General features: G+C 42.2%; 210 protein-coding genes, 1 other RNA gene, 9 pseudogenes and 1 other annotated feature (2 of these 221 cut by a window edge). Of the genes and pseudogenes, 40 read left to right on the forward strand and 180 right to left on the reverse strand.

Annotated features, from left to right (window positions below; genetic code table 11):
• The 11 genes from CC97_RS00460 to CC97_RS00510 all read right to left on the reverse strand — a co-directional run.
• Positions 1–179 carry the beginning of a cobyrinate a,c-diamide synthase gene (locus CC97_RS00460; protein ID WP_049962575.1) on the reverse strand. Its footprint begins 1,132 nt before the window's first position, so the window shows 179 of its 1,311 coding nt (coding positions 1–179); the start codon lies at positions 177–179; the stop codon falls past the left edge of the window.
• Positions 167–1,375, reverse strand: coding sequence for a precorrin-6Y C5,15-methyltransferase (decarboxylating) subunit CbiT (gene cbiT / locus CC97_RS00465; RefSeq protein ID WP_044973140.1), 1,209 nt, complete (start codon positions 1,373–1,375; stop codon positions 167–169). The genes CC97_RS00460 and cbiT overlap by 13 nt, the downstream gene beginning before the upstream one ends.
• 18 nt (positions 1,376–1,393) lie before the next feature.
• Positions 1,394–2,113, reverse strand: coding sequence for a precorrin-3B C(17)-methyltransferase (gene cobJ, locus CC97_RS00470; RefSeq protein ID WP_044973142.1), 720 nt, complete (start codon positions 2,111–2,113; stop codon positions 1,394–1,396).
• Positions 2,113–3,150, reverse strand: a complete 1,038-nt coding sequence (locus CC97_RS00475) for a cobalt-precorrin 5A hydrolase (RefSeq protein WP_044973144.1) — start codon at positions 3,148–3,150, stop codon at positions 2,113–2,115. Before CC97_RS00475 ends, cobJ begins: the two co-directional genes overlap by 1 nt.
• Before the next feature lie 18 nt (positions 3,151–3,168).
• Positions 3,169–3,927 (reverse strand): precorrin-4 C(11)-methyltransferase, encoded by a 759-nt coding sequence (gene cobM, locus CC97_RS00480; protein WP_044973146.1) that lies wholly within the window; start codon positions 3,925–3,927, stop codon positions 3,169–3,171.
• Between the two features lie 82 nt (positions 3,928–4,009).
• Complete coding sequence (cbiD, locus tag CC97_RS00485) at positions 4,010–5,134, reverse strand: cobalt-precorrin-5B (C(1))-methyltransferase CbiD (RefSeq protein WP_242848081.1); 1,125 nt, start codon at positions 5,132–5,134, stop codon at positions 4,010–4,012.
• Positions 5,131–5,490 (reverse strand): cob(I)yrinic acid a,c-diamide adenosyltransferase, encoded by a 360-nt coding sequence (locus CC97_RS18350; protein ID WP_049962576.1) that lies wholly within the window; start codon positions 5,488–5,490, stop codon positions 5,131–5,133. Before CC97_RS18350 ends, cbiD begins: the two co-directional genes overlap by 4 nt.
• Positions 5,491–5,500: 10 nt before the next feature.
• Positions 5,501–5,629, reverse strand: a complete 129-nt coding sequence (locus tag CC97_RS19370) for a cob(I)yrinic acid a,c-diamide adenosyltransferase (protein WP_081849916.1) — start codon at positions 5,627–5,629, stop codon at positions 5,501–5,503.
• Positions 5,630–5,636: 7 nt separating this feature from the next.
• The gene (locus CC97_RS00495; protein ID WP_044973150.1) at positions 5,637–6,200 is read right to left on the reverse strand and encodes a histidine phosphatase family protein; all 564 of its coding nucleotides are present in this window, start codon (positions 6,198–6,200) and stop codon (positions 5,637–5,639) included.
• 194 nt (positions 6,201–6,394) lie between these two features.
• Positions 6,395–8,977 carry a glycoside hydrolase family 9 protein gene (locus CC97_RS00505; RefSeq protein ID WP_049962577.1) on the reverse strand — a complete coding sequence of 861 codons (2,583 nt, stop codon included), beginning with the start codon at positions 8,975–8,977 and terminating at the stop codon, positions 6,395–6,397.
• A 293-nt stretch (positions 8,978–9,270) separates the two neighbouring features.
• The gene (locus CC97_RS00510) at positions 9,271–12,045 is read right to left on the reverse strand and encodes a glycoside hydrolase family 9 protein (protein WP_049962578.1); all 2,775 of its coding nucleotides are present in this window, start codon (positions 12,043–12,045) and stop codon (positions 9,271–9,273) included.
• Between the two features lie 359 nt (positions 12,046–12,404).
• On the opposite strand from CC97_RS00510, the gene CC97_RS00515 reads away from it, so the two are divergent.
• The gene (locus CC97_RS00515) at positions 12,405–13,349 is read left to right on the forward strand and encodes a flavodoxin family protein (protein ID WP_044973152.1); all 945 of its coding nucleotides are present in this window, start codon (positions 12,405–12,407) and stop codon (positions 13,347–13,349) included.
• Between the two features lie 394 nt (positions 13,350–13,743).
• Complete coding sequence (locus CC97_RS00520) at positions 13,744–15,069, forward strand: NYN domain-containing protein (protein WP_044973153.1); 1,326 nt, start codon at positions 13,744–13,746, stop codon at positions 15,067–15,069.
• Positions 15,070–15,138: 69 nt separating this feature from the next.
• Here CC97_RS00520 and CC97_RS00525 read toward each other — a convergent pair whose 3' ends face one another.
• From CC97_RS00525 to gltB, 15 genes are all read right to left on the reverse strand, one after another.
• Entirely contained in the window at positions 15,139–15,888 is a 750-nt protein-coding gene (locus CC97_RS00525; RefSeq protein ID WP_044973155.1) for a response regulator, read from the reverse strand.
• Between the two features lie 92 nt (positions 15,889–15,980).
• On the reverse strand, positions 15,981–17,792 hold the full coding sequence (locus CC97_RS00530; protein ID WP_044973157.1) for a sensor histidine kinase: 1,812 nt from the start codon (positions 17,790–17,792) through the stop codon (positions 15,981–15,983).
• 306 nt (positions 17,793–18,098) lie between these two features.
• Positions 18,099–18,491, reverse strand: a complete 393-nt coding sequence (locus CC97_RS00535; protein ID WP_044973159.1) for a pyridoxamine 5'-phosphate oxidase family protein — start codon at positions 18,489–18,491, stop codon at positions 18,099–18,101.
• Positions 18,492–18,656: 165 nt separating this feature from the next.
• Positions 18,657–19,442 (reverse strand): response regulator, encoded by a 786-nt coding sequence (locus CC97_RS18355; RefSeq protein WP_347493460.1) that lies wholly within the window; start codon positions 19,440–19,442, stop codon positions 18,657–18,659.
• The gene (locus CC97_RS18360; RefSeq protein ID WP_049962580.1) at positions 19,426–20,376 is read right to left on the reverse strand and encodes a histidine kinase dimerization/phospho-acceptor domain-containing protein; all 951 of its coding nucleotides are present in this window, start codon (positions 20,374–20,376) and stop codon (positions 19,426–19,428) included. The genes CC97_RS18355 and CC97_RS18360 overlap by 17 nt, the downstream gene beginning before the upstream one ends.
• Complete coding sequence (locus CC97_RS00545) at positions 20,360–20,752, reverse strand: PAS domain-containing protein (RefSeq protein WP_044973160.1); 393 nt, start codon at positions 20,750–20,752, stop codon at positions 20,360–20,362. The genes CC97_RS18360 and CC97_RS00545 overlap by 17 nt, the downstream gene beginning before the upstream one ends.
• A gap of 108 nt (positions 20,753–20,860) precedes the next feature.
• Entirely contained in the window at positions 20,861–21,196 is a 336-nt protein-coding gene (locus tag CC97_RS00550) for an Hpt domain-containing protein (RefSeq protein ID WP_044973161.1), read from the reverse strand.
• Entirely contained in the window at positions 21,183–21,959 is a 777-nt protein-coding gene (locus tag CC97_RS18365; protein WP_049962581.1) for an EAL domain-containing protein, read from the reverse strand. The genes CC97_RS00550 and CC97_RS18365 overlap by 14 nt, the downstream gene beginning before the upstream one ends.
• Before the next feature lie 16 nt (positions 21,960–21,975).
• A complete protein-coding gene (locus CC97_RS18370) occupies positions 21,976–22,896 on the reverse strand; it encodes a response regulator (RefSeq protein ID WP_049962582.1) in 921 nt (306 codons plus the stop codon).
• Between the two features lie 119 nt (positions 22,897–23,015).
• Positions 23,016–24,770: a SulP family inorganic anion transporter gene (locus tag CC97_RS00560; protein ID WP_081849918.1), complete on the reverse strand. Its 1,755-nt coding sequence runs from the start codon at positions 24,768–24,770 to the stop codon at positions 23,016–23,018.
• 243 nt (positions 24,771–25,013) lie between these two features.
• A complete protein-coding gene (cysK, locus tag CC97_RS00565) occupies positions 25,014–25,940 on the reverse strand; it encodes a cysteine synthase A (protein WP_044973162.1) in 927 nt (308 codons plus the stop codon).
• 90 nt (positions 25,941–26,030) lie between these two features.
• Entirely contained in the window at positions 26,031–27,611 is a 1,581-nt protein-coding gene (asnB, locus tag CC97_RS00570; protein WP_044973164.1) for an asparagine synthase B, read from the reverse strand.
• 20 nt (positions 27,612–27,631) lie between these two features.
• Complete coding sequence (purF, locus tag CC97_RS00575) at positions 27,632–29,065, reverse strand: amidophosphoribosyltransferase (protein ID WP_044973166.1); 1,434 nt, start codon at positions 29,063–29,065, stop codon at positions 27,632–27,634.
• A 14-nt stretch (positions 29,066–29,079) separates the two neighbouring features.
• The gene (locus tag CC97_RS00580; protein ID WP_044973168.1) at positions 29,080–30,564 is read right to left on the reverse strand and encodes a glutamate synthase subunit beta; all 1,485 of its coding nucleotides are present in this window, start codon (positions 30,562–30,564) and stop codon (positions 29,080–29,082) included.
• A gap of 3 nt (positions 30,565–30,567) precedes the next feature.
• Positions 30,568–35,103, reverse strand: coding sequence for a glutamate synthase large subunit (gene gltB, locus CC97_RS00585; RefSeq protein ID WP_044973170.1), 4,536 nt, complete (start codon positions 35,101–35,103; stop codon positions 30,568–30,570).
• Between the two features lie 521 nt (positions 35,104–35,624).
• On the opposite strand from gltB, the pseudogene CC97_RS00590 reads away from it, so the two are divergent.
• The 5 genes and pseudogenes from CC97_RS00590 (at position 35,625) to CC97_RS00615 (ending at position 43,404) form a co-directional block, all read left to right on the forward strand.
• Positions 35,625–37,426 (forward strand): annotated as a pseudogene (locus CC97_RS00590) (ammonium transporter).
• Positions 37,427–37,492: 66 nt separating this feature from the next.
• Complete coding sequence (locus tag CC97_RS00600; RefSeq protein ID WP_044973174.1) at positions 37,493–39,088, forward strand: CTP synthase; 1,596 nt, start codon at positions 37,493–37,495, stop codon at positions 39,086–39,088.
• Positions 39,089–39,104: 16 nt separating this feature from the next.
• Positions 39,105–41,192: a glutamine synthetase III gene (locus tag CC97_RS00605; protein WP_044973176.1), complete on the forward strand. Its 2,088-nt coding sequence runs from the start codon at positions 39,105–39,107 to the stop codon at positions 41,190–41,192.
• Between the two features lie 146 nt (positions 41,193–41,338).
• Positions 41,339–42,183: pseudogene (gene dapF / locus CC97_RS00610) on the forward strand (diaminopimelate epimerase).
• Positions 42,184–42,198: 15 nt separating this feature from the next.
• Positions 42,199–43,404, forward strand: a complete 1,206-nt coding sequence (locus CC97_RS00615) for an LL-diaminopimelate aminotransferase (protein ID WP_044973180.1) — start codon at positions 42,199–42,201, stop codon at positions 43,402–43,404.
• Positions 43,405–43,589: 185 nt separating this feature from the next.
• Here the strand turns inward: CC97_RS00615 and CC97_RS00620 are convergent, their stop codons facing one another.
• Complete coding sequence (locus CC97_RS00620) at positions 43,590–45,152, reverse strand: AAA family ATPase (protein WP_044973182.1); 1,563 nt, start codon at positions 45,150–45,152, stop codon at positions 43,590–43,592.
• Positions 45,153–45,436: 284 nt separating this feature from the next.
• Here CC97_RS00620 and CC97_RS00625 point away from each other — a divergent pair, with 284 nt between their 5' ends.
• Positions 45,437–46,618, forward strand: a complete 1,182-nt coding sequence (locus tag CC97_RS00625) for a hypothetical protein (protein ID WP_044973184.1) — start codon at positions 45,437–45,439, stop codon at positions 46,616–46,618.
• A 139-nt stretch (positions 46,619–46,757) separates the two neighbouring features.
• On the opposite strand, the gene CC97_RS19890 is transcribed toward CC97_RS00625, so the two are convergent.
• The 5 genes and pseudogenes from CC97_RS19890 to CC97_RS00655 form a co-directional block, all read right to left on the reverse strand.
• A complete protein-coding gene (locus CC97_RS19890; RefSeq protein ID WP_156036721.1) occupies positions 46,758–48,263 on the reverse strand; it encodes an ATP-binding protein in 1,506 nt (501 codons plus the stop codon).
• 175 nt (positions 48,264–48,438) lie between these two features.
• Positions 48,439–49,005, reverse strand: coding sequence for a hypothetical protein (locus CC97_RS00635; RefSeq protein ID WP_044973185.1), 567 nt, complete (start codon positions 49,003–49,005; stop codon positions 48,439–48,441).
• 105 nt (positions 49,006–49,110) lie between these two features.
• A complete protein-coding gene (locus CC97_RS00640; RefSeq protein ID WP_044973188.1) occupies positions 49,111–50,568 on the reverse strand; it encodes a hypothetical protein in 1,458 nt (485 codons plus the stop codon).
• Positions 50,569–50,845: 277 nt separating this feature from the next.
• A complete protein-coding gene (locus CC97_RS00645) occupies positions 50,846–52,138 on the reverse strand; it encodes a hypothetical protein (protein WP_156036722.1) in 1,293 nt (430 codons plus the stop codon).
• Between the two features lie 813 nt (positions 52,139–52,951).
• A pseudogene (locus CC97_RS00655) lies at positions 52,952–53,692 on the reverse strand (S16 family serine protease); the annotation flags it as partial.
• Positions 53,693–54,023: 331 nt separating this feature from the next.
• Between CC97_RS00655 and CC97_RS00660 the strand changes: the two are divergent.
• Positions 54,024–54,314 carry a hypothetical protein gene (locus CC97_RS00660; RefSeq protein ID WP_156036723.1) on the forward strand — a complete coding sequence of 97 codons (291 nt, stop codon included), beginning with the start codon at positions 54,024–54,026 and terminating at the stop codon, positions 54,312–54,314.
• Between the two features lie 106 nt (positions 54,315–54,420).
• Here CC97_RS00660 and CC97_RS00665 read toward each other — a convergent pair whose 3' ends face one another.
• From CC97_RS00665 to CC97_RS19895, 8 genes are all read right to left on the reverse strand, one after another.
• Positions 54,421–57,492, reverse strand: coding sequence for a DEAD/DEAH box helicase family protein (locus CC97_RS00665; RefSeq protein WP_044973196.1), 3,072 nt, complete (start codon positions 57,490–57,492; stop codon positions 54,421–54,423).
• Between the two features lies 1 nt (position 57,493).
• Positions 57,494–59,404, reverse strand: coding sequence for a site-specific DNA-methyltransferase (locus CC97_RS00670; RefSeq protein WP_044973200.1), 1,911 nt, complete (start codon positions 59,402–59,404; stop codon positions 57,494–57,496).
• A gap of 13 nt (positions 59,405–59,417) precedes the next feature.
• Positions 59,418–60,050 (reverse strand): hypothetical protein, encoded by a 633-nt coding sequence (locus tag CC97_RS00675; protein WP_044973202.1) that lies wholly within the window; start codon positions 60,048–60,050, stop codon positions 59,418–59,420.
• Between the two features lie 2 nt (positions 60,051–60,052).
• Entirely contained in the window at positions 60,053–60,694 is a 642-nt protein-coding gene (locus tag CC97_RS00680; RefSeq protein ID WP_044973204.1) for a DUF4391 domain-containing protein, read from the reverse strand.
• Entirely contained in the window at positions 60,694–63,921 is a 3,228-nt protein-coding gene (locus CC97_RS00685) for a helicase-related protein (protein ID WP_044973205.1), read from the reverse strand. Before CC97_RS00685 ends, CC97_RS00680 begins: the two co-directional genes overlap by 1 nt.
• 715 nt (positions 63,922–64,636) lie before the next feature.
• Positions 64,637–64,933, reverse strand: coding sequence for a hypothetical protein (locus CC97_RS18375; RefSeq protein WP_049962584.1), 297 nt, complete (start codon positions 64,931–64,933; stop codon positions 64,637–64,639).
• Positions 64,917–65,669 (reverse strand): hypothetical protein, encoded by a 753-nt coding sequence (locus CC97_RS00695; protein WP_049962585.1) that lies wholly within the window; start codon positions 65,667–65,669, stop codon positions 64,917–64,919. Before CC97_RS00695 ends, CC97_RS18375 begins: the two co-directional genes overlap by 17 nt.
• A gap of 381 nt (positions 65,670–66,050) precedes the next feature.
• Positions 66,051–66,209 carry a hypothetical protein gene (locus CC97_RS19895; RefSeq protein WP_156036724.1) on the reverse strand — a complete coding sequence of 53 codons (159 nt, stop codon included), beginning with the start codon at positions 66,207–66,209 and terminating at the stop codon, positions 66,051–66,053.
• A 102-nt stretch (positions 66,210–66,311) separates the two neighbouring features.
• Between CC97_RS19895 and CC97_RS00700 the strand changes: the two genes are divergently transcribed.
• Positions 66,312–67,640 carry an MATE family efflux transporter gene (locus tag CC97_RS00700; RefSeq protein ID WP_044973206.1) on the forward strand — a complete coding sequence of 443 codons (1,329 nt, stop codon included), beginning with the start codon at positions 66,312–66,314 and terminating at the stop codon, positions 67,638–67,640.
• 87 nt (positions 67,641–67,727) lie between these two features.
• Here CC97_RS00700 and CC97_RS00705 read toward each other — a convergent pair whose 3' ends face one another.
• Both CC97_RS00705 and CC97_RS00710 read right to left on the reverse strand, forming a co-directional pair.
• Entirely contained in the window at positions 67,728–69,152 is a 1,425-nt protein-coding gene (locus CC97_RS00705) for a sensor domain-containing diguanylate cyclase (protein ID WP_044973207.1), read from the reverse strand.
• 284 nt (positions 69,153–69,436) lie between these two features.
• On the reverse strand, positions 69,437–72,880 hold the full coding sequence (locus CC97_RS00710) for a glycoside hydrolase N-terminal domain-containing protein (RefSeq protein WP_044973210.1): 3,444 nt from the start codon (positions 72,878–72,880) through the stop codon (positions 69,437–69,439).
• A 427-nt stretch (positions 72,881–73,307) separates the two neighbouring features.
• Between CC97_RS00710 and CC97_RS00715 the strand changes: the two genes are divergently transcribed.
• The 4 genes from CC97_RS00715 to CC97_RS00725 all read left to right on the forward strand — a co-directional run bounded on the left by CC97_RS00715 (position 73,308) and on the right by CC97_RS00725 (position 78,022).
• Positions 73,308–74,474, forward strand: coding sequence for a GGDEF domain-containing protein (locus tag CC97_RS00715; protein WP_044973212.1), 1,167 nt, complete (start codon positions 73,308–73,310; stop codon positions 74,472–74,474).
• A 38-nt stretch (positions 74,475–74,512) separates the two neighbouring features.
• Positions 74,513–74,770 carry a hypothetical protein gene (locus CC97_RS20715; protein ID WP_242848082.1) on the forward strand — a complete coding sequence of 86 codons (258 nt, stop codon included), beginning with the start codon at positions 74,513–74,515 and terminating at the stop codon, positions 74,768–74,770.
• 43 nt (positions 74,771–74,813) lie between these two features.
• Positions 74,814–75,527, forward strand: a complete 714-nt coding sequence (locus CC97_RS00720) for an ATP-grasp domain-containing protein (RefSeq protein WP_242848083.1) — start codon at positions 74,814–74,816, stop codon at positions 75,525–75,527.
• Positions 75,528–75,775: 248 nt separating this feature from the next.
• Complete coding sequence (locus CC97_RS00725) at positions 75,776–78,022, forward strand: CotH kinase family protein (RefSeq protein WP_049962586.1); 2,247 nt, start codon at positions 75,776–75,778, stop codon at positions 78,020–78,022.
• A gap of 91 nt (positions 78,023–78,113) precedes the next feature.
• Here the strand turns inward: CC97_RS00725 and CC97_RS00730 are convergent, their stop codons facing one another.
• On the reverse strand, positions 78,114–78,296 hold the full coding sequence (locus CC97_RS00730) for a Fic family protein (RefSeq protein ID WP_044973214.1): 183 nt from the start codon (positions 78,294–78,296) through the stop codon (positions 78,114–78,116).
• Between the two features lie 470 nt (positions 78,297–78,766).
• On the opposite strand from CC97_RS00730, the gene CC97_RS00735 reads away from it, so the two are divergent.
• Both CC97_RS00735 and CC97_RS00740 read left to right on the forward strand, forming a co-directional pair.
• A complete protein-coding gene (locus tag CC97_RS00735) occupies positions 78,767–78,952 on the forward strand; it encodes a type II toxin-antitoxin system HicA family toxin (RefSeq protein WP_044973216.1) in 186 nt (61 codons plus the stop codon).
• Between the two features lie 56 nt (positions 78,953–79,008).
• Entirely contained in the window at positions 79,009–79,401 is a 393-nt protein-coding gene (locus CC97_RS00740) for a type II toxin-antitoxin system HicB family antitoxin (protein ID WP_044973218.1), read from the forward strand.
• 104 nt (positions 79,402–79,505) lie between these two features.
• Here the strand turns inward: CC97_RS00740 and CC97_RS00745 are convergent, their stop codons facing one another.
• The 31 genes from CC97_RS00745 to CC97_RS00895 form a co-directional block, all read right to left on the reverse strand.
• A complete protein-coding gene (locus CC97_RS00745) occupies positions 79,506–79,925 on the reverse strand; it encodes a phage holin family protein (protein ID WP_044973220.1) in 420 nt (139 codons plus the stop codon).
• 10 nt (positions 79,926–79,935) lie between these two features.
• Positions 79,936–80,628: a peptidoglycan-binding protein gene (locus CC97_RS19385; RefSeq protein ID WP_081849920.1), complete on the reverse strand. Its 693-nt coding sequence runs from the start codon at positions 80,626–80,628 to the stop codon at positions 79,936–79,938.
• Positions 80,597–81,724: a reverse transcriptase/maturase family protein gene (locus tag CC97_RS00755; protein ID WP_044973222.1), complete on the reverse strand. Its 1,128-nt coding sequence runs from the start codon at positions 81,722–81,724 to the stop codon at positions 80,597–80,599. The genes CC97_RS19385 and CC97_RS00755 overlap by 32 nt, the downstream gene beginning before the upstream one ends.
• Before the next feature lie 339 nt (positions 81,725–82,063).
• Complete coding sequence (gene avd, locus CC97_RS00760) at positions 82,064–82,414, reverse strand: diversity-generating retroelement protein Avd (RefSeq protein ID WP_044973223.1); 351 nt, start codon at positions 82,412–82,414, stop codon at positions 82,064–82,066.
• Between the two features lie 54 nt (positions 82,415–82,468).
• Positions 82,469–83,563, reverse strand: coding sequence for an SUMF1/EgtB/PvdO family nonheme iron enzyme (locus tag CC97_RS00765; RefSeq protein ID WP_044973225.1), 1,095 nt, complete (start codon positions 83,561–83,563; stop codon positions 82,469–82,471).
• A gap of 12 nt (positions 83,564–83,575) precedes the next feature.
• A complete protein-coding gene (locus CC97_RS00770) occupies positions 83,576–83,884 on the reverse strand; it encodes a hypothetical protein (RefSeq protein ID WP_044973227.1) in 309 nt (102 codons plus the stop codon).
• Positions 83,884–84,309, reverse strand: a complete 426-nt coding sequence (locus CC97_RS00775; protein WP_044973228.1) for a hypothetical protein — start codon at positions 84,307–84,309, stop codon at positions 83,884–83,886. The genes CC97_RS00770 and CC97_RS00775 overlap by 1 nt, the downstream gene beginning before the upstream one ends.
• Positions 84,310–84,322: 13 nt before the next feature.
• On the reverse strand, positions 84,323–84,628 hold the full coding sequence (locus tag CC97_RS00780) for a hypothetical protein (RefSeq protein ID WP_044973229.1): 306 nt from the start codon (positions 84,626–84,628) through the stop codon (positions 84,323–84,325).
• 18 nt (positions 84,629–84,646) lie between these two features.
• The gene (locus tag CC97_RS00785; RefSeq protein WP_156036725.1) at positions 84,647–85,342 is read right to left on the reverse strand and encodes a phage tail protein I; all 696 of its coding nucleotides are present in this window, start codon (positions 85,340–85,342) and stop codon (positions 84,647–84,649) included.
• A 14-nt stretch (positions 85,343–85,356) separates the two neighbouring features.
• On the reverse strand, positions 85,357–86,682 hold the full coding sequence (locus CC97_RS00790; protein WP_044973231.1) for a baseplate J/gp47 family protein: 1,326 nt from the start codon (positions 86,680–86,682) through the stop codon (positions 85,357–85,359).
• 3 nt (positions 86,683–86,685) lie between these two features.
• Positions 86,686–86,955 (reverse strand): hypothetical protein, encoded by a 270-nt coding sequence (locus tag CC97_RS00795; RefSeq protein ID WP_049962588.1) that lies wholly within the window; start codon positions 86,953–86,955, stop codon positions 86,686–86,688.
• A gap of 9 nt (positions 86,956–86,964) precedes the next feature.
• On the reverse strand, positions 86,965–87,657 hold the full coding sequence (locus tag CC97_RS00800) for a hypothetical protein (protein ID WP_156036726.1): 693 nt from the start codon (positions 87,655–87,657) through the stop codon (positions 86,965–86,967).
• A complete protein-coding gene (locus tag CC97_RS00805) occupies positions 87,641–87,856 on the reverse strand; it encodes a hypothetical protein (protein ID WP_049962589.1) in 216 nt (71 codons plus the stop codon). The genes CC97_RS00800 and CC97_RS00805 overlap by 17 nt, the downstream gene beginning before the upstream one ends.
• Positions 87,856–88,770, reverse strand: a complete 915-nt coding sequence (locus tag CC97_RS00810) for a phage late control D family protein (RefSeq protein ID WP_049962590.1) — start codon at positions 88,768–88,770, stop codon at positions 87,856–87,858. The genes CC97_RS00805 and CC97_RS00810 overlap by 1 nt, the downstream gene beginning before the upstream one ends.
• Complete coding sequence (locus tag CC97_RS00815; protein ID WP_044973235.1) at positions 88,763–88,993, reverse strand: hypothetical protein; 231 nt, start codon at positions 88,991–88,993, stop codon at positions 88,763–88,765. The genes CC97_RS00810 and CC97_RS00815 overlap by 8 nt, the downstream gene beginning before the upstream one ends.
• Complete coding sequence (locus CC97_RS18380; protein ID WP_049962591.1) at positions 88,986–93,476, reverse strand: phage tail tape measure protein; 4,491 nt, start codon at positions 93,474–93,476, stop codon at positions 88,986–88,988. The genes CC97_RS00815 and CC97_RS18380 overlap by 8 nt, the downstream gene beginning before the upstream one ends.
• Positions 93,477–93,576: 100 nt before the next feature.
• Entirely contained in the window at positions 93,577–93,990 is a 414-nt protein-coding gene (locus tag CC97_RS00825) for a hypothetical protein (protein WP_044973237.1), read from the reverse strand.
• Positions 93,991–94,072: 82 nt separating this feature from the next.
• Entirely contained in the window at positions 94,073–94,582 is a 510-nt protein-coding gene (locus tag CC97_RS00830; protein ID WP_044973238.1) for a phage major tail tube protein, read from the reverse strand.
• A gap of 14 nt (positions 94,583–94,596) precedes the next feature.
• A complete protein-coding gene (locus tag CC97_RS00835) occupies positions 94,597–96,039 on the reverse strand; it encodes a phage tail sheath family protein (RefSeq protein WP_044973240.1) in 1,443 nt (480 codons plus the stop codon).
• Between the two features lie 14 nt (positions 96,040–96,053).
• Positions 96,054–96,671, reverse strand: coding sequence for a hypothetical protein (locus CC97_RS00840; RefSeq protein ID WP_044973243.1), 618 nt, complete (start codon positions 96,669–96,671; stop codon positions 96,054–96,056).
• A 12-nt stretch (positions 96,672–96,683) separates the two neighbouring features.
• Positions 96,684–97,016, reverse strand: coding sequence for a hypothetical protein (locus tag CC97_RS00845; protein WP_044973244.1), 333 nt, complete (start codon positions 97,014–97,016; stop codon positions 96,684–96,686).
• Positions 97,013–97,309 carry a hypothetical protein gene (locus tag CC97_RS18385; protein ID WP_049962592.1) on the reverse strand — a complete coding sequence of 99 codons (297 nt, stop codon included), beginning with the start codon at positions 97,307–97,309 and terminating at the stop codon, positions 97,013–97,015. The genes CC97_RS00845 and CC97_RS18385 overlap by 4 nt, the downstream gene beginning before the upstream one ends.
• 12 nt (positions 97,310–97,321) lie before the next feature.
• Positions 97,322–97,711 (reverse strand): hypothetical protein, encoded by a 390-nt coding sequence (locus CC97_RS00855; RefSeq protein WP_156036727.1) that lies wholly within the window; start codon positions 97,709–97,711, stop codon positions 97,322–97,324.
• A gap of 11 nt (positions 97,712–97,722) precedes the next feature.
• Positions 97,723–98,802, reverse strand: a complete 1,080-nt coding sequence (locus CC97_RS00860) for a major capsid protein (RefSeq protein ID WP_044973247.1) — start codon at positions 98,800–98,802, stop codon at positions 97,723–97,725.
• 16 nt (positions 98,803–98,818) lie between these two features.
• A complete protein-coding gene (locus CC97_RS00865; protein ID WP_044973249.1) occupies positions 98,819–99,412 on the reverse strand; it encodes a hypothetical protein in 594 nt (197 codons plus the stop codon).
• Entirely contained in the window at positions 99,412–100,626 is a 1,215-nt protein-coding gene (locus CC97_RS00870; RefSeq protein WP_044973251.1) for a head maturation protease, ClpP-related, read from the reverse strand. Before CC97_RS00870 ends, CC97_RS00865 begins: the two co-directional genes overlap by 1 nt.
• Positions 100,613–102,169, reverse strand: a complete 1,557-nt coding sequence (locus CC97_RS00875) for a phage portal protein (RefSeq protein WP_081849921.1) — start codon at positions 102,167–102,169, stop codon at positions 100,613–100,615. Before CC97_RS00875 ends, CC97_RS00870 begins: the two co-directional genes overlap by 14 nt.
• A gap of 113 nt (positions 102,170–102,282) precedes the next feature.
• Entirely contained in the window at positions 102,283–102,546 is a 264-nt protein-coding gene (locus CC97_RS00880) for a hypothetical protein (RefSeq protein ID WP_044973253.1), read from the reverse strand.
• An 8-nt stretch (positions 102,547–102,554) separates the two neighbouring features.
• Positions 102,555–104,492 carry a phage terminase large subunit family protein gene (locus CC97_RS00885; RefSeq protein WP_044973255.1) on the reverse strand — a complete coding sequence of 646 codons (1,938 nt, stop codon included), beginning with the start codon at positions 104,490–104,492 and terminating at the stop codon, positions 102,555–102,557.
• A complete protein-coding gene (locus tag CC97_RS00890; protein ID WP_044973257.1) occupies positions 104,479–105,045 on the reverse strand; it encodes a protoporphyrinogen oxidase in 567 nt (188 codons plus the stop codon). Before CC97_RS00890 ends, CC97_RS00885 begins: the two co-directional genes overlap by 14 nt.
• A gap of 159 nt (positions 105,046–105,204) precedes the next feature.
• Positions 105,205–105,759, reverse strand: coding sequence for a hypothetical protein (locus CC97_RS00895; protein WP_044973259.1), 555 nt, complete (start codon positions 105,757–105,759; stop codon positions 105,205–105,207).
• Between the two features lie 470 nt (positions 105,760–106,229).
• Between CC97_RS00895 and CC97_RS21235 the strand changes: the two genes are divergently transcribed.
• Together CC97_RS21235 and CC97_RS00900 are read left to right on the forward strand one after the other, a co-directional pair.
• Positions 106,230–106,358, forward strand: coding sequence for a hypothetical protein (locus CC97_RS21235; protein ID WP_278245303.1), 129 nt, complete (start codon positions 106,230–106,232; stop codon positions 106,356–106,358).
• 4 nt (positions 106,359–106,362) lie between these two features.
• Positions 106,363–106,548, forward strand: coding sequence for a hypothetical protein (locus tag CC97_RS00900; RefSeq protein ID WP_044973260.1), 186 nt, complete (start codon positions 106,363–106,365; stop codon positions 106,546–106,548).
• Positions 106,549–106,814: 266 nt separating this feature from the next.
• Here the strand turns inward: CC97_RS00900 and CC97_RS00905 are convergent, their stop codons facing one another.
• From CC97_RS00905 to CC97_RS00990, 17 genes are all read right to left on the reverse strand, one after another.
• Positions 106,815–107,225 carry a DUF1492 domain-containing protein gene (locus CC97_RS00905; protein ID WP_044973262.1) on the reverse strand — a complete coding sequence of 137 codons (411 nt, stop codon included), beginning with the start codon at positions 107,223–107,225 and terminating at the stop codon, positions 106,815–106,817.
• Complete coding sequence (locus CC97_RS00910; protein ID WP_044973264.1) at positions 107,215–107,466, reverse strand: hypothetical protein; 252 nt, start codon at positions 107,464–107,466, stop codon at positions 107,215–107,217. The genes CC97_RS00905 and CC97_RS00910 overlap by 11 nt, the downstream gene beginning before the upstream one ends.
• 79 nt (positions 107,467–107,545) lie before the next feature.
• Positions 107,546–107,782, reverse strand: coding sequence for a hypothetical protein (locus CC97_RS00915; RefSeq protein WP_044973266.1), 237 nt, complete (start codon positions 107,780–107,782; stop codon positions 107,546–107,548).
• Entirely contained in the window at positions 107,772–108,707 is a 936-nt protein-coding gene (locus tag CC97_RS20720; RefSeq protein ID WP_044973268.1) for a hypothetical protein, read from the reverse strand. Before CC97_RS20720 ends, CC97_RS00915 begins: the two co-directional genes overlap by 11 nt.
• Positions 108,685–109,053, reverse strand: a complete 369-nt coding sequence (locus CC97_RS00925; protein WP_044973270.1) for a hypothetical protein — start codon at positions 109,051–109,053, stop codon at positions 108,685–108,687. The genes CC97_RS20720 and CC97_RS00925 overlap by 23 nt, the downstream gene beginning before the upstream one ends.
• Positions 109,050–109,259: a hypothetical protein gene (locus CC97_RS00930; RefSeq protein WP_044973272.1), complete on the reverse strand. Its 210-nt coding sequence runs from the start codon at positions 109,257–109,259 to the stop codon at positions 109,050–109,052. Before CC97_RS00930 ends, CC97_RS00925 begins: the two co-directional genes overlap by 4 nt.
• Positions 109,231–109,653 (reverse strand): hypothetical protein, encoded by a 423-nt coding sequence (locus CC97_RS00935; protein ID WP_044973273.1) that lies wholly within the window; start codon positions 109,651–109,653, stop codon positions 109,231–109,233. The genes CC97_RS00930 and CC97_RS00935 overlap by 29 nt, the downstream gene beginning before the upstream one ends.
• Before the next feature lie 5 nt (positions 109,654–109,658).
• Positions 109,659–110,402, reverse strand: coding sequence for a hypothetical protein (locus CC97_RS00940; RefSeq protein ID WP_044973276.1), 744 nt, complete (start codon positions 110,400–110,402; stop codon positions 109,659–109,661).
• Between the two features lie 111 nt (positions 110,403–110,513).
• Complete coding sequence (locus tag CC97_RS00945; RefSeq protein ID WP_044973279.1) at positions 110,514–110,738, reverse strand: hypothetical protein; 225 nt, start codon at positions 110,736–110,738, stop codon at positions 110,514–110,516.
• Entirely contained in the window at positions 110,738–111,748 is a 1,011-nt protein-coding gene (locus CC97_RS00950) for a hypothetical protein (protein ID WP_044973280.1), read from the reverse strand. The genes CC97_RS00945 and CC97_RS00950 overlap by 1 nt, the downstream gene beginning before the upstream one ends.
• Before the next feature lie 21 nt (positions 111,749–111,769).
• Entirely contained in the window at positions 111,770–113,476 is a 1,707-nt protein-coding gene (locus tag CC97_RS00955) for a PcfJ domain-containing protein (protein WP_044973281.1), read from the reverse strand.
• A 13-nt stretch (positions 113,477–113,489) separates the two neighbouring features.
• Positions 113,490–113,906: a hypothetical protein gene (locus tag CC97_RS18390; protein ID WP_049962593.1), complete on the reverse strand. Its 417-nt coding sequence runs from the start codon at positions 113,904–113,906 to the stop codon at positions 113,490–113,492.
• 299 nt (positions 113,907–114,205) lie between these two features.
• Positions 114,206–114,574 (reverse strand): VRR-NUC domain-containing protein, encoded by a 369-nt coding sequence (locus CC97_RS00965; RefSeq protein ID WP_044973282.1) that lies wholly within the window; start codon positions 114,572–114,574, stop codon positions 114,206–114,208.
• Entirely contained in the window at positions 114,534–114,872 is a 339-nt protein-coding gene (locus CC97_RS00970; protein WP_044973285.1) for a hypothetical protein, read from the reverse strand. The genes CC97_RS00965 and CC97_RS00970 overlap by 41 nt, the downstream gene beginning before the upstream one ends.
• Positions 114,865–115,149, reverse strand: a complete 285-nt coding sequence (locus CC97_RS00975) for a helix-turn-helix transcriptional regulator (protein ID WP_044973287.1) — start codon at positions 115,147–115,149, stop codon at positions 114,865–114,867. Before CC97_RS00975 ends, CC97_RS00970 begins: the two co-directional genes overlap by 8 nt.
• Positions 115,136–115,345, reverse strand: a complete 210-nt coding sequence (locus tag CC97_RS00980) for a hypothetical protein (protein WP_044973289.1) — start codon at positions 115,343–115,345, stop codon at positions 115,136–115,138. Before CC97_RS00980 ends, CC97_RS00975 begins: the two co-directional genes overlap by 14 nt.
• Before the next feature lie 770 nt (positions 115,346–116,115).
• Entirely contained in the window at positions 116,116–116,385 is a 270-nt protein-coding gene (locus tag CC97_RS00990; RefSeq protein WP_044973292.1) for a hypothetical protein, read from the reverse strand.
• A 226-nt stretch (positions 116,386–116,611) separates the two neighbouring features.
• On the opposite strand from CC97_RS00990, the gene CC97_RS18395 reads away from it, so the two are divergent.
• From CC97_RS18395 to CC97_RS01035, 10 genes are all read left to right on the forward strand, one after another.
• Positions 116,612–116,980, forward strand: a complete 369-nt coding sequence (locus CC97_RS18395) for a helix-turn-helix transcriptional regulator (RefSeq protein WP_049962594.1) — start codon at positions 116,612–116,614, stop codon at positions 116,978–116,980.
• Positions 116,981–117,008: 28 nt separating this feature from the next.
• Positions 117,009–117,938, forward strand: coding sequence for a hypothetical protein (locus tag CC97_RS01000; RefSeq protein WP_044973294.1), 930 nt, complete (start codon positions 117,009–117,011; stop codon positions 117,936–117,938).
• 238 nt (positions 117,939–118,176) lie between these two features.
• Positions 118,177–118,398, forward strand: a complete 222-nt coding sequence (locus tag CC97_RS01005; RefSeq protein WP_044973296.1) for a hypothetical protein — start codon at positions 118,177–118,179, stop codon at positions 118,396–118,398.
• Complete coding sequence (locus CC97_RS01010) at positions 118,388–118,657, forward strand: type II toxin-antitoxin system RelE/ParE family toxin (protein WP_044973298.1); 270 nt, start codon at positions 118,388–118,390, stop codon at positions 118,655–118,657. The genes CC97_RS01005 and CC97_RS01010 overlap by 11 nt, the downstream gene beginning before the upstream one ends.
• Positions 118,657–118,965, forward strand: a complete 309-nt coding sequence (locus tag CC97_RS01015) for a hypothetical protein (RefSeq protein ID WP_049962595.1) — start codon at positions 118,657–118,659, stop codon at positions 118,963–118,965. The genes CC97_RS01010 and CC97_RS01015 overlap by 1 nt, the downstream gene beginning before the upstream one ends.
• The gene (locus CC97_RS21240; protein WP_278245304.1) at positions 118,955–119,086 is read left to right on the forward strand and encodes a hypothetical protein; all 132 of its coding nucleotides are present in this window, start codon (positions 118,955–118,957) and stop codon (positions 119,084–119,086) included. The genes CC97_RS01015 and CC97_RS21240 overlap by 11 nt, the downstream gene beginning before the upstream one ends.
• A 391-nt stretch (positions 119,087–119,477) precedes the next feature.
• Positions 119,478–120,272 carry a hypothetical protein gene (locus CC97_RS01020; RefSeq protein WP_044973300.1) on the forward strand — a complete coding sequence of 265 codons (795 nt, stop codon included), beginning with the start codon at positions 119,478–119,480 and terminating at the stop codon, positions 120,270–120,272.
• A gap of 88 nt (positions 120,273–120,360) precedes the next feature.
• Positions 120,361–120,579 carry a hypothetical protein gene (locus tag CC97_RS01025; RefSeq protein WP_156036728.1) on the forward strand — a complete coding sequence of 73 codons (219 nt, stop codon included), beginning with the start codon at positions 120,361–120,363 and terminating at the stop codon, positions 120,577–120,579.
• Positions 120,576–121,268 carry a restriction endonuclease gene (locus CC97_RS01030; RefSeq protein WP_044973303.1) on the forward strand — a complete coding sequence of 231 codons (693 nt, stop codon included), beginning with the start codon at positions 120,576–120,578 and terminating at the stop codon, positions 121,266–121,268. The genes CC97_RS01025 and CC97_RS01030 overlap by 4 nt, the downstream gene beginning before the upstream one ends.
• Positions 121,269–121,459: 191 nt before the next feature.
• Positions 121,460–122,482, forward strand: a complete 1,023-nt coding sequence (locus CC97_RS01035) for a site-specific integrase (protein ID WP_044973306.1) — start codon at positions 121,460–121,462, stop codon at positions 122,480–122,482.
• A 160-nt stretch (positions 122,483–122,642) separates the two neighbouring features.
• Here the strand turns inward: CC97_RS01035 and ssrA are convergent.
• The 3 genes from ssrA to CC97_RS01045 all read right to left on the reverse strand — a co-directional run bounded on the left by ssrA (position 122,643) and on the right by CC97_RS01045 (position 124,310).
• Positions 122,643–123,016, reverse strand: a transfer-messenger RNA (tmRNA) gene (gene ssrA / locus CC97_RS19390).
• 3 nt (positions 123,017–123,019) lie between these two features.
• A complete protein-coding gene (gene smpB, locus CC97_RS01040; protein WP_044973307.1) occupies positions 123,020–123,490 on the reverse strand; it encodes an SsrA-binding protein SmpB in 471 nt (156 codons plus the stop codon).
• 151 nt (positions 123,491–123,641) lie between these two features.
• Positions 123,642–124,310 (reverse strand): class I SAM-dependent methyltransferase, encoded by a 669-nt coding sequence (locus CC97_RS01045; RefSeq protein ID WP_044973308.1) that lies wholly within the window; start codon positions 124,308–124,310, stop codon positions 123,642–123,644.
• Between the two features lie 226 nt (positions 124,311–124,536).
• On the opposite strand from CC97_RS01045, the gene CC97_RS01050 reads away from it, so the two are divergent.
• Together CC97_RS01050 and CC97_RS20725 are read left to right on the forward strand one after the other, a co-directional pair.
• Positions 124,537–125,109: a hypothetical protein gene (locus CC97_RS01050; RefSeq protein ID WP_242848085.1), complete on the forward strand. Its 573-nt coding sequence runs from the start codon at positions 124,537–124,539 to the stop codon at positions 125,107–125,109.
• The gene (locus CC97_RS20725; protein WP_242848086.1) at positions 125,069–125,287 is read left to right on the forward strand and encodes a hypothetical protein; all 219 of its coding nucleotides are present in this window, start codon (positions 125,069–125,071) and stop codon (positions 125,285–125,287) included. Before CC97_RS01050 ends, CC97_RS20725 begins: the two co-directional genes overlap by 41 nt.
• 135 nt (positions 125,288–125,422) lie before the next feature.
• Here the strand turns inward: CC97_RS20725 and CC97_RS01055 are convergent, their stop codons facing one another.
• On the reverse strand, positions 125,423–127,015 hold the full coding sequence (locus tag CC97_RS01055; RefSeq protein ID WP_044973309.1) for a dockerin type I domain-containing protein: 1,593 nt from the start codon (positions 127,013–127,015) through the stop codon (positions 125,423–125,425).
• A 601-nt stretch (positions 127,016–127,616) separates the two neighbouring features.
• Here CC97_RS01055 and CC97_RS01060 point away from each other — a divergent pair.
• The gene (locus tag CC97_RS01060; protein ID WP_156036729.1) at positions 127,617–129,071 is read left to right on the forward strand and encodes a hypothetical protein; all 1,455 of its coding nucleotides are present in this window, start codon (positions 127,617–127,619) and stop codon (positions 129,069–129,071) included.
• A 441-nt stretch (positions 129,072–129,512) separates the two neighbouring features.
• On the opposite strand, the pseudogene CC97_RS20730 reads toward CC97_RS01060, so the two are convergent.
• The 3 genes and pseudogenes from CC97_RS20730 to CC97_RS01070 form a co-directional block, all read right to left on the reverse strand.
• Positions 129,513–129,608 (reverse strand): annotated as a pseudogene (locus tag CC97_RS20730) (hypothetical protein); the annotation flags it as partial.
• Between the two features lie 23 nt (positions 129,609–129,631).
• A complete protein-coding gene (locus tag CC97_RS01065; RefSeq protein WP_081849924.1) occupies positions 129,632–130,861 on the reverse strand; it encodes an MFS transporter in 1,230 nt (409 codons plus the stop codon).
• Entirely contained in the window at positions 130,818–131,942 is a 1,125-nt protein-coding gene (locus tag CC97_RS01070; RefSeq protein ID WP_044973311.1) for a pectin acetylesterase-family hydrolase, read from the reverse strand. The genes CC97_RS01065 and CC97_RS01070 overlap by 44 nt, the downstream gene beginning before the upstream one ends.
• A gap of 145 nt (positions 131,943–132,087) precedes the next feature.
• Between CC97_RS01070 and CC97_RS01075 the strand changes: the two genes are divergently transcribed.
• Positions 132,088–132,594, forward strand: a complete 507-nt coding sequence (locus CC97_RS01075) for a TetR/AcrR family transcriptional regulator (RefSeq protein ID WP_044973312.1) — start codon at positions 132,088–132,090, stop codon at positions 132,592–132,594.
• A gap of 95 nt (positions 132,595–132,689) precedes the next feature.
• On the opposite strand, the gene CC97_RS19910 is transcribed toward CC97_RS01075, so the two are convergent.
• Both CC97_RS19910 and dtd read right to left on the reverse strand, forming a co-directional pair.
• Positions 132,690–132,839 carry a hypothetical protein gene (locus CC97_RS19910; protein WP_156036731.1) on the reverse strand — a complete coding sequence of 50 codons (150 nt, stop codon included), beginning with the start codon at positions 132,837–132,839 and terminating at the stop codon, positions 132,690–132,692.
• 170 nt (positions 132,840–133,009) lie between these two features.
• Entirely contained in the window at positions 133,010–133,444 is a 435-nt protein-coding gene (dtd, locus tag CC97_RS01080) for a D-aminoacyl-tRNA deacylase (protein WP_044973314.1), read from the reverse strand.
• A gap of 237 nt (positions 133,445–133,681) precedes the next feature.
• Between dtd and CC97_RS01085 the strand changes: the two genes are divergently transcribed.
• Positions 133,682–134,674: an NAD(P)-dependent oxidoreductase gene (locus tag CC97_RS01085; protein ID WP_197021798.1), complete on the forward strand. Its 993-nt coding sequence runs from the start codon at positions 133,682–133,684 to the stop codon at positions 134,672–134,674.
• 162 nt (positions 134,675–134,836) lie between these two features.
• Here the strand turns inward: CC97_RS01085 and CC97_RS01090 are convergent, their stop codons facing one another.
• The 11 genes from CC97_RS01090 to CC97_RS01130 form a co-directional block, all read right to left on the reverse strand.
• The gene (locus CC97_RS01090) at positions 134,837–136,078 is read right to left on the reverse strand and encodes a hypothetical protein (protein ID WP_044973316.1); all 1,242 of its coding nucleotides are present in this window, start codon (positions 136,076–136,078) and stop codon (positions 134,837–134,839) included.
• 12 nt (positions 136,079–136,090) lie between these two features.
• The gene (locus tag CC97_RS01095; protein ID WP_044973317.1) at positions 136,091–136,651 is read right to left on the reverse strand and encodes a sigma-70 family RNA polymerase sigma factor; all 561 of its coding nucleotides are present in this window, start codon (positions 136,649–136,651) and stop codon (positions 136,091–136,093) included.
• A gap of 197 nt (positions 136,652–136,848) precedes the next feature.
• Entirely contained in the window at positions 136,849–137,601 is a 753-nt protein-coding gene (locus CC97_RS01100) for an exodeoxyribonuclease III (RefSeq protein WP_044973319.1), read from the reverse strand.
• Positions 137,601–139,016, reverse strand: coding sequence for a DNA repair protein RadA (gene radA, locus CC97_RS01105; protein ID WP_044973320.1), 1,416 nt, complete (start codon positions 139,014–139,016; stop codon positions 137,601–137,603). Before radA ends, CC97_RS01100 begins: the two co-directional genes overlap by 1 nt.
• Before the next feature lies 1 nt (position 139,017).
• Positions 139,018–139,938 carry a mechanosensitive ion channel domain-containing protein gene (locus tag CC97_RS01110; protein WP_049962597.1) on the reverse strand — a complete coding sequence of 307 codons (921 nt, stop codon included), beginning with the start codon at positions 139,936–139,938 and terminating at the stop codon, positions 139,018–139,020.
• A gap of 30 nt (positions 139,939–139,968) precedes the next feature.
• The gene (locus CC97_RS20735; protein ID WP_242848087.1) at positions 139,969–140,190 is read right to left on the reverse strand and encodes a hypothetical protein; all 222 of its coding nucleotides are present in this window, start codon (positions 140,188–140,190) and stop codon (positions 139,969–139,971) included.
• A complete protein-coding gene (locus CC97_RS01115; RefSeq protein ID WP_242848088.1) occupies positions 140,177–140,935 on the reverse strand; it encodes a translation initiation factor 2 in 759 nt (252 codons plus the stop codon). The genes CC97_RS20735 and CC97_RS01115 overlap by 14 nt, the downstream gene beginning before the upstream one ends.
• Positions 140,936–140,947: 12 nt before the next feature.
• Positions 140,948–141,406: a DUF4869 domain-containing protein gene (locus tag CC97_RS01120; RefSeq protein WP_044973323.1), complete on the reverse strand. Its 459-nt coding sequence runs from the start codon at positions 141,404–141,406 to the stop codon at positions 140,948–140,950.
• Between the two features lie 251 nt (positions 141,407–141,657).
• Entirely contained in the window at positions 141,658–141,831 is a 174-nt protein-coding gene (locus CC97_RS19915; protein ID WP_156036732.1) for a hypothetical protein, read from the reverse strand.
• Between the two features lie 121 nt (positions 141,832–141,952).
• The gene (locus CC97_RS01125; RefSeq protein ID WP_044973324.1) at positions 141,953–143,110 is read right to left on the reverse strand and encodes a hypothetical protein; all 1,158 of its coding nucleotides are present in this window, start codon (positions 143,108–143,110) and stop codon (positions 141,953–141,955) included.
• A gap of 166 nt (positions 143,111–143,276) precedes the next feature.
• Entirely contained in the window at positions 143,277–144,887 is a 1,611-nt protein-coding gene (locus CC97_RS01130; protein ID WP_044973085.1) for a transposase, read from the reverse strand.
• 404 nt (positions 144,888–145,291) lie between these two features.
• On the opposite strand from CC97_RS01130, the gene CC97_RS01135 reads away from it, so the two are divergent.
• A complete protein-coding gene (locus tag CC97_RS01135) occupies positions 145,292–145,534 on the forward strand; it encodes a hypothetical protein (protein WP_044973325.1) in 243 nt (80 codons plus the stop codon).
• Between the two features lie 331 nt (positions 145,535–145,865).
• On the opposite strand, the gene CC97_RS01140 is transcribed toward CC97_RS01135, so the two are convergent.
• The 13 genes and pseudogenes from CC97_RS01140 to CC97_RS01200 all read right to left on the reverse strand — a co-directional run bounded on the left by CC97_RS01140 (position 145,866) and on the right by CC97_RS01200 (position 157,783).
• Positions 145,866–146,948: a DUF6273 domain-containing protein gene (locus tag CC97_RS01140; protein ID WP_044973327.1), complete on the reverse strand. Its 1,083-nt coding sequence runs from the start codon at positions 146,946–146,948 to the stop codon at positions 145,866–145,868.
• A gap of 27 nt (positions 146,949–146,975) precedes the next feature.
• Positions 146,976–148,055, reverse strand: a complete 1,080-nt coding sequence (locus tag CC97_RS01145; RefSeq protein WP_044973329.1) for a DUF6273 domain-containing protein — start codon at positions 148,053–148,055, stop codon at positions 146,976–146,978.
• Positions 148,052–149,140 carry a DUF6273 domain-containing protein gene (locus CC97_RS01150; RefSeq protein ID WP_044973331.1) on the reverse strand — a complete coding sequence of 363 codons (1,089 nt, stop codon included), beginning with the start codon at positions 149,138–149,140 and terminating at the stop codon, positions 148,052–148,054. Before CC97_RS01150 ends, CC97_RS01145 begins: the two co-directional genes overlap by 4 nt.
• 33 nt (positions 149,141–149,173) lie before the next feature.
• On the reverse strand, positions 149,174–150,241 hold the full coding sequence (locus tag CC97_RS01155) for a DUF6273 domain-containing protein (RefSeq protein WP_044973333.1): 1,068 nt from the start codon (positions 150,239–150,241) through the stop codon (positions 149,174–149,176).
• Positions 150,242–150,253: 12 nt separating this feature from the next.
• Complete coding sequence (locus CC97_RS01160) at positions 150,254–151,744, reverse strand: AAA family ATPase (protein ID WP_044973335.1); 1,491 nt, start codon at positions 151,742–151,744, stop codon at positions 150,254–150,256.
• A 368-nt stretch (positions 151,745–152,112) separates the two neighbouring features.
• Positions 152,113–152,757: an HAD-IIIA family hydrolase gene (locus CC97_RS01165; RefSeq protein ID WP_044973336.1), complete on the reverse strand. Its 645-nt coding sequence runs from the start codon at positions 152,755–152,757 to the stop codon at positions 152,113–152,115.
• 14 nt (positions 152,758–152,771) lie between these two features.
• Positions 152,772–153,452 carry a metallophosphoesterase gene (locus CC97_RS01170; protein ID WP_044973338.1) on the reverse strand — a complete coding sequence of 227 codons (681 nt, stop codon included), beginning with the start codon at positions 153,450–153,452 and terminating at the stop codon, positions 152,772–152,774.
• A 209-nt stretch (positions 153,453–153,661) separates the two neighbouring features.
• Positions 153,662–154,750: a hypothetical protein gene (locus CC97_RS01175; RefSeq protein WP_044973340.1), complete on the reverse strand. Its 1,089-nt coding sequence runs from the start codon at positions 154,748–154,750 to the stop codon at positions 153,662–153,664.
• Positions 154,751–154,990: 240 nt separating this feature from the next.
• Positions 154,991–155,596 (reverse strand): hypothetical protein, encoded by a 606-nt coding sequence (locus tag CC97_RS01180; RefSeq protein WP_044973342.1) that lies wholly within the window; start codon positions 155,594–155,596, stop codon positions 154,991–154,993.
• The gene (locus tag CC97_RS01185; RefSeq protein ID WP_044973344.1) at positions 155,593–155,790 is read right to left on the reverse strand and encodes a hypothetical protein; all 198 of its coding nucleotides are present in this window, start codon (positions 155,788–155,790) and stop codon (positions 155,593–155,595) included. Before CC97_RS01185 ends, CC97_RS01180 begins: the two co-directional genes overlap by 4 nt.
• Before the next feature lie 191 nt (positions 155,791–155,981).
• Positions 155,982–156,377: pseudogene (locus CC97_RS01190) on the reverse strand (DUF4869 domain-containing protein); the annotation flags it as partial.
• 94 nt (positions 156,378–156,471) lie between these two features.
• Positions 156,472–157,302, reverse strand: a complete 831-nt coding sequence (locus tag CC97_RS01195; protein WP_242848089.1) for a type IV toxin-antitoxin system AbiEi family antitoxin domain-containing protein — start codon at positions 157,300–157,302, stop codon at positions 156,472–156,474.
• On the reverse strand, positions 157,262–157,783 hold the full coding sequence (locus tag CC97_RS01200; protein WP_044973350.1) for a hypothetical protein: 522 nt from the start codon (positions 157,781–157,783) through the stop codon (positions 157,262–157,264). Before CC97_RS01200 ends, CC97_RS01195 begins: the two co-directional genes overlap by 41 nt.
• Positions 157,784–157,971: 188 nt before the next feature.
• On the opposite strand from CC97_RS01200, the gene CC97_RS01205 reads away from it, so the two are divergent.
• Positions 157,972–159,147 (forward strand): malic enzyme-like NAD(P)-binding protein, encoded by a 1,176-nt coding sequence (locus CC97_RS01205; protein WP_044973351.1) that lies wholly within the window; start codon positions 157,972–157,974, stop codon positions 159,145–159,147.
• A gap of 161 nt (positions 159,148–159,308) precedes the next feature.
• Here the strand turns inward: CC97_RS01205 and CC97_RS01210 are convergent, their stop codons facing one another.
• The 15 genes and pseudogenes from CC97_RS01210 to CC97_RS18405 form a co-directional block, all read right to left on the reverse strand.
• On the reverse strand, positions 159,309–160,187 hold the full coding sequence (locus tag CC97_RS01210; protein WP_044973354.1) for a hypothetical protein: 879 nt from the start codon (positions 160,185–160,187) through the stop codon (positions 159,309–159,311).
• An 18-nt stretch (positions 160,188–160,205) separates the two neighbouring features.
• Entirely contained in the window at positions 160,206–162,149 is a 1,944-nt protein-coding gene (locus CC97_RS01215; RefSeq protein ID WP_044973355.1) for a CotH kinase family protein, read from the reverse strand.
• A 432-nt stretch (positions 162,150–162,581) separates the two neighbouring features.
• Positions 162,582–164,099, reverse strand: coding sequence for a sensor domain-containing diguanylate cyclase (locus tag CC97_RS18400; protein WP_197021799.1), 1,518 nt, complete (start codon positions 164,097–164,099; stop codon positions 162,582–162,584).
• A gap of 66 nt (positions 164,100–164,165) precedes the next feature.
• The gene (locus CC97_RS01225; RefSeq protein WP_049962599.1) at positions 164,166–164,978 is read right to left on the reverse strand and encodes an amino acid ABC transporter substrate-binding protein; all 813 of its coding nucleotides are present in this window, start codon (positions 164,976–164,978) and stop codon (positions 164,166–164,168) included.
• Positions 164,979–165,170: 192 nt separating this feature from the next.
• On the reverse strand, positions 165,171–166,502 hold the full coding sequence (locus CC97_RS19400; protein WP_081849927.1) for a suppressor of fused domain protein: 1,332 nt from the start codon (positions 166,500–166,502) through the stop codon (positions 165,171–165,173).
• Positions 166,503–166,562: 60 nt separating this feature from the next.
• Complete coding sequence (locus tag CC97_RS01235; protein WP_044973357.1) at positions 166,563–166,952, reverse strand: C-GCAxxG-C-C family protein; 390 nt, start codon at positions 166,950–166,952, stop codon at positions 166,563–166,565.
• Between the two features lie 50 nt (positions 166,953–167,002).
• A complete protein-coding gene (locus tag CC97_RS01240; RefSeq protein WP_049962600.1) occupies positions 167,003–167,458 on the reverse strand; it encodes a GNAT family N-acetyltransferase in 456 nt (151 codons plus the stop codon).
• A 91-nt stretch (positions 167,459–167,549) separates the two neighbouring features.
• A complete protein-coding gene (locus CC97_RS20745) occupies positions 167,550–167,927 on the reverse strand; it encodes a cytidine deaminase (RefSeq protein WP_242848115.1) in 378 nt (125 codons plus the stop codon).
• 108 nt (positions 167,928–168,035) lie between these two features.
• Positions 168,036–168,464, reverse strand: a pseudogene (locus tag CC97_RS20750) (GNAT family N-acetyltransferase); the annotation flags it as partial.
• 21 nt (positions 168,465–168,485) lie between these two features.
• The gene (locus tag CC97_RS01250; RefSeq protein WP_044973359.1) at positions 168,486–168,716 is read right to left on the reverse strand and encodes a hypothetical protein; all 231 of its coding nucleotides are present in this window, start codon (positions 168,714–168,716) and stop codon (positions 168,486–168,488) included.
• Positions 168,717–168,769: 53 nt separating this feature from the next.
• Positions 168,770–169,240 (reverse strand): GNAT family N-acetyltransferase, encoded by a 471-nt coding sequence (locus tag CC97_RS01255; protein ID WP_044973361.1) that lies wholly within the window; start codon positions 169,238–169,240, stop codon positions 168,770–168,772.
• A 352-nt stretch (positions 169,241–169,592) separates the two neighbouring features.
• Positions 169,593–171,593, reverse strand: a complete 2,001-nt coding sequence (locus CC97_RS01260; protein ID WP_044973362.1) for a leucine-rich repeat protein — start codon at positions 171,591–171,593, stop codon at positions 169,593–169,595.
• Positions 171,594–171,743: 150 nt separating this feature from the next.
• A complete protein-coding gene (locus CC97_RS01265) occupies positions 171,744–174,506 on the reverse strand; it encodes a DUF5702 domain-containing protein (protein WP_044973363.1) in 2,763 nt (920 codons plus the stop codon).
• The gene (locus tag CC97_RS01270) at positions 174,484–175,251 is read right to left on the reverse strand and encodes a Tad domain-containing protein (RefSeq protein ID WP_044973365.1); all 768 of its coding nucleotides are present in this window, start codon (positions 175,249–175,251) and stop codon (positions 174,484–174,486) included. Before CC97_RS01270 ends, CC97_RS01265 begins: the two co-directional genes overlap by 23 nt.
• 183 nt (positions 175,252–175,434) lie before the next feature.
• Positions 175,435–176,922, reverse strand: coding sequence for a C39 family peptidase (locus CC97_RS18405; protein WP_049962601.1), 1,488 nt, complete (start codon positions 176,920–176,922; stop codon positions 175,435–175,437).
• Between the two features lie 355 nt (positions 176,923–177,277).
• Here CC97_RS18405 and CC97_RS01280 point away from each other — a divergent pair, with 355 nt between their 5' ends.
• Positions 177,278–178,075 (forward strand): C39 family peptidase, encoded by a 798-nt coding sequence (locus CC97_RS01280; RefSeq protein WP_049962602.1) that lies wholly within the window; start codon positions 177,278–177,280, stop codon positions 178,073–178,075.
• Between the two features lie 280 nt (positions 178,076–178,355).
• On the opposite strand, the gene CC97_RS01285 is transcribed toward CC97_RS01280, so the two are convergent.
• The 24 genes and pseudogenes from CC97_RS01285 to CC97_RS01400 form a co-directional block, all read right to left on the reverse strand.
• Complete coding sequence (locus CC97_RS01285) at positions 178,356–180,884, reverse strand: AMP-binding protein (protein WP_044973368.1); 2,529 nt, start codon at positions 180,882–180,884, stop codon at positions 178,356–178,358.
• Between the two features lie 201 nt (positions 180,885–181,085).
• Positions 181,086–182,672: a cellulase family glycosylhydrolase gene (locus CC97_RS01290; protein ID WP_044973369.1), complete on the reverse strand. Its 1,587-nt coding sequence runs from the start codon at positions 182,670–182,672 to the stop codon at positions 181,086–181,088.
• Positions 182,673–182,843: 171 nt separating this feature from the next.
• Complete coding sequence (locus tag CC97_RS01295) at positions 182,844–184,088, reverse strand: aminoacetone oxidase family FAD-binding enzyme (RefSeq protein ID WP_044973370.1); 1,245 nt, start codon at positions 184,086–184,088, stop codon at positions 182,844–182,846.
• Between the two features lie 52 nt (positions 184,089–184,140).
• A pseudogene (locus CC97_RS01300) lies at positions 184,141–185,938 on the reverse strand (ABC-F family ATP-binding cassette domain-containing protein).
• A complete protein-coding gene (locus tag CC97_RS01305) occupies positions 185,938–186,564 on the reverse strand; it encodes a V-type ATP synthase subunit D (RefSeq protein WP_044973372.1) in 627 nt (208 codons plus the stop codon). The pseudogene CC97_RS01300 and the gene CC97_RS01305 overlap by 1 nt, the downstream one beginning before the upstream one ends.
• Before the next feature lie 18 nt (positions 186,565–186,582).
• On the reverse strand, positions 186,583–187,980 hold the full coding sequence (locus tag CC97_RS01310) for a V-type ATP synthase subunit B (RefSeq protein ID WP_044973374.1): 1,398 nt from the start codon (positions 187,978–187,980) through the stop codon (positions 186,583–186,585).
• Complete coding sequence (locus tag CC97_RS01315) at positions 187,980–189,755, reverse strand: V-type ATP synthase subunit A (protein WP_044973376.1); 1,776 nt, start codon at positions 189,753–189,755, stop codon at positions 187,980–187,982. Before CC97_RS01315 ends, CC97_RS01310 begins: the two co-directional genes overlap by 1 nt.
• Positions 189,756–189,846: 91 nt before the next feature.
• The gene (locus CC97_RS01320) at positions 189,847–190,422 is read right to left on the reverse strand and encodes a V-type ATP synthase subunit E (RefSeq protein WP_044973378.1); all 576 of its coding nucleotides are present in this window, start codon (positions 190,420–190,422) and stop codon (positions 189,847–189,849) included.
• A gap of 85 nt (positions 190,423–190,507) precedes the next feature.
• A complete protein-coding gene (locus tag CC97_RS01325) occupies positions 190,508–190,816 on the reverse strand; it encodes a V-type ATP synthase subunit F (protein ID WP_044973380.1) in 309 nt (102 codons plus the stop codon).
• A gap of 6 nt (positions 190,817–190,822) precedes the next feature.
• On the reverse strand, positions 190,823–191,260 hold the full coding sequence (locus tag CC97_RS01330) for an ATP synthase subunit C (RefSeq protein ID WP_044973381.1): 438 nt from the start codon (positions 191,258–191,260) through the stop codon (positions 190,823–190,825).
• A gap of 191 nt (positions 191,261–191,451) precedes the next feature.
• A complete protein-coding gene (locus tag CC97_RS01335; RefSeq protein ID WP_044973383.1) occupies positions 191,452–193,386 on the reverse strand; it encodes a V-type ATPase 116kDa subunit family protein in 1,935 nt (644 codons plus the stop codon).
• Positions 193,387–193,598: 212 nt separating this feature from the next.
• Positions 193,599–194,639: a V-type ATPase subunit gene (locus CC97_RS01340; RefSeq protein ID WP_044973385.1), complete on the reverse strand. Its 1,041-nt coding sequence runs from the start codon at positions 194,637–194,639 to the stop codon at positions 193,599–193,601.
• On the reverse strand, positions 194,632–194,952 hold the full coding sequence (locus CC97_RS01345) for a hypothetical protein (protein WP_044973386.1): 321 nt from the start codon (positions 194,950–194,952) through the stop codon (positions 194,632–194,634). Before CC97_RS01345 ends, CC97_RS01340 begins: the two co-directional genes overlap by 8 nt.
• A gap of 35 nt (positions 194,953–194,987) precedes the next feature.
• Entirely contained in the window at positions 194,988–196,346 is a 1,359-nt protein-coding gene (locus CC97_RS01350) for a PFL family protein (RefSeq protein ID WP_044973388.1), read from the reverse strand.
• Positions 196,347–196,370: 24 nt separating this feature from the next.
• Positions 196,371–196,640 carry an ACT domain-containing protein gene (locus tag CC97_RS01355; protein WP_044973389.1) on the reverse strand — a complete coding sequence of 90 codons (270 nt, stop codon included), beginning with the start codon at positions 196,638–196,640 and terminating at the stop codon, positions 196,371–196,373.
• Between the two features lie 98 nt (positions 196,641–196,738).
• On the reverse strand, positions 196,739–198,703 hold the full coding sequence (locus CC97_RS01360; RefSeq protein ID WP_044973390.1) for an EAL domain-containing protein: 1,965 nt from the start codon (positions 198,701–198,703) through the stop codon (positions 196,739–196,741).
• A gap of 279 nt (positions 198,704–198,982) precedes the next feature.
• The gene (locus tag CC97_RS01365; protein ID WP_044973392.1) at positions 198,983–201,328 is read right to left on the reverse strand and encodes an AMP-binding protein; all 2,346 of its coding nucleotides are present in this window, start codon (positions 201,326–201,328) and stop codon (positions 198,983–198,985) included.
• 70 nt (positions 201,329–201,398) lie between these two features.
• Positions 201,399–201,641 (reverse strand) — a binding site (T-box leader).
• A 51-nt stretch (positions 201,642–201,692) separates the two neighbouring features.
• Positions 201,693–202,370, reverse strand: coding sequence for a hypothetical protein (locus CC97_RS18410; protein WP_049962603.1), 678 nt, complete (start codon positions 202,368–202,370; stop codon positions 201,693–201,695).
• Positions 202,367–203,212: a metal ABC transporter permease gene (locus CC97_RS01375; RefSeq protein ID WP_044973394.1), complete on the reverse strand. Its 846-nt coding sequence runs from the start codon at positions 203,210–203,212 to the stop codon at positions 202,367–202,369. The genes CC97_RS18410 and CC97_RS01375 overlap by 4 nt, the downstream gene beginning before the upstream one ends.
• On the reverse strand, positions 203,212–203,922 hold the full coding sequence (locus tag CC97_RS01380; RefSeq protein ID WP_044973395.1) for a metal ABC transporter ATP-binding protein: 711 nt from the start codon (positions 203,920–203,922) through the stop codon (positions 203,212–203,214). The genes CC97_RS01375 and CC97_RS01380 overlap by 1 nt, the downstream gene beginning before the upstream one ends.
• Positions 203,922–204,998 (reverse strand): metal ABC transporter substrate-binding protein, encoded by a 1,077-nt coding sequence (locus CC97_RS01385; RefSeq protein ID WP_044973396.1) that lies wholly within the window; start codon positions 204,996–204,998, stop codon positions 203,922–203,924. Before CC97_RS01385 ends, CC97_RS01380 begins: the two co-directional genes overlap by 1 nt.
• A gap of 43 nt (positions 204,999–205,041) precedes the next feature.
• Entirely contained in the window at positions 205,042–205,458 is a 417-nt protein-coding gene (locus CC97_RS01390) for a transcriptional repressor (RefSeq protein WP_044973398.1), read from the reverse strand.
• A 167-nt stretch (positions 205,459–205,625) separates the two neighbouring features.
• Positions 205,626–206,789: a DUF6348 family protein gene (locus CC97_RS01395; protein WP_044973399.1), complete on the reverse strand. Its 1,164-nt coding sequence runs from the start codon at positions 206,787–206,789 to the stop codon at positions 205,626–205,628.
• Positions 206,790–206,808: 19 nt separating this feature from the next.
• Positions 206,809–207,282, reverse strand: coding sequence for a GNAT family N-acetyltransferase (locus tag CC97_RS01400; RefSeq protein ID WP_044973401.1), 474 nt, complete (start codon positions 207,280–207,282; stop codon positions 206,809–206,811).
• A gap of 180 nt (positions 207,283–207,462) precedes the next feature.
• Here CC97_RS01400 and CC97_RS01405 point away from each other — a divergent pair, with 180 nt between their 5' ends.
• Positions 207,463–209,622 carry an ATP-dependent helicase gene (locus tag CC97_RS01405; protein ID WP_049962604.1) on the forward strand — a complete coding sequence of 720 codons (2,160 nt, stop codon included), beginning with the start codon at positions 207,463–207,465 and terminating at the stop codon, positions 209,620–209,622.
• A 108-nt stretch (positions 209,623–209,730) separates the two neighbouring features.
• Here the strand turns inward: CC97_RS01405 and CC97_RS01410 are convergent, their stop codons facing one another.
• The 8 genes and pseudogenes from CC97_RS01410 to pyrH all read right to left on the reverse strand — a co-directional run bounded on the left by CC97_RS01410 (position 209,731) and on the right by pyrH (position 220,541).
• Positions 209,731–214,077, reverse strand: coding sequence for a PolC-type DNA polymerase III (locus tag CC97_RS01410; protein WP_044973402.1), 4,347 nt, complete (start codon positions 214,075–214,077; stop codon positions 209,731–209,733).
• A gap of 15 nt (positions 214,078–214,092) precedes the next feature.
• Positions 214,093–215,130, reverse strand: coding sequence for a flavodoxin-dependent (E)-4-hydroxy-3-methylbut-2-enyl-diphosphate synthase (gene ispG / locus CC97_RS01415; protein ID WP_044973404.1), 1,038 nt, complete (start codon positions 215,128–215,130; stop codon positions 214,093–214,095).
• A 58-nt stretch (positions 215,131–215,188) separates the two neighbouring features.
• The gene (locus CC97_RS01420) at positions 215,189–216,310 is read right to left on the reverse strand and encodes a site-2 protease family protein (RefSeq protein WP_044973405.1); all 1,122 of its coding nucleotides are present in this window, start codon (positions 216,308–216,310) and stop codon (positions 215,189–215,191) included.
• 17 nt (positions 216,311–216,327) lie between these two features.
• Positions 216,328–217,470 (reverse strand): 1-deoxy-D-xylulose-5-phosphate reductoisomerase, encoded by a 1,143-nt coding sequence (locus tag CC97_RS01425; RefSeq protein ID WP_197021800.1) that lies wholly within the window; start codon positions 217,468–217,470, stop codon positions 216,328–216,330.
• A 108-nt stretch (positions 217,471–217,578) separates the two neighbouring features.
• Positions 217,579–218,400 (reverse strand): phosphatidate cytidylyltransferase, encoded by an 822-nt coding sequence (locus CC97_RS01430; protein WP_044973407.1) that lies wholly within the window; start codon positions 218,398–218,400, stop codon positions 217,579–217,581.
• Positions 218,401–218,403: 3 nt separating this feature from the next.
• Positions 218,404–219,135, reverse strand: coding sequence for a polyprenyl diphosphate synthase (gene uppS, locus CC97_RS01435; RefSeq protein ID WP_044973408.1), 732 nt, complete (start codon positions 219,133–219,135; stop codon positions 218,404–218,406).
• A gap of 17 nt (positions 219,136–219,152) precedes the next feature.
• A complete protein-coding gene (gene frr, locus CC97_RS01440) occupies positions 219,153–219,707 on the reverse strand; it encodes a ribosome recycling factor (protein WP_044973411.1) in 555 nt (184 codons plus the stop codon).
• 125 nt (positions 219,708–219,832) lie between these two features.
• Positions 219,833–220,541 (reverse strand): annotated as a pseudogene (pyrH, locus tag CC97_RS01445) (UMP kinase).
• A gap of 280 nt (positions 220,542–220,821) precedes the next feature.
• On the opposite strand from pyrH, the gene CC97_RS19415 reads away from it, so the two are divergent.
• From CC97_RS19415 to CC97_RS01460, 3 genes are all read left to right on the forward strand, one after another.
• Entirely contained in the window at positions 220,822–221,712 is an 891-nt protein-coding gene (locus CC97_RS19415; RefSeq protein WP_242848090.1) for a peptidylprolyl isomerase, read from the forward strand.
• Between the two features lie 403 nt (positions 221,713–222,115).
• Complete coding sequence (locus tag CC97_RS01455; RefSeq protein ID WP_044973412.1) at positions 222,116–222,355, forward strand: hypothetical protein; 240 nt, start codon at positions 222,116–222,118, stop codon at positions 222,353–222,355.
• 149 nt (positions 222,356–222,504) lie between these two features.
• Positions 222,505–224,091, forward strand: coding sequence for an EAL domain-containing protein (locus tag CC97_RS01460; RefSeq protein WP_081849934.1), 1,587 nt, complete (start codon positions 222,505–222,507; stop codon positions 224,089–224,091).
• Positions 224,092–224,301: 210 nt separating this feature from the next.
• On the opposite strand, the gene CC97_RS01465 is transcribed toward CC97_RS01460, so the two are convergent.
• From CC97_RS01465 to CC97_RS21485, 9 genes and pseudogenes are all read right to left on the reverse strand, one after another.
• Entirely contained in the window at positions 224,302–224,541 is a 240-nt protein-coding gene (locus tag CC97_RS01465; RefSeq protein ID WP_044973413.1) for an AbrB/MazE/SpoVT family DNA-binding domain-containing protein, read from the reverse strand.
• Between the two features lie 170 nt (positions 224,542–224,711).
• Positions 224,712–226,088 carry a thioether cross-link-forming SCIFF peptide maturase gene (gene scfB / locus CC97_RS01470; protein ID WP_044973414.1) on the reverse strand — a complete coding sequence of 459 codons (1,377 nt, stop codon included), beginning with the start codon at positions 226,086–226,088 and terminating at the stop codon, positions 224,712–224,714.
• Positions 226,089–226,201: 113 nt separating this feature from the next.
• The gene (scfA, locus tag CC97_RS20755; RefSeq protein WP_044973850.1) at positions 226,202–226,327 is read right to left on the reverse strand and encodes a six-cysteine ranthipeptide SCIFF; all 126 of its coding nucleotides are present in this window, start codon (positions 226,325–226,327) and stop codon (positions 226,202–226,204) included.
• 12 nt (positions 226,328–226,339) lie between these two features.
• Positions 226,340–226,465 (reverse strand): annotated as a pseudogene (gene scfA / locus CC97_RS20760) (six-cysteine ranthipeptide SCIFF); the annotation flags it as partial.
• Between the two features lie 84 nt (positions 226,466–226,549).
• Positions 226,550–227,554, reverse strand: a complete 1,005-nt coding sequence (locus tag CC97_RS01485; RefSeq protein WP_044973415.1) for a dockerin type I repeat-containing protein — start codon at positions 227,552–227,554, stop codon at positions 226,550–226,552.
• Between the two features lie 30 nt (positions 227,555–227,584).
• Positions 227,585–228,004, reverse strand: a complete 420-nt coding sequence (gene ruvX, locus CC97_RS01490; protein ID WP_044973416.1) for a Holliday junction resolvase RuvX — start codon at positions 228,002–228,004, stop codon at positions 227,585–227,587.
• 19 nt (positions 228,005–228,023) lie between these two features.
• Positions 228,024–228,935 (reverse strand): dihydroorotate dehydrogenase, encoded by a 912-nt coding sequence (locus CC97_RS01495; RefSeq protein ID WP_044973417.1) that lies wholly within the window; start codon positions 228,933–228,935, stop codon positions 228,024–228,026.
• Complete coding sequence (locus tag CC97_RS19920) at positions 228,936–229,700, reverse strand: dihydroorotate dehydrogenase electron transfer subunit (protein WP_044973418.1); 765 nt, start codon at positions 229,698–229,700, stop codon at positions 228,936–228,938. It lies immediately after the preceding gene.
• 256 nt (positions 229,701–229,956) lie between these two features.
• A protein-coding gene (locus CC97_RS21485) for a GNAT family N-acetyltransferase (protein WP_347493443.1) crosses the window boundary here: on the reverse strand, positions 229,957–230,686 show its 3' portion. Its footprint extends 377 nt past the window's final position; the window shows 730 of its 1,107 coding nt (coding positions 378–1,107); its start codon lies beyond the right edge, outside the window; it ends in the stop codon at positions 229,957–229,959.

Raw genomic sequence — 230,686 nt, forward strand, 5'->3', positions numbered from 1 at the left:
TCGAGATTACGCGACGGAGTGTGAAGTATCTCACGGTAGAACATCGGATCAATATAATCCGGACCGCACTTGAAGGCCGATGCTTTTATGTTTTTATGCGCAAGCGCCGACAGGATCGCACAGGTAACGGTCGTCTTGCCGCATCCGCTTCCGGTACCGGCGATCATCACTCGCTGCATTTCTTTCCTCCGGAAATGATCCATACCGGATTCATAGCATCCGGCATTGTGTAGCTGCCGACTTTCTTCATTCTTGTTACGGCTATCTGAGTAATACTGCACTCGCGTCCGGCCTTTCTGAAAGCATCCGTAGCTTCGGCCAGCGTTTCGACGGAAACCGCAGTTGCTGTAATATATGCCTTATCATTCTTACTGTATACCAGAGATACTATTTCAGATAACTTTCCGGTTGAACCGCCTATAAATACCGCATCAGGCGCCGGCATTTCCTCAAGACAATCCGGACAGTTTCCCGAATATACTTTAACGTTGTCACAGAAAAATCTTCGTGTATTGTCACAGGTAAGCATTACAGCTTCTTCGTTTTTATCAAATGAGTAAACCGTACCATCAGGACAGCGGTATGCCATTTCAACGGAAACTGAACCGGTTCCGCATCCTATATCCCAGCAGATACCGTCATGCGGAATATTCAAAGACGCAGTCACGCAGCCGCGGACTTCTGCCTTGGTCATGGGAATTTTTGTACGAATAAAACTATCATCAGAAATGGCAGAAGGAATATATTTAAGATAATCCGGATTTTCTGTGATCATAACAGTAAGCGGTTCACTTTTAAATCCGATAAGATCCGGTATTCTGCCGGAAACGATCTTTTCAGTTTCATAGCCAAGTTCGGATCCGGCGTAAACGCGCAGTTCCGGAAATCCGTCGCCGTATTTAAGCAGTCTCGTACACACTGAAGATACAGTATTTTTATTATCGAGGAGTAAGAAACAGTACCTGTTCATATGCACTTCAAGAGCAATGTTTGCGTTACTTCCGTGAAGTGAAATAAACTTCATTTTTTCATATGACATACCGCATTTTACACAGAATGCCGCAAAAGAGGAAATACCCGGAAGGACAACCGTTTCTGTATCTTCGATCAGCGGCAGCAGTTTTTTTGCTCCGCTGAAAAAGCTGATATCACCGGAAAAAAGAACTGCTGCAGTCTGTGCAGAACTGTTCCTTATCGCATCTGCTGTCCTTTCCGGATCATATTCATTCACAAGCTGTTTTCCGCTGTCAGTGTAGGGCTTAAGCATACGTGTCGCGCCAATGATAAGTTCCGCTTCTTCTATTGCCTTTGCTGCATCAGCAGTAAGTGAACCTGTTCCGTTTGTTCCTGTTCCGATAACATATACCTTTTTCAATTCAAATCTCCTTTGCACTTAACGCCTGTAACCGCGCGGCGTGATCATTTTTCCGGCTATTATCCTTGTTTCGGAATTGCCTATATACACCGTCGTAAACATATCTACAGATTCTTCACGAAGTTCAGCAAGCGTACAGATATGACTGTTCTCGCCTTCTCTTCCGATATTCTGTACATATCCGCATACCGTATCAGGATCACGGTATTTCAGAATAATATCACATGCCTTTTTAAGATGATCTGCCCTTTTTCTTGATGAAGGATTGTAAAGAACGATAACAAAGTCACCCTCAGCTGCACAGTGGAGTCTTCGCTCTATCTTTTCCATTGGTGTCAGAAGATCAGAAAGACTGATTATCGCAGTGTCGTGGGTAAGCGGTGCACCGAGAACGGCACCTCCGCTGAATGCTGCTGTTACACCGGGAACGACTTTTATTTCCGCATCAGGAAACTCATCAAGATACTCGTAGCAAAGCGCTGCCATTCCGTAAAGTTCAGGATCACCGCTGCACACAAGAGCCACCCTGTCCGTAAGCGACCTCTCAAGAGCAAGACGTACACGGTCGGTTTCCTGCCTCATTCCTGTTTCCAGATACTCCTTGTCAGGGAAAAATGGTTTAACAAGTTCCGTATAGGTCGTATATCCGATTATAACATTACTTTCCTTCAGTGCATTCTCAGCAGCACCGGTCATGCATTCACCGGCTCCGCTTCCGAATCCCACAACATAAAGCATTAAATCACCTTCTTTGAAAAATCTATTCTGACAGGCATCTCAGCAGCAGCTACGGTTACGCCGTTAAATGCCGTCTTTCGTATTACGAGCTTCCCGCCGCTGCAAAGCACAGCACTTCTTTCACACACGTTACCGGTACCGGTAACACTGCGTACAAATTCAGATTCTGTAAAATCGCCTTCCGCTTTTATAAGCTCTTCTGAAGAATATGTAACAAGCGGAACGCCTGTCTTATGACAGTATTCAAGCAGTCCGGCTTCATCAGCTTTCAGATCAATGCTTGCCGCTTTGCAAATTCTTACCGGAGATATTCCGTTTTCGGTAAATGCCCTGCTTACCGCTTCGGAAATATTCTCTGCCGGAGTTCCTTTTTTGCATCCGATACCGACAACGATATTTTTCAGAGGAAGATAAAGAGTTGTGCTGTAAGGAGAAGGAACAGAAGATTCACCGACAATTATCCCGTATTCCGTATCATCTGATATCACAAGATCATCAGGAATCACGCCGTAAGGATGATCACACTTAAATCCGATCTTCTTTCCCTCAAGCACAGCAGCCGCGATTTTCTTAGCGGCATCAAAATCAGTGATGATCAGATCATTCGCCGCAGCGAAGCTGTCGGGTGAAAATCGTCCGCCTGTATCCGTGGCGGTTGTGATCACTGCTTCCGCACCGATCTTTTCTGCTATATGTTCCGCAAAAGCATTGGCTCCGCCTATATGTCCGGAAAGAACGGGAATAACATGTGTTCCCTGTTCGCCGATAACTATGACTGCCGGATCGGTCTGCTTGGAAACAAGATACGGAGCGCACATGCGGAAGGCTATCCCGGCTGCACATACAAAAACAAGTACGTCATAATCTTTAAAAAGCTCACCGGTAAGGGAAGCCATATCATCAAACGAAAACGCATCGTCATCAGTATGCCGGCGGAAACAGAAACGTGTTATTTCATGATCTGCTGTCGTTTGTTTTATAAACGCCGACAGTGCCCGCCCGCGTTCTGTAAGGGATATTACTGCTGTCTTTTTCATCACTTCACCTTTCCGGAATCAGTGTTCACTGGCTTTCCTGAACTCCGTTTCAAACGCAGGATCATAGAGTTTTGAAAGTGAATAATCATCGCCAAGGAAATTTCCGACTGTAATAAGCGCGGTTTTACTTATTCCGTTTGCCTTTGCTGTTTCTTCAAGTGTACCGACAGTGCATCGGCATACCTTTTCCTCCGGCCAGCTTGCCTTGTACACAATGGCTGCAGGAGTATCCGGTCCGTATCCGCCTGCTATGAGTTCTTCCGATAGCTTCTTCGTCATTCCGGCACTTAAGAAAACTACCATTGTCGCATGATGTGCAGCAAGAGAACGGATCTGTTCACGTTCCGGAACAGGTGTACGTCCTGCCATACGGGTAAGTATGACCGTCTGGGAAACATCCGGCAGAGTATATTCGGCGTTCAGTGCGGCAGCTGCACCGCAGAACGAACTTACACCCGGACACACCCTGTACGGGATACCCAGTAAATCCAGCTTGTCCATCTGTTCGCGTATTGCTCCGTACACGGAGGGATCGCCTGTATGAAGGCGGACTGTCATTTTGTTTTCAGTTTCCGCGCATTCCATGACTCTTATTACTTCGTCAAGAGTCATAACAGCGCTGTTGTGTATTTCACAGTGTTCCGGTGCATATTCAAGCAGTTCCGGATTAACAAGTGAACCAGCATAAATGATAACGTCAGCCTTTTCTATCAGCCGCATACCACGAACGGTAATAAGATCAGGTGCTCCACATCCTGCCCCGACAAAGTTTATCATTTTTCTTCCCCCTTTCAAACAGACCAATCAGATAGCAGATCCGTCGGTATCAGGTTTTCCGCGGTTTCTGCTGATTCGAAGTTTAAGTCTGCATTTTATTAATGATCTCATCCGCAATCGATGTTTTCAGTATCAGATCATGTTTATCAGAAAAGATAACGGCAGCTGTTCTGACCTGATCTTTTACACGAAGGCTCATATAGTTTTCAATACGCTCTGTGAGTATATTAAGACAATCCATGTATGCAGGATCTTTTTCCAGTATATCAAGTGCAGCATCGGCAGTAATGCATTCGGGAAGTAAAACAAGAAGATCTCTTGAAACACCGGCAAGTGCACCGCAGGCGATAAAGGTCTCCATTCTTCCGTCCGCATAGGATGAATGCGTGTTCATGATACCGGAACCGAGCTTGACAAGCTTGCCAATATGTCCGACAAGCAGGATGTTTTTAAAACCGAGTGCCACGCCGATATCAAGAGCATCGCCGATAAAGTTGCTGCACATAACGGCTTTTCCTGCAAGCTCAGGCAGATGGTTCTGCATAAAAGTATCACTGTAGTTTCCGACAGTAAGCAGAAGATCATCCTCGCCGGACATTCTGTGAATATTCGCCTCAGCACGTATAGTATCGATGACAGCTGTACTGCTCATGGGTTCGACAATTCCAGTCGTTCCTATAACCGAAATACCTCCGGTTATTCCCATTCGCGGATTATAGGTCTTTTTAGCAGTTTCGGTTCCTTCCGGAGCATATACAGTAACGTGAAATCCACCGGAATAACCGAATTTTTCTGAGATTTCTTCAAGTGCTTCCTTTATCATCCGACGCGGTGTGCTGTTTATGGCATACTCACCCGGAGGCTGATCCAGTCCGGGTTTTGTAACTTTTCCGATGCCCTCGCCTCCTGTTATGACAATGCCTTCATGTATTTTTCTGACTTTGGCGTAAATACAGATACCGTTTGTTATATCGGGATCATCGCCGCTGTCCTTGCGGATACAGCAGGAAGCATAGTCATTTGTCAGTTCAGCATCAAGAACATTAAGTACAAGAGGGATCCCGGCAGGAGTCATAAGTTCGATCCGGCTAACAGTTTTTCCCCCGGCAAGCATTTCTGCTGCTGCTTTTGCACCGCCTGCAGCACATGAACCGGTCGTATAACCGCAGCGCAGTTTCTTCGTTCCGCGGTAAATGAAACTGTTCAAAATTCAATACCTTTCCGGGCTTTTATCCCCTTCTGATACGGATGGGCGATACATTTAAACTCTGTTATATAGTCGGCCACTCCGAGTATCCTGTCACAGGGAGTATGACCGGTAATAATGATCTCACAGCCGGAAAGTGAAAGTATCTTATCAGTAAGACCGGCATCGACAGCATTATTAAGGACTGCGTCACCGAATTCATCAAGTACAATAAAATCATAATCTGAGGCCAGAACTTTTTTCAGATTTTCATTATGCGAACTGATAACAGCGGCACGTTCTTCATCGTTCATCTTACTGAAGAAACGCATATTCTGAAAATCACAGAAATACACATCTGCGCCGGTTTTCTTCAAAATTTCGATCTCACTGCTGGTACCATTCTTGAAAAAACTGAACCATAGCACATTTCATTCCGCTTCCTGCTGCACGAATAAGCGCACCGACAGCAGAAGATGTTTTCCCTTTTCCGTCACCGTAATAGTAATGTATCATAAGACTTTCACTTCCATGTATCACTTAACTTCATCATTTTGCAGTTTTCGATTCCCGGTGTCCAGAAATCCTTTATCGGAAGAGCATTCACCCTGCCGATTATACTGAGGTTCATAGCACCATGTCCTACAATAAGAACATTCTTTTTCTGTTCCATTAATGGCTTTACCACCTCATCAAGGAATTCGCCTGTCCTTGAAAATAACTCTTCAAAGGTTTCTGCACCGCCGACTGAAACTTTGTATTCTTCCGGATGCTTAAAAATGACATTCACAGGAAGAGAAGGATCTGAAAACGAATTTTCAACGCCTTCATATTCGCCGAAACACATTTCTTTAAGGCGGTCATCAGTTATTATCGGAACATTTCTTCCTTTAAGAACAATTTCAGCAGTCTCCTTTGCACGGACAAGAGGTGAACAGAAACATATATCAAGCGGAACATCCTTATATTCCTCACAAGCTTTCTCAGCCATTTCCCTGCCGGAACTGTTAAGCGGGATATCTGTTCTGCCCTGAAGCTTGTGCATATCGTTCCAGTCTGTTCTTCCGTGTCTCATTATATAAAGCATAGTTATCTCCTCATTCAAAACAATTATATATATTATACTTCAAAAAAACATTAAAGTAAAGATATAAAGGAATAAATTAACAAACCGCAGTTTCAGCTCATCACAATAAAATTCGCTGTTAAGCAAAAAAAGTGACCGGAAAGCCTGAGCCTTCCGGTCACATGTTATTATATATTATTTAAACAATTCAGTTATCAGTCAAAAGAAGTGATATTCTTTGAAAGGAACTGGAGCATTCTTGCAGCGTCTGTAAGACGAACGTCGCCGTCTCCGTCTACGTCAGCAGCCTTAAGAGCTGTATCACTGAGCTTCTTGTCACCGATGAGATAGAGTGAAAGAAGTGAAACGTCTGTAATATCAACTACGCCGTTGCCGTCGATGTCGCCCTTCATAACTGTTGGTTCAGTTGTTGGCTTATCTGTAGGTTCTGTTGTAGGTTCAACTGTTGGCTTATCAGTTGGTTCTTCTGTAGGTTCTGTAGTTGGTGTTGCAGTTGGATCAGCTGTTGGCTCTGTTGTTGGTTCTGTAGTAGGTTCTGCTGTTGGTTCAGTAACAGCAGCGTTGTCAGCTGAAAGAACCTGTGTAAGAAGTGTTGTGAATGGTGAGTTCCAGTAGATAGTTACTTCGTTTGTTGAGTAGCTGTCTGCGTCGTCAACGTAGCACTTTGCAGGAGCTGCATCCTTGAGGTATGCCTTAGCCTTGTTATCTTCAAGAGCTGAGTCAGGACCGCCGACTACCATACCAGGAACGCACTTTTCAAGAGCGATAGATGGTCTGTGGTGCGGATGTGATGAAGCTACAGTACCGAAGCCTGTTACAAAGCTGTTACCGAGAGGGTTCTTACCAAGGAGGTAGTTGATCTGTTCAGCAGCAGCCTGCTTGAATCCCTTTGTTGAATCGATCTTGTCAGCATATGTAAAGAGGATACCCATATTAGCTACATCCATGTTGCAGCCCCAGAAGTATGATTCAAGAGCTTCACCGTAAGGATTAGCCTTTGATGCTTCAAGTGCATCTTCAGCCTGGCTGAGAAGTGACTTTTCAACCATGCTCTTTATTTCAGCGTTCTGCTTTGATTCATCCATTAAGAGGTATGAGATAGAACCGTAAGTACCCATATCTGACCAGCCGAGACCTGTCTGAGCACCTATGCTCTTGATTGTTTCTTCAAACTTTGTATCGCCTGTAGCCTTGAGCATTTCAACTGCTGCCCAGTATCTTTCATCCTTGTCCTTCTTCTTGAAGTCAGCGTAGTCACCAGTAGTGATATCCTTTACAGGATCGATGAATACATAATCAGGGTTAGCTTCAAGCCACTTCCATGCTGCCTTTGCTGCATCGAGGCACTTGTTAGCGAATGCTTCATCAACGCTCTTGTAGCTTGTATATGCCATAGCCATTGCAGCACAGAAGTCTGCTGTAGCTGTTGAAGAAACAGGAGTTACGAAGAGTTCGTCAGTTTCTTTTTCAGGCATTACAAATCCAGGGAACTGAGCGCATGATACCTTGTGGTAAGCACCGCCTGTTTCTGTATCCTGCATCTTGAGCATCCATTCGAGTTCATAACGAGCTTCATCGAGGATATCAGCTACGCCGTTGCCGCTCTCAGGAATACCTGTATTGTCAGCGAAGAGATCCTTGTTTGTATCGTATGCGAGAAGAAGGTCTGCTACTGACTTTGCAGCAGGAACTACGTATCTGCCGTAGTCACCGGCATCGTGCCAGCCGCCTGAAACGTCGATCTTCTTGTCTGTCTTGTAAACAGTTGCCTTATCTGTGTGGCAAGCCTTGTGATTTACAACGTCGCCCTTAACTTCGCATCCGCATCTCTGTGTGTAGAGCCAGTAAACTGATTCCTTGAGAACGTCATCATAAACCTTTTCACCGATTTCAAAAGGATATGATTCATTGTCGCCCCACTTGATGATGTACTTGCCTGCTTCTGTAACCTTTGAGAAGTCAGCATAGTAGTTTGTTTCATCAGCTGATTTGTTTGTGATAGCATCAGAAATATTGCTTACATAAACTTCTTTCTTTGTATCTGCGTTTACTACTGAGAACTTGTCAGCAGCCTTTTCGCCGCGGAGAACTGCAATCTTTGTTGCGTTCGGGAGATATCCGAGCTGGTTTGTAAGGATAGGTGTTTCTTCAGCTGTGAATGTTGAATAGTCAACCTGACTGTCATCAACTACTTCAACCTTTACGTTATCAACATAGAAGTGATGAGCGCCGAGATCCTTGTCAGCATCCTTCTTCTGATTACCCATGTTGAAGCAGAGCTTACCAGCAATATCTGAATCTTCTTCCATTGTGAACTTCTTTTCAACTGTCTGCCATTCTGTTGTAACATTGCAGTCAGTCCATACATATGAACGGTAGTCGCCGCCGTCCATCTGGATCATAGCTTCAGTATATCTTTCAACGTCGCTCTTGATATCGAAGCTGAGCTTGTAAACACCGTTCTTGTAAAGAGGAATGATAGGATAGTTGAGCTGTACACCGTAGTTAAGTGTACCAACTTCACTGATGCTTACGTCGAGTGCTCCGTCCTTAGCAGAAAGAGTAGCATCTGCACCGCCTGCAAGATAAAGACCGAATCCCTTTGTTGATGTACATTCAGGATTTTCGATAAGATTCTTGCCTACCTTTGATTCAGCAGCGTAAACTACTGTGCTGTTTGATGTTTCAAAAACGTTTGAAACTGCTGGAAGCATAGCTGATGCACACATAGAAAGTGAAAGACAAACAGCTGCTGCCTTGATCGCGATTTTGTTCATTTAAAAACCTCCGTAAAAATGTACATAAAATCTATCGTCAGGCATAAGCGATAGTATTTTATGCGAATAACCTCTAATTGATTTTTTTGTAAAAACCAAATAAATTTTTGCCTGATTTGAATATAGTCCTTGTTGATGATTTCATTATACTCTATCATTAAACTCTTTTCAATGACATATCATGCAAAATTAATATACTATTCTGTAAATTAATCAGGCGCATACAAAAAAACAGACGCAAACAGGGGTCTGCGTCTGCCTAATAATGAAAATTGTATTATTGTTTGCGGTGCTTACTGATCATTGTCAGATCCGTTCTTTTTATTTTTACCTTTTTTTATCGCACCTTTTATAAGTGTAATAATTCCGTTTATAAGACCGATAACCACAAGAAGTCCTATAACACCGGCACCTACATACATGCAGATCGTTTTTCCGAGGTCAATTATACTGTCTTTAAAGTCCTTGTCATCATCATCAGAATCAGACCTGTCAGATCTCTTTGAATCACTGTCATCATCTTCATCGACAGTTGTTTTTTTCTTCTCGGAAGCCTTTTTGGTTACTGCCGGCTTCTCATCTTCCTCTTCTTCGGAATCTTCTGAATCGTCGTATTTAAGGGATTTGACCTCTCTGACAGGTTCATCTGTAAGGAAGCCTGTCATCCATGCAAGAGGTGCATTCCAGTTAATTGTACATTCGTTAGTGCTCCATGCTTCAATATGGTCAACATAACAGAGCTGAGGAGCAAGTTCGCCTGATTCATAGCCAAGTCCCTTTACCCACGGATCCTGAAGTCCTGAGTTCGGACCGCCGGCAAGAACGCCGTCCGGAGCTGAAGGGAATGCGTCATCTATCTGATGTGACCACCAGCGGTGATGAGGATTCTTGGTGCTGTGTTCACCATATCCTGTAACGTAACAGTTATCAAGAGGATTGCGTCCCATGATGTAGTCAAGAGCTGTCTTGGCGCCGTCAAGGTATACAGAATCACCTGTCAGGTCATATGCATATGCCATGATCATTGATGTATTGATGATAAATGAGTTTGACCCCCAAGGATAACCGTTTACCGTCTTACCGTTTCCGGCATCCACTTGTGATGATTTTATCGGAACACCGTAACCCTGATTGTTTTCAATGTCTATGAAATAATCTGATGCATCAGCAAAATTGCTGGTTATCTTCTTAAGTTCCTTGTCAGACACACCATCCTTAACAGTAGCAAGAGACATGGTACCAAGTGCGGCAACGTTGCCCCAGTCGAAACTTCCTGTAAGCCCGTTATCTTCACCACCGTTGAGTTCAGTGTCTACGCCGAAAGCAAAGTCTGAACCGGAAAGATCCTTGTAGTAATCCTTGTCGCCTGTTGCAAGATAAAGTTCACAAGCTGCCCAGTAGAATTCATCATCAGCACAGTTATCGCCGTAGGCACCGCCGCCTGTTGATTCGTCGAGAGGTGCAAACATTGTCGGATTCTTCTTTGCTGCTTCGTAGGCTGTCTTAGCCTTTTCAAGACATTCTTCAGCAAATTTCTTGTCGAAGTCCTTCCACAGTCTGTAGCCCTGAGCTGCACAGGCAGCAAAGTTAAGTGTTGCTGTTGTCGTAGGAGGCTTGATTATACGCTGCTTGTCATCATCTGCCGGAGCAGTTGCAAGACCAGTCCACTTTTCATCGTGAATTTTATGATGTACCATTCCTGCGTATTTGTATCCTTCAGGAACCATCATTTTCATCATCCACTCAAGCTCTACTCTTGCTTCATCAAGAATATCCGGAACACCGTTTCCGCTTTCAGGGATATTGAGGGCACCGTCACCGTAAAGGTCCTGATTTACACCCTTGACATACAGTGAACGCTCATACTGGTTCTGCATTGTCCAGAGTGAGATACCGCCGTTTACTACGTATTTGCCGTGGTCACCAGCGTCGTACCATCCGCCTGTAACGTCGAGACTGTAGTTGTCTGTATAGCCCCAGCACTGGTCCGTTATGCAGTTGTCAGGATTATGACCAGCTGCTCGTGCAAGTGCTGATGCATCGCCTGAAGAGATGTATTCACTTTCGATCGGCACTCCGCTTCTGTTCTGATAGAAGTAATTAAGGGAATCGTAGAGCATATTCGAGTAGAGATTATCCTTAATGGAAAATTCATGGCTTTCCTCACCGTCAGCAACAATGTAGAATCCGTCGCCCTCTTCATCAAGTTTCGAAAAATCAAGAATGTGAACGTCGTCATTGGAGTCGTCGTCGTGTCCCATTGGTTCTGACTTGCCCTTGAATACGCTCTTGTCATTGCTGTCAAAAACTTCAAAGCTTATTGCCTTTGAAGAATCGGAAAGAAGTGTTGCCTTCTTTTCGCCCTTAGGGAAATATCCGAGCTGGTTTACAAGAACTGATGCCCTCTCCCAGTGTTCATCAGATTTATAGTCATTCTCATCACTTGTCTTGTCGATAAGTGACATGTTATCGAATGTGATAACTGTTCCGGCCGGGAAGCATCCTCCCTGTGTGTACTGTCCGTCACCGCCTAAATGGAAAGCCCACTCAGCTACGTCAAGGCTCTGGCTTGTTGTGAAAGTCATGTTTACTTTCTTCGTCTGGTTTGCAGCAAGCTGGATCATGCCCCAGTTCGAACCGAAATCGCCGTCATTTGTATTGCTGTGCCAGAGTTCAACATCACCGTCAAGATTACCTATCTTGGTGTAATACTGTCCTGATTTTGATGCAGTTATCTCATAGGATATCTCGTACTGATGACCTGCGACGATCTTAAGTCCTCTGTGTCTGAACTGACAGTCCCATCTGTCTTCACCGCCGTTTGAAGCACCGCCCGGATTCACTATCGTGATCTGATACTTTCCGTCCTTAACTTCAAACTCCATTTTACCGGTTTCTGACTCACAGATATGCCACGGAAGGCCTATTCCGTCATCAAAGTCAAGCTGACCAAGCTGCTGTCCTGCCTTTACAGTATCACATGTAAAAAGTCCGCCGTATCCTGCAAGGAATGATAATGCCATAACACCGGCCACTGCAGTGGATGTAAACGATTTAATTTTTTTCAATGCGAAACGATCCTTTCATTATAGATTAATGGATGTCCTGTTTTTCATAACTTTACACTGATTATATTATAATCTTTTATGCGTTCAAAAGTAAAGTGCGAACAGGATTTTCTAACAAACGTATAATCTGCATTGCTTTAATGCCGTTCTGTTTGGTGATTATAATTAACCTTGTAAATTCAGATTTAATCTGAATTTAAGGAGTTCCTTTTAATCAGCGTTTCCCTGACACCTCCTGCATACAGCAAGAAACAGGTTGACAAAGGGTCAATTCCTGTACTATAATTATTATGAACGTTTAAAACTATTCATATTTCTAATGAGTATTTTATGTAAAGAAAACAAAAGGAGAATAAAAAATGGCTTTTAAAGTAATGGGCGTTTCAGCAGGACGAAAGGACAGTAACTGTGATATACTTCTCAAGGAAGCACTTTTAGTCTGTCAGGAACAGGGCGCAGAGGTCACAATGATCAACCTCAAGGACTACAATCTTCTTGACTGTACCGGATGTACTGCATGTACAATGGGTATGTCAATGGGCAAGCACACAGGCTGTTCACTTGACCAGAAGGATGACAAAAAGAAGATCATGAAAGTGCTGCTCGAACAGGATGCAGTAATTTTCGCTGCACCTACATTTGCACTTATGCCATCATCAGAGTACCTTAAATTCATGCACAGAAACCTTGCTTACGAAACAGCATTCCTTACAAAGATCGGTGCCATCAGTCACCGTGACCGTGTTGGTGCTCTTATCGCTGTCGGCGGTTCATCACGTTCATGGCAGAGTATGACACTTGAATGTATGCAGGCATCAACATTCTCCAACAGCTTTAAGATCGTTGATATGTTCACTGCTACAATGGTTCCGGCTCCTGCACAGGTACTTCTCCACGAAGAAAAGCTTGCACGTGCAAGAGAGATCGGCGCAAATATTATGAAATCTCTTAACACACCAGCTGCAGAGCGCAAGTGGCTCGGCGAACCTGATGCAGGCTGGTGCCCTAACTGTCACAGCAACTGCTTATGTCTCGGTGAACCGCAGTGGAGAGGTCTTCAGTACCCTATCGAATGTGCTGTATGCGGCGCAGGCGGTGACCTTGTAAAGACAGAAGACGGCAAGTGGAAATTTGTTATTGCTGCAAACGGACTTGAACGTGACCGTACATCAGAAGAAGGACGCGGCGTTCACTGTGACGAAATTGCTGATACTCAGGGCGGATTCTTCATGGATCCGAAAAAGCGCGAGGAAGTAGCTTCAAAGATCCAGAAATACAAGGATATCAAATTCAAAGGTGTCTGATTTCCAGTCGAAGCAAACAGATGCACTAAAGTAGTGTCAACCCGATCCGAATAATATACTTATACTGATTTGCATATATTTTCGATATATAAGCGATCACGAAAACCGGCTGCTGCTCTGCAGTCGGTTTCATTTGTATATTTCACATAATTTTCACCATTTAACATTGAAACATTCCTGATTATAGTATATAATTATAATATAAATATGACTGGAGGTGACAGTGATGGCATAAATTGCGCAGTATATTAATATCATAATTCATTTTTATTTCAGGAAACACCGATTGGTTACCGGCCGTTATAAAATGATCACGGTCCGGTTTTAATGCACTTAAAAGTGTTTTCGCTATATTATATCAAAAATCAGTATAACAAAAAGGAGGCAGAAATATATGACAGTTGATACAAAAGACGTAGTTGCCACAATAGCTTATATGATCGGCGTCAGAATGAATGCGTTACAGAACAGTTACCCGGAATGTACGGAACTTATCAGCAGACTCCGTGAAGACAAAGATGCAACAGTGATCAGATATCTTTGCAAACTCAGGACAGCGCTTCTTCTTCATTTCAAAAAAACAGACACCGCGATTCGATACGATCTGAAAAATCTCAATACACTTGAATGGTACGATCAGGATAATATCAGACAGCTTGAAAAATGGGGATTCACAATTATTCATGCAAATCACAGATCAGAAGAATACATGCAGGATTTCACAAAACTCATTAATGAAAATATCGATAAATGTTCCAGACTGTTTTACGACTGGCTGAACTGGGACTACATACGTGATCTTTTCTATATACCAAAATACAATAAAAAAGATGTCATGGTAAATGAATTCAATAAATACATGGCAAATCTTGAGCATTATCCGTTTCAGATGTTTATACACTGGAAGCCGCAGGAAGTCGGAAGCATAGTATACTCAGACAGAAAATTTCTTAAAATCATTTACAGCCAGCACAAAGATTATTTTTACGACGAAACAAAATACAAAGACGCTGACGAGGAAACAAGAAATAATATTTATGATTTCATAGACAGTTCGGTAAAAACTGCTGTAGCGGTTGACTGCGAAAATTCAAATCCGTTTAAACTCTACAGCGTTCTCAAAGGACTTAATCAGGATGAACTGGCAAAAATAGATAAAATAACTCTTTATGATGATGTCAACACAACTGAAGCATGGGACTGGCTTTCAAAATTCATACGAATTCCTGTCGAACATATTGAAATAGAAAGAGTTACGGACAGAAAATCTCTTGTTGATGTACGTATGACCGCAAGTGTAGTTACAGACTTCTACCGAAACGGAATAACTTCATTTATAATCGTTTCAAGCGATTCTGATTTCTGGGGGCTTATAAAAAGTCTTCCTGATGCCCATTTTATTGTAATGTATGAATATGAAAAGTGCGGATCAGATATCAGAAATGCACTCGATGAGCACAGCATATACAACTGTGCCATAGATGATTTCTGCAGTGCCAATACAGAAGAACTCAAGCGTACCGTGCTTCTTACGGCACTTGAAAAACATATACCGACTCTGCTTGGAGAAAACCCGCTTGAACTTACTCACAAAATCTACGAAGAAACCAAGGTCACAGCGAGCAAGAAGGAAATGGAAAACTTCTGCAGCAGATACGTTAAAACGCTTCGTCTGAAAATAGTTGATGATAAATTCGTTATAGAAATAGCAAAGGGATAGCAGGTACCTTCCCTTTCAGATAAAGAAACACCGGCATATGCTTTCATTAACAGCATATGCCGGTGTTTTTTATCCGTGAAGTTCCTTTATTACTTCTGTATAGGACTTTCCGGTATATTTCTTAAAACATTTACTGAAATAGTTAGGATCAGGAATGCCTACTTCCTTGGCGGTGAGATACATCTGCACCTGCTTTGCCGCAAGTTCAAGTGCTCTTTCCATACGGCATTTGGTAAGATAATCAATGAAACTCATTCCCGTATCTTCCTTGAACCTTCTGCTGAGATAGCTCGTGTTGAAATTGAACTTGTGGGCTGCATAGGTAAGATTCAGTTCCGAATTATTATAATTCTTTCTGATATACTCACATATTTTGTTCATGGAACTGCTGGAAGCAGAAAGCCTGTCGATTATATCCGATTCAGACTCAGGTTCAGGCTGACGCTCATCGAGTTCCTGAATTATTCTTTCCAGTGTATTGTTTACGTCTTCCCTTACCATCGGCTTTGTAAGATATTCTCTGACACCGATGCCGACACACTTACGGGCATATTCAAATTCATTCATAGCGGTAAGAATAATTATTTTGATGTGAGGATACTGCTTTATAGCGATCTGGGAAAATTCAATACCGTCCATAAAAGGCATTTTTATATCAACAAAGACTATATCCGGTTTCAGATCATCGATTACATTGATAGCCTCGATCCCGCTGGACGCCTCGCCGCAGCACTCCAATCCGAAACGCTTCCAGTCTATTGTAATTTTCAGAAGATCTCTTAATGATTTCTCATCATCAATTATCATTACCTTATACATTTCTGATCACCTCCATATTATGAAACAAGGCAGACACCGTCATACGGTGCATACCTGTCCCCGGTCCAGCCATTAACAACTGAAATCCGTACTTATCTGTGACACGGAACATTAATGTCTATCTCACAGAATTCCCCGACTTTACTGTTTATACTTACAAAAGCATTGTTCTGATAAAAACTTCTTATTCGTTTGACAGTGCTCTTGAATCCGAAACTCTTTGGATTATCATCTTTAAGCAGCGCCGCTGTCTGATATTCATCCATTCCTACTCCGGAATCATAAACCTTGATGTGCATTCTGTTATTCTCTGAATAAATGCTTATTCTTATAACGCCCGGCTCTCCCTTAGGGATTATACCGTGCTGAATTGAATTTTCTACAAGAGGCTGTAAAATAAGCTTAGTAACCATTACGTTTTCCAGCCCCGGCTCAATATAGTATTCATCAGTGAATTCCGCATCATTTCTCAGTTTCAGAAGCTTGATGTATTTCTGAACTATAGTGACCTCATCGCTGACCGTGATCGCTTCACTGCCCTTGCTTAAAAATTTACGGTAGAAAACACCTAGAGTTTCTATTGCATCATAAACTTCTTCCGGCGAATTCTGAAACGCCATGCAGCCTATTGTATCAAGAGTATTATAGAGAAAATGAGGATTCATCTGTTCCTGAACAGCGATCATTTCCGCATGTACTCTCTGTTTTTCCTTTTCGACTACTGTCTCAAGAAGATCATTGATCCTTGCTCCCATGGCATTGTAGCAATTGTAAAGATCTCCTATCTCGTCGCTTCTTTCATTGTCATTGTCGATAAGAGTGACAGGAGAAGAGCCTTTTCTGTCGACTTTCATTATATCTGAAAGTTTCTTGACCGGAAGTGTAATATACATATTGATGTATTTACTGATGAAACTCAGCATTACGATAATAAGGATAAGCATTCCTATTATCTGGATCACGAGTTCCTGGGAAAATTCATCAAGAAATGATGTTTTCGAAGAACATACTATATAAATGCCTGTATCTGATATCTTTCTGCTGTCTATAGTTCTGGTTCTGGATACAGTGTGATAAGAATCACGCTCAGTTATCTGCGGCTTCCGTTTCAGAAGATCCTGTATTGCAGAATCGTCAGCATTGCTGCTTAAAATGTATCCGTCTGAATCACAGTACGCTATAATGCAGTCATCGCTGACGAAATTTTCATATGTTTCTGTTATCTCACTAAGCGGTATATTTATAACCAGTAAACCGAGCGGTTTCTGCGTATCAATATCATTTACGACCCTTATGAAAGAAACCGTTCTTATACCGCTGTTAAAGCTGAATACATTTGAGTTATCAGGCATTACTATGTATCCGCCTTTTCTGGAGGCTGCACGTCCGTACCAGCGCGGGCTGAAAAGTTCTTCAAGATTAGGGGATATAATTCCGATAGATGTATTCACATAATACGTTTTCAGAACTTTTTTAGGAGGTTCCTGCGGTTCGGAATCCATTCGCATAGGATTATCATCAAGTACTTCAGCCTGTTTAAGAACAAAAACCGTATATCTGCCTGAAAATGAATTCAGGATACGGTAAAGTTCACTTCTGACACCATCGTCTACAGTTTTGTTATCTCCCGGGCGTTCATCCCTGAGATAGTTCAGAACTGAATCATTGACCGTAATCAGCCGGCTTATGTTATTAACGTTATTTATTACTGCCTCATAACTTTTCTGAACTGAATTCAGTTTGTCAGCATTGCGTTCAGAATTTGTATGCGCAAGTTTGACACGTGTTATAGAAACAAAAAACAAGGTGCATAACAAAATAGTTACAACCATTGATACAGCAAAAATATGCTGTACTTTTCTCATAATGCTGAGATTAGAAAACCACATGGCTATGTTTTTCATATTTATCTCCCGGAACAATTATTCTGACGTGCATTATAATTATACTCCAATTAAGGACTTATTGCAAGCGAATGCTTAAAAAGACAAACTTAACCGGCTGTAAATCAGCAATATATGACAAACGGCATCTGAAAAAATGTAACTATGCATTTTCAGATGCCGTTTGTTTAAGGAAACACTGATTAAACCGGAAATCCGACTTCGCCGGATTTCCGGAAGGGGAATTTGCGGGGCTTCGCCCCGGTCCCCTACGCTGATTTATGAATAAATCAGCGTTTTCTTAAGGAAACACTGATACTTTTATTATCAGAATTTAATTGTTTCAGGAGCCTTGGTAAATGAACTGATTACAGCAACTGCGTCTTTAATATAAAATGCTTCCGTGTTGCCGTCGTCAGCAGAATACATAGACTGAAGTTCAGGATAATCATCAAGAACAGCCTGTCTTGCTTCTCTTCTGTCATCTTCAACCAGCGTTCCTGCGATTCTTATCCATTCTCCGCCTTTGAATGCACATATCTCAAATTTCGGATTGATGTGCAGCTGTTTTGAAACGTTCTTGCTCTTTCCGGTCTGAATATACAGTTTACCTTCAAAGGCGACTGCAGTACCGAAAGGACGTACACGAGGCTGGTCTCCCTCAGTTGTAGCAAGATAGTATGTTCCGGCTTCCTTTAAAAACTTTAAAACTCTTTCCATAATTTCCTCCTGTTAATTTTAATGCAGCAAGCAAGTGCTTACTGATATTTATTTAGGGAAACGCTGATTTTTTCATAAATCAGCGTGGGGCTTCGGGGCGAAGCCCCGCAAATCCCACCTCCGGAAATCCGGCGAAGCCGGATTTCCGATTAAATCAGTGTTTCCTTAGTTGTTTTTATCAGTTTCCCATATGAGTTCCTCAAGGGTCTGATAAAGTTTATCCGGCTCAACCGGTTTTGAAAGATGTGCATTCATGCCGGCCTGCATGGAACGCTGGACATCTTCGTCGAATGCGTTCGCGGTCATTGCGATTATAGGAACCGCACGTGCATCCGGACGGTCAAGTGCACGAATTCTGGATGTAGCCTCCAGGCCGTCCATTTCCGGCATTCTTACATCCATAAGTACAGCGTCATAATGCCACAGCTCACTGGATGAGAATTTCTTAAGCGCAGCGGCACCGGTTTCCGCATAGTCAGTCTCCGCCCCTTTTACGCTGAGGATCTCATTCATTATTTCCGCATTAATAAATACATCTTCAGCCAGAAGTATACGGCATCCGTTAAGATCGGCCCTCTGTCTGCAATCGGTTTCGTGTTCTGCTTCCTCCCCGTTATGATACTGGCAGTTATTGAAGGTGATAACCACACTGAACTCCGTACCCTTTCCTTTACGCGATTTAACTGAAATCGTGCCGTTCATGACATCGATAATGTTCTTGGCGATAGCCATTCCAAGGCCGGTGCTGCCGAATTTATTGTTGCGGTTGCTGTCCTCCTGGGAAAACGTATCAAAGACTTTCGGAATAAAGGGTTCATCCATTCCGATTCCTGTATCGCTGATAACAAACTTTACGGCAGATTTTTCACGGTAAACTGAAATGCATTCTACTGTAAGTCTGACTTTGCCCGGAGCATTGGTAAACTTGATCGCGTTACTGAGAATGTTGATAAGTACCTGTTTTAAGCTTCATATCGTCGCCGATATAGTACTCCGCAACATTGTTCTTTATTCTGCAGCGGTATTCAAGGCCTTTGTCTTCGCACTGAGACATTACCATCGTATTTATCTGTTCAAGTATATCGTAAAGAGAAAATTCTTCCTTCTTTATTATCATCCTGCCGGATTCTATACGGCTCATATCGAGAATGTCATTTATAAGTTCAAGCAGATGACTTGCGCTTTCACCGATCTTTTTAAGATAATTTCTTGTCTCGTCATCAAGATCTTCCTTCAGAAGAGCAAGTCTGTCAAGTCCGATTATCGCATTCATCGGAGTACGGATCTCATGACTCATATTGGAAAGAAAAGCAGTTTTAGCTTTGTTGGCATTTTCAGCTGCTTCCAGTGCTTCCACAAGCGCCTGGTTTTTCATCATAGTGTTTCTGAAATCCTCATCAATATCTGTAAGTCCGAGACCTACTGCATGCACGGTATCATCTTCCGTTTCATCTGCGGGATGAACACTTGCGATTTTGATCATTTCATAATAATGCTTGCCCTTGCGGTGAACCAGATAGCAATAAGAAATTACCGGGCTTTTTGAAAGACCGTTTCTGATGTTTTCAGGTTCAAGAAATTCCAGAAACGCGTTTCTGAAATTTTCATCGATGGAATGTTCAGCATACCATTTGAATCTTTCGTAAAACGGAAAATGGATCCATTCACGCGTCTGCTCGTCATCTTCAGGATCACCGCGGTAGCATACTGCATCATTATGATCAAGGTCCACATGATATACGCTGCGGTAATCAGATGACAGTGCATTTATCATTCTGTCCTGCTCTATTCTGAGTGCCTGTTCAGCCTGTACTTCCTTGACAAGCATCTTGTTTTCATGCTCTTCTTTTTCTTTTTTGGCAGTAATATCAGACATAAAAAACATAATAAATGCCGCCGTAAGCCAGTGTCTCAGTAAAATGGCCGTGTCCGTCCACGTAACGTATTGTTCCGTCCCTGCATTTTATATGATATTCCGCATAACCGATCCTGTCCTCGTTAGTGTTCATCTGTCTTTCGATAGATGCGGACAGTTCATCATATTCTGAAGGAAGGACCATTCCGCGGAAAGTATAACCGGTCAGTTCCCTGAATTCAGAAAGTGATTCACATCCGAAAATACTGCAGACAGCCTTATTGGCATAAAGCAGTTCTTCGTCCCCTCCGGCCCGGTAAATAAAAAAGCCGCCAGGCATGTGCCTTCCGATATCCTCTACAATATGAATAGTATGCTCGTTAAGTTCAAAATGTTTGCCAAACATAATTACACCCCCGCCTATCCGTTATGTTCCGGGAAAGAAAAAGGGAGCAACTTCGTGAATTGTTCCCTTCACAGCAGAAAGTACTGTCATAAACTGACATTTTCTGAATCAGATATTATTCAGTTTAGAAAACTGTGATTTTGCTTCTGAAATCAGATTCGAATAATCCGTATCAGTTTTTGCGCGCAGAAGCTCGGTTATTTTCACAACCGGTTCAGACAGAGGCGTCAGCGCTAAATTTGTGTACATACCTTTCAGGGTATGTGCTGTTTCAAAAGCTGCTTCATAATCCTTTTCTTTCAGCTGTTCTTCAAGCAGTGAAAGTCTTGTGTCCTCAAGTGCTTTGCTGACAAGCATGAGATAGAATTCTTCCCTGTTCATGCATCTTACCAGGGCTTCATCAACGTCTGCACCGTATTTTCTCAAAGTATCAACTGTAAGCATGAGTACCCTCCGCATATTCAGCAGAGATCAGTTCTTCAAATTCTTCAGGGCCCAGAGGTTTGGAAAAATAGTAACCCTGAATAATATCACAGCCTACCTCTTTCAGTAATTCCATCTGCCCTCTGGTTTCAACGCCTTCAGCAATGACCGGCACTTTAAGCAGTCTTGCTATATCTATCATTATGCTCACAAGGCGGCAGTTTTTCTTGCTTTCGCATATATTCCTGATAAACTCCATATCGAGTTTCAGAGCATCTATCGGCAGAGAAGTCAGCATATTGAGTGAAGAATAGCCGCTTCCGAAGTCATCCATTTCAATTTTGAATCCCTGGCTGCGCAGACCGTCAACAGTGTTTACGACCTGTAAAAGATCCTCAGTATAAGCTGACTCGGTTATCTCAAGAAGCAGTTTATCATTTTCAAGTCCGTTTTCGCTTGTTATGTCACTCAGAGTTCTGCTGAGTTTCGGATCAAAAATGTCGATCCTTGAAACGTTGACCGAAACAGGAACGCAGACACCAAATTTTTCTTTCCATTTCTTTATCTGAGAAGCTGCTTCATTCCAGACGTAACGGTCGAGTTTATGAATAAGTCCGTTGGTTTCAAAAAGTGAAATGTAATCTTTCGGACTGACAATTCCGAATTCAGGATGATACCATCTTGTAAGTGCCTCTGCACTGGTAAGCTTCGGCTTGTTTCCCACTACACTGTATTTTGGCTGATAAACGATCCTGAACTGCTTTTCAGCCAGTGCTTTGTCCATATCACTTATAAGCCGCTCAGCATGTAATTCTTTTGTATGAAGTTCCGCACTGTAAAAAACTGAAGCATGTCGAATAGCTGTCTCTGAGTTTACGGCAGGCCAGAAATGCGCGGTCAAATCTCTGTTCCATACTCAGGCCGCTGCCGTCGTCAGAATAAATACCCATTCTGACGCTTACCTTGCCTCGTTCGAACTTTTTATTTATAACTGCAACATAGAAGGATACTTTCTTTTGGAGTTCTGTGTCGTGAGGGATGTAAACGCAGAATGTATCACTGTTGCTGCGGCATGCAAGTCCGCCGTTCTGCTTGACTATTTTATGTATGGTTTCACCTATTTTTCTGAGTACAAGATTGGCATATTCCCGGCCGTACAGTTCATTTACCATATGGAATCTGTTAATATCGATAACAAGTGCGTCCATCGGCATTTTTTCATTCTGAAGGTCGAGCCTTTTACCGTACTGGAAGAAAAATTCCTTGTTAAAAAGGCCGGTAAGTTCATCGCGCTCAGTCTCGTGTATTATCACACTGTCCTCAGCAAGTTCAATTGAATGCATAACTCTGGCTCTGACAACATCAGGAGCCTCATACGGCTTGGAAATAAAATCACTGGCTCCGAGTTTCAGGCTTTCAACTTCCGCACATTTTTCTGAAGTAAGCATTATTACAGGAATTCGTCTGAGCTCAGCATCAGAACGGATTATTTTCAGAAGGCTGTACCCGTCAAGTTCAGGCATATGCAGATCAAGAATAACAAGAGAAAGTTTCTGCTTTTCCCTGTTTATTATATCAAGTGCAAGAGCGCCGTTTTCCGCATAAAGAATATGATACTGATCACTGAGCATAGCGCCGAGCATTTCACGTTCGATCAGCTCATCGTCCACTAAAAGAATTGTGCGATAAAGTCCCCTTTTGCGTTCAAGCAATTCCTGCATAATTACCCCTCCCTAAAAACTATATTTAAATTATACATCAAAAAAAGTCAGATTACAATAGAAAATTATAAGAAATGACAAATATAAAAGACATTATACCGGTTACTTTAATCAGGTATTCACTTTGTTTTATTATTTTTATCATTCGTTCCGAAAGCCCATTCGTATTCGTGGATACCGAAACGGTCTTCCGGAGAAGATACAGTCTGAGCCGGTGCTTCTTCTGTATCGTACGGTGCGGAATAACCTGCATCGGAAAGAGCTGCCGCGATGGTCATACGGCAGTGTCCTTCCTCGACAAGTTCGCCAAGTCCGAGTTTACGGAAACGGTCGTTAAGCGGACCTATATGTGATGCAAAATAGAGCTTTACATTATTTTTCTTAAGCGTACTGTAAAGCGCTGCTATTCTGTCTGCTGCTGTAATATCGATGCTGCAGATGGCGCCGGAATCGACAACAACGCATTTTGTGTTTCCGCTCACCGCTTTTTCAATGTCATCTATGAAAACATCTATATTGGCAAAGTAGAGATTACCTGAAAAGCGGTACAGTACCACATTTTTAAGCGGAACTGCATAAGTGTTTCTTTCAAGGCTGTGAAAACCTTCATGCCCGTCTATGATTCCGAGAAACGAACGTTTCGGATTTGCTGTGTTTACGATAACTGTAACAAAGGACAGTACAATTCCGATAGCAACTCCGTAAACTGTTCCGAAAAGAAGAACGCCGAAAAATGCAGCGCAGAAAATAAAGAACTCGTGCTTGTCACGCTTAAACAGACTCTCAGCAAGATGAAATTCAACCGCTCCGAGCAGTGCACTTATCACTATAGCCGTAAGCACTGGAACCGGAAGATACTGAATAAAAGAAGTTCCGAAAAGAAGAATGCAGGCCATTGTAACAGCCGCAGTAACAGACATTATCTGTGATCTGCCTCCGTACTGATCACCCATTGCAGAACGCGAAACAGATCCGTTCACAGGGCAGCATCCGGTAAAGCTGGCCGCAAGATTTCCGAGACCGTAAACAAGTATTTCATGATTGTTATTCAGTTTATACCCATTCTTTACGGCAAGATTATTTGAAGCGAGAAGCGTTTCCGCCATTATAACAATTGCAATGGTAAGACTTGTGGACATAACGTCGCTGACATCAAGAGCAGTAAAGTCAGGAAATTTCCATGCAGGAAGTCCGCGTTCGATATTTTCAAGTCTGGCAACTCCGTATCTGTCTGCAAATCCCGTATATCCGAGAACCGCTCCGGCAGCCATAACGGGGATAGACATCGGCACACGCGGAATAAACTTTTTCGAAACAAGAAGGATAACAAGTGCAGCTGTTCCAAGCCCCAGTGACATCAGATTGAATCTTGTCCTGCTGGTTTCTATAATATGTTCCACCAGTTCGAACATTTCTCCGGTTCCGCTGGTTCCGCCCATTACCTTTGGTATCTGCATAAAGATAATGGTAGTTGAAATACCGCTTATGAAACCGCCCATAACCGGAGATGAAATATAACTTACAAGCCGGCCGGCCTTAAGATTTGAAAGAAGAACAAGCCAGATTCCGACGAAAAAGCTGACCACAGGCACTATCTGCACAGCCCGTTCAGATCCGCTTTCCACTTCAAGCGCTGTAAGAAAAGCTCCTACAAGAGCAGCCGGAGCAGCATCGACTCCGAATATGAACTGTTTTGAAGTAGACAGCAGTCCGAAAATCAGGATCGGAAAAATGGATCCGTAAAGGCCGTACACCGCAGGAAGTCCGGAAACCTGTGCATACCCCATTGAAATCGGAATTGAAACCAGTGCAATGATAACGCCTGTAAATATATCTGTCGGTATTTTCTTCACCGAAATGTCCTTATAAATCATCTTATCCCCTCTTTCAGAATCACTGATCAACCGGAAACCCGGCTTTGACGGATTTCCGGAAGTGGGATTTGCGGAGCTTCGCCCCGGAACCCCTCGCTGATTTATGAATAAATCAGCATTTCCATAACTGTATGATTATATTTTACACTAATCTGACTTAGTGTGCAACAGTAAAACAGAAGACCTGCGGAAAAAATTCGCAGGTCTTCTGTTAACATTTATTAAACTGATCAGATAATACTGTTATTCAAAAAGCGGAGTTGAGAAATATCTTTCAGCTGTATCAGGCAGAATAGTAACAACAGTTTTACCTTCTCCCAGCTTTTCAGCCATACGAAGAGCAGCCGCAACATTGGTGCCGCTGGAAATACCGCACATGATGCCTTCCAGACGTGCAAGATCCTTGGCGGTTTTAATAGCGTCCTCGTCACTGATAATGCAGATGTCGTCATATATATTCTGATTGAGTATCTTCGGAATAATACCGTCGCCTATACCCATCTGAAGATGTGTACCTATGGTACCGCCGGCAAGAATAGCTGCATTTTCCGGCTCAACTGCCCAGATAGTGATATCAGGATTCTGTGCCTTAAGCACCTCACCTATTCCTGTTATGGTGCCGCCTGTACCGATGCCTGAGCAGAAGCCGTCGATAGTAACTGCCGCTTCCTCCATTATCTCGAGTGCTGTATGGTACTTGTGCGCCTTGGTATTGTCCGGGTTCTCAAACTGCTGCGGAACAAAAACTCTCGGATCTTCTGCTGCCATTCGAAGAGCAGTGTTAAGACATTCCTGAATGCAGGCGCCGATATCACCGTCGTCATGAATGAGAATTACCTGTGCGCCGTAGTGTTCAACGAGCTTACGGCGTTCTTCACTTACTGAGTCCGGCATAATGATAACGGTTTTATAGCCCTTAACCGCCCCGACAAGTGCAAGACCGATACCCTGATTTCCGCTTGTTGGTTCAACAATAATGGTATCTTCCTTAATTCTTCCGGCCTGTTCAGCTTTTTTTATCATTCTGAAAGCTGTTCTTGTCTTGATCGATCCGCCGACATTGAGCCCTTCGAACTTTACAAGAACATCTGCACTGCCCGGCTTGTTCATACGGTTGAGTCTGATCATCGGTGTATGCCCGATAGCTTCCAGTATATTGTTATAGATCATTGTTACTGATACTCCTGTTGGTTATAAATTATGGTGATAACACCCGGAAATTAGTATATCATAAAAATGATCTTTTGTCTACTGAAAAAATTACTTTCCGCTTTCGCCGTAGTTTGAAAGCACGCGGGCTGACGGGTCGTTTACGTTGCAGCCTTCCCATTCCTTATTCGGCATCCAGAAATCAACTATCATTTCGTCACTGCCGTCATAGTACTTTTCAAAGATCTCACGGTAAAGAAGTGATTCCTTTGTAAACGGTCTGGCATGATCGTACTTCCTGCATCTGCTTTCGAATTCCTCATCGCTGTAGTATGATTCTGCATATTCTTTCAGATGATCGACCATTGAATGACCGACTGCATCCGAGAAGGCAGCTTTTTCACGGTAAAGGATGTCGTGCGGCAGATAGTCTCCTTCGAAGGCTTTTCTGAGAAGATACTTACCCTTGTTATATTTGTTGAGCTTCATTTCAGGATCGACGGACATTACGTAGTGAACGAAGTCCAGATCACCGAACGGAACTCTTGCTTCGAGTGAGTTTACTGAAATACAGCGGTCTGCACGAAGCACGTCGTACATGTGAAGCTCACTTACACGCTTTACTGATTCGGCCTGGAAAGCTTCTGCAGAAGGAGCAAAATCAGTGTACTTGTATCCGAAAAGTTCGTCCGATATCTCACCTGTGAGGAGCACCCTTATGTCGGTCTGTTCATGTATCGCTTTGCACAGAAGATACATGCCCATGCTTGCACGGATGGTTGTTATATCGAATGTACCGAGGAGATGTATTACATCTTCGAGTGCTGCGAGAACGTCATCTTTTGTAATAATGACCTCAGTATGATCACTGCCGATATAGTCAGCGACCTGTTTTGCATACTTAAGGTCAATGGCATCGGTATTCATACCAATGGCGAAAGTGCGTATCTTCTTTTTGCTCTGTTTCTGAGCAACTGCACAGACAAGTGATGAGTCGAGACCGCCTGAAAGAAGGAAGCCTACCTTTGCATCAGCATCGAGACGCTTGCTGATACCGGAAACCAGCTTGTCATGAATGTTTCTGCAGACTGTATCCAGGTCATCTTTTATATATTCATCAACGTGCGTTATATTGTGATAGCAGTGAAACTCACCGTCCTTCCAGTAATGTCCCGGAGGAAACGGCATGATCTTTTTACAAACCCCGACAAGATTCTTCGGTTCACTTGCAAAGAATACCGCACCGTCATCTGCTTTTCCGTAATAAAGAGGACGGATACCTATCGGATCTCTTGCCGCAATATACTTACCTTCCTTTGCATCGTAGATTATACATGCAAACTCAGCGTCGAGCTTTTTAAACATTTCCGTTCCGTACTCCCTGTAAAGCGGAAGCAGGATCTCACAGTCACTGTCGCTTTTAAAGCTGTACCCTTTTTTTATGAGTTCATCTTTCTGCTTTCTGAATCCGTAAAGCTCACCGTTACATACGACATAACTTCCGTCAAGTTCAAAAGGCTGCATTCCTTCCGGAGTAAGTCCCATGATCGACAGTCTCTGAAAACCAAGAACTCCGTTATCAAGTACCTTTACCCTCTGGTCATCCGGTCCGCGCGACACCGTTGCTTTCAGTCCTTCCAAAACTCTGTCAGCACCGCCCGGTGCTCCGCAGTAACCCATTATTGTACACATTGTTTCTGACCTCCGAGTGATCATTTATTTTTCTGGTTGTTTATTTTTTCATCGAATTTGTTCTTGCTTCCGGCGCCCGTTACATCCAGCGGATAACTGCCTGTAAAGCATCCGTTACAGCAGCCGAACCTTCTGCCTACAAGATCTTCAAGGCATCCTACCGGAAGATAGGCAAGGCTGTCCGCTCCGATGAACTTTGCTATTTCTTCGTTAGAACTGCATTTTCCTGCAATAAGATTCTCCTCGGAATCAATGTCGGTGCCAAAGTAGCAGGAATGGATAAACGGAGGTGATGAAATGCGGACATGGACCTCCTTTGCACCGGCATCGCGAAGCAGATGAACAATTCGTGCGCTGGTAGTGCCGCGCACAATGGAGTCATCTATCATGATAACACGCTTTCCGCTTACCGTTTCACGTATTGCATTAAGCTTTATCCGTACTGCATTTTCACGCTGGTGCTGTTCCGGCTGGATGAAGCTTCTTCCGATATATTTGTTCTTGATAAAACCGATACCGTAAGGAATACCGCTTTCTTCCGAATAACCAAGTGCTGCATCAAGTCCGGAATCCGGCACGCCGATAACGATATCAGCATCGACCGGACTGTACTTCGCAAGCAGTCTCCCGGCACAAAGTCTTGCTCCGTGAACCGAAACTCCGTCAATATACGAATCAGGACGTGCAAAATAGATATATTCAAAAATACAGATATTTTTCGTACTGCTGCAGTGTGTCCGTATTGAACGCATTCCCTCCGGACCGAAAACAACGATCTCACCCGGCTCAACGTCACGGAGAAATTCCGCTCCTGCCGATTCAAGTGCGCATGACTCGGAGGCGACAATGTACGCTCCGTCCTCCGCAGTACCGATGCACAGCGGTCTGAACCCGTCCGGATCGCGGAATGCGATCATCTTGGTAGCCGTCATAACTATACAGGAATAGGCTCCTTTTATAAAAGGCATGGCACGCTCAACTGCTTCCTCCGTTGATGAACACGCAAGTCTTTCACGGACTATAGTATAGGCAATGGCTTCGGTATCCGATGTTCCGTGGAAGATCGCACCGGACATCTCGAAAGAGCGGCGCAGATCTGCAGCGTTCACAAGATTTCCGTTATGTGCAAGAGCCATATTTCCCTTGATGTGTCTTATAACAAGAGGCTGAATATTATTGTGATTCTGCCCGCCGGTCGTTGAATAGCGGACATGACCGACAGCAATATTACCTCTTCCGAGCTTTTCAAGTTCTTCTTTTGAAAACACTTCGGACACGAGTCCGTCAGATCTTTTGTGTCTGAAAACACCGTCATCGCTGACCGTTATACCGCAGCTTTCCTGACCGCGGTGCTGAAGTGCGTACAGCCCGAAATAAACGGAAGCTGCCACGTCTGACGTTTCTTTCTCGTAAATACCGAAAACTCCGCATTCCTCATGTATACTGTCAAACATTTTCCGGCACCTCGTTACAGATTTGTGTATCCCATAAGGAATTCATCTGCTTCTGCTGCTGCATCGCGGCCTTCGCGGATGGCACGTACTACAAGTGACTGACCGATGTGCATGTCACCTGCAGTGAAAACCTTGCGTACACTTGAAGCATGTGATCCGGCATCTGTTTTAACATTGGTACGTCCGTCAAGCTCAACACCGAAAGCATCGGAAACATATTTCTGTGAACCGAGGAAGCCTGCTGCAATAAGACAGAGTTCACACGGCAGAGTTTCTTCACTGCCTGCTATTTCCGAAGGAACTTTTCTTCCGGTTTTTTTGTCTGTCTTAAATTCAAGTTTAACGGTTTTTACCGCTGAAAGCTTACCGTTTTCATCCTTTATAAATTCCTTGACCGTTGTGCAGTAGATACGCGGATCATGTCCGAAAACTGCTATAGCCTCTTCCTGACCGTAATCGGTCTTGCATACCTTAGGCCATTCAGGGAACGGATTGTCTTCTGCTCTTTCATCAGGAAGCTTCGGCATCATTTCCAGCTGGACAACTGATGAACAGCCGTGACGAACCGATGTTCCCACGCAGTCATTGCCTGTATCACCGCCGCCGATGATCACTACGTTCTTTCCCTTTGCCGATATATATTTTCCGTCCTTAAGATCTGAATCGAGCAGACTCTTTGTAGTTGCCTTAAGAAAATCAACTGCGAAATAAATGCCTTCGGCATCACGGCCGGGAGCTTTTATATCACGCGGATTTGACGAACCGCATGCAAGTATTACAGCATCGTATTCCGCAAGTATATCCTCAGCTTTTACATTGTTTCCTACGTCGGCACCGGTCTTAAACTCAACGCCTTCGGCTTTCATAAGATCTGTACGTCTGTCTATTATGTGCTTTTCAAGCTTCATGTTCGGAATTCCGTACATGAGAAGTCCGCCTGCACGGTCCGAGCGTTCAAATACCGTTACACTGTGGCCGCGCTTGTTAAGCGTGTCCGCAGCTGCAAGTCCGGCAGGACCGGAACCGATAACAGCAACTTTCTTGCCGCTTCTTACTGCCGGAATGACAGGAGTCATAAGACTGTTTGCAAAACCGAATTCGATTATGGAGTTTTCGTTTTCCTTTACAGTTACCGGTGCGTCATGAACTCCGCAGATACATGCCTTTTCACAGAGAGCAGGACACACCCTTGAAGTAAATTCCGGAAAATTATTGGTCATGAGCAAACGGGCAAGCGCCTGCTTTTTCTGACCGCGGTAAATAAGGTCGTTCCATTCCGGAATGAGGTTGTTGAGAGGACAGCCGGATATCATTCCGCAGAGCATTTTTCCGTTCTGGCAGAACGGAACACCGCAGTCCATACATCTTGCCGCCTGCTTTTTCCTCACATCTTCGGAAAGAGGCTCATGAAATTCATTGAAATTCTTTATACGCTCAAGCGGTACTGACGCAGAGCTTTCAGTTCTGTTGTATTCGAGAAATCCTGTTGCTTTACCCATGGCTTACGCATCCTTCCTGACAAGTTCAAAGGCTTCTATTTCAGCCTGTTCACGGCTCATACCGCTCATTTCAAATTCTGCTGCCGCAGCCTGTACTTTGGCATAATCGTGCGGAATGACTTTCTTGAAGCACGGCATATAGTGATCCGGATCAGAGAGTATCTGCTTTGCCTTTTCAGAATCTGTTGCTTCCGCATACTCTTCGATTATTGAACGGAGTTCCTGTGACTCGCTTCCGCCTGATACAGTTTCAAGTGAAACAAGTGCCTTGTTGAGTCTTGTATAAAGATCATGTTCCTCGTCAAGAACATAAGCAATACCGCCTGACATACCGGCTGCAAAATTCTTGCCTGTACGGCCGAGAATAACTGCACGTCCGCCAGTCATGTATTCACATCCGTGGTCGCCGACGCCCTCGCAGACAGCGATCGCACCTGAGTTTCTTACACAGAAACGTTCACCTGCAATACCGTTTATAAATGCCTTGCCTGAAGTTGCACCGTAAAGAGCAACGTTACCTGCAATAATATTTTCGTCTGCCTTAAAGCCTGCGTTTTTCGGAGGATAGAGAATGAGCTTGCCGCCGGAAAGTCCCTTACCGAAATAGTCATTTGCATCGCCGCAGAGTTCAAGAGTAAGTCCCTTCGGAATGAAAGCACCGAAGCTCTGTCCGCCGCTGCCTGTACACTTTACTGTAAATGTATCATCTGCCAGAGCATTCTCACCGTGGATACGTGTTATCTCTGCGCCGGTAAGTGTTCCGACTGAACGGTCTGTGTTCACAACATCGATACTGATTGACTTAGGTGTACCGTTTTTAAGAGCAGCGCCGAGTTTCTTTTCAATAACACGTCTGTCAAGAGTCTTTTCAAGTTCGAAATCGTAAACATCTTCAGGACAGAAGTGCTGCTTGTCTGATCCTGCTGTACCTGAAAGAATACCCTTAAAGTCAATTCTGTTTTTACCCGCACTTTCCTTTGCGAACAGAAGGTCAGTACGTCCGACAAGTTCATCAACAGTGCGGATACCGAGCTTTGCCATGTACTCACGAAGCTCTTCGGCAACAAAATGCATGAAGTTCACAACATATTCCGGCTTGCCGGCAAAACGTTTGCGAAGTTCCGGATTCTGTGTTGCAATACCCATAGGGCAGGTGTCAAGGTTACATACTCTCATCATTACGCATCCCATCGTTACAAGCGGAGCTGTTGCAAAACCGAACTCCTCGGCACCGAGAAGAGCTGCAACGAGAACATCGCGTCCGGTCATGAGCTTGCCGTCTGTCTCGATGCGTACCCTTGAACGAAGTCCGTTGAGCATGAGAGTCTGATGGGCCTCGGCAAGTCCGAGTTCCCACGGAAGACCGGCATTGTAGATCGAGCTCTTCGGAGCTGCACCCGTACCGCCGTCATATCCTGAAATGAGGATGACCTGAGCACCGGCCTTTGCGACACCGGCTGCAACTGTACCGACACCGGCTTCCGAAACAAGCTTTACTGAAATACGAGCCTCATCATTTGCATTCTTAAGGTCGTAGATAAGCTGTGCAAGATCTTCGATAGAATAAATATCATGATGAGGAGGCGGTGAAATGAGTCCGACACCCGGTGTTGAATGACGTGTCTTTGCGATCCACGGGTACACCTTGCCTGAAGGAAGATGTCCTCCCTCGCCCGGCTTTGCGCCCTGAGCCATCTTGATCTGGATCTCCTTAGCCGAAACGAGGTATTCACTTGTAACACCGAACCGTCCGGAAGCGACCTGCTTTATTGCGGAACATCTGTCTGATTTCAGACGTTCAGGGCTTTCGCCGCCCTCACCGCTGTTTGACTTGCCTCCGATTCTGTTCATTGCAAGAGCCATACATTCGTGGGCTTCCTGCGAGATAGAACCGTATGACATGGCACCGGTCTTGAAACGGCGGCAGATGCTTTCAGCAGATTCAACTTCTTCTATCGGGATTCCGCCCTTTTCATCGAACTTAAAGTCAAGAAGGCTTCTGAGAGTAAGCTCATTGTCCTCGGCTGTAAGGCACGCAGAATATTTTTTATAAGTTTCGTAGTTACCAGTTCTTGTGGCCTCCTGAAGAAGATGGATCGTTTCAGGAGTATACAGGTGCTCGCTTTTTCCGCTGCGGAGCTTGTGGCTTCCTGCACTTGCAATATCGTTTCCTGTATGGAGTCCGAGCGGATCAAAAGCCAGTGAGTGAAGATTTTCAGTGCGTTTGCTTATATCGTCAAGACCTATACCACCGATTCGGCTTACTGTACCTGCAAAATACTTGTCGATAAGTTCCTTTGAAATTCCGACAGCTTCGAAAAGCTTGCTTCCCTGGTAGGACTGGATAGTTGAAATACCCATCTTGGAAGCTATTTTAATGATACCGTGAAGAACGGCACTGTTGTAGTCATCTTCAGCTGCATAGAAGTCCTTGTCGAGAGTACCTTCGTCGATAAGGTCACGTATGGTCTCATGAGCAAGATATGGGTTTACTGCACATGCACCGTAGCCAAGAAGTGCTGCAAAATGATGTACTTCACGCGGTTCAGCACTTTCAAGTATCATGCCCACTGCTGTACGCTTCTTTGTTGCGACAAGATACTGCTGAAGTGCTGCAACAGCAAGGAGTGACGGGATCGGGCACTTGAATTCATCAACGTCACGGTCCGAAAGAATGAGTATGTCAGCTCCGTCACGGAACGCCTTGTCAGCATTGATGAACAGTCTTTCAACTGCCTTTTCAAGCGGTGTTCCCTTGTAGTATGTTATAGGTATGACCGCAGTCTTGTGTCCGTTCACCTTCATGCTCTTTATCTTGAGCATATCAGTTTCAGTAAGAATAGGATTTTCGACCTTGAGCACCTGACAGTTTTCAGGACACTCTTCAAGTATGTTGCCGTCTCTGCCTATATAAACGCTTGTATCGGTAACCACTTCCTCACGGATAGCATCGAAAGGAGGGTTTGTTACCTGAGCAAAGAGCTGTCTGAAATAATTGAAAAGAGGCGGGTTCTTTCTGTCAAGCGGCGGAAGAGGTATGTCACTTCCCATGGATGCGATAGGTTCAGCGCCTTTTTCAGCCATCGGAAGAATGCTCGTCATAATATCTTCGTAGGAATAACCGAAAGCTTTCTGCAGCTTTGAAAGTTCTTCCTTTGAATATGTTTTAACACCCTTGTTCGGAATGTGAAGATCGTGGAGACGTACAAGGTTTGCATCGAGCCATTCACCGTACGGCTGACGTGTCGCATAGACTGACTTGATCTCCTCGTCCTCGATTATCCTGCCCTGGATAGTATCAGCAAGCAGCATTTTTCCCGGACGGAGACGGTCTTTTTTAACGATCATTTCCGGAGGAACGTCGATACATCCGGTTTCGGAAGAAAGAATAAGAAAACCGTCGCTTGTTATACAGTAACGTGAAGGACGCAGACCGTTTCTGTCAAGTACAGCACCCATGAGTTCACCGTCAGAAAATACGATAGATGCAGGTCCGTCCCACGGTTCCATCATTGTAGCGTAGTACTGATAGAAGTCGTACTTTGCCTTTGAGATGGTTCTGTCATTTTTCCACGGTTCCGGGATCGTTATCATAACTGCCAGCGGAAGCGGCATTCCTGACATCACCATAAATTCAAGTGCGTTGTCAAGACGTGCTGAGTCTGAACCGTTTACATCGATAGCAGGCAGTATTTTCAGCATATCGTTTTCAAAAGCTTTGCAGTTCATCGTTTCCTCACGCGCAAGCATTTTATCCGCATTGCCTGTAATAGTATTTATCTCGCCGTTATGAACTATGAAACGGTTCGGATGCGCCTTCTGCCAGCTCGGATTTGTGTTGGTCGAAAAACGTGAGTGTACCATCGCAATGGCAGATGTAAATCTTTCATCCTGAAGATCGGTATAGAATCTTCTGAGTTCGTCAACGAGGAACATTCCCTTGTATACTATTGTTCTGCCTGATAAGGAACAGACATATGTATCTTCACTTGAATGTTCGAATTCACGTCTTGCGATAAAAAGTTTTCTGTCAAAATCAAGACCTGATCTGCAGTCAGCCGGTCTTTTTACAACTGCCTGCATTATATTCGGCATACTGTCAAGTGCTTTATGACCGAGTATGGAAGAATCAACAGGTACTTCACGCCAGAAAAGGAGTTCAAGTCCGTTCTTGCCTGTGATAAGCTCAAAGAGTTTCTTCGCCTGGTTGCGCTTGAGCTCATTCTGCGGGAAAAAGAACATTCCGACACCGAAATCACCTTTTCCGCCGATGTTCAAGCCAAGTTTCTCAGCTTCAGAGATAAAGAAAGTATAAGGCATCTGTACAAGAATACCAACGCCGTCACCGGTCTTGCCTTCTGCGTCTTTACCTGCACGGTGTTCAAGTTTCTCTACTATAGTAAGAGCATCTTCAACAACCCTGCGTGAAGCCTTTCCGCTGATATTGACAACAGCACCAATGCCGCAGTTGTCATGTTCAAAACGCGGATCATAAAGTCCCTGTCGCTCAAAAGGAGCATCTGTTCTGAAATTATCCATCTTATTCACAAACCTTTCCGGTATGCTTCGCCGTTGAAACACATCGTAAAATATAATGTAATGAAAATGTTCCCGGATGCTTCATTGTATCCGGAGAATAAAAAAAAGACGTTCACAGCAGACACGTGTACCGTGTCCGCCATGAACGTCGTTGTTCCTGTTTTTTATAATAGCACCGGAAAAATAGTTTGTCAATAGAAAATCAATTTGCAGGATTCGTTTTGTGAAATTTCATTATTTGATTCTCCGAAACGTAAAAATTGCTGTGCAAAACATAAAACTGCAAGAAAACTATTGACAAGTTTCAAATCTTGAGCTATAATGGCATTGTAAACAGCAAGGGAGCTGCAGACGATAACTCTGTAGCTCCCTTTTTCTTTTATTGACGTCAATATTCATAATTTACACAACGGAGTGTATGAAGTTTACCGGTTCTTCCGGTCAGCTTTGTACGCTCCGTTTTCTGTTTAATATCTACTATAACATATGCTCATTTATTATGAGCAGAGAGGATGTTTATTATGGATGCTCAGACTATTATAAGTCAGGTCATGGAACAGACTGACCAGGAAATATTCGGTGTATGGTTCCTGATTGGTGCCGCACTTGTATTCTTTATGCAGGCAGGATTCGCGATGGTTGAAACTGGTTTCACCAGAGCCAAGAACGCCGGCAACATTATAATGAAGAATCTCATGGACTTCTGTATTGGTACAGTAGTATTCGTATTCATTGGTTTCGGTCTTCTCTTCGGTGAAGACATGGCCGGAATAATCGGTAAGCCGGGATTTGATATTTTCACTTCATACGGCAGCTTCGACTGGTCAAACTTCGTTTTCAACCTTGTGTTCTGCGCAACTACAGCTACTATAGTATCAGGTGCAATGGCTGAAAGAACAAAATTCATTTCATACTGTGTTTACTCAGCAATCATCAGTGCGATCATCTATCCTATAGAAGCTCACTGGGGCTGGGGCGGCGGCTGGCTCGCACAGTGGGGATTCCACGATTTTGCCGGATCAGCACACATCCACATGGTAGGCGGTATCGCAGCTCTCGTAGGTGCATCTATCCTCGGACCGAGAATCGGTAAATTCACAAAGAACAAGAAGGGCGAGATCAAGGTAAATGCTATTCCTGGTCACAACCTCACACTCGGTGCTCTCGGATGTTTCATCCTCTGGTTCGGCTGGTACGGATTCAACGGTGCAGCATGTACTTCTATAGATCAGCTTGGTTCAGTATTCCTTACAACAACAATTGCTCCGGCAGTTGCTACAGTAACATGTATGATCTTCACATGGCTCAAATACGGCAAGCCTGATGTTTCGATGTGTCTCAACGCTTCACTTGCAGGTCTTGTAGGCGTTACAGCTCCGTGTGACGTTACAGACACAGTCGGCTCAGGTATAATCGGTATTGTTTTCCGGCTTACTCGTTTGCTTCGGCGTATGGTTCCTCGATTATGTCCTCCACATTGACGACCCTGTAGGTGCAGTTGCTGTTCACATGATGAACGGTATCTGGGGTACAATAGCAGTTGGTCTCTTTGCAAATCCGGAAGTTCCGGGTTACAGTCTCGCCGATCAGAACGGAAACGAACTTGCAGGTCTCTTCTACGGCGGCGGTTTCGGACTCCTCGGCAGACAGCTCGCAGGTATTCTCGCAATCGGCTCTTTCACAGCGGTAACAATGGTTCTTGTGTTCATCATCATTAAGAAAACAATGGGACTTCGTGCTTCAGAATATGAAGAGATCACAGGTCTTGACATCACAGAACACGGTCTTATGTCATCATATGCAGACTTCGCTCCTTCACACAGTGATATCGGTCTTGAAGCTGCAAGAGAAGGAAAATCAGAAAAAGGCAGAAGCTCCTGCAGCTCCTAAGGTTCCTGTTGACAAGGCAATCGAAGTTGAAAACTATGTAACTCCTTCAGCTGACGGCAAGGAAAAGCTCACAAACGTAGTAGTAATCTTCAAGCAGGCAAAACTCCAGAACTTCATCGAAGCAATGGAAGCAATAGATGTAAAGGGTATCACAGTAACAAACGTTCTCGGATGCGGAATGCAGAACGGCCAGCGTAACTACTACCGTGGTACTACAGTTGAAATGAACCTCCTTCCAAAGGTAAAGGCAGAGATCGCAGTTTGTGCAGTTCCGGTTGAAAAGGTAGTAAACGCTGCAAAGTCAGCTCTTTACACAGGTAACTACGGCGACGGCAAGATGTTCATCTACGACATCGAGAACGTTATTAAGATACGTACCGGTGAAGAAGGCTACAACGCACTCCACGATTCAGAAGAGTGGGAAAAATCATGATCTGAAAGGGGGCAGCATTCACGGCCGCCTTCTCATAAAAGAATTTAAAGGGAGAATTTAAAGCAAATGTCTAAATTCATTTTCGTAACAGGCGGAGTCGTTTCAGGACTCGGAAAAGGTATCACAGCAGCTTCACTCGGAAGACTTCTCAAACAGCGTGGCTGCAAAGTCACCATTCAGAAGTTTGACCCGTACATCAATGTGGACCCGGGAACCATGTCACCTTTTCAGCACGGTGAGGTTTTCGTAACCGACGACGGTGCCGAGACAGACCTTGACCTTGGACACTACGAACGTTTCGTAGATGAAAATCTTTCGGTTCACTCAAACGTGACCACAGGCAAGATCTACTGGAACGTAATAACCAAGGAAAGACGCGGTGACTATCTCGGCGGTACTGTACAGGTAATACCTCATATAACAAACGAGATCAAGGACAGAGTCTACAGTGCAGCAAATGAAGCAGGCGCAGATGTGGTAATTACGGAGATCGGCGGTACGGTCGGAGATATTGAATCGACACCGTTCCTCGAAGCTATCCGTCAGGTAGGCACGGAACAGGGACGTGAAAACGTCTGTTACATACATGTGACACTCGTTCCGTACATTGCAGGTTCAGAGGAACTGAAGTCAAAGCCTACACAGCATTCAACGAAGGAACTTCTTTCGATCGGTATTCAGCCGGATGTTATAGTATGCCGAACTGAAAAGCGCATTCCTGATGACATGGCTGCAAAAATCGCTCTGTTCTGCAACATACGTAAGGACGATGTAATTCAGAACCTTACAGCTCCTTCCCTGTACGAAGTTCCTCTCTGGCTCGAAAATGAAGGACTTGCCCGTTCGGTATGCCGACATCTGGGACTGCCGGAAAAGGAGCCGGATCTTGCGGAATGGACCGACATGGTAAGACGTGCTGAAAATGCTTCCGGCGAAGTTACAATAGGTCTTGTCGGAAAATATGTTGAACTTCACGACGCTTATCTTTCAGTAGCTGAGGCGCTCAGACACGGAGGCATTGCCAACGATTCGAAAGTAAATATAAAATGGATCGATTCCGAAGAGATCACCGATGAAAATGCAAAGCAGACTTTTGCAGACTGCAGCGGTATCATCGTTCCGGGCGGTTTCGGACAGCGTGGTATTGAAGGTATGATCACTTCAATAAAATATGCCCGCGAAAACAAGATCCCGTTCTTCGGTATCTGTCTTGGAATGCAGATGACAGTAGTTGAATATGCAAGAAATGTGTGCGGACTTGAAGGTGCCAACTCGGCAGAGTTCGGAAATACACCTTACCCTGTTATCGACATAATGGAAGAGCAGAAAAACATTTCTGAAAAAGGCGGCACAATGCGACTTGGTCTTTATCCATGCAAGCTTGCAAAGGATTCAAAGGTCAGAAGCATTTACGGAGATGAACTTATTTATGAGCGTCACCGTCACCGCTACGAATTCAACAACACATTCCGTAAAAAACTTACAGAAAACGGACTGAAGATCGTCGGTCTTTCACCGGATGAAAAGCTCGTCGAAATTGTTGAGCTTCCTGATCATCCTTGGTTCGTCGGCGTACAGTTCCACCCTGAATTCAAATCAAGGCCAAACAAGCCGCAGAAGCTCTTTGCAGATTTCATCAGAGCTTCTCTTGAAAATAAATAAACTGGAGGAATTAAAAATGGAAAAGGTAACTGAATATTTCGGATCAATGGTATTTGACGAAAGAATAATGAAGGCAACACTTTCAGAAAAGGTGTACAAGTCACTCAAGAGAACTATCGACCGCGGTACTCCTCTCGATATCTCCGTTGCAAATGCAGTTGCTGCAGCAATGAAGGACTGGGCAATCGAAAAAGGTGCTACTCACTACACACACTGGTTCCAGCCAATGACCGGTGTAACTGCTGAAAAGCACGACAGTTTCATCACTCCGGCACCTGACGGCAGAGTGATCATGGAATTCTCAGGAAAAGAACTTGTCAAGGGCGAACCTGATGCCTCATCATTCCCTTCAGGCGGACTCAGAGCTACCTTTGAAGCAAGAGGATATACAGCATGGGATCCTACTTCATACGCATTCATCAAGGACGGAACACTCTACATTCCAACAGCGTTCTGTTCATACACCGGTGAAGCACTCGACAAGAAAGTACCTCTTCTCCGTTCCATGGAAGCACTCAGCCGTCAGGCTATCCGTGTTCTGAAGCTTTTCGGAAACGACACAGTACGCAGCGTCCGCTGCTCAGTAGGTCCGGAACAGGAATATTTCCTCGTTGACCGTGAAATGTGGAAGAAACGTAAGGACCTCGTAATGACAGGACGTACACTTTTCGGTGCAAAGCCTCCTAAGGGTCAGGAAATGGAAGATCACTACTTCGGTTCCATCAAGACCAGAGTTGCTGAATACATGGCTGACCTCGACAAGGAACTCTGGAAGCTCGGCATCCTCGCCAAGACAAAGCACAACGAAGTTGCTCCTGCACAGCACGAACTCGCTCCTATCTACAAGACAACAAACATTGCTGCTGACCACAACCAGCTCACAATGGAAGTTATGAAGAAAGTTGCTGAAAAGCACGGTCTCGTTTGCCTCCTCCACGAAAAGCCGTTCGAAGGCGTAAACGGTTCAGGTAAGCACAACAACTGGTCAATCTCAACAGATACAGGAATCAACCTCCTCTCACCTGGTGAAACACCTTACGAAAATGCTCAGTTTCTCCTCTTCCTCGCTGCAGTTATCAAGGCTGTTGATGAATATCAGGATCTTCTCAGACTTTCAGTTGCTACAGCAGGCAACGACCACCGTCTCGGTGCAAACGAAGCTCCTCCGGCTGTAATTTCTATCTTCCTCGGCGACGAACTCACAGAGATCCTCGAAGCTATCGAAAACGACACACCTTACGGCGGCGCGACAAAGGAAAAGATGAAACTCGGCGTTGACGTTCTTCCTCAGTTCAGCAAAGATACAACAGACCGTAACCGTACATCACCTTTCGCATTCACAGGCAACAAGTTCGAATTCCGTATGCTCGGTTCTTCAAACAGTATCTCATGCGCAAACATCCACCTCAACGGTGCAGTTGCTGAAGTACTTGAAAAATTTGCTGACGAACTTGAAAAGGCTTCCGACTTTGAATCTGCTCTCCACGAACTTATCAAGCGTACAATAAAGGAACACAAGAGAATCATATTCAACGGCAACGGCTACGATGACAAGTGGATCGCTGAAGCTGAAAAGCGCGGTCTTTCAAATCTTAAGACAACAGCAGACTGCATGCCGAAGATCTGCGACAAAAAGAACGTTGAAATGCTCACAAGACAGGGCATCTTCACTGAAGCTGAGATCCAGTCAAGATGTGAAATCATGCTTGAAAACTACGTTAAGTCAGTAAACATTGAAGCAGCAACAATGATCGATATGGCACGCAAGGAGATCATTCCGGCAGTTTCAAAATTCGCTTCCGACACAGCATCCGCAGTTGCAGTAAAGAAGAGCGTATGTGACAGCGCATGCAGATATGAAACACGTCTTGTTTCAGAACTTACAGATCTTATCGATCAGATGGACGAAGCAACAACCCGACTCGAAGCTGTAGTTGAAGAACTGAAAAAGATCGAAGATGTAAGAAGTCAGTCAGAATTCGTCCGCGACGAAATGCTTCCTTCAATGGATAAGCTCCGTGCTGCTGCCGATGAAGCAGAAACAAAGACAGCATCAGAATACTATCCGTTCCCTGCTTACGACGAACTTCTCTTCGGTGTATAATGAAGTGCACGATATCTTCATCCATTTTATTTATATAATGTAAAAGAACCGCTTAAACCCTCGCCCCTGTCATGAACAGGACGGGGGTAAAGCGGGTTTTCAGGGTTCCCGTACATAAGGGAAAAATCTTTCGAGGTGAAATAACTATGAAATTTACAAAAATGCATGGCTGCGGCAATGATTATGTTTATGTAAACTGTTTTTACGGAAACAGTAACTGATCCGGAAAAAAATCGTCGGAGCCATAAGCGACAGACATTTCGGCATCGGTTCAGACGGACTTGTACTTATCTGTCCGAGTGAACTCGCTGACTGCAGAATGAGAATGTTCAATCCGGACGGAAGCGAATCAGAAATGTGCGGAAACGCGATCCGCTGTGTCGCAAAATACGTTTATGACAGAAACATCATCCATCACAGTCCGATAACTGTTGAAACACTTGCCGGAATAAAGCGTATTGAAGTACATACCGATGAAAACGATATTGCACAGAAGCTGACAGTTGACATGGGTATCCCGATAACAGAAGCTTCTGAAGTTCCTGTAATTGCAGACAGCTCCCCTGTTACGGATCTTAAACTCAGTGCTTTCGGCAGAAATTTTACATTTACCTGCGTATCAATGGGAAATCCGCATGCAATAACATTCATTGACGAAGACGTAAAGAGCTTTGAAGTTGAACGCTTCGGAAAGGTCTTTGAAACTGACAAGCATTTTCCAAGGCGTTCGAACATTGAGTTCGTCAAGGTCGTTTCCCCTGAACGTTTACAAATGCGTGTATGGGAAAGAGGCACCGGTGAAACTCTCGCCTGCGGAACCGGTACATGCGCAACAGTCGCTGCAGCATGCTTAAATGGTATCTCACCGAGAAAGCCTGTAACAGTAGAACTTCTCGGCGGCGAACTCGTTATCGAATGGAAAGAAAGCAACAACCACCTCTACATGACAGGTCCTGCTACATTTGTATATGACGGAGAATGGAATAAGTAAAAAGGAGTAATAACAATGGCAAAATTCAATGAAAATTTTCTTAATTTAAAGGAAAGCTATCTTTTCAGTGAGGTAGCAAAGAAAGTAAAGGCATTTCAGGACAAGTACCCTGAAAGAAGCGTTATAAGACTCGGCATCGGTGACGTGACACTCCCGCTCGGAAAAAGCGTAGTAAAAGCCATGCACGAAGCAGCCGACGAAATGGGCAGCGCTGATACATTCCGCGGATACGGTCCGGAACAGGGATATGATTTCCTCAGGGAAGCTATTGCCGGATACTACAGATCTTTCGGAGTAGAACTCGACCCTGATACCATCTTCGTTTCCGACGGTGCAAAGTCAGATACGGGTAATATAACCGATCTTTTCTCAAAAGACAACACCGTACTCATCCCTGATCCGGTCTACCCTGTTTACGTTGATACAAACACGATGAACGGCCGAAACATCATTTACACAGCCGGAAACAAGGAAAACGGCTTCCTTCCGATGCCGGACAAAAACGTACACGCCGACATCATCTACATCTGCTCACCCAACAACCCGACAGGTGCATGCTACAGCGAGGCGCAGCTTAAGGAATGGATCGATTACGCACTTGCCAACGACGCAGTCATCCTCTTCGACTCAGCCTACGAAAGCTTCATCGCCGACCCGGAACTTCCGAGAAGCATCTATCAGATAGAAGGCGCTGAAAAATGCGCAGTTGAATTCTGTTCACTTTCCAAAACAGCCGGATTTACCGGAACAAGATGCGGATACACCATCGTCCCGAAAGGCATAGTTTCAAAAGCCGCCGACGGCAGAGAAATGAGTCTTAACAAAATGTGGAACAGACGTCAGTGCACCAAATTCAACGGCGTACCATACGTAGTTCAGCGTGCCGCAGCATCCGTATTCAGCGAGGAAGGACGTAAAGAAGCAAAGGAAATGACCGCTCACTACATGATAAACGCAAAGATCATATCCGACACAATGACAAAACTCGGCATCAACTTCACCGGCGGTATCAACTCCCCTTACATCTGGTTTGAATGCCCGTTCGGCATGAACAGCTGGGAATTCTTCGACTTCATGCTCGAAAAAACCGGCGTAGTAGGCACCCCGGGCGCCGGCTTCGGCAAAAACGGCGACCGCTGGTTCAGACTTACTGCTTTTAACAACGAAGAGAATACCAGAGAAGCTATGAAGAGGTTTGAGACTTTGTTTGAGGGTAAATAAATTACAGCCACTGTATGTGAAATTACTCACATGACAGTGGCTGTTTTTATTGTATCTATATTATGTGGTAATATTGATTGGACGCTGGTTCACTATTTTAAGGATGCGCCTTCTGCACTAATTAATAAAAGGGGGCTATCCAGCCCCTTAAACCCCAGCTGCCATAGGCAGCTAACCTTTATGATTTAAACAACAGCTTCTATCAGTACCTTGTCTTCATACTGAACGGTTTTAATACCTGGTTCCTTGCTCTTATTAAAACTGAACGTAAGCATATAACCTTTTTTCAGATTGTAAGAATCAAGATATTCAGACAGCTGTTTTTCGCCATCTTCGTTATACTTAGAACCACGCCATATTTTTAATTCTATGATATACCTTTTTCCAAGATAATCAATAACTACATCCATACGTCTGCCGTCTCGTGTCTGAGCCTCGATGTAATAGTTGCCGATTCCGTTTATTATAGGTCTGAGATATACAAGAAAACATTTTCTTGCATCATCCTCAATGAAATGTTCAGTATTATCACCGTATATTTCATGGAAATGTTCTGTAAATCTTCTGAAAATAAGTTTCATATCAAGAATGCCGTTCTTAACAAATTCAGGCTTGTCAAATAATCCTGCTTTTGAAATCGGAGTAGCTTTCATTTCTTCTGAATTGAGCATATCGTTGTACAATCTGGTTTCAAATATTCTGTTTGCTATAACAACTGCACCGTCTTCAATTTTCACAAATCCAAATAATAGCAACAGTTTTGTAGGCTCATTATCAGGACTGTATGAGATACGTTTACCTTTAGCTAAAATCTCATACAGACTCATCCGCATCTCAGGATAGTCTTCAAGTTTATTGATAAGTGATTCAAACAGCGGAGTATTAGAATTCAGTATCTTCCCTACTGCCTTGATTATCCCCTGTTCATTCCACTCATGTATCTCCTCGTCGATAAGTTTACAGATACCTGATACAAGCACCGGATACCCGGATGTATAATCATAGATCAGCTTTGCAATAAACTTAGTATTCATCACAACATCATGATCTTTTTTATAATCATCAAGCATACCTGCAATTCCGTCAACAGTCAGACTCATATTTACATTGAATTCAACTGCAATATTCCATGGACTGTTGTGTTTATGCTCAGATTCATCGCGTATCTTCAGCTTAAGATTACGGATATCGTAAACACCTGCAAGGATAACAGACTTGAATGTATCTGAATACAGTCTGTCAAGATAATATCCTCTTAACTGGGCGAGAAAATCAAGAAATACCTGGTTTGTTGACGGCTGATCAACTTCATCTATAAGAAGAACGACTGGTTTATCAATCGCGCCGCAAAATTCACTTATGTTATTAAAAAGTTCAACAAGGTCGTATTCCGGAGTAATTGACTGTTTCAGAGTTTCTAAAGCATTAAGCGCCTGTTCAGAACAATTGTTACGTTTGAATGATGTGATAAAAGCCCTTGCAAATGCAGATGAAAATGTATATTCATCCTTAAACTTAGCTGCACTCATCTGACGCTGGAAGTCCATACCTGCCACATAATACTCATCAGATAAATAACCTTCCAAAGCTCTCAGTGTGGTTGTCTTGCCGTACTGTCTTCCGCGGTTGATAATAAAATAATCTCCTTTGCGGACCATTTCTTTTATTTCTGCAAGCCGGTCAGTTATATCCACCATGTAATGTAATTCCGGAAAACAGGAACCTGTTATATTAAAGCATCTGCCCATTCTTTCACCACCTAAGTAACCTTTGTTTCATATCTGTTTATAAATTGCAGATTAAGTTCTCTTAAATAAATTCGATTATTAAATCAATTATTATTATAACACAATAATCGGATTATAGCAATTTATCATAAAGATTTAAGAATATGAATTCTCAAAGAGATGATTTTTATCATCAGTTATATTTATTTATTGCCATTATATGGCTTGCGTATTGAAAAAACCTTCATTTTGTAGTATAATCTTAGATATTACTTAAATCCGATTGTTATAAAGGAGATAAACAGATGGAACTAAGAAAGAAAGCAGCATTAATAACAGCTCTGTCTCTGACTGTGTCGCTTTTCGCAGGATGCGGAGCTCTTGACGGAGATGGTATGGAACGCACTGACGTTTCTGTTACTGAAAGCACCACTGAAACATCTGATGCGGCAGAAGAAGCTGGACAGACTGAAGCGGCAGTTACGGAAAGTACTGAAGTTTCTGAAACAACAGCAGTTACAACTACAGTTTCTGAGAAAACTGCCAATAAGGAAGCGGCTGATTACGAAGATCTGATCCGTTCTTATTATGAAGCTGAAAACAACAGCGATTACGAAGCATTTATGAATTTTATGTATCCTGCAAAGATAGTTGATTACATGTATACCATAAGCGGAATCACTGCAGAATCTATGGCGGAGAGTCTCGGAACAAGTGACAGTCACTATGAAGTTACTGAAATTATCAATGAAGGCGAAATAACTGACGAATATCTTGATAATTTCACTATGACGTTTAACGCAATGTACGGTATCTACAGCAAACTTGAAAGCGAAGGCAGAACTGTTGAAGATCTTACCGACGACGAAAGAGCTGAATTCTCCGGGATCGTTTACGGAGATGTGCCGGAAGCTTATGCATCGGATAAGTACAAAGCCACAAAAGGATATGACGTTACTGTTCGTTATACTATCGACGGCAAGCCGGATGAGGATTATTTCTACGTATTCTATATCGATGGCGAAGGCTGGAAACTGACTAATACCATGCGAAAATGGTTGAAAAATGCACAGCAAAGTTCTCTGAATGCCAATGCGAAATCACTATTTACATCCGTAACTACTGCTCTTATGGAGCTTACATCAGAAAACGAAAATTTATATGAAACATATGTTCTAAGTTCTGATCCTTCTAAAAATTACAATATTCCATCCGGCCTTGATACTGATGAACTGTATAATAAGATAGATGAATATTTAAAATTGTATGATGAAGATAACACCTATGATTATGTTGCCTTGATAGTTGAAGGAGTCTGCAAATACACTGCCATGCACAAGAATTCTGAAGGATACGGAGTAGGTACATTTCCGCAGCAGACAATACCAGAGAAATCCGGTACAAATATCAGCTCAAAGGAAGTTGACAGAATGGGCGATTATACGCTGGATGATATCTACGGAATCTGCGTTGACCTGATAATATAAAGTAAAAGAATTATTTTAAATAACAAAAAGCCGGTTCAGTTAAGAATCGGCTTTCTTTATGTATGCGCCTTCAGCGCTAATTAATAAAAGGGGCTATCCAGCCCCTTAAACCCCAGCTGCCATAGGCAGCTAACATTTTTTATTCTTCAACCTTCCAGTCAGCAAGAACTCTTTTATCAGAATCAAACGATACACCAATCTTATACAGCTTTCTGCTGTCGGATGCAAACGGAAGAGCATATTTATTGTCATTTATCTGCTTCAGAGCACTGTCGGCACTTTCATCACGTTTGAATTCAAACAGATAGATAAATCCTGAAGTCTGGACTATACAGTCGATTCTACCAGAGAAAGTATGTAACTCGCATTCTGTAAACTGACCAAGCAGTGTAAATACGAGATATATTACGGTCTGAAAATAATGCTCGAATGTTGTATCTGCTGATGAATATGGTATTCTTGCGAAAAGAGCTGTAAAGAAATCTCTGACAGCATCAAGATCTCCGTTTTCTATCTTATCTTCCAGAGTAAATATATCCAGACCGCTTCCTGGTCTTGCAGAAGGAACATAGACCGGCATAAGGCTTTCATAAAAAGCATACTTCACTTCTTCATTCGGTAAAGCAAGTGTATATCGTCTTCTGCGGGCATCATATTCAGCAATTGTCAGATAACCACTCTGATAAAGAAGTGGAATAAAATCAAGTGAATCACCTGTATAATCTTTCAGTGTACGTTCATTAGCATAAATAGTTTTATCTGAAAATTTTCGAACATCAAAATTATTTTCACGGATCTGTTTCATCAGAAAAGAAGGTGTTCCGGTTTCAAACCAGTATGCTCCGAATTCCTTGTCGCTGAAAGCATTGATCAGACTAAATGGATTATATAAACACGAACCGTTCTGATGGTAGCGATAACCGTCATACTGCTGTTTCAGCTTAACTAAACATTCTTCTTTGCTTATATGATGCTTATCAGCCATTGCAGCTATTTCAGGAGCAAAATTATCCCGCAGTTCTTTTTCTGTAATGCCGCAAATATCAGAAAAATCTTCGCTTAGAGAGATATCTTTAAGCTGATTAAGGTCGCTGAATATGCTGACTTTATTGAATTTAGTAACACCGGTGATAAATACAAAGCGAATATATTCGTTACAGCTTTTCAGATTACTGAAAAAACCCTTGAAAGTATTCTTGTATTTCTCCTGTAATTCCTGATCATCAGCCATATCTAGTAATGGCTTGTCGTATTCATCTACGAGTACAACGCAGCGCATTCCGGTCTTCTGCTTCACTTTTATAAGAAGATTCTGGAATCTTTCACCGAGCGATTCACTGTTATCGTTTATATCGTAAAGTTCTTCCCATCTTTTAAGATGCTTAACAAGAACGTTCTCCACAGATGTTTCACTATAGTTTTCACCGTTGAAATCAAAGTAAAAGACAGGATGCGGATTCCATGCGTCTGCATTTCCTTCTTCAAGCTTTTCGATTGCAAGTCCTGAGAAAAGTTCCTTCTTCCCCTCCCAGTATGCTTTTAACGCAGAAAGGAAAAGGCTTTTACCAAATCTTCTCGGACGGCTGAGAAAAAAACTGTGCCACATCATGAGCAAGACGGTAGATATATTCTGTTTTATCGACATAAATGCAATCTTCGTTTCTGAGTATTTCAAAATTTTGCACACTCATTGGAAGCAGACGTTTTTTTTTCAGGCACTGTAAGCATCTCCTTTCTGTTTGTATATAGCTCAGTTAAAATCAATTATTATTATAACACAATATTCGAATTATAGCAATTTCATTATATACATCAAGTCATTATTTCATGAAAAAATATGCATAAATCAGGAATACTGATGCTGCCGAAAACAACACGCCAAAGAATATCGAAAGCACAAATTCCGCAATTGACTTAAGGTCTTCTTTAATAATTACCGATCTTTCGATGAACGAAGCCATCTCTTTGCGAAAATATGTTAAATCGGCCATCATCTGCGCTTTCTGTTCGTCGTTATAACGACGCATATACTTCTGCTCCAGTTCAAGACGTTCGGAGATATCATTTACAGGCACTGAATTTTCAATGTCAGGAACAAGCAAAGTTATATCTGTCTTTTTTCTGTACTTACGGGCTTTTCTGTTTTGCGTGCTGATATGATATGTATTTCCGTTATCAGCATCTACATCGATATCATAATTTGTAGTGCTGTATTTACTGTATTTTGTTACCAATTTATTATAAGATGTAACTGACCCCTGCACTTCACTTGCATTATTGAGATAGAATTTTCTCTGCTTATGGCAGTGATATGCATTGCACCATGAAAGGATTGCTATAAATGCTGAAAAAAATATTAGTCCAAAAGCTTCTGAGAAATCGCTCATATCTATTATCCCCTTTCTTCCTTTCCGTTCTCTATTATCATCATAGGTCTCTGCAAAGGGACAACCTTAGGAAGGTAAACACATCTGAAGTATTCATTTTTTAGTTCACTCCAATATATTCGCAGCCATACTAACGGAAAATTTCTTCTCAGGCCAATATACAGAATAGATGATACTCATAGGAATCAGCACTTTCGTACCTTCAGTATTCTCACAATATTCCGGTTTCACATCCACATGAAACTCCCGGTCAGGATAGACGGTTGCGGCATATGCACGGATCATCTTAAGACGTTTATTTATTTTCTCAAGCTGAGCTAAAGTCAGCGGCGTAACACAAACTGTGTTTTCGTCGGTATCTGCTCCACCGAGCCACTCCGGAACCAGCAAAGTCCGGATCAGCTTGCCTTCCGCAACAAGAGCATCCTGTTCCTTCTGTTCTTTGATCTGTTCAAAGTCAATCTCCCATGTACCGGTTTTTGTATCTCTTCCATAGGTGCAGCGTTCAAATCGCGCAATCAGCGCTTCATCGTATGGATCTCTGCTCTCTAAGGCATAACTCCAATCCAACAGAATACCGTTTCGTATTGTAAACGAAATGCCATGTTCTCCCTCATATTCCGCCTCGCCGGAGATCATAAAAGCCAGATCCCCCTCTTCCTGCGGTTCATAGATATAAATATCAAATGCCTCAAAATAATTCATTTTGAATTGTTCCGGTTCACCACCATAGCACTCCACCAGCCAGCGTTCCAGGCGGTGCCATTCTTTTTGCGGCATCTCTTCCAGACTCTTTAAGCATTTCTGCGCATAATCTTCCGGAAATTCACCCTTCAGAATCCTTCCGCATCGGAACACTCGAAGATCCTTATCAAAAAAGGTAGAATGTATTTTCATAGCATGTTCAAATTCCTCGTCATCCTGGTAATAGTTATCCCTGAGATACTCCCACGGAACCTGTTTTCCGGATAATTTCTCATATCGTTCATCCAGCCGCTGACTGATCTTCTTCTGCACCTCTGATGAGTAATCTATGCAATAGTAACGGTCCTCCGGCTCCCCGATGCATTCATAATAATCATACAGATAGGTGTCCTGATCAGTAAAACGATCCGTTACAGCAGCCCTGTCATCAAAGTAAAAACGGAAGAAATACTGTGCCTCCTCTTTGATCCATTCATACGAAAAATAATGATCAAGACCTGCCAGTGCCTCTAACGGAGTGATCTTACCGTTCTTTACTTCGTCAGGAATCTTTGCCTTATCCGTTTCACCGAATTCGCTTACAAAACCTTCTCCGATAAAATCTCTCTCACAAAGCCAGCCAAAAAAATAAGCTAACGGCGTCATTGTGAGATCAAGAATTTTTTTGTTTTCTTCTTCCGTCAGTTCGGCTTCTTCGGATTTACCCGTAAGACGACGATATTCTCCTGCCGCCGCCTCCCATTGTGCTTCTCCTTTATAAGTACTGGTATATCGCTGTACCGATGAAGTCGATCGGGAGGTTTTTTCCTTTTTCCCGCAATTAAAAATACCATCGATAATCGATTGGATAATACCCATTTTTACATCTCCTTTTTTTACACAAGTCTGATCCATTCGGCAGATAGTTAAATAGAAATTTTTTAAGTTTCTGCAAAGTCTCTACAAAGTCTCTGCAAAGGGACAACCTTAGGAAGGGAAAGAACAATAAAAGCCCGCAAAAGCACGGCATTTCTTTCCCTTCCTTCGGTTTTCCCTCTGCACTCCCTTTCCCAACACCTTCCCTATCTTTGCCGGCTTTTGTTTTTTATTATAGCGCGGAGGTTTGTGGACTTAGGCGTGGTTGATGCGTTATATCTCAGTTTCGAGCTTCTCCTGATTCATCCATTTTAATATCAGCTGGTAAGTCAAAAATCAATGATTTTGATTTCATAATATACTCAGGAGTAAATGCTCTGTTAAAGAGCTCATCATAAATAATTTTTTTATAACTATCATAATTATGTTCCTTAATCAAAAAATCAAGTCTGGCATTCGAATCTCTTTCTTCATCTGATAGTTTATTATTTATTAATTTAATCATATTATCCAGCATTGACCTCAATGATGATAACTGATTGTTTATTTCAAGATAATAAGAAGTATATTCTTCTGTAGTGCATTTTCCGCTCTTGAATTCCTTACCTTTAATTATTTTGTAAATGTTATCAAATATTATTGAAGGATTAGGAAAATCAAAACAACTAATTTCAGGACGATAATCTGTATTCTTATCATCAACAGTATACACAGAACTTTTATATATATTACAATAAAGTTTTAAAAATATGTCTCTTGTTTCTTCTATTTCTTCAGCATCACTTCTGAAACTGTATCCCTTTATTTTCGAAATAATATTATGAAATTTCTTATTAAGTTTATTATTCAATTCTGTTGTACTCTTTATTGTACATATAACTTCCGGATTTTCAGGGTCATGATAGGAGTACTTATACAAACAATCATCTAAAATATAATTATAATTGCTTATATTCTTTTCTTCACTCAGATCATCAATTAAATCTGTAATTATCTTAATATTAAACGTTGAACTCAAGTTATAAATATATTCTCTTTTATCTGCACTTTCTAAAACATAAACATATAATTCTATACCAAAAAACTGAACTCTTTTGACAATAACTCCACTAAGTTTAATCGGAACGTATGGAGATTTAAATACCATCCGGTGAACCAAAGGAACTCTGAATGTTTTAGATGATAAAATGCTTCTGGAAAGCGAATTCATGTTTTTGGCAACAAATTCCGAACAATTTGAGCAATCTGAGTCCTTTATATTATGCAGAGCAATATAATCAACAAAGCACAGTGAACAATCAAGCATATATAGTTCTGTGTCTTTACTTGAAAAATACTCATTATCAAAAATATCTTTTACACTCAATATTTTACTATTCTGAATATATTCCAGTTTTCTAAGGTAGTCATACATATATTCATTTTCACGATGACGAGAAGACAATTCATCCATTCTGTTTTTCAAATCCGGTAAAATTTGAACTATCATTAAAACTACAATTAAATATCCATTTGGATCTTTAATATATTCTATTACGATTAAAAACAGCAATAAAAACTCATATATTCGCATTATATTCTCATTATATCTGTACCATTCATAATAGCTATCATTAGCTTGAAATATTTTTTCAGTATAATAAAATCTGAAATATAAACGTATCGTAACTATAATGATAAAGGCTGTGAACAAATAGATCAGCAAAGAATATATTATCATGTCATGATTATAGTTATCTCCTGATTTAAACTAAAGTATTATTTTTAATTTCATTATACAAAAAGAGTGTAAATAGAAAAATCCAAAAATGAAACCCAAATAAGCCAATATGCTTTACAATATATTTTAGATTTATAAAATTAGTTATTCGTTGAAAGCCATAAGCAAGTAGTAAAAACAACGAAGCCGGAACCACAATAACCAAAATATACTCTGAATACAACAAGAATGATACACAATGTATCAAACACGAAATCGGTTTTACTTTAGAAGCACCACTTATAGCCAACGGCTTTTCGAGAAAACTAAAGCTTATAATTATAAACGAGACAATTGCGAATCCCAACCAAAACAAGTATGAGCTATTGTTCAGAAAATTTGTTTTAAGTTCATTAATTAATAACGCAATACAAATCACTTGCGCAATTAATGCAATCAAGCCAACAACGCCCACATATCTTCAGACGTTTTCCGAAGAATTTATATCTGCTTCCAGATATATACTCTTCAAAGCTTACTATATCCAGTTTATCTTTTATTTTATTCCTAACTTTATTTTTCTCAGTGTTCCCTTGGGATTTATTTTTCAAACTATTTCTCTCATTTCTTGATCAATTTCTCCCCTAACACATCCCCATAATTATTACATAACTTAGCAACAATTTATTACTCCACACCCAAAGCCTTAAACACGGCGTCTTCAGCACTGTTATAGAAAATAATACTGAAGTTACCCATAAGTTCCGGCGGAACTGAGCCAAGATCGGCTGCTGATGTTATCGGAAGCAGAACTTTCTTTGCACCGCTGTCGAGACATATCTGCAGTGAATTTGCAAGCTCATCTGCTTTGATAAGTGAACCGCTGATGCTGATTTCTCCGAGAACTGCAAGTGAAGGCAGAGCCGGTTTACCTAAGGCTATTGAGCAGATAGCTATAAGCGTTGATACTGCAAGTGTTGGTGTCATACCTATTCCCTGCAGATCCTGATAGTTTATGATATAATCCTTCGTTGATATATCAATTGCACCGCTTATACGTTTTCCGTTTGCCTTAAGGAAATTGTATGCAGTCGCTACCGCTTCTTTCGCTTCGCGGTCAGTACCGAGACCTGTTTTTTCAAACTTTCCGTTTCCCGGAAGGACCTGTGATTCAAGTCTGAAAACACCGAGCATTCCTGTTTTGCCTCTTGATACGGTATATACCTGTCCCGGATTGCATAATCCTTCAGGAATAAGTTTCCCGCCGCCTTGTTCCGGAACTGATACGTAATGCTCCTCAAAAGTTTCGTTATCAATGTATGAGAAATTCACATCATAGAATTCCATTCCGCCAAGCTTTTTCAGCTGTTCCTTAACTCTGCGGCGCATTTCAAGAGCAAAGCGTATGATCTCTTCAATTTCTTCCTTTCCGTTCTCTATTATCATCATAGGTCTCTGCAAAGGGACAACCTTAGGAAGGGAAAGAACAATAAAAGCCCGCAAAAGCACGGCATTTCTTTCCCTTCCTTCGGTTTTCCCTCTGCACTCCCTTTCCCAACACCTTCCCTATCTTTGCCGGCTTTTGTTTTTTATTATAGCGCAGAGGCTTGTGTTCTTAAGGCAAGGTTAATGCGTTATAGTGAAGTTTTCTTTGATAAGGCAAAACACAATAATCAACTTGACATTTTTAAATTTTTACTTTATCATTTTTCATAAGGCATTTTTCGTGCTCAAATATTTTAACGAAGGATTGATCCATATGAAAAATCTCATTAAAAAAATAACTGCTGTTACTATGGCAATGACACTTATCGGAGTCGGTTCTATTATATCAGAAAATGTTCCTAATTACAATAATGATTATGCCATTGTACATGCGTCTGCCAAGAAATCTGATAAAAAGAATGAAAAAAAGCAAAATAAAACAATAATTGATGATATAGGTCAAGTTATAGGACGAGCTACTGAACAAGCAACTGTATATGTAAAAGTTGATCGCGAATTAAAGAATGCTATTCATTCAAATTCACGCAACAAACAATATCGTTAATATAACTGCCCAACATACAGTTGAAATTTTTAGAGTACATAACTAATACGCCACATCTCACTGGTCAACCAGTTCTGAGGTGTGGCGAGTTTTTTATAATCTACTGTTATTTCGTAACGAGTTCCATAAGCTTTTCATAGCTATTAACTACGTCATATACAACTACTTCATTACTTATAGCTTTAAAATGTTCCTTAGCACAGCTGATTTTTGCATTTTCTATAAGACGAAGTTCCATACTATCGATTGAGCCTTTGGTTTCTGCTACAAAATAGATATGCTTTACCTTGCCTTCATAGAATGCAATAGCCCAGTCCGGATTGTACTTGCCGACAGGTGTTGAGATATAGAATCCTTTCGGAAGTTTCACATATGCCGCAACTCTGTCATCTACATCAAGTTTTTCAGCGAATTCACGTTCATTGGTCGAATCATAAACTATATGATCATAAAGATGCTTGTTCGCTTTCATAACGTTATGATCAAGCTTGCCCTTAATAGTAGCATCGGTGAAAATATCAGCCTGATATTTTTCATCCAGAACATCATAAGTGATATGCTCGATAACTGATGATGCCTTTACTGAGTTTATTATAGCTGAAGTTTTCGCAATGAATTCTTCCGGATTATACTTGAACTGATCGAATACAAGCTTTTCAATTCCAGTAAGTATAGCTACTATATCTTTTCTTGTAAGTCCGGTCTCTGTAACAAGTTTACCGACAAGATCATATTTGGTCGTGTTGTTTACAGCTAATCTTATAGTGGAGTCTTCACTGCTTATCTTTTCACGTTTGAACGCTTCACCATTCAGAAGAGCCTCTTTTGATTTGATCTCGCTCATGCTTCCTGTTTCTACAGTATATGAGATCTTTGTAACAAGATTCTTTCCTTTTGCATTGAGTTCACTTATGGCTTTGCTGATAAGTTCATTTGAATCAAAGTCAACAACATAATAAGTCTTGGAATTGATGTTATTCCAAAGTTTCTGGAATTCTGTCTTCTTGAATTTTTCTTCATCGAACTTAAGTTCAACATTATTACTTCTTGCATTTTCAGGCATAAGCGCCGAAGGATTATATACACCTTCAAGTATAGCTACTACTTCAGCTATCTTGTCAGCATGCTTCTCACTAAGGTCAATGGTTCCGTTAGCTTTGTCTTCGTAATACTTATCAGTAAGCGCTCCTGTTTCATCAACGTACTGATTAGTAGTAAGGTAAAACATTATCGATCTTGCTGTCGGAACGTCAATTACCTGCTGCTGTCCTTCTGTATCACTGTAAGTATGTCCGATGAACAGATCATCAGTAACGGCAACCGGTCTGTCTGCAACGGCTTCTGCCATTTCGCTCTGTAATCCCCTGGCAAAACTTTCATAGCTCTCGCTTGCAATTACAGTAAGGACATTGATATTATGTACATCACTTCCGAGAACACCGGTATCCATTCTGTCACCTGCATTGTTTACACAGAGACGTAGTCCACGGCCTACTTCCTGACGCTTGCGAACTTCACTTGACGACTGCTTAAGAGTGCAGATCTGGAATACGTTCGGATTATCCCAGCCTTCACGGAGTGCTGAATGTGAGAATATAAAGCGTACAGGTGATTTTTTCGGATCAAGATCAAGGAGTTTTTCCTTATCTTTCATGATAAGATCATATGCATCAACTTCAGCTTTATCCCTGTCTTTGGCATTGCTGATTTCTTTTGTAGTGTTATTGGTGTAATGACCTTTTTTATCAATAGAGAAATAGCCTTCATGTGTGCTTTCAGCAGAAATAGAAGCAAGATATTTTATGTACTCATCATTCTCTCCAAGTTCACGCTGATAGTTTTCAACGACCGACTTATACTCTTCTTCAAACATATCAGCATAAATACCGTTTACTCTGTTGCCTGCTTCATCATACTGCTTGTAATTAGCTACTTCATCGATAAAGAAAAGTGACAGCACTTTTATTCCCTTATGGAAAAGCTGACATTCCCGCTCAATATGTGAAACAATTGTTTCATGGATCTGAATACGGCGTATCTGTTCTTCATTACTACTGCCGATTACATCACCGAGATAAAGTTTCTGTCCATTAAGAAATTCAATGTGATTATCCCTTGCATCGATACGTGAAACAACATATCCGTTTTTATACTCTTCAAGCTGCTCCGACTGCTCGTAGAGATTAAAACCTTCACTTACAGTTCTGCTCACCTGACGAGTACCATTTTTGCATTTGGTATTGAAGTGGATAGTCGCTGTAGGATTTGATTTCGAAACATTTATGCTTTCAAGAAATACAAATCCGGCACTACCCGCTTTTCCGTTTGAAGTGATACCTTTAACTGAAATTTTCTTAACGAGTTTCTTGTTATAAGCTTCCAGCGCATCAAGTCGATAGACCATATTGTAAATGCTGTCTGACTTATGCGTCGCCGAATATCTAAGAGTTACAAGCGGATGAAACTCCTTCAGACGTTCCTTTGTCTGCTTGCCTTCTACTGACTGCGGTTCATCAATGATAACAACAGGATTTGTCTTAGCGATAATATCTATAGGACGACGTGAGCGGAATTCATCAAGTTTCATATAAATACGTCGTGCATCTTTGCCTTTTGCGTTAAAGGCCTGTGAATTGATAATCATAACATTGATATTGCTGTCAGAAGCAAAACGATCGATTTCTGTAAGTCTTGCAGAATTGTAGATGAAGAAACGAATCTTCTTTCCGTATTCTTCTGCAAAGTGTTCCTGCGTGATCTCGAACGATTTATATACACCTTCGCGTATAGCAACAGAAGGTACAACTACAATGAACTTGCTCCAGCCATACGCCTTGTTCAGCTCATACATAGTTTTAATGTACGTATATGTTTTACCAACACCTGTTTCCATTTCGACAGTTAGGTTATATCTGCCTTCAAGTTTATCAGAAGGTTTGATCTGATTATCGCGCTGTATATCACGAATATGTTCAAGGACTTTTCCGTCATTAAGTTCCGGGATTAGTTTCTGATTTGCCCAGCCCGTAAAATCCTTGTCGTCGTCAATCGTCATCTGTTTTGACGAACCTCTGTCTACCATGTATGTAGGAGTAAGATAAGGCTGTCCTGCGAATACATCAACGACTGCTTTAGCTGCATCGGCCTGGAATTTCTGATGTTTAAACTGCAGTTTCATATCAGATCACCTTCACTCTCGTATCAGGAGAAAGCATCTTAAAGATTTCACCAACATTGATCTTAGCAGGGCTGTCTGCAAAGCAATCATCACGGAAAACAGCTCTGAGCGGCTGGCGTTTAGCAATAGTCTTTATAACATTTTCAGAAACATTCTTTTCAAAGCAGGCAATCAGATCGCCGTCATTGTACGTATGAACTGTCACGTTCTCAATCTTCTCAGACTTATACGGCATAGATAGCGGCAATCCCCATTCAAGCAAACAGCCGAACAAAAGATCAAGGTCAGTTCTGTCAGGTTTGATATTACTTTCAAAGCCATCAAGCATCTGCTGTGTTGTTTCGGCAGGAGTGTAATAAACGTCTTCCATATTGGTATCATCGAGTTTAAGTACACGGAAACCGTAATCAATATCCGCACCAGTTTCAGATTTAATCTTAGCGCCTGCCCTGCGAATACGTTCTTTGCCTATCTCACAGATATTCTTATAGCCTGCCTTAAATGCTTCGCTGCTTTCATCAGTTTTTTCAGGAAGTTGAACCATGATAAACTTGCGGTGTCCGCCGTCCTCAGCGTTTAACTGCATAACGGCATGGGCGGTGGTGGCACTGCCGCTGAAAAAGTCGAGGATAATATCGCCATCGGAAGTGTTGCCAAGTACACATAGTTTATAAAGCATTGAAACAGGCTTTGGAGTATCAAAATACGATTCACCGCCAAACAGTTTCATTAACTCTTTTGTACCATTTGTAGATGTGCCTATTCGCTCAGCTGTAAACCATGAATTATCCACTGAACCAAAGTCTTTCTTTTCCTCATAAAATACTTTTAGTTGTGGTTTACCCAAACCGTTATTCGTCCAAACTATACGCCCATCTGCTAATGCTTGTTGAAATTTTTCGGGCATCATACGCCAATGCCTTCCATTAGGTGGTAAGATTTTTTCACCAGTAATCGGATTTACTATTTCATACGTGAGATTTGGTCGAATATTTGGCGCATCAAAAGGATCTGCTTTCCATAATCCACGAGAATCGTTATCTGGATTGTCATATTTATCTTTGTCAAGAGGTAAAGGACGACAAACAAAACTATCTCGTTTCATCCATTCAGCAACGTTACTCTCTTTCAAACGCCTGTTTTCTTGTCTTCTGTTTTTAGCATACACGCAAATATACTCATGATTTACACTAAAATCAGTATCGTTTTGAATAGAAGCTCTTGATTGCCACGGAATCTGAGCAACCATATTTATTTCGCCAAAAACTTCATTACACACTTGTTTCAGACTATCTATTTCATTATCATCAATACTGATAAATATTACACCATCATCAGCTAGCAGATTTCTTGCAAGAATTAGCCTTGAATAGATCATACTGCACCAATCGGAATGAAATCTACCGTTTGAATCGGTGTTCTTGAAAAGGCGGTTGCCATCCTCGTCAAGCTGTCCGCTTTCCTCTGCGTAATCATCGGAAGTCATAGTAAAGTCATCGCGGTAAATAAAGTCATTTCCTGTATTGTATGGTGGATCGATGTAAATCATCTTAACCTTACCGAGATAGCTTTCCTGCAACAGTTTCAGCACTTCAAGGTTGTCGCCCTCAATGTAAAGATTTTCTGTGGTTTCCCAATTCACACTTTCCTCTTTACATGGACGAAGAGTTTTACGTATAGGGCGGTTAGCTTCAGCAATAGCAGCTTTTTTACCTACCCATGTAAATTCGTATGATTCGTCGCCTTCAGCAATATCTTCACTTAGCATTGCACGGAGTTTTTCGAAATCAATTGCTTTTTTCAGCTTTCCATTTTCTGCAGATGTTTCAGTAATACAATTTGGAAACAGTGCTCCAATCTTTTCTATGTTTTTCTCCGTTAGGTTTGGAGATTCCATTTTCATTTTATCCATATTAAACTTTCTCCTACTCAATAACTTCTAATTTAGATATATATTCCCGTACACAATTATTTAATTCTAGCCATTTATTATTGATGATTGTAGTTCGCTCATATTCTTCAGCTGTAAATGTTTCCTTTTCTTCTTGTGATGCAAAAAATAATACATCGAACCTTCTTTGAAACGCATCAAGTTGTAGACGGCACAATTCTAATATTTCATTATATTTATTATACAAATCCACCGAGATAAAAGCACCGTTTGCAAATAAAGCATCTTGTGCAGTAACAACAGCATTATTAGCATCTATATAATTATTATTTTCATATTCTTTTCTTTTTTCTTTATTTGTTGGTAAATACACCAATCCAGTTGGAATCATTATACTGATTTTTTTAATAGCAGTACTAAATTCTTTACTTAGCGTTCTATAAATTTGAAATTCTGCATCAAATCTTACTTGACTTACATATTCTTTTTTGTTTAATTCTGTTTTGTATTTTTCTAATTTCTGTTCCAACTTATTTTCATACTTAGAAGTAATTCTATCAGCAATATAATTTGATGAAAATTTAATAACTGCAGTAGCTATGCCACCAATACCGCCAGCACTTACAATACATGCTACTACAATAGATGAGACTTGTGATAAATCCATTACTATTCCTCCAACTTCTTTATAAGTGTTTTCAACTGTTTATTTAACTCTACCTGTCGGTTGAATTGTTTTTCCTTGCGTACCTTTGCACGAAGTTTTTCAATTTCTTTCTCAAGCTTCTCACGTTCATTCTGCCGCTCAACAGATTCTTTCAGGCTTTCACTCTTTTCATTTGAGAGTGTATCACCTGCTATCTGACGAACAAGATTTTCATAGACTGTATCCATATTCAGTCCGTCTATCTGTAAAGAAAAATCTTCTTCAGTAACCCAGCCAGTATGATAATAGTTACCGACCTTAAAGGCTGTATTTGTACTCTCTTCCTTGTAACCAGTCCAGAGCTGATAACGCTCCTCGTATTCAAGTATAAAAATCAGATGGTAGTGCAGTTCCTTATCCATCTGACGCAGAACGTTTACATCAAGCTCGCTTGTTTTAAGCTTAATGAAAAAAACTTCAATCTCTTTAACAGTATTCCCCTTTTCAACATTAAGCGTATCGGAAGAAAGTTTATGTCCCCAGCGTATTGAATTGATCTGGTCAATGAAACTTCGTTCCAGTTTATTATCTACACTGAGTTTTTCGTAAAACTTATTTTTCGGTATGAGCTTTCCGAAATACGTACTTTCAGGTAATCCGAACATTATCCTTCACCGTCCTTTACAACAAGGAAGCAGATAAGTTCAAAATCCTGCAGCCCGGAAATATCAGATACTAGCGCACTTGTGCCGCCAGTGCCGAAAAGACTGTCGATGTCACTTTCCTCTTTTGTATGAATGATCGAATCAATCGCCATACTGAGAAGTTCACTCATCTGCGACATATCCCTGCCGTCGTCGGTTTCTTTGTTAAATTCAGCACAAAGTTTTTTAGACGGTTCCGACTTTCCTCTACAAAGCAAACGAACATCGTCAAGAAGTTTTTTCGGATTTAAATAATCACATAGTACTTCACCGTCTACTCCGATATAAACCATGTAGAACGGATGAATACGGTTCTGATTTCCTATGTTTACGCTTTCATTGACATTACGAAGAACAAAAATAACACCTTCGCCAAGTTCATCAGTTGCAGGAACAACGGCATGAAGTCCTTTCGGCTTCTTTTCGATGTCCTTGTGTGTTTTAAGGTATTCCAGCAGATCAAGACGGTATTCATTTAATCCCAGATCCATGATGGAAATTCCGTCGTTCATTTCTTCCATATCAACAACTTCATTCATCATCTTTCGAAGCTGTGAACTTCTGTATTCGAGATCACCTTTTTCTTCTGCATTGATAAGATCATCGTCACCGGTCGAAGTCATTACAGAGATCTTCATTCTCATTTCAACACGGGATTTCAGATTCAAATAATCGTCAAGATCCATGTCCGGCCAGAAGTTCACAAGCTGGATAACATCATTTCTGCTGCCAATACGGTCGATTCGTCCGAAACGCTGAGTGATGCGGACAGGGTTCCAATGGATATCGTAATTGACCAAATAATCGCAATCCTGAAGGTTCTGACCTTCTGAAATACAGTCCGTTGCAATAAGAATATCAATCTCCTGTGTACTGTTCGGCATAAGAACATCACGGCCTTTGGATATCGGAGAAAACAACGTAAGAACGTTATTAAGGTTTGTTCTTTTCAGCTTTATCGTCGTTCTGCCTTCAATCATACCAGTAACAGCAGCTGTTTCGAGTCCGAACTTGTTCTTTACAAATTTGCTGACGTTTTCGTACAAATAATCTGCTGTATCAGAAAATGCGGTGAAGATTATCATTTTCTTGTTTCCAGGGTTGATAGGCTCATTCTGTTTTTTCGTAATCAGTTCATACAGAGCCTGAAGTTTGGAGTCATGTTCAGGAGTAATATCTTTGACCATGAGAATCAGAAGCTCCAGTGCTTCGCGGTCTTTATCCAGATCATCACGCCATGAACGGTAATCCATATCAGAAAGATCTATTTTTATTTTCTTTCCGACCATAAAATCAGTATTACTGTCGTCAATGTCGAAATCTTCATCTGACATCTCATAAGCATTCAGATTCCCTGTTCCGTATTCTTCAAAAGAGTTTATGCTTTTTATTGTCGAATCGATAAGGCTATGAATTCTTTGAAGAGTAAGAGCGAACGAATTAACGGAACTTTCAAGTCTTTTCAGAAGATTGATAGCCATGAGTCTGCGTATACCAAGTTCGCGGTTTGACTGTCTGAAATTATCGCTGACATCCATATACTTTGAAAGCTTACTTTCAAATATGTAGTGTGACGGCATATAGACGCAGAGCGAAAGATGCATAAGTGTGCTGTAAATTTCGTTGTAGTTCACTGCATCATCAAGATCAGTGAGCTTAGGTGTCAGTGATATCGGTTTAAGTCTGTCAGGAAACTTGCCTATCTTCGCACTGTTATAATATTTCTGAATATGTTTTCTTGAACGTGCTATCGTTACGCTGTCAAGAAGTTCGAAGAAATCAAAATCCAGCATACGCAGCAGAACATCCGTTGTTCTCTGTTCCTTTGGATAACTGCTCCACTCGTTGAACACTCTCTGTGCCTGACGGAAAATCTGTTCTATCGGTTTCTTCGTATTAAGCTTTTCACTTAAGTTTTCCGAACATCCTTCATACGCAAGTGCAAGCTGATTTCGAAGATCAGTAAAGTGATTGTTTACCGGTGTCGCAGACAGCATAAGAACCTTTGTCTTTACACCTGCACGAATAACCTTGTCCATTAGGCGCTGATATCGGTTTTCATGAGTGTTTGAATGAGTACCTATACCGTTTCTGAAATTATGAGATTCATCAATTACTATAAGATCATAATTACCCCAGTTAAGGCGTTCAAGATCAAGTCCGTTTGAGTAACCACCGTCACGTGAAAGATCGGTATGGAAAAGAACATCATAATTTAAACGGTCTGTTGCAATCGGATTATTTACATAGTTATCCTTGTATGTATTCCAGTTTTCCGCAAGCTTTTTAGGACACAGTACAAGTACGGTCTTGTTTCTGTTTTCATAATATTTAATAACTGCCAGAGCGGTAAATGTTTTACCCAAACCTACGCTGTCAGCAAGAATACAACCATTATATTTTTCGAGTTTATTGATAATTGCAAGAACTGCATCACGCTGGAAATCATAAAGAAGTTCCCATATCTTACTGTTCTTGAATCCGGTCGCTTCATTAGGCAGATCATCTTCTGAAATATCTTCAAGAAACTCACTGAAAACATGGTAAAGCGTCATGAAATAGATGAATTCAGGTGAGTTTTCATTATATGCAGTGCTGATGCTTTCAATTACAGTTTCTGTTACATCTTCAAGTTTGTCTTTGTCATTCCATAAATTATTGAAGAGAGAAATATACTGCTGAGCAAAAGGAGTATCGAGACACTGAACCATATTATATGCGTTATTACCACGATCACAGCCTATATCCGTTGTTGTAAACCCAACTATCGGAGAAAAAGCCGCAGCATCTTTTTCATTATCGACAGTAACAAAACCAATCATTCCGTCACCGCTGATATTTGAACGGAACTGAACCTTTTTGCGTATCCAGTCAGCACATTCCCTGGCAATTGCCTTCTGCGTCATTTCATTACGGAGCTTGATTTCAAATTCTGTTCCGTAAAGGCCAGACTCACGATCTTTTCGAGGAATGAAAAATTCACGTTTCTCCTTTTTTGAAGACTCTTTTACAAAAGTCGGAGAAGTGAAAATAAAACGAAGTTCATCTATACTGTCCAGCTGTTTCTTTAGTTCTTTATATGCATACATTGAAAAACATGAAGCTGCAATTGTTATTTTACTTCCGCTTTTAATGCTGTCTATCAGTTCGTCTTTTAAAAGTGTATTAATATTATCTATGACTTTCAAATGCAAAATACCTCCTTCACAATGGAGTAAGTTCCGTCACTGTTTTCCGTAAATCTATGATAATATGATTTTTTCTATAAAACGCAAAAAAGCCTGAAAGAACCTTCAGCTAATGCCGAGAGCTCTTTCAAGCTTTTCTTTTAAATATAAAATTGTGGCAAAAATATAAACAGGCGCAGTTATTCTGTCTGTCTGTCTGTCTGTCTGTCTGTCTGTCTGTCTGTCTGTCTGTCTGTCTGTCTGTCTGTCTGTCTGTCTGTCTGTCTACAAATTATGCGGTATTCTGACATCCTTGTCAACCCCTTTTCATAAAAAATCATCATTCTCTTCATTTTCGTCAAAAACGGCAATGAAGATAACTTTATTATACACTATTTTAGCATTTATGTCAACAAGAGCAGTTAAATATTATATCAATTTGATTGCTTCAAGCCTTCTCCATAACGCATCAACCAAGCCTTAAGTACACAAACCTCCGCGCTATAATAAAAAGCAAAAGCCGGCAATGAGGGAGTAGGTGTTGGGAAAGGGTGTGCAGAGGGAAAACCGAAGGAAGAGGGAGAAATGCCGGCTTTTACTGCGGTTTTATTGTTCTCCCTCTTCCTAAGGTTGTCCCTTTGCATAGACCTATGAAAATCACCATTACTTAAAATAAAAGAGAAATCCCTGAGGCAGCATTCACATACCACCTCAGGGAAAGATAATTCATATTCAGTTAAAGAGTTTTACCGAGTGATTCAGCTATCTGCTTTAATGTGTCAATATCCAAACCGGAATATCGTTCTATTTCATCTACAGGTTTTCCTTCATTGATCAACATTTTAGCGAACTCTTTGACAGCACGATCTTTTTCCTCAATTAATCTGTCCTTTGCTGCAAGCTCTTGTTTAGCTGCCGCTAATTCCGCTTTTGCTGCATAAAGATCCTCAGTATAATATCCGCTTATATTGCACATTCTGTCCATCACCTCATTATATTCCTTCGTCATCTTAATATCATAATCTTTTTTCAAGTTTGTCCTGCTTTTCTTTCGATGGTTTATTCTTTTCGAAAAGAACACTTAGCATATCGATAAGCTTGTTACCGCATTTACCTTCATCTCCGTTTGTGTGAAGGCAAACAAGGATTGTTTCCATTATGTCGTAATCCTTTACCGGCAACTCCGCATCTCCAAACACATGTTTTTCTGTGACTTGATATCGGTTTATTGTATTCTGATATTCCTTCTCCGGATTGATACAGATCCATATAGAATACACCTTTTTTATCTTACCATAATCCGATTCTGTAAATTCCACACCATACTGAGCTGATATCATTCTTGCATCGTAATACAATCCTCTTTTAACAAGAGGATATCCCGGATTAAACTTATTCTGTGCCTCAAGGTTTATATATACTTTCGTATATTCTTCCTCTCCAGGTATGTGAATAACAAACCGTACATCGTAAGTAACTTTCCCCTCTTTCAGGTCGTTATCTTCATTTCCAGCCTGATTTATTTTCTCAGGCTTTTCCGTACGGTCATCTTCATCCCTGTGTACAGGAACATTAGCGATCTCCGGCTCACCGATAATGCATTCATCTTCAATTGTCTTCAGCGAAAGATCTGAAAGTTCGGGAATACACGATTTTAAAATTAAAGCACTTATTACCTTATAGCTTAATAAAGCCTTTGCACCAGCATCCATGTATTCTGCGCCTTCAAGTTTTTCGAGTACATGCCAGAACATTGTACGTATTTCCATATTTCCTTTTCTGCCTCCATTATATCACTTTTTTCAGTGATATTCAAGTTTTTTAAATTTACTGTAGCAAGTAGATTATACCATATATGCCATATCAATGTCAATACATTTTCTGATATTTAGCTTATTATTACCATGGTAGATAGAATTGTAGCAGTAACTTCCTGAAGGAAGAAATAACACTCCCTTCTCCATAACGCATCAACCAAGCCTTAAGCCCACAAACCTCCGCACTATAATAAAAAGCAAAAGCCGGCAATAAGGGAGATGGTGTTGGGAAAGGTTGTCCCTTTGCATAGACCTATGAAAATCACCATTAATTATAATAAAAGAGAAATTCCCTGAGGCAGCATTCACATACCACCTCAGGGAAAGAAAACATCAGTTACACTCCGCAAGTAATTCATCAATAACTTCATCTGCATCAATACACATTCCGGCATCAGCCTGAGCAAGTGATCTGTCTATGCGTTCCAGCAACTGTTCCTCAGTTTGAGGCATAAACGGTTTTAAAAAATGTCTGTTTTCAAGCCTTGACATTGATCGTATTTTGCTGTAGAATGAAAATTACCTTTTAGAATACGCAATTACAGTTTCTGAGGTTTAATATATAGAAAAAGAAAAAATTGGGGAGAACAGCAAATGTCTATAAACGAACGATATACCCGTTACGTGTCTCAGAATATACTGGGCATGCTGGGTTTGTCATTTTATATTCTTGCGGATACGTATTTCATTTCACGTGCGGAAGGTGCAGGCGGTATTACGGCGCTGAATCTGGTGCTTCCGGTATTCGGGCTGATAAACGGTCTGGGTGCAATGACCGGTGTCGGATCGGCGATATGCTACACCATAAGAAAGGCAGTGGAAGATAAGAAAGCGGATCTTTATTTTTCGGGTGCAGTCTTTTCAGCACTTCTTATCAGTATTCCCTTCGTTCTCGGAGGGCTGCTTTTTCCGTCACAGATACTTGCTTTTCTGGGCGGCGATGAAACGATACTTGCCGCAGGAACATCGTACATACGGACGATAATGACGTTCACGCCGCTGTTCATGACAAATGCCGTTGTGAATGCATTCGTCAGAAATGACAGGGATCCGTCACTTGCAATGGCAGCGACGCTTATAAGCAGTCTGTTCAATATCGCATTCGACTACATTCTTATGTTCCCGATGAAACTCGGAATGCTGGGTGCAGGTATTGCGACCGGATGCTCACCTGCTGTGGGTATTCTGATCTGCTGTGCACACTTTTTTAAAGAATCAAACACACTGAAATTTGTCCGCGGATTTCCTTCAGTCAGAAGATTTCTGTACGCCTGCAGAGTCGGCGTTTCTGCTCTGATCGGTGAACTGTCATCCGGTATCACTACTGCGGTGTTCAATATTCTGATACTGAGACTTGCCGGAAACACAGGTGTTGCTGCCTACGGAATAATCGCAAATATCGCACTGGTTTCCACTTCCGTATTCAACGGTGTATCGCAGGGGGCTCAGCCGCTGATCAGTGAATCATACGGAAAAGGTGATGTCCGTTCTGCGGTTTACGTCTTAAGCAAGAGCTTTTTCACTGTCGTTCTCCTGTCAGCTGCTATTCTGGCATGCATACACGGATTTACCGGACCGATAGTGGAAATTTTTAACTGTGAACACTCCGCCGAACTTGCAGCATATGCAGACAAGGGTGCGAAGCTCTATTTTCTCGGATTTCTCTTTGCCGGTATCAACATAGCCGGATGCGGTTATTTAAGTGCGACCGAGCAGGCTGTAAGCGCATTCGCATGCTCACTGTCACGCGGAGTTGTGACAATAGTATTATGCGCAGTTATAATGTCCGGACTGTTCGGAATGACCGGTATATGGCTTTCGTTCCTGACATCGGAGATCATTACTTCTGTGCTCATGATAATATTAATGTTCCGTACACTGTCCTCGCTTTTTGTGACAGACGGAAAACGAGCATATAAATAAATAAAAAGCAGGTGTCCTTCATTCAGGATACCTGCTTTTTATTTCATGTTTATCATTTACTGAAGCGTCTCAGTCAGTATTCTCTGCTTATTTTCTTCGTCTTTCCGGGAAACGTGCATAGTAGCTTTCCTTGTCAGCATACATACGCTCGTCTGCTGTCCGCATTGCCCTTCGTATATCGCATTCTCCCTCTTCAAAGCAGAATCCTATCGCGAAACTAACATTTTTCAGATCTTCGGCATCTTTACGGAGCTTTTCCACATGTTTTTCGAGTTCCCCGCAGGAAGATTCCCAGTCAATGATCATAAACTCATCGCCGCCGGCACGGTAGATCTCGCCGTCCGGAAATTCGTTTTTAAGAATTTCTGCAGCATCTTTAAGAAGTTTATCACCTGCTGTGTGACCTTCAGTGTCATTTCTCTGCTTAAGTCCGTTCAGATCGGCAAAAACCACACCCAGAGTTTCAGAATTTTTACCATTGCTCTTTATCATCCAGTCAACACGGTTGTTCATTGCATTACGGTTATATGCTCCTGTAAGCATATCAATACTGCTCATTACCTTAAGTTTATCGACCAGCTGATAATTGGCTATTTCCGAAGCGATAAGCTGAGTCGTAAGTTCAAGGACTTCCTTTATCATCATTGCATTTTCCACTTCAAAGTTTGCCACCCAGATATATCCGAGCGTTTCTTCATTGTACTCAAGCGGGAAAAGCACAAGACTGGTCACGCCGTCATTTACAAGTGATTCGTGCCACACAGGATTACGTTCCTTAAGAACTTCCATGTCGCGGCTGTTCTTGATGATAATACACGTACTGCCGGCAATCGTAGCCGGCCATGTTTCGACGATGCTGAAAAAGTCTTTATATTTGGTATTGATGATATATTCCAGTTCAGCTACTTCAATTTCTTCATTAACAGACTTGGCAAGCACGGAACACTTTCTCTCCTTAAAATCTGTAAGGAAAACGCAGCACCTGTCAGCCTTGCAGATCTGACGGATCTCTGAAACGACCTGTTCCATGTTTATTTTAAAATCCTTTGCACCCTTCAGCTTAAGAGTTGTTTTAAGCACTGCTGAAGATATATCTGCAGAAAGATCGGCCATGCGGTCATCACTTTTGTCGTATGTGAGTTCCTGTGTATAACTGCAGTAACCGATATTCGGATCATCAGAAGCAAGCGGCATCATGTACATGGAGATCCAGAAGTTGTACCTGTCCGGATGAATGTAAGTGTGATACGGCTTTTTCTGAATTGCACACTGAACGCATGCTGCCTCGAAGTTCAGATCTTTCGGAATATATTTTTCATAAGGTGACCCCGGAATAAATTTATTGTGGAGCATGCTTGACGATGACATATGCTGAGGATTTTCAATGGAATCGATGTATGCCTTGTTTCCTGCAGCCAGACGAATGTTACCGTAACTGCCGTCAGCTAACTTTTCCACTGAAATAATACAGGTCATAGGTTCAATTTTATCTACAAAATCCTTAAAATCCATAAATGTATCTCCCCGTCCCTTAAAAGGCATTTTTTTTATTATAGCACATTTATTCTGATTTGTCTATAAACCATGCCTTATGAACAGCATAAATTTTATATACTGTTGTAAAAGCCGCTAAAAAAAGCACACCGGAAAAGAACCGGTGTACTTTTTGCAACAGTTTATTTGTTTAAGAAAACACTGATTAAATCGGAAATCCGGCTTTGCCGGATTTCCGGAGGTGGGATTTGCGGGGCTTCGCCCCGGAGCCCCCGCTGATTTATGAATAAATCAGTGTTTTCCTAATTAAGAATAAGTTCTTTTAACAGACAGAAATCGGCTATATTTACTTTACCGTCATCATTGATGTCAGACTGTTCCCTGTCTATCGCGGTTCTGTTTCCGTACATATAAGTACTGAGATTCATAAGATCGGCAGATGTAACCGTTCCGTCTGAATTAACATCACCTTTTGAAGCGGATGCATCTCCCTCAAACTCATACCAGTCAACGTTGAACAGATATCCGTCAGAACCGGTAAAGACAAGATAGAGGTCTTCCGTTCCGCGGCAGTTTTCAAGTGTGCATTCGAAGGTTTTATATGCCGACCATTCGCCTGTCGGATCGATGGTGCATGTTCCGGCCAGTTTTCCGTCCGGGCTTCCGAGACGTACTTCTATTTTACCTCCGTCAGCTGCACTAGATGCACTGACACGGAAAGTTCCTGCACCTTTTCCGAAATCAACATCAGCAAGAGCAAGTGAGGAACCGCTCTTTATATACCCGAGACATTTTCCGCTGCCGCTTTCCTCTACACGTATGCCGCCGGTCAGAATATCACTGTCCTCGGCCTGCAGTTTCTGCGCATATGCGGAAACAGTTCCGGCAGAATCTCCTTCCGACCATACTTCAAACTCAGCTACAGCAATACCGCCGGCATTGTTCTGAGTTGATGTTTCAAGCAGAAGTCTTACATATCTCGCCGAAAACTCAGAAACATTTCTGGACACAACCGCCTTTGTATTTCCGTAAACAATATCTGCATCAGTCCATGATGTACCGTCATCACTCTTCTGAAGTCTGAAATCCCTTGAATTGTAATTGCTGTTTCCGTTAACTCCGCCGAATTTTACAGCCCAGCGGCTTATATCGGTCTTTTCGCCGAGATCAACAGTCATCCACTCACCGTTAAGCTTTCCCTTAGCCTCCCACATTGTGGAATCAGAACCGTCTGCGGCTGCTGATGCGTCACCTGAAGACGCAGTAACATTTCTGCCCTTCGCTGCATTCGCAAGCATAACCGGCTTGTCTGTAAATGAAAGAAGTCCGCTTAAGTGATACTCTCCGCCCTTTTCAGTTTCAAAGCTGATGGTTTTGTTTCCGTATCTGAGATTGCACAGCTTACCGGAATTCGATTTGATTGTTACATCCGTCAGTCTGCCGTTCTGCCAGTTCATTTCAGAAACTTCAAAATTACCGCGTGCACAGAGACCGTTTGCGTGTCCCGTGGACCACGCTGCAGGAAGTGCAGGGAGAAGTGTTATTTCATCATTTGTGCTCTGCAGGAGCATTTCAGCAATACCGGAAGTAAAGCCGAAGTTTCCGTCTATCTGGAAAGGAGGATGTGCATCCCAGAGGTTTGCGTAGAGTCTTCCGCTTTCAGTACCGTTGACCGGTGAGATAAGAAGCTTGACAAGATTATAGGCATGTTCGCCGTCCTTAAGCCTTGCCCAGCAGTTGAGTTTCCACGCTTCCGACCATCCGGTTCCGGCATCTCCGCGGTTTTTCAGAGCCTGTGCTGCAGCTGCAGATATTTCTTCATTTGTAGTCGGACTGTATTCGCTTCCCGGGAAAAGCCCGTAAATGTGTGATATATGTCGATGGGTCTCACGCGGATTGTCCCAGTCTTCAGCCCATTCCATAAGCTGACCGTGTTTTCCGGCAGCCGGAGGTTTTATCAGTGAAAGCGTCTTTTCATAATTACTGTAGCTTGATTCTGATTTACCGAGTATGCGTGAAGCGTCAACAACATCTTCAAAAAGTTCTCGCGTAATGGCATTATCCATTGTAACGCCGGCAGATACATAGTGGTTTGCACTTACCGGAAGAGCAAGTTCCGGTGATACGCCCGGACTTATGACCCTGTATTCCTGACCGCCGAAACTCTGGTTTATCATAAGTCTGTCAAGGAATTTTGCGCTTCCTTCAATTACAGGATAAATATCAGCAAGATATGCCTCGTCCTGATTAAATTCATATGCGTCATAGAGCATGTTCGATATCCATGCACCGCCGACAGGCCAGAGCCCCCATGATCCGTCAATAGGGCCGGTTCTGTTCCAGATATCAGTATTATGGTGAAGCACCCATCCTTCGTCAATACCGTACTGCGTTTTCGCTGTTTTGCTTCCGTTTACAGTAAGAGCCTTTGCCTTTTCCACGAAAGGAGTAAAACACTCGGCAAGATTTGTGGTGAATGCAGGCCAGTAGTTCATTTCATAGTTTATGTTAGTCGTTGACTTACTGCCCCACGCCGGTGACGAATACTTGTTCCATATTCCCTGAAGATTCATCGCCTGCGAATCACGCGATGCGCTAATCATGAGATAACGTCCGTACTGGAAAAGTGTTTCTACCATTTTCGGATCATTGGTCTTACCGAATTCGCTAATACGGCTCTCGACTGTTTTGGCATTTGTGACAGCACTGTCGCCGCCGAGTTCAATGTCCACTCTTTTGAAAAGCGACTGATAATCTCTCAGGTGATTTTCATAGAGTTCATCCCATGACTTGCCCTCAGCTTTTTTCATATCAGCCGCAGAATCACCTTTTTCATCGCCGTTACATGTATTTGAATCAATAAAATTCGTTCTTATCGAAGTAAGTATCATTACGGAGTCGCAGCCGCTTACGTTGATTTTTCCTCCTGAAGCAGATACTGTGCCGCCTTCATTAATGACTTTTGTCCTTGCTGAGTAATAAACAGCGCCCCTTGTACGCAGATCATCATCACCGTGTCCGTTAGCTACGATCGTGTCACTTCCGTCGGTCTCAGTCTTTCCGTTGAGCAGTCCGTCATATCCGACGGACATGGAAACGGAACCTTTGCTTTCACATGTGATCCTTGTTACCATTACCTGATCAGGGTAGCTGACAAACGATTCCCTTTTATATCTTTTGCCCTGATAAGTGTATGATGAACTGGCAACCGCAGTGTTCATGTCAAGTTCACGGCTGTAGTCAGAAACTTTCTCGTGACCCATAGCAAGCTTTAACATGCCCACCTTCTGATATTTTGCCTGTCCGCCTCCGATCATTTTAGAGCCGACGATACCGTCCGCATCAGCGTATTTGCCTTGTTTTATCAGATCCTGTACCTGTTTAAGATATCCGGCAGCTCCTTCCCTGTCGTTTGAACCGGGTCCGGCGCTCCAGACCGTGCATTCATTCAGATCGATCCACTCGGTCGGACAGTTGCCGTATACCATAGCACCTATACGTCCGTTTCCGAGAGGAAGCGCCCTGTAGAATGATTCACTGTTATCCCAGCAGTTGTCGGTATTTTTAGTACCGGCTTCGCTGGTATAATGCATTACCAGATCTTCGTCATAGTCAAAGTTCTGCGCTGCATAAGCAGTGTCTGATGTGATAAATTCCGGAGCAAGCCACTGTCCTCCCACAACCGAAGAAGTAAGCAGGAAACAGGATGCAGCCGAAAAAGCCAGCATTCTTCTTAAAACATTCATAAAATCCTACCCCTTGTCAAAATACTTTACACACACACTATGATCATACAGAGCCTTTCTCTGTATCTGATACATAAGCTTATCCACATTATAGCACACTGCACGAATATTTGCAACATACTAGAAAATATTTTAGTATATATTTCGACGCCAGATAGAAATTCTGCAATTTACTTCATAAATATCTTTTTACAGAATCAGCTTAATTCAATAAAATTCTCTATGAAATTTATAAATATTCAAACAAATAATAATATCTCTTGATAATAATTTGTTTATATGATATAATATTATTGTAACCGACAAATTCATTTGCCGTACATCGTTTTTATGATTTACCGGATGACGACTGAAAATTCCGATTTAGTTTACTGTCAGATTTTTCAGCCGTTATGAAATGTACTGAACATCATGGGGGGATTATTAAGTGGAAGATACAGCTATTTATATTTCATACGCTATTACAGAAGCTTTCTGTATTTGTTTTGCACTGGGCATTATTGTAAAGTCGAACAAAAACGTTGGTACAGACCTTCAGATGAAACACTTCAGGGGAATGTCCATGTTTTTCATCATGTATCTCATCAGCGACAGCTGGTGGGCTCTTGGTCAGGGCGGGATAATTCCATTCAGCCGTACGCTGAATAAAATATCCAGTGCCGCGGGCCTTGTTTCTGTTTCGCTCCTTACACTGGCCTGGTGCATATTTGTTATATACCGTATAGGCAATATAAAAGTCAGAAAAATGAATGTGCTCAAGGGAATACACTATTCCGCTGCGGCTGTTGACTGTATTCTGATCATTGGTTCTGTTTTTAATGATTTCTATTTTTATATCGACGAAAACGATATTTATCAGCTTTCACCGGGATACAACGTACATCTTATACTGATCTTCTTCCAGCTTTTCGGAAGCGGGGTCTTTTCATTCGCACAGAGTTTCAAAAACACTCAGGTCAAAATGAAAAAGGAATACCGTCTGCCGCTGCTGTTTATCATACTTCCTGCTGCAGCTGCAGTACTTGAAGGAATGCTTCCTCTTTCTCCTATCGTACCGCTCGGTACTTTTCTTCCCATTCATCTTGCATTTCTCGAAATACAGAACAGTGAGATCTATTCCGACGCACTTACCGGACTCAATAACCGCAGAAGTATGGAACTCTTCCTTCAGGACATGATACACAACTCATCGGAAGACAATTTCTTCTGCGTATACATGATCGACGTCAACGACTTTAAACTGGTAAACGATAAATTCGGACATCTTGCGGGAGACAGAGCTCTTCAGCTTGTGGCGGAAGCCATTCATAAAATATCCGACTCAAACCGCGGCTTCTGTGCAAGGTACGGCGGAGATGAATTCGTACTTATTATGAGTAAACCTGATGAAGATCTTCAGAAAACAGTACAGGACGAAGTAAATATACTTCGTAATGCCTGTGCCGATCTTCTTCCACAGATCTCAATAAGCGCCGGATTTACGATATGCAGCTCTTCATCAGTTACAGCAGCACAGCTGATCGCCCAGGCTGATGAAAAGCTGTATGTACAGAAAGAAATATACCACGGACGAAAAAAGGCTGCGGAAGTATAAAAGTTTGACAAACAATTATGAAAAGGCGGCATTATAGTATGTTAAACGGAAAAAGAATAATCTGGTTCAATCACTGGTTCACTCAGGCCTATAACTTCATTGAACTGCTTAAACAGGACCAGAGAAATTATGTGATCGCAAGTGCAAAGAAAGTTCCCTTTGCCTTTGGCGCAGCTGCGGATGAGCGTTACTCTGAACCGACTGGAATAAACGGCGATGATTACGCAGAGTGGTGCCTTGATTTCTGTAAAAAACCATTCAGTGGATGTGTTCTTTGTCAAAAAATTCCGTGCTGAAATTGAGAAACATCTAAACAGTTTTATTTCAGCCGGAGTACATGTGGTCGTAAACGGAAACGCTGATATGAACAGGATACTCGACAGCAAAGCTGATTCATGCAGTTATATTCGGGAACATGAACTCTGTCCAGTCCCGCACATGGAACTTATAACTGATGCAGGAGATTTTGAACGTGCATACAGAATAATAAAAGAACAATACGGGCCCTCACACCACGTATGCGTCAAAGCTGACCGTGACGAAGGCGGTATCACCTACCGCAGACTTTACGACGAAGGTGCTCCGAAGACTTTTTCCGGTGATATTTATTTTCGATCATTTGCGGAAGATCTGAAAAGCCGTGAAAAATTCTCACCTATGGTAGTAATGCCGTATCTTGATGAACCCGAAACAAGCATAGACTGCATGAGAACTCCCGGCGGTCTGATAGCTGTTCCAAGGCGCAAGATCGATACACGTATTACAGAGCTGCGCTTTGACGCTGACCTTATTGAAACGGCAAGGAAGATAAGTGAAGCAGTGAATATAGAATATCCGTACAATATTCAGCTTCGTCCTCTTGACGGCAGAAATGTTTTTATGGAAATAAATACACGAATGGCCGGCGGATGCTACAAGGCAGGTCTTATCGGATGCAATTTTCCTCAGCTTGCTGTAAGCTATGCATTCGGCGACATCATTGACACGGAAAAGATCATTTCAGGATTTAAAAATGTTATGGTCGGAGAGGTTGCCGCAGCAGTAATTGTTTGACTTTTGCCGTACTTATATATTATAATAGAATTGTTTATAGTTCATTGTTGATAAAGCTGAACAAAAAAAGGAATACAGAAAACGGCTTATACATTCGAAAATGGTTCAGTTATAAGGAAACGCTGATTTATTCATAAATCAGCGTGGGGCTCCGGGGCAAAGCCCCGCAAATCCCACCTGCGGAAATCCGGCAAAGCCGGATTTCCGATTTAATCAGTGTTTCCATAGTTTTATGAGGTGTATGTGTTATGAAAATGCAAAAATGTATCAGTATTGCCTTGACCGCATTACTGACAGCCGCTTCCTTTATGCCGCAGGCGTCACTTTCTTTTTATTCTGCAGACAATATTTCAGCTGAAGAATCTGCTGATGCGGCTGTCGCAGAAAGAGAGATCGGCTTCTCGGTACCTTCGGGATGCTATGATTCTGAAATGAAAGTCGAGCTTTCTTCAAAATCAGGCAGGACTATCGTTTACACAACAGACGGAAGCGATCCGACAAAATCATCAACTGCAAAGGTGTACTCATCTGCAGTTACAGTTACCGACCGTACAAATGAGACTAATATCTGGAGTATGTATGATGAAAACGAAAACTCCGATCAGTCCGTATCAAGACAGACAGGATATAAAAAGCCGACCTACAATGTAGAAAAAGTTACGGTAATACGTGCTGCAGTCAAAAATCAGGACGGTTCATTCGGCAGAGTGGAAAGCGAGACATATATCATAAAAAACGGCGTTCTGAAGCAGTTTGATGATATAATGGTGGTTTCCCTCGTAACCGATCCGGATAACCTGTTTTCACCTGATACGGGTATTTATGTGACAGGAAAACAATATCTTGAGTGGAGAAAGAGTGCGCAGTTCGACCCGAAGAAAAGCGTATGGGATACTGACAATATATCGAACTTTTTCTCGAAGGGCAAGGAATGGGAACGTGAAGCGACATTCTCTGTTTTCAGAAACGGCGAAGAAGTGATCCACCAGAATGTCGGCATCCGCATAAAAGGTGCTTCCACAAGAAACACCCCGCAGAAGAGCTTCAATATATATGCGAAAAGCAAATACGGTCCTGCCAAGCTGGAATATCCGCTTATAGACGGAAACACAAAGATAAGCGGCAAGCTGATTGACAAGTATGATTCCGTCTGCTTAAGAGCTGTTGGTGAAGACACAAGACTTCGTGACGGATTTGCATCAAAGCTCCTTGCCGGCAGAGAATCCCTTACAACACAGGACATGCAGAAATGCGTTGTTTTTCTTAACGGCGAATACTGGGGACTCTATGAAATGACTGAGAAGTTCTCTGACTATTTCATTCAGTCCAATTATAAAATTGAAAAAGAGAACGTCGCCATGATAAAGAACGGCGAGCATGAAGAAGGTCCGGACGAGGAAACAGAAAAATTTATAAATTTCGCTGACACCTACGCGAAAAAAGATCTTACAAACGAAGAAAACTATAAGGCCGTCTGCGATTATATCGATATCGACAGTATGATAGACCACTATGCTGCCGGAATCTACCTCTGTACTTACGACTGGCCGAATCACAATTCCGGCGTATGGAGAAACATTGGTCCGGATATCGAAGGCAATCCGTACAGTGACGGCAAATGGCGCTTCATGTCATTCGACTTTGACTACAGCATGGGTGCGACATACGAAAATTTCGGTGGTGTCGAAGGATATGCATACGACAGCTTCAGGCACATGGAAAACATGGACAACGCAAAGGATGAAGCTCCGACTAATCTGTTCGTTGCCCTCATGAAAAACAAGGATTTCCAGAAGAAATTCATTAATGTTTACTGTGATCTGGCAAATGAGGTTCTTACTCCGGAAAAAGCAAATGCAATGGCTGATAAATATGGACAGGAATACACAGAACACATCGCAAACTCAACTGTACGCTGGTGGGGATATTTCGGCGGTTCAAAGGACAGCAATCTTTCCTACAACCGTGAACAGTTCACAGGAAAGACTCTGCCGCAGATAAAGAATTTCTTCCGTGAACGTGCCCGTTATACGCTGGAAGATATGGAACAGTATCTCGGTATAAAGGAAAAATCACAGAAAATCACGCTTAAATCCGGAAACGGCGGTAAGATACGCATAAATTCGATCACACCGGATTCAGCATCCGGCTGGACAGGCAGCTACTATCCGGAAGCTCCGGTAACACTGACAGCGATCCCGGATGAAGGACACTCATTCACAGGATGGGGCGGCGATATTACCGGAACTGATACAACTGTTACCGTTACGCTTAAACAGGCAATGACCATTGAAGCGACCTTCGGCGAAAAGAAAAGCACCGACGGTGACATAAACAGCGACGGCGCTTTTGATGTACGCGACCTTCTTGCCCTGCAGAAATATCTTCTCGCAGGCGATGAAACAGATATTAAGGACAGAAAAGCTGCTGACGCTGACGACAGCGGAAATATAAACATACTTGACTTTATCAATTTAAAAGGCAGGCTTATCTGAGACTTTATACCGAGAAAACATTTTTGCAAAAGCTTAATATTCAGTAAAAAAGGCGGTCTCCCGAATGGGATGACCGCCTTGTTCATTTACTTCATCGTACCCTGTAGCGCTGATTTCTGCTTCTCGGTTTGTCTGGAATAGTCATCTCAATAAGTCCGTTTTCCAATGCCGGTTCAAGATATCTTTCGCGGAATGAATTGCGGTCCCGCAGTGTCAAGCGTTCCATGATCTCTGCCGCAGATAAAACATCATTCCCCAGTACATCCAGCAGCATGCGAACTTGCGGGCTAACTTGTGGGGTAACTTGTGGGGTGCTCTGTCTTTAGCTCACAGTTTCACTCTCCTACGTTCTCTCTTTATTTATCCTTATATAAATAAATCCCTGTATACCGTCATGATATACAAGGATTTTTGCAATCTTTACGATTACGCATTTTCACTTGATGGAGGCGGCGGGAATTGAACCCGTTTCCATCTTTTAATACGCGCTGAAAATACTTGTATTACATGAATTCGTGTGAAATTTCGTGTGAACTATCATCAATAATAAAATAGTCCGCCTACTTTTACAACGGTACACTTCAATCTGACAACGTAAATTATTTAATAAATTCCTAAGTCAAAACTCCTTATTTCATTATAGCATTTTGAGGTTCAAAATTCAACGATTTTTTAATTATTTTTTATCATTTTCTATTGACATACGTATTAATACGTGCTATAATAATTACAGGAGGTGAACCAATGACATACAGCGAACTTAAAAAGATCTTAAAAAAGAACGGATGTTCTCCGATCAAAGAAGGCGCAAACCATGAAATATGGTTCAGTCCTAAAACAGGCAAGAAGTTCACGGTAGGAAGACACAATACACAAGAAATTCCAACCGGAACACTCAAGTCAATAATGAAGTCAGCGGGGATCGATTGATCCCCGACTGGCGATAAAATATATACAATTCCGAGATTATCAGAGGTGACTTATTAATGGCTAAATATGCATATCCTGCAGTTTTTACTGCTGAAAACAATTCGTATTCTGTTAGCTTTCCGGATGTCGAAGGCTGTTTGACATTTGGTGAAACAATTCCGGAAGCAATTGAGATGGCCGAGGATGCTCTCTGTCTTATGCTTTACGATTTAGAAGAAGAAGGCAGCGAGATTCCGAAGCCTTCAGATGCTAAAGAACTCAAGGTCGAGAGCAACGAGTTTGTTACAATGATTGCATGCGATACCGTAGAATACAGAAAGTTTTACGATAACAAGGCTGTCAAAAAAACTCTGACTGTTCCGAACTGGATGAACACACTTGCTGAAAAAGCTGGAATAAACTTTTCCCAGGTTCTTCAGGAAGCACTCACTCAGAAACTTGGCTTATAATCTAAAACAACGCGAAAGGCAGTTACGATTAATTTCGTAGCTGCCTTTTCTGCGTCTAACCTTCTTCGCCCGACTCCGGAAGCCGTTCTTCAACGCTGATTCACTCATTCATTTTGTTTCTTTTCCTTATCGTCGTTTTCGTCCCGCACCTGTTCAAGAATACGTTCTAACCTTTTCGGGACAGGGAGGCCGAGACGCTTTGCGTTTTCGAGAATGCTGATTCCCTCGTTGCAAGCGTAATACAGGATCGTCATACTCATGAAGACATTGCCGTCTTTGACGATGTTTGCGTCGATCAGATGGGCGACGCTTACGAGCATGAAGATCACGATTTTTTTCATGATGCCGGTGCATCCGGCTTTGCTGTTCAGTTTATGCCTCTTTATCGCTACCATGACACCTGTGATATAATCAAGTGTACAGAGTGCCACAAGAGCAAGGAAAAGACCGTTGATATCACCGTACAGAAAGCCGATTGACGCACCGATCGCACAAGCGAGGTATTCCCAGAGTGACTTTTCCACGAGAACCGCCTCACTTCCTCAGGAGTTCAGTAAACGTCTGCTTTCCTGCTACGCCATCGACTTCAAGGCTGTGGTCTTTCTGATACTCGGTAACTGCTTTTTCAGTGTTGCTTCCGAAAATGCCGTCATCACCTGCAGAGCCTACGCTGTAGTTATCACCGATAAGAAGCCACTGCAGAACTGCTACGTCATGACCTTCCATTCCTTTTCTGAGAGTGCGAAGCTCTATGGCGAAAGTTTTGTCCGATGTTTCCTGCTCACTGCTGTTCGGCGGTTCGCTGTTCTTATCTCCTATATAACGCATCCAGTAAGCTACTGTGCAGTTGTCAATGCTTATAGTCTGCTCGGTCACTTGTGTTCTTGATGAACCGTTTCCGTTGACGTATGTCACTATACGTGTATCAAAGTTGTAGTCGATAACTACAGCTACATGGTCGAGCGGGAGCGGTTCGTCGATTCTGTCCCAGTCGAAGAATAAAATATCCCCCCTCTCCGGAAGATCTTCCGGTTCATCCCATTCTGATGACGCTGACATTTTCTTTTTCATCATAGAGCATGACAAATCATACATGTCAATGCCGCAGGTTTTCAAAATTTCTGATACAAAATGAGCACACCATGCGTGCGTTCCTTCACATCCTGCCTGCTTTCTGCTCCATCCTATACGGTTTTCAGCTGTCTGTGCAATGAGTTCCGCTTTCATTTGCTTTCCTCCTTTTCGCGTCAGTCTCAAACGGTACAGTTTCTTTTATCCAGTTTTCAAGCCGCATAGCAGAACAATGTTTTATCTGTCCGAGATAGCTCTGAACCACTGCGTTCGCCTGCTCTTCGGTCATGATACCGGCTGTATACTGTTTCGAGACTGCTTTGATCCTGTTTTTCATTTTCCTTATAAATTTCTTCGTAGGTTTTCGATACCCCGGAAACACCCTGCATCCGACAAACGTGATGCCTGTTTTGATCTTTCCTATCGCTGTTTTAGAATTTAGTTCAAGATGCAACGTATGGTTCAAAAAGTGTTCTATCCGGCACTTCCAGACGTTAAGCTGAACAGGGCTTTCATGAAGAATAACCATATCGTCCATATATCTGACGTAGAAATGAGCTCTGAGTTCATGTTTTATAAACTGGTCGAGTTCATTCAGACAGACATTTGCAAGCATCTGGCTTGTGAGATTGCCTATCGGCATACCGACGGTATACAGTCTTTCTTCAGGAAGAACATCATCAACGCTTTTGCCTGGCGGCAATCCGAACGGTGTATGATCGCATTCGATTATTTCTTTCATGAGAGTTATGAATTTCTCCTCATGTGGAAACTTCCTTTTCAGAATTCCGAGAAGAACTTCATGGTCAACTCTGTAGAAATATTTCGAAATATCAAGTTTGAGATAATACCAGTCTTTCGGCTTGCGGTTTGCAAGTGTACACCAGTCCTGCAGTTTGTCAGCTGCTCTGACTGTTCCTTTGCCTACTCTGCAGCCATAACTGTGATATATCATGCTTTTATCAAATATGTGATTGACCTGCAGATATATCGCCCACTGAACTATTCTGTCCCTAAACTGTAACGCCATAACAAGACGTTTCTTAGGTTCGTAAGCAAAGAATTCACGATAGCGTCCGACTTTATAAGTCTGATATATCAGCTCGTTCTGAATGCTGATAAGATTTTCTTCAAGATTCATAGCGAACTTTGCAACTTCAGGACGAAACCATTTACCTTTCGCTGCCTTATGATAAGCGTTCCAGAGATTTTCCCAGGAACATATCTCCGAATATAGATCATGTGTTTCCATAAACATCCCTGCTTTCTTTCCCTATAATATTCACGCATGACTTCCGGCTTGCGCCGGTAAGTCTGCGTGGTTCTCATTTTCGTTTCCGAAACTGATGAATTGTTCGGTCTTTCGACCGGGAAACGTATCCCTTTTGCCTGTGTTCCTGATCAGACCATAGCCTTCAGGTCAAACATTTGTCAGGCAAGAGCGGCACGAAAACCGATGTTCCAGTTGCGATTCGAGCGGGCATTGTTGCCGTTGAGTGAGAAGACACCAGCGTTCGCACCGTTGTTCCAGTTGCCCCCGCGATAGACGAAGCGCTCCGCAGAATTTATGACACGTTCCCCTATGCAAAAATTATCTTGAAGCGTCGGATTTTATCCATCCGCCTATCATGCGTCCGATCTCTTTAAGTTCCTTACTCCACACTTCATGAAGTCCGGAAGAGATCAGCTTTTCCTCAGGGCTTGCAGCAACGTCAACGAGAGAACGTATGATGTCAAGTTCGACATCAAGTTCGCTCTGATATTCACGTCTGACGTTTCCGTGCGCCCAGTTTGCCTTTATGCAGAGGCGAAGCATACGCATGTAGGATTTGTTCAGATAATCTCTGTATACGAATTTTTCGGGTTTTCTCATATTGTTTGTCCGCTCCGTCACCCGAATCATGGAGCGGACTATTCTTTGTCTGAGTAACAGTATATCCATAAGTCTTTTTACCCGGCGGCAAGCCGCCGAACCAGATTATCAGATCTCCAGATGTCAGATTCCCGGAATGTAAGCGGCACGAAAACCGATGTTCCAGTTGCGATCCGAGCGGGCATAGTTGCCGCCGAGTGAGAAGACACCAGCGCCCGCACCGCTGCCCCAGGCGCCCCCGCGATAGACGAAGCGCTCGCCCTGTTTGTTGTTCCAGTACATAACGTCTCCGTTGTAATCCGATGCCTGTGAACCACTGTCAGGGAGCAGAGCGAGCGCTCTAAGTCTGATCTTGGCTGCGTCGCTGATATCACCTGTACAGGTAGCATCACCGAATGCACAGCTTCTTGCAGAGTCAACTGCACTTGTGATTGACTTGCAGTATGTCCACTTCGAAGATACATAATCAAGTCTTACTGTATTTCCTGAGATTGAAGGATTCGTATCTGTAGGTGAGCATTCAGGATCAACAAGAGTTCCGTCTGACGCTTTGATTGCTTTCCATAAAGCTGAACCTGCTGTCTGTGGGTTATCTGCATCTGCTGCGTCGTTATTGGCAAGTATCTGAAGTTCGCCCCATACAAGACGAATTCCGCCCTGCCATTCCCATACGTTACCGTTAAGATCCCATATGCCGGCCTGTGTACCGTCGTGACTCCATGTGAGCGGACCTGTACCTGTTGCAACTCTGCCTCGGTTCGTGCCGTCCATTGCTGTTACGATGGCTTTATAGCCATTCTCGGATGTATCTTTACCGTAGTTATTATTTCCGAGAGGCTGTGTGCCGTTCTTCTTGCACCATAAGGCTACTGCTGCCCATTCAGCTGCTGTGCTTACATGCCAGCCCGCTCCTTTGGCTTCGCATCTTGTTCTGCATTCATCAAAATCAAGATTCTGTGCCGGATCTTCTGCCGGAAGTGAATACGCTTTTCCGTTACTCTGACACGCTTCATACTTTCCGTACCAGAATCCGGCTATCTCCTGACCGTTGACGATAAACGCAGGATGTGTGTTGCTGTCTCCGCCTGAGAGCACATCGCTGTTCTTAAACTTCGGAATATAAACCATCACAGACGGGAGGCCTGCGTCATCAAGCTTGACCTCGTTGTTCGGACAAATCATTTTTACTGCAAGATTAGTTAAATCGAAATTAGCCATGGGTAAACCTCCTTATTCCACTGACCAGAGTGTGAGCACTACATCTGACATATCAAGAGGCAGTGCGACCTTGTTGTGTTCTTCATCTTCTTCGTAAACTATCGCAGGGATATCGACCTGTGCGACATATCTGAGAGCGCTCTCTGCTCCGAGAGTCAGATTTCCGCTCCTGTCTCTGCAGATGTCAACTGACACGTCCCAGTCCTTGCGGTACTTGGATACGTTGATCATGATCTCATCATCGAAGTACAGCTTTGTACCGTTCTGCTCCCAGTCAATCTTTGTTCCTTCATTCTTCTCAATTACCTGTACGCTGTTCATTATGAACCTCCTCTTATTGCGACACGGACGGTTGCTGATGAAGCACTGCCGTCGTATCTGATTTTGAACCCGTTTGTTAATTTGTCGTAGACAATAATATCACCCACATCACCGTTTGCAGCTGTCACATAGGTGTCTACCTGATAGTTTGCGTTTGATCTTGTGTTTGATAAACTTACCGTCTGTGCTGAGTTGTTGAACGGATATTTCAGCATATTTGTCATTGAAATATCCTTGATTTCCGGATAAGCTTCGCCGTTCAGCTGATTGACTGCAACCATCATCATCTGAAGTGCAATATGCCCGTCGAGAATGCCGAATTCTTCATTGTTGAAGTTTACAGCTGACTGAGGCGTACCCTCCTGAACGACTGTTCCGGTGTCGGGATCAACTACGTGGTCGATCCATTCTGTGTTCTTGTACATAGACCTCTCCTTCCTATACCTCTCGTAAAGGTACCTTTATTTTTACAAGAGTTCCCTGACCTGCCGCCTTCACGACTGCTCTGCTCTGGTATGCTGCCACATTACCGTCAAGGGCAATTATTCTTGAAGCGGTAATTGTAGCACTCACACCGTCGAACTGTGGGAACGTTGCAGTCACAATAATATTCTCACCATCAACCTTCTTCTGATTGATGGTTCCTTTGTACCACGACGAACCTACAAGAACCTCGACTGAGTGAAGCCGCCGAAGCCAGTCAGAACGTCGCTGTGCAAGAAATGCACTCTGAAAATATCCCATTCTCTTCACCTCCTGAAATTATGCCGGATATGTACCGCAGTTTATTGTGCCACAGGCTGGAACACTGTAGAAATACGGTTCTGCACTGCCTGATGCATCAACTTCGTCATCACACTGAAAGCCACTCCATGGACTTTCCGGATACGTTCCGCATCGTCTTGCGTAATCAAATGCGTAGCCGTTCCCGTCCCAGTGTACTTCGATAGTTGCCTTACATTCAAACAGGTATATGTAAATGCCTGCTATGTGGGAGCGCTCATTCTTGGCTATTTCAGCTGCTGCTATGAACTTTTCAAGATCGCCATCAGAAATTTCTGATTCACTGAGTACAACGAACGTATACGGTTCATCAGTCAGCTCCGGCACTTCAAACCATTCGAAAACGTAACCTGAACCGAAATAAGCGGAAACAAGCTGTTCGACCGCCCATTTCGTTCCTCGTCTTCTCTTGATCTCCTGTGCCTGACTTACTATCTGCCTTTTGACTTCAAGCGAAGCTGAACTGTCATACCAGTCAATATCCTGCTCCCATGCAAGCTCATCACATTCGTCTTCAGAAAGATTATCTGTTTCTCCCCAAATCTTCATTGTCGGGATTCTCTCACACGGATCATGAAGGAGTTTATCGACCGCAGCGCAAAGTGCTTTGACAGCTTCATCATTCTGCATGAACACCGGCATGAGCTTTTTGAGTTCAAGATCTGAAATTTTCATTCCCTGCACGCTGATCACCTCGCCACATGACTGACGGTTATATTACCGCTGAACTTCGCTATCGTTGTTTTGTCGAGCGCTGTGTACACCGGCTTTACAATCGTTACTCTTTCCGCTCCGACAAGATCGTCAGCCCAGTCCGGACTGAGTATAAGTTTTCTCAGATGATCCGGGTTAATATCCTGCTCAAACTGTGAGCTCTGCCACAGATTGTATCTGTCAATCGCACCGTTCTCGCCTTCGACCATAGCAACAACCTGAGATTCGTCGGCTTTCGTTGTGTAGTACGTGAGTTCTATATCGTACTCTTCAACGTCCGGTTCTTCTACGATAACCATGTCTGTGAGAGGTTTTACATCTTCTGCAGTGCATTTATCATACACGTCCTGCAGCTGTTCCTCCGTCGGGAGTTCACCGCCGGCGCATATAGGAACAATTCTCACTACGCCTTTCATTGAACGCTTAATGGTAATATCTATCGAATTCAGTGAAGCTGACGCGCCTGTCAGTGTGATGGTGAGCAGCCCGTCTGAATATGATTCACTGTGCTGATCTCCCGGTACACCTTCTATTGTGAGAGTGTCCGGCTGGAGCTGATCGCCTCCGAGAAATGCATGAGCACTGTATACTGTCAGTGTTCTTTCGATTGTCTCATCTTCTGATGTGACCACGGCGTCTGTTATTGCAGGATCTGCTGACATTGCATAATACCTGTATGCCTTAGCTGTTCCGGCGGTGCTGAGTGCATTTTCTGATACTCTTATTCTTTCCCTGTAGGTATCGTCATCCTCTGCATTGCCGCCGCCTGATGTTGATGTAGTGTTTGTTACGCTGTCGATAAGCGGAACTACAGATACATCGACTACCGCATTCAGACCGCCTGCAAGTATGCCGTTGTATTCTGAACCGCTCTCTTCGGCTGTAGCTGATACATCAGTGTACAGCTGTCCGGATGTTATAACTGCCGTGCTGTCAGTTACAAAGTACCTCTGCAGGTCTCCGGTAACTCGTACACCTGAAGGTATAACTATGTTCTGACCGAATACAGAATCGATGCTGAACCGCAGTATTGTAGTTGCTTTTTCTGCAGGAAGACGTTTCACACCTCGGGTCTCACCGAGAGCATCAAGCGTTTTTCCTCTTGCGTACCGGAGCATTTTCTGTCTGCACGCATCATTTATGGAATTGAACACTGACACAAACACACCTGCAAGAGCCTCACCGAATATACGGCGTTCGTCTCCGGGATAAAGCTGCTCGTTGACACCGCTTTCAAGTTCGCTAAGAATGTCTTTTACTATTGTTCCGGTATCGGTTTCTATAAAATCAAGTTCTGCCATGGTTTAACCACCTCTTTTCTTTGCCTGGACATCGACGGTGAAATCCCCGTCAAGCCCTCCCGAAGGTCTTACCGTGATACTGTCTGTATCCGCTCTCGGTTCATACTCACGTATAAGCCACTGGATACATTCAACGAGATCGCCGGTAATTCCTTTTCTGTCTGTAAGTTTCGTGCTGATCCCCCGCACTCTGTCACCGTATACTTCACCCGATGTCAGACTGCAAAGGTTCTGAACACAGGTTGCTGTGCTTCCGTTTCCGTATGCTTTCATCACATCACCTCACACAAGCGTAACGCCCTCGGCAAAGATCCAGCGTCCTATTCCTCCGTCATAGAATCCGAGAAGTAGCCTGTCGGCTACGATGTTGCTGACAATGTGACTTTTCTCAAGATCCTCTTCGGAGAGGTTGTTTGCTCCTATCAGATAGTCCGTTGATATGATCTTTACTCTGTCGCCTATTCTTATTCCCTGAACTTCGGCGTTTGCAAGCTGATCGTTCTGTTCTTTTCTGAGTGCCTTTGCTTCTTCACTCGCTGACACTTCAAGAGCCGGAACATCTGCTTTGACACTTGATGATTCCTGATCATACTCCTTGAATTCAAAACTGAGCTTTGCGTAGAGCATTTCGCCGCTGTTACTCAGTTTTACATCCGAAACTGATACCTTACGGAGCTGAACAGCAGGACCGAGGCGGACACTTCCGAGAAAGAAGTAGTCAACTTTAGAAACGAGCGACTCCCAGTCTTCTATTTCCTTACGGATATCGAAATTCACATCAAGCCCTTTATGAAGAACTGTTGTGAAATTGAGTGGAAAAAGCTCCTTACCTCTGACGTTCGTCTGTTTCTTTTCTTCGGTCGAATTGTTATTGTCAGCTGTCTGAGAATAGCTGAAAGTGAGATCCTGTATTGCAAGAACGTTCGAAGAATTAACTTCCCACGTCTTTCTGTTCCACTTAGCCATCAGAGCCATATGTCTCACCGTCCGTTCTTCCGAGTATCAGACCTTTACCGTCAGGAAAATACACATACACAACACTGTCATTCTTTGTGAGATGGCCACTCAGATTGTCCGGTATAACGATACCGTCAACCGTGTATTCTGTTTCCCCGTCCGGTATTATTCGTGCTGTGCGCCCTGATACTGACGCGATCAAGCCTTTGTAAACCATCAGTATCCCTCCGGTATGCCACGAAAATATATGTCTGACCTGTTTTTTATGTAGTCATTTCTTATGCATGTTATAAACATTTTCTTATCCCACAGACTCGCCCTGTCAGTATGAAGCTTGACAACGCTTGCAGCTGAATACTGCGTCTGCAGGGATTTTATTATTCTGCCGAATACGGTTTTCTTGTTCTCTTTCCTGAGGAGTCCTTTAGCATATCGTATTGCCTCACCCTCCGAGGAAGCCTGTACATCACGTCTGACAAGCAGTTCGCCTGTATCGCCGATGCTGAATGTTCCTGTGTACGACCCACTTATCACCTTGCACGATGTGTATTTCTTCTTTATCATGCCGTAATCAAACTGACCGTTCTGACCCACTTCAAGCGTGGATGCTTCTCTTGCTTCCATGTATGGTTCAGAGTAGACCACCAGTTTTTTATTGTGAATCAGAAAACAGCAGCTTTCGTATGAGCAGAGCCGCTCAAGAAATTCAAAATCGGTTTCGTCAGTCTGCGTCAGGTTACGGTAAACCTGTTCTTCTACTCCGTAGAGCGCATACTTCAGTCCGTGCTCTTCTGCAAGCTGTGCAACGATACTTGTAAGCTTCATGCCTTTCCAGTTTCGCGACTTCTTCTCTTTTTTCTCTGCCGGCATAGACAGGGCTCTTATGGTGAAGAGCCCGTTCTGAGCCGACATTGAATGGAGGTACATGGCGCCGCTGTCTGCGTCACCGTATTTCAGTCTGATAATGTCGTTTGCTTCTGATCCGTACTTTGACCATACACCTGCACTGTCGTTGAACCGGAGTGTCAGGCTGTCCGCATAGTGTTCTGCGTTCATTTCGTGGACACAGAAATTCAGGGAGACCTTGTCGTAAATATCTATTCCGTTGTAGTAAAGTTCTATTTTATCCATCTGTCTGCCTCCATGGCGGGAGCGTGCCCGGCTTGTCGGTGCTTTCGATGACTGGTATTCTCAGCTTTACATGGGCGTCAAATACCAGTACATCGCAGTAATCAGGATTGAACTGCATGATAACGTGTGCAAGCTTTTCATTGTTGTACTCGTTGAGTGCGAGGGTGTCGAAGGTGTCACCTTCTCTTGTATAGTAGGCTTTATATCCCGTTACTCTATGCATAAGCTGACTCCTCCCTTATTCTCACGAACTCTTCGAGCCAGTCAAAGAATTCATATTCGTGTGCTCTGAGCTGATCCATGAACTTGTCACTGTCCGCTCCGCCGCCTTCGACAGCTACTGACGGCGACCATGTGAAGTTACTGAAATCATAGATGATAGTTGTTCCGCCGCCGGATGCCATTTCTCCGAGTGAGAAACCGCTCATTCCGATCAGACGACCTGCCTGACTTGTGAGTGAATTCTGTCCACTTGAGTGGATGTACTCATATGCCGGAGCAAGAAGCGTAATGTTGTTCGTCACTTCGCTGCTCATGCTTCTGAGTATCTGATCAAGTTTTGACCAGAGCGCGTCAAGCGGAAGGATGGCTTCTGCACCTGCTTCACCACCGGCGAGCAGTGTGTTTCCGTTCATGCCGAACAGTGTAGGCCCGGTCATGATACCGCCCTTTGCGTACCATTCGATGTTAAACTTCGGAAGCGAACCTTTACCACCTATGCCGAAAGGAGCTTCACCGCCCTGCACGCTGATATGCGGTAAGTTAAGGTGCGGGAGTGACCACTGGAAATTGAGCTTTTCCTTGATCTTGTCGATGACTTCCTGAACCTTGTCTTTTGCCGCTGTGATTTTTTCACTGATCTTGTCGTAGATGTTACCGAATGTATCGGTTACGGTGTTCTTTGCTTCCTGAAGTCTGTCGCGGATTGTATCCTTGATGCTGCCGAATATAGTTGAAACTTTATCCTTTGCAGCTGTGATCTTTTCGCTGATCTTGTCATGAATACCGTTCCATACTTCTGAAACCTTTGAGCTGATCGCGTTCCAGATATTCGCCATGATGTCACGTACTTTCGAGATAACATTCTCGACCGTGCTCTTCACTGCGTTTATCCTGTCACTGATCTTATTATGGATCGTATTCCATACGTCCGAAACCTTTGAACTGATCGCGTTCCAGATGTTCGCCATGATGTCACGTACTTTCGAGATAACATTCTCGACCGTGCTCTTCACTGCGTTTATCCTGTCACTGATCTTGTCGTGGATTGCATTCCATGTATCTGATATGAATGTTCTTATCTTTTCGAATCCGTAGGTTATTACTGCTTTGACCGTTGCAATTGCTGTTCTGATGGTCTTTGTGATCTTTGTCCATACAGTCGTCACCTTAGTGGATATCTTAGTCCATATCACTGTGAATGCGTTGGCTATCGGCATAAGTACCTTGTCGGTCAGCCATGTAGATATTGGTTCAAAGAGGTTTGTGAGGAACTCCCACATTCCCTTGAATACTGATATAACAAAGTTTCCGATTGCAACGAATACATTCATCACGCCTTCAAGAACTGTTTTCCAGAACTCTTCATTATTCGCAAAGATATTCTTTACAGCTTCCCACGCACCCGCAAAATCACCCTCAAGGAGTGCTCTGATGCCGGAGAATACTTCTGAGATGTTGCCGAATATAGTTTTAAAGAATGAGCCTGCAACGCTCCACACGGCTTTTACTATGTCCCATGCAGAACGGAATGCCGCTCCGATGACGTGAACCACCGGTTCAAATGCCGCCTTGATAACAGTCCATGCACCTACTGCGACAGCTACTATGCCGCCGAATACAGCGGTGATCGTCGGCTTGAGTGCTTCAAAGACTGCTTTTATAAGTTCAACAGCATTTCTGACTGCTTCTGTGATCGTTCCGAATACTTCTTTCGCCTGAGGGAGGAAATCGCTCTTTATCCAGCCGATGACCGGACCGATACTTTCCTTTATCTTTCCGAATGATTCAGTCAGAACAGGAATAACTGTGTCTGTGACAAATGTCTTGATGTCGTCAAATGCTACTGTGACGTAAGGAGCGATGAAGTCGGCTATTTCTGAAGCTTTTTCCTTCATCCTGTCCCATGCGCCCGTTATTGCCGGCACTGCTTCATCAGCTATGAATGTCTTTGCGGTATTGAACTTATCCTTAAGGAAACCAGAGGCAGTTTCAGCTGCCGCCTGCACCTTTGGCGAGATCTCATCCCACTTGTCACGTATCGCCGGAACTGCTTCGTTAAGAACGAAGTCCTTTGCGTCAGTAAACTTTTCGGATATGAATCCGGATGCTGTGTCTATTGCATTTCTGACTGGTTCAGGTACCGCGTTCCAGATGTCGTCCCAGCTTGATCCGAACCATCCGAGGAATGCGTTTGTCGTATCGGTAAGCCAGTCTACAGCTCCGCCGAATACACCCTTGATTTTTTCCCAGGCACTGCTCCAGTCACCTTCGAAAATCGCTGTGAACGTGTCTACGAGTCCGAGGATACCGTCAAGAGCCGCTCCTACAGTTGAATCGATAAGTTTGAATGCTTCTTCAAATACCGGAACGAGGAAGTCGCACAGACTCTGCCATGCGGTCCGTATCACATCGCCGATATCTTCAAAACTGAATCCGAGCTTGTTCAGCCGTTCGGTTATGTTCTGACCGAATTTATCGAACTTCGACCTGATCGAGTTCCATGTATTCAGAATGTTTTCCCGGAACTCGTTGTTTGTGTTCCATAGATGCCGGAAAGCGAACGCAAGCGTTGTCAGCACTCCAATGACCGCAAGAGCCGGAGCTGATACAGCTGCTATAGCTGCCTTGATACCCACCAGTGCGCCTTTGACTTTGTTGATGTGTCCGAGTATGGCTGTCCATCTGAAAGCTGCTATAACGCCGCTGAGTGCGGTTACGGCTATTCCTATTTCCGGCAGATATTCTTTTATGTTCGTTACTGCCGGAATAACTTTGTTCGTCACGAACTGCACTCCTGCTCTGAGAACAGGTTCAAGCTGATCCGAAACCTTTAGTTTCAGTTCTTCAAATGCACTGTTAAGGTTCTTAAGGTCGCCTGCAAGGTTGTCGTTCATGGTTTCTGCCATGGCTGATGCACTGCCCTGTGCGTTTTTGAATGCTTCTGCAAGTTCATCCTGTGAGATTCCGAGACTGTCGAATACCTCACTTGCCCGGAATCCTGCGTCGCATGCTTCGTCAAGTGCTTCTGAGAACAGGTCTGACGAACCTTCCGATGTGTTCAGAATCTCGTTGAATGTGTCAGCACTTACACCGGCTTTTTCGAATTCATTTCTGATGTCGTCAAGCGATATGCCACTCTTCTGCAGTTCTTCATCAAGTCCCTCGACTGTCACAGACGCCATTCTGAGGGCTGTTTCATAGCCTGCTATGTTGTCTATACCTTCATTGAGAAGGAGGTTCAGTCCTTTTGTGGAGTCCGCTGTGAACGTCGTACTGAGTGCCGCCGCTCTTTCTGCCGAGCCCATACCGTCAACTGCTCCGGAAACATCCTTGAGTATAGCGGTAAGGTCTCTGTAGTTGCCTTCTGCATCCATAACAGCTATTGAGGTTTCACCAATCTTGATCTTGCCATCGTCCATCTTCTTGGTGATGTCTCGCATCATTGCTGAAAGTGCTGTACCGGCTTCTGATCCCTTGTAGCCCTGATTTGCCATGCCTTCGAGGAGCGAGGTTACTGTTTCAATATCCTGTCCGGCTGCATTGAGGTTTGCCGCACAGTTTCTGTATGCTTCACCGAGCTGTGCAGCGGATGTATTACTTGAAGCCTGTGCTTTTGCAAGAAGGTCAGCGAAATATCCCGCTTTATCCGCTTCCATTGCGAATGCTGACAGATAGTCAGTTACCATGTCGGATGCTTCGCCCAGTCCCATGCCGGAAGCCGCTGCGAGGTCAAGAACACCGCCGAGGGCGCTTGTACTCTGCGTGGTATCCCAGCCGGCAAGTGCCATGTACTTAAGCGCTTCTGCACTCTCTTTGGCGCTGAAAACCGTAGTGGCGCCGTATTCTCTTGCGGTCTGTTCAAGGAGTTCAAACTGTTCTCCTGTCGCTCCACTGAGAGCCTGCACTTCTGACATCGTTGCATCAAATTCCGCTCCGAGTTGTATCGTGTCTTTGACGAAACTTTTAATAGCCGATGCTGCCGCTGTTATCGCCTGTGAAGCAAGATTTGCAAGAGTTGCCTTGAAAACTGTGAATCCTTCGTTAGCCTGTGCCGCTGCCTCGTTCGCTTCGTTGAGACTGCCGCTCAGTTCGTCGGATGCGTTTTCCGCCTGTCCTGCACTTCGTCCCGCTTCACCGTATTCTTCTGAAAGCCGGTCAGCCGCCTGACATGCCGCCTGCAATCTGTCTCGGTTTTCGTTAAGGTCTGTACTCAACTGCTGTATAGCGTAGGCTGTTGCTCTCGCTTCCTCAGTTCCCTCGCGCCCTTCAAGAACGTAGTCACTGTACTGCTGTCTGAGCTTGTTCAGTTCAGACTCTTCGTTTCTCATCTGAAGTGCAAGTCTCTGAGAAGCTGTTGCCACCTCAAGTGTTTCAGCACTCATCTGATTGAAGCTTCGCACCGCCTGATTGATCGCATTCATAAGGCTCGGATCAAGCACACCGCCGACCGATATCGTGGTTTCTATTTCTCTTCCGCGTGCCATTCTGTTTCACCTGCCTTTTATTAACGGCCTCGTGTCATCTTTGCACGTTCAGCCGCCCGCTTGTTTTCCTCTGCCAGATCTTCTGCAGCTTCGGCGTACTCTATGATAAAATCTGTGAGTCGCTTTCGTTCGAGATCTGATATGCTGGTGTGATATACTCTGCTGAAGTCTCTGTAGGCTCTTCGGAGCTTTCTGCCGGTGAATCCTTTTCCGAGACTCCGAGCATAAAATTTCTTCCGATCCTCATGAACTGAATTATGTCAGGGCCCTTGACTCTTTCAAGATCTGACCAGTCTACCGACGGATCAGCGGCTATAACTGCCGCATATCCTAAATAGATGTGAAGAGATGTGTCGAATTCCGATGCCGGAACGATGCTCATTGTCTTTCCACTTGATTTTCTTGCTTCCGCTTCAGCGAAAAGAACGCCTGTTATCTCATTTGTGTCGTAATTTAATTCTGTCACCTGTTTACCGTTGATCAGAACAGGATTTTTGAGTGTGATCTTACCCATATGGTTAGTCCTTTCTGTTTCTGTGTTTAACAAAAGCCGCCGAGCCGAGTGCCCGACGGCTTTCGCAGTATGTCAAAAAATCTTAGAGGTATTTTTCGAAATCCTTAGCGTAATTAATTCTGTTTACACGGAGAACTGAGTTGAGACGGTCAACGACAAGCTTTTCACTGCCGTCTACGTAAAGTTCAAGACGTGTTACTGTGTACTTGTGTTCAGTAGTGACTGCATCACCCGGCTTGACAGCAATGTCAGGGATGGAGAGCGGAAGTGTCTTGACGAATGCCTTGACACCTTCTGTCTTTGAGTCACCGTTCTTGGAAATGCTTGTCTGAGCCCATCTGAATTCAAAAACTCTTCTGCCAAGCCCGATGAGGTTTGAGAAACCTTCATCTGTTCCGACTTTGTTAATTGTGAGTTCCATGTTTTCGAGAAGTCCGATAAGAGCTACATCCATGTTTCCCATGGCGCTGATAGTTGCTGTCTGAAAGTTGAGACCAGGAAGTGTGAATTCAACGTCTCTTGCAACAAGTCTGTTGTCAGCGTAGACTGTATCTGCGAGGATCGGACCTTTAACGTCTAACCATTTTCCCATAGCTTCTTACCTCCTTATTCGCCGTAATATGTCTGGAATCCGTCATCTGTATAAGCAGCGCGGACTGTAGCAGACTTGAGAGGCGGTGTATTTGTTGCAGAGATATTCCACGTGAAATCACCGTTGATGATATCAGCATCTGTATTTTCCTCAGGGAGGAATTCTACAACAGGATCTCCGATAAGAGCGCCGATACCTACGAGAGCGTCAAGTTTTGCGTTTTCAGCTGCAAGGATGGTATCCTTGAGGGCTATTGTCATAGGCTCGTCAATATCTGTGCCGTGGTCAAGCTGGAAGCTGTTTGTGATGTATTCGAGCATTCTGATGTTTACATCGAATATAGCACGTGCATCCATTGTACCGCTGTAAGTGTAAGCCGCTGTATGCGGTCCCCACATTACCCAGTTGCCGCCCCAGAAGCAGATAGTAGTGATACCCTTTTCGTTGAGAGTATTTGCTGTTACCTGATCGAAGCCCTGATTTGTTGCTCCCGCTCCAAAGTACTGCTTTGCTGATGTTACAGGTTTGTTCGAGATCGTTTCGAACGGGATGCCGTCGTTCTCGTTGTCCTGTCTGAGCATCATAGCTGTTGCGATTGTGGAGAGGTGGAACACTCTGCCCGAACCGTCTGCAGCCTGCGGCCAGTAAACCTTTGAACGTTCGGAGTTATATCCGTTTGTATCCTTCCATGCGAGTGCAGCTGATATTGTTGTAGTTGACGCTACAGGAATATCAGCGTTTACGAAACCGTCCCAGTGGCCGTTGAGCTTTGTCACAGTTGCTATCATCGCAGAGTATACTGCCGGATGTTCTGACCATCCAGGAGCTGCAAGGACTGTGAGAACTGCGTTGTACTTCTGGTATAAAAGGTCGAATGCCTTGAGACCTGTGTACACACCGTCTGAAGCTGAACCGACGATAACACTGTCCGTTACGTTTGTGAGGTCTACTTCGTAGTAGTTTGCACTTACCGGTGAAGTAACTGTGTCAAGGAACGTTACTGTGAGAGTGTGAGTATCAAAGTTATACTCAAGTGTGTAGTCTGTGTCTTCGACCATATCAGCGATAGCGAATGTGTCGATGATGATGGTGTCGGAAACGATAGTTGCCTTGCCGTTTGCGACTACAAGGCTTGCAGATGTTGCAGATGACTTCTTGTGTGCAGACGGGTCAAGTACATTCACGAAGTATGCAGGCGCAACGTTCTGAACTTCAAAGTTCTGAGCTGCTACTTCACAGAGTGTGAACTTTGCCCAGTCTTCTGACTTGCCGAATACACTGCTGAATTCCGCACCGCTTGAGATCTTGACCGGTGTGTTGATAACACCGGCAGTCGCAAAACCTCTGATGAGGTTGACAGGTGCTGTACCGATATAACCGGCAACGGTGGAGCTTTCTGCTGTAGATGAAACTCTGTTGCCTGTTATCTCGGCATAAGTGCCGTGTTTATAGCTCATTTTTATTCCTCCCGTTATAAGAATTGATTATAGTCCGGTGCTTTTGGTGTAAGTCCTACTTCAAGCTGAAACGAGATCCAGCTGTGCCAGTAAGGATAATAATCGCATATGTCACCATCTTCAGTGAACAGCCCGAACTTAATGCCGCTCTCCTTGATGATCCTGTGACCTGCGATGCATTCCGCCTTTTCAAGCGTGTTCAGAACAAGATCCTGAAACACCATGTTGTCTTTCCATCCGTCAGTCCCCTTTTCAAAGGCTGCTGAGTCAGGATCAACAAAGTACGAATGACCGCCGAGCGCGTCGATGTTGCCTTTTGGTCTGTAGAGTTCATTTCCGTGAACTCCCGGATTCCAGCATGCAAGCACTATCCGCATATCAAGCGTTCTGATCTTGTCTATGAGCATATCCGTCCCGCTCACCATCTGTACGCATACAGACGGCACAGGTGCAGGAATGCCTGGCGGAAGGCGATCCTTGCCCGGAACGTACAGCGGGAAGGATGCCGGATGAACAACTTTTGTTTTGTAGCCGCTGTCATTCCGGAAATCATCCGGAATTTTTAATTCGATCTTACCACAAATATTTTTTGCTATCCAGTCAGCCGTCTGCTGAATTACTTCTGTAAGCATCCTTTCACTCCCTTAGTACATCTTGTTCTGAGCAATCGCCAGTTCTGTGATGCCCATTGCCGCGTTTGAATACCTGATTATCATGACTTTGCCGTCAAAATTTATCAGGTTGCCCGGCTCAAGGCTTTTCGGAAGTTCTGGCGTTCTCGCATAGAGGAGAATGTCAGCTTCCACAAGTTCAAGTATCTGGCTTTTCTCTTTCTGTGACATCTTAAGCTCTGCAAGCTTGTCGTTGTCAATGATCATGAGCACCTGCTTACCTTCGATATCGTGATATTCTCCAAATTCATCAAAATTCAGAAAAACGTTGTCGATGTCAGAGGCTACCTGTTCCTTGAACGTCATTTTTTCTTCTTCTTTCTCTCTTCCGGTTTCTGTCCGGGCTTGTCCACTCGTGTGGATGGCTCGTCTTCTTCCGGTTCTTCTGCAGGTTCTTCTTCCTGCTTTTCTTCGGCTTCGTCGTTTTCACGAGGCTTTGGCGCTTCTTCTGCCGGCTCTCCGACATACTCTGCAACACCCTGCTCAACGAGTTCGGCTTCTCTTGAGGGAGAAAGAGAGAAAGGTTCTGAACCCAGGGTCATGGCTTCAACGTGGTCGCCTTTTTTCAGACCGTAGGTTCCTTTGATGATCTTTATCATTGCTTTCACTCCTTATTCAGGATCAGCAGCTGATACACACGGCGGCTCTTCTTCGTCAGCTTCCGCTCTGAGTTCTTCAAGAAGTTCGATAAGCTGAGTTTTGTTGCGGCAGTTACGTGTGTCACCGCCGAGCTCTTCTATCATCGCCTTGAGCGCAGAGTTCGGAAGAACTGCAAGATCCTCTTCGTCTGATTCGTCAGCTGCTTCGGCAGGTTCTTCTGCCGGAGCAGGTGCAGTATAGCCGACATACTCAACTGTACCCTTTGCAACCAGACGTTCAGCTGTTTTGTCGTCTACACTGAAAACTCCGTCAGAAGCTTCCTTTGTGCCTGTTCTTACTACGCCGTTTTCGTCAGTCCATTCGATACCGACTACACCGGCAATAACTTTCACGTTCTTCATGCCGTCCTCCATCAGAGTACATCGGAAACGATGAACGGGTTGGCGTTGTTCGGCATACAGAGAGGTGCTGTTGACAGCATGATCTCACGGAGGTTTGAGACAGCGTCAGAAGTGAACTTCGGAACATCAATGCCTGCATATGTATGGAACTGACTGTCAGCCTGTTCAAGCTGTGTGATCGCACCGTAGATAGTTCTGCCGGCATTAGGAGCTGTTACACATACCCAGTCAGCAGGGATATATGACTTTGTATTGCCGTCGATATCTTCATACTGCTCGTCGTATGTAAGAATGTCAAGCATTCTGCCCTTTACGTTGAGGCGCATGATCTTTGAAGCGCCGGATGGAAGAACTTCAGGGTTGATACCGCCCATTTCCATTCTTCTGTTGTCCATGAGCTTAATGAGCCACTCGTTGTTGAGAAGCACGTCAGCTACGTTCGGAGCAACGATACATTCTGTTGCAGGGAGTCCCTTGGATGTGAGCATCTTGATCATGTTTGCAAGGTCGTTGATGATCTGCTTGCCGGATGCTTCTGTTGTTGTCCATGGTGTGCCGCCTGTTACAGTGTAGATAGCAGGGTTTGTCACTTCATCGTAGAAGCGTACTTCCTTTTCCTCGTAGTTGCCGAGGTCGTCAACTATCTCCTTCATGATGCACGCATTTGTGAACATTACCTGTGCAGCCATTTCCTCTTTGCGTCTGATGTTCATTTCCTGAAGCTCCTTAAGATCGTTCATGATCATGACACCCTGACGCTGTTCAGGTGTGTAGTTGCTGTAGAGAGCTTCACCGAATCCTCTCTTTGAGAGTTCGTCGATTGATAATGTTCTCTTAGGTGCGATGTGTGAAGGTGTGAATTCCTTCATTGTGTATCCGTCACGGAATACTGCCACGCCGTTCTTACGAGGTGCTACGAACGGAGAGGCTTTCTTTGTGCCCTTCTTGTATTCTACAAGTACATTCTGAGTTGAGAAAACGTCAGAAGCTGTGTTTGTAGGAAAATATCTGTCGAGAAGAAAACTTCTTGCAGGTGTGATCTGCTGAACAGATGCTAAAAGGGTTCTGGTAGCAAAAAAGTCTAATGCCATACTGATCTCTCCTTTCTTACTTGATCGCATCTGAAAGAAGGATGCCTGCAATTCTGAAAGCTTCCTTGTCATCAGCTGTGATAGTATAGCTGTCCTTGACGATAAGAGCGTTTTCGTTGAAGTGGCCTGTTCTGTAGGCAACCGCTCTGCCGTCTGTAGATGTGCCGACTGTTACGTCGTCAGCAAGTACTGCGTTCGCTGTGAATGTACCGATAACAGTCTTGACAGCGATGCTCTTTGTGTTTGCCGGTGCTTCGTCAAAGATAAGATCGCCGTTTGCAGCGATGTAGCTGAAGCCGCTTGTGAGAGCTGTTCCGTCAACCTTTACCTCTGTAACTGCTGCAGGGATAACACCGTCGTCGATAAGGCTGAACTTAACTGTTGAGCCGTCGCCTGTAGCTGTGAATGTTCCTGCTGTTCCGGCTGTACCGAGAATGTACATCTTGCCGTCTTCGCCCTTTGCAAGTGCTGTACCGCGCTTGTAGGTTACTTCTTCAGCACCCCTGGCAATTGTTACAGTGTACACTTCCGGTGAAGGAGCGAGACCTGCAATCAGATTGTCAGGCTGTACTGTTGATGTGTCGATCGTCTGATCAATTCTTGTACTCATTACTTGATTTCTCCTTTCTGACTGTTGAAGAGGTCAACTATGTTCTTGAACTCTGCTTCGTCTTTTTCAGCTTCTGTCTTTTCTGCTCCGCCGTTCGGTGAAGCTCCGACTGATGCTGTACCTGATGCCGCTGCATCTTTCTGCATGTCTGCGAGGAAGTTCTGACCTTCTTTTGCTGACTGCTTAAGAACTCTGAAACTGAGTTCCTGTGCTGTGCATGCGTTTTCGCCATACTTAGCTTCGTTTACCATCTGCTGATCCGGTACAGAAGCGGCAATTGAATCAATCTCTTCGATTCTCTTGCGCTCTGCTGTGACTGCAGCGGCAACGTCAACTGAACTTCTTGCAGAGTTTTCGATCTGTTCAACAAGTTCAGGCTGTTCTGCTCTTAATTCGTCGAGTGTCATTATCTTTCTGCTCCCTTCGTGAGAATTTGAATTTGCATCCGGTTTTGGTTCCGGTTTTGCACTGTCTTTTGCTACCGGAAAATCCGGCATGTTGCGGAAAAATGCTGAATCGTGTCTGATTCCGTTGACCATGAGGAATTTCTTGTTTGCTGACATTGTGATCTCAGTCTCTTCTGCATCTTCGATAACAGAATCTGCAAAGCCGAGTTCGACAGCTTCCTTGCCGGTCATCCATTTTTCCTTTGTCATCATGTTTCTGAGCTTGTCAACTTCAATGCCTGTTTTAGCGTGATAGATCTCGGCTATCGCCTTTTCATTTGCATCCATCATCTGTTCAAACTTTTTGACATCCTGCAGGGTCATTCCGTCCCAGTTCCACACCTTCACACCATGTATCATGATGATCGAACCAGGGAAAACAGAGACGTTCCTGCCGGCCATTGCAATGACCGAGGCGGCACTTGCTGCTATACCCTCTACAATGACACTGACATCCGCTGAAAGCCCTTTGATGGCGTTGTGGATAGCAATTCCGGTGTACAGGTCGCCGCCGCATGAATTGATCTTGACTGTAATCTTTTCCTTGCCGGCGACTGCTTCGAGGTCTTCACGGAATCCCTCCGGTGTGATATAGTCACCCGGAACGGCTTCGCCAGTCCAGTAGTCATACGGTTTCTTTGAGAGAACATCACCATATAGAGTGATTTCGCCTTCTGTTTCAGAAACTGACGCTATATTCCAGAATTTCTGCGCTGTACCGCCGACCGCAGGAGATCCGTTCAGAAGCATATTCCTATTCTTCTGCATTTCCTTCTCCTTTCTCAGCTTTAAGAGCTGATTCAATGATAAGATTTTTCAGGCGGTTCGTTGCTTCCTTCTGGCTCTGATGAGCGTCAGGAGAATTACCGCCGAGTTTCTCGTTTTCACGGGAAAGCCGCTCGATGTTCTTATCCCACTGACCGCCGTTAAGTTTGACAGTGGACTGTTCGTGTGTGCTGAATCCTTCGGAGCATGCCAGTATTTCGGCTGTGATCTCCTTGACAGGGTCAAGCTGTCCCTGTGACGGACCGAGCCACTCTGAACCGAGCCATGCCGCTCTGATTGCAGGATCTGCAAAGAATCCCGGAGCGTTGATGCGTCCTCTTGCGACCGCTTCAGAAAGCCATGTTTCATAGATCGGTCTGCAAAAACTTGCCGCTAACCACTCACGGCGCATTTTGAACGCTTTCCACGCTTCGAGCAGAGCTGCACGTGAAGCTGAATAGGAAGCGTTGAAGGACTTCATAAGAAGATCCGCCGGAATTTCAAGAGCCGCTCCGACCTGTTCAGATATTGACTTGACAAACTTGTCAAAGCCGCCCGCCGGTCTCTGTGGTTCTGCAAAGGTGACATCCTCACCCGGATTCAGTATGTTGATCTGTCCCGGACCCATGTTGTAATCATTGATGTCTCTCGGCTCTGCCGGCGGAGATCCCGTTTCGTTGAACGGCATTTCATCCGTTGATGCCTGCGTCTTTATGAAGGCCGTGAAGAAACTTTCGACGACCGCAGCCATGAGTTCTGATTCAGTGTAACGCCTGAGCTGAAGCAGAGGCTCAATGACCTGTGCAAGGTACGAGACACCCCTGTACTGGTCCGGTCGTTCGGTTTCCATCACGTGAACCACGTTCGGAAGTCCGGTATTCTCCTGCCATGCAAGCACTCTCGACCACGTTTCCGGTTCGGTTTGCAGTTCAAACGGGTGATTGCTTCGTATGTGGTAGGCTACTATTGCACCGTTCCTGTCGATCTCCACACCGTCGAATATACTGTTTCCGTTATCCGGATTCTTTCCCGTTGTCAGAACGATGTTTCCGCCGTTCGTCATCGGTGTGGCTATTCTGTCCGCTTCTATGACGTGTACTCGCAGTGAGTACGGAAAAAACCTGCTTGTATCATAATGCTTAAGGAGACCGACACAGTCGCCGCTCATAAGCCATGAAACAAGTGCAAGCTGCTGCAATCCGTAGAAGTTATTGATACCGGTAGCATCGCATGCTCTGCGGTTCGTCGCCCACAGACAGAACTCCCGCTCAGCCTTCTTCTGCCATCGTTCGGCGCTTTCCTGTGACAGTCCTACAACATCCCTGTCGATACGACACTTAAGCTGTAGGCCCATGCCGACAATGTTCGTGCGGTTCGTTTTGATCGCTGATGTTGCCATCGGTGCGGCCATGTAGAGCATTCTTGCACGCTGACGCATGGTATAGTTATTGAAGTCTATGTCTTCACGGGGAGAGCCCGACATGGCATTGAAGCCTTTGACTGCTTTCTTGTGCCAGCTTGCGCCTGCTTCTCCGTATCCTTTCATTTTCTCACCTCCTAAGCATTAATTATGTCCACTCGTGTGGATGCGCCGCTGAACGGCTGTAACCCGCGCTTGTATAGTCCAGAGTTTCAGAGTTCCATAGTTTCAGATTTCCATCACCAGTCACGGGGTACGACTGCGACCGCTCTTCTCGCACTCTTGCCGTTCAGTTCGTTCTCGAGTTCCTGTAGTTTCTTCTCAAGCTTTTCGATTTCATCCTGAATAGCTTTCAGTGATGTCTGATAACGCTGAAGACTTCTTGAACCTATCGCGTATGCCTGAGTACCCCCCTCAAGCATTTCTCTCTCACGTTCATAGTAGGAAGTGAGCCTGAGTTTTACTCTCGTGATCTCTTCCTCCACTGTCTTTTTATCTCTCATTTCATCACCTACCAGCTTTCAAAATATTGATCAGTAACGTTTTTTCGCCTTACAGGAGTCTGTTTCTGCGGTTTCAGCTCCTGCCTTTTCGGCTGTTCAGGCTTGTCCGGTAATCCTTTCAGCCTTGCTTCAAGAGCAAACATGTCCGGATCTATGATTTTAAGTGCAGCGTTGGCATAGTTCCTGCAATCGAGCGCTTCATTTCGATTGTGACCCGGAAGCTTTACCCACGCCCACTTAGTACCCGTCCTTGACTTCACCTGTTCGAGCCGCTCAGAGAGTAAACCACTGAAGAAATAAGCGTCATAGCCTTTTTCTTCATCTTTCGGGAAATGACAGAACTTTGGCCCTGGTTCCTGCACCTGCAGAGCGGACATAATGCTTTCCTTGCCGGCATCGACACCGAGGCTGTAGAGCCAGCAAGTGATTTTTTTACTATCCTTGATAGGTACGCGTGAAGGCGGTGTTACGAATGGTACACCGTCCCCGCCCTTACCTTTGATCGCAAATACACGCTTGTCCTTGCGTTCACGGCACCGCTCGTATATCTCCTGCGTGTAGTGACCGCCTGAGTCAATGCAAGTCATGGAGATCCTTAAGCCCTTGCCGCTCGCAAAGGTATAAACGTGGTCGATTATATCATCAAACTGCAGCCACACATCATCACTGTCCGGCTTGCCCATGATATAACCCTTTTTGATGCCCCATGATTCACCGTAAAGACCATATCCGACTACTTCGTATTCAAGTCTGTTGTCCTGCGTATCTACGCCGCAGGTAAGACATAAAACACCGTCGGGGAGTTCGACGGCTGAACCGTCCGGCTTTGTACCATAGTCTTCACGCCTGCTCATGAGAGCTTCTTCGTCAGCGTCGTCTATGCGTTCTTCCCACAGTTCACCGAAAAGCGTATTATATACGACTTTCAGCTTTTCAGGGTCGTCCTTTGAGTCAAGAAACTTCGTGACGATCTTCTTCCATGGTGTCCATGGTGAAGCGAAAGCCGACAGCCAGAAGGAACGTATTCCCTTCTTATATGCATCAGGGTTCTCTGCTATCCACTTGTGTGGCTGAGATCTTATTTCCTGTTCAGAAGATAATGCTCCGCAGTGCGGACAGCTGAATTTTATATCGTCGTCAACGTTATAGACGTTCTTGCCTCTGATCTTCTCGGTGGTAAATGTAAACTTGATACGGTCAAAGGTTACGTCGCTGAACTCTCCGCAGTGCGGGCACTTCGGACACCACCGCTCCTGTGTGCCCTCTGCGAAGGATGCTTCTATGTTACTCATACCCTTGATCGTAGGAGTGGAAACTTCTATGCTTTTCCGGTTATAGAATGTTGTCTGACGTGCTTCAGCAAGTTTCCACGGGTCACCTTCCGTTCCAGCGGATGCCGCCCATCTGTCCCGCTCGTCACCTATGACATAACGGGCAGGTGTTGAAGCGAGTGCTGATGCACTGTTTGAACCTGTGATCGTAAGCATACCTCCCGGAAAGCTTTTCTGCAGGATGGTATTTCCGCCATCCCTCGACTTGACATCTGCAACTTTCACACGAAGCCGCTTGTTGTCACGGATCATCGGTGCAATACGCAGACGGGAAAACTTCTGAGCATCTTCAAGTGTCGGCTGAATGTACATGATAGATCCAGGATCCTGATCAATGATATACGAGATAGCATTGAGTTCGAATTCTGACTTTCCTACCTGACTGGCTGCGACCATTACAATTCTTTCAACTTTAGGATCAGTAAAGGCGTCCATTGGTTCTTTGAGGTATGGCGTTCTCGAGGTACGCCACGGTCCGGCTTCTGCGGAGCTCTCAGAGGACAGTCGCCTGTACTTGTCAGCCCATTCTGATAAGGTGAGATTTTCAGGCGGTTTGAAGTTTTTGACGGCTTTTGACAGTGTGCGATTGATCCGCACAAGATCAATCGGTTTCATCTTCGTCGTCTTTCTTACCCTGACGTTCTCTCACCTTCCGCCTGAATTCGTCAGGGTTGTATTTGTAGTTTGACAGATCTTCAAGGATGTTGTTGCACTCTCTTCTGATGATAGCTGAAGCTTCGTTTGCACTGGATGCCTTTGCGACGTCCATTGCAAGCCGTCCAGGTAATGAAAGCACATTGCTTCTCACCGCATAGACAAGAGCGTTCATGACTTCGACTACATCATCAGACCGGTGCATTGTCCCTTCAAGTTCTGCGAGTTCCATTTCTGATATCTTAGCTTTCGCCATTTTCCAGTCAGCTTCTGCACGGAGCTTGTCCTGTTCCGCCTCTCTGATGTCGGCGTGCTTGCTCTCTCTTCCTGCGATCTTCTCACTCAGATACTGGATGTAGACCTGAGCAACTTCGAACAAGTCGTACCTGTACGGTCGTGAAGACTTAGCCGGAATGACACCCTCCTGCGTCAGCTGCTGTACTCTGCGAACCTGAACGCCGAGGAGTTCGGCAATTCTCTCCGATGTCACCAAATTATCTTTTTCGGCTGCCATCTCTTCTCTCGCCTCCGGTTCTGTATGGTATATTCTGTATGTGCTGTTAACGTAACGAAATTATATGAAAATTTTCCCTTGTATCTGGCGAACCGCTGGGCTCGCAAGCACCGCAGGAATTTCTCAGGACGTTCACAGTACCTTTTTGCGTCGTTTCCGCTACTTCAACAGCTGATTTACGTGATTTTCAAATCTTTTTTCTATATTTTCATTCAAAATATCTTCTACCGTTTCCTTTGCCTTACCGCTTATCATCTGAGGAACGGATAGTGTCTTTACGACATCCACAGGATAACGTGACGCGCCACGACGCTGGAACGGTAATCCGCTGTGTATGTACGTCTTCCTGTCCATTGCTTTACGCTGTCCTTTGATGATCGTCGCACTGACTGTATACTTCTTCTTTGCCGGTCGTTCCTTTGGCGACATGCTGAAGTGAGTGAGCGTGAGCGGTCTGCCTCTGTACCTGATCGACACACCGGCAATGCTTCTGCCTCCCGAGTTGTCTTCAACTCTGACCGACGCTGACTTGACACCGGCTGTATCAACACCGTAGTGCTGTCTCACACCTTTGGATACCCAGCCGGGGGCACGTGTGCGGATATCCGAGACGGTTCGTTTAATCGCCGTCTCACTGCCTTCCTGCAGTTTGTCAAGATGTTTCCGGATCTTATCAGCGTCACGCATGCTGATGGTATATGCTGACCTGCTCATCGCTTTCACCTCACAGGGATTTTTAGGGGATATCTAATACATGGTAGGGGAAAAGATTGAAACGGAAGAAAGGAAAGCCGGACGCCGGAATACTCGTCCGGAGAAACCCAGTGGCGCATTCGCCAGTCTTCCGATTGGTTTCTAAGTACATAATAACACAGGTCAGGTGCGACATTCTACGACATGATTTATTTTCTATTTTTTCAAAATATTTTCTGAAAACCTATTGACATATACGTACGTTTATGCTATAATATAAACATAGAGAGGAGGTGAAAACAAGGTTGAAGAGAAAAATAAAAAAGCCTTCCGAAATCGTGGAGGATCTCGAAAGGCTTATAATCAGAATCATCTCACTGATAGGGTGGATCAAGATTCTGATAGACGTTCTTAAAAGCTTAGATGACTAAACTGAAAGAACGGTAAGCTACCGGCGGAACGGTGACAGAGTTCCGCTCGGTATCACTTATATGATAACAGACAAACTTCAACCTGTCAACATGAAAAAGGAAACAATCAAACTTGTACTCAAGGTTCTTGAACTGATCGGACTCGCTGCCGTTCTTGTGTTCATGATAATGAGTATTGCGAAAGGATGAAACCATGGAAGAACAGAAACCGAAAAGTGCCGCTCAGCAGAAATACTTACGCAAGAACTACGTGAGATTCCCGCTTGACCTCAAGCCGGAAATTCTTGAAAAGTTCCGTGAAGTGTGTCAGGCTAACGGCACGACACCTACAACCGTGATCAAGAAAGCTATTGATGATTACATTGCCGCTCATTCATAATAGCTTTTGATCGCAAAAACAAAGAGAGAGACACCCCTAAAGCTGGCACTTTAGTAGGGTGTCTCTCTTTGCGTTTGACCGCAGGTTTATTTTCGATAACTCAATTATATCATCATCTATCAGTTATGTCAAGTTTATTATATAAGCAAAGAGCCTACCAGTTATAGTCGGTAGGTTCTTTACGTGTCGGATCTTCCGCGTGGAGAAGATGATAAGTTTGTTTCACTTGCTGTGTCTGTTGCAGCCAGAACAGCAATTCAATTCTATCACAGTTCACCCACTGTGTCAATGGTTATGCTGTCGAGTGCTTCAATGTGTTTGCGCTGAATGGTTCGGCGATCGTAGTTCAGTTTGTCAGCGATCTCGCAGGTCTTCATGTAGCCTAAGTATTTCATATTCAGAATGCTTTCGGCTTCAGGATTATGTACGGCTTTTATTGCCGCTCTGATCTCTTCACGGATGAGCTGGAGACCGTCAAGGCTTCTTCTCAGTTCCTGCTCCCGCTTTTCAAGTTCTTCCGTGAAGCTTGCAAGTTCCTGAAGGTTCGTGCATTTCTCCTTGTACTTCGTGACAAGTGCTGTATCCTCTATCTGAACCGCTTCAAGGGCTTTTATCTTCTGATCAGCATAGAACGCACGGTTAAGCCATTCCTTCTTTCTTTCCTGTTCAGGTGTCATCCTCTTCTCCTTCCCTATATCTGCTTTCTTCTATTTCCTTCTCCGCCAGTATCCACGGGACTGATTTCAGGCCGTAGATCATACGGATGTACAGGAGCCGCTCGGCGGCAATTGGCTCCATGAGGTGAAGCTTCAGGAGTTCAAGGCTTAACAGGTATCTGCTTTCGAAATCCTGTGCCTCGTATGCTCTTTTCTTTGCTTCTTCTACCCTCTGCTTTTGTTTTTCCAATTCCTTTATCATATTCAAACCCCCTGCAGGGATATTCCCTGCTTCGTTCGAGACAGCCGGGATATTTCCGGCAATCGTTGCACGTCATGCCTTAATCTTCATCCCATTCGTTCGGTGTGCCGTACATACCACAGTCAAGAGCACAGTAATCCTTGTACTTGAAGATACAAGGCTCATAGTTTTCCGGCGGCGGTTCGAGCGGCTTTCCTTCCGGCATATCCCGGCAGCCTTCACAAACCTCATCGCCGTAATCTTTCATCGTATGATGCTCCCTGCAGTATTGCTTCAATGTGAATATCGCTTCACGGGCTTCGTCTTCACTGATCAATTGTTCGTTCCCTCCTCTGACTTTTGAAGAACTTTTCTTTTTCATCTTCCGTCATTTTGCTAAAATCAAGATTGATCAGACAGCCATTTTTCAGACCGAAGTCTGAATGATCCACATAAACCATCTGGTTTATTATGAACGCTTCGCATTTCTGAACCTTTGTTCTCAGCTCCTCGTTCTCCCTGTATGCAAGTTTCAGATTTCTGCTTTCTGATTCATTATCAGCTTTTTCAATTGCGAGCTGACTTTCAAGCTGCTTATTCATGAGCATTGCATCATTGTAATTCTTAAGCATTTCGTCATATGCACATTTCGACTGGCTGAGATCTGCTTTCAGCTGACAGTTCTCGTCCATGAGTTTTTTCATGTCGTAAGTGTTCTCTTCGTCCACTCGTGTGGATTCAAGGGTTGTTTCAGAACGTTCAAGGAGTTCCTGCACTCTGATCTTGAGTTTTCTGTTTTCAGCTTCAAGACGGCACTTTTCATGACTGAGCCGCTCGATTTCATCATCAAGGTTCTTTTTCTGATCTTCAAGATACTGGTTCGTGCTGATGAGCTCAGTCATCTTTTCTTCCTGTTCCTTAAGCACTTTTTCCAGATGTGCTATATAATCCTCCGGTTTATAGTTTTCTTCATCCACTCGAGTGGACGGAGCGGGTTCTGACTGCTCAGGTTCGGTGCTTTCCAGTGCGTCGGCGTCTTCATCTTCCGGTGAACCGTTTTCTTTCCACTTTTCGTATTTCTTCATTCCTGCGTTATAGGTTGCCTTGTTGGCTCTTTTGAGTTCCTCAAACTTATAGCCGCTCTTGAAGAGTTCGCAGATGATATCTGAATCATATACTCCAAGAGATTTGGCTTTTTCCTTGATGTACTTCACTTTATTTGTGGCTTTCGTGTACTCCTCAAAGATTATTTTGTGATCCATTGGTTTCATCCTCCATATCTTTTTCATGTGTTTTATAGCCGCTCAGTGTATAGAAGAACCGGCGGCAGAGCGGACAGCCGTAATCTTTCAGCTGTGGTGTAAGGGTTGACAGTTTCCGCTCCTTTGTCATTGCTGATTCCCAGGTTCTCATACTGAGCAGATTTACTTCAAGTTGTTTTGCTATGCGGACCTTTTCAAGTCGTGCCTGTTCGATATCCATCTTGTCGGCTATGTACTGTGTATGGAGCAGACGCAGGCTCAGGAAGGCGAGCTGTTCCGCTCCGTTCAGTTCCTCCGGCATCGGCTGACCTGTGCCGGCGAGTTTATTGATCTGTTCAAATGTCATTTGCGTATACCGTGGTCTTTGATATTCTCATGTTTGCTTTCATTCTTTTTCATCCTCTCTTTCATCATCTCATTTACTTCCTTTATCTCATCAACTTCAAGGACTGCCCTCGGAAACACACCCTGAAGAGCGCCTTCAAGAACAGCGTCATCCACGAAGCTGTAAAGGTCTGTGTTCTTAAACTTTACTTTGAATATTTTCGGCATTGCTCCACCTCCTGAATGCATCAAGGTTGTTCTTAACCTGAATAGCTTCCGCCATGCACGGCTTGCTTTTATCCGCTCTTCTGGTCTTCCTGTACACATCCTCAAATGAACTGTCTACTGTATACATTTCATCTACGTCAATTCCTGAAGCTTCAAGTTCTTCTCTGATCTTCTCCTTGAATATGCCGTCTTTTTCATGAACGTCATACTCAGCCTTGACTTTATCAAAGAACTCCATGAAGGCTTTCATTCTTTTCGGTCCAAGTCCGAAGAAGTGCTTAGCAGCTATCAGCATAACAGCGTTCCCGTCTATTATACTTTCAAGAGTCAGTTTCCATACTGCTTCATTGACACGTTCGATATCCTTCTTTGATGCTACCGTTCTTGCTTTCATTCTTTTCACTCCTTCTTTCTCATAAATATGCTCAGATAATACTGTCCGTTCACTTCGTTGTAGATCGGCTGACACTCCACAAAGAAGTGATCCGGGTAAAGCTTCTCGAATATATCTCTGCTCTCCTGATTCTCATACATTTCTCTTGCCTTTTTGCGTGAGATTCTGCTGTCGTTTGTTCTTTCGACAGGCTGAACGAGATTTCGGGAAGCGTGCCATGCTTTTTCATATGCTTCTATTTCTCCGTTGGTGATGTTCTTCGTCAGATAATTCGCAAGAGCTTCGAAGCCTTTGTCTCCCGGCTCAAGCTGTGATGCTCTGATGATACCCAGTCCCCAGATGTCTCTTATCTCACTGAGAAGCAGTCCGCCGTTCAGGATGCAGTGATGGTGTATTCTCCCGCTCCGCTTTCCCTTCTCTGTTATCACTATGTATTTCAGATCAGGCAGATTTTTCTTTTTGCGGTGTCTTTTCAGTCTCCGGAGGAAGTTTCTCAGACACTTCTCTGCTTCTTCATCGCTTTTCGGATTTTCAGCATAGGTCAGCTCTATCTTGATGTCGTTTTCGTCAAAGTTCGTGTTTAACAGTCTTGTCAGTTTTTTCTTTCTGTTGTGATCATTCAGTGCTTTCTGCACCTCTGATGTCTGTTTTACTTTTTTCCTCTTGCCTTTTATCTGTTCATATGCAGGATATACATTTACTTCCATGTATTTCCCGCATATATACTTCTTCTCTCTGTACCTGGTCATCGCAGCCTCGTTCTCTCTGTGTGTGGTCGTTAAGTTATGATAGAATATCGAGCTCTAAGCCCCTGAACAGGGGATTTTTTTGCAGTCCCGTATTGCAGGGACTGCTTTTCTTTACTTTTCTTTTTTCTCTTCCGGCATTCCGGTCCAGATGTTTATTCCGGTACCGTCAAGCCGCCGGCGGACGTCAGTTCTGAGACTGTGGTCAATCTCATTCATGAAGATGTTCAGAAGCTCGAACACGTTCGTTCCGTGCCATGTCTTGTTCCTGTTTGAGACACTTCCGGCAAGGATGCCCGGATCATAGTTAAGTTCGATATTCCCTATCTTGTAATACATCAGAATGCATCGCCTTCAAGCTTCTGTGAAATGCTTCCGAATACCGCTCTTAGCTTTTCCATCCACATTTCAGAGTTTTCTGAGAGCTGTGCAAGCTCCAGTGCTTCGTTCGAGGCGTTGATGATGTAGGTGAGAAGTTCTTTCATGCGTGCCTTTTCTTCTTCGGCTGCATCCACCTGTGTGGATTCCTCTGCTTCTGCCGGTGTAGATCCGGCAAGGTTTTCGAGCTTCTTTTCATATCCGGCTTTTATATTTTCGGTTTCCTGCTCTTTTGCCTTAAGCTGTTCCTTCAGTTCTTCTATCTGACTGGTCCAGTCCTGCCGCTCAGCACGGATTATCTCCTCTGATCTTTCAGCAGCAAGTTCTTCGGCTTTCTGCATGATCTCTTCCTCTGTAGGTTCGACCACAGCAACGTCCTGAGGCTTGCTTTCAAGCTCCTTGATCTTCTTTTCAAGCTTTTCATTCTTTCGTGTTGCGTCTGACAGCTGGTTCAAGTGCTCGATTTCAGCATCCTTGAACTGATTTTCGAGCCTCTTAATCTTCTCACGGAGTTTATCTTCTTCTGTTTTCGCCTTTTCTGATTTCTCCTGCAGTTCAAAGAACTGGAGCTGTTCGCCTTCACGTTCCTTTTTCAGCTGTTCTATCTGTGCTTTCAGTTCTGTTACGGAAAGCTCCTCGGGCGTTCCTTCGATGTTCTCACGGTCTTCCTCTGATATCTGGGAGATCATGTAGAGCTTCTGTATTCCCGCTCCCTGATTGTCAAGGATGTACTTTTCGTCGAGGTTCTGATAGACGCTGAGATACTTTGCAGCCTGTGAACGCTTAAGCTGGTACTTCTGCTCACAGTAGTCCTCGAAGGTGCTGTATCCGAGTTCCTCGTAGAGCTTGCGTTCCTTCATCTGCGTCATGCATCTGCCGATGTTGTATACAGCTGTTCCGAGGTTGTTAGCCCACATCTGTATTTCGTTATCTATCCGGATGGCTTCATCTTTCAGCGTTAATTCGTTCATTTTTACTTATTCCTTCCTGTATTATGCTGTTTTCTTTGCTTTTTCAGCTTTTTTCTTATTTTCTGCCCTCTCAGGCTCGATCTTGAAGAAGTACAGAGCGTCAAGATAGCACTGATACTGTCTCTCGAATTCCTTTATACTTTCCGGCTTCGGGCTTTCACGGTCGTTCTTGTAGCCTCTGCACTGTACTATGTGACCGTCGGTGTTTACTTCCATTGTGTAGTACGGTGTCTGTTCGTCTCCGATCTTCCTTATAAAGAGGATATTAAGCTTTCCGTCTGCGTGTCTGTCGGCATATCCGGCTACACAGTGAACGAGCGCTTTACCCTCGTTTACGATATCCCTGATGCAGGTAGGAAGAACGATCGTAAGGCCGAGGTCGTCAGCTGTAAACAGTAATACCTGACGCGCACGGTTAAGCAGGCGGAGCTTTCTGTCCTTAGTCCTGTTACGCTTTGCCGCCTCTTCTTCCCTGAGTGCTTCTATGACTCTCGAACAGCGGTCATGTGCAGCAGTAAGGTCTGACGGTTTCCAGATGACCGGATCTTCAAGATCATATTTTAACCGTCTGCACTGGTCGATATAATCACACCAGTCGTACATTGTGGCTTTGTTCTTCTTCAGATACCGGAGGATTGACCTGCAGGTTTCCTTCCGGTTCATTATGAGTTCATCCCGAATGAAATAATAACGGCTATATCCGATACCGAGACTGCTTTTCGCCATTTCAGCTACTTCTGCTGCTGTTGATCTGCTGTCACGCCGGCGGAGCTCCTTGTAATGTGCTATCTCTACCGTGTCCCACCCGCTCAGAAGTTCCATTTCCTCTGCAGTCATGCCAAGGACCTTCTTGACGTTGTTTGACTTCCAGTTCAGCTTAATGCCACACATAGACTTATCAAATTTATCGACCACGAGGCTGGAGAAGCCTGTCTTGAGCAGATATTCGATCTGAGGATGTATACAGTATTCACCGAGCACAGTGATAATGTTCGCGTTAAGAAAAGACTGATGTTTTGAAGGAACGTCGAAGCTGTTTATTGCTTCTTCGAGATACCGGAACTTCGTTTCACCGATAACGTCATCACCTATAGGTGTATAGCTGTTATCCGCTCCGCTGTAAGGTGTCATAATGAATATCGGTTCTTTGCACTCAGCTGCTTTTTTCCACACACCGACATAGTGTCCGTCCTGTTTTTCGACCTTCGGAAGAAATCGCATCGGAGGTTCACCGAGGCAGAAATAATAACGACATACTTCATATGCGTCATAATCAAAGATATGATCACATATCTCACCAAAGAGACTGCCGCTCGAAGGTTCATAGAATTGTCTGCGGAGATAGAAGCAGCGAATCACGATTTCTGTATCAGATACCGCTCTGAATACGGAAAAGTTTCTTTTGTCGTAGTATTTCTTTCGCCCTCTGCCGTCTGCAAGGTATGTAATGCCCCGCTCACACAGCGGACAGGTATCACGTTCACCGTGAACCGCTCTCTTTGTGCTGAACCTCTTTGAACCGTATGACGTCAGCCTGGTACTGCTTGTATGCGCGTTGAACCACTGCTCACAGTGCGTACAGAAAACAACCTGGTGATCGTCTTCTCTGTGATAAAGTCCGTAGTGCGGGAAATACTCCCGCTGCATCTCGTCCCACTCTTCAGTGTCAACTTCCGTGCTCTCAATGAGCCGGAGTGCGTACTGCTCCTTGTCAGTCATTTCCCGCATGATTGTCACCTCGTCAGAAGTCCAGTAAGTCATCGAGGTTGAGTGTGAGCTTCTTTGAAGCTGATGCGGACGGCTTCGGTGCAGATACCGGCGGCGGCGGTATCACTTCCGGCTTTTTGTACGGCTTTTTCTCTTTGGCTTCTACCGTTCCACTCAGGTGGATGTCCATGTTATAGCTGATAGTCGCACCGGGAAAATAGAACTGTACTGCCTTTCTGAATACTGTGAAGTCAGAACATACAGGGTTAGAGGCATTGAAACCTCTTGCTATTTCTTTTATACAGTCATCAAAGCTCTTGCCGCTCTGTTCAATTGCCTGTTCGAATTCAGGCTCCTGTTCACAGAAGGTCAGGAGTGCATCTGCGGTCGGTTTTGCTATAAGTTTACCTACTTGGTTATTTCCGTTATACTGAAAATATGCTTTTTCCATAAAATTTTCTTCCCTTCATAAAAATACTGTTGACTTTTCGGGGACAATCGTTTATAATGTGATTAATGGATTGTCGCAACCAGTCCAACAAGGTTAAGTTATGAAAAAGCTCACTGTTTCTCTGCGGTGAGCTTTTTTTCTGCCCTTTTATGAACTGTCCGGACTTTTCCGGTACTTTACCGGACTTTTGGTTGACTTTCTTAAAAGTTGTTGCTATAATGTTATCAGCGTCTTTATTTTATTAAGTTTAATCGCAAGAGAACCTGTCGCAATTGTCTGTCTGCGACGGGTTTTCTTTTTTATTCCACCCGTGTGGATTTGAGATAATCAAGGAGCACGTTCTTTGCTTCATCGAATGAATAACACACCTCGACTTTGTTGCCCTGTTCTACGAGCATCATGTGCCAGTGTATCTGTTTCGGTGTCGGCCGGTTGCCTTTTACCTTCATTTCGATATACAGACTGTGATATCCGCCTCTTGCTACCGGAAGATGAAGATCCGGCACGCCTGCTTTTACTCCCTGCTGTTTCAGGTGAATCGCTTCTATCCTGTGACGGCTTCCGCCGTTCGGGATGTGATAGAGGAGTTCCAGTTCCGGGAACTGTGCCTCCATGAAATATGCCCACTCAATGAGCGCTTCCTGCTCTCCTGCTTCCCTGCTCTTCATTTACTACTCCGTGCATCTCCCTTCTGAAAGATTCGTAATCGGCTATCCACTGGTTACGGATCTTTTCTTTTCTCGCTCTGATCTTTTCAAGGCTCAGACGTCTGTCATCATCAATGAGCTTCTGCATGGTGATATATGCAGCTGTCACATAGAGCGGTATGTACATATATCTGATTATCCAGAGGTATGACACAGCGAACTGTGTTGCTATACAGGTGCAGTCGATAATCATAAGCACCAGTGAAACGGCAATGCAGAATGTACGTATCTTACTGCCTGCTATATCCTTCTTATGCATCGACCCTCACCTCCGAATACTTCAGCTGCTTCGTGGCAAGCGTCCACGGACTGACTTTGAGTGCTCCGGCAATAAGAACGATCTCGCTCTGCTTGAACGTTCCCGGCTCATTCATTCTCAGCCTGAATGTGGCTTCTGCTATACCTGTTTTCTTTGAAATGTCCTTGACCGTGATCTTCTTACGGAACATTTCATAATTGATGTTCGCAACCAGATTTGTTATATAGTCGTTATCCGACTTATGACTTATCATGTCTGCAAGTTTACTCTTTGGCATAAGGATGTTCACCTTTCCTTTCTCTGACGGCGGCTTCATCTGCTGATTCAATGGCCGAAGTAAGCGACATAAACGTTCCGATGAAGAACGACGATCCCGCTCTTACGAGGGAATACATCGTACCGTATGCGGTAACGCGTTTTATTACGCTGTAACGGTCATGTTCATAAACTTTTTCCTGTGATGCATCATACATTTTCTGTTTCTCTCCTCAATTTCCCTGTTTATTCCGGCTTTATTATGCCGAATAATATTACAGAAGCTTTCCGCAAGGCGCATTGCGGAAAAACTTCCATCCCCCTGGAAAGGAGGTGTGTGCTTTCTTTTTCTTCTTTTTTGAAGATCTTGAAGAACAATCTGTGTTCCCGGAATCCAAACAGATACTCAAACTTTTGGACCGTATCACAGATGCAACTATTAAGATTCGCAAAATCGTTTCTGAAAGATCTAACGGCGCAACGAACCGTGATGACCTTAACGTTAATGAACTTCAAGACAGATTAAAGGATATCGTGGCATCAGATGCCAGAATAAAGGAGTCAATTGTGCGTGCTACAACGCGCACAACTGATTCTGAATAATCCTGAAGGAGTCCGTCTGCGCCGGCGGCTCCTTTTGTATGTCACCGGCATAATCGTCGGGAACATCTGATTTTACTAAGTGCCGAAAAATCGTATTTGAAAAGCAAGATAATACGACAATCGAGATTGATGAATTTAAAGATCGATTTAAGGATGCCATGGCATCAGATGCCAGAATAAAGGAGTCAATTGTGCGTGCTACAACGCGCACAACTGATTCTGAATAATCCTGAAGGAGTCCGTCTGCGCCGGCGGCTCCTTTTGTATGTCACCGACATAATCGTCGGGAACATCTGATTTTTAAAATGCGCCCCGGCGTCAAAAAACATTTGTTGTGCGGGCGCCACAACCGCCTCGTCAGGCGGCTCCCTTTTTCCTCTCCCGATTAAAGGAAAGGTCTCATCTGCATTTCCTTTACGGCATTTTCAGCCGCTCTCTGAGCTTCTTTCTCTGTGAGCGTCTGCTCTATTATCACACGAAGCCTCTCAAACCGCTCTGCCGGTTCGTCATTTACTGCGTGACTTATATATGAAGTGTCGAGTACAATGCCCTCGAATGCTTTCGGATCTTTGTCTTCCTTGGCTCTCAGGATCTTAAGAAGATCTCTCTGTGTCATACCGAGTTTCAGAAGTCTGATTTTAAGTTCCAGTCCCATGATATATTCACCTCCGACTGTGTTAACATTGACTTTATACCTCGTTTTATGGTATACTTTGATTAGGATTAACAACTAATTGTTGTTACTATAAATTATTATAATGCAAATATTTGCGTTTGTAAATGCTTTTTAATGCAGTTATTTGAACTTTGTTCAATCTGTTGCATTTATAATTCAAATAGCCGCACAGATTATGCAAATATTCTATTTGGAGGTGCAACAAATGTATGAGATAATAGAAAAACTATGCAACGAACATGGGATTACCATAACTAATCTGTGTAAACAAGTCACTGGCAGTTCCGGAAATTTATCAACATGGAAAAAGGGATATATGCGATCTGATTATCTTAAAAAAGTTGCTGATATTCTCAATGTGTCTGCAGATCAGCTCCTTGACAGAGCTAATCCACAGTACATATCCGGAAATGTTTTTGCAAGCGGCTCAGACAATGTTATCACAAACAACAGCAACAATATTAGCAATCCTTCCGCAATTGAAGATGACGAAGTTTGGGATACTTATTCTAAATTAAGTACGAAAGACAAGCTGGAAATAAAACTTGATATTTTAAATCGAGGTAATAAATGATAGTTATGGGGTAAAGGGGATGATTATTATGAAACTAATAGGCACATTAATCAAATGGCTTTTGTTTCTTTGTTTTTGGCCGATTGCACTTCCTGTTTGGCTTATAAACAGATCAAAGAAGAAAACTTCTTCCAACCCGATTCAAACGAGCAATATTCAGCCAACCGCTATTCCGCAGCAAACAACCGCTCAAACTGTTCCGAATGATATCGATTTAGCCAATTTCACAATAAATATTCAAACTAATCGTGCAGTGATTCCTACTGAGTCAAAAGCTGTTTGCAAAGATTTTAGCTTTATTGACTTTGGAAAGCCTGCCGGCTCAATTGACAGATTTGTGAATTTTTCAGAATTCAAAGTAAGCGGCAAAAATGACAATTCAAAAACTGTTTATCGAACAGTTCAAGCTCTATCTGAACAAGATGCAATACAGAGATGCCTACAAGAAGGACTAAAACAACCGCTCTCTGCAAAATTAATCGCTACACCAGAAGCTACAGAACGGCAAATTGATTATCTTCGGGATATGGATGTTTGCTTTCCGGAAGAGATCAACAAGTACGTTGCGAGTGACATTATTAGTCGAGCTGTTGGCGAAGACAGTATCGAAAGTCCGCAGCCATGGCTGATAAGTTTAGCGAACAATCTTCATATATGCTATACTTCATACATAGGACACGACGGTCTATTTCGCAAGACTGTCATGCATAGTGGAGCAAAGAATAACGCTGCACTATATGCTTATGCAGTTGATCAGAATGTACACGGTCAGTCTTTTGGAAATATGTTTGATGTGCCTTATTACAACAAATACTATTCTTTTGCGGAGTTGATACAATCTGACGCTTCACTTATGAAATCTCTTGCCGGTCGAAACTCTGATGATTTTCTTAATCCGCAAAAGAATACAAATATTTATAAAGCAGCTGTGAAGTTTCTTGTAGATAACCATGCATAGGCTGTCTCCTCCGGATCCAATAACAATATTCAGAACGGAAATAACAATAATATCGCTATTAACAACTGCGATTATGATATAAACGAAAAAAAGCTCATAGAAAAGTTCCGGGAACTTGACTATGAGGAGCAGATTAAGCTTATGGCGGAGGTTATTGACAGGGTGAAGGAGAAGAAGTAAGGGTTGACAAAGAACCAGTGTGTGATTATACTTATGATTCAGATAAGGAGTGATTTTTATGAGTACAAGGGAAATGGCTAATACAATCTATTATTCACTTACTGAAGAACAGCTTAAAAGGTTTATCGCTCTTTTCGGACTTAACATCAACAGCATTGAAGAAGTTGAGCCGGATGATTTTGATAGCGAGCTGATAGCAGATTCAGAAATTGACAATGATGATGTCATGGATCTCGATGATTATGTAAGAAGTTTAGGAATGAACCCAAATGATTTATAAGTACAAGATTCGCAAGAAAGCAAGAAAATTCATTAATAGCCAGGACGTAAATCAGCGACAGCGAATATTAAGAGCGATTTATTTGCTGCCGTTTTTAGGGGACATTGTTAAAATTGCAGGTCATGACAACCTTTATCGGCTTCGTGTCGGTGACTGCAGAATCATATTCTCAATTGATATTATAGAAGAAGAAGAAACCGTAACATTGATTGATGTTTCAGACGCAGGAAACCGCGGACAAATATATAACAAATACTGATGAGTACAAAAGAAATTATAAACGCCGAAAACGGAAATGTTGTTCTCCTTAGTGAAGGTGAATATAACAACATTATGAAAGCTGTAAGGAATGCTGAATATTTAGCCGAAATCGATAAGGCTGCAGCACAGTTTGAAGCCGGAAAAGGTCAGATTCATGATCTCATAGAGGTCGAAGACGATGAATGGGATCCTGATTACACAAAAGCCACTCTCTATGAACGTGAAAGAATAGAGCACGCTGAAAGCAGTGGTTTTATCGCTGATGAAGATATCGACTGGGATCACCTCGAAAAGTATGCTGAGTAGCAGCGATTATGATATAAACGAAAAAAAACTCATCGAGAAGTTCCGGGAACTTGACTACGATGAGCAGATTAAGCTTATGACGGAGGTTATTGACAGGGTGAAGGAGAAGAAAACGGAGTGAGCGGCCATTCGGGTGGATTTTTAAACGCCCAAATTTTATGCTTTATTTAGCATTCGTATTATGCTATAATAGCATTACATAGGAGGAAAACAATGAATAGAGAAGATTATGTCTCATATTTAATGAGCGAAGTTGCAGAGTACAATTCAAGAGTCAGCAACCATGTGCTCAAGCTTTTTCAAAGCTGATGCTAATATTGATATAATAGACGATGAACAGTTATCAATAGAAAAACTATGACGGAATTGATATTACAAAAGAGAATACTTTACACAACAAAATACATAAAATCCTTTCAAAAAGCGACCGTGCTATAGAAATATTTGAAAGCTGGGAATTCAATAAAGATTACAAATATTCTTCAGTCTTTGAATCAGATAAATTCGACGAATTGTGTGAAGCTATCAAAAATAAATCAGAAAATATTATATGTGAACAGGATTCTCTTTATGAATTTTTAAGCAAGGATATAATTCCTGTTATAAGAATTGAAGAAAACAAAATAGTTTTAAAATTTAATTTTAAAACTGATTCATTCAATTACAGTAACGGCAGTGAAGAACTCATTAAGCACACTGTGCTCGTTGTTATTCATAAAACTGAAAAACTGATAGAAATAAGGTTTGATACGATATATTCTCCTTATAGCAGAAACAATAATCATTATTTTGATTTAATAGAATTCATAAAGCATTATATTTCCAGAGAGTATAGTATCGATATATTTCCACTTTCACTGGAGCATATTAAAACAGATCTTTCGAATGAGGATTCAGACATAATAAAAATCACTTGTCAGGAAATGGAACTCATAAACGGAGGTAGAGCAAAACTTGATGCCGGAAAAAATGAAAACTATATGATTCCGATAATCGGAGATCTGAAAGTCATTATTTCCGAACATCAGTCTGAACTTGAAAAGGCTCCTGCGCTTAAGGCTGCGTTAGAAGAATTTATTTACGAAAACGAAGAAATGTCTGATTACACTTCTATAGTAATTACGTGGATCAACCAAATCAAAACGCGTAATATCAGCATAAAAATTGTTTTTAAATACAGAAACAGTGATTACAATCTTATTCAGCATTACAGTAACACTCTTATAGGAACGGAGAGGATGGATCATGTTATCAGCTACATTGGAGAACATAAACACCCTACTGAACAGCAAGACTCAACTTCCTGATTCAACAATCATCACGATTTTGGATTTACTTAAACATTACAAAGTCGGAAACTGGTTGTATCCAGGCGTATTCATAAGAAAAACAGGTTTGTCTAACAAAGAAGTTTTCTTAATTCTTGAACTTCTGAGAAATGAAAACATACTAAAACAATATTACGAGCTTTACTGTCCTGAATGTCAGAAAACAACCGGAGATGTATTTGAGGTTTTTAATCAGATTCCGGATACATTTGAATGTTCTGAATGCTGTCATGATTTTGACGGTCCGCAAAATTCATATATAATCTACAAGGTGATATCAGAATGACGGATGCATCAGGACTTTCAACAAGTCAGCTAATTTCAGAACTTGAAAGTAGGTTATCATATAATTTACTATGCAAATTCACTTCAGAACAGCTCGAAGACTACAAAGCAAAATTTGAATATTTTAAAAAGACTAACAGCAATAAAACTTACTCTACTGCTGCAAAAGGCAAAGCTCTTGAATCGTTAGTCACTTCGCTTTTGTCTTCATCAGGAGGATTGTTCAATGTAATTGAAAATCTGCACTCAAGTACTAATGAAATTGATCAGCTGGTGTCTTTAAAAAAAGAAAAACAGTTTCTCACTGATATAAAAAAAGATGAACCTGTTAGCACATTTAAGAAATATGAGCGTTTTATTTGCGAATGCAAAAATTATGGAAAATCGGTCGGAGTAACATACGTCGGAAAATTAATAGGGCTAATGACCACGCATAACGTAAAATTCGCCATTTTGTTTTCTTATCACGGTATAACAGGCAAAGCGGGATCGTGGAAAGATTCAGAAGGATTAATAAAGAAATACTATCTTTCAAGAGAAAACGAATCCGACAGGCCATGCATAATCGACTTTAATTGCAAAGATTTCGAGCATATCTTAAACGGAGGTAATTTTCTTGAAATTATCGACAATAAAATCGATGCTTTACGCTTTGATACAGATTACAGAAATTTTCTTAAGAAAAAATAAAAAAGAAGAGCACCAGTGAAATGATGCTCTTCTTTTCATAGGATTTCCGTAAAAGGAGTTCTTTGAAGAAAAATAGCGTGCCGGTTCCGGGCTAACGGAAAACCGGCACTGTGAACGAGTATCGCTACCCGAACCTCTACAGGCTTAGTATAGCATACTCGTTCCTGACTTGTCAAGAAAGGAATGATGTTATGGCTAAGGCTAAAAAGCTCCCGTCAGGTTCCTGGAGAGTGCAGGTGTACGCCGGCAAGGACCAGAACGGAAAGAAGATCATGAAGTCCTTTACTGCGGACACGAAGAAAGAAGCGGAATTCCTTGCCGCTCAGTTCGCTGCTACGAATAAGGAGCCAGCTGCTGAAATGACTGTTGGCAAGGCGATAGACAAGTATATCGAGAGCAAGAGTAACATTCTCTCTCCTACTACCATTTCAGGCTACAAGGAAATCAGGCGAAACAAGTTTCAGCAGCTCATGGATATACAGCTTGGAAAGCTAACCAGAACAGCCGTACAGGCCGCTGTCAATGTTGAAGCAGAAAGATTATCCCCTAAGTCAGTACAGAACGCTTACGGGCTTCTGAGAGCCGCTCTTGACATATATGCTCCTGACCTGAATGTGAAGGTCACTCTTCCGAAGAAGATAAAACAGATCCGCTCCATGCCGGAACCTGAAAAGATCATTGAGATCATAAAGGGAACCGAGATCGAGCTGCCGTGTCTTCTCTCCATCTGGCTTTCGCTTCGTATGTCAGAGATCAGAGGACTTAAGAAGTCAGACGCACAGAACGGAAAACTTATCGTGAGAAAGTCGATCGTCACCGTGAACGGCAAACACATCGAGAAGAAAATGACAAAGACCTATGATTCCACACGAGTGGAAGACATACCGGAATACATTCAGAACCTTATCGACGCTCTTGATCCTGAACAGGAATACCTCACCACGCTGTCCGGTCAGGCAATCTACAAGAGATTTATCAGACTGCAGGAGAAGAACGGCATAGACCCGCCTATCAGATTCCACGACCTGCGCCATCTGAACGCTTCTGTCATGGTAAAGCTTCACATTCCGGACAAGTACGCAATGGAACGCGGCGGCTGGAGCACGACTTCTACTCTCAGAAATGTTTATCAGCACACTTTCAGTGAAGAACGTGAAGCGGTCAACAGAAAAATCAACGAATACTTTGAAGGTATCATTCACGCCGGTGAGTGATTTTTTAAGAATAAGTCGTGTGAAATTTCGTGTGAACTTTTTTCTTAAAATACTGTTTTTTTCAGGGTATTTTTTAGGAATTTATTAAATAATTTACGTTGTCAGAGTAAAAGAAAATCCCGCAATTACGTCAGTTGACGCTTTTGCGGGATTTTTCGAGTTATGGAGGCGGCGGGAATTGAACCCGCGTCCGAAAAACTATTCATATAACCTTCTACGAGTGTAGTTTGTCTTTTAAATTCCCGTGATCAGCCGCGGACAGACACGCTGGAGAACACGGTAGCCTTTAGGTACAGCCGAAATGCAAAGGCCATCATAACGGTCGTTCACCACTAAGTCAACGCTCTGAATAAGTCGTGGTAGTCTTAAGCAGAACGGTCAGGGAGCTTACGCTGCCTGGAGTTCGCCGTAGTTACGGCTAACTGTAATACTATTTCTAGCGTTTAATTTTAATTGGATGCCTTATTTAAGAGGTTGCCCATCCTCTACTCGCTTATTATACTGCAAGATCCCCGTCGAAACCTTTACGCCCCCGTATTAATAATTATTACGGGACTTCATCGTGCGGTCTATATCTCGCTTTGCATCACGCTCTGCAGCTGCATCACGCTTGTCATAAAGCTTTTTACCCTTGCAGAGACCGACCTGAACTTTTACGTTCGAGCCTTTGAAGTAGATAGAGATCGGAACAAGTGTAAGTCCGTCACACTTGATCTTTCCGAAGAGCTTTTCAATTTCCTTCTTATGAAGAAGAAGTTTTCTTACTCTCATCGGATCACGGTTGAATATGTTGCCTTTTTCATAAGGAGAAATGTGCATACCCTTAATGAACATCTCGCCGTCGTCAATGGAACACCAGCTGTCCTTAAGGTTTACTCCGCCCTGACGCAATGATTTGACTTCAGTACCGACAAGTTCAATACCTGCTTCGTAGCTTTCAAGTATGAAGTAATCATGTCTTGCTTTTCTGTTTTCCGATATAGTCTTGAACTTCGTTCTGTCGATCATTGTATCACTTCCTTCTGAATAGACTATGACTATTATACTTCAAATCTATTAAACTGTCAATGACAATTTGATTACAAAACAAAAAGGCAGTTAAAACACAGACTGGCATAAACATCTATCGTATTTACACAGTCAGATCATATTGATTTCTTTATTTTATCGCATAGTATCCGCTCTGCAGATATGAGAGCCAGAATATTTCCGATACAGCAAAGCCTGTTTTTCTCAGTAGTTCAAGATGATCAGATACTGTAACAGGATAATATTCAGTATTGTATCTTGCAGTATGATGAGCAGCTTCTTCAGGAGTCCTGCCGGCATTAAGACCGAAGTTTTCTATCCTTTTTAAAACCAGATCCCTGCCTGTTTCAGTAAACGGAGCCGTGTTTTCAAAACAGATAAACATGCCGCCCGGTTTAAGCGCACGGAAACAGTTTTTTACAGCTGTTTCTCTCTGGCTGCGGTCAAAATAATGATGACACTGTATGGCTGTTACCACATCAAATCTGTTTTCGAAATTAAGTTCTTCTGATCCGCACATACAGAATTCTGCGTTCTTTCCTGCAAGCTTTTCCCGTGCGCCTTCGAGCATTTTCTCCGAGGGATCACATAATACAAGTTCCAAAAGGTTTAATGTTTCCGATGCCTGCAGTCCCATTCTTCCGGTACCGCATCCGGTATCAAGAAGTGAAATGCTCCGGTCGCCGAAATACGTCCTGATAAGGTCCGTTATCTGATCATAGATCTCATCATAAAACGGTATGACTTTTCTTATTTTGTTATCATAAATCTCTGCACAGAATGCACTTTTGTTATCCATCTCTTACCTTTCCGTCAATTTCGTCTGATCTCTTATCTATATCATAGCGCAACCACCCGAAAATTGCAACAGCGTTCAAATTCTCCTTCTAAAAAACGTACAAATTTTTCATCCGTACTACTTGACAAAGCATAGTAGTTGTGTTACAATATCATCAAACCTACTTTGCATTACAAAGTAGATGATCCGGATCAAAATCTATATATAAAAACAAAGGAGCAACAACATGAAAACAAAAGCTAAAAAGGTCGTCACAGGGATAGTCGTAACATTACTGATCTTACTTGCAGGTGCGGCTGTCTGGTATTTTCAGTTCACAAAGAATGGTTACATCCTAACCGTGCCATACCGCAGTTATTTTGAACAAATAGCAGAAAACGTGTATGTAAACAAGGACAACGCTATGAGTAAGGATGAAATACTGAACCTGATCCATGAAGCTGAAGACCGTGACAGAGATTTCTACGGAGAACTGACATATGCTAGTGATACAACTATCATCCTGAATGATAATGAAAAAATTCAGCCGAAGCTCGGTGGAGGCAAGGATACCTACACATTTTTATTCCCGAAAAAACATGATTATACTTGTTTGTCAAACGAATACTTTAACCTGGATATCGTTGCTCATGAAATAACTCATACAGAATTACATGCAAGACTGACTAAAGAAGCAAGGTCGGCTATACCGATATGGTTTGACGAAGGGCTTGCAACACAGAACGACTACCGCGAGCGCTACAGTCTTGAAAGCTGGATTGAAAAAACTGATAACGGTAAAAAACGTTCCCGCTCTTGAAGATATCGATGAGCCAGGAGAATTCCATTGCGAAGAAGAAAGTGAAAGACAGTTCCACTATGTTATTGCAAAGCACGAAGTCGGATTATGGATGGAAGCTCATCACAGAGAAGGTCTGATGGATCTTATCGACAGACTGAATAAAGGAGAAGACTTTAACAACGTTTACGGCATATAAAATTATCTGCGGATAGCCTCCGCAAATTTCTGAAATTTCTTCATTTACTAAAACATTTCAAATACAAAACAAATCAGGTTCAGTACACATATACATGTAGACTGAACCTGATTTTTCTAAATTTTGCTTATAACTTTAACGTCCGTCAGAAGCTGCACCGTCTGGTCCGAGGACTTTTTCATAGCGTATTTCACCGCTGCTCTTTGCATAAAGAACATTTTCATTTTTAGAATCGCCGAACTTTAAGCTAATGAGTGATTCATTATTATCTTTAATTAAATGATAATATTCCGAATCCTTCACAATATTACCGGTTGCCTCTACATTTCCGTCAGCGTAGTAAGCGGTAAACTTTCCGTTTGCAGAAATATTGATATATGAACTGCTTGTATCACCGTCTTTATACCATACGCCTGCAATATCTGATCGGTCTACCTCAGGAGCTCCTGTGTTCGTCCGTTTTTCAACTGGATAAACAGGATCTGAAAGTTCAAGTGAACCGTCTTTGCCGCTCTGTGCCAGCATATAGATATGTTTAATACCGTATTTATCAATAAATGAAATAGCGGTGTTAGGCATGTCACCAGGATAGCTGATACCGGCAGCCAGCGACTGACCTTTCTTAAGTTCCTTACATGTACAGATCGGTTTAACAGTCCATTTGTTTTCGCCCATCTGAGCATCATATACAGTCAGATATGTAATATCATCTGAAGCTGTAAGCACAGTATTCGTTTTAGGTTCACTGAAAAGATTATATGCTTTGTAATCTTTAAGGTCTTCGGTAAAATATGAAGCTGTTACCGGATTGTTTTTTCTGAAAGATTTGAGCGGAGTAAATTCTATATTCTGCTTACTTGCAAGAAGTTCTTTATGCTCTGCATCAAGATCAAAATTCTCAATTACAGTTGACTTGCTTTTGTCTGGTTCGCCGGTAGTATTAGTATAGAACACTACCTTGTCTCCTTCAAGTTCTGAGAATACATATGAAACAACCTTGTGATCACAAGAAGCTTTTTCAAGCTGGAATTTTTCTGTAACAGTATTTGCTGCACCGCTAGATCCTATATGCCCTATTGTATTAGAAGAAATAAGGAAATTCTGATTTCTTGCCCAGGATTCAAATACAGCAATGAGATCTCCGTTTAAAACATCATAGGAATAAACTACACCAAGTTCAGTACCGGTCATCTTGTCTTTGTCAGTAATTTCACCCATGATAAGTTCCGGAACTCCGTCTTCATTAAGATCCTTAAATGTATAACCGGTCGTTTCAAATGCTGCTTTCGGATCCTGGCTGACTCTCTCTCCATACCAGCAAGCTCCGAATCCAGCTTCAACATAGCCGTCCTGTTTAGCTAAAGTATCATAATAAAAATTAATTATCTCATTATATGGTTCTACCCATGGATTCGGATACGATACTGAAAGATCATCTTCTGCAACTGGTGTTGGATTTGTAGTCGGTGCTGGTGTTGTAGTTGCAGGAGTAGTCACCTTCGGTATTTCCGTTACGGCAGGTGTTGTCTGTGTAGTACCGCTAAATTCGCCGATAAGCGCATTCTTGACCACGTTAAGGTCCATTACATTAACTACTCCGTCTCCGTTTACATCACAGTTGTATACCGAATGAGCATCGATCGCTCCGCCAAAAGCATTTGTCATCGTAAATACAAATGCTGCTGACAATAATGATGATACGGCTGCTGTTACTGCTGTTTTTTTCATTTCAAATTCCCCCTGTTTTCTGCAATTACTTTTTGCAGTTATATAGTAAACGAAAATATATTTTCGTTTACTATTAGCCGATATGCAGGGAGCAAACGTAGTTTGCGGATCTGCAAGGCAATATAAATGAATGAATTAATTATAGTGAACGTATAAATCATTTATACGTTCACTATAATTATATTTTAGCACATAACAGAAAGTTTTGCATCGTACAAAAGGGAACTTTGGATATATAAATGTTTGCAGCTATTATAGTCGTAAATATATGTTTTGCACAATTAATTTAATATCAGGTAAAAATAAACGGCTCACTTAATATGAGCCGTAACGTTATTGATTTAATTTCACACCATTACTCATTTTGCAGTGAACTCCATCGTTTCATCTCGTTTTCTCCTTTTCGCCTCCCTTAAAATGGTGGTGCCTTCGGCACAATTATAAATCTTCTGTATCACACAAAATCTTTTATGCGAACATTATACCATATGCATTCTTTATTATCAAGATGAAAATTTCCTTAAATATTATAAACATTGATATTTCACAAAAAGTATGGTAAAATATTAGAGAATAATGAACAAAGGAGGTCGGTCAGAAAATGTATTTGTTAATGAATAAAAACACAGTCGTTGCGTCTTTTGAGAAGAAGCCAGCTACTGCTTTTTCTGATGAAACACTTTTCGTTAAAGTGGATCAGACCGGCATTCTTCCTTTGGGTTTCGATGACATCAATACATGGCTCGATAGTCGTAAGTCCTCTAAACATAATGCGCACCTGCAGAAGATTATGCGTCAGATGGGCTGTGACGATAATGAAGGCTTTATCAGAACAACGCACGCAGCAACGATCAACGACACGTTCTGGATAAAAACTGAAAATGAAAGCCTTACGTGGGAACAGATTTCACTTTACAGCAATCAGTTCACAGAAACTATCTCCCGTCTTGCGTTCGAAGGTGTCGGTTTATACGTTGCTGATTTTTCATCCACATCACCGGAGCTTGCCTGCGAAGGATCATTCCGTAAGTGCTTCCGTAAAGAAGATCAGCCAGGATTTTTCGGTTCTGATATTTTTATTTACAAACGAGGTAACGAATACGGAGCTGGTCTGGAACCTTACTGTGAAATGCTGGCATCTGAGATTGCGGCTATTATCAGTCCGGAAAACTATGTTCCTTATCATACAGTTCTGCTTCATGATAAGCTCGCATCGAAATGCAATCTTTTCACAAACGAAAAATATGGGTACGCTTCATTTTCGAAACTAATGAAAGCTAAAAGCCTTCAGGATGTTTTCGATTATTTTGAAAACATAGGCGCATCACAGGAATTCCGTGAGATGCTTGTAGTTGACTCTCTTTGCTTCAATCAGGACAGACATGCTGGAAACTACGGCGTTCTTTTTGACAACGACACACTGAATATCACCGGAATGGCTCCAGTGTTCGATCTCAATCTTTCCATGCTGCCGTATGTTTCGATGACTGACTTTGACAACATCGGAGATAAACTTTTCGAATATGCCCCTGTTCTCGGTGATGACTTCACAAGAATAGGTCAGATGGCGATGAACGATAAACTTCGCGACCGTGTTAAAACTATCCGCGATTTTTCGTTTTCATTCCGTGGTGATAATACTTTTACTCCTGAACGTGTCAACGCTATTGAAACAATTATCCATAAACAGGCTGATGCGCTTCTTTATAATGAAGTTCTACGTACCAGAGATGTATTCTTCTCGCAGAACGCTGTCGAAGAAGATATCTATAAAGGCGAAGTTAAACAAGCTGTTAAACGTTTTAATATGTTCACAGACGCAATTGACAACATGGAACTTGGCGATAATGTATTCAAAAGCGAATGCGTTTCATCAGATACTGTTCAGCTTATTTTCGAAATAAATTCCTTCGAACTGACAGTAGATTTTCTGAAAAGAAAAATTCAGATTACTGATGATCGTCTGAAAGCTATTGAACCAGATGAATTACCACCAGTCGTAGGCGAACTATATGATAAACTAAACAATCTTTTTATAAACATAAATCGATACTAATAAAAATGCACCCACCGGGTGCATTTTTTTATTATAGCACGCCGAAGGCGTACATTTTCAAATGGTGGTGCCTTCGGCACAATTCTTACTCTATCCAAATGTTACTATTCACGGCCTAATTTTCCCAGCACAAAAGAAAACAACACCACTGGACCGGTTTTATTACCGGCCTGATGATGCTGTATTTTATATTATTCACATTCAGCAATTATTTCTTCGACAGTATATGGGTTACTATCACATAATCTTGTTAATGCATCATATTCGTTGATTCCATTTCTTCGGCATGTTTCAATGTATGTACGAATCATTGCATAGTTATTTGCTGTTTTTGAAGATGAGAACTGACCTGACACCTTCATTTTTGTTTTCGTCACACGTAGTGTCGATCGTCTCACGCTCAAACTCTGCGAAGTTCAGCAGATTGTTCCTCATCATACACCCCTCTTTTGTCTCCGTATTGAACGGCTCGGATAGGGAGTAGACGGTCACACCGTGGTGGTCAAGCTCGTTTGTGATATTCAAGTATTCCCTCATGTTCTGCGCCTGTGAATATCGTCTTATTCCTTATCCATCAGAAGAACACAGCAGAGCATGATACACGGAAACATAATACCGCATAAGATACCCCTGTGCAGATCGCTCCCAAATAAGGCAGACGCTTTTCCTGCGATCGTCGGACCGGCACCGCACCCAAGATCGCCTGCAAGCGCCAATAATGCAAACATCAGCGTTCCACCGTTTCTGAGCCTTGCGGCTGAGAGACTGAAAGTTCCCGGCCAGAATATCCCGACTGAAAATCCGCACAGCATACAGCCGATCAGTCCGGCTGACGGAGCTTTTGTCAGCCCGATCAGCAGATAGCTCATCACGCATAAAACAGACGATGCGAGCATTACGTTTTGCAGCGGTATCTTCTCACCAAACTTACTGAACAACGCTCTTGCACTGCCCATACATATTGCAAATCCCATTGTTCCTATCAGGTCTCCTGCGGATTTCGAGATTTGCAGTCCCGACTCGGCAAATGCAGATGCCCACTGGCTTACCGTCAGCTCACTAGCCCCTGCACAAAGCATCATCAGGCAGAAAAATAGAAATCCGGGTGTTTTTATCAATTCCGCTAATCCCGATTCTTGTCTTCTTGTTTCGGAAAGTGCAGCAATTGGGACTTTCAGAAAAAGAATAAAATTCAATATCGGAACGATCGACCATAATGCGGCAAGTATACGCCAATGCTCTATTCCCGCGATAGCAAAAAATACAGTTGATAACAGCACAGTAGCCGCCTGTCCCCAGCAGTAGAAGGAGTGGAGCAAGGACATCGCAGTTTCCTTGTTGTCTGTCGGACAAGCCTCAACGATGGGGCTTACAAGCACCTCCATAAGCCCTCCTCCCACAGCATACAGTGCTATGCAGATGACAAGTCCGGCGAAGGGTGACGGGAGCTTGTCGGGCAGGATCGTCATCAGCAGGAATCCCGATGAAGACAGGATATGTGAAAGCTGCATGGATACCCGATACCCGATCTTGTCCACAAAGGCAGGAGCGACCGCATCCACAGTCAGCTGAACGGCAAAATTGATCGTTATGAGCCATGTGATCTGTGCCAATGGGATACCGAATTCCGACCGAAACCGCAGAAACAGCATCGGCACAAAGTTATTGACGATTGCCTGAATTATATAGCCGATGAAACAGGCAGTCAGTGTTGTCTTATAGGATATATTCTTAATGCTCCTCACCTCAAAACGATTTATCAAGCAATTCCAGCCCGTAGGTCTTGACATCACCGTTCACAGCATCAAATATCCACTCACCAACACTTCTGTCATTGCCGAGCTTGTCAAACACATTCGCAGATATGATCGTATGCTGGGTATTATGGGTTTCTGCATCTTCTCCGCAGCTCCAGATATAAATACCCACATCGGAGATATTCGTCTGCAAGCCGTTCACCATTTCTTTCAGATCACGCTGGAAGTGATCGCCAAGCTCTTGGGTCTTATCCATTTTTCCGCTGTCGATATAGGACTGATACTGCATCAGGGTATCATCACGGCAGGAGCAGTCAAAGAGTATTTTCACGCTGTCACCGCGCTTTTCGTGGAGTGCGGTCAGACTGTCGAGAACAAGGTTATTTGTGGTCAGTCTGTCTGATATTTCAGCCGGAGCCTTCCATAGCTCCACAGCCGTTTCGTGCCAGCCGTCATAAAGCAGGAGCGAGCTGTCAACACAGACAGTTACATTTTCAGCACTCGGAAAACGGTCGATCACATCGTCAGCCAACAAGGATGTCGCAAATCCGCCTGCCGAAAAGCCTGTTACAAGCAGCGTGTCAGGCTCTCCGATATACTGCCTGACCTGTTCCACATAAGCGGAGTAATTGCTGTATCCTGTGTGATACACAGTCTTTTTGCCTTCATAAGTTCCCGTGCCTGCGTGAAAATCGCCTGTCGCATAGGGAATCACGATAAAGCTCCAGTCCTTGAACGGATTCTCCTCCGCCGTGCTGCCGATACCGCCCTGTGCGACAAAGTCCTGCGCCGTCATATTGGTCGCATAGAACTCTTTGCCACTCTCGGAAGTCTCAGGGGTAATGCTCACACCGCCGCCGAAGAAATACACGACCACCTTGTTTTCCGTACCCTTGCGGAATATGCCGTGCCATTCACTGCCGTCCGAGGACTTTGCACCGTCCACTTCAACCTCATACCACTTGCCGATCACAGGTTCACCTTTGAGTTTCGGGAATGTTTTGAGAAATGTCAGCTTCAGAAGAATAAAAATGCCTATTGCGATCACTAAAATGATAATGCCGATGATGATAAGTACCTTTTTCAGTCTGCTTTTCGGTTTTGTGTTTTCCATGACAACTCCTCCTCAATCTCACGGCTTGACAAGCCTGCTTTTCTATGATACTATAATATCATAAAACGGCTGCAAAGTCAATAAGATCGGGAAAATGATACTATTTAGCGAAAAAGTATCATCAGGCAGAAAGGAAGAACGGAAAATGTCAGAATATGTGACCTCAGCCTACGGTGAAGCGCTGTTCAAGCTGATGAAAAAGAAGAACATCGAAAAGATCACCGTGGACGAGCTTTGCGAGGAAGGCGGCATCGGCAGAGCAACCTATTTTCGCAATTTCAAATCAAAGGACGAGATCATCGCCGCCTACATCATCATGAAGTGGCGTGAATATGAGCGTGAACACAGGCTCAAAGAGCATCAGTTGGGTGACAGCTACCGTGTCAGACGATATTTTGATTTCTGCTATTCACTGCGGAAAAAGAATGATCTCATCATCGGACAGGGACATCACGGAGCGATCCTGTCAGCTTATGAGGTCATCATGACCGACAGCGACAAGGAGCAGACCTCGGACACCTACGAAAACTACTACCTTGCCTACGGGCTTTTCGGTATCTTTATGAAGTGGGCAAAAGGCGGTTATGCCGAATCGGTGCAGGAGATGACACAGATCGTGGTGGAAAGGATATTTGCAGGGAATATGGAATAAATGAAGCCCTGAGAAATGCTTATCGGTAAGCAGATCTCAGGGCTTTGCTATTACACATAGAATAACTATTGCAAACCGACACACGCACGATCGAGTTAATACCAATCATGTTTTTCATCACGGTTCAGTGATTCAATCTGCTGCATTTCGTCATCGGTCAGTTCAAAACCGAGATACTGATTTGTGGAAGAAACTCCTCCAGCTCCTCGATATACCATATACCACAAGTGCATTGTTACCGCCATTTCCGGTTGTCTGCTTAGATTGAAGAAGCTGACTTTTCATCAGACACAGGTCCAATACTGTCCACGCACCGTCACCATCGAGATCATAAGGCTTGCGCTAAGTTGCACCGTCCAAACATAACCCAAATAATCGTTGATAAGGTGTTGCTTACAGCACGCCGAAGAACATATCACTCAAGAATTATAGTAAACGGTCCGTCATTTATCATGTTTACCTTCATATCTGCCCCGAAAATACCCGTTTTCACTACCGGGACCTTTTTTCTGCACAGGTCGATAAAATATTCATAAAGAGCCTCAGCTTCATCCGGCTTTGCGGCACTTGTGAAATTAGGTCTGTTTCCTTTGCGGCAGTCTGCGTAAAGCGTGAACTGTGAAACTATCAGAAGTTCGCCGCCAACATTTTCAAGTGAAAGATTGATCTTGTCATTTTCATCTGAAAATATCCTTAAGTTTATCATCTTGTTCGCAAGCCGCTCAGCATCTTCCTTCACATCGCCCTCACCAGCTCCGAAAAATACAAGATAACCTTTTCCTATACTGCTGACAAGCTCTCCGTCAACAGTAACACCAGCTTCACTGACTCTCTGTATAACAAGTTTCATGAGTATACTCCTTTACGTTTACAAATTATAATTCCATTATATCATCTGCAGAATAAATTGTCAATTACTGTAAATACGCAATCATTTGCTGTGATCTATAGTCTTAGGCTATTACGGCTCTTAATTAAAAACAATAACCGTTTTCACCGATAACGGGTAAAAGATAACTTATCGCCCTTGAATTGTGTGCAAAAAAATGTTAAAATTAATATTATTGATTTTACAGGAGAAAACAACATGGATAAGATTAAAATGTTCGCTTACAATTACCGCGATTTTGATGAAAAACAGTACTTTGATCAGTTTGCCGATGAGTTCGGTATAGAACTTAAACACGTTCCTTTCTCACCTACACCTGACAACGTTGAACTCGCAGCAGGCTGTCAGTGTCTTAATATAATCACGACACCTCTGACCGCTGAGATGCTCGAAAAATACTACGCGCTTGGCATTCGCTACATTGTAACAAGAACCATCGGCTACGATCACATTGACCTTGAAGCCTGCAGAAGACTCGGAATTACAGTAGCAAACACACCTTATGGTCCTGAAGGCGTTGCAGAGTTCACTCTCATGCTCATGCTCATGACTCTCAGAAAAACCAAATCGATAGAACACCGTTTCTACGGACAGGACTACACACTCAAAGGTCTTCTCGGAAAACAGCTTTCCGGCCTTACAGTCGGCATAATCGGTGCAGGGAGCATAGGTTCTTCCCTCATCGGTCTTCTTGAAGGATTCAAGTGCAAAGTTCTTGTTTACAGTCCGAGAAAAAACAAGGAACTTCCTGCATATGCTGAATACACGGAACTTGATGACCTTTTAAAGAATTCAGATATCATTTCACTTCACGCCCCTTCAAACGAAAGCACATTCCACATGCTCGGCAAAGATGAATTTGCAAAGATGAAAGACGGTGTTGTTATCGTAAACACTGCCCGCGGTGCACTTATCGACACTGAGGCTGCCATCGACGCACTCGAAAGCGGAAAGATCGGTGGAATGGGACTTGACGTTATCGAAGACGAATTCGATCTTGTTTACTACGACAGACGCGAGGAGATACTCCACAAGAAGCCGCTCTACCTTCTCAGAAGCTATCCGAACGTTACAATGACACACCACATGGCCTTCTACACTGAACAGACCATACTCACAATGGTACGTGACTCCCTCCGCGGTGCAAGATGCCATTTCGACGGTAAGGAAAATCCGTGGAAGGTTTGCTGACAGTGGCTTTTTAATAGGTAAATCGATTTTATCGCTTTTATCGATTTTTTAAAGCGATTCTGAAACGATAATTAACGAAACGGCAGCGTAACCGCAATAGTTATGCTGCCGTTTTTCAATTCGCCGAAGATGCACATTCATCGGAGTTGCTTAATTTCAATATCACTCAATGATATTTCCGTCGCTTCCATACATAGTAAATCCACTGTTTTTAATTTCGTTTATTATATCTGCTGCTGATTTGAATTCTACAGCATCATCGTCAAACCTGTAATTAGTTGTTTTGTATGAAAAAGTAATGTTTCCTTCTCTGTCACGCTCTTCATAAGAAAGGATCACACCTGTTGCTGCGTCAGCTTCTGCAGTGTAAGTGCGTTCACGATAAACGCCTTCATAATTGTTATCGCCTTTCTGAACACCGCTTACCAATACTATCTTCCTGCCGTTTTCTATTCTTTCTCCTGTTATTTTCCAGTTTTCCGGATTATATACATCTAATTCCCTACCACCAGGTAATAAAAATACCTTATCGGAATTATTATCTTTTACCCAGCAATTTTTTTTCGGAGTTTCAAGGAATATAAATCCACCGTTTGAGTAATCTGTTTCTGCCAATTCTTCTTTAGCATCATAGTACAGATTGTCCTTTATTGCTATGAGAGACTTGCTGATGCACTTACCGTTTACATATTGCTCGGATGTTCTTGAAGCAGAACCACCGACTTCATCAAGATAGAACTTTCCTGTAACAGTCGAAGGCTCTGAATAAAATTCGCCTCCCTCGTTTATAAGAACAGTATAGTCCGCAGAGAACTTATCAAAATAATTCACACAATTATTATCCTTAGCCTTTTCGATAAGATCCTCTTTGCTAACCTTTTCAGTTAATTCCTCCGTGGTCACGCTGACCTTATTCTGCTCTTCTGTCACTTGCTGCACGGTAGTAACTTCTGTATCTTCGACAGCCGAAGTCCCTTCTGCAGTAACGTAAACAACTTCGGTCACGGTGGACTTATCATGTTCTTCTGTCCCCGGTTTTGTGACCTGAACTTCTGTATTTACAGCTGTTACAGTCTCCGGTACCGTAACAGCTACCTGTGTTTCTGGATACGTTTCCGGCTCTGGAGTCTTCGGCAGCTTATTATTCATATATGCTCCCCCGCCTACAAGTCCTGTCATAAGTGCCACTGTTGCAGCTATGTTTATAAATCTCGTCATGTTGATTTTCCTCCTGTTATCTTCAGAGCCCCTCACACTATATGTGTATTCGGACTGACTTATATTTGCTCTGAGCTGTGCCTTTGCAAATATCTCGTTCTTCTTTGCTTCATCTGTCATTAATTTCTCCACAGAAGCCTTATCCGCTTTGCGAAGAGTTTCTATTATTTTCTTATTATTATTCATATGTACTCTCCTTTACAAAGTTATACCGTCGGCTTCAAGGAGCTTTTTAAGCCTCTTCATTGCTCTTGTGCAGCGCATTCTGACAGCAACTGCATTAAGTCCTACCATTTCGGCTATATCCTTTGAGCTTTTATCGTAGTAGTATTTCTGAATAATTATTATTGAATCGGGAGGCCCGAGCTCGGAGACCTTTTTAAGCAGCAGTTCAGATGTTTCTGATCTGTCGTTCTTTTCTTCGATATCCTCATCATCTGCGATCTCTGCCATATTCTCATCATCTGCAGATACGTTTCTGCCCGTCTTTATCACGAGCGAACGCTGCATGCTTATTGCGGCATTTCGTGCAGTCGTCCCGATGTACGACTTTAATGAGCAGTTTTCGTCGGGAACAAGTTTCATCATAACCGATGCAAATACATCTATGACACATTCCTCCGCATCATCTGCACTGCCGGATCCGGTTAGTATCCTGTTCACTATGGCATATACATAGCTGTAATATTTATTAAAAAGTTCCCGATGTCCCTCCGGCGGATTTTCCCGCATCAGACTCAGTATTTCATTATCAGTCATACGCTTCCTCCCTTTTTTGAAGTTCAGATCTGTCCTTCACTTATATAAACGCATAGTAATCTTAATGTGTAACACTTTTTTCGAAAATTTTTAAAAATATTTTTTTTGAGTGGTACACCAAATTAAACGGCAGCATAAACCGCAATGGTTATGCTGCCGTTTTTAAGTTCACCTTAGATGCTCCAGGGCATCTTTCATTACAGATCTATTTTCAGAACTACCGGACAGTGGTCGCTTCCCAGTACTTCCGAGTGTATTTCAGAAGCTTCGACTTTCTCCATCAGTCTTTCAGAGACGATGAAATAGTCGATACGCCACCCTGCGTTGTTGGCTCTGGCGTTGAAGCGGTATGACCACCATGAGTAAACTCCTGTAAGATCAGGATTGAGCCTTCTGAATGTGTCGGCAAAACCTGCACCAAGAAGTTCAGTCATCTTGCCGCGTTCCTCGTCTGAGAATCCGGCGTTGCCGACATTTGCCTTTGCATTTTTAAGATCTATCTCATTATGAGCAACGTTTAAGTCACCGCAGTAAACAACAGGCTTTTTACTGTCGAGTTCCTTAAGATACGCTCTCATTGCATCTTCAAATTCCATACGGTAATCTATCCTCTTAAGTCCCGGCTGTGCATTCGGAACGTAGCAGCAGACAAAGTAGAAATTCTCGTACTCGCAGGTGATTACTCTTCCCTCGTCAGTGTGCTCACCGTTTATGCCGTAGGTAACATTCAGCGGTTCCTTTTTAGTAAACACCGCTGTTCCTGAATAACCCTTCTTCTGAGCACTGTGATAGTAGGAATGATATCCTTCAGGATCAAAATCAGCCTGTCCCGGCTGCATCTTTGTTTCCTGTAAACAGAAAATATCTGCATCTTCCGATTTAAAATAATCTTCAAAGCCTTTTCCAAGGCAGGCTCTGAAGCCGTTTACGTTCCATGATATAAATTTCATCAGTTTTCCTCTTTTCTGTCTGTTTCCTCACGGGCAATGGCATTTACCGCTGCAAAAGCCTGTCTTATATTTGAAACTCCGATTATTCTTGTTTTATAAGTTCCGGGATTTATCTCCTTCATTGAGTGCTTCGGAAGGATGACAACGTCAAATCCCATTCTTTCTGCTTCGCGGATACGGTTAGGCACGTGCGAGATAGAACGTATCTCGCCGCCAAGACCTATTTCACCGAAAGCAATGACCTTTTCGCTCACCGGCTTGTCAAACAGGCTCGACTGCAGTGCCAGAGCAACTGACAGATCACCTGCAGGTTCATCCAGCTTGAATCCGCCTACAACGTTTACGTAAATGTCCATTGTTCCGAAAAACAGTCCCGCTCTTTTTTCCAGTACGGCAACGATCATTGCCATTCTGTTGTAGTCAAATCCGGTGCATACCCTTCGCGGCGAAGCAAAGCCTGACTTGGTCGCAAGCACCTGTACCTCGGCAAGAATAGGACGCGAGCCTTCCATTATACATGCAACGCAGGTACCCGAAACATCGACCGGTCTGCCTGCCAGAAGCATTTCAGACGGATTTTCCACCTGTCTCAGACCAATATCCATCATTTCGAAAACACCGATCTCGTTGGTGGAGCCGAAACGGTTCTTAACCGCACGGAGAATACGGTAGCTTAAGTTTCGCTCACCCTCAAAGTACAGAACCGCATCAACAATATGCTCCATTACCTTCGGACCTGCTATGGCGCCGTCCTTGTTTACGTGGCCGACAATGAGTATAGGTATTTCGAGTTTCTTTGCCGTGTTCATGAACATGTTGGTACACTCGCGGACCTGTGTTATGCTTCCCGGACTTGAACTTATCTGCTTCAGGTTCATGGTCTGGATCGAGTCGATTATTACTATGTCCGGCTCAGTTTCCTCAATGGTCGTACAAATGGACTCGACATCATTTGACGAAAGAAGATAAAGGCTTTCCGTCGTAACGTTCAGTCGTGCCGCACGAAGTTTTATCTGACGGACCGATTCTTCTCCGGAGATATACAGTATGGAGTGTTCCTCGCCGAAGTACTGACAGATCTGAAGCAGAATCGTACTTTTACCTATACCCGGTTCACCGCCGATAAGAACGATGGAACCCTTGACAAGTCCGCCGCCGAGTACACGGTTAAGTTCCGAAAGGCCTGTATCGTAACGGACATCAGTATCTGCTCCTATCTCGCCGAGTCTCGAAAGCTTGTCTGCAAGACTCGATGCTGCAGACTGCTGTCTTGAAAAGGAAGATGTTGTTTTTACATCCACAGCCTCCTTTTCCTCAAACGTATTCCACTCGCCGCAGTTTGTGCAGCGTCCGTTCCATTTTGAACTTTCAAATCCGCAGTTACTGCATACGTACAGTAATTTTGAACGTGCCATTTTATTCTCCCTTGTTTTTCATGTTTACGTCTATCTTTGTATAAGGTATTTCTATGCCATTTTCATCAAAGGCATCCTTGACCTGTTCCATAAGATCATATTTCAGACTGAAATAGTCACTGCTTTTTACCCATACCTTGCAGTCGATATCCAGCGAACTCTTCCCGTGAGCCGTAAGTCGTACTATCGGTTCAGGCTTCTTCAGTGCCATCTTATTATTTTCTATGACACCGTTTATAACTTCGATAGCCTTACGGAAATCACTTTCATAGCTTACCGAGAACACAAGGTCAAGTCTTCTTGTACGGGTAACGGTATAGTTTATGATACGCTCATTTGCAGCTGAACCGTTCGGTATATATGACAACTTATTGTCCGGAGTAAGAAGTTTGGTATAGAGAATTGAAATACCCTCGACCTCGCCTGTCACGCCGTTTATCTCGATAAAATCCCCTGCCTTGAACGGCTTTGTAATCAGGATAAGGAATCCTCCTGCCACGTTGGAAAGACACTGCTGAAGTGCAAGGCTGAGTGCAAGACCTGCCGCACCGATAACAGTGAGTATGGATGCCATAGGTACACCAAGCACATTAAGTGAAATGATTATGACGATAGAATATAAAATAGCGCTTACAAAAGAATGCAAAAAACCGTTTGCTGTTTTGTCAAGCTTTGATTTTCCGGACATTCTGCTTATTATTTTCAGCACTATTTTTGTGATTATAAAACCGATAACAAAGCTTATTACAGCGAATACAATGTTAGGCAGTTTCTCACCGAACATTGCAGAAAGCCTGGTATAGATCGATACCGTTTCCTCCGCCTTTTCAGCGATAACACCAACAACATCGATTTCCGTCACCGCCGCTTCCGTAAGCTGATCAGTTATTTCCGTTACTGCTTCTGTATTAATTATTCTCATCCTTTCCGTTGGTTTGATGATACCTGCATTTTATTTTTCAATAATTGAAGGCATAATATCTGCAATAGCATTCCGTTCACGTTCATTAAGATAAGCATCATTTAATTTTGATTTTTCGTACTTAAGATAAGTGTCCTTGGTCGATTCAATAAGCAAATCCGTGAAAAATCTCTCCCAGCTAAAGTAATCTCTGCTTTCGATGTATTCATGAGGATTTCGCATAGCATCTGAAACAGAATTATTCTTTATCAAACCGGATTTCAAAAACTATCCACTCGAACGATTCAGGTAAATACAATATTATATCTCTGGCTTTTTTTAAAGACAACACTCTTTCGATCTCCGGGCCAAAAGCCGCTCCGTCTGCAATTACCAGTGCTACGGAATAATCATTGTTCATTAATTCTCCGTAAATATTACTCTTACCACCCGCAGAAATACATTTTGTATTGTATCTTGAAAAATAATCATTAAAAAACTGATATCCTGAATTAGAATCTTCTACAACAACAAGATCCGGCATTCTGAATTCTGATTCACCAACTCTGCACAAAGGATAAAATTCAGCATACAACCTTTTTGTTCCCTGATATTTGTTACCTGCGACATTCCTTATTCCGTATATCTCATTAATACTGTACGGCAAGTTAAACAAGGACGATCTTGTAGCAATTACATAGTAATTATCTGTATCTTTAATTGCAGATGCAAACTCTTCAGATAAAGTGAATCTGTCACCTTCATCAATAAATACTATGCTGTCATGAATAGATGCAAGATTCTCTTTCCATCTTAAGCCGGTAAGTACTGTACATGGTTTTTGACAGCTCACCGTAATGCCAATACCCGGGCCATTAAGATTATATGCGTTGATCATCTCTATAAGAGTTGTTTTGCCTGTAGCACTGTCACCGCGAAGCAGAGTAATATTCCTGCATATCGTAAATTTATACTGTAAACGACGGCTGTTTACTATGACTTCATATTTTCCTGTCATATTCCTGCCACCTTAAAGAAACAATCCGGCGTTCATAACATACTCTTTTGCATTATGAACCACTACACCGTTGTTAACTATTTTTATTTCATACGGTTTATCACCGAAATCCATAACATGTCTTAAATTGATCAGCAAATCTTTATCTGATCTTTTGGCAATTTCAAGTACCCATCTTGCGCAGTTGTCTCCGCAGGTTGATACATTAAAAATTTTATCCTTATCGTGCTGAAGAAGCAGCAGTGTTTTCAGTCCGCCTGATATTTGTGTTACAGGAATAACGCCCAGTGCCTTACTGTCTACAGCATTAGGACTGAGAACTACAGCCTTGTCCACGCTTTTGATCATTCTTTTTGAGAATTCATCTTCTATCCATGAATCAAGATATGTATTATTAAAATACAAACTTGTATTGTAAACATAATTCGGATATTCTTTCTCTGTCATATCACCGAAAAAAATATTCAGCATATGATCACCCCGTTCTGTATATGTCTGACTACGTCAATGTTACTTATAATTTTACCATTGTACTGATGTTTCGTCAATGTAAAATTATCCCGATTTGGTATGGTGAATAAAGAAAGCGGCAGTAAATCGACTTTACTGCCGCTCTCGGTACGCCTTCGGAGTGCTACTTATAAATTTTCATCTTTGTAAGATGAAAATTGAATTTTACGGATACTGTCATATGATCATCTTTCTTTAGTACCCCATACTGCTCACTTACCGTCTATGATTATTTTGCTTCCGCATTTGGTGCAGATAATGATTTTATCTTTGTTCTGAAAAGGATGAGTTTTGCGATTATGAAGTTCACATTCGATGCATGGGGATTTTACGCATTTTATCATGCCGAGATGATACGGACAGGTTTTGCATTTAAGTTTTATCATTTAAATCCACCTCTTTCTATGCTATTGGATTTGGTTTCTGATATTATTATAGCATAGCGGAGAGAGAAAAAGGTCACCTAGTGGGCGACCTTTGATATTTTTTATTATTTTCATTTTAAGATTAGAATCCAAAAAAGTTAGCAATTCTTTGTCCTACTGATTTAACCTTTTCAACTACTTTTCTTCCAGTATCAACAATAGCTCTGCCAGCCGTTTTAACAATATTTACGGCTCCGGTCGCTACCTTCTTCACACCTTCTGAAACAGCAGTTGCTATTTTACCACCTGCCATTTTAGATAGCGAACTAGTAACCACCGTACTTACTGCCGCTCCGACTGGGCCAAAAACTGCTGTTGCAGCAACCTTAACACCAGTTTTGAGTGCATCGGTTGCCATTCCTGCAAGTACTGATACAGCTACATCACCGGCACGGCTTAGTCCTTCGGAAACTGTCATCTTACCTGTTGCTACCTTAAAGGCAATCTTGATATTCTCGACTGCAGTATATGCGATATTGGTAAGAACCTTCACCGGCGTACCTTTAGGAAGTATGCGAAGCATTCCTTTTTCAGAAGCAATATAGAGCGATCCAGCAACTGCCGCCTTTGCTCCTGTATCAAGACCTGAAGTAACTGCTCTTTCAACTACCTCACCAACATCAACACTTTCGCCAGTAACTATTGACTCAACTATCTCACTTCCGACAGACGCCGCTGCTTTAAGAACAGCATTGTTTGCAGCCTGCTTTCCAACACCCATAGCGAGCTCGGAAAGTTTATATTCGTTCCAGCTTTTTTCATCCCAGTTCTGTCCGGAAGGCTGATTATCATCGTGAACCTCATAGGCCTCAATATCAATAACCATATCTTTCTGACTGGAAGTATCTTTTCCGGTAAGCGTATCGTAAATGAATTCATTTACCTGCTGAAGTGATTCAGAACAATCTTCATAGAACTTAACTGCAGCCTCTCGACTTTCATTTTCAAGGACACTCTTTGTTTTTTCAGCAAACCATGCATCGCGGTTTACCCCACGTTCTTTTGCTGCATCCAAATCTCGAAGATTTTCATTGTTCTGGCGTATCGTTGACATTATCGTGTCAATACTATGGTTCAGCTCATCCTTGCTTTTCTCTGGAAGGTACTCACCGAATTTTCTTTCAAGATAAGGACGAACACCATCTTCACTGACATTATTTACGCCACCGACCATGTCACGTAAAAGAGCATTAAAATTTTCTGTTTCTTTATTGATAATACTTTCAAAAATTCCTGACATATTATATTCCTCCTGTTATATTATATAAATGATTAGATTAGAGCGTCAAAACAGCGATTTTGACTTTTCAAAATTCCAATAGAATCTTGAAAATTTAATATTATTACAAATTATGGATATATCGAAACGTAAATCTCAATATTTAGTAGCTTTCCTTACTCATTTTTCAGGCTATTACCGCATTTTGGGCGCGGCATGCCGAGCCTTGCATGAATTTGCAAAACTTCTGGATGTTCATAGCAGTTACTTTAGCTCCAAAGAATAGTTTCTTTCGAATCATACCTCTTGCCGGTATTTTGTCAACATGATATTTTCTTCGAAGAATGGATGGAAGTGATTCAACACCATTTCGGAATTTAGTTAAGTCACTAAATTCTTTTGTAGAACGTTTTCTCTGTTGCTGAGCTCTGTTTTTACTTTTTAATGAGACTGTTTTCTTACAAACCTTTACTCTCAAGTTAGGTTTACATTCATTAAAGTGTGGACAGTTTTCGCACTTTTCTTTATCGAAGGATGCTACACACTGCCCTGTCTTTTTATTGTAGCTGCAGCTTATTGGTTCATGTCCTCCGGGACACTTTAAGATCTGTGTTCCGTCTTCACTGAATTCAAAATCAGCATTGATATCTGGTGTTTCTTTACCAGTAAGATTAGTGTTTACAATTTCAATGTTTTTTGATTTTGCTAATGCTTCATCAGCTGTATATGCACCGTCAGCTACTATTACTGTGCGGTCGTCTTCCGGCTGAGAATTCATTCTTTCCATTGCATCATTGATGAATTTCTTATCACTGTAATTGTTTGCTTCAAACTGAAAATCAGTTACAAGCGTATCACCGTTTTCATTTGATGATTCTACTAAATTTGCAGCGTATCCTATATGATTTTTACCTGCTTTATGGCGAAATGTTGCTTCCGGATCCGCAGGATTCTGAAGTATTGAAGAATCCATACTTGAATCGTCTGCATCTTTAAGCTGACGGATTCCGTTAGGATATATGTTAGTCTGCTCATTGAGAAAGCGTACCAGCAATTTATATGCACTGCTGTCTTCAATATCTTCATCACACAGGTTCATCAGAATTTTTGCATCTTCAAGAATAGTTACAATCTTGCTATCAACAGATTCACTACGATTATGATATACTACTTTATTTCTGTCATCTACATCAGCATAATGCATGTATTCCAAAGGCACTTCTGCATTACTGCGTTTCATCTCTTTTACAAGGTTTGAAACACATGTATAAAGCAGTTCGAGACGCGACATTTTCTTCACATTTGCAGATATCATCATGCTATCCATACGTTTAAGATGATGATCTATTCCCATAACAAGCGCCATAACATCTGTTATTTCTTTTTCCGTATTTTGTATGAGATCTATTCCTGTTTCAATTTCATACATTGCTAATCTTTCACGAAATCTTCCAAGACTTCTGTCACTAAGGGGCTGTTCATCAAATGATGTTGTGTGAAGTGCATACTGATATCTTATGTCAAACAGCAATGATTCAAGAAATTCATCATCGGACTGTCCTGTTAGCTGCTGAATGAATATTGCGCCTACGAGAACGTTTACCGGAGTATTTGGACGCGATAATTTTTCGCTGTAAAGAACCGCATACGGTGTTTCATCTATTGCAGGAAATACTTTTTCAGCAAATACTTTTGCCCATGATTTTTCTAAAAATCTGCGTTCTCTTTCTGTTAAATTCAGCGTGGAATCGAACATTGATATTTGTTCATTCCTTAAATCGTTTGCTACGAATGACATTTCTTTTTCCTCCGAAATTTGATACTTCTATTGTACCATATTTCGCGTTTTCATTTGTTGTAATAATATTAAATTTTCAAGATGCTTTTGTTGGCTCAGATTGGTCTTACCCTTTTGACGCCCGAATCATGATTAATATTTCGAAAGATATATTTTGATTATAAGTAATGTGAATCTTTACAATCAATTTGAAATATTTCAACTTTTAATTCTTTTATTCAAATAATAAGGCAGATAATCCTACACATTTGTTGCACTTTATTTTTTACATATTCTCATGTTTTTCATCACCGATATTGATACATATTCCCATAACATCACTTACATTTTTGATGATAGGTTATAGTTGACATTTGAACATCAGAAATATATAATATAAATGAAACCCAAGGAGGTGAACTTCAATGTTAAATAATGATAAATTGATTCGATACGCTCTTGATTTGGCTTATATTATCAAGTATACTAATAAAATCATCGACAAGCTATTGGATTTCCAAATGCGTCCTGATTACGCTGGAATGAACAGAAAACAGAGATTTGATATGGCATCCGATTTTAAAAACTCAAATAAAAACAAAATAAAGGAATTGTCAATCATATTAGATAAGATTCAGGAAGATTATGAATTTTCTTATCTTAAATAATATTGATAAAATATTTTTAGTCTCTATATTTATTTTAATTAATATAATGACTCAAGCGTCAAAAGTTGTTTTTCAAGAAAAGCATTCATACTGAATTAGGTAATTAAGGAATTCAGTATCAATGGAAGTCTAAAAACAAATCTTTTGGCGCTCATATTATATATTATTTTAAACTATTTATTATCCTATTTTTAGTCTCATATATAAACACCATTTTTTCAATATCGATTTAAAATCTTCAAAACTTCTTACCTGAACAACATTTTTCATTTTAAAGGGGAACTTTATTGCTTAATGTGAACTCAAAAATTCACCTCACTTATACTTTGCTTCATATCTTAAAATTTAAAGCAGGACGAACACCTTCCTCATAGCTGACAATAACGTAATTGATGTTTCTGGTTATGTTGTTGTATACATAACAGGTAGGTGGACTGAAATTAGGGGAAGCCGAACGTAGCCACCAACACGAATCGTTTTTTCTTTCCTTTTGTATCATTAATTGCTCTGTTTCTTCTTTTGAAAGAAGTGTCACGTTATCATTATTCACTGTAATTATCTTTTCTTTCTCATCTGCTGTAAAAGATGAGTTGTAGAAATCACCGTTTAACCATTTTCTGATTTCACTGTTCGACCAGTTGTTTGAATTACGGTCAAATTTCCTGTTACAAAGGCTCTCTGTTGTAATAGCATAAAGTGATGCATTGTCCTTGCGAAGAACTTTCCACTTTATCCTCTTTCCTTCGAAAAAGCCGAAATCAAAAATATCCCCAACTTTAAGAGAACCGATTGTTTCGTTCTTTGTAAGGTTAAACTTGAATGCCTCTTCTAAGGATTCAAGTGCATATTTTAATTTTCTATACAAATCTTGCTCAAACAGTTCATGAGTATATTGCTTCTCAAGCTCGTATGAAACTGAAAATCTGCTGTACTGATCATTTTTCTCATTGTTTATACATACACGATATTTCTGTATCTTACCTTTATCGTCTTTTATTGGAGCTACTTCTATCAAATAATCATTTAAGTTTATACTGTCATCAACCATCGATAACAGCTTTTCTTTTATTGATTTATCATCCGCCATAACGACTTCTTCTACGTCCGAAACTATATCAGGAACTGTATTGTTACCGAATTTTTCTGTCACATAACGTTCAATATCACTTTGATTAACCCCTTCAGTAATATTAAACATTGACATTACCGAGTAAACAAACTTTATATTATTTTGATTAATACATTCTGGTAATTCATTAATTCCAAATGCCTTGCACCATCTTACTAACTGTCCACTGAAATAATAATTCATAATGCTTTCTACATCAGCGTTCGTTCTCAGTTCTTCAAGACTTCTTACCTGTGCTCCGTTTTTCATTTTTAACGGAAACTTTATTGCTTTATGTGAAATCAAAATAATTCACCTCACTTATACTTTGCTTCATATCTTAAGACTTATAGCGGGACGAACACCACATTCAGCAGCACTAACATGAGTGCCATGAAAATCACCGTTTTCATAGACTTCCCATTCACCATAACTTGCCCCAGGAAAAGGTGTTCGTAACCACCACCAAAAACCTATACTTCTTTCTTGCTGTGTCATTAATTGTTCTGCTTCTTCTTTTGAAAGAAGTGTCACTTTATCAGAATTCACAGTTAGAATCTTCTCTTTCTCATCAGCAGTAAAAGATGAATTATAAAAATCACTATTTAACCATTTTCTGATTTCACTATTCATCCAGTTATTTGAACTAATATCAAATCTACTTATTTTCAGGTTCTCAATTGTAATTGCATAAAGAGAAACGCTGTCCTTTCTAAGTACCTTCCACTTTATTTTCTTATCATTAAATCTTCCAAAATCAAAAGTATCTCCGACTTTCAGCAAACTGAATGTTCCAATCTTTGTACAGTTGAACTTCAATGTATTTTCAGAAACTTCAAGAGCATTCATTATTTTTCTGTACAAATCTTTCTCAAACAGTTCATGAGTATAATTATCATCAAGTTCATAAACAACAGAAAATCTACTATACTGATCATTTTTCTCATTGCTTATACATACACGATATTTCTGTATATTACCTTTATCGTCCTTTATCGGAACTACTTCAATCGAATAGTCATCTAAGTTTATGTTATTATCAAGCATCGATGATAGCTTTTCTTTTATTGTTTTATCATCTGATAAACTGAATTCTTCAACATCCGTGACTTTATCATAAGATGTATTGTCACCGAAATTTTCATTAACATATCTTATGATATCGCTTTCCTGTATGTTACCGTTAAGGCCAAGTGTCATCAATACTGATTCCACAAATTTTCTATTATCGCATTCAAACTGTTCAGGCAAATCAGTCATACCAAACGCTTTACACCATCTTGTAAGCTGACCGCTGAAATAATACTGCATAATGCTTTCAAGATCAGCGTTTTCTCTTAGCTCTTCAAGACTTCTTACCTCTACTCCGTTTTTCATTTTTAACGGAAACTTTATTGCTTTCTTTGGTTTCATAGCATTTCCTCATACATATACTTAAAGAATGCTTCATTGTTAAGAATTAAAACAGGACGAACCCCCTCTTCAGAATGGATACTATGATCGCTCAAGGTTCCATCAATATTGACTGCCCAAGTAAGTGTACCTGAACGAGGGTAAGACGAACGTAGCCACCACGAATAGAAATTTCTTTCCTGTTTTGGCATCAATTGTTCTACCTCATCTTTTGAAAGAAGACTAACATTATCCGAATCTACAGTAAGTATCATTTTCTTTTCATCTGCTGTAAATGAAGAATTGTAAAAATTACAGTTGAGCCATTTTCTTATTTCACTATTCCACCAATTATTTGAATGTCTATCAAAAGTTCTATTACACAAACACTCTGTTGTTATCGCATAAAGAAAATTGTTTTCATTTTTTAGTATCCTCCATTTTATTCTATCATCACCTATATGGCCAAAATAAAAAGTCTCTCCGACTTCTATTTTTTTTCGATTGAACTTCAGAGTTTTTTCTAGAGAATCAAGTGCTATTTTTATTTCTCTAATCATATCATTTTCAAATAATTCAAAAGTGTATTGCTTATCAATTTTATAAGGAACAGAAAAACTACTATACTGGTCATTTTTCTCATTGCTTATACATACACGGTATTTCTGTATATTACCGTTCTCCGCCTTTATTGGAACTACTTCTATCAAATAATCGTCTAAGTTTATGCTGTCACCAACCATCAATAACAATTTTCCCTTTATTGTTTTGTCATCTGTAATACTATGTTCGTCAACATCAGAAACTATATCAAAAACAGTATTCGCACCGAAATTCTCATAAACATACCTCAAGATATCGCTTTCTGATATTCTATCGTTAATATGTAAAGATGATAATATAGATTTCACAAATTTCACATTAGTACTTTCAAACTGTTCTGATAATTCTGCCATATCCAAAGCCATACACCATCTGTTAAGATGGCCGCTAAAATAATATTTCATAACGCTTTCAATATCTGCATGGTTTCTTAGTTCTTCAACGCTCCTTACTTGTACTCCGTTTTTCATTATTAACGGAAATTTAATGTGTTCATTAGTCAATAAATCATTCCCCCTAATATTATTTATAAAAAATCATTTTTTAAGATATAAAGCTGGACGGATTGCTCCTCCACGATGAATGTCATTTTTATCAAAAGTTCCATCAACACGAACATTCCAAGCAGATTGATTATCATAATAAAATTGATTTTCTGTACGTAGCCACCAACATGAAACCGAACATCTATCATGTCGAGGTAGTAGTTCCTCTGCTTCTTCTTTTGAAAGAAGTGTCACATTATCATCATTCACCTCAATAATACTTTCTTTTTCGTCTGATGTAAATGATAAATTATAAAATTCTCCATTAAGCCAATTTCTTATTTCTGCGTTTGTCCAGTCATTTGATCTAGTTGCATACTTTCTGTTACACAAACTATCTGTTGTTACTACATAAATTGACGCATCGTCTTTTTTTATTATTTTCCATCTTATCTTTTTCTTTCCCAAGTGACCAAAGTCAAAAGTATCCCCAACTTCTAACAATGCAAAAGTAGCTTTAGTTCGACTGAATTTCTGTGATTGTTCTAAATAAATAAGTGCATATTTTATTTTTCTGCACAAATCTTTTTCAAACAATTCGTGAGTGTATTCATTGTCAAGTTCATAAGGAACAGAAAACCTACTGTATTGGTCACTTTTATCATTGATTATTACTACACGATATTTCTGAATTACACCTCTATCATCCTTTATCGGAACCACTTCAATCGAATAGTTATTTAAGTTTATACTACTATCAACAATCGATGACAATTTTTCCTTTATTATTTTATCATCCGTAATATAGATTTCTAATATATCAGTATCTTTTTTATCCCCGAAACTCTCATTTACATATCTTACAATTTCACTTTTGGGTATGATATCATTAAGATTAAAAGCAACCAAAACTGATTCCACAAATTTTTCATTATTACACTCAAACTGTTCTGGCAGGTCAGTTATCCCAAACGCTTTACACCATCTTGTAAGCTGACCACTAAAATAGTATTGCATAATACTTTCTAAATCAGCATTTTCTCTCAACTCTTCTAGACTTCTTACCAGTGCTCCATTTTTCATTTTCAACGGAAATTTTATTATTTTCTTTGGTATCATATCTTATGCCCCTTACGTTGCATTCTTGAAATTTCCACTCTCGGAATAGAACTTTCTCAGATTCTTTATCTTCTCACCCATAATATCTGAAAGTGATTTCGTTGAGTTTATTATCTTCAGAACATTATCTGTTTTCAGGCCATCCTGCTTATTAGCAAATGCATCTTCTACTGCTTCGACAACTACACTTTCTATATCAGCACCACTGTATCCACTCGATTTACCAACAAGCGCACTAACATCTATTCCGCTTAGATCAGCAGGTCTTCTCTTTCTTATATGAATCTCAAATATTCTCTTTCGTTCATTATCGTTCGGCAGATCAACATAGAAAATATCATCAAACCTTCCTTTACGCAAAAGTTCAGGAGGCATCTTTGAAATATCATTTGCCGTTGCAACAACAAAAACCGGTGAAGTTTTCTCCTGAAGCCAGGTCAGAAACGTAGCAAACAGTCTCATTGTAACCTCATGACCGGAACCGTCCGTTCCGGCAAAAGCTTTTTCAAGTTCATCGACCCACAATACACACGGAGAAATAGTTTCTGCAAGTTCTATCGCCTTACGCATATTGGTCTCTGATTCACCGAGATACTTTCCCATTATCTTACCCATATCGAGTTTAAGAAGAGGCACTTCAAACAAAGCAGATGTCGCCTTCGCCGCAAGAGATTTTCCGCATCCAGGAATGCCAGCGATGAGAACGCCTTTTGGCATATCCACTCCGAATTGTACAGCACTGTCGATATCTCTGAATATTGCTGCTTTTCTTTCAAGCCACTTTTTCAGGTTGTCAAGCCCACCGATATCTGTAATTTTCTCTTTAACATTAATCATTTCAAGAGTATTAGACTTCATAATGATCTGACGCTTTTGTTCGAAAATAAGCTTAAGATCCTTTTGAGTTATCTCACCATTTTCTGCAAGTGAAAGATTAAGCAGAGTATCTATCTCATACATCGTCAAGCCCTTAAAAGCAATGGCTATCTCATTAAGCAACTTTTCACCCACCGATATATCATAGGCATTCAGATATTCCCGTACATGATCACAAATATCATCCTGTAGCATAGGATCCATTTCAAAAACCGTTACATACTTTTCTATCTCTTTCGGAATAGAAATAACAGGAGAAACAATGATTATCGTCGAATCTATCTGCCCGTTAATTATCCTCTGACAGATACGCTTTATTATCGCAACCGTATCAGTATCATCGCTGCTTAAAAACGTGTGTGCATCTTTTAGAACCACCAGATGATTATCAATATCTCCACTTGAATTCAAAAATGCAAGTGCTTCGCATAAACTCATTTTGGTTTCCATAAGTGGAGTCTTGTTTTTAAAATTCACCAGTCCATCCGCTGCATTCCATTCAATAAGTCCCTTTTCAAGATTAAGTGAACTTATTATTTCATCAGTCTTTATCTCTTCATAAGCATCGATATACAGTATTGGATACCCTGCATCAATATACTGACGAAGATTATTTTTTAGCGTCATATTCCTGTCACCCCATATTTTCTTATAATCCTATTATAAATACAAAAACACCACAAGCATATACTTATACCTGCGGTGTACAAATCAATCATATTACCCCATAACAGCCAGATGACCAATCCCCACAAGTCCCTATAGCTTTGCGATACATGTTTTCATGCATTCGAAATAAATAAGTATCATAAAACTTATTTCTATATCTAAGTATACTAAACAAAATAAAAAAACACAAGTATTTCACAATGTTTTTGTTAATATTAACAATCCGTTCATATTCAATTTGGAAATCTTCAAGAATTGAATTTTACTAATCCTACACATACTCATTTTCAAATACAAAGCAACCTCGAAAATTACAAACTGAGATATTACCAGTTAATAAACCCATCTGTACTATGAACTTTTACAAATCGCTTCTCCCCCATCTGATAATACTGATCCCCATCAGAATCAATATGATGCTTTCTCCAGAGATTGTTCTTTTCCAGTATCTTTCCAACATCATGCTCCTGCGACTCATACACCTTACCCCATTTTCCTTTTCGGCGAACAAGGCAGGTCGTTATTCCCGCTCTGTTTCCTCCATAGATATCATTAACAATACTGTTCCCCACATGAGCCATCTTATCAGGCGTGATCTTATAACGCTTCAGTGTCTCCTCAAAACATAACGGATCCGGTTTACGGGCTTCGTAGATCATCCAGTCTGTATGCAGCTTCTTGTGATACATCTTCGCAATCTTTTTATTGGAATTCGTTATCAGTACAATCTTGAAGCCCATCTGTCTCAGTTCTGCAAATTTCGCCTTCGATTTCTTCAGACCGAATGCACCGACAAAATATCTCAGATAATTCTTTTCAACTGCCCCAATTGTGTCATCAATATCAAATGAAATAACTTCAATACCCTTTTCTTTCAGGCGCGAATAATCGATATCCAGAATCGATTTCTGATACACATCCGGTACAAATAACGGTAACGATTCCGGAGACAGATCAATATGCTTACTCACTGGCGTTTCCTCCTTTACACATAGTATTCCTTAAAATTATCAAGGCACAGACAACCGAGCCTGCCGCCGAAAACCGCTGCGCAGTCGATGAAGATATTGTTTCTGCATCGATAGATACGATTATTGGCTCCCAAAATGCATGTCGGCGTATGTCCGCAGACCAGATATGAATTCTTCTCTTTTATGTACCTGATATGCGGATTCGGACGTGACCAGATAAGATCATGTTTTCTGACAATTCTTCTTTTTCTGCTTCCAAGCCCGGCATGAACAAGAGTAAACGTCCTGCCGTTTACCTCTACATCCTGGATCAGTGCAAAGAAGTAATTCATATAATCAAGGATATCTCTGCAGGTTTCGATCGGTAACTCACGGAAAGATTCGATTGTCGCCCATCCGCCTTCATCTATCCAGTCTCTCATTGCATCCATTGTATCTTTATCGATCTTATTAAAATCGAACTCCTTATCCGCAAGTTTTTCAAGTACCGGATAAGCCATTGCTTCATGATTTCCGAGCATTGGAACAACGTTTGGACGTTTCATCATATCGAGAAGGATCTTTGCTGGTTCCGGACCGCGGTCAACTACATCACCGAGGATGTACATAATATCATCATCGCTGAATCTGATTTTTTCAAGCATTCTGCGGTACTTGTTGTACTCGCCGTGGATATCGCTCATTACATAAACCATTTGCATTCCCCCTGTGGTATTGCTGGCGTTGTCGGGTGGATTTGTTTCTGTAACTATTATATCACGATGGGAAAAAAATAAGGTCACCTGGCAGGCGACCTTTTAGTGTGTGTTATTTTTTACAGGCTGCAGAGCAGACTGTTTATAGGTAGCAGTTTTCTGCTCGCAAGAGCGGGAAACTACCTTTTATGCTGTGGTTTTGATCTGTTTTATTTGATTTTCAAAGACTTTGCAAGAAAATCATAAGTCCTGATTATATAATCATTTATAAGTCCGTAATTCGGGGTGATATAATCAAAAACTGCTGAAGTTTCCGCTTCTGCTGCTTCTGTACTTTGTATGATAAAATCTCTGTCCGGAAGTTCACGTTTGAGGATATCACAGCATACGTTATTGGATAAAATACTATCGGTAAAAAGATTACCGCGGACATCATCTATTCTCGGAACACCTGTTGATATCAGGCCGAGATTGTAGTCAAAATACGGCGCAAGACCGGTTATTTTTCCTGTTTCAGAATCACGGAGAACACCGGCGTTCTGATTATGCCTGTCATCGTTGTGAAGAAGTGCATCGTAAAACACCATCATGACATACGGCTTTACCAGCTCCTTATCGAGACGTGGAATGATATATTCCGGCTCATCGTGATCGTGAAAATAATTGCAGAACGGTTCGAAATCAGCATCTGCATTTCCAGTAAAGTCCTTCGTTACGATATATGATGATCTGATTCCTGTTTCTTCAGAGATTTTGTTATACATCTCATATTCGGCTACATTTGCATTCATATGTTTAAGGAACTGATAGGAATAATACTCGCTTAAAAGTTCCTGCGTACTTCCCTGCTTGAACATATACCAGCTGCCATCGATAAAACGCCATGCTTTTTCATAGCTGCCGACTGTACCGAATTCAAGATAGCCTTTTCTGTTACCGGAATCTGATTCCGAAGAACCGTAAAATGCTATATCTGCTATTTCTTCGTTATATTCCTTAAGAGAACGGTAATCAAGGTTTTCGTCAGTTTTTCGTATCCACCAGTTATCTGTTATTGAAATGCCGTGTCCGATATCAATAACTTCGCTCAGATCATCCGGATTCCTCAGGCGAAGGGCTTTGAAAAGCTTTCTCGAATGAGAACGGTGAACGTCTATGCAGCGGTTATCAAGCCATATATGTAACGGCATCCCCGGAGCAAAACAGGCAGGACAGAGTTCCGGAATGATTATTTCTGATATACCATTTTCATCAGCAAAGGCTATTGCCTTGTCTCTGTGCATTATAGTATAGTTCATCGTTTCCCTCCTGTTCTGTTTGATCGGTACGTTAATATTACTTATAATTTTACCATCGTACTGATGTTTCGTCAATGTAAAAATATCCAAAACTCAAAATCGGCAGTAAAACTGATTTACTGCCGATTTCGTGTTAAGAATCTGAATGTTTTGAGTTTTCGTTTATTACAGGCTGCGGAGCAGACTGTTTATCAATAGCAGTTTTCTGCTCGCAGAGCGGGAAACTACCTTTTCTATTCCTTATATAAATTTCATATACTGCAAATATCTTTTTCCATCATTCAAGCTTATTCTTTCTCCGAATAATTTAAAGCCTTCAAATTCATAAAAATCTATTAATCGTGCATCAGCTTCACAATCAAGATAAACAATTCCTCCACCAACACGATGCTGTATCTCGATCAATTCATTATACGCTAGTCTCATTAACTCCGCTCCAGAAAGAAGTGTACCATCTTCTACAGAATAATTTTTTCCTATTTGAGCAATTAAAAAACCTGATACAGTAAAAGAATTTGTTTCATCATTCAAAACAGAATATCTACTCATTCTTTTGATCATAGTTTTACTTAATCCGTCAGCTGGAATAGAAATTGCTTTGTGAGCAATTGTAAAATATCCAAGTATATCTCCATACTCTTCATTGCCTACAAGATATGTTACAGACTTCTTTTCTTTGGCGAACTGAACAGCATTTTCTTTAAGAAATCGTTCAATGTCAGGATTAAGATTTTTTCTGTTTCCTTCACTACTTTTTACACAAGAAAAAGTTTCTGTTATTATTTTAAGAGAATCCTCACCGATTTCAGAAATTAAATCAAGAATGTTCCATGAAGTCAATATCATTTATCAATGCCCCTCTTTTCAAGGCATTTCTGCATAAAATTTCTTATTCTCTCAGGATCAGTTACTAAAGTAGATCGTTCAGCTTCTGTTCTGGTATTATAATTGTCGGCTGATGACTCCATGGCTTCAACAAACGCTTCGATAGCTTTAGGATTATTCACACGAATATCTTCAATAATACTTGAAGTTGCCATTATTCATTCCTCCTGTTCCATTAATTTTGAAAATAACGACCTTTATTCACTTATATTATAACTTATTTTTCCATATAAATCAAGTGCTAATTTTAAGCAAAATCTACATATATCTTTGTTATTTAATCTTTATATTAAGATATCTTTTATGAGAAACTACCTTTTCCTCGGTACGCCTTCGGCGTGCTATTTTAAAGAAATAATCCAGCGTTCATGACATACTCTTTGGCATTATGAACTACCATATCATTATTCACTATCTTTATCTCATACGGTTTATCGCCGAAATCCATAATATGTCTTAAATTGATCAGCAAATCTTTATCTGATCTTTTAGCAATTTCCAGTACCCATCTTGCACAATTATCTCCGCATGCTGATACATTAAAAATTCTTGTACTATCATGCTGTAAAAGTATAAGCGTTTTCAAGCCTCTCGATATCATTGTTACAGGAATAATACCCATTGCTTTTGTATCAACTGCATTTGGACTGATGACAATACCTTTATCTACACTTTTGATCATCCTTTTAGAGAAATCATCTGTGATCCATGAGTCAAGATAGGTATTATTAAAATACAATCCAGGCTCATAAAGAAAGGCACAATATCATGAACAAGTCTATATAGATCCGCTGTCTTGTCTTCATACCCGCCGTTATTATCGTTATTCGTGGTAATCATAAAAGGACCTCCATATAACGCTGTACCTTCGGCTTAACCCTTAAAATCTCTGCGTACTGCATCAATTTATGAATGTTTTTCTCTTTTGAAGCAGCGTATTTTTTCATAGCTGCATTCACGATTTGAATATCACTTCCGCTTCCACGAAGAATATCACAAAGGGTTCTTTCAAGATCATAAACATTTATTGAATGACCGCAGTATGACTGCATTTCTATAATTCCAAACGAATAGTTTTCCGGAATAACTCTCTTTACAATTATGCTTTCCTGTTTTAAAGACGGCGCGTTATAACCTTTTGGAAATGTCATGGTGTACTTTGCCGGAGTACGATCAGAATATCCGAGAAGATAAAGTGCTGTATCATGAGAAAATATACCTCGTCCGTATTTTTTCTGCAGTAAGTAAAAATCATCTTCCCATGCATCTTTGCTCAGATACAGTCCCCGTGCATAACGATACAGTTCACCTATGTCTACCATTTCTTTTAATGCACTTCGATGTATTCCTGATTCAGTTACCTGTTTCGTAGTAACGATTCCATCAGTTGTTTTTGTCATCAGATCTTTTATCTTTTCATTTTCAGACATTACGGTCACCTCACTTTCTACTTCTACACATTTAATTATAACAAAGTAATGTGTGTTTGTCAATAAAAAATAATACAACCACACATTGTTTTCGCAAATATTATTGTGTGGTTGTATTTTATTACAGGCTGCGGAAGCAGACTGTTTATAGATAGCAGTTTTCTGCTCGCAAGAGCGGGAAACTACCTTTGATGCGTTACTCCTTCCAATTATCGATATACAACTGGTAAAGATCAATCGTTTCTTCCTTATTCCTGTAATGAATAGTCAGCGTATCGCCTTCACTGACGTCAAATCCTATCTCAAATGAATTGGAATCGTCGTCAAAAGGAAGCCTTAACTTTGGATAAATATACAGATGTTCATGCATTCCGTTTCTTCCGCTATAGTCCTCTATAATGGTGTTGAAACGGCAGCTGTTTGATTCGGTTGTGAAATCAAGTCGCAAACTTTTTACAGTACTTTTTTTCTCATAGGTCTCAGATTCATCTTCGTTACTTTGATAACTTGTCCTTACTTCTTCATGAGCATCTATTGTATAATGGGCTTTTTCAGATTTTATCGGTATTATCCCCCAGAAAACAAACATAAATACTCCGAACCAGAATGCTAATGCGGCTAAAGCGACGCCAATTATTTTGAATCTGTTTTGTTTATTAACTTTTTTAAGCGGACGAATGTCCTTATCCGGAACAGTTATATTTATATCTTTCGTCAATGTAAAATTATCCCGACTGGATTTTTATTGACTTTTCCCATCTAAAGTGGTATAATGTTATCGTTTTGTGTGTACAGAAAACTTACCCATATTACATGAAAAAGAAGATGGTTTATGCTTGATACCGGCGTATAATAAGCATAACACTCTACTATATTTATCAATAATCTCCGAAAGGAATCATAATCATGAATTACGCAGAAGAATCACTGAAAAAACATTATGAATGGGAAGGCAAGATCGAAGTTATCTGCCGTGCTCCTCTTGAAACAAGAGACGATCTTTCACTGGCTTACACTCCTGGTGTTGCTGAGCCTTGTCTTGAAATACAGAAGGATGTAAACAAGAGCTATGAACTCACAAGACGTTCTAACCTCGTTGCTGTTGTTACAGACGGTACTGCTGTTCTCGGTCTCGGCGATATCGGTCCTGAAGCTGGTATGCCTGTTATGGAAGGCAAATGTGCTCTGTTCAAGGCATTTGGCGACGTTGACGCAATTCCGCTTTGTGTACGTTCAAAGGAAGTAAGCGACATTGTAAACACAGTAAAACTCCTCGCCGGATCATTCGGCGGTGTAAATCTCGAAGATATTTCCGCTCCGAGATGTTTTGAAATCGAAAAGCAGCTCAAGGCATGCTGTGATATCCCGATATTCCACGATGACCAGCACGGTACAGCCGTTGTTACTCTCGCTGCTATGCTCAACGCTCTCAAAGTCGTAGGCAAGAAAATCGACGAGATCAGAGTTGTAACAAGCGGTGCAGGTGCTGCTGGTATCGCTATTATCAAGCTCCTTATTTCAATGGGTCTTAAGGACGTTGTCCTCTGCGACAGACACGGTGCTATCTACAAGGGCAGACCTGAAGGTATGAATCCTGTAAAGGACGAAATGGCTGAGATCACAAACCAGCAGATGAGAAAGGGCAGCCTTGAAGATGTTATCAAGGGCGCTGACGTATTCATCGGTGTATCTGCTCCGGGATGTGTAACTCCTGAAATGGTAAAGTCAATGGCTAAGGATCCTATCATCTTCCCTATGGCTAACCCAACTCCGGAAATCATGCCTGATGAAGCTAAGGCTGCAGGTGCTGCTGTTGTTGGTACAGGAAGAAGTGACTTCCCGAACCAGATCAACAATGTTCTCGCATTCCCTGGTATCTTCAGAGGTGCTCTTGATGTTCGCGCAAGTGATATCAACGATGCAATGAAGATCGCAGCTGCAAAGGCTATCGCTTCATTCGTAACTGACGACAAGCTCAGCGCTGATTACATCATCCCAAGTGCACTCGACAAGACTGTTGCTCAGGCAGTAGCAAAGGCTGTTGCTCAGGCAGCAAGAGATACAGGCGTTGCACGTTTATAATAATCATCACACCACTATATTAAAATAAAGGTCACCTGCTGGCGGGTGACCTTTTTGTATTATGTATATTAGCAATATGCTTTACAGCACCGCCTATTGCATCGAGAAGTGCTGTACATCCTCTTCGTAATACTGCTCTTCCGTCATCGGCTCGATCTTGCTTACCGGTACTCTGTCGTATTTAATGAATCAAAATCGAAATGAACTGAACTCCAGTCGAAGTTCTCGAAGGAATCTGTCTTTCTGTAGTATGCAGAAGTCATTGTACCGTCGGCATCCGGTGACTGGATGAGAATGCGTCCGTCGTCAGTCATCTGAAGTACCATCTGTTTATGAGGGTAATTATTTACTGCGGCACTACCGGCATTTTTCTCTGTATCCGGATTCTGTTCACCCTTAGGAGGTCCTACAGGAATGGTTACGGAAGCGTTCAGAACCCCGTTCTCGAAAGTATAGGTCATCTGAAGTTCTGTCTCTGTTGCCTCAGATGTTTTCTGCTGACCTTCAGCAGCTTCCCCGCCCTGTGAATTCCCGGCAGGAGGACCACCCTGTGCTTTTCCGGCAGGAGAACCGCCCTGCTGTTCATTGCTCTCAACAACAGGAGTTATATTTATAAACTTACCTGAGCCATCTCCGCCGATTTCCAGATGGCCTGTTGCAGACAACGGAATACCGCAAACTGAATCATATGCAGTATCGTCCTTAGCCATAACATCAGCTACCCATAAGCCTTTGAAATCGGACTCACTTACATTAGCATCCGGTTTACACACAGGCATATCTACATAATTCAGATACTTTGACTCGTCATACTTCGCATCAAGATCAAGTTTAATCTCCGGAGGACCACCGTTCTGACCTACTTCTGAAACTTTCTCCGTAACAGCATTCGCAGCTGTTGTATCCGGTACGATTTCGGTAACTCCTGCTTCGCATGAGTCAACTTCTTTTGTGACATCTATATTTCTGGAATTCTGACAGCCTGCTGCACAGATGGTTATCATAAATGCTGCAAGAGCAATGCATATTCTTTTCTTCATAATGCTCATCCCCTCCCCTTATTCTGCCTTCACAGGTTCACTTGTTTCTGCTTCACTGACTGCTGCGGTTTCCTCCGGGGCTTTCTGATTCTCTGAAATCTTTTCGCCGCCATTTGAAGCGGCCGGAGGTCCGCCCTGAACTGTAAACAAACCTGCAGTGCCGTACTTCTGATGCATAGTTTTTACCGCTTCACTGCGGCATGAAGAAACCTGTACCATTATCGGAACCTTGTCAAACATAGTAAGTGGATTTTTGAAATAATCAAGGATAAGCTTTGAAAAATGTTCGATGCTTCTGTCCGGATCTTTACCGAGAAAAGCATTTACAACAGGATTTATTACCGATGCCGGAGGGCAGCCGATGATATTTGTTGCTGATGCCATTTTATAAAGTTCCAGTCCTTCCGGCTCAATCAGAGTTTCAGGCTTTTCCTTCTGTCCTTCCCAGGTAGACGGGATCTCACCGGATGCCTGACCTCTTACAGACTCAAAACGATATTTCATGTAAAGATCCATATGCTTCATAGCAGCTGAGAACTGCTCGTCTGTATAGAACGTAAGACTTTTCTGAACATAAGGTTCGAGCATATCCTTAGTACGAGCTGTCAGTTCCGTATATCGTTTCTCAAGCCCGGTCATTTCCGTGCATATCTCATGATACTGCTCTTTACATTCCTCATTGCTTATCCATTTATGAAGCATCGGCAGCTGTTCAGTACCGCCTACACGATTCGGATTATCGATTGGCATATTGATAAGATCCTTTTCGGCTGACATAACATTGTCAAGGCCTGTAGTCGTTGTATCAAGGTCCAGATTTCCGAATACATCTCTTATTACAACTCTCGCATCCATTCCGCCGAAGGATTCGTTGTAATCCCAAGGAATATATGAAAGCACGCCGTTGTTCTCGCATATATAGAAATTCCATGCACGTGCTTTGCTTACAATACTGTCATAGTTGTTCATAAAGCTGTGAACTGCCCAGTAACGCATAAGCTGATCTGTATCAAGTACGGAAAGTGCCTCTTCCGGTGTACCGTTATTCAGCTTGTTAAGACTGTCTATCATGACAGCCTTATCCTCATCGGTGCATTTCAGTTCATCAGAGTCCCAGATGTTCTGATAAGAATCCGCGTTTTCATCAATCCAGCGACAGCATGCTGCGTCTTTCAGCTCTTCCGGATGCATCTTTGCGGATATTTCACACCATGGTTCCACACGATCCGTCTTGTCAAGATTCGCATAAGCATTTCCTGAGAAAACCTGAAGCGCCGCCTGCAAATCCGACTGTGTAGCAGCCGCCTCAGATTCCGGCTGATAAAGATCAACCTCTGCATCGCCGTAGTTTCTTACCGCAAAACTCTTGTCAACATCCTCTACCGCAAGGAACAGAGCGAAATCCTCACCGTTTCTCTGCACAACGGTGTAGCTTGAGAGCGGCGAATGCACTCCCATATCGTTCATCATATGATAAGCGATGAAGTCTTTCATGCAGGTAGTATCTGCCGCAAGATTGTTAAGCGACAGCTTGTTCAGTCCGTGATAAGTTGTGTTTTCATCGTTTTTGTCAAACTTAATACGAAGACCGACGCGTTCATTGGTTTTGTCTTTCCTGCCTCTTGCAAAACTGAAAGAAGCGTGGCCCTTTGCCTTTACAGCTACATTTTTGAAAACCTCGCCGTCGATCTCGACATCACAGTTTGCATACTCTCTGTTGTCCGAAGTTGCGTCCGCAATTTTCTGCCATTCATCATCAGTGATGATGAGATTGACCGTATGCACTTTGGTATCATCAAACAGTGATGCATTAGCATAATCCCCTGAAATGGCTGATTTCTTTATTTCAGCCGCGGCAATCATAGGATTCTGTCTGTTTAACACCTCGGTTCCATACAGCGCCGTATTCATACCGGCGCAGATAGTCAATGCTGCTGCAAACGCAATAATTTTCTTTCTCATTTTTCTCTGCCTTTCTGAGTTTTTTATGTGTATAATTTATAGTGAATGTTAAAGCAAGTTTAACATTTACTTGTCTTTGTTTATGCTGTGATCTTTAATCAAATCCAGAAAATATCCACAGAACTAAACCAGTGATCTGTTTTTTCGTGCATTGCACTGAAAAAAGACGATTAATATTATTTTACCATCGTCGTGATTACCAGTCAAGGGAATAGTCAAATTACAGATTATATCTTTTCATGTAATATTCTTTTATCGAGTAATATGAAAATAAGGTCTTATCCATATTTTTACGGATAAGACCTTTTTATCGTCTGTAACAATCGGTGTGTTTTTCTTCGAAAAACATATTGAATTTTTCCAGTCGGAGACAGGAAAAAGTATGATTCATTTTTCGCAGAAAAATGCTCCTTTTCGACGAAGCGTATGTTATTATTGGTTCACTTCATCTTTACGATAAAATCCATACTTCTTTCTGAACTTCTGCTTGGAAATGTACATCTCATTATCTGCTCGCTTAAGAATATCGTCAAGGGTTTTATCTCCATCGGTATAATCAGATATGCCGACTGAAACTGAATATCTCTCCCACGGATCTTTATCTGTCTGATTATATGATACATCAAGATCGGATTCAAGAGTTTCAACCAGTGCAGCACGATTATCATAATCAGTATTTCTCAGAACGGCTACAAATTCATCGCCTCCAATTCTGAAAACCGGAGAATGCGTGAATGTATCACTGATCATCTTACAGCAGCCGCAGATATAGTCATCTCCCTTATCATGACCACAGGTGTCATTAATAAATTTCAGATTATTGATATCCATCATCAAAACTGCTATTGATTTGTTTCCGTTTTTAATATCATTTCTGATCTCATCAGCCATCTCGTCAAGCGCTGCATGACTGCCTACACCGGTAAGCGCATCACGGAAAGCAACTTTGCTGATCTCACCGATTCTGTTTTCCTTTTCAATTATATCACTTTCGAGCTGACGCATATGTTTCGTTTCCATATTGGAATAGAAAGCTATCAGGAACAGCATGCAAATTACCAATAACATTGCTATCATCACAAGAAAAAGATTTTTTCTCATATGACCAAAAACTGATGTCGCATTATATATGGAAATACTCTCCCAGTCTTCAGCCGTAGTTGCTCTGTACACAATATATTCTTCATCTTTATATTTTAATGAAAATGAATCAGCATCTGTCTTTCTGAGCTTTTCGACAAGTTCCTTGCCCAAAGTTCCTGTTTCTGCAAAATAATTTTCGCCTATCTGTGTACGGTCAGAATGAGCGATAACGTTGTATCTCCTGTCTATTATTAACTCAATATCCGATTCACTGTACGACGCTACATCTTCAGTTATTTTCTGAAGATAATCAAGTGAAAGATCCATGGCGATTACGCTTTTTGCATCACAGAGAGTCTTGGAAAGAGAGATCATAACATTACCGGTATTGGCATCGATGTAAGGATCAACGACTGCAACACGTCCTATATTGGCACGTGCATCAATATACCACGGACGTTCTTCAGGAATAAAATCCGGACCCGGAGTCCAGCCGGTAGTTGTAATGTAGTCTTCCCTGATTTTTCCATACAGTCCTTTTGTATTTCCGGATGTAATATTTACGACTGCGGCTGACTGATTGAAAATATAATTGCTTATTTCCTCCTGTGAGAGTCCTTCACGGATCATATTATCAATTGAATAGCACGCAAGGCGAATCGCATCGGTACCGCTTGAAAGATACTTGTCGATCTGTCGAGCCTGTCTGACCGTGTTCAGTTCACCGGTTTTTATAATTCTCTGACGCGTTTCATTGCGAAGTGCAGAATAAAACAAAGTGATCATGCTGACAAAAAGAATTGTAATAAAGAGCATGGTCAAAGCGTATCGCCTTCTGCTGACGCTGGAATTCAGTTTATAATTCATATGATCATCCCTTATCATAAACCAAACAAAAATCTTGTTTGCTGTAATTATCTTACTATTGTTATATCACAGCCGAACCATTTTTTTTGATATCTCTGCAAGTGTTCCGTCTGACTTCATTTCATAGAGTATCTCCTGAACTTTGTTCCTGAGTGAATAATCATCATTTCTGAACGCAACAGCGATTTCTTCTTCACCGAGGCTGTCCGGAAGAACATAATACTGCTCATTGTCTGATAAAAGAAAATAGTACGCCATAATAGAATCAAAAAACGCTGCATCAATACCGTTATTCTTAAGTTCATTAGTCATTTCAAGATTGTCATCAAAAAATCTTATATTGATATCCGAAGCCAGATACGATTCTTCCAGCGCTTCTTTAGCCGATGAACCGGACTGTACCCCGACAGTTTTTCCTTTTAAGTCACTCATATTCTTTATGGTGCTTTGTTCCGTAACAACGAAAATAAGGGTATTTTTCAAATACGGATCAGAAAGATTCATTTCCGCTGCTCGTTCCGGTGTAACGGAAAATCCGTTCCATATGCAGTCAATCGCTCCGGTGTAAAGATATTCTTCCTTATAATCCCAGTCAATAGGCTGCTTTACAAGTTCAACGCCAAGCCGGTCACATACTTCTTGAGCAAGATCAATATCAAACCCGACTATTTCACCTGATTCATTGACAAATCCCATAGGAGGAAATTCGGTATCAAGACCAATAATAAGCTCATTAGATTCCAGAACCAGGTCGAGCGATCTGTCATCCTGTGTATCTTTCTTATTTTCAGTATTTCTGTATACAAATACACCTGCAAATACCAAAACCGCGGCAGTACAAAATCCTGCCGCGAGTTTAAACGCTCTCCGTCCGCTCATAAAATCCCCTCTTTCACGAACTGTGCATGATTCCCCTGAACTATATCATAATATATTCGGAAAAGTCTAATTCAAGACTTTTATCGTTTACTATAATTATAATCAAAAATCATATAGTTTGTCAATATCATTTCGGCTTTTTTCACATATATTTAAATTTACTGACACTAAGATTCTTAAACTCTCTGCGCTTTATTGAGTTTCAATCCCAAGTTTCTCGCACAGCTTTTCTATTCCGGTAAAATATCCGGACCCGATTGTTTTCATTTTTATGCGATCATTGTGGCGATAGAATTCTACAACTTCAACCGTCTTTTCCGAACTCAGTTCAAGTTTAAATTCTCCTGACCCTCCGAATCCGAACAAATCTATAACCGCCGCAGGATTTTTGATCTTGCTGAAATTCATCTTTTCATCATCCCCGTATACCGAGAAACATACAAGGACATGATAAATATCTAGCGACAACAGCGCCGGTTTAAATGACACGGTATGACCGCTATTCTCAGAAAGATCTTCGACCGCTCCGTCCGGTGACAGTTTGCTGCCGAAAAATACAAGATCCTCATCACGTTCGGCTTTCCCGTTTTCACGCAGCATAAATGCATATACATCCGGATCTGCTCCAGCTTCGGCACTGTCATATTTAAGGCTTATTCTCACCTCATCACAGTCGGTGATATCTGTCCGCTCACCTTTCAGGTAATGCTTAGCGCCTTCCGGCTTTATTCTCTGAACAGTATCCAACCTTAATGAAGAATGATCATCTTTACTCTTATCCTGTTCAGTTGAAGACACTGTTTTCTGTTCAGGTTTTTCTTCAGGAGATGTTTCAGATTTTGTTACCGGAGTACTCACAGAAGAAGATACTGATGTTATATCAGGAACCGTTCTTTCAGCCGGAATGTTCAGCAATACGGATTTTCTTTTATAATCGGTAATATCGCTTCCGAGTTTTGAATAGATTTTTTTCACTGAATCACGAGTCGAAAGAGAAAGCAGTTCATCTTCCGTCATGCCGACCATTTCAATAAATGCAACTTTTCCGTTTGGTGTATCGATTGTATTAACGGAAGGATCTGAAATACAGATAAATCCTCTGATATCTGACTCTCCCTTTGAATCTATGCCGACCGTCTGACCGGTGCGGATAAATTCATTCGGTCCGAAAACTACACCTTTCTGAAATGTAATACGTGCTAAAGTCTGAAGAATCTGACAGACACATCTTATTTCCTTGTTAAGATCATCGTAGTTATCCTTCTTAAGCTTGAATGTCATTTCATAGCCGTATCCGCTTAATTCATGATTATCGGATACTTTTTCATACAGTTCCGAAAGGCCAAACGTTACGAAGTGCCAGTAGTCTTTTCCTTCATAAATGCTTATTCCGTCAAGCGGATCATTTCCGCCGAAACGCCATTTTATCATAGCCGCAAAATGCAGCGGATCATTCTGACCGGGATAAATTCTGAGAAATTCCCGCTCGATAAGATCCCATCCTGTGGATGCTATGTTGTTCATATTTTTCCTATCCCCTTTATCCTTTCTTCTCGTTTCTCCTTTTATGCGTCGCTGAGCGCGTTATTTCAATCCAAGTATCTCGCCATATACAAGTACAGCGTTTCTGACACATTCCTCACATGAACAAAGCGGTTTTCCGTAAGTGATCGTCTTCAGATCCCTGCACTTTATTGCTCCGCATCTTTCTCTGAAAGTTTCCTGTATCATACGTGCCGGCTTTATCGTTCCTTTACCTTTTGTTTTCATACCTGCTATCATAACTGCACCTACAAGTGCTCCGCATGTAGCTTCGAGATTTCCCATACCGGCACCGAAGCCAGCTGCGATCTGTCTTAACTGTTCTTCTGCAAGATTCGTCTGATCAGCAAGTGCTATTGAAACTGCCTGTGCGCAGGTGTATCCTGTTGCTTTAAGTTCAACTGCTTTTTCTGCTCTTTCTTTTAAATCCATTTGTAATAACCTCATTTCATAATTTATGTGTTTTTTCTTCGAAAAACAAATTATAATTCAAGTTTCATGAATACATCTGCGTACTGATTATCATTATATCTTTCCGTATTCACAAAACCGGCCTTTTCATATAATCTCTGCGCGGCTTTATACTTTGAAATGGAATCCAGAACAATTGATCTGTACCCAAGTTCCCCGGCTTTTGAAATCACTGTTTCAAGCATTCTTTTTCCAAGGCCTTTCCCTCTTAAATCTTTGTGAAGATAAAAGGCTTTCAGTTCCACAGTGTCGTTATTTATCTCTTTTAAGCCAACCGTTCCAAGTACTTTATTGTCGTTATTCTCTTCATTAACAACACAGTAAAACACTTCAAATGACTTCTCAATATCATTATAGAAACTGTGTCTTCCAGCCGGTTCGAATGTTTTATCCAGTTCTTCGAAACAGATATCAGTGAATTCAAATACACTTTGTTTGTATATTTCTCTGTACGGAACGATTATCATTTGCTCGTGCCTCCATAAATCCCGCGGTGATTTTCCAGTCTCCGACTGGAAAATTTCAATTCATTTTTCTTCGAAAAATGCTCCTTTATTATCACTTTATCCACCACTCAGGTGTCAGTTCACCAAGCGTGATCACTTTCTCCTGCTTATAATCCATCATTATTTCGATATCCTTATATCTTCCCGGCATAAGCTGAACCATCAGTTCACGGCATGCTCCACATGGAGCACCGCTTGTGCCGTCAGGCAGAACAGCAATCACCTTTATGATCTCCTGTTCACCATTGGTTATCATATTGAAAATAGCATTTCGTTCTGCACATATTCCGAGAGTGGAACATGTATCGATACATACACCAGTATATATTTTTCCAGATGACGACATAACAGCTGCAGATACTTCCCCGCATGTTACGTAATCTGAAATGCGTCGTTCATTACGTACCGAAACTGCAGCGTTATACATCATATCCCACTGCCACTGATCCTTTGTGATGCTGCTTGCGTGGCCGGTCCTCTTTTCATTGAGAAGCGGCACATCAAGATTTTCTGATGTAAACTGATAACGGAAGCCGCACTTTTCCTGCGCGCGTTTTGATTTGATATTTCCGTCGTAGTATCCGCACCAGACCTTTGTCATACCAAGGTCTTCGAAAGCACGACGAAGCAGTTCCATTCCTGCCTCCGGTACAATTCCACGACCCCAGAAAGGCTTACCGAGCCAGTAGCCAAGCTCGCATTCATCATCACGGTCGGTCATGTCGCTGTGGCCGTTCAGTTTCAGTTCGATAGCACCTATAGCTTTGTTATCTTCCTTAAGGCAGATGGCATATGCTTCTTTACCGTTTAAAACTTCTCTTATAACGTAACGGCTTTCATCGACATCCTTATGTGCTGGCCACCCGGCTATCGGACCGACATCCAGATCTTTTGCATATTCGTACATATCATCTGCATCGCTGTCCTCCCAGCGGCGCAGTATAAGTCGTTCTGTTTCAATTATCATTTGTTCTACCTCCGTATATCTCTATGCGTTTTTCTCAGATATTTCAGTACATCCTTTATGACCGCAGTGAGGACATTTGATCTCATACTCATTCTCATAATGCTGAGAAAAAAGGATTGTTCTCCAGTTTACAGTGAATTCTTTTGAACACTCTTTGCATCTGAAATTATGCTTTGCTATCTGTTTAACATATAATGCACATAAAATAAAAGCCGCAGCAATAACAACTGCCGTTACAATGATCCATCCCATAATTGTCTCCTCCCGAAATGATTTACCAGTCACTGACTTGAAAATGCACCTTTTTAGAATTTATATCTCATATCCGTATAACGGTGTTCCTTATCCTCGAATCCAACCTTCTTATAGATAGGATATCCTTCCTTCGTTGCACTCAGATCAATTCTTCCCAGGCCACGGTTTCTGCCGTATTCCACAAGGTTTCTGATCAGCTGAGTGCATATACCTTTTCCGCGGTATTCCGGTTCAGTAAAGACACTCAGCACTTCACCATACAAGCCGTTAAGAAGGATCGAATTTGCAGGCATCTCAATGATATGAAGATATGCTACGGCTACCATTCTTCCATCATCTTTCGCCGTAAATGCAACAAGTTCATCTCCGAGTTTTCTGTTAAAATAATCCGGAAGCTGTTTTCTCATACATTCACTTTCATGTTCACTGACACTTCCGAAATCATCAATCATATACGCGATCCTTAAACGGATCAGTTCATCAATATCATCTTTTGAAGCTTGACAATAAACTATGCTCATTTTGTTCTCCCTTCGTGTATCGTGGTGATTTTCCAGTCGGAGACTGGAAAATTTCAATTCATTTTTCGTAGAAAAATGCACCTTTGACAAGGTCATCAGATCTTGAACTTTGACAAGTCAGCTTCTTTACCACCTATAACTATTCTGCTTAATCTCCTGCAACCATGATATGCATAATCAGAAACATCTATTGCACCTGCAGGAAGAATGATCTCTGTTAAATTGTAATTATCCCCAAATGCATACATTTCAATAGTTACAATACTATCCGGAAAAGTAACCTTCTGAAGTTTTCCGCTATTAAATGCATCCCAACATATCGTAGTTACGCCTTCAGGAATAACAACTTCGGTTATTTCCTTGCTGCGCTTCCTTCAACCAGAATATTATTGATCACGGCTATTCCGTTTTTACTTATAATATCTTCGAGCCATTTGGTTTTATTAAAGCAGCCCTTATATATGCTTGTAACGCTCTCCGGAACAACTATTTTTTCCAAAGCAGTACATTCACCAAACACAGCATAACCAAGAAACTCAGCACCTTCAGGTATTATAATTTCTGTAAGACTACTGCACTTTCTGAAGGCATAATGATCGATTTTTTTTAATCCGTCATTAAGAACTACTTTTTTCAGACCTATATCTCCTTCAAAAGCATTCTGACCTATCTTGGTAACTCCATTCGGTAACGTTATTTCTTCTATAAGAGGACAATCGCGCAGAACGGCATATTCTATAGAAGTGAGACTTTCCGGGAAAACCATCTTTTCAAGAGTAGAACAGCCACTGAATGCTCCCCAGCCAATTTGAGACACACTATCAGGCATATCAATATTCTTAAGAGAAGTACATCCATCAAAAGCAAATTGACCGATTTCCTTTATATTCTTTCCAAGCGAAACAGAAGAAATATTTCTGAAACGTTCTTTTTCTTCTTTTTTCGTTCCCTTTTTCTCTGGGGAAAAAGCATATTCTCCAATAACTGTTACAGGATTCTTGCCAATCATGTCCGGTACGACAACATCTGTGTCTTCACCCTTGTATCTTCTGATCGTTACACATCCGTCAGTAACTTTGAAACTGAAAATCTCTTTCCATTCTTTTTCTGTACGCTCGACGATCCCATTTGCTTTTTCGTATTTTTCTGTTTTTATCTGTTCAATCGCATCATCTGAAAAATATTTATCTCTGTATTCAAGTATCTTTGCAGTAACTTCCGGATCTCCGGCTGCTTTTTTAAGAAACTTTTCTATCTCATCATATTTGAATCCACTTAGTTTTTCTTTGTTTTCTAACAGCAGCAGAACAATACCAAAGGCTTTTTTATCGAGTGCTGCTTCAATAATCTTATTGATATTTCTCGCAGTGAGGAATTTACCTTTGCCTATAAGCTGCTCAAGTCTTCTGAAATAACCAGCTTTAATAAAGGCACCCGCAATTTTGATAAACTCTTTTCCGATCAGCTTTTCAGCTTCTGCGTTATTTCCGGCAAGATAATAGTCCACAATATACGTAAACTTCACTGTAAAGTCAAAATCTATAGTGAAATCATCGTTAATAAGCATATTCAGAATATTGTCAAGATCCTGTTCAGGGTCTTTCAATTCATTAAGTTCGATCTCAGTCCCTTTGAAGCATATCGTTTCCATGTTTCTGCAATAGAAAAACATGCCTCCGTAAACTTTCTTAAGTGTATCAGGAAGTGTGACCTTCATAAGCATACTGCATCCGCCGAATGCGTTAAACTTTATAGTATGAACATCCTGAGGTATAACTGCTTCTTCCACGTATTTTCCAACACGGGTCAGAACGCCGTTTTCAATCGTATAATCTTCTTTATCATCATCTCCGGCAACCTGATCAAATGCTTTCAGATCAATATATATCGCCGGTCTGACTCCGCCCAAAGAATTACAGTAATCATAACCAATATTTCCTTCTTTATAAACCGAACAAACAAATGTATTGGACAGTGTAGAATATGGAGTGCGAAGCCACCAGTCACGATTGCTTTTTCTGTCATTGAACGATACTAGAGTTTCAGCTTGTTTTTTTGTTAGCAGAGTGACGTTGTCTTTTTTGACAGTCAAAATGCACTTTTTCTCTTCATCATTAAAAGCATTATCGTAAAACTGGCTGTTCAGAGAGTTTCTGACTCTGCTTATCTCCCAGTTCCTGTCCTGCTTGTTATTATATGTATCAAAATCAACAATGTAATATGATAAAGCAAATAATTTATCATCATCTTTTTCGATGACTCTCCAGACCAGTCTTCTTTTCTGATTATTTGTATCTGTTAAAGTTCCGAATCCAAACAAATTTCCAATTTCAAGATTTCTCATATTTATCATTGTATTTTCCCCTTTTTTCCTTATTATTGATCGTGCTACTGCACTATTACAGATATAAATATTATACACTATTCAACAGATAAATACAAGAAAAAAACAGGCACAAAGCACTCTGTCTCTGTACCTGTTCAGGTCAAATATACTGTAGGATCAGTAACTGAGAACTGTTCTTACAGATATATTTTTTGTTCTGTCTGTAATACCGTTATTTGATGTGCTGCTGTTTCCTGATACTGAATTCGGAATGATAATACCAGGAAGGATCGTGTTTACTGATACATCAGCATCTACTGTCACCATTGAAGCTGCCTTGCTGATGTCAAAGCTGCCTGACGGTGTAAGGGTATATCCCTTTGCAGATGCGTTCTTTAAGCCATTGTTCATATTAACATCGATCAGGATAGCTGTTCTGGAAAGCATTGCGCGTTCCTTTTCCTGTGACATTGTTCCGAGCATAAGGAAAATCCTTAAGTATTCCTTGTAGGTAAGTGTTATTGCACTTGCTGCTGAAGGAGCCTTCTTTGATGCATTTATGTTTACATTACCGAACTTGTCTGTGAGTGCTGTTGTAGCGCCTGTTGCCAGATTTCCAACAAGATCCTTCGCATAATCTCCTGCACATTCGCCTGCTGCTCCGATACCGTTCTTTGCGATTTCCTTTACAGACTTTCCGACACTGTCAACAGTATTCTTCACAGGTGCCTTAAGGGATTCTACAGATGCTTTGATCTTTTCAGCTGTTTCAGCTTTTATCTGTTCGACTTTTTCTTTTGCAGCACCGACAGATGATGCTGATGCACTGCAGATCATTCCGGCAAATTCGTCAGCCTTCGCTTCTGCAAGTTTCTTTAATTCTGAAACAGCAGCCGAACCGAGATCATTTCCTGAAGAATCGATAGATTCGAGATTCTTAAGAAGCAGTTTCTTTACATTTTCCTGGCTCATACCCTGTCCTGCTTCGTCAATAACAGAAAGAGCTGTGGCAAACACTACATTGTTCACGGCATTGACTGCGGAATCAATTGTTTCTTCGGCAAACTCGTCAACATAGGAATTAACTGTTTTAGTAAGTTCATCAACACCGTTTTCAGCAGCACCTTCTATCTTACCGAAAATATCCTCCACCTGTTTTCCTGCCTTCGCTGATGCCACCTTAACGATTTCACCGGAATTATTCTTAAGTGCATTTACAATGCCTGACGGCTTCATATTCCATGTAGATGAATTCTTGTATACCGGTACCTCACCGCCTGCGAGAAGTGTGTTGAGATCAATCACAGACTCTGAGAGAGCAAGGGAAAGAATGAGTACAGTCTTAACTACCGGAATACCGAATCCTGTCCATCCTGCTATGGCTGTCGCTGCAGTGGTTGTAACCGTGCGTATCTCGGAATCGGTAAATGCATAAACGCTGTTGAGTGAGAATCTTGTACCGAAAATGAGTGCTCTTGTATAGGCGAGATTCTTTTCCATGTCCTCATTTCCCCACAGAATATACTCGGCTTCTGAACGATAGAAAACGTTGTTCTGTTCGTTCATCTGAACACCTGACATCATCTGCGGTGTTATTGTGTTCACTTTGCCTCCGCTGCATTCAGTCTCTGATGTATAACAGCTGAACATCTGCATGATATATTCGCTTAAAAGAAGATCTTCCACGCTTTCACCGGCCAGATCACCTATCCTGCTTAAGAATGCTCCTGTGTTTTCCTGAAGAGTCTCACTGTTTTCCAGAGCCTGTTCTGCATCAGTGTCACCGCCTGCAGCTGTAAAGCTTTCACCCGCATCAGGAACTGCAAGATAAGCGCTGATCGCATTAAGCTTTTCATCAGAAATTTTCGAGCGGAGATCAGTCTTAGCAGAAGAAGGCATGTTCTGGGTGATCTTTGAAGGATCTCCGAGATCCTTCATTGTCTTTAAAAGTTCCTTTGCTGACTTTCTGTTTGTCTGAGCGACTGCTGTGTTTCCGTAATTATCGTTAAGATATTTATAAAACTTATAGCTGCTTCCCTGTTCTGAATAGCTTTCATTTCCAAGTTTCACAGTTGAAACAAGTTCAGAAGACACTTCCTCATCAGCTGCGCCTGGTGTATCATTCTGGCTGTAAACTGCACGGTCACAGAGCACAGGGGCAAATACAGAAGTATAATCGATGTACTGGCAGACTGTCTCACCATGGAATTTAAGTCCTTCAGCAAAACTTCTTAAGTTTCTGAAAGCGTCAAGATTCTTTTCAGTAACTGCAAGGTAATCGCTTATATCGGATTTGTTAAGTGCCTTTACATCATTGTTGTACTCGTTCTGCATTGATGTTTTCACATCGCCTTCTGACAGGGCTGAGATAGCTGTCTTCCAGTTCTGACCTGCCTTTTCCGCAGAATCGATTGCACGTACAATATCTTCAAGACCGTTCTTGGTGTCTTCGAGGTATGCTATTGCTTCATCAGCTGAAGTGCAGAAATCTGAAAGAACATCAGCTGCATTACCGCAGTATGCATTGGCATGGGTTTTCCATGCATCACGGATGAAACGGGCATCAGAAGCAGTCTTGTCCATAAGACTACTCAGACTGCAAACGCGGTCATAAAATGACTTGTCTGATTTTTTTTCAGCGTCAGAAAGCTTGTCGTACTGCTTATTATATATATCGCAGTATGTTTTGACCTTATCAAGTTCAGCAGATTTGCCATGGATCCCTCTTACGTGGTCAAAATCAGATGAAGCAGCAATGTTTCTGATCTCGCTCATGAAGCCGGAATCAGTACCATCGTCTGCTGCGATATAACCGCTAAGCTTTTCACGTACGACATCATAAACGGATTTCTTTTCAGCCGAAGCAGTATCCTTTATATCCTTTTCAGCATGTTTGTCAGTATTAATGTGGGTATCTTCAGAATATCTGAACATATACATGATCGATACTGCATTTTTTATAAATATCTCTTACACGCTTTTCGTTTTCAGAAGCATTTACTGAACCGGAAAATGTGCCGGACGTGATAAAGCTGTTGTATTCAGATGCACTCTTCCATACAGAAGCACAGTTTTTATTGATCTTTTCAAGGCTCTTGTCATATTCGATCTTTGCTGTGATCGCTTTGTTCTGCTTGTTGAAATCCTTAAAAACACCGATCTTGTTAAGAATACCGCTGCTCATTTTAAGCGGTCCTGAGTATTTCATATACTCTGCTATCTGGCTCTTCATTACTTCAGGGTTAGCCAGTACAGCACCTTCTGTGTACTCAGCTTTGAATGATTCAGTATTAAGTGATATCAGATTTTTAAAATCAGCTTTTGAAGGGTCTGAGAAAATGTCAGCAAGTGATGAAATATACTTTCTGCTCTGTGCGTCTTCTTCAGTCAGTGCTGTGTTGTTGATCGTTCTGTAAAAGTAATCACTCAGATTTGTCTGAAGTTCCTGTTCAGTTGACGACATGGCAAACAAACCGTAAACATCTTTCAGCACTCCGTTAAAATCTGAAAGACCTGCATCTGAAGCAAGGTCAGCAGCACCGGCTGCCATTGTTCTGGCTGATGATATTCTGACTGCATCAGTTACCGCTGCACCGAAAGTATAAATCGGAAGCATTGCAAATGAAAGAAGAATGGATACTGAAGCACGTGAAGCTTTTTTAATGTCAATTTTAGAATTTTTCATAGTGTTCTCCTCAAATAACATGAATTACCTTGGGCATATTTGTATTATAACATATACTTCCACATACGTCAATAGTTTTCTAAGAAAATTTTAGGAAAACAAAATAAAAATTATGAAATCTCAGTAAAAAAATGCTGTGATGACTATAATCACCACAGCATTTTCTGTTATTTATGAAAAGTATTACTTAAAGTCTATAGGAACCCAGCCTGCTGTACCAAGTCTGATTCTGTAAGGTTTTGTATCGTCTTCGAGTATCTCGGTTATCTCGTAAGTGCCATCAACCTCAACTGACTTGCCTCCGTTAGCTGAATAATATACCAGTCCGGAATATTCAACTTCATCGCCGACTTTATATTTACAGCCAGAAACTTCTGACGGCTGAGAAACAGCCGGAGGCGGAGTAACTTCCTTTATATCGCCGCCTGAAAGAACTGCAGCATATTTGCCCATCTGATTATAACGGAATCTGAATACACTCAGGCTGTAGGTAACCTTACCCTTCTGAGGATCATTTACATAAACCCTGTTTGCAGCTTTGTCATATCCTGTGAGAACGAAGCAGTGTTCATTATCGTTCCACTGAACATGTCTGCCGTCAGGGGTTATCCATGATTTTGAATATTCAGGTTCGATCATATCGTAAGTTGCCCAGACCATAACAGGTCTTCCTGAATCAATATACGTAAGAAGTGTTTCAAAATCAGTACCGGTCAGATCTGTCAGTCTGAAGTTTTCATTACCTATCTGCTTGAAATAATTATCGGCTGTTTTAACCATGCAAGGAGCGTAGCATCCGCATCCTGAAACAGCACTTGCAGGATTGCCCGGATAGGTATTTATAAAGTCACCGCCGTAAAGCACATCTTCGATAATATAGAAATTAAACTTCGGCATAAGATCAGCAAGCAGCATTTTATCTGCACTGAAACCGTAATGATTAAGAAGCATGGAAAGCGCAGTTACCTCACTTCCCTTAGGAAGTTCAGGAAGCTGGAGAATGCTGTCAACTTCAACCCTGACCGGCTCGCCGGAAGACGGGAGTTCCTCTGTAGTTACCGGAGTTTCCGCTGCAGTTGTGACAGTTGTAGTAACAGGAGCCTCTGTAGTAGTCACAGTTGTAGTTGTTGCTTCAGTTGTAGTAGTCGCTTCAGTTGTAGTTGTTGCTTCAGTTGTAGTTGTTGCTTCAGTTGTAGTTGTTGCTTCAGTTGTGGTAGTTGCCTCAGTGGTAGTTACAGTAGTAACTCCGGCAGCAACTGTGACCGGTTTTTCCGGTTCAATAACAGTCGCGAAAGGTATTTCCTGAGCAGGTCCTTCGTATCGTGCAGTTGTTACCGGCATAGTAATTTCCGGAAGTTCCGTAACAGTTTCAGTTGTCGTTACCGCCGGCAGTGTGATCTCCTGTTTCAGAAGAACAGACGCTAAACTCATGTCCTGAAGATTGATAACTCCATCATGATTAAAGTCAAATTTTTCGAACTCAGACGGTTCAAGCCTGAGCGATCCCATAAAGCATTGTCTTAATCTGATAAGATCAACCGTAGTGTACGTGTATACTGTATCAGCATAAACACTTTCATCTTTAGTTTCATCAGATGATGATACTGAAACCAGTGCTGCAGAAAAAACAGCAGCTGCAATCAGCATTTTTCCAAATGTTTTATAATTCATAATGCACCTTTTCCCCGTTTCATAATTATGGGTCATCAGATTATCAAATGCTGATCAGTTGATCAGCACACAAGTATTAGTATAGCACATAAAACAGGAAATGTCCAGCAAATATTTTATTTAAAATGCTTTACTCCTGTATTTTCGGCACATAATGGTTTTTCCGGTCATTCTGTACAAGCCTTATCAGATCAGTGTAACCATATGTTCGAAGAACTGTATACACTGTAAAAAGAATATATCTGCGGTTATTCATACAATATCAGGCAAAAATTTTTATCAATCTTGTATATTGACAAAATCTTAATTTTTATTATAATAGAAATATAAATTTGAATTAGAGGAAGTAAATTACTTGAAATACAGAATAACACCATTCATCGTGGCTGGTTCGCTTCTGCTGGGACTAACTTCGTGTTCAGCGGGAAAAAACGAAAACCTTTTTGACGATGAATTCACAAATACAATTGTTCCGGTCGAACTGGCGGAATGCTATGACAGTCCGGAAGCATCAATCCAAAAACTGGATTATAATTACAAAACAGAAAAAGCAGTTGAATCCAGCGATAAAACAGGACACAGGATCAGTCTGAACTGTGTTATGCAGAATCCGGAACTGCCAACCGGATGTGAAATAACTGCTCTTACAACCGTTCTGAATTACATGGGATATAACGTTTCAAAAACGGAGCTTGCAAAAAACTATCTGACAACCGCATCTCTCGGAAGCACCGGATTTGACAAGGCATTCATCGGTAATCCTGCTTCTGAAGACGGCTACGGTTGTTACGCTCCTGTTATTGTTGAAGCAGCGCAGAAATATCTCATACAAAGAACCATGGAAATCACAGCCTGGGACATAAGCGGAACTGATTTCAATGATTTGTTTGAATACATAGACAAGGACATTCCGGTTATCGTCTGGTCAAGTATGAATCTGATGGACGTGCAGCTCACCGACGCATACTACGATAACAACGGTTCTTCAGTTCAGTGGTACAACAATGAACACTGCATGGTCATCTGCGGATACGACAAATCAGACAACACTGTAATCGCTGCAGATCCTTTAAAAGGCATGATGAAATATAACAGAGACCGTTTTGAAATGATATATAATCAGCTTGAAAAGCAGGCTGTAATAATTGAATGATCAAACGGAACGGTTTAAACGTGTAAAGTTACATACAGTTTTCGACGGTCAGTCGCTGAAACGAATAATGAAATTGAAACAGGCCTCTGGTCTGTTTTTTTATTGCCGGATGGTTAACCTTCGTCGCTTAACCTTCCGGTACTTTTTTCTGCATAAAAACAGGAGTTCATACTATTCCTTAATACTATAAAAAAAATCATCACAGCCGGTTATTTTGAAACCGACTGTGATGATCTGTTTTACGGAATGTTTTTTAAACATCCATTGATTTCTTATAAAATTACGCTGTTACGATGCTGTTATCTTCCTGCAGTTTAAGCTTTTCGACTGCATTTTCTCTCATCTTGTACTTGAGGATCTTGCCGGCAGCATTCATTGGGAATGAATCAACAAAGTCAACGTACTTCGGAACCTTGTGCTTAGCCATATTTGCAAGAACATAATCCTTGATTTCATCCTGTGTGGAAGTTTCGCCTTCCTTAAGAATGATACAAGCCATGATCTCTTCACCGTAAGCCTTGTCAGGAACACCGATTACCTGAACATCCTTTACCTTCGGATGAGTGTAGATAAAGTCTTCTATTTCCTTAGGGTAAATGTTTTCACCGCCGCGGATGATCATATCCTTGATTCGGCCAGTGATCTTGTAATATCCTTCAGGTGTTCTTCTTGCAAGGTCGCCTGTGTGGAGCCAGCCGTCTGCGTCGATAGCAGCTGCAGTTGCTTCAGGCATTTTGTAGTAACCCTTCATGATGTTGTAGCCTCTTGCAACGAATTCGCCGTCAGTGTTGTCCGGAAGATCTTCACCTGTTTCAGGATCAACGATCTTACACTCAACGCCGAACATTGCGCGTCCTACTGTATTTACACGAACTTCAAGTGAGTCATCAGTCTGGCTCATAGTACATCCAGGGCTTGCTTCTGTCTGACCGTATGTGATACAGATATCGGTCATGTGCATTTTTTCAACGACTTCCTGCATAACCTTGATAGGGCAAGGGCTTCCTGCCATGATACCTGTTCTCATGTATGAGAAGTCAGTCTTTTCAAAGTCATTGTGACCAAGCATTGCAATAAACATTGTCGGAACGCCGTGGAATGCAGTGATCTTTTCCTGATTGATACAAGCAAGAGACTTTCTTGGTGAGAAAGCAGTTATTGGTGACATGGTAGAACCATGTGTCATACACGCTGTCATTGCAAGAACCATGCCGAAGCAGTGGAACATAGGAACCTGGATCATCATTCTGTCAGCAGTTGAAAGATCCATGCAGTCGCCGATTGCCTTACCGTTGTTTACTACATTGTAGTGAGTAAGCATAACGCCCTTAGGAAATCCTGTAGTACCGGATGTGTACTGCATGTTGCAGACATCATCATATTCGATCTTGCTTCTCATCTTTTCAACTTCGGAAAGCGGAACTGTATCAGCAAGTTCAATTGCTTCTTCCCATGTAAATGCACCGTCGATCTTTGCGCCAACAGTAATGATATTTTTAAGACGAGGAAGCTTCTTGGATTCAAGTTTTCCCGGTTCACATGTTTTGAGTTCAGGACAGAGTCCGTTGATGATTTCTGTATAGCTTGTATCCTTAAAGCCGTCGATCATAACAAGTGTATGGGTATCGGACTGCTTGAGAAGATATTCAGCTTCATATATTTTATATGCGGTGTTAACAGTAACAAGAACTGCACCGATCTTTGTTGTAGCCCAGAATGTGATGTACCACTGCGGAACGTTTGTAGCCCAGATAGCAACATGGTCGCCTCTCTTTACACCGAGAGCGATAAGTGTTCTTGCGAACTGGTCTACATCATCGCGGAACTGCGGATATGTTCTGATGTAGTCAAGTTCTGTATATCTGAAAGCGTACTGATCAGGGAATTCTTCGCAGACTCTGTCAAGAACATCAGGGAACGTCTTGGCAATAAGTTTGTTCTTTCTCCAGAGGTACTTGCCTGTACCAGCCTTGTTGACCGGAAGTTCCTTGCTTTCGTTCTCAGCAAATCTCTTGCAGTATTCTGCAAAATGAGGAAATACGATGCCGGCTTCCGAAATGCTGCTTGCGCCCCATTTAGTTACCCATTCAAATGAGATATAGCCGTCATAGCCGATCCCTTCGAGTTCTTCCCAGAAGCTGTCAAGCGGAAGATCACCTTCGCCCATAAGGCAGAACTGAATCTTGCCGTCCTTCATGACACTGTCCTTGGCATGTACGTGTCTGATGAACTTACCAACGTTTTCGATGGTCTTTTCCGGAGCTTCGTTAAAATATCTGTAAGGATGGTGAATATCCCAGAGTACTGCAACATTCGGAGAATCAGCCTTGTCTATAAGAGTCTTGAGTCTTGCTGTATCTGCATAAACGCCGTTTGTCTCTACGAGAAGAGTTACGCTCTTTTCAGCTGCATAAGCTGCAAGTTTCTTAAGTATTTCAGCAACGTAATCGTCATCTGACTCACCGTCTACCGGGCCGGCAGCTTTGTCTGCAAGAACTCTTACATATGGTGAGGAAACCTTTTCTGCAAGATCGATAAATCCCTTTACTTCTGCAATGTTTGCCTCTTCATTTTCCCTGTATTTAAGGCAGCAACCTGATGAAACACATGGAATCTCAAGATTTACTCCGCGCAGCACAGACAGAGTCTTGTCAACATTTTTTTCGGAAAACTGTTTTGAGAACATCATGTCAGCAACCTGGCCGTGGCTTCTTAGTTCCATTCCGTCATAACCGAAGTCCTTGGCCATAGAGTAAACATCAGGCCAGCTGAAACCAGAGCAGGCACCTGTAGAAAAAGAAATTTTCATCTTAATTCCTCCGTTTTAATATATAGTGAAGTTATTCTGTCAAATTCACACAAATTAAATTATAGCACATTATTACGAAAAAATCAACAAATTCCTCCGATTTTTTTTGTAACTGTTTCCGTCGTAAATTCACGAAACCTCTGCCTTTTTATATGTCAGTCTGAAATAAAAATATCCCCGGACTAATCCGGGGCATCAAAATTACTTGTTTTTTCTGCACAGAACCTCATAAAGAAGTTCGTTTCTGTTTGCTGCAGGTTCAAGGGAGCTGTTCATATAAAGTCCGAAAGACTCCTCGTGATATGTATGATAGTTATAGCTTATCCGGTACTTATTGAAAATATCAATAACGTCTGCAACCCAGCGGTCTCCTCCCTTGTCATCGGTAAAGCTCACCGTTCCGGTACCGAATTCGCCGCAGTATACAGGAACGTTGTATTTTTCAGAAAACTCCGCATAAGCCTTTATATTTTTTTCAAGAAAATCCTTGTTAAGAAACGAAATGGATTCTGCTTTCCAGATATCAACTCTTGGTCTTATAGTAGCTTCTCCGCTGGACGAACGAATACGGAAATAGCCGCTTGCCTGATAGCTGTAGTTCTTGACCGGTCTGAAAAATCCGACTGAGCCGCTCGCATCATCCGTAGTACCTGAAACCAGATAGCTTCCGCCGCGTTTTCTTCCCTTGGTACTTACAAATTTTCCGTTTCCTATATTATTGCTTGCCCAGAAATACATCGAACATGTTTTATCAAAATTACTTGCATAGACTACACGGGTACGGTTGCCTTCACTGTCAAATTCGGTAATAGCAATATCATCAACATACACAGCGCCGTTTTCACCGATCTCTCTCGCCTGAAAAACATAGCTCAGTATCTGGTCATCATCCGTTACCGTAACACGGTCACTTTCAATGTACTGCCAGTCCCTGCTTTCAAGATCACACTGCTCGCCGTTGAAAGTTCCTGCATGCCAGCTTACTCCGTCAGCGAAAATATCTTCCTCGTTAGGATATACTTTATTGAATTCACTTGTGTTTGACCAGGATAATCCCTGATGAGTAAATGTATACGGATTATAGAAATGGAATTCATAAACCGCATTGTAATTGTCATCGGAAAGAGCAAAATTATGCTCATCATTTGATCTGCTCCATTCCAGTTCAAAGGTTTCTTCGTTCTGGAACGTCAGTATCTTTTCGATAAAGATAATATGATTACGGTCGGCTTCACGTACAGCTCTGATCATTCTGTTAAGAAGTTCAGCCCATTTTCTGCTTCCCGCCCAGACATCATCTGCAGGAATTACCGGCTCATTAAGAAGTCCGTAACCGACTATGCAAGGTTCATTGCAGTACCTTTCGGCGATTGCTTTCCACAGAGCCACCAGTCTGTTCTGGTTTTCCTTATCACTCCATAAAGCCGTTCCGCCGCCCTGTGACTGATAACCACCCTGAGGATAGTGCATATTGAGAACGATTCGCATACCGTTTTCCTTCGCCCATTCCACATTTCTGTCGATCCACTCAAAACCGGTTTCCTTATATTTATATGGATTAGCGTCATCTTCGAATAATCCGTAGTTAAGATAAAACCTCACAGAGTTAAATCCCATTTCTGCAAGCTCTCTGTAGCTGTCTCTCGTATGATGGGTATCATACGGCGGAAGCGACGGATTATCCCAGACATTATTTCCGAAAGCCATACCTTTCAGCAGATACTCTCTGTCGTTTTCGTCTCTGAGCAGCCTGCCGTCTGTATGTATGAAACCTGTAAAAAGATCCATACAGTTTATTTCCCCCTAAAAAATTACTGTGTTTGCTATATAATTATTACACATACAGATTAAATCCGAGATAATTTAATCACATTAAAAAAAGTAAAGCATTAAAATGTTATATTTGTAGTTTTTGCACAAATAACTGCAGTTCTATCTTATCACAAATTTTCAATTATGTCAAGTCAATTTCTGCAGTGATAAAGCGCAGTTACGGCCTGCCCACATGCCTGAAGACCAGGCCCATTCAAGATTATATCCGCCGCATTTTCCGTCCGTGTCGAGTATCTCACCGGCAAAATATATTCCTTTATCTTTCTTAAGACAGAGTAAAGAATCGATCTCACTGGCATGAACACCGCCTGAAGTCACCTGTGCGTTCTGCCAGGACGAACAGCCGGTGATCTTAAATGAAAGATTTTTTATCGTTTCCGCAATTTTTGACAAATCCTTATCCTTAAGTCCGGAAACTGGATCTGTAAGAGGCATTTTCATCGATTTTTTCATAATATAAACAGCAAGATTTCTGACAAAAAGGCCATTAAGGAATTCTTCAAGACTGCAGTCTTTTCGGTCTTCCTTTATTTCTTTAAGAATTTCTTCTGTCTGCTTAACGGAGAATTCCGGCATAAGATCAGCATTTACCGAAAGCTTTCCTTCATAAGCTGAAAAAAGATAAGCAAGATCAAAGACACAGATACCGGAAATACTGTTTTCAGTAAACTGTATCTCCCCTTCTTCAGTTTTAATTATTCTGTCTCCGGAAACAGCACTCACACGGCCGTGTACACGTACTCCCTTAAGACCTTTTACTGAAGCCGGATCCACACGAAGCGGTGCCACAGCCGGACAGATCTTCGCTGTCCTAATACCCATTTCACGAATCATTTTCAGAGCCGCTCCGTCGGTACCGTTTGCCGGAGATGCATAACCGCCGCAGGCTGCTATAATTCTGCGGGTTTTTATTATTCTTCCGTCTTCAGCCTTTATTACGTAACCGTTCTTTGTTTTCTCGATACTTTCTGCTTTAAAACCGCAGATTTCCGGAATTTCAAGGCTCTTAAGCCTGAGCCTCAGTGCACTGAGAACGGAAGCTGCACTTCTGCTGTACGGATAGACTCTTCCCTCGCCGTCAGCTGTGCAGAGAACTCCGAGAGAACGGAAAAAATCTTCCGTATTCTGTGTTTTCTTTATTATATCCATCACGTAAGAAATAGAACCGTGATAATCCTCTGCGGAAATGTTACGGTTAGTAAGATTGCATCTGCCACTGCCGGTAACAAGAATCTTTTTTCCGGTCCTGTCCAGCCTTTCAGCAATTATAATGTTAAGTGAAGGTGCGGTCTTCTTTGCCTCTATAGCTGCAGTTAATCCGGCCGCTCCGCCGCCGATAACCGCAATGTCCGTAGTGATCACGTTCTCCATTTTAAACCCTTTCAAAAAGAAAACGCTTATGGAATAAGCGTTTTGTAATGTTTTATTTGTTCTTTTCTGCTTCTATTCTGTCCGCAAGATCATTAAGATAGATCCAGCGTTCTGTTTTTTCCTCAAGCTCTGCTTCAAGACGCGTCTTTTTTTCCGTTAATTCCTGAAGCTTTACATAATCGCTTGTCTGTGCCGCCATTTCTGCTTCACATTCTGCAATGCTGTTTTCAATTGCTTCTATGTCAGCATCAATGGTCTCATACTCACGCTGTTCCTTGAACGAAAACTTAAGTGCGTGTCCGCCTTTTCTGCTGTTTTCCGAAGATGATCCTGCAGACGGTGCAGCTGCCGCTTTTTCTGTCTGCTTTCTTTCGGCCGCCTTTTCCGCATAGTCGCTGTAGTTTCCGGTATAGCAACTTACTTTTCCGTCGTCACATACTTCAAATATGGACTCCGCTGTCTTGTCAAGAAAATATCTGTCATGTGATACTGAAATAACAGCACCCGGGAATTCTTCAATGTAGTCTTCAAGAATACGGAGGGTTTCTATATCAAGATCATTGGTCGGCTCGTCAAGAAGAAGAATATTAGGAGCCTGCATGAGAATACTGAGAAGATAAAGCCTTCTTTTCTCACCGCCGCTCAGCCTGCCGATAAGACTCTGCTGAAGATCAGGATAGAAAAGGAAACGTTCAAGCATCTGGGATGCAGAAAATGTTCCTTCCGCTGTCTTTACCGCATCTGAAATGTCATGAATGAAATCAAAAACCTTAACATTCGGATCAAGTTCGCATGATGTCTGTGTGAAATAACCAATGCTTACTGTTTCTCCGGTCTCCACCTCGCCTTCGTCAGGCTGAAGTCTTCCGGCTATAATATTAAGCAAAGTTGACTTTCCGGCACCGTTGTGTCCGATTATACCAATACGGTCATTACGGAGTATGATGTATGAAAAGTCATCAATTACCTTTTTATCGCCGAAGCTCTTTGAGACGTTTTTCAGTTCAATGGTCTTTCTTCCAAGTCTGCTTGACAGAGCTGAAATTTTTACCGTTTCATCATACTCAGGGCCGGACTGGTTTTTGAGATCATGATAGCGTTCTATTCTGTCCTTGCTCTTCGTTCCTCTCGCCCTTGCAGCTCGCATTATCCACTGGTATTCACGTCTGAGTATGGACTGACGTTTTCTTTCACTCGCCTCAGCCATTTCCTCACGCTGAGCTTTAAGTTCGAGATATTTTGAATAATTAGCTTCATATGTATAAAGCTTTCCGCGGGAAAGCTCAACTATTTTTGTTACCACTCTTTCAAGAAAATATCTGTCATGAGTGATCATGATTATTCCGCCGGAAAATCTGTTCAGGACGGTTTTCGAGCCACGTTACCATTTCACTGTCAAGGTGGTTGGTAGGCTCGTCAAGTACGAGAACATCAGCCGGATGGATAAGAGCAGCGGCAAGAGCAGCTCTTTTTCTCTGTCCTCCTGAAAGAGTGCCTATCTTTGCGGAAAAATCGCTTATACCAAGCTTGTTAAGCATGGTCTTTGCCTCGTACTCATGTACTTCGCGGTATTCTGAAGGCATGTCGGAAAGCACCTGCTCAAGAACGGTGTTTTCATCGTCCATCTCAGGATCCTGCGGAAGATAGGAAATCTGCAGGTCAGGCTTCATGGAAATATTGCCGCTGTCAGGATGGGAAGCACCTGCAAGTATCTTTAGCAGTGTACTTTTACCTGTACCGTTGATTCCGATTATTCCTAATCTGTCACCCTCGTTAAGATAGACTGAAACACCGTCAAGCAGCTGTTTCATGCCGTAGTTTTTTGAAATGTTTTCTGCTGATAATAACATCAGTTTTTCTCCGCCTTTTTAGCTTTCTGCGCTTTGATGACTTTAAGACGCGAGAATTCCTCACGTTCCTTCTCCTCAAGGCTGTCGCTGATATATTTTGAAATACCGATAAATTTCGGAATAAGAATATTTTTAAGAGCATTAGCTCTCTTCTGGGTCTTCTTAATGGCGACTGCAAGTCTGTAAATACCGTTTTCCACTTCTGCAAGTTTCGCCGTCATTTCCTTTACCCTTGCAAAGAGGATATAGGCCTCGTCAAGACTTGAATCAGTATCGTAAAATCCGAAAGGAGCTGTATGGATAACAGGTTCGATCTTCACTGTCGGAATTTCAACACCCATTACGCTTCGGCTTCCGACCGTAAGTGTATTCTCAACCGGAACAGCCTTTCCGAATATCTCAACAACCCCGAGACTGACATTAGCCTGCTGAAGTGCACGGTATGCATCTTCATAGGTCTTTTCTATGTCAAACCTTATCTCATTTGCCGAATCCACCAGCTGCATGAGCTCTCTTATCAGGATATTTCTCTTCCTGTCCATAAGCTCATATCCGAGTCTTGAAAGAGCAAGGTCCTTACGCGCCTTTATAAGATTACCTTTGGTAGGAAAAATCTGTTCAGTCACACGATCATCTCCTTACTGTCAGTCGGCAAATCTTGAAGCTGCGTCTTCAACATATTTTTCGTTTAAGAGTTTTTCGTCAACTCGTTCAAGTTCTGACTTAGGAAGAAGTGAAAGAAGCTCCCATCCAAGATCAAGAGTCTGCTCGATCGTCCTGTTTTCATCAAAGCCCTGATTGATAAAGTGTTTTTCAAACTGAATGCCGAATTCCATATATTTGCGGTCGGTATCTGAAAGTTCCTCCTCACCGATTACAGCTGCAAGCGAACGCGCTTCCTGTACTTTTGCGTAGCATGCAAAAAGCTGATTGGCAACAGCTGAATGGTCAGCTCTTGTATATCCTTCACCGATACCGTCCTTCATAAGACGTGAAAGTGAAGGAAGAACTGATACTGAAGGATAAATGCCTGTCTGGTCGAGATTTCTGTCAAGAACTATCTGACCCTCGGTGATGTATCCTGTAAGGTCAGGTACCGGATGAGTGATGTCATCGTTCGGCATTGTAAGGATCGGGATCTGAGTAACGCTTCCCGTTGATCCCTTTACTATTCCGGCACGCTCATAAAGAGACGCAAGGTCTGAGTAAAGATAACCCGGATAGCCCTTTCTGCCAGGGATCTCACCCTTGGATGAACTGAATTCACGAAGTGCCTCGGCATATGAAGTCATATCAGTAAGTATTACAAGGATATGCATGTTCTTTTCATAAGCAAGATATTCAGCTGCAGTAAGAGCACAGCGCGGAGTAAGTATACGTTCTATAATAGGGTCATTTGCAAGATTGATGAACATTGCAACGTTCTGGAGAACGCCGCTTTCCTCAAAACTCTTTCTGAAATAATCCGCAACGTCATTCTTAACGCCCATCGCGCCAAAAACTACAGCAAATTCCTGACCGCTTTCATCGGCTATCTGTGCCTGACGTACAAGCTGAACAGCGAGCTTGTTGTGTGAAAGACCGGAACCGGAGAAAATAGGAAGCTTCTGACCTCTGATAAGAGTCATAAGACAGTCTATTGATGAGATACCGGTTCTTATATAGTTTCTCGGATAAGTTCTGGAAACCGGATTAAGCGGCTTTCCGTTTATGTCAGCATATTTTTCCGGATAGATATATCCTAAATTGTCGATAGGCTTACCGGCACCGTTGAAAACACGTCCGAGGATATCTTTTGAAAGCGGCATTTCCAGCGGCTTTCCTGTAAATGAAGTCCTGGTATTCTTAAGTGAAAGGCCCTTTGTTCCCTCAAATACCTGAAGTATAGCCTTGTCACCTGCAAGTTCAACGATTCTGCCTATACGCTCTGTTCCGTCTTCAAGTCTGATCGAAGCAACTTCCTCGTAGCCAACGTCCTTGACATTTTCAAGTGCTATAAGCGGACCGGTAACCTGTTCAAGTCCGATGTACTGTACGCCCATTATTCAGCCCTCCATTCGCCCTCGTCACTCAGACTGTCAAGAGTTTCAGTGATCTCAGTAATATAGTTGTCGAACATTTCCGGGTGATCGTTAGGAATCTCGTACTTGATCTTGATGACCTTTTCCATAATACCTGATTTTACGATCTGACCAACAGTTCTTCCTTCAGCGATCTTCCTCTTTGACTCGTTGTAAAGATGAAGTATTGTCCTCATCATGAGAAGCTGTTTGGTAAGCGGAACGAATGTATCATCCTTGTGGTAGGCATTCTGCTGGAGGAAACCAACACGTACAACTCGCGCGATCTCGATAACAAGCTTCTGGTCATCAGGAAGAACATCCGAACCGATAAGCTTGACGATCTCCATAAGTTTGTTTTCCTCAACAAGGATGTTCGAGATCTCCTGACGGCATTCCATAAAGTCAGCACCGGCATTCTCAGTATAGAATGCTGCGAGATCCTCAATATATTCACTGTAGCTTGTTGTCCAGTTGATTGCAGGATAATGTCTTGCATACGCAAGTGATTTGTCAAGAGTCCAGAAACAGCGTACAAAACGCTTGGTGTTCTGAGTTACCGGCTCAGAAAAGTCTGAACCCTGAGGAGATACGGCACCGATTACCGTAACCGAGCCTTCCCTGCCTGAAAGGGTTTCCATGTAACCGGCACGTTCATAGAATTCTGAAAGTCTTGATGGAAGATAAGCCGGGAAGCCTTCTTCCGCAGGCATTTCTTCAAGTCGGCCTGAAATCTCACGGAGAGCTTCTGCCCATCTGGATGTAGAGTCTGCCATGATAGCGATATGATAGCCCATGTCACGGTAATATTCCGCAAGAGTAATACCTGTATAGATGGAGGCTTCACGGGCAGCAACCGGCATGTTGGATGTATTGGCAATGAGAACGGTCCTGTCAGTAAGAGGACGGTCTGTCTTAGGGTCGATAAGTTCCGAGAATTCCTCAAGTACCTGAGTCATCTCGTTTCCACGTTCGCCGCAGCCTATGTACACAATAATATCAGCATCACACCACTTGGCAAGCTGATGCTGTGTCATAGTCTTTCCGGTACCGAAACCGCCAGGAATAGCAGCAGTACCGCCCTTGGCGATCGGAAGAATAGTATCGATTACTCTCTGACCTGTGATAAGAGGTCTGGAAATAAGCTTTCTTTCCTTAACCGGACGAGGCTGTCTGATAGGCCACTTCTGGCAGAGAGTCAGCGGGATCTCATTTCCCTTTTTGTCCTTAATTACACACACTGTGTCATTTATTCTGTACTCTCCGTTTTCGTTTACAGAAATAACATCACCTTCAAGAAGCGGTGAAAGCATGCAGTAGTGCCTTATAACTGCTGTTTCCTGACACTCGGCATATACCTGACCGCCGGTAAGATGATCGCCTACAGAGACCTTTATCTCAGTATCGTATTTTTTCTCTGTATCAAGTGAATCCACGTTGGCGCCTTCTGAAATAAAGGCACCTCCTGAAACTTCCTCTATTCTTTTGAGCGGTCTTTCTATACCGTCAAAAATGTTTGAAATAATACCAGGTCCGAGTGTAGCACACATTGGCGCACCTGTCTGATAAACAGGTTCCCCGACCTTCAGTCCTGTTGTTGTCTCATATACCTGTATTGTAGTAAACTCGTTTGTTATACCGATAACTTCACCGATAAGACGCTTGTTACCCACGTATACCATTTCGAGCATTGAAAAGTCTTTTGTATCTTTAACTTTTACAACCGGTCCGTTGATTGAATATACAACGTTCTGCATAATGCACCCCCGATAACAAATAATGTAATTCTCCTGTCTTAATTCTGTGTATCAAGACAGTTCATGACGGCAGCTGCTGCCGTTTTACAGATCATGCAAGTCTGTAATTGGAACCGAAATCCTTCTTCTGTTCATCAAGCATACTGTCAAGTGTCTTGTTGATAAGAACAGATGAATTCCTGTCATAAACCGAAAGTCCGCCGTAAACTATTTCAGGATCCGGTTCAAACGAACACTCATTTCCTGCTTTTCTGCGAAGAACAGGTTCATATTTCATGTCTTCCTCTCTGAGGAAAATCACAGTATCCTTAGTGATCTCTTCTCCGTCCAGAAGGCTTTCAAGATAAGCAGAATAGCCCTCTGAATGTGTAAAGTTAATAAGCTTGTCATCAACAGAGTCAAATATTCTGCCGACAAGATTCTCCCTGTATGTAAGAACTTTTATACGTGCTTCCTGTTCAGCCTTTGAAACAGTCATCTTATTTAACTGCTTTTCTTCTGAAACACAGGATCTGATTTTTTTATATGCTTCATTAAGTGCTTCATTTTCCGCATTTTCAAGAAGTTCACTGCATTTTTCATCTGCTTCTTTTTCTATAAGCTCTATCTTGCTGTCAACTTCAGAATTAACTGCTTCTATAAACTGTCTGAGATTATTATCATTCATTTTCTGTTACCCCTTTTATCTGTACTGATTACTGTCCTCTGATCAGTCCGGTCAGATTCAAGTACAAAAAGCAGACATCCATCTGCTATATTCTGATGCCTATTGCTTCACGAACATATTGCGAGATGGATGTCGAAATATGAGATGAACCATGTCTGTCCGGAATCTCGACGATAAGTGGGTATTTCCTGTTAAGCTTAAGGTCGTATACAAGCTCCGAGGATTCAGTAATAAGCTTCTGTGTAATAAGGATCACTGCGATCTCACTGTCTTTAAGTGCATTGTTCAGTGCTTCCTTTACCTCATGCTTTTCGTGTACAACCACACCCTCAATACCGCTGAGTCTCATTCCCATAAGAGTATCAATATTATCACTGATAAGATAAAATTTCATAGAAGATCAGACCTTACCGATAATCATGAATGCGATAATAAATCCGTAAAGAGCAACACCTTCGCCAAGTGCAACGAAGATAAGTGACTTTGCAAATGACTTTGGTTCTTCTGCAACAGCACCGATAGCAGCAGGAGCACCTGAAGCAACTGCGATACCGCATCCGATAGAACCAAGACCAACAGCAAGAGCTGCTGCTATGTAAGCAAGACCTGCATTATTGTTTACTGCCTGTGAAGCAGCTTCAGCAGTTTCAGCACTTATGAATCCGCCGATCGGGAAAATAACTGCAAGAGCCATTACCGCGAAGAATGAACAAAGGTTAAGGATCACTGCGTTTCTCGCCTTCTTAGGTGAGCTTTTTCTTCTGAAAGCAGCGATAAACGGTAATGAAATAATGCAAAGAATTAAAAGCGGCATTAATGCAAGTTCTAAAATGTTCATGATAAAAATTACTCCAATCTTATAAATTACTCTGAACACAGATCCTTCTGTGTTTTCATTTAAGGAAACGCTGATTTATTCATAAATCAGCGTGGAGATCCGGGGCGAAACCCCTCATATCCCACCACCGGAAATCCGGAGAAGCCGGATTTCCGATTTAATCAGTGTTTCCTTAAATAATGTTTTTCGTATTAGTCGAGTTCCGGGCTGTAGTTTACTGATACAGGTTCGAAAGCTTTTCCGTCGCCGTCGTAGCAGCGTGAGAAGATCTCATAGAACTCAAGTCTGAGGACCTGTATTCCTGAAAGCATGCCCTCCATGCCAATTACAAATATATTTCCTAAAATGATGATAACCGGTGAAGCTCCCTTGTACATTTCTGAAAGAAGCATTACAACGGACATCATTGCAGCGTGTGAAAGTACGAAACCACCGATTCTTACGAATGAAAGAGTGTTGGTCACGTAGCCTAAAAGGAATTCAAACACTTCGAAGAAGTTGGAAGCGATGAAGTCTCCGACTCCTTCCGACTTAAACTTCTTTCCGCTTACCATACATCCGAGAGGCTCTCTGAAAAGCATTATAACAAGCGGAAGAACTATCAGAAATACTGTAAACAGCGGGTTAAAAACGTTCTTTGAGAACATCATGAAGTTTACCACCGCATAAAGTATTGCAGAATAGAAGACAAGTCCGGTGACACCGTTGTTTCCGAACAGCGCATTGTCAAATTCCTTTTTCTTAAGTGTCGTTACTATATTGATAAGTATTGAGATAATGATCAGCACAACACCGATCGCAATAGCAGCACCAAGTACAATATTTACGTTATCGATAGCCTCGAAAGGTTTTTCCTCGAATCCGAGAGTCCTGTACATAGGGTCAAGAGCATGTTCAAATCCGAACACCGAACCGAATACCAGTCCGAAGAATGCACTTGAAAGACCTATTCTCGAAATTATCGCACAGAGTTTGTTCTTTGTTTTTTTATAGAGTACAGCGCCTGCAATGGATATTACAAGTCCCTGTCCGAGATCACCGAACATTATGCCGAACAGCAGTGTGTAGGTGATGGCCACCAGCGTGGTCGGGTTGAATCCGTCGTATGAAGGAAGTCCGTACATTTCGACAAACAGTGAAAACGGATTGGTAAATTTGTTTGTCTTAAGCTTTACCGGTACTTCAAGTGAAACGTCGGAATCAGGCGGCTTTATTACAACAGACACACCTGGTATCTTACTTAAAGGCTTTTCAAACTCATCTGCCTGTTTTTCAGGAACAAAGCCCACAAGCAGGAAATTATCTTTAATTACACTAGCCTTTGAGCGAAGTTCAAAACAGTCATAAAGAGCTTTAAACCTGCAGAATACCTTGTTAAGTCTTTCTTTTTCCGTTTCTATAAGATCGTGACGTCTCTTTTCCAGTTCTGAGGCTTTCGCCTGAGCGTCAGAATATTTTTTATTTACGTCTTCGATCTCCTTTTCCGGTTTGCCTTTTACGTAGTCAGGCAGCCAGATCCTTTCAAAATACAGATCTGAAAAGATCTTATCCGCTTTTTTCAGACATTCAACCGGAGCAAAATACATACCCCAGTAGTAATCGTCGTCCACATCATAGTGAACAAATGCAAAAGCGTCTTTCTCATAGTATGCAAGCTTGCTGTAGCTGTCACACGGAAGCCTGCCGAAACGAACATGGATGTGTTTACAGCCTGAAAGCTTTGCCATGTCAATGTCAAGCCCCTGAAGATGCTTAAGCTGTGCAATTATCTGTTCATACTGAAGAATACTGTTTTTATTCTCAGATATCTCCTCACTGAGAATCTTCAGTTTCTCACTTGTACCGGAAACATATTCCGAAAGCGATTCAAGCGATTCGTTTTCAATATCGGAATAATCGGTCTTCCGGAACCTGAAATCACTGCCGAAATCAACGGCAACGATCCTGTCAAGTGTTTCTCTGTACGGGTTCTGCTCATGGAGAACAGAAAAACCGCTTTCTTCCGTGTCGGAAGACGATGCAGATTCAATGTGGAAGCAGCCGCTGTCAACACATTTCTGTATTACCCTGTCAAGGCTGTCCATCTTGCCTGCAATGTTCACAAGCCGCATTTTCTCAATAGACATAAAAATCCCTCCTTTTCCGGTCGTCGGTACACAAGGTTACCGGCCTTTGATCAAATAGTGAATTTCTTTAAGAAAACGCTGATTTACTTATAAATCAGCGCGGGGCTCCGGGGCGAAGCACCGAAATCCCACCTTCGGAAATCCGGCTTTGCCGGATTTCCGATTTAACCAGTGTTTCCTTAAGTATCTGTTTTTTCTCACTGTTTTATATTTTATGTCGGTATGACCATAGACAGAATATTATCGGCACTTCTGCCGTATCTGATTCCTTCAATGACAGTAATAATATTGTCAACCTCGAGCTCATCAAGAAGCACAAGCGAGTAGACACTTACAGCGGCACTCTGTGAAAAAGCAAGCGCACGTCTGGCCATTTTGCTTCGCAGCTTACGAACTTCGGTTTCAAAGTTTTCCGAATTATCAAAGTCAATTTCCCTGCCGTATCTGGTTTTCGAAAATGCCCTGAGAAATTCCTCGCCGTTCTCATTTTCAAAAAGCTCTGTTTTTGTTTTTTTATTCAGCTTCCTGTAAAAAGGAAGAAGCTTTTTGTCAATTTCCGCACTGGAAAGGCCATAAAACTTCTTCATTCGGTAAGCGTTAATTATGTTTATAAGGTCTATCTGTGTTTTGATCTGTGTCAGAAGCTCCTCAGCCGTTTTTTTCGGAAGCTCCTTTTTTATTGTATCCATGAGCCACTGATAGTAGAAGGTTCTGAGCTTTATCTCACAGTTAAGATAATCTACATGACCGTTTTCATCGACTGCGATGGTTTTTAAAACCGGATAGTATCTGGTGTGTCTGAGTACAGCAAGCATTTCCTTTATATTCTTTGACTTTGCAAGTTCAATAAGGTTAATACCGGTCTTTCCTATAAGGTAAGCCGGCATTGCTGTGATATAATCATCGCTCGAGTCAGCGTTTATATGAAGAATTACACTGAGTATCTCGCGTATCTCTGAAAGAACGATCAGGTAATTGTAAAACTGTTCTTTTCGAAGCTGCTGAAAATCGCAGATGTTTATATACCTGTCGAATGAATACCTGCGTATTACCGATTCAAGATACCCTCGGTGTACCGTTGCGGTATTTACACTGGAAAGAGCTGCAGAGTAGCTTGTGCTTTTCTTAAGATACTCTGCTGCTTCTGACACGCTTTTGCGTCCTGCCAGTTCCCTGTAATCCGCTTCAGTAAGTCTTTTACCGTGTAAAGCTCTTGCGCGTGCTACCGTGGCATTAGTTGAAAACTTAACCAACGTTCTCACCCACTATCGCATGGAAGATCTTTTCTTCAATGACTGAATGGCTGTTTTCAAAAGCTTCATCAAGCTGCTTAAGTTTCTGAGAACATTCGTCGTTTATACGGTTTACGTCTGTCTCAGTTTCTCCGCGGTAGAAGCTTCGGACTTTATCCATTCTGCTTTCTGCTCTGGCCATAAGGTTTTCCTTAAGTTCCAGGGCTTCCTTTTCAGAATCCTCGACACGCTTTCTTCCCGCTTCTTCAGCTTCTGTAAGCCTTTTGTCAGCTTCATTGTCGATCTCAACGATCTTTGTAACTATATTTTCCATCACATCACCCCATTAACAGATCCGAACTGCAATGCTTAGTTCTTTACGCTGTGCATTGGTGCCGGAAGTCTGCCGCCTCGTGAAATAAATTTTTCTGCTGATCCGCTGTGGAGCTTCATAATAGGAGCATGACCAAGAAGTCCGCCGAATTCGAGAGTATCTCCTTCCTTCTTGCCGATAGCAGGAATTACTCTTACAGCAGTTGTTTTATTGTTAACCATACCGATACAAGCTTCGTCAGCAATGATAGCTGAAATTGTTGAAGCAGGAGTATCGCCAGGAATAACGATCATATCAAGACCAACTGAACATACAGCAGTCATGGCTTCGAGTTTGTCAAGCTGAAGAACACCGGCTTCTGCTGAAGCGATCATACCTGCGTCTTCAGAAACAGGAATGAATGCACCTGAAAGTCCGCCAATGTGTGAGGAAGCCATTACGCCGCCCTTCTTAACTGCGTCGTTAAGGAGTGCAAGAGCTGCAGTTGTTCCGTGAATACCGCATGTTTCAAGACCAAGTTCCTCAAGAATGTGAGCAACACTGTCGCCTACTGCCGGAGTCGGAGCAAGTGAAAGATCAACTATACCGAACGGAACGCCGAGCATCTTGGAAGCTCTTGAACCGACGAGCTGTCCCATACGTGTGATCTTGAATGCTGTCTTCTTGATCACGTCTGCGATCTGCGAAATATCTGCATCAGGATACTTTGCTACTGCCGCACGCACAACACCAGGACCTGAAACGCCGACATTGATTACACAGTCAGGCTCGCCGACGCCGTGGAATGCACCTGCCATGAACGGATTGTCCTCAACTGCGTTGCAGAATACAACGAGCTTTGCAGGTCCGATACAGTCACGGTCTGCTGTAATTTCAGCGCTTTCCCTTACTATCTTACCCATGAGTGCAACAGCATCCATGTTGATACCTGTACGTGTTGAACCAACGTTTACTGATGAACAGATGTTTGAAGTTCTTGAAAGTGCTTCAGGAATCGAATTGATAAGTTCGAGGTCACCGGCACTGAATCCCTTCTGAACAAGAGCTGAATAACCGCCGATGAAGTTTACTCCGCACTGGTCAGCGGCCTTCTGGAGTGCAAGAGCAAATCTTACAGGATCTTTCTTATCGCACGCAGCGCTGATCATTGCGATCGGTGTTACGGAAATTCTCTTGTTGATTATCGGAATGCCGTATTCCTTTTCGATCTGTTCGCCTGTCTTTACAAGATCCTTTGCCTTTGTAACGATCTTGTTGTAGACTTTATCGCATGCCTTGTCAATATCGCTGTCGATACAGTCAAGAAGCGAAATACCCATTGTTATCGTTCTGATGTCAAGACACTCGTCCTGGATCATGCGGATAGTTTCAAGTATGTCATATGCATTTAACATTAATAACTTCTCCTTTTAAGAAAATCAGATCTCGTGCATGGAATTAAAAATGTCCTCATGCATAGTGTGTATTGATAATTTAAGTTCATCACCCAGTGCTGCCATCTCATCAGCAAGCTTTGCAAAATCAGTGTTGAGTTTTGATATGTCAACGAGCATGATCATTGCGAAGAGCTCCTGAAGTACAGACTGTGTCACTTCAGTAACGTTTGCATTGTACTTTGCGCAAACTGAGCTGACTTTAGCAAGAATTCCAACATTATCTTTACCTATTACAGTAATAACTGCTCTCATAGTAAAAAACCTCCGGATGTTTAGTATATTTTAACCTATTAATTATAGCATATATAACTAATCAAGTCAATGAACTTCGTGAAATATTACTAACATTATCACTTATCTTTATTTTCAATAAGATCGATAAAATCTTTCTCGGAAAGCGGTTTCGAAAAATAGTATCCCTGCAGATAATCACAGCCAAGTTCACTCAGAAGATTTATCTGTTCCTCGGTCTCAACGCCTTCGCAGAGAGCTTTTTTCTTCATTTTATGTACCATATCAACGGAGACCTTAAGAAGCTCCATTCCTTCCTCGCTCTTTGAGGAATTCCAGAGAATGCTTTTGTCTATCTTGATTATATCGGCACCCAGTGAAAACATGGATGTAATATTGGAAAAACCTGTGCCGTAATCGTCAATTGAGAACTGGAAACCCTGCGATTTGAGCTGTTCGATGACATCTGAAAGATGATCATAATCCTCGGCAGCTACAGATTCGGTTATCTCAAAATTGATCATATCTCTGCGGATACCAATGGAATCGACTATATTCTTTATGTTTTCAGCAAATCCGTCCTTCACGCATTCAAGAACGGAAAGGTTGACGTTGATACACTCCATTCCGTTTTTCTGAGGAATACCTGTGTCAATGAAACGGCATACTTCCTTAAGAACAAATTCATCAAGATTATCGATTATGCCAAGCTGTTCAGCAACCGGAATGAATTCATCCGGATAGATCATGCCCATGTTTCTGTCATTCATTCTGAGAAGTGCCTCAGCACCATGAAGTGACCTGTCAATATTGTAAGTCGCCTGATAATAAACCTCAAAGGCATTTTCATCAAGGCCGTGTGTCACAGCCTTTTCAACTGCTGCACGGCGAATGATACGTTCAAGTGATTTTTCGTCCACGATACCTGAACCGATATCCTTAGGCAGCATACATTCAGCAAAATAGAGGACTTCCTCGGCATTTGCGGCCAGTTCAGGAACATCTATAAGCAGAAATTTTGCAGAAAGGTGCAGGTTAACACTGTCGAGTCTCCATGCAGATCTGAAACGGCTGCATATCTTTTCCTCGATCTCAGCTGCTTCATTTTTAGAGGTATTGTAAAGCGTAACGGCAAATCTCCTGTTACCTACTGCATAGATACAGTACTTGTCAACAACCGAAGCAAGATAGTCCGATACCATTCTGCAGGCAGCATCACGGTCGATCTTTACTGACACAACAGAATTGGAATTACGGTCAAAGTCGATACTCCGGATTATAAGTACCTTAAGCGGAATATGGTTGCTTACAGCCGCACGTACATCAAGTGTGAATGCTGCGGAATTATATGCATCCAGTTCCACATTTCTTCTGTCATCCTCATTTTCGATAAACATAAGAACACCTGTTAAGCCGAGAGCTTCCAGGAGTATTTCCACACGATACTGTTTGAAAATAAGCTGAATGACTATTCCGCTGCACGCAAGCATGAAACAGATAGCTATCGAACGTTTTCTTCCCCTGGACAGAATACTCCATGATTTCATAAACATGATAAAAGCATGTATCACCCAGACCGCTGAAAAGCCGTAGATGAAAATATATTCTCCCCATGACCTGTGAAACATCCTGTCTTCGCTGTAATACCAGCACCAGTTCGTCAGCGGATTTGTCAGAATCATAAGTTCAGTGATAACTGCCAGTATGACCGGCGACCTGCCGACAAAAGAATATTTTCTGATCCCCTGTGGCTTTCCGGGCGTATCTGTAACAACGAAACGGCCAATTACAAACGAAAGATAATAATAAAGCACCGGAGGGACAAGATTATGAGTAAAAAAATAGAAGAACTTTGATAGTCTCGAAGCAAGAAAAACTGAATCTGAAGCAACCGATGCATCACTGGTGCGGACATTTACAAGTTCACACACTGCATTGATCCCGATAAGAACGAGAATAGTTATGTACAGCTTATTCTGTATTTTTCCGGTGTGACCGTCCAGAAGCGTAAAAAGAAGATTTGTCAGACAGATACACAAAACAGAAAGAGCTATACCGTAATCAAGGCTTGAATATACTACCATGTTTCCCGTAATCCCTCCTTTACATAAAATTCATGAAACATGTATTTCATGTAAATATCATAAACACCGGCCACCAGCCGACAGTTAAGTATCGGCCGCAACACCCCTGCGAAAGACCGGTGTTTTTTTTAATTTCACGTCTATATTTATTGTTATTATACCACACTTTTCACAGTATTTCAATCTAAATTACGAAAATATAAAAGCACAGCCGTGACGAATCATGATTCTGACTTTCGCCGAAGCTGTGCTTTTTCCTGCTTTCAGAGTAAAAGCAGATTATTTGTTCTTATTGTACTTTTCCATATCCATCTTGCGGATCTCTGAACGGCGGATCTTGCCGCTTCCTACAGTCTTAGGGAGATCTTCAACGAATTCAACTACTCTTGGATACTTGTAAGGAGCAGTTTCCTTCTTAACGTATTCCTGGATCTCCTTAACGAGTTCATCTGACGGAACTGTGCCCTTTGTGAGAACGATAGTAGCCTTTACTACCTGACCTCTGATATCATCAGGAACACCTGTTACAGCACATTCGAGAACGTAAGGGAGTTCCATAAGTACACTTTCAATCTCGAAAGGTCCGATACGGTAGCCTGATGACTTGATAACGTCATCAACTCGGCCAACATACCAGTAGAAGCCGTCTTCGTCTTCCCATGCTGTATCACCTGTATGATAGTAACCGTCGCGCCATGTATCCTTTGTCTGTTCTTCATTGCGGTAATATTCTATTGCAAGACCAGGGATCGGCTTGTCACCGAGCTTGACACAGATCTCACCTGTTTCACCAGGAGCAGCCGGTGTACCGTCAGGAAGAAGAATCTGCATATTGTACTGCGGATTCGGTTTGCCCATGCTGCCCGGCTTAGGTTCCATACCAACAAAGTTTGCAATAGTAAGAGTTGTTTCTGTCTGGCCGAAACCTTCCATTATCTTAAGACCTGTAGCCTTTTCAAAGAGATTGTAAACTTCAGGGTTAAGCGCTTCACCTGCTGTTGTTACGTACTTCAGTGAAGAGAAGTCATACTTTGAAAGATCTTCACGGATGAAGAAACGAAGCATTGTCGGAGGAGCACAGAATGTTGTGATGTTGTATTTCTTGAACATCGGCATGATGTCATCTGCATGGAAACGGTCAAAGTCATAAACAAATACCGCACCTTCACACATCCACTGACCGTAAAGCTTGCCCCAGAGTGCCTTGCCCCAGCCTGTGTCAGCAATTGTGAAGTGGAGGCCGTTCGGATCAGCATTGTGCCAGTATCTTGCTGTTGTGTAGTGACCAAGCGCATACTGGTAGCTGTGAAGTACCATTTTCGGATTGCCTGTTGTACCTGAACTGAAGAAGATGAGCATAGGATCTGTTCCGCACGGAGCATCTTCTGTACGTTCGTAGGTTGTATTGTATGCAGGAAGTTCAGAGTTGAAGTCATGCCATCCTTCACGTGTGCCGTTTACGATGACCTTTGTCTTAAGTGACGGCGCTTCCTCGCATGCCTTGTCAACTTCCTCTGTTACCCAGCTGTCTGCTGTACAAACGATAGCTGAAACATCCGCTGCATTGAATCTGTATTTGTAGTCATGGGCACGGAACATGTTGCTTGCAGGGATGCCTACAGCACCTATACGGTGAAGGGCAAGGATGGAAAGCCAGAACTGGTAGTGACGCTTGAGAACGAGCATTACCTTGTCGCCGCGCTTGATTCCGAGTGACTTGAAGTAGTTTGCTGTCTGACATGAAAGCTTCATCATATCACTGAATGTGAAGATGCGTTCATTATGATCATGGTCAACATAGATCATAGCTGTCTTGTCAGGAGTCTTCTTTGCTATTTCATCAACAACGTCAAATGCAAAGTTGAATTTTTCTTCGTTGTGATAATGTACACCTGTAAGGATTCCTTCGCTGTCTGTTTCACATGAAATGAACTTTTCCATTACCGGATGGAGAATACCGGCCTTGTCGAAGTTTGTGTGATGATATTCTGAAATCTGTTCGTGATATTCAGGTGCATCAGTCTTTTCACCGTTAGGCGGCATGATCATTGCAATGATCTCACATGATTCACCGCCAAGTGCGATGTCATCATGAGGGATAGAACTGTCGAAGTAAATACTGTCTCCTTCGTGAAGAGTTTCAGTGTGTGAACCGATGACCATTCTGAGTGAACCCTTGAGAACGTAGTCAAATTCCTGTCCCTTGTGAGTAGACATGTGAAGCGGCTTTGAAAGTTCTTCCTCAGAGTAAGGGATAACTACGTGGAAAGGTGTTGCGATCTTGTTTTTGAACATAGGAGCGAGCCGGTTGTATACAAAACCTTCTCTTCTTACGATAGGAGCCCCCTGTCCCTTTCTGGTTACAGTGTAGCTCTTGAGTGCCGGGCTGCTTCCTTCCATGAGGTCAGAAATTTCGACATTGAAAGCATTGGCACATTTATAAATGAAAGTAAAACTGAAGTCCTTTTCGCCTGATTCAAACTGTCTGTACTCTTCTACCGAGTAATCAGTGAGTTCAGCCATTTTTTCCACTGAAAAGCCAAGATCGTCGCGAAGTCTTGAAATACGTTCAGCAACCTCTCTGATCTTGCTTTCGGCGCTACCGAGATTTTCCTGATTGTTCATAATAACTACTCCTTTTTTAAGTCTGATTGTTCAGGACGAAACTAAAAAAGCCCGTCCCAAAGCGTTTTAACTTTGAGACGAGCATCATATCGATTCCCGCGGTACCACTCAAATTGTGCTGCATTTCTGCAGTCACCACTTACAAGCTCGAATAAGCTTTTTACTTTTACGCAGCATCACGGGAACACTTACATAAATTTTCAGTGTTCCAGCTCAGAAGGGATACAAATCATTGCTTATGTCCGGCTCACACCAGCCGCCGGCTCTCTGTACAAAGAGGCAATCATTTACCTGTCTTCTTCACAGCTATTAATTTTATAATATCACAATATTTTTTATTTGTCAATAAGTATTTTCTATTTTTTTAAACTATTTTCGCATTCTTCAGAGTACAGTAGGTACTGTCTCCGTCCTTGTATGTATCGTATACGCCAACGACGCAGATCTCGTCACCCTCGTAGGGATAATCCTTCGGATACTCATGTTCCCCTGCAAGCTGGAATTCTATTCCCTGTGCACAGCATGCTGTAGCATCCTTTACAATGCAGGCAAAGAAAAAATCACTTGATCCTTCATCATGAAAAACAGTAAAGGAACCTTTCATTTTTACCACTTTACCGATGTAGTTATCCGGTTCTGTCATCATACTGTAGACTTCCGAATAGACCATCGTACTCGAAAGTGCTGTAAGATCAACATCCGGTTTGTCCATATTTACAGAAGCCATGTCAAAGTGAATGGACCTTTCCGGATCAGTATTCGGATCTTCGTCTTCTTCAGAAAGAGCTTTTTCTGTTACAGTGCTGTTTTCCCCATCTGAAACTGGATCTGCTTCATTTACTGTATCAGTTTCTTCTGCGGCTGCAGATTCATCCGGAATTTCGGCTGAAGTCTCTTCTGCAGATTTTTTTCCGGCTTCAAGTACGTCATTTACTCCCTGTGCATTACCGGCTGTTCGGTTTGCATTTCCTTCTGCAGAACCGCATCCGGCTAAAGAAAGCACAAGCGAAGTACATACAAGCATTACTGAAATCTTTTTCATTTTCTTAAACCTCCGGTAAGAGCACCTGCACCGCAGCAGAGAACAAAAGCAGCAACGTCAACGGCAACGATAGTAGAACCTACCGGTGTTCCGGCAAGTATTGAAATTATCATACCTGAAAAAGCACACACTACTGACAGAACTGCTGAACAAATGGTTACGTTTCTGAAGCTTCTGAAAAGCCGCATGGCTGACAAAGCCGGGAAAATCACAAGTGCTGATATAAGAAGCGATCCTACAAGGTTCATTGCAAGAACAATGATCACTGCAATAACAACAGCAATAAGAAGATTGTAGCCGTCAGCTTTTATTCCGGTAGCCTTCGCAAAATTCTCGTCAAATGTAACTGCGAGTATCTTGTTATAGAAGAAAATAAATATGAACAATACTGCAAGCGAAAGAGCAATACAGAGGCCGACTTCCTTCTGTGTAAGAGTAAGAATTGATGTTGATCCGAAAAGTGTGCTGCATACATCTCCTGAAAGATTTGATGATGTGGAAAATATATTCATTATAAGATACCCGAACGCCAGCGCGCCGACTGATATCATCGCAATGGCAGCATCGCCTTTTATTTTCGCATTCTGCCCTGTCCTCAGAAGAAGAACTGCACTAATCACTGTAACGGGAAGAATAAGGAGCATTTCATTTGTAAGTCCGACAACCGCTGCTACCGACATTGCTCCAAAGGCTACGTGTGATAAACCGTCACCAATGAATGAGAATCTTTTAAGAACAAGAGTCACACCCAGAAGTGAGGAACAAAGAGCTATAAGCACGCCGACTATAAGCGCATAGCGTACAAACGGATAATTCATGTACAGTGCAAGCTTTTCAAACATTATTCTTCACCGCCCTTCTGCTGTTTAAGAAAGAATTTTCCTGTTTCACTTTCAAGGTATTCTTCCTTTGTTCCGAAAAACACCGAGGAACCAATGTGAAGTATGTTCGTAGCGTAACGGATCGCTGCGGCTATGTCATGGGATATCATAATTATTGTAATACCCTCATCATTCAGTTCTTTTATAAGCTCATACATCTCGGCTGTTACCTTCGGATCAAGACCTGATACAGGTTCATCAAGAAGAAGAACCTTTCTTGTGGCGCAAAGTGCTCTTGCAAGAAGAACACGCTGCTGCTGACCTCCTGACAGTTCACGGTAGCAGCGGTCTGCCAGATCGGTTATCCTCATCCTCTTCATATTTTCCGCAGCAAGAGCCTTTTCCTCTTTGTTATAGAAAGGTCTGAGACCGCATCTGCTCTGACATCCGGAAAGAACTATCTCACGGACTGAAGCAGGAAAATCACGCTGAACAACAGTCTGCTGAGGAAGATATCCTATCTCGTTGTTTTTAAGTCCGTCTCCCGGTATTATCTCACCTTTTATCGGAGGCTGCAGATGAAGCAGGGTTTTCATGAGTGTTGATTTACCCGATCCGTTTTCGCCGACTATACAAAGGTAATCCCCGGCGTTTACTGTAAAATTAAGATCTTCGGCTATTGTACGGTTGTCATAGCCGAGTGAAAGATCTTTTACTGTCAGCAGAGCCATTATTTTTCCTCCTGCTTAAGCGCTTCCTTAAGTGTTTCAAGGTTTTCAGTCATTACCGAAAGATAATCTTCTCCGTTTTTAATATCTTTTGACGTTACAGACTGCATTGAATTCATTGTAAGAACTTTCTGGTTTCTTTTCTTTGTGCTGTTTACGACAGTATCAGCTATTCTGTGATCGCTGCCTTCAATTGTAATAACTGAATCAAGTGAAAGCTCATCCACCTTGCCGGCAAGAAAAGTGATTGTTTCAAAGCTTGCCTCCGTTTCAGCTGAACATCCGACAAAAGCTGCATAATATGCAAGGCCGTAGTCATCGGTCATATAGCGGAACGGAAAACGGTCTCCGAAAAGAAGAGTCTTTACCGGAGCGGAATCTGTCACAGACTGGTACTCTGCATCAAGAGCATTTATTTTTGCGATATAGTCGTCTGCATTCTTTCTGTAGACAGCAGAATTATCAGGATCTGCGTCGCTTACCGCTTTGGCGATGCTGTCAACGCACTTTGAGGCATTCTTAAGTGAGAGCCAGATATGCTCATCGTATTCTTTTTCTTCATCTTCGTGAGCATGCTCCTTCTCTTCATGAACACCGTCTTCATGTTCGTGTTCGTGGTCATGTTCATCTTCTTCCTGCATGCCTTCAACAATTTCCTCTTCCTTTACTGATTCACCGAGGACATCCATCAGGTCAACAACGATCATATCACTGTTATTTGCTTCCTTTAGAACATCGTCCACCCATTTCTCAGATTCGCCGCCGATATATACAAAAACGTCACAATTCGATATGGTGAGAATGTCATCAGCTGAAGGCTGGTAGCTGTGAAGATCAACGCCGCTGTCGAGAAGCATTGTAACTTCTGCGCCGGAAGCATCCTTTCCGAGAATATTTTTCGTCCAGTCATACTCCGGGAAAATACTTGTTACGATCTGCACTTTACCGTCAGAAGATCCGTTTCCGGCTTCCGAAAATGAATCCGTTAAAGATATCGACTGTCCGTTGTCTGAAGAGCAGGCTGTCAGACACCCTGTTAATACTGCTGATGCTGCTAAAAGTGATAATAATTTATTCAAAAACAAAACCTCCGTGTACTAATAAAACGTCAGGAAAACGCGGTTAAATACAGTTTTCACAAAGTCCGTAAAATACCGTTCTTATCGGATCGAGTTTGAAACGGTGATCCTTGAAAAGATGTTCCTGTATTTCCTCGAGCTCATCGCAGTTAAGATGAATAAGCTTCCCGCATTTCTGACATTTGCAGTGGTAGCAGACTTCCCCTCCGTCATGATGATGGTCTTTTCCTACATATTCAAAGCAGGCCGGACTGTTTCCGTCAATTATGTATTTGTTTATCATGCCCTCATCCACAAGGCTTTCGAGCTGGCGGTAAATGGTTGACTGACCGATAGATTCACCCTGTGATCTGAAGTACTCATAAACGTCACTTGCTGTAATATGCTTTCCCTGAAAGCTTTCAAGATATTCAAGCAGTATTTCACGCTGCTTTGTTTTATATTTTAAACGTGAATTCATAAACCCAACTCCTCTTTAAAACAAATGAGAACCATTCTCAATTATAGCATCGCATTTTCGCTTTGTCAATACATTTGAGAATGGTTCTTATTTTTATTTTCATATTCAGTATAAAATTTTTCAGAAATACGCTGAATAATACAGCAGACCGGACTTGAGGCACATAATTATCTCAGTTCAAAATCAATGTCAACGTGATAAATGATCTGCGAAACTGCAAGACCTTCTACTGTGGCATCCTTTTCCCTTGCCTGATCAACAACATTTTTAAGAGAGCTCATTGATACGAACTGGCTGAAAACCTCATCTTTCTTCTTTGTGTCACCGAGAATATCTGAATTGAACACTCTGAAAACTGCATTCTGCAGAGGCAGATAGTCCGAAAGCTGTGAACGGAAAGCTTCAGCAGCCTGGTCATCCGGTCTTAAAAGGAGCATATCGTCACCAATGTGAAGAAAATCAGCAAAAACACGTTCCGCGCATATTTCCGGTATGAAGCAGTGGCATTCTTCAGCGAGGGTTCGGTCTCCGGTGATCTTTGCTGTATCGTCAACAATGCTCATGTACTCTTCTTCAGAGTTTATCTTACTGTAAAGCTTCATGTACTCCGCTACTGCGTTAAACAGCTTTTCCCTGCCTTCTTTACCTGCATAACGGTACTTTCTCATGGTGTCGTCATCCTGAATTATGAAGAAAAACTGCTTTTCAGATACAAAACCGTCAACATTCCATTTTTCCGTTACCGTTTCGAGTTTTTTGCTGAGTACAGGTACCGGTACATCATTGATACGGCATTCGCAGATAACATTTGAACCGTTTCTGCTTGTATAGACCTTTACGTATGTGATCTTCTGGTCACCAAGCCTGCGCACGATATCTTTGCCTATGAGATCCCAGTACTCTGATACTTCATTCGGTTTTCCTTTTCCGGCACCTGTAATATTGCTTGCATAAACAGTCCACTTATGCTCATTGCCTGCAAAGTATGAGGTAACATTTCCTGCCGGACGGTTATCTGCAACATTCTTAAGTCCGTTCATAAAAGAATATGCAAACATACCGAGTGCCATACCGAGAGCTGATTCAGTGTCTTTTCCCGCTCCCACGCTGCACTCGATCATTTCCGTTTCCCATTCATCACTCCAGACCGAGAAAACAATGTTCACAAAATTGTCCCTTGCTTCATGTACATTTGGGGTTATGCTTATTTTAAGTTCAGGAATGTAAACTGAGTTTCCCTTTCTTTCAGACTTAAGTTCGATCAGTTCGGAAAGACCTCCGTCAAGTATTCTGTTCTTTACTTCTTCTGCTGTTAAAACTGCTGATGCCATTATTAAAATTCTCCTTCCATTAAAGTATAGTTTCCATTACGACCTTCTGAGCCTTCATTCCCATTGTCTCATAGAATTTCATTGCTCCGGGATTACAGCTCCATACATTCAGTGTTACATTGTAAAATTTATGTTCCCTTGCATATTCAAGTACATGATCGTAAAGAGATCTGCCGACACCTTCGCCTCTGCTTGTTTCGTCAACACAGATATCATCAATATACAGCGTGGAAATGCTGGTCATAACGCTGTCTTCCTTCTGATATTTGTGAATACAGAAGGCATGCCCGATAACCCTGCCATCTTCATCTTCGCAGACAAATACAGGAGTTTTTTCGTCCCCTATTATTGCCTTAAGTTCCTCAGCATTATACTTGGTAGCCGGACCTTTAAACAGGTCAGGACGGCCGTTATGATGAACCATATCCACCTGAACAAGAAGTTCGAGTATTCTGTCAATATCATTTTCCGCAGCTCTTCTGACTTTATTCATTTTTCATTTCTCCTTATTTCGATTATATAAAATTATATCACAAATATCACCATCTATCAATATTCCAAAAATCTTTTATTACTTTAAATGTTAAATAACGACATAGATTCGCTTGATTTTCACGGTAAAAAACAGTATAATGGTAAAGATAATATTTTGTTTAACAAGAACGGATGCAAAATGGAATTTACTGAATTCAGAAAGAAATACAACATAACACTCAATCCCCAGCAGGAAAGTGCCGTTACCCGCGCAGACGGCCAGACCCTGCTTCTTGCTGTACCCGGAAGCGGAAAAACCACTGTTATTGTTGCAAGGCTCGGATACATGCTCTACTGCAAGGGCGTAAAGCCGGAAAACATACTTACAATGACATACAATGTTTCCGCTGCAGCAGATATGAAAAAACGATTCTTTGACAAATTCGGCTGTGAATTTGAAGGCAGAATTGAATTTCGTACCATCAACGGTTTCTGCGCCAAAGTTATAATGATGTATGAACGTACAAGAAATACATCCGCCTTCTCCCTGCTTGACGAAGGAAAAGTGACAAAAATAATAAAGGCACTGTACGTAAATATGACACGTGAATTTCCGTCTGAAAGTACTGTAAAGGAACTGAAGACCAAACTTATCTACTGTCGTAACATGATGCTGAAACCTGATGAGATCAGAAAGATAAAGGTTGGCGAGATCGATTTCTATTCATTTTTTACCGCTTACAGAAACTACAAAAGTGAAAACAGAGTCATGGACTTTGATGATCAGCTTGAATTTGCACTGAAGATCCTTTTAAAAAACCAGGACATTCTCACCTACTGCCAGAACAGATTCAGATATATAAGCATAGACGAGGCTCAGGACACCTCAAAGATACAGCACATGATAATACGTCTGCTTGCAAGCCGCTATAAAAACATTTTCATGGTAGGCGACGAAGACCAGAGCATATACGGTTTCCGTGCCGCATATCCGCAGGCTCTCCTTGAATTCAATACCGTATATCCTGAAGGAAAAGTGCTTCTTATGGAGCAGAATTACCGTTCTTCAGCTGATATTGTAAACAAGGCGAACAGCTTTATAAAGCAGAACCGCTGCCGTCACGACAAGAACATGTTTACCGAAAATCCGGCCGGTCTTCCGGTGAGAAGGATCGTCCTCAAAGACTGTAAGTATCAGTACAGCTATATCCAGAAAATGACCGAGGATTCTGACGACGAGCTTGCTGTTCTTTACAGGAACAATGAATCAGCGCTCCCGATAATAGATATTTTCGAGAAAAACGGAATCGGGTACCGTCTCAAGGAAAATGATGGCGTTTTCTTTTCAGTAAACTGCATTTACGACATTCTGAGCATTCTTCAGTTTGCATTTGCTCCCTGGGACGCCGCTCTCTTTCTTGAATTCTACTACAAGATCGGGCTCAAGATAAAAAAGGATATAGTCACTCGTTCGCTGGTAAAACATAAAAACAGCAATATCTCCTTTTTCCGTACCCTTGAAAAGGATGACGGCCTTGAAAAATGGCATTACAAGCTTCTGAAGGAAACTGAACATAACTTTAATCATTTAAGAAAACTTAACAGTTTCAGTGCAATAACTTTTATTCTTAGTAAAATGGAATACGGAAAGTTTATGAAAAGCCGCGGTCTCGATGAAACAAAGGTAAAAACACTTCTGGCACTGGCAAATCAGAATCCGGATCTCAGCCTTTTTCTTGCCCGCATGACTGAACTTAAGAATATTGTAACAAACGGCTCATCTGATCCGGACAGCAAAATCATTCTTTCAACTATCCACTCAAGCAAGGGACTTGAATATGACAATGTTCTGCTTATCGATGTCCGCGACGGTATTATGCCGTCTTCATCAGTCTGCGGCGAAGATGAAGAGGACATGACCGAATCACAGCGAAATGATCTTGAAGAAGAACGAAGACTGTTTTACGTTGGTGTCACAAGGGCAAAACACTCACTTGCGATATTTGACTACGAAGCCGCATACGGCGTAAAAAATGAAACCGCAGCTTTCACCCGTCAGCTCTTCGGCATTGAAACAGATAAAAAGAAAAAATCCCAGAAGTCCGAAAAAACAAGCACACTGAAAATCAAAGCACCCTCTGCTGCCGATAAAGCAAAAGTCAGAAAAAAGGAAGAAGATGCACTGAAAGTTTTAAAGAAATACAAACCGGGAACAAGAATAAACCACCGTGTTTACGGCACCGGAGTAATAGAGGAAATCAAAGCCCCTATATGCCGCGTCCTTATCGACGGCGGCGACATACATTCGTTTGATATTGTCTATTGCATTTCAAATGATATTGTTTCAATAGCAAAATAATGCGATGTTCATAAGCTGCATAACAAAACACACCTTTCGTGAACCGTTCGTTCACTGAAAGGTGTGTTTTTATTATATTTCGAGTCTGAAAGTCATCCGAAAGAATCATCAGAACAGCGTCATCTGGCTGGACTTCGGAAGGTCGCCGAATGTGCCCATCTTTTCGAAAAGTTCAATAACCGACTTGGAAGCACCGCTGTTTGCCTGGAATTCCTCAATGGAAATGAAGTTTCTTTCCTGTGCAGCCTTGTAAAGGTTGTTTGCAGCTGAACCGCCGATGCCCGGGATCGAGCTAAACGGAATTCTTATCTTTCCGTCTTCGATAAGGAACTTGTAGGCATGTGACTTGTAAAGGTCAAGCGGAAGGAATGAAAAACCGCGGACAAGCATCTCATTAATGATGTAAAGAGTATCAAGTGTGGCACTTTCCTTTGCTGAACGCTCATTTCCCATCTCACGTAGTGCAATGATCTTGTCATGTACCGCTTCCCTGCCGAGTACAGCAGTGGTCGCGTCAAAGTCCGTGCCTCGTACTGTGAAGTAGGTAGCATAGAATTCAAGCGGCATGTGAAGCTTGAACCAGGCAAGCTTGATAGCAGCAATAACGTAGGCCGCCGCATGAGCTTTCGGGAACATGTACTTGATCTTGAGACAGCTTTCGATGTACCATTCAGGAACATCGTGATCGCGGAGCATCTGTATTCTCTCCGGAGTAAAAGTCTTAGGAGCCTTACCCTTTCGTGTATCCTCCATGATCTGGAATGCCTGTTTCGGTTCAACTCCCTTGTAAAGCAGATAAGTCATGATACTGTCTCGTGTACCGATAACGTCAGAAATCGTACATGTGCCGGAATCGATAAGATCCTTGGCATTTCCGAGCCATACGTCCGTACCGTGCGAAAGTCCTGATACCTGAAGAAAGTCACTGAACTTTGTCGGTCTTGAGTCCATGAGCATCTGGATGGTAAATCCGGTACCCATTTCAGGAATACCAAGACTTCCTGTAGGACAGAAAATATCCTCACCGTCAACCCCGAGAACGGAAGCGTCGGTGATCATTCTTATAACGTCAGGATCAGATGTAGGAACATCCTTGATAAGCATTCCCGTCATATCTTCAAGATGCTTGTAAAGAGTCGGAACGACATGTCCGAGTTCGTCAAGCTTAAGAATAGTATCGTGCAGTGAATGGAAGTCGAAGTGGGTGGTAATAACATCACTGTCGGCAGAATCAGCCGGATGCTGAACCGGTGTGAAATCATATACCTCATAATCGTTAGGAACAACGACCATTCCTCCCGGATGCTGACCGGTAGTCTTTTTAACGCCGGTACAGCCCTTGGCAAGTCTGAGTATTTCTGCTGTATTAACTTCGAGTCCCATGTCCTGGCAGTAACCCTTGGCATAACCAAAGGCAGTTTTTTCAGCTACGGTCGAGATAGTACCGGCCTTGAACACGTTGTCACGTCCGAAAAGCTGTTCAGTATAACGGTGGGCTGAGGACTGATATTCGCCCGAGAAGTTAAGGTCGATATCCGGTGCCTTGTCGCCGTCGAATCCAAGGAAGGTTTCGAACGGAATGTCGTGTCCTTCCCTGAGCATGTCGGTACCACACTTCGGACAGAATTTCTGCGGAAGGTCAAAGCCTGATCCGTATGTACCTGAAGTATCAAATTCACTGTACTTGCACTTCGGACAGATGTAATGCGGACAAAGCGGATTTACTTCTGAAATACCCGCCATGGAAGCAACGAATGATGAGCCAACTGATCCTCGTGAACCAACCTGATATCCGTGCTCGACCGAGTTCCATACAAGCTTCTGGGCAATGATGTAAAGTACGGCAAATCCGTGCTTGATGATAGATGAAAGCTCACGGTCAAGTCGTTTTTCTACTATTTCAGGAAGCGGATCACCGTAAATTTCATGAGCCTTGTCATGAGTTATACGTACAAGATCCTCTTCGGCTCCGTCAATGGTAGGCGTATAGGTTCCCTTCGGGATCGGTCGGACTTCCTCAATCATGTCGGCAATAAGGTTTGTGTTTTTTACAACTACCTCATAGGCTTTTTCCTCACCGAGATAAGTAAATTCGCCGAGCATCTCGTCAGTGGTGCGCAGGAAAAGCGGAGGCTGGTCATTGTCCTTGAAGCCGTTTCCGGTCTGAAGTACCTTACGGAAAATATCATCTTCCTTATCCATGAAATGAACGTCGCATGTTGCAACTACCGGAAGACCAAGTTCCTCACCGAGAGCGACTATCTTCTTATTGTAATCGATAAGTTCTTCTTCACTCTTGGCTGTACCGCTTCTCAGCATAAAAGCATTATTTGCATGCGGCTGTATCTCGAGATAATCGTAGAACTTTGCAAGTTCCACTACCTTTTCGTGCGGCTGGTTCTCCACAAGAGCCTGGAAGAGTTCACCTGCCTCGCAGGCGCTTCCGAAAATAAGACCTTCCCTGTGTTTTTCGAGAACAGACTTCGGCATAAGAGGCTTCTTGTAGAAATAGTCAAGATGGCCGTAAGATACCATTTTATAAAGATTCTTAAGTCCGAGCTGATTTTTTACGAGAATGATCTGGTGATATGACTTGAGTTTCTTTACGTCGATTTTTTCAATGTTTGAATTAAGATCAGAAAGAACCTTTATGTTATTTTCATTCTTTATGTTTTCAATTATTTTTATATAGATCTTTGCAAGAATTCTTGCATCGTCGGCTGCCCTGTGGTGTTCGAACTTGCCTAGCTTAAGATGCTTGGCTACCGTATCGAGCTTGTGCTTTGCAAGATCCTTGAGTACTGCTCTGCAGAGATAAAGCGTATCGATAAACTTGTATTCAAAGCTGATGCCGTTACGCTTTGCACATTCATTGATAAATGATGTATCGAACTGAGCGTTGTGGGCAACGAGTACCGGTCTGTCACCGCAGTATTCCATGAACTGACGAAGTGCTTCGGCTTCATCAGGAGCATTTTCCACCATGGCACCTGTAATACCGGTTAGTTCAGTTATATTCGGCGGTATAGGTCTGCCCGGATTTACAAATATATCGAATTCGTCGATTATCTGGAGATCCTTCACCCTGACTGCGCCTATTTCAATGAGACGGTCGCTTCTGGAACTCAGTCCGGTAGTCTCTACGTCAAATATGATTATCTCATCGTTGATACTGCGGTCATCGTCTTTATTGAGTATTCTCGGAATGTCGATATCATTTACAACATAGGCCTCACAGCCGTAGATTATCTTGAAATCATCCTTGAAACCGGCTACGGTATTCATTGCTTCAGGGAAAGCCTGTACGTTACCGTGATCAGTTATGGCAACAGCAGGATGTCCCCAGTCATGAGCACGCTTTACAAGCAGTTCAGCCGGTGTGACAGCATCCATTGAAGACATGGATGTATGCATGTGAAGTTCAACACGCTTGACTTCAGCCTTATCCTTTCTCATTACGCGCTTTGCAGTAATGATCGAATCAGCCATAATTGTGATATCCTTGGCAAAGTTGTCAAAATCGATGCGTCCGTTGACAACAAGACTTGTTCCCTTCTTAACCGTGTCAAGTCCCGATGAGGATATTTTGTCATTCTTTTCAAACACCTTGACAAGGAGTGAACCTGTATAGTCGGTTACCGTAAAAGTGAATACTGTTCTGTCGCCTTTGATTTCCTTGCTTTCAAGCTCGAAAACGTCGCCCCAGACAGTGACTTTGGTGCCAAGTGTCTTTATGGCTTCACGTATCGGCATAGCCGGATCTCTTATTTCACGGCCTCTTATGAGTTTTCCGAGACCGTCTTCAAAATCAGCACCAAGTCCGAGTCCGCCGAGCTGTACTTCACGGAACGATGCCGGTTTAGCAGCGTCCTTGGATCCTCCTACGGAAGGAGCTGGCGAAGGACTTGCTGCAAACTGTCCGGAATGATCAGGCAGTGAAGCAAGTGTTTCCCCGATCAGCTGATCATGATGTTCCTTTGTTACTTCAAGTTCACCGGTGAGCTTTACCTTATAGTCAAGATCAAACTCTTCCTTTATAAGAGCGGACATCTCACGGGTGAAATGTGATTTTTCGAGAAGTTCCGCACCGCCGTGCTTAAGATCAATAGTGATCGTATCTCCGTCCATGGAAACATCACAGTTGTCGAGAAATCCGTTAACTGCCGATATTTTTCTTTTGAGTTTCCATTTAAGTGTCTCAAAATATTCAAGTGTGAAAAGCTCGGAAGGATAACGGCATACTATGCTCACATTATCCGCCGAAAGGCATTTGCACATATTTCTTTCGAACTTCATTGTACTTTCAGCGTCAATGAGTTCCTCAAATTTCAGATAAAAGCAGAATGTACGATAATCTGAGGTATATGTGATCCTGAAAAGGCTTCCCTTTGAGATGTTTTCAGGTATTTCAACATTAAAATCTTTCAGAAATTCAAGTACATTAAATTCGTTCATCCGGCTTCTCCGTTCTTATAGTTTTTCAATTTCTTTTAAAAGTTCCTCAACGATGCTGTCCTCAGGGATCTTCCTCAGGATCTCACCTTTTCTGAACATAACTGCGCATCCGTCTCCACCAGCAATTCCGATATCGGCTTCCTTTGCTTCACCCGGGCCGTTGACAACGCATCCCATTACAGCAACCTTTATGTTCTTTTTAACACCGGCAAGAGCTTCCTCAACTTCACCGGCAACCTTGATAAGATCGATCCTTGTTCTTCCGCATGTCGGACAGGACACGAACTCAACTCCGTCAGTAAGACCAAGTCCTTTCAGAATATCGCGCGCAGCGTAAACTTCCCTTACAGGATCACCGGTAAGGGATACTCTGATCGTTTCTCCTATTCCGTCAGCCAGCAGTGAACCGATTCCGATAGAGGACTTGATTATTCCCATACGTTCAGTACCCGCCTCGGTAACTCCTAAATGAAGAGGATAATCCGCTGTTTCGCTCATTTTTCTGTATGCTGCGATCATATTTTTTACATTTGAGGACTTGATGGATATAACAATGTCATCAAAATCATATCGGTTAAGCAGCTTTACATGATTCATTGCACTTTCCACGAGTGCATCAGGTGTAGGTCCGCCGTATTTTGCAAGTACTTCTTTTTCAACCGAACCGGAGTTCACGCCGATTCTTATCGGTATTCCCCTGTTTGCACATGCATCCGCAACAGCTTTTACCCTGTCCATTCCGCCGATGTTGCCGGGATTGATCCTTATCTTGTCTATCCCTGCTTCCGCCGCCATCAGTGCAAGACGGTAATCAAAATGGATGTCTGCAACAAGCGGAATATTTACAGCTTCCTTAATTGCAGGAATAAGTGCTACTGCATTTTTGTCAGGGATAGCAGCACGTATGATCTCGCATCCTGCCTTCTCAAGTTCAACTGCCTGTTTTACGCTTCCTTCTATATCATCAGAACTGACATTGAGCATGGACTGTATGTATATGTGGCCGTCGCCGAATGTCAGGTCACCAAGCTTTACCTTTTTTACATTTCTCATGTGAAATACCTCCGGAATTTTAAATACTGACTCATTGATCTGCCAGGTAAATTTCCTGTCACTTTGCAAATATCTTTGAGATGTCTCCTACTGTTATGATTACCATGAGAACCATCAGGCAGGCAATGCCTACAAAGTGGACCATGCCTTCCTTTTCAGGCGGTACAGGTTTTCTTCTGATACCTTCAATAATAAGAAATACCATTCTGCCGCCGTCAAGTGCAGGAAGAGGGAGAAGATTGAATATACCCAGATTTACCGATATCATCATAATAAGTGACATAAGGCTTTCAAGTCCGTATGCTCTTACTGTTCCTATGGCAGAAACTATACCAACCGGACCTGAAAGATCGTTTAATCCGTACTGACCTCTTACAAGATCAATAAACGATATCCAGATAAGTCTTGCGGTACTGAGGGTATCTCTGAATCCGTAACTTATAACACTGAAGAAGTTTCTGTTTTCGACTCTGCAGACTCTGAAATCAACGTTCGTCTCAGCTTCCTTCAGTTCCTCATCACCGTCATACTCTTCCCTTGTATCAAATGTCACATAGTGTTCATATGGTATTTCTTCGGTCGGAGCTTCAATATAGTAAAAATATTTTCTGTAGAATTTTACATTATCAAGGGCTACTTTTTTTCCGTCACGCTTTACAACAAGGTCAAAAACTCCGTCCCTGCTGTTTGCAAATTTATAGTTTATATCACTGGTCGTAAAGATGTGCATGCCATCCATACTCAGAATTTCGTCCCCGACCATAAGACCGGTCTGCGAGCTTTCAGCACCCGGATAGAACTCACGTACAGTATTGGTTTTGATTACATCTGAAATGAACCCTGCTGTAAATGCAGCAATGAGAAATCCGAGAATCAGATTCATCACAGGACCTGCAACAACAACTGCCATTCTGTGTCTGACCGGCTTCTTTCTGAAAGCACGGCAGTCATCACTGTCGTCATCCTCGCCTTCCATTGCACAGAATCCGCCTACAGGAAACAGTCTGAGAGAATATTCAGTCTCACCTTTAACGAACCGGAAAATACTCGGTCCCATTCCTATGGCAAATTTGTTTACCTTAATGCCGCACAACTTTGCAACGGCGAAATGTCCGAATTCATGAAAAGCTACTAAGAAGCTGAACATGAGCAGGGCAATAAGTATGTTGATAATATTCATTTCATTCCTCTATTTCTTTATTCCACAGAATTTCTTACGTATTCTCTTGCGGCTGTATCAGCTGCGATCACGTCTTCATAGTTATTTATTTCTTTAAATCTGAAATGCTCATAAGCACTTCTTACAAGTTCTCCTATCTGAAGGAAACGGATCTTTCCGTTAAGGAAAAGACTCACAGCAACTTCGTTTGCAGCATTTACTATACACGGATAAGTTCCGCCCTTTGTTATTGCTTCAATACAGAGAGCAAGGCAGTCAAATGTTTCAAGGTCCGGCTTTTCAAATGTAAGTGTACCGTAGTCAGTAAGCGAAAGCGGCTTTGTCGGGCATTCTTTTCTCTCAGGATAAAGAAGTGCGTACTGTATCGGTATTCTCATATCAGGAACTCCCATCTGACCGATAACTGAAAAGTCTTCGAACTGTACAGCTGAGTGAAGCACGCTTTGTCTGTGAACAACTACCTCAATCTGATCCGGTTCAAGGTCGAACAGCCATTTTGCTTCAATGAATTCAAAGCCCTTGTTCATAAGTGTACTTGAATCGATGGTAATTTTATTACCCATGCTCCAGTTAGGATGATTGAGCGCTTCAGCTACTGTGACGTTCTCAAGGTCAGCCTTTTTCTTTCCGAAGAAAGGACCGCCTGAAGCTGTAAGGATGATCTTGCTTATACGGTTCATGCTGTTGCCCTGAAGGCACTGAAAAATAGCCGAATGTTCGGAATCAACAGGATAGATCTTTACTCCCTTTTCAGCAGCTGCATCCATAACTATTCTTCCGCCGGCAACAAGAGTTTCCTTGTTTGCCAGAGCGATGTCCTTGCCGTTTTCTATAGCTGTGAGTGTCGGCAGAAGTCCTACCATTCCGACAACGGAATTGAGTAAAATGTCATTTCCTTTGTCAGCGGCGATCTCACAGAGACCGTCCATGCCGCAGAGGACTTTTATGTTCGTGTCGGCAAGTTCCGATTTCAGAGCGCTGTAGTATTTGTCATCAAAGATACATACCATCTCAGGTGAAAACTCTCTTGCCTGTTCAGCGAGTTTTGCATAGTTGCTGTTCGCAGCAAGAGCCTGAATATCAAGTCCGTGCTTACGGGCCACATCCATGGACTGAAGTCCGATGGAACCGGTAGAACCTAACACAGATACCCTTTTCATTATCAATTCCTCCAAAATCTAAATAGAAAATTCAAAGGCTAACAATTTTTGTTGTTAGCCCTCGTAATATGTCATAATAATGCCCGGATAAAGTCTGTACAGAAAGTATCAGACATACATATCCATAACTGATAAATACGCATACATAAACGGAGCAACAAAGAGGACGCTGTCAAAACGATCCATAAATCCGCCGTGTCCCGGCATTATTTTTCCGTAATCCTTGATACCGCACTGACGCTTGATAAGTGAAGCTGTAAGATCACCAAGAGTACCAAGCCCGGCACATATCATGCCGAGGAAAAATGAAACAAAATAGTTCACTCCGCATTCCTTTGCAAAAAAGGAAACGTATACCAAATTAAAAATTACAAAGAACAAACCGTCAAAAATGACACCACCGATAAATCCTTCAACGGTCTTTTTAGGGCTTATCTCGGGACAGAGTTTGTGCTTTCCGAGAAATGTACCGGTAAAATAAGCTGCAGAATCAGCTGTCCATGCCCCGCACAGAGTAAGAAGCAAGAGAACCTTACCGTGTTTTTCCGTCAAAACATTGAGCTTGCACAGACTTGCCATGGAAAGGCTCAGAAGAAGAGGTACCATGACTGCAAATGAAAGCTTTTCGAAGCTCATTTTTTTGTAGTAAAGCAGGTAGGAAGCAAACAGAGCCATTATCACTGCAGTTGTGACCAGCAGTATTATATGTTCACTTCCGTACAGAACCAGAAAAGGATAAACTCCTGAAAAAGCAAGAGCAATGGCTGTCATAAATTTGTTTTCATGACAGCCGGCCGCCCTGTAGAGCTCATACACACCAAGCATGGAAAGAAGAGCAACAGCAGCAGGCAGCGCGGCTGTATCAGCAAAAATTATAACCGTTATTCCGATGGCAGCAGCAACAACTGCTGAAATTATTCTTGTAAGCAATGATCAGACACCTCCGAAGCGTCTCTGCCTGCCGGCATATGCCCATAGCGCTTTATCCAGTTCCTCAGGCAGGAAATCCGGCCAGAGAACATCTGAGAAATAAAGTTCAGCGTAGGCGCACTGCCAGATAAGGAAGTTGGATGTACGTAATTCACCGCTTGGTCTGATCAGAAGATCGACGTCAGGAATACCTTTTGTATACAGATTGTCCGCAACCGTCTGTTCAGTAATATCATCAATACTGAGTTCGCCTTTCTGTACGCTGGCAGCGATCTTCTTTGCAGCATTTCTGATCTCATCACGTCCGCCGTAATTAAGCGCAACGATCATAGTCATCTTGTCAAAGTCTTTTGTATCATTCTCTACCTTGTTCATAAGTTCGACCAGTTCAGGTGCGAATGCACTGCGGTCACCTATGAAAACCATGCGTACTTCTTCCTTGTAATAGTTCTGTACCTTTGCAAGATACTGCTTGAAAAGAACCATTAACGCGGAGATCTCTTCGCTTGATCTTTTCCAGTTTTCAGTGGAAAAAGCATAGAATGAAATATATTTGATACCGATGTCACGACAGTAGCGGACTATCTTTTCATAAGTCTTTCCGCCTTCGGCGTGTCCGAATGAACGCGGCATATGACGCTGTTTTGCCCATCTGCCGTTTCCGTCCATAATAAAACCTATATGTTCAGGCAGGATCTCCGGAAGATCCCTTTTGTTATTATCTTTTGTAGCCATATTTCTCCTGTTACTGATCAGATAGTTGTAACTTCCTTTTCCTTTTCTGCAACCAGACTGTCAATCTCAGCACAGAATTTGTCAACGACTTTCTGAAGATCAGTTTCGCACTGCTTGAGATCATCTTCAGTGATTTCTGAATTCTTCTTCATTGTCTTGAATTTATCCATTGTATCACGTCTTACTGAACGAACTGATACCTTGGCTTCTTCACCATACTTCTTAACTGTCTTGCAGAGTTCCTTACGCTTTTCTTCAGTTGGCTGAGGAACAGTAAGACGGATAGCCTTTCCGTCATTGATAGGTGTGATACCGATATCTGAAGCAAGAATAGCCTTTTCTATTGATTTAAATGCAGATGCATCGTATGGTGTGATAACGAGTGTACGGCCTTCTGATACCTTGATCTGAGCAAGCTGGCTTACAGGAGTCATTGTTCCGTAGTATTCAGCTGAAACTCTGTTGAGCAGATCAGGATTCGCGCGTCCTGCTCTTATAGTTACAAATTCTCTTGAAAGAGAATCAATTGTCTTCTGCATTTTTTCCTTAGCTGCATTTATTGTATCTTTCATATTTTTCTCCTCTTTTCTATTGATTTAAGGAAACACTGATTAAACCGGAAATCCGGCTTCGCACCGGAGTCCCACGCTGATTTATGAATAAACCAGCATTTCCTTAAGAATAAACAAATGTTTCCTTACGCTTCAACTACTGTACCGACATTCTTTCCGAGAACAGCATCAACGATGTTGTCCGGTCTGCCGAGATCAAATACGAGTACAGGCATCGTGTTGTCCCTGCACATTGAAGCTGCTGTTGCATCCATTACACCAAGGTTCTTTTCAAGTACTTCAGTAAATGAAAGTGTGTCATATTTTACAGCGTCATCAAACTTATGAGGATCCTTGTCGTAAACGCCGTCAACCATTGTTGCCTTGAATACGATATCACACTTTGTTTCCAATGCTCTGAGAACCGCAGCTGTATCAGTTGAGAAGAACGGATTACCGGTTCCGCAGCCGAATATAACTACTTTTCCCTTTTCAAGATGTCTGATTGCCTTGTTTATAATAAGTGGTTCTGCGACTTCAGCCATATTGATAGCTGTCTGAACTCTGACATCAACACCCAGGCTTCTGAGTGTATCTCCTACTGTAAGTGCATTCATTGCTGTTGCCAGCATACCGATGTGGTCGGCAGTCAGTCTGTCCATATCTCCGCATGAACGTCCTCTCCAGAAGTTTCCGCCGCCAACTACGATGCCGATCTGAACTCCTGTATCAGCAGCTTTTTTTTATGCTTCTGCAGATATTTGCAATAACATCAAAATCGAGACCTGTCGACTTACTGCCTGCAAGTGCCTCGCCGCTGAGTTTTATAAGTATACGATCATATTTTCTGTCCATTATGAGCACCTCGCAAAAATTTCATACTCTATTTATTTTACACTATTATTCTCAATATGTAAATAGTTAATAATATTTTTTTATATTCAGCTATAGAGTTTTCATCTGTTTTTTATTCATTTATCATTGACTTGTAATGGCAGTTGAAGTATAATAATAATCGTGTGAAAAGCGCACTATAAGTATGCATTGCTTAAGAAACAGATTTTTCTCTCTGATTTTCAGCTCATTCTTATAAACTTATAACTGACAGACCCTATTTTACAAGGAGAAGATTTTAATGAACAAAAAAATTACAGCTTTTTTAGCTTCATTCGCAATGCTTTCTGCTGCCGTTACAGGATGCGGCCCTGCTGAAGGCACTACAACTACTACTGAAAAAGACCCGGTAACAACAGAAGTAACTGCATCAGCTGATGCTTCAGAAACTGAAGCCGTTCAGACTGAAGCAGAACCGGAAATTCCTGTATTCGAAACAGTTTCGCCGGTTCCGGCTGCTTCAACTGAGATCACTGACAGAAGAGATTTCATTGTTACACTTTATCCTGAATACGCACCGGTTACATGTGAAAACTTCGAAAAGCTTGTTAAGGAAGGTTTTTACAACGGTCTTTCTTTCCACAGAATAGTAGACGGTTTCATGGCTCAGGGCGGTGATCCAAGCGGCGACGGTACCGGAGGAAGCAAGGATACCATTAAAGGCGAATTTATAAGCAATGGTGTTAACAACACGCTCTCTCACACAAGAGGCGTTCTTTCAATGGCAAGGACTCCGGAACCGAACAGCGCATCCAGCCAGTTCTTCATCTGCTATACAGACTTCTGCTCACAGCTTGACGGAGATTATGCAGCTTTCGGTTCAGTAACGGAAGGCATGGAAGTTGTAGATGCATTCCTCGCTGTACCGCGCGATTATAATAACGGCGGCGAATTAGCAGCGCCTTTATCGCCTGTATTGATTAAGGAAGCAGTAATGATTGATCCTGATGAAAGCGGCCACCCGAGAGTTAAAATAACAATGAATGATTTTATCAAAGCAGAAAAAAAATCTGATGACGCCTCAGGTGAAGCAGCAGAAACTGAAGAGGCCGCAGCTGATGAAGCTGCACAGAACGATGTAACAGAAGCTGAAACAAACGCTGATACTCTCAGCGACGGATCAGAAGAATAATCCAGATCATTTTTCTTTTATATCTATTATATTTTTATATTTTCAGGACAGATCTGTATTTCAGGTCTGCTTTTCTTTATGAAAACGCGATTTATTCATAAATCAGCGTGGGGTTCCGGGGCGAAGCCCCGCAAATCCCACCTCCGGAAATCCGGCGAAGCCGGATTTCCGCTTTAATCATTGTTTCCTTAATTATTCAGAACTGATAAAACAATTTCATTTAGTATTGACAAAATTATATAAAATACTGTATAATTAATATAAATAATGATACGATTTCACAAAGTGATCATCGGGGCTTATCACGGTCACTTCGTGACGGCAGACGTAAATTTCATTTATTTCTGCTTTTGCTTTAACGGGGAAGGATTAATTATTATTATGATAAAGAGGATCTGAATTTATGAAACAAAGAAAAGAAAGATCCAAGGGGATTATAAAAAAGAAACGAATGTCTTTCGCGATACGTTTTTCTGTTATTTTACTGTCATTTATTACTATATTCTCAATAGTACATCTTTTAAATCGTCTGAGCACCATAACCGAACAGTACAGATTTCTTATGATCCAGGAAACAAAGCGTACAGACACTGTAAGTTCTATAGGAACTCTCCTTGCAGATCATCAGACTTATATTTTTTGAACACGTGATCTCTACCTCTGACGAAGAGAGAAAAGATCTCGAAATAAAGGCTCAGAGCGCAAAGAAAGAACTCATGAGTGAAATTCAGGATCTCCGGTCGGAATTCAAGGACACAAAATACGATATACGTTACAAGAGTCTTGCCTCCAATGTCATCAATTATCTTATTGATTCGGAAAAATGTGTTCACAATCAGTCACAACGGCGAGTACGATCAGGTAAATTCCTACATGGAGCAAACCCTTGTTGACTACATAAACTCAGTAAACAGTAATCTGTCAAGCTTTAAAAACATGCTTCATGAAGATATGGCAGAAACCAGAACTGACCTTGAGAAAAGTGTAAAAGTTATTTACATGCAGGTTCTTATAATTCTTATCATTCTCATCGCCTGTTCAGTATTCTGTCTAATCATCAGTTTCAGGCTTTCGCATGAGATCATAAACATTGATCCGCTTACGCAGATACCGAACTTCGATTATTTCCTTGACTACTGTCAGAAACCTTTTATCCGCAAAAACTTAACGAACTATTCGATAATGAGTATAGACATCAAAGGCTTCCAGTATTTCAATCAGCAGCTCGGTACAGGCTTTGGTGACGCACTTCTTCTGGAATACGCCGCACAGCTTAAGAAAAACAAGTCACGTAAAAGATACCGTGAATTCATTGCCCGCGTCAACGGTGACTCATTTATCGCTCTTCACAGGACCGACAGAATTCCCGTAATCACGGACTACTTAAGACAGGTTGACATGAACGTACGTTTCAATGACAGCATACAGAAAGTATCTGTAAACTCAAGATGCGGTGTCTGTCCTCTGGATAAAGGCATAAGCGTCATGGCAGCTGTTGAGAATTCACGTACGGCACTTAAGGAAGCAAAAAAACTCTCAAACACCAGCTGTGTATGGTATTCGCCGAAAATGAGCGAAAAGGAAAGAAATTCAAAGGAAACCATCGCAATGTTTTCTGAGGCGATCAAAAACAAAGAGTTCCTTGTCTATTACCAGCCCAAGGTCGACATGAACACAAACAGACTCTGCGGCTGCGAAGCTCTTGTACGATGGATGCATGACGGAAAGCTTATCCCGCCGTTCAGTTTCATTCCAATCCTTGAAGATGAAGGATACGTAACTGTACTGGACTTCTATGTTTTTGAAAAAGTCTGTGAAGACCTTTCGGCATGGATAAGTCAGGGTATTGAACCGGTAAGAATATCCTCCAATTTCTCAAAGCTTCATCTTAAAAACAAGAGACTTGCCGAAGACATTCTCGAAATTATCAGCCAGTACAATGTTGATAAAAAATATATCGAGATCGAGCTCACTGAATCATCCGGTTACGATGATTTTGACGCAATGACGCAGTTCGTAAACAAGATGAAAAACGAAAATATACACACTGCTATAGACGATTTCGGTACCGGATATTCGTCACTGTCACTTCTTAAAGATCTGGACATCGATGTTGTAAAGCTCGATAAGTCGTTCCTGAACGGTGCAAATACGGATCTTCAGAAGCAGATGATCGAAAACATAATCAAAATGATACGCGACCTTCATCACGACGTTATCTGTGAAGGCGTTGAAACAAAACAGCAGGTACAGTTTCTTAAGAGCGTTAACTGTTTCATGGCACAGGGTTATCTTTATGACAAGCCTCTGCCGCATGACGACTTTGAAAAACGTCTTGTAGACCCTGTTTACGTACTTAAAGAAACTGAAAAAAATTAACTGAACACGATGCAAGTTCCCTCCTGACAGTACACGCAATGAATGAAATTCGGACTGTCCGGAGGGATTTTTTATGGAAAAACGGCTGCGTATAATACCGCTATATCTTTTTAAGGGACAATACCGCAGGTATTAAAAAACAACAAAAAAGCAGGTACAGTAAAACCCATACCTGCTAATCTGTGAACTATTAAAACAATTATCTGTTAATTACTTTCTGAGTTCATTCATGCACTTCTGGCAGATGCTCTTGCCCTTGAAGTCGAGAAGATCTTCGTTGTCGCCGCAGAGAACGCATGTTGACTTGAACTTCTTGAGGATGATAGCATCCTGGTCAACGTAGATTTCTACGCTTTCTCTGTCATTAAGACCAAGAGTTCTTCTGAGTTCCTTTGGTAATACGATTCTGCCGAGTTCGTCGATTTTTCTTACAATACCTGTTGATTTCATCTTTATTATTTCCTCCTGAGATAAATATTATCTGTTATTATTATATATTATTAGTAGGATTATGTCAATAATAACAGATATAAACTTGACATAAAATTTTACCTGTTAATTCTATGCACAATTACCTGTACTAAAAAAAGTATATAAAATTCCGGTGCTTTTTGTGCGTTTTAGCATGAAATATCTGACTTTGCTATCTGCATCATAATTGCACATTCTATACGTTTTCTGAAAAGGCGGCAGCCCGGTTCATATATTCCTGTTATATCTCCTGCTGCATGGTATGCATTTGCCGCACATCCTCCTGAACAGTAAAGCTTAGCCCAGCAGTCAGCACAGTCAGGACGTGAATAGATATTGCACTTTCTGAATTTTTCACGCATTTCCGTGTTGGTTACACCGTCGTAAATATTACCCATAAGATAATCCTCATCACCAACAAACTGATGACACGGATAAAGGTCTCCCCACGGTGTAACTGCAAGATATTCCGTACCGGAACCGCAGCCTGAAAGTCTTTTGTATATACACGGGCCGTTCTGAAGATCGATCATGTAATGATAGAAGGTAAATCCGTTTCCGTTTCTGTATCTTTTTATCATTTCCTTCGCAAGGATCTCATACTGCTCAAACACCTTAACGATATCTTCCTCAGTAAGTGCCGAAGGATCATCAGGAGCACAGACTACCGGTTCCATGGACAGCTCCCTGAAACCGAGATCAGCCATATGGAAAATATCATTTGTAAAATCAGGGTTAAAATGAGTGAACGTACCTCTCATGTAATAATTCCTGTCGCCGCGTTTTTCAACAAAATGCTTGAACTTCGGCACGATCGTGTCATAGCTTCCTTTTCCGGCATAGTCAACACGGAAGCGGTCGTGGACTTCCTTACGTCCGTCAAGGCTGAGAACTACGTTATGCATTTCCTTATTGCAGAAATCGATAACCTCATCATCAACAAGAACACCGTTTGTAGTAAGCGTGAATCTGAAGTTCTTGCCTGCATCCTTCTCCACTTCCCTTGCGTATTTTACAAGCTGCTTTACAACGTCCCAGTTCATTAAAGGTTCGCCGCCGAAAAAGTCCACTTCAAGATTTCTTCTGTTTCCTGAATTTTCAATCAGGAAATCCAGTGCTCTTTTTCCTACTTCGAAGCTCATAAGGCCGCGTTCGCCCTGGTACTTGCCCTGACTTGCAAAACAGTAGGAACAGTTAAGGTTACATGTGTGTGCAACATGAAGGCAGAGAGCCTTTACGGTATTTGAATTATTCTTAAGCTTTGATGCTTTGTCTGCAAAAATATCTTCGGTAAAAAGTCTCTCATCGTTTTTCAGTGATTCCACATCATCGATATACATGAGAATATCCTTTTCAGTTACTCCGTTCTTTCCGTGCACAGGCAAAAGTTTTTCAACGATCTGTTCCTTTGAATTTCCTTCAAATTCTGCTATAACATCGTATGCAACGTCATCTACCACGTGGATCGACCCACTGTAAACGTCAATAACGATATTGTATCCGTTAAGTTTATACTGATGAACCATTAATACTCCTTATTACGTAAGTAAAGCCGAAGTCAGAGGGCTTCGGCTTACTGTATTTTAATAATGCTGCAAATGACATAATGCTGTCATTTACTTAATTTTTTCAGAAACAATCAGTTTCTTTCGCAAGGCTGGTTAGCAACACCGCATGATGTCTTGCATGCTGACTGGCATGATGTCTGGCATTCGCCGCATCCGCCTTCTGCATTTCTGAGGCCTCTTGTAGCGATAGTTCTGATTCTGCCTGTGCTTTCACATGGCTGATTAGCTACACCACATGAAGTCTTGCATGCTGACTGACATGATGTCTGACATTCGCCGCATCCGCCTTCTGCATTTCTGAGATTTCTTGTTTCAATTGACTGTATTCTGTTCATGATGATTACCCTTTTCCTTAATAATTTTATAATTCAATTATACAATAACAGTAAAAGTTTGTCAAGTCTATGAACGATCAATTATCAGAGTTCATCTATCTTCTTTGCAAGGAAACGCATAAGATGAGCTGCATCGGCAAGGTGGAATATTCCGTCGCCGTCCAGATCAGCATGATCGATCTGTGAATCGTCAAGATCTGCATCACCGAGAAGTCCAAGGCTCATGAGTGTAAGATCTGTAGTATCTACCTTACCGTCACCGCTTATATCGCCTTTTACGTTAATCTCAGTAAACGGATAAGCACTAACAAGAGTCTCGCCGGTTGTATTGTCGGTAAGTACAAGATTTCTGAAACGGAGTTCTGTTCCTGCTGAAAAGCAGTCATTAGCTGTTGTGGAACCTGCACCTCCAAGGAAGAAGCACCATTCCGCTTCCGGTATATCTGCAATACCTGTAAAATTACAGCTTACATTCAGAGTGTCGCCCTTGCTGATACTCTGGTTGTTCCATGCATCGCTGTATGTTGTTTCAGCATTTTCCCAGAGCGTACCGTCAACATAGCTTTTTACTGTGGATACACCGTACTGATTGTGCCATACTTCACCGGCAACAGCAGCACCTACGTCCTTCGAATCATAGTTTGCTATTTTAGTATAATAGCTTCCCAAATTGCTGGATGATATTGTATAGCGGATGGAATATTCATGATCCTTTACGATCGAGAAACCTCTTATTCTGAACTGAAGATCCCACTTGTCCGTACCGCCGCGTTTTTCACCACCCGGATTAATTACTTTAAAAATGTATTCCCTGTTTTCTTCATCGTTAAAAAGTTCACCTTCTGCAGGATCCGTAGCATTCAAATGCCATACTGTAAAGTCTTTCTCCTCTTTTTCAGATGGTTCTTCCTTTTCGGATTCTGCTGGTTCTGAAGTTTTTTCACTGCTGTCATCAGCTTCTGCTTTATCAGCTTCTTCCGATACAGACACTTTTTCTTCTGCCGCTGTATCATCTTCAGCATATACAAACGGAACTGCCAGAGATGATACCATAAGCAGAGATGTTAAAAACGAAACTGCCTTTTTCATAAAAACCGTCCTCTTAAATTTCAACTCATTTCAAACTGAGTTTTTTCTGAACCCTAAATAGCTTTCAAGGATAATTGTTGCTGCAACAGCATCAACTACCGCTTTTCTTTTTTTGCCTCTTGTATTTGTCTGGTTAAGATAGTAATGAGCAGATACGGTAGTGCTTCTTTCATCCCAAAGTTTCACCGGAACTTCAACCAGTTCAGAAAGCTTCTGTGCGAAAAGTTCGCACTTCCGGGCACGTTCGCCTATAGTGCCGTTCATGTTTTTCGGATATCCGACAACTACTTCTTCGGCACCGTGTTCCTTTGCTGCAGCCGCTACCTTTTCAATACATCTTTCAAAATTCTTTTCTTCGATTACCCCTGCCGGAGATGCCAGAAATTCGGACTTGTCACATACGGCAAGTCCTGTTCTTGAATCCCCGAAATCAACTGACATTATTTTCATGCGTTAATTTTCCTTGCACTTACCATGGTTTAACTGCACCAATGATCTCGCTTACTGATTTAATACCTTTTTCGTCGAGGAACTGGTTCATTTCGTCGATGATCTTTACAGGTGCGAAAGGATCTGTGATAACAGCAGCGCCTACCTGAACGGCAGAAGCTCCGGCCATCATCATCTCAATGGCATCACGTCCTGATGATATACCGCCCATTCCTATTACAGGGATCTTAACAGCATTAGCTACCTGCCATACCATACGTACAGCTATCGGGAATACAGCCGGGCCGGACATACCGCCGCAGTTGTTTCTGAGTACAGGTCTGCGTGTATTTATGTCTATTCTCATTCCAAGAAGAGTATTGATAAGCGAAACGGAGTCCGCCCCCTCTGCCTCTACTGCTTTCGCAATTGAAGCAATATCCGTAACATTAGGTGAAAGCTTGACTATAAGCGGTTTACGTGTCGCATTTCTTACTACCTTTGTAACTGAAGCTGCACCTTCACAGCTTACACCAAAAGCTGCACCGCCGTGCTTGACATTAGGGCATGAAATGTTGAGTTCGATCATATGAACGTCAGTTGAATCAAGCTTTGCAGCAACTTCAGCGCATTCCTCAGGTGTTGAACCTGCAATATTCGCAATAATAACGGTATCTTTTTTCATAAGGTTTGGAAGTTCACAGCTTATGAAATGATCTATTCCCGGATTCTGAAGTCCTACTGAATTGAGCATTCCCATAGGAGTTTCCGCAATTCTCGGAGGAAGATTACCTGTTCTGAGTGTTCCTGTGGTACCCTTTGTTGCAATACCGCCGAGTCTTGAAAGAGAATAGAATTCCTCGTACTCACGTCCGTATCCGAATACGCCTGATGCAGGGATAACCGGATTTTTGAAATCCACACCCGCAACCTTTACTGAAAGATCAGCCATTTACCAGTTCACCTCCTTTGAATCAAATACCGGACCGTCCTTGCATACATGTCCGAAACGTTCTTCCCCGTTCTGCTTAAGTCTGCACGCACATACAAGACAGGCGCCTACGCCGCAGCCCATTCTTTCTTCAAGAGAAACCTGACACGGTACGCCTTTTTCCTCAGCTATTGATGCTACTCCTTTGAGCATCGGAATAGGACCGCACGAAAGGACCTGTGATGCACCGGCAATCTTTTCAGCGATTGGAACAGTGACAAGGCCATGCACACCGCATGAACCGTCATCAGTACAGATTATTACCTCAGCACCTGTTGCTTCGAAATCTTCTCTGAGGATAACTGCATCTGCACTTCTGAAACCGAGAATAACTACTGCATTCTTACCGTAGTGCTTTGCAAGCGGAAGAAGAGGAGGAACACCAATGCCGCCTCCTGTTATAATGGTCTTTCCGGATACTTCGTTCATGGTAAATCCATGACCAAGCGGACCAACTATATCAAGATTTGCGCCCTTAGGTGTATCAGCAAGCTTAAGTGTGCCCTCACCCTTAGCCATAAAAACGATTCTTATTGTCCCTTTTTTCTTGTCGATCCCGCAAAGTGAGATCGGTCTTCTGAGAGTGTGTCCCTCAGGAAGAATATTTACAAACTGACCGATTTCCGCAGCCTGTGCAATTTCAGGACAAAGTATAGTAAAGTCAAATATCTGCTTTGCCAGATTCTTTTTTTCCAGCAGGAGATATTTTCCCTGATTATATTTCATGGTTATCATTCCTTTTATTTATTATAAAGATATAAATATGTTAAAATGCTGTAATATCATTATCAAGTGCTATTTTAAATTATAACATATTACTATTTTTCAGTCAACGATGTAACAGCTAAATCTGCAAAAATGAACTAACAGAAAGCCTTTACAGCGGCGAAATATGCCACCTGTCACAATTACTATAAAAAAAACAGCTTTATCGCGGACACTAATGTAAAACTGTCGTTTTTCTGCAGGAGATAAACGTCTTTTAATCTTCCTTTAAAAGTGAGAAATACATTCTGTCCTGATACTCTCCGTTTATACAGAAATACTCCGGAAGGACGCCGTCGAGTTTGAATCCGCATTTTTCAATGACCCTCTTGGATGGTATGTTCACAGGACGGGCGCATATCTGGATCTTATTGAAGCCGATCTTTTCGAATCCGTATTTTATAATTGCCCTGGTAGCTTCCGTGGCATAGCCCTTGCCCTGATAAGCGGTTCCTATGCAGTACTCGATCTCACCGAAATGGTTATTCGGATCAACAAGGAAATACGCTACCTGTCCGATACACTCGCCGCTCTCCTTTTCCGTGACTGCCCATCTGAAATAGTATCCGCTCTGATAATAGCCTATATATTCATCAAGCAGACCCTTTACAGCTTCCGGTGTCTTGTAGGAAGGCTCGCCGTAATTGTTCTGTACCTCATCATCAGCTACCCAGTTTCTCATCATTGAATCGACATCATCAAAAGTAAACTTTCTGAGAATGAGACGTTCAGTTTCAATGACCTGAGTGCCGCAGCCGGTAATGGCCTTTTTGTCAGGCACTTCCTTTTCCGCACCGTGTTTTCTTATCATGCTTACCGCTTCATCCATTGTAACGCATTTTGCATAACGTCCCGGCCACATTTTTTCGTTGTAGAATTTATAAATGTTTTCGCCGTCAAGATATTCGTTGCCGCGTGTAGTGTTGCACTTTTCCGGAACGATCATT

This window comes from Ruminococcus sp. HUN007 (assembly GCF_000712055.1).
Classification (GTDB): domain Bacteria; phylum Bacillota; class Clostridia; order Oscillospirales; family Ruminococcaceae; genus HUN007.

What these genes read in the sequence shown, in the direction of transcription:
- CC97_RS20720 (WP_044973268.1), bottom strand. Translation starts at nt 108,707, where the DNA reads ATGGATCACAAAATAATCTTTGAGGAGTACACGAAAGCCACAAATAAA.
- CC97_RS00890 (WP_044973257.1), bottom strand. Translation starts at nt 105,045, where the DNA reads ATGGCAGCCGAAAAAGATAATTTGGTGACATCGGAGAGAATTGCCGAA.
- CC97_RS01260 (WP_044973362.1), bottom strand. Translation starts at nt 171,593, where the DNA reads ATGATAAATATGAGAAATCTTGAAATTGGAAATTTGTTTGGATTCGGA.
- CC97_RS00670 (WP_044973200.1), bottom strand. Translation starts at nt 59,404, where the DNA reads ATGGATAAAATGAAAATGGAATCTCCAAACCTAACGGAGAAAAACATA.
- CC97_RS00875 (WP_081849921.1), bottom strand. Translation starts at nt 102,169, where the DNA reads ATGAAAGGATACGGAGAAGCAGGCGCAAGCTGGCACAAGAAAGCAGTC.
- CC97_RS19895 (WP_156036724.1), bottom strand. Translation starts at nt 66,209, where the DNA reads ATGTCAAGGCTTGAAAACAGACATTTTTTAAAACCGTTTATGCCTCAA.
- CC97_RS18385 (WP_049962592.1), bottom strand. Translation starts at nt 97,309, where the DNA reads ATGATAAAGATCATCAAAGGAACCTACGGTCTGAAAAAAGGCGACCAC.
- CC97_RS00705 (WP_044973207.1), bottom strand. Translation starts at nt 69,152, where the DNA reads ATGGATTTTAAGGATTTTGTAGATAAAATTGAACCTATGACCTGTATT.
- CC97_RS01210 (WP_044973354.1), bottom strand. Translation starts at nt 160,187, where the DNA reads ATGAAGAAAAGAATATGCATTGCTCTTGCAGCATTTATGATAACCATC.
- CC97_RS00625 (WP_044973184.1), top strand. Translation starts at nt 45,437, where the DNA reads ATGGAACTAAGAAAGAAAGCAGCATTAATAACAGCTCTGTCTCTGACT.
- CC97_RS00550 (WP_044973161.1), bottom strand. Translation starts at nt 21,196, where the DNA reads ATGCTTACAGTTGATACTTTGAGAAAATACGGTGCAGACGTTGATGAA.
- CC97_RS01360 (WP_044973390.1), bottom strand. Translation starts at nt 198,703, where the DNA reads ATGGTAGTATATTCAAGCCTTGATTACGGTATAGCTCTTTCTGTTTTG.
- CC97_RS01325 (WP_044973380.1), bottom strand. Translation starts at nt 190,816, where the DNA reads ATGAAATTTTATCTTATCAGTGATAATATTGATACTCTTATGGGAATG.
- CC97_RS00505 (WP_049962577.1), bottom strand. Translation starts at nt 8,977, where the DNA reads ATGAACAAAATCGCGATCAAGGCAGCAGCTGTTTGTCTTTCACTTTCT.
- CC97_RS01455 (WP_044973412.1), top strand. Translation starts at nt 222,116, where the DNA reads ATGAAACAAAGAAAAGAAAGATCCAAGGGGATTATAAAAAAGAAACGA.
- CC97_RS20715 (WP_242848082.1), top strand. Translation starts at nt 74,513, where the DNA reads ATGTTAAACGGAAAAAGAATAATCTGGTTCAATCACTGGTTCACTCAG.
- CC97_RS01240 (WP_049962600.1), bottom strand. Translation starts at nt 167,458, where the DNA reads ATGATAATCGTTCCGTACAGAGAAATATACAAACAAAGTGTATTTGAA.
- CC97_RS01035 (WP_044973306.1), top strand. Translation starts at nt 121,460, where the DNA reads ATGGCTAAGGCTAAAAAGCTCCCGTCAGGTTCCTGGAGAGTGCAGGTG.
- CC97_RS01265 (WP_044973363.1), bottom strand. Translation starts at nt 174,506, where the DNA reads ATGTATATGTTCAGATATTCTGAAGATACCCACATTAATACTGACAAA.
- CC97_RS00495 (WP_044973150.1), bottom strand. Translation starts at nt 6,200, where the DNA reads ATGCTTTATATAATGAGACACGGAAGAACAGACTGGAACGATATGCAC.
- CC97_RS19890 (WP_156036721.1), bottom strand. Translation starts at nt 48,263, where the DNA reads ATGTCGATAAAACAGAATATATCTACCGTCTTGCTCATGATGTGGCAC.
- CC97_RS01495 (WP_044973417.1), bottom strand. Translation starts at nt 228,935, where the DNA reads ATGGCTGATCTTTCAGTAAAGGTTGCGGGTGTGGATTTCAAAAATCCG.
- CC97_RS19370 (WP_081849916.1), bottom strand. Translation starts at nt 5,629, where the DNA reads ATGATACATTACTATTACGGTGACGGAAAAGGGAAAACATCTTCTGCT.
- CC97_RS18395 (WP_049962594.1), top strand. Translation starts at nt 116,612, where the DNA reads ATGTATGAGATAATAGAAAAACTATGCAACGAACATGGGATTACCATA.
- CC97_RS00860 (WP_044973247.1), bottom strand. Translation starts at nt 98,802, where the DNA reads ATGGCATTAGACTTTTTTGCTACCAGAACCCTTTTAGCATCTGTTCAG.
- CC97_RS00730 (WP_044973214.1), bottom strand. Translation starts at nt 78,296, where the DNA reads ATGCTGCTGGATGTACTGGGGAATGATGTTTTATCTGCGGCAGAGATC.
- CC97_RS01175 (WP_044973340.1), bottom strand. Translation starts at nt 154,750, where the DNA reads ATGAACTATACTATAATGCACAGAGACAAGGCAATAGCCTTTGCTGAT.
- ispG (WP_044973404.1), bottom strand. Translation starts at nt 215,130, where the DNA reads ATGAGAAATGTAAAAAAGGTAAAGCTTGGTGACCTGACATTCGGCGAC.
- CC97_RS18405 (WP_049962601.1), bottom strand. Translation starts at nt 176,922, where the DNA reads ATGAATTATAAAACATTTGGAAAAATGCTGATTGCAGCTGCTGTTTTT.
- CC97_RS00560 (WP_081849918.1), bottom strand. Translation starts at nt 24,770, where the DNA reads ATGATTTATAAGGACATTTCGGTGAAGAAAATACCGACAGATATATTT.
- CC97_RS00700 (WP_044973206.1), top strand. Translation starts at nt 66,312, where the DNA reads ATGTCTATAAACGAACGATATACCCGTTACGTGTCTCAGAATATACTG.
- CC97_RS19385 (WP_081849920.1), bottom strand. Translation starts at nt 80,628, where the DNA reads ATGAAAGCGGAACTCATTGCACAGACAGCTGAAAACCGTATAGGATGG.
- CC97_RS01350 (WP_044973388.1), bottom strand. Translation starts at nt 196,346, where the DNA reads ATGTTAAATGCATATGACATACTTGAAACTATCCGCATGATCCAGGAC.
- CC97_RS01235 (WP_044973357.1), bottom strand. Translation starts at nt 166,952, where the DNA reads ATGGATTTAAAAGAAAGAGCAGAAAAAGCAGTTGAACTTAAAGCAACA.
- dtd (WP_044973314.1), bottom strand. Translation starts at nt 133,444, where the DNA reads ATGAAACTTGTTATACAGAGAGTCAGTGAAGCTGGTGTTACTGTTGAC.
- CC97_RS01100 (WP_044973319.1), bottom strand. Translation starts at nt 137,601, where the DNA reads ATGAAATTTATATCATGGAACGTAAACGGCTTCAGAGCCTGCCTTGGA.
- CC97_RS01145 (WP_044973329.1), bottom strand. Translation starts at nt 148,055, where the DNA reads ATGAAACCAAAGAAAGCAATAAAGTTTCCGTTAAAAATGAAAAACGGA.
- CC97_RS00615 (WP_044973180.1), top strand. Translation starts at nt 42,199, where the DNA reads ATGGCAAAATTCAATGAAAATTTTCTTAATTTAAAGGAAAGCTATCTT.
- uppS (WP_044973408.1), bottom strand. Translation starts at nt 219,135, where the DNA reads ATGGCTACAAAAGATAATAACAAAAGGGATCTTCCGGAGATCCTGCCT.
- CC97_RS00980 (WP_044973289.1), bottom strand. Translation starts at nt 115,345, where the DNA reads ATGTATGATGCATCACAGGAAAAAGTTTATGAACATGACCGTTACAGC.
- CC97_RS01285 (WP_044973368.1), bottom strand. Translation starts at nt 180,884, where the DNA reads ATGAAAATTTCTTTTTCTACAGGTGCCTGCTCTGGTTTCAGCTGGCCT.
- CC97_RS01310 (WP_044973374.1), bottom strand. Translation starts at nt 187,980, where the DNA reads ATGGGCGTACAGTACATCGGACTTGAACAGGTTACCGGTCCGCTTATA.
- CC97_RS00870 (WP_044973251.1), bottom strand. Translation starts at nt 100,626, where the DNA reads ATGCAGAAGAATAGGAATATGCTTCTGAACGGATCTCCTGCGGTCGGC.
- CC97_RS01075 (WP_044973312.1), top strand. Translation starts at nt 132,088, where the DNA reads ATGTCAGAATATGTGACCTCAGCCTACGGTGAAGCGCTGTTCAAGCTG.
- CC97_RS00930 (WP_044973272.1), bottom strand. Translation starts at nt 109,259, where the DNA reads ATGCCGAAAATATTCAAAGTAAAGTTTAAGAACACAGACCTTTACAGC.
- CC97_RS00885 (WP_044973255.1), bottom strand. Translation starts at nt 104,492, where the DNA reads ATGAAACCGATTGATCTTGTGCGGATCAATCGCACACTGTCAAAAGCC.
- CC97_RS01050 (WP_242848085.1), top strand. Translation starts at nt 124,537, where the DNA reads ATGAAAACAAAAGCTAAAAAGGTCGTCACAGGGATAGTCGTAACATTA.
- CC97_RS01390 (WP_044973398.1), bottom strand. Translation starts at nt 205,458, where the DNA reads ATGAATTCACGTTTAAAATATAAAACAAAGCAGCGTGAAATACTGCTT.
- CC97_RS00855 (WP_156036727.1), bottom strand. Translation starts at nt 97,711, where the DNA reads ATGAAGAACGTGAAAGTTATTGCCGGTGTAGTCGGTATCGAATGGACT.
- CC97_RS01330 (WP_044973381.1), bottom strand. Translation starts at nt 191,260, where the DNA reads ATGAACATTTTAGAACTTGCATTAATGCCGCTTTTAATTCTTTGCATT.
- CC97_RS21240 (WP_278245304.1), top strand. Translation starts at nt 118,955, where the DNA reads ATGCTGAGTAGCAGCGATTATGATATAAACGAAAAAAAACTCATCGAG.
- CC97_RS18410 (WP_049962603.1), bottom strand. Translation starts at nt 202,370, where the DNA reads ATGAAAAAGATTTCAGTAATGCTTGTATGTACTTCGCTTGTGCTTTCT.
- CC97_RS01015 (WP_049962595.1), top strand. Translation starts at nt 118,657, where the DNA reads ATGAGTACAAAAGAAATTATAAACGCCGAAAACGGAAATGTTGTTCTC.
- CC97_RS18365 (WP_049962581.1), bottom strand. Translation starts at nt 21,959, where the DNA reads ATGGACAAAGCACTGGCTGAAAAGCAGTTCAGGATCGTTTATCAGCCA.
- CC97_RS01060 (WP_156036729.1), top strand. Translation starts at nt 127,617, where the DNA reads ATGTATTTGTTAATGAATAAAAACACAGTCGTTGCGTCTTTTGAGAAG.
- CC97_RS00970 (WP_044973285.1), bottom strand. Translation starts at nt 114,872, where the DNA reads ATGCATAAGAAGGATATAGCAGGCAGTAAGATACGTACATTCTGCATT.
- CC97_RS00710 (WP_044973210.1), bottom strand. Translation starts at nt 72,880, where the DNA reads ATGAATGTTTTAAGAAGAATGCTGGCTTTTTCGGCTGCATCCTGTTTC.
- CC97_RS00735 (WP_044973216.1), top strand. Translation starts at nt 78,767, where the DNA reads ATGACATACAGCGAACTTAAAAAGATCTTAAAAAAGAACGGATGTTCT.
- CC97_RS00600 (WP_044973174.1), top strand. Translation starts at nt 37,493, where the DNA reads ATGTCTAAATTCATTTTCGTAACAGGCGGAGTCGTTTCAGGACTCGGA.
- CC97_RS01315 (WP_044973376.1), bottom strand. Translation starts at nt 189,755, where the DNA reads ATGCAGAACGTTGTATATTCAATCAACGGACCGGTTGTAAAAGTTAAA.
- CC97_RS19400 (WP_081849927.1), bottom strand. Translation starts at nt 166,502, where the DNA reads ATGAACAACATAGCATCCACAGGATGGGATCTTATCGAGCGGGAATTT.
- CC97_RS01320 (WP_044973378.1), bottom strand. Translation starts at nt 190,422, where the DNA reads ATGAATGATAATAATCTCAGACAGTTTATAGAAGCAGTTAATTCTGAA.
- CC97_RS01255 (WP_044973361.1), bottom strand. Translation starts at nt 169,240, where the DNA reads ATGAGCATAGTTTATTGTCAAGCTTCAAAAGATGATATTGATGAACTG.
- CC97_RS01420 (WP_044973405.1), bottom strand. Translation starts at nt 216,310, where the DNA reads ATGAATATTATCAACATACTTATTGCCCTGCTCATGTTCAGCTTCTTA.
- CC97_RS01110 (WP_049962597.1), bottom strand. Translation starts at nt 139,938, where the DNA reads ATGAGAATAATTAATACAGAAGCAGTAACGGAAATAACTGATCAGCTT.
- CC97_RS01185 (WP_044973344.1), bottom strand. Translation starts at nt 155,790, where the DNA reads ATGGCAACTTCAAGTATTATTGAAGATATTCGTGTGAATAATCCTAAA.
- CC97_RS00475 (WP_044973144.1), bottom strand. Translation starts at nt 3,150, where the DNA reads ATGAAAAAGACAGCAGTAATATCCCTTACAGAACGCGGGCGGGCACTG.
- CC97_RS01270 (WP_044973365.1), bottom strand. Translation starts at nt 175,251, where the DNA reads ATGAAAAATTCTAAAATTGACATTAAAAAAGCTTCACGTGCTTCAGTA.
- CC97_RS00545 (WP_044973160.1), bottom strand. Translation starts at nt 20,752, where the DNA reads ATGTTTGGCAAACATTTTGAACTTAACGAGCATACTATTCATATTGTA.
- CC97_RS01225 (WP_049962599.1), bottom strand. Translation starts at nt 164,978, where the DNA reads ATGAGCGGACGGAGAGCGTTTAAACTCGCGGCAGGATTTTGTACTGCC.
- CC97_RS19915 (WP_156036732.1), bottom strand. Translation starts at nt 141,831, where the DNA reads ATGATAAAACTTAAATGCAAAACCTGTCCGTATCATCTCGGCATGATA.
- CC97_RS00665 (WP_044973196.1), bottom strand. Translation starts at nt 57,492, where the DNA reads ATGAAACTGCAGTTTAAACATCAGAAATTCCAGGCCGATGCAGCTAAA.
- CC97_RS00515 (WP_044973152.1), top strand. Translation starts at nt 12,405, where the DNA reads ATGGCTTTTAAAGTAATGGGCGTTTCAGCAGGACGAAAGGACAGTAAC.
- CC97_RS01395 (WP_044973399.1), bottom strand. Translation starts at nt 206,789, where the DNA reads ATGGCATCAGCAGTTTTAACAGCAGAAGAAGTAAAGAACAGAATACTT.
- CC97_RS00955 (WP_044973281.1), bottom strand. Translation starts at nt 113,476, where the DNA reads ATGCGGGAAATGACTGACAAGGAGCAGTACGCACTCCGGCTCATTGAG.
- CC97_RS19415 (WP_242848090.1), top strand. Translation starts at nt 220,822, where the DNA reads ATGAACAAAAAAATTACAGCTTTTTTAGCTTCATTCGCAATGCTTTCT.
- CC97_RS00770 (WP_044973227.1), bottom strand. Translation starts at nt 83,884, where the DNA reads ATGAACAGCGTACAGGTAATTGAGAAGAATGAAGGAACAAAGATTGAC.
- CC97_RS00945 (WP_044973279.1), bottom strand. Translation starts at nt 110,738, where the DNA reads ATGTATTACAAGATAGGGAATATCGAACTTAACTATGATCCGGGCATC.
- CC97_RS18390 (WP_049962593.1), bottom strand. Translation starts at nt 113,906, where the DNA reads ATGGAAAAAGCATATTTTCAGTATAACGGAAATAACCAAGTAGGTAAA.
- CC97_RS19910 (WP_156036731.1), bottom strand. Translation starts at nt 132,839, where the DNA reads ATGGCGGTAACAATGCACTTGTGGTATATGGTATATCGAGGAGCTGGA.
- CC97_RS01375 (WP_044973394.1), bottom strand. Translation starts at nt 203,212, where the DNA reads ATGTTTGAAAAGCTTGCACTGTACATGAATTATCCGTTTGTACGCTAT.
- CC97_RS00910 (WP_044973264.1), bottom strand. Translation starts at nt 107,466, where the DNA reads ATGATAAAGGAATTGGAAAAACAAAAGCAGAGGGTAGAAGAAGCAAAG.
- cysK (WP_044973162.1), bottom strand. Translation starts at nt 25,940, where the DNA reads ATGATCTATAACAATATACTGGAAGCTATCGGGCATACACCGATGATC.
- CC97_RS00525 (WP_044973155.1), bottom strand. Translation starts at nt 15,888, where the DNA reads ATGTATAAGGTAATGATAATTGATGATGAGAAATCATTAAGAGATCTT.
- asnB (WP_044973164.1), bottom strand. Translation starts at nt 27,611, where the DNA reads ATGTGTACAATAATGGGTTACTGCGGAGCACCGGGCGGTGCTGACAGA.
- CC97_RS00830 (WP_044973238.1), bottom strand. Translation starts at nt 94,582, where the DNA reads ATGGGAAAATGGTTAGACGTTAAAGGTCCGATCCTCGCAGATACAGTC.
- CC97_RS01290 (WP_044973369.1), bottom strand. Translation starts at nt 182,672, where the DNA reads ATGGATCTTTTTACAGGTTTCATACATACAGACGGCAGGCTGCTCAGA.
- CC97_RS01090 (WP_044973316.1), bottom strand. Translation starts at nt 136,078, where the DNA reads ATGAATAATAATAAGAAAATAATAGAAACTCTTCGCAAAGCGGATAAG.
- CC97_RS00825 (WP_044973237.1), bottom strand. Translation starts at nt 93,990, where the DNA reads ATGGGTAAGATCACACTCAAAAATCCTGTTCTGATCAACGGTAAACAG.
- CC97_RS01405 (WP_049962604.1), top strand. Translation starts at nt 207,463, where the DNA reads ATGGAATTTACTGAATTCAGAAAGAAATACAACATAACACTCAATCCC.
- CC97_RS00675 (WP_044973202.1), bottom strand. Translation starts at nt 60,050, where the DNA reads ATGGATTTATCACAAGTCTCATCTATTGTAGTAGCATGTATTGTAAGT.
- CC97_RS00640 (WP_044973188.1), bottom strand. Translation starts at nt 50,568, where the DNA reads ATGGGTATTATCCAATCGATTATCGATGGTATTTTTAATTGCGGGAAA.
- CC97_RS00835 (WP_044973240.1), bottom strand. Translation starts at nt 96,039, where the DNA reads ATGAGCTATAAACACGGCACTTATGCCGAGATAACAGGCAACAGAGTT.
- CC97_RS00680 (WP_044973204.1), bottom strand. Translation starts at nt 60,694, where the DNA reads ATGTTCGGATTACCTGAAAGTACGTATTTCGGAAAGCTCATACCGAAA.
- CC97_RS01125 (WP_044973324.1), bottom strand. Translation starts at nt 143,110, where the DNA reads ATGTCAGGAATTTTTGAAAGTATTATCAATAAAGAAACAGAAAATTTT.
- CC97_RS00950 (WP_044973280.1), bottom strand. Translation starts at nt 111,748, where the DNA reads ATGAACGAATTAACGCTGAAAGATGAAGCCATCCGGATAGATAACGAA.
- CC97_RS01045 (WP_044973308.1), bottom strand. Translation starts at nt 124,310, where the DNA reads ATGGATAACAAAAGTGCATTCTGTGCAGAGATTTATGATAACAAAATA.
- CC97_RS01005 (WP_044973296.1), top strand. Translation starts at nt 118,177, where the DNA reads ATGAGTACAAGGGAAATGGCTAATACAATCTATTATTCACTTACTGAA.
- CC97_RS00520 (WP_044973153.1), top strand. Translation starts at nt 13,744, where the DNA reads ATGACAGTTGATACAAAAGACGTAGTTGCCACAATAGCTTATATGATC.
- purF (WP_044973166.1), bottom strand. Translation starts at nt 29,065, where the DNA reads ATGTTTGACAGTATACATGAGGAATGCGGAGTTTTCGGTATTTACGAG.
- CC97_RS00775 (WP_044973228.1), bottom strand. Translation starts at nt 84,309, where the DNA reads ATGTACAAGAACACAGAATGGATCGACCACGTAGTTGATCCCGACACC.
- CC97_RS18360 (WP_049962580.1), bottom strand. Translation starts at nt 20,376, where the DNA reads ATGTTTTTTATGTCTGATATTACTGCCAAAAAAGAAAAAGAAGAGCAT.
- CC97_RS01380 (WP_044973395.1), bottom strand. Translation starts at nt 203,922, where the DNA reads ATGGCTCTGCTGACAGTAAAAGATCTTTCACTCGGCTATGACAACCGT.
- CC97_RS00580 (WP_044973168.1), bottom strand. Translation starts at nt 30,564, where the DNA reads ATGGGTAAAGCAACAGGATTTCTCGAATACAACAGAACTGAAAGCTCT.
- frr (WP_044973411.1), bottom strand. Translation starts at nt 219,707, where the DNA reads ATGAAAGATACAATAAATGCAGCTAAGGAAAAAATGCAGAAGACAATT.
- CC97_RS01030 (WP_044973303.1), top strand. Translation starts at nt 120,576, where the DNA reads ATGACGGATGCATCAGGACTTTCAACAAGTCAGCTAATTTCAGAACTT.
- CC97_RS20745 (WP_242848115.1), bottom strand. Translation starts at nt 167,927, where the DNA reads ATGATGTATAACGCTGCAGTTTCGGTACGTAATGAACGACGCATTTCA.
- CC97_RS01400 (WP_044973401.1), bottom strand. Translation starts at nt 207,282, where the DNA reads ATGAATAAAGTCAGAAGAGCTGCGGAAAATGATATTGACAGAATACTC.
- ruvX (WP_044973416.1), bottom strand. Translation starts at nt 228,004, where the DNA reads ATGAAAATAATGTCAGTTGATTTCGGGGATTCAAGAACAGGACTTGCC.
- CC97_RS01250 (WP_044973359.1), bottom strand. Translation starts at nt 168,716, where the DNA reads ATGGGATGGATCATTGTAACGGCAGTTGTTATTGCTGCGGCTTTTATT.
- CC97_RS00645 (WP_156036722.1), bottom strand. Translation starts at nt 52,138, where the DNA reads ATGCGAATATATGAGTTTTTATTGCTGTTTTTAATCGTAATAGAATAT.
- CC97_RS00925 (WP_044973270.1), bottom strand. Translation starts at nt 109,053, where the DNA reads ATGACATTTGAACAGATCAATAAACTCGCCGGCACAGGTCAGCCGATG.
- CC97_RS01335 (WP_044973383.1), bottom strand. Translation starts at nt 193,386, where the DNA reads ATGTCTATTGAGAAAATGCGGCTTGTGAACATTGCAGGCAAGATGGAC.
- CC97_RS01205 (WP_044973351.1), top strand. Translation starts at nt 157,972, where the DNA reads ATGAATTACGCAGAAGAATCACTGAAAAAACATTATGAATGGGAAGGC.
- CC97_RS18380 (WP_049962591.1), bottom strand. Translation starts at nt 93,476, where the DNA reads ATGGCACGCGGAAGAGAAATAGAAACCACGATATCGGTCGGCGGTGTG.
- CC97_RS19920 (WP_044973418.1), bottom strand. Translation starts at nt 229,700, where the DNA reads ATGAAATATAATCAGGGAAAATATCTCCTGCTGGAAAAAAAGAATCTG.
- CC97_RS00725 (WP_049962586.1), top strand. Translation starts at nt 75,776, where the DNA reads ATGAAAATGCAAAAATGTATCAGTATTGCCTTGACCGCATTACTGACA.
- scfB (WP_044973414.1), bottom strand. Translation starts at nt 226,088, where the DNA reads ATGGTTCATCAGTATAAACTTAACGGATACAATATCGTTATTGACGTT.
- CC97_RS00795 (WP_049962588.1), bottom strand. Translation starts at nt 86,955, where the DNA reads ATGAAAGCATACGGAAACGGAAGCACAGCAACCTGTGTTCAGAACCTT.
- CC97_RS01215 (WP_044973355.1), bottom strand. Translation starts at nt 162,149, where the DNA reads ATGAGAAAGAAAATTATTGCGTTTGCAGCAGCATTGACTATCTGCGCC.
- CC97_RS01180 (WP_044973342.1), bottom strand. Translation starts at nt 155,596, where the DNA reads ATGATATTGACTTCATGGAACATTCTTGATTTAATTTCTGAAATCGGT.
- CC97_RS00765 (WP_044973225.1), bottom strand. Translation starts at nt 83,563, where the DNA reads ATGGCTAATTTCGATTTAACTAATCTTGCAGTAAAAATGATTTGTCCG.
- CC97_RS01485 (WP_044973415.1), bottom strand. Translation starts at nt 227,554, where the DNA reads ATGAAAAAGGCAGTTTCGTTTTTAACATCTCTGCTTATGGTATCATCT.
- CC97_RS01410 (WP_044973402.1), bottom strand. Translation starts at nt 214,077, where the DNA reads ATGAACGAATTTAATGTACTTGAATTTCTGAAAGATTTTAATGTTGAA.
- CC97_RS18400 (WP_197021799.1), bottom strand. Translation starts at nt 164,099, where the DNA reads ATGAATTATAAACTGAATTCCAGCGTCAGCAGAAGGCGATACGCTTTG.
- CC97_RS00845 (WP_044973244.1), bottom strand. Translation starts at nt 97,016, where the DNA reads ATGACGTTCAAGGAACAGGTAGCCTCTGACATCGACAACGTTTTTCTG.
- CC97_RS00740 (WP_044973218.1), top strand. Translation starts at nt 79,009, where the DNA reads ATGGCTAAATATGCATATCCTGCAGTTTTTACTGCTGAAAACAATTCG.
- CC97_RS01085 (WP_197021798.1), top strand. Translation starts at nt 133,682, where the DNA reads ATGGATAAGATTAAAATGTTCGCTTACAATTACCGCGATTTTGATGAA.
- CC97_RS00895 (WP_044973259.1), bottom strand. Translation starts at nt 105,759, where the DNA reads ATGAGCAGGTCAGCATATACCATCAGCATGCGTGACGCTGATAAGATC.
- CC97_RS00530 (WP_044973157.1), bottom strand. Translation starts at nt 17,792, where the DNA reads ATGAAAAACATAGCCATGTGGTTTTCTAATCTCAGCATTATGAGAAAA.
- CC97_RS00805 (WP_049962589.1), bottom strand. Translation starts at nt 87,856, where the DNA reads ATGGTTTACAAAGGCTTGATCGCGTCAGTATCAGGGCGCACAGCACGA.
- CC97_RS00990 (WP_044973292.1), bottom strand. Translation starts at nt 116,385, where the DNA reads ATGGGACTGGAACTTAAAATCAGACTTCTGAAACTCGGTATGACACAG.
- CC97_RS01070 (WP_044973311.1), bottom strand. Translation starts at nt 131,942, where the DNA reads ATGGAAAACACAAAACCGAAAAGCAGACTGAAAAAGGTACTTATCATC.
- CC97_RS01160 (WP_044973335.1), bottom strand. Translation starts at nt 151,744, where the DNA reads ATGACGCTAAAAAATAATCTTCGTCAGTATATTGATGCAGGGTATCCA.
- avd (WP_044973223.1), bottom strand. Translation starts at nt 82,414, where the DNA reads ATGGATATACTGTTACTCAGACAAAGAATAGTCCGCTCCATGATTCGG.
- CC97_RS00815 (WP_044973235.1), bottom strand. Translation starts at nt 88,993, where the DNA reads ATGCATAGAGTAACGGGATATAAAGCCTACTATACAAGAGAAGGTGAC.
- CC97_RS00810 (WP_049962590.1), bottom strand. Translation starts at nt 88,770, where the DNA reads ATGGATAAAATAGAACTTTACTACAACGGAATAGATATTTACGACAAG.
- CC97_RS00605 (WP_044973176.1), top strand. Translation starts at nt 39,105, where the DNA reads ATGGAAAAGGTAACTGAATATTTCGGATCAATGGTATTTGACGAAAGA.
- CC97_RS18370 (WP_049962582.1), bottom strand. Translation starts at nt 22,896, where the DNA reads ATGCAGGAATTGCTTGAACGCAAAAGGGGACTTTATCGCACAATTCTT.
- CC97_RS00880 (WP_044973253.1), bottom strand. Translation starts at nt 102,546, where the DNA reads ATGAGAGATAAAAAGACAGTGGAGGAAGAGATCACGAGAGTAAAACTC.
- CC97_RS01000 (WP_044973294.1), top strand. Translation starts at nt 117,009, where the DNA reads ATGAAACTAATAGGCACATTAATCAAATGGCTTTTGTTTCTTTGTTTT.
- CC97_RS00935 (WP_044973273.1), bottom strand. Translation starts at nt 109,653, where the DNA reads ATGAAAGCAAGAACGGTAGCATCAAAGAAGGATATCGAACGTGTCAAT.
- CC97_RS01460 (WP_081849934.1), top strand. Translation starts at nt 222,505, where the DNA reads ATGTCATCAATTATCTTATTGATTCGGAAAAATGTGTTCACAATCAGT.
- CC97_RS01155 (WP_044973333.1), bottom strand. Translation starts at nt 150,241, where the DNA reads ATGATACCAAAGAAAATAATAAAATTTCCGTTGAAAATGAAAAATGGA.
- CC97_RS01355 (WP_044973389.1), bottom strand. Translation starts at nt 196,640, where the DNA reads ATGAGAGCAGTTATTACTGTAATAGGTAAAGATAATGTTGGAATTCTT.
- CC97_RS00865 (WP_044973249.1), bottom strand. Translation starts at nt 99,412, where the DNA reads ATGAGTACAAGAATTGATCAGACGATCGACACATCAACAGTACAGCCT.
- CC97_RS01425 (WP_197021800.1), bottom strand. Translation starts at nt 217,470, where the DNA reads ATGAAAAGGGTATCTGTGTTAGGTTCTACCGGTTCCATCGGACTTCAG.
- CC97_RS01170 (WP_044973338.1), bottom strand. Translation starts at nt 153,452, where the DNA reads ATGGTTTATGTAATGAGCGATATCCACGGCGAGTACAACAAGTACCGC.
- CC97_RS01365 (WP_044973392.1), bottom strand. Translation starts at nt 201,328, where the DNA reads ATGAACAATCAGGAAAATCTCGGTAGCGCCGAAAGCAAGATCAGAGAG.
- CC97_RS00840 (WP_044973243.1), bottom strand. Translation starts at nt 96,671, where the DNA reads ATGCTTACAGAAGTAATTCAGCAGACGGCTGACTGGATAGCAAAAAAT.
- CC97_RS00900 (WP_044973260.1), top strand. Translation starts at nt 106,363, where the DNA reads ATGGAAGAACAGAAACCGAAAAGTGCCGCTCAGCAGAAATACTTACGC.
- CC97_RS01465 (WP_044973413.1), bottom strand. Translation starts at nt 224,541, where the DNA reads ATGAAATCAACAGGTATTGTAAGAAAAATCGACGAACTCGGCAGAATC.
- CC97_RS01065 (WP_081849924.1), bottom strand. Translation starts at nt 130,861, where the DNA reads ATGTCAAGACCTACGGGCTGGAATTGCTTGATAAATCGTTTTGAGGTG.
- CC97_RS00660 (WP_156036723.1), top strand. Translation starts at nt 54,024, where the DNA reads ATGAAAAATCTCATTAAAAAAATAACTGCTGTTACTATGGCAATGACA.
- cobJ (WP_044973142.1), bottom strand. Translation starts at nt 2,113, where the DNA reads ATGCTTTATGTTGTGGGATTCGGAAGCGGAGCCGGTGAATGCATGACC.
- CC97_RS00620 (WP_044973182.1), bottom strand. Translation starts at nt 45,152, where the DNA reads ATGGGCAGATGCTTTAATATAACAGGTTCCTGTTTTCCGGAATTACAT.
- CC97_RS00635 (WP_044973185.1), bottom strand. Translation starts at nt 49,005, where the DNA reads ATGAGCGATTTCTCAGAAGCTTTTGGACTAATATTTTTTTCAGCATTT.
- CC97_RS01115 (WP_242848088.1), bottom strand. Translation starts at nt 140,935, where the DNA reads ATGACAGGAAAATATGAAGTCATAGTAAACAGCCGTCGTTTACAGTAT.
- CC97_RS01295 (WP_044973370.1), bottom strand. Translation starts at nt 184,088, where the DNA reads ATGGAGAACGTGATCACTACGGACATTGCGGTTATCGGCGGCGGAGCG.
- smpB (WP_044973307.1), bottom strand. Translation starts at nt 123,490, where the DNA reads ATGATCGACAGAACGAAGTTCAAGACTATATCGGAAAACAGAAAAGCA.
- CC97_RS01055 (WP_044973309.1), bottom strand. Translation starts at nt 127,015, where the DNA reads ATGAAAAAAACAGCAGTAACAGCAGCCGTATCATCATTATTGTCAGCA.
- cobM (WP_044973146.1), bottom strand. Translation starts at nt 3,927, where the DNA reads ATGATAAACTTTGTCGGGGCAGGATGTGGAGCACCTGATCTTATTACC.
- CC97_RS00800 (WP_156036726.1), bottom strand. Translation starts at nt 87,657, where the DNA reads ATGGCTCTGATGGCTAAGTGGAACAGAAAGACGTGGGAAGTTAATTCT.
- CC97_RS00695 (WP_049962585.1), bottom strand. Translation starts at nt 65,669, where the DNA reads ATGGAAATACGTACAATGTTCTGGCATGTACTCGAAAAACTTGAAGGC.
- CC97_RS01130 (WP_044973085.1), bottom strand. Translation starts at nt 144,887, where the DNA reads ATGTCATTCGTAGCAAACGATTTAAGGAATGAACAAATATCAATGTTC.
- CC97_RS01095 (WP_044973317.1), bottom strand. Translation starts at nt 136,651, where the DNA reads ATGACTGATAATGAAATACTGAGTCTGATGCGGGAAAATCCGCCGGAG.
- CC97_RS01345 (WP_044973386.1), bottom strand. Translation starts at nt 194,952, where the DNA reads ATGGAAAATATAGTTACAAAGATCGTTGAGATCGACAATGAAGCTGAC.
- CC97_RS00905 (WP_044973262.1), bottom strand. Translation starts at nt 107,225, where the DNA reads ATGACACCTGAACAGGAAAGAAAGAAGGAATGGCTTAACCGTGCGTTC.
- CC97_RS00755 (WP_044973222.1), bottom strand. Translation starts at nt 81,724, where the DNA reads ATGGAAACACATGATCTATATTCGGAGATATGTTCCTGGGAAAATCTC.
- CC97_RS00965 (WP_044973282.1), bottom strand. Translation starts at nt 114,574, where the DNA reads ATGAAGAGCAGGGAAGCAGGAGAGCAGGAAGCGCTCATTGAGTGGGCA.
- CC97_RS01010 (WP_044973298.1), top strand. Translation starts at nt 118,388, where the DNA reads ATGATTTATAAGTACAAGATTCGCAAGAAAGCAAGAAAATTCATTAAT.
- CC97_RS00975 (WP_044973287.1), bottom strand. Translation starts at nt 115,149, where the DNA reads ATGCCAAAGAGTAAACTTGCAGACATGATAAGTCATAAGTCGGATAAC.
- CC97_RS01120 (WP_044973323.1), bottom strand. Translation starts at nt 141,406, where the DNA reads ATGCTGAATATTTTTTTCGGTGATATGACAGAGAAAGAATATCCGAAT.
- CC97_RS00535 (WP_044973159.1), bottom strand. Translation starts at nt 18,491, where the DNA reads ATGGAAAGAGTTTTAAAGTTTTTAAAGGAAGCCGGAACATACTATCTT.
- radA (WP_044973320.1), bottom strand. Translation starts at nt 139,016, where the DNA reads ATGGCACGTTCAAAATTACTGTACGTATGCAGTAACTGCGGATTTGAA.
- gltB (WP_044973170.1), bottom strand. Translation starts at nt 35,103, where the DNA reads ATGGATAATTTCAGAACAGATGCTCCTTTTGAGCGACAGGGACTTTAT.
- CC97_RS00785 (WP_156036725.1), bottom strand. Translation starts at nt 85,342, where the DNA reads ATGAAAATTTCAGATCTTGAACTCAAAAAGCTCATGCCGGTGTTCATG.
- CC97_RS00780 (WP_044973229.1), bottom strand. Translation starts at nt 84,628, where the DNA reads ATGGGATATTTTCAGAGTGCATTTCTTGCACAGCGACGTTCTGACTGG.
- CC97_RS21235 (WP_278245303.1), top strand. Translation starts at nt 106,230, where the DNA reads ATGATAACAGACAAACTTCAACCTGTCAACATGAAAAAGGAAACAATC.
- CC97_RS00940 (WP_044973276.1), bottom strand. Translation starts at nt 110,402, where the DNA reads ATGACCAGGTACAGAGAGAAGAAGTATATATGCGGGAAATACATGGAA.
- CC97_RS01135 (WP_044973325.1), top strand. Translation starts at nt 145,292, where the DNA reads ATGTTAAATAATGATAAATTGATTCGATACGCTCTTGATTTGGCTTAT.
- CC97_RS00790 (WP_044973231.1), bottom strand. Translation starts at nt 86,682, where the DNA reads ATGGCAGAACTTGATTTTATAGAAACCGATACCGGAACAATAGTAAAA.